General features: G+C 62.6%; 195 protein-coding genes and 3 tRNA genes (1 of these 198 running past the window's edge). 80 read left to right on the top strand and 118 right to left on the bottom strand.

Going from position 1 to position 228,644, the window contains the following annotated elements:
• Positions 1–11, bottom strand: partial view of a hypothetical protein gene (locus Q4S41_RS07630; RefSeq protein WP_305030510.1) — the 5' portion only. Its footprint begins 268 nt before the window's first position; only the first 11 of its 279 coding nucleotides appear in the window; its start codon is at positions 9–11; its stop codon lies off the left edge, out of view.
• Between the two features lie 30 nt (positions 12–41).
• Positions 42–515, bottom strand: coding sequence for a hypothetical protein (locus Q4S41_RS07625; RefSeq protein WP_305030509.1), 474 nt, complete (start codon positions 513–515; stop codon positions 42–44).
• 129 nt (positions 516–644) lie between these two features.
• Between Q4S41_RS07625 and Q4S41_RS07620 the strand changes: the two genes are divergently transcribed.
• Positions 645–920 (top strand): GNAT family N-acetyltransferase, encoded by a 276-nt coding sequence (locus Q4S41_RS07620; RefSeq protein ID WP_305030508.1) that lies wholly within the window; start codon positions 645–647, stop codon positions 918–920.
• 140 nt (positions 921–1,060) lie between these two features.
• Here the strand turns inward: Q4S41_RS07620 and Q4S41_RS07615 are convergent, their stop codons facing one another.
• The gene (locus tag Q4S41_RS07615; protein WP_305030507.1) at positions 1,061–3,397 is read right to left on the bottom strand and encodes an endonuclease; all 2,337 of its coding nucleotides are present in this window, start codon (positions 3,395–3,397) and stop codon (positions 1,061–1,063) included.
• Between the two features lie 207 nt (positions 3,398–3,604).
• Between Q4S41_RS07615 and Q4S41_RS07610 the strand changes: the two genes are divergently transcribed.
• The 3 genes from Q4S41_RS07610 to Q4S41_RS07600 all read left to right on the top strand — a co-directional run bounded on the left by Q4S41_RS07610 (position 3,605) and on the right by Q4S41_RS07600 (position 5,127).
• Complete coding sequence (locus Q4S41_RS07610) at positions 3,605–3,910, top strand: rhodanese-like domain-containing protein (RefSeq protein WP_305030506.1); 306 nt, start codon at positions 3,605–3,607, stop codon at positions 3,908–3,910.
• A 102-nt stretch (positions 3,911–4,012) separates the two neighbouring features.
• Positions 4,013–4,528 carry a hypothetical protein gene (locus tag Q4S41_RS07605; protein WP_305030505.1) on the top strand — a complete coding sequence of 172 codons (516 nt, stop codon included), beginning with the start codon at positions 4,013–4,015 and terminating at the stop codon, positions 4,526–4,528.
• Between the two features lie 95 nt (positions 4,529–4,623).
• Complete coding sequence (locus Q4S41_RS07600; RefSeq protein ID WP_305030504.1) at positions 4,624–5,127, top strand: hypothetical protein; 504 nt, start codon at positions 4,624–4,626, stop codon at positions 5,125–5,127.
• Between the two features lie 32 nt (positions 5,128–5,159).
• On the opposite strand, the gene Q4S41_RS07595 is transcribed toward Q4S41_RS07600, so the two are convergent.
• From Q4S41_RS07595 to Q4S41_RS07545, 11 genes are all read right to left on the bottom strand, one after another.
• Positions 5,160–6,056 (bottom strand): alpha/beta hydrolase, encoded by an 897-nt coding sequence (locus Q4S41_RS07595; RefSeq protein ID WP_305030503.1) that lies wholly within the window; start codon positions 6,054–6,056, stop codon positions 5,160–5,162.
• A 30-nt stretch (positions 6,057–6,086) separates the two neighbouring features.
• Complete coding sequence (locus Q4S41_RS07590; RefSeq protein WP_305030502.1) at positions 6,087–8,033, bottom strand: RecQ family ATP-dependent DNA helicase; 1,947 nt, start codon at positions 8,031–8,033, stop codon at positions 6,087–6,089.
• A gap of 61 nt (positions 8,034–8,094) precedes the next feature.
• Complete coding sequence (locus Q4S41_RS07585; protein WP_305030501.1) at positions 8,095–9,462, bottom strand: outer membrane beta-barrel protein; 1,368 nt, start codon at positions 9,460–9,462, stop codon at positions 8,095–8,097.
• A gap of 255 nt (positions 9,463–9,717) precedes the next feature.
• Positions 9,718–10,515, bottom strand: a complete 798-nt coding sequence (locus Q4S41_RS07580; RefSeq protein ID WP_305030500.1) for a PA2169 family four-helix-bundle protein — start codon at positions 10,513–10,515, stop codon at positions 9,718–9,720.
• A gap of 287 nt (positions 10,516–10,802) precedes the next feature.
• Complete coding sequence (locus tag Q4S41_RS07575) at positions 10,803–12,236, bottom strand: efflux transporter outer membrane subunit (RefSeq protein WP_305030499.1); 1,434 nt, start codon at positions 12,234–12,236, stop codon at positions 10,803–10,805.
• 191 nt (positions 12,237–12,427) lie between these two features.
• Entirely contained in the window at positions 12,428–15,598 is a 3,171-nt protein-coding gene (locus tag Q4S41_RS07570; RefSeq protein ID WP_305030498.1) for an efflux RND transporter permease subunit, read from the bottom strand.
• 159 nt (positions 15,599–15,757) lie between these two features.
• Complete coding sequence (locus tag Q4S41_RS07565; RefSeq protein ID WP_305030497.1) at positions 15,758–16,957, bottom strand: efflux RND transporter periplasmic adaptor subunit; 1,200 nt, start codon at positions 16,955–16,957, stop codon at positions 15,758–15,760.
• A complete protein-coding gene (locus tag Q4S41_RS07560) occupies positions 16,954–17,238 on the bottom strand; it encodes a hypothetical protein (protein WP_305030496.1) in 285 nt (94 codons plus the stop codon). The genes Q4S41_RS07565 and Q4S41_RS07560 overlap by 4 nt, the downstream gene beginning before the upstream one ends.
• A gap of 293 nt (positions 17,239–17,531) precedes the next feature.
• The gene (locus Q4S41_RS07555; RefSeq protein ID WP_305030495.1) at positions 17,532–18,908 is read right to left on the bottom strand and encodes a sensor histidine kinase; all 1,377 of its coding nucleotides are present in this window, start codon (positions 18,906–18,908) and stop codon (positions 17,532–17,534) included.
• Positions 18,909–18,920: 12 nt separating this feature from the next.
• A complete protein-coding gene (locus Q4S41_RS07550; RefSeq protein ID WP_305030494.1) occupies positions 18,921–19,595 on the bottom strand; it encodes a response regulator transcription factor in 675 nt (224 codons plus the stop codon).
• A gap of 121 nt (positions 19,596–19,716) precedes the next feature.
• Positions 19,717–20,508 (bottom strand): hypothetical protein, encoded by a 792-nt coding sequence (locus tag Q4S41_RS07545; protein WP_369811272.1) that lies wholly within the window; start codon positions 20,506–20,508, stop codon positions 19,717–19,719.
• A 653-nt stretch (positions 20,509–21,161) separates the two neighbouring features.
• Between Q4S41_RS07545 and Q4S41_RS07540 the strand changes: the two genes are divergently transcribed.
• Complete coding sequence (locus Q4S41_RS07540) at positions 21,162–22,067, top strand: COG4315 family predicted lipoprotein (protein WP_305030492.1); 906 nt, start codon at positions 21,162–21,164, stop codon at positions 22,065–22,067.
• Between the two features lie 95 nt (positions 22,068–22,162).
• Here Q4S41_RS07540 and Q4S41_RS07535 read toward each other — a convergent pair whose 3' ends face one another.
• Positions 22,163–22,822, bottom strand: a complete 660-nt coding sequence (locus Q4S41_RS07535; RefSeq protein ID WP_190923742.1) for an ABC transporter ATP-binding protein — start codon at positions 22,820–22,822, stop codon at positions 22,163–22,165.
• Positions 22,823–22,957: 135 nt separating this feature from the next.
• Here Q4S41_RS07535 and Q4S41_RS07530 point away from each other — a divergent pair, with 135 nt between their 5' ends.
• Both Q4S41_RS07530 and sucC read left to right on the top strand, forming a co-directional pair.
• Complete coding sequence (locus Q4S41_RS07530) at positions 22,958–24,118, top strand: glycoside hydrolase family 113 (protein WP_305030491.1); 1,161 nt, start codon at positions 22,958–22,960, stop codon at positions 24,116–24,118.
• A gap of 161 nt (positions 24,119–24,279) precedes the next feature.
• Entirely contained in the window at positions 24,280–25,476 is a 1,197-nt protein-coding gene (gene sucC / locus Q4S41_RS07525) for an ADP-forming succinate--CoA ligase subunit beta (protein ID WP_305030490.1), read from the top strand.
• 88 nt (positions 25,477–25,564) lie between these two features.
• On the opposite strand, the gene Q4S41_RS07520 is transcribed toward sucC, so the two are convergent.
• Positions 25,565–26,035 carry an organic hydroperoxide resistance protein gene (locus tag Q4S41_RS07520; protein WP_305030489.1) on the bottom strand — a complete coding sequence of 157 codons (471 nt, stop codon included), beginning with the start codon at positions 26,033–26,035 and terminating at the stop codon, positions 25,565–25,567.
• Between the two features lie 165 nt (positions 26,036–26,200).
• Between Q4S41_RS07520 and Q4S41_RS07515 the strand changes: the two genes are divergently transcribed.
• Positions 26,201–26,272, top strand: a tRNA-Arg gene (locus Q4S41_RS07515).
• A gap of 397 nt (positions 26,273–26,669) precedes the next feature.
• Complete coding sequence (locus tag Q4S41_RS07510; RefSeq protein WP_305030827.1) at positions 26,670–27,182, top strand: fasciclin domain-containing protein; 513 nt, start codon at positions 26,670–26,672, stop codon at positions 27,180–27,182.
• Between the two features lie 177 nt (positions 27,183–27,359).
• Here Q4S41_RS07510 and Q4S41_RS07505 read toward each other — a convergent pair whose 3' ends face one another.
• From Q4S41_RS07505 to Q4S41_RS07485, 5 genes are all read right to left on the bottom strand, one after another.
• Complete coding sequence (locus Q4S41_RS07505) at positions 27,360–29,303, bottom strand: T9SS type A sorting domain-containing protein (RefSeq protein WP_305030488.1); 1,944 nt, start codon at positions 29,301–29,303, stop codon at positions 27,360–27,362.
• Between the two features lie 63 nt (positions 29,304–29,366).
• Complete coding sequence (locus Q4S41_RS07500) at positions 29,367–30,128, bottom strand: PASTA domain-containing protein (protein WP_305030487.1); 762 nt, start codon at positions 30,126–30,128, stop codon at positions 29,367–29,369.
• A 151-nt stretch (positions 30,129–30,279) separates the two neighbouring features.
• Positions 30,280–32,979 carry a D-alanine--D-alanine ligase family protein gene (locus Q4S41_RS07495; protein WP_305030486.1) on the bottom strand — a complete coding sequence of 900 codons (2,700 nt, stop codon included), beginning with the start codon at positions 32,977–32,979 and terminating at the stop codon, positions 30,280–30,282.
• A gap of 80 nt (positions 32,980–33,059) precedes the next feature.
• Entirely contained in the window at positions 33,060–33,764 is a 705-nt protein-coding gene (locus tag Q4S41_RS07490; RefSeq protein ID WP_305030485.1) for a copper homeostasis protein CutC, read from the bottom strand.
• A gap of 129 nt (positions 33,765–33,893) precedes the next feature.
• Complete coding sequence (locus Q4S41_RS07485; RefSeq protein WP_305030484.1) at positions 33,894–34,910, bottom strand: N(4)-(beta-N-acetylglucosaminyl)-L-asparaginase; 1,017 nt, start codon at positions 34,908–34,910, stop codon at positions 33,894–33,896.
• A gap of 215 nt (positions 34,911–35,125) precedes the next feature.
• Between Q4S41_RS07485 and Q4S41_RS07480 the strand changes: the two genes are divergently transcribed.
• Together Q4S41_RS07480 and Q4S41_RS07475 are read left to right on the top strand one after the other, a co-directional pair.
• The gene (locus Q4S41_RS07480) at positions 35,126–35,980 is read left to right on the top strand and encodes an N-acetylglucosamine kinase (RefSeq protein WP_305030483.1); all 855 of its coding nucleotides are present in this window, start codon (positions 35,126–35,128) and stop codon (positions 35,978–35,980) included.
• A 97-nt stretch (positions 35,981–36,077) separates the two neighbouring features.
• A complete protein-coding gene (locus Q4S41_RS07475; RefSeq protein WP_305030482.1) occupies positions 36,078–37,268 on the top strand; it encodes a phosphoglycerate kinase in 1,191 nt (396 codons plus the stop codon).
• Positions 37,269–37,358: 90 nt separating this feature from the next.
• On the opposite strand, the gene Q4S41_RS07470 is transcribed toward Q4S41_RS07475, so the two are convergent.
• Positions 37,359–37,862, bottom strand: coding sequence for a hypothetical protein (locus tag Q4S41_RS07470; RefSeq protein ID WP_305030481.1), 504 nt, complete (start codon positions 37,860–37,862; stop codon positions 37,359–37,361).
• A 339-nt stretch (positions 37,863–38,201) separates the two neighbouring features.
• Between Q4S41_RS07470 and Q4S41_RS24555 the strand changes: the two genes are divergently transcribed.
• The 6 genes from Q4S41_RS24555 (at position 38,202) to Q4S41_RS07440 (ending at position 46,973) form a co-directional block, all read left to right on the top strand.
• Positions 38,202–38,705 carry a phage tail protein gene (locus Q4S41_RS24555; protein ID WP_369811261.1) on the top strand — a complete coding sequence of 168 codons (504 nt, stop codon included), beginning with the start codon at positions 38,202–38,204 and terminating at the stop codon, positions 38,703–38,705.
• A gap of 75 nt (positions 38,706–38,780) precedes the next feature.
• Entirely contained in the window at positions 38,781–39,329 is a 549-nt protein-coding gene (locus tag Q4S41_RS07460) for a phage tail protein (protein ID WP_305030480.1), read from the top strand.
• Between the two features lie 35 nt (positions 39,330–39,364).
• Positions 39,365–39,919 carry a phage tail protein gene (locus Q4S41_RS07455; protein ID WP_305030479.1) on the top strand — a complete coding sequence of 185 codons (555 nt, stop codon included), beginning with the start codon at positions 39,365–39,367 and terminating at the stop codon, positions 39,917–39,919.
• Positions 39,920–39,967: 48 nt separating this feature from the next.
• Positions 39,968–40,498 (top strand): phage tail protein, encoded by a 531-nt coding sequence (locus Q4S41_RS07450; RefSeq protein ID WP_305030478.1) that lies wholly within the window; start codon positions 39,968–39,970, stop codon positions 40,496–40,498.
• A 75-nt stretch (positions 40,499–40,573) separates the two neighbouring features.
• A complete protein-coding gene (locus tag Q4S41_RS07445; protein ID WP_305030477.1) occupies positions 40,574–41,524 on the top strand; it encodes a methionyl-tRNA formyltransferase in 951 nt (316 codons plus the stop codon).
• 160 nt (positions 41,525–41,684) lie between these two features.
• Positions 41,685–46,973, top strand: coding sequence for an Ig-like domain-containing protein (locus tag Q4S41_RS07440; protein WP_305030476.1), 5,289 nt, complete (start codon positions 41,685–41,687; stop codon positions 46,971–46,973).
• Positions 46,974–47,145: 172 nt separating this feature from the next.
• Here the strand turns inward: Q4S41_RS07440 and Q4S41_RS07435 are convergent, their stop codons facing one another.
• The 4 genes from Q4S41_RS07435 to Q4S41_RS07420 all read right to left on the bottom strand — a co-directional run bounded on the left by Q4S41_RS07435 (position 47,146) and on the right by Q4S41_RS07420 (position 49,961).
• Positions 47,146–47,496: a hypothetical protein gene (locus tag Q4S41_RS07435; protein WP_305030475.1), complete on the bottom strand. Its 351-nt coding sequence runs from the start codon at positions 47,494–47,496 to the stop codon at positions 47,146–47,148.
• Between the two features lie 83 nt (positions 47,497–47,579).
• On the bottom strand, positions 47,580–48,587 hold the full coding sequence (locus Q4S41_RS07430; RefSeq protein WP_305030474.1) for a hypothetical protein: 1,008 nt from the start codon (positions 48,585–48,587) through the stop codon (positions 47,580–47,582).
• A 9-nt stretch (positions 48,588–48,596) separates the two neighbouring features.
• Positions 48,597–49,439: an MbnP family protein gene (locus Q4S41_RS07425; protein ID WP_305030473.1), complete on the bottom strand. Its 843-nt coding sequence runs from the start codon at positions 49,437–49,439 to the stop codon at positions 48,597–48,599.
• A 144-nt stretch (positions 49,440–49,583) separates the two neighbouring features.
• On the bottom strand, positions 49,584–49,961 hold the full coding sequence (locus Q4S41_RS07420) for a hypothetical protein (protein ID WP_305030472.1): 378 nt from the start codon (positions 49,959–49,961) through the stop codon (positions 49,584–49,586).
• Between the two features lie 239 nt (positions 49,962–50,200).
• Here Q4S41_RS07420 and Q4S41_RS07415 point away from each other — a divergent pair, with 239 nt between their 5' ends.
• Positions 50,201–54,880 carry a M4 family metallopeptidase gene (locus tag Q4S41_RS07415; protein ID WP_305030471.1) on the top strand — a complete coding sequence of 1,560 codons (4,680 nt, stop codon included), beginning with the start codon at positions 50,201–50,203 and terminating at the stop codon, positions 54,878–54,880.
• A 193-nt stretch (positions 54,881–55,073) separates the two neighbouring features.
• On the opposite strand, the gene Q4S41_RS07410 is transcribed toward Q4S41_RS07415, so the two are convergent.
• The 3 genes from Q4S41_RS07410 to Q4S41_RS07400 all read right to left on the bottom strand — a co-directional run bounded on the left by Q4S41_RS07410 (position 55,074) and on the right by Q4S41_RS07400 (position 57,815).
• Entirely contained in the window at positions 55,074–55,712 is a 639-nt protein-coding gene (locus Q4S41_RS07410; RefSeq protein WP_305030470.1) for a hypothetical protein, read from the bottom strand.
• Positions 55,713–55,915: 203 nt separating this feature from the next.
• Positions 55,916–57,193: a site-2 protease family protein gene (locus Q4S41_RS07405; protein WP_305030469.1), complete on the bottom strand. Its 1,278-nt coding sequence runs from the start codon at positions 57,191–57,193 to the stop codon at positions 55,916–55,918.
• Positions 57,156–57,815: an HAD family hydrolase gene (locus Q4S41_RS07400; protein WP_305030468.1), complete on the bottom strand. Its 660-nt coding sequence runs from the start codon at positions 57,813–57,815 to the stop codon at positions 57,156–57,158. The genes Q4S41_RS07405 and Q4S41_RS07400 overlap by 38 nt, the downstream gene beginning before the upstream one ends.
• A gap of 100 nt (positions 57,816–57,915) precedes the next feature.
• On the opposite strand from Q4S41_RS07400, the gene Q4S41_RS07395 reads away from it, so the two are divergent.
• Positions 57,916–57,989, top strand: a tRNA-Ile gene (locus Q4S41_RS07395).
• A gap of 100 nt (positions 57,990–58,089) precedes the next feature.
• Here Q4S41_RS07395 and Q4S41_RS07390 read toward each other — a convergent pair.
• From Q4S41_RS07390 to Q4S41_RS07275, 24 genes are all read right to left on the bottom strand, one after another.
• A complete protein-coding gene (locus tag Q4S41_RS07390) occupies positions 58,090–58,641 on the bottom strand; it encodes a TIGR02594 family protein (RefSeq protein ID WP_305030467.1) in 552 nt (183 codons plus the stop codon).
• 155 nt (positions 58,642–58,796) lie between these two features.
• Positions 58,797–59,207 carry a hypothetical protein gene (locus Q4S41_RS07385; RefSeq protein WP_305030466.1) on the bottom strand — a complete coding sequence of 137 codons (411 nt, stop codon included), beginning with the start codon at positions 59,205–59,207 and terminating at the stop codon, positions 58,797–58,799.
• A 13-nt stretch (positions 59,208–59,220) separates the two neighbouring features.
• On the bottom strand, positions 59,221–59,514 hold the full coding sequence (locus Q4S41_RS07380; RefSeq protein ID WP_305030465.1) for a hypothetical protein: 294 nt from the start codon (positions 59,512–59,514) through the stop codon (positions 59,221–59,223).
• A 158-nt stretch (positions 59,515–59,672) separates the two neighbouring features.
• Positions 59,673–60,164: a hypothetical protein gene (locus tag Q4S41_RS07375; RefSeq protein ID WP_305030464.1), complete on the bottom strand. Its 492-nt coding sequence runs from the start codon at positions 60,162–60,164 to the stop codon at positions 59,673–59,675.
• A gap of 4 nt (positions 60,165–60,168) precedes the next feature.
• Positions 60,169–62,334 carry a hypothetical protein gene (locus tag Q4S41_RS07370; protein WP_305030463.1) on the bottom strand — a complete coding sequence of 722 codons (2,166 nt, stop codon included), beginning with the start codon at positions 62,332–62,334 and terminating at the stop codon, positions 60,169–60,171.
• Between the two features lie 70 nt (positions 62,335–62,404).
• A complete protein-coding gene (locus tag Q4S41_RS07365) occupies positions 62,405–65,554 on the bottom strand; it encodes a hypothetical protein (RefSeq protein ID WP_305030462.1) in 3,150 nt (1,049 codons plus the stop codon).
• A 100-nt stretch (positions 65,555–65,654) separates the two neighbouring features.
• Positions 65,655–68,471: a tape measure protein gene (locus tag Q4S41_RS07360; RefSeq protein ID WP_305030461.1), complete on the bottom strand. Its 2,817-nt coding sequence runs from the start codon at positions 68,469–68,471 to the stop codon at positions 65,655–65,657.
• Positions 68,472–68,486: 15 nt separating this feature from the next.
• Positions 68,487–68,783 (bottom strand): phage tail assembly chaperone, encoded by a 297-nt coding sequence (locus tag Q4S41_RS07355; RefSeq protein ID WP_305030460.1) that lies wholly within the window; start codon positions 68,781–68,783, stop codon positions 68,487–68,489.
• A 41-nt stretch (positions 68,784–68,824) separates the two neighbouring features.
• Positions 68,825–69,208: a hypothetical protein gene (locus tag Q4S41_RS07350; RefSeq protein WP_305030459.1), complete on the bottom strand. Its 384-nt coding sequence runs from the start codon at positions 69,206–69,208 to the stop codon at positions 68,825–68,827.
• A 96-nt stretch (positions 69,209–69,304) separates the two neighbouring features.
• Positions 69,305–69,790: a hypothetical protein gene (locus tag Q4S41_RS07345; RefSeq protein ID WP_305030458.1), complete on the bottom strand. Its 486-nt coding sequence runs from the start codon at positions 69,788–69,790 to the stop codon at positions 69,305–69,307.
• A gap of 30 nt (positions 69,791–69,820) precedes the next feature.
• Entirely contained in the window at positions 69,821–70,222 is a 402-nt protein-coding gene (gp17, locus tag Q4S41_RS07340) for a tail completion protein gp17 (protein ID WP_305030457.1), read from the bottom strand.
• 3 nt (positions 70,223–70,225) lie between these two features.
• Positions 70,226–70,474, bottom strand: coding sequence for a hypothetical protein (locus Q4S41_RS07335; protein ID WP_305030456.1), 249 nt, complete (start codon positions 70,472–70,474; stop codon positions 70,226–70,228).
• Complete coding sequence (locus tag Q4S41_RS07330) at positions 70,471–70,962, bottom strand: HK97-gp10 family putative phage morphogenesis protein (protein WP_305030455.1); 492 nt, start codon at positions 70,960–70,962, stop codon at positions 70,471–70,473. Before Q4S41_RS07330 ends, Q4S41_RS07335 begins: the two co-directional genes overlap by 4 nt.
• Positions 70,955–71,284 (bottom strand): phage head closure protein, encoded by a 330-nt coding sequence (locus Q4S41_RS07325; RefSeq protein WP_305030454.1) that lies wholly within the window; start codon positions 71,282–71,284, stop codon positions 70,955–70,957. The genes Q4S41_RS07330 and Q4S41_RS07325 overlap by 8 nt, the downstream gene beginning before the upstream one ends.
• Positions 71,281–71,604 (bottom strand): head-tail connector protein, encoded by a 324-nt coding sequence (locus Q4S41_RS07320; protein ID WP_305030453.1) that lies wholly within the window; start codon positions 71,602–71,604, stop codon positions 71,281–71,283. Before Q4S41_RS07320 ends, Q4S41_RS07325 begins: the two co-directional genes overlap by 4 nt.
• A gap of 15 nt (positions 71,605–71,619) precedes the next feature.
• Positions 71,620–71,847: a hypothetical protein gene (locus Q4S41_RS07315; protein WP_305030452.1), complete on the bottom strand. Its 228-nt coding sequence runs from the start codon at positions 71,845–71,847 to the stop codon at positions 71,620–71,622.
• Between the two features lie 93 nt (positions 71,848–71,940).
• Positions 71,941–73,242, bottom strand: a complete 1,302-nt coding sequence (locus Q4S41_RS07310) for a phage major capsid protein (protein WP_305030451.1) — start codon at positions 73,240–73,242, stop codon at positions 71,941–71,943.
• Positions 73,243–73,278: 36 nt separating this feature from the next.
• Positions 73,279–73,926, bottom strand: coding sequence for an HK97 family phage prohead protease (locus tag Q4S41_RS07305; RefSeq protein ID WP_305030450.1), 648 nt, complete (start codon positions 73,924–73,926; stop codon positions 73,279–73,281).
• Positions 73,923–75,281 (bottom strand): phage portal protein, encoded by a 1,359-nt coding sequence (locus Q4S41_RS07300; RefSeq protein WP_305030449.1) that lies wholly within the window; start codon positions 75,279–75,281, stop codon positions 73,923–73,925. Before Q4S41_RS07300 ends, Q4S41_RS07305 begins: the two co-directional genes overlap by 4 nt.
• Before the next feature lie 78 nt (positions 75,282–75,359).
• Complete coding sequence (locus tag Q4S41_RS07295; protein ID WP_305030448.1) at positions 75,360–77,243, bottom strand: terminase large subunit; 1,884 nt, start codon at positions 77,241–77,243, stop codon at positions 75,360–75,362.
• Positions 77,240–77,611 (bottom strand): hypothetical protein, encoded by a 372-nt coding sequence (locus Q4S41_RS07290; protein WP_305030447.1) that lies wholly within the window; start codon positions 77,609–77,611, stop codon positions 77,240–77,242. Before Q4S41_RS07290 ends, Q4S41_RS07295 begins: the two co-directional genes overlap by 4 nt.
• Positions 77,608–78,084, bottom strand: coding sequence for a phage terminase small subunit P27 family (locus Q4S41_RS07285; protein ID WP_305030446.1), 477 nt, complete (start codon positions 78,082–78,084; stop codon positions 77,608–77,610). The genes Q4S41_RS07290 and Q4S41_RS07285 overlap by 4 nt, the downstream gene beginning before the upstream one ends.
• 154 nt (positions 78,085–78,238) lie before the next feature.
• Entirely contained in the window at positions 78,239–78,574 is a 336-nt protein-coding gene (locus Q4S41_RS07280; RefSeq protein WP_305030445.1) for an HNH endonuclease, read from the bottom strand.
• Entirely contained in the window at positions 78,555–79,010 is a 456-nt protein-coding gene (locus Q4S41_RS07275) for a hypothetical protein (RefSeq protein WP_305030444.1), read from the bottom strand. The genes Q4S41_RS07280 and Q4S41_RS07275 overlap by 20 nt, the downstream gene beginning before the upstream one ends.
• A 45-nt stretch (positions 79,011–79,055) precedes the next feature.
• Between Q4S41_RS07275 and Q4S41_RS07270 the strand changes: the two genes are divergently transcribed.
• The gene (locus Q4S41_RS07270) at positions 79,056–79,382 is read left to right on the top strand and encodes a hypothetical protein (RefSeq protein ID WP_305030443.1); all 327 of its coding nucleotides are present in this window, start codon (positions 79,056–79,058) and stop codon (positions 79,380–79,382) included.
• On the opposite strand, the gene Q4S41_RS07265 is transcribed toward Q4S41_RS07270, so the two are convergent.
• The 10 genes from Q4S41_RS07265 to Q4S41_RS07220 are packed head-to-tail and all read right to left on the bottom strand — an operon-like array spanning position 79,363 to position 85,483.
• Complete coding sequence (locus Q4S41_RS07265; RefSeq protein WP_305030442.1) at positions 79,363–79,659, bottom strand: hypothetical protein; 297 nt, start codon at positions 79,657–79,659, stop codon at positions 79,363–79,365. The two genes, Q4S41_RS07270 and Q4S41_RS07265, sit on opposite strands and share 20 nt — an antisense overlap.
• Positions 79,660–79,663: 4 nt before the next feature.
• A complete protein-coding gene (locus Q4S41_RS07260; protein ID WP_305030440.1) occupies positions 79,664–80,338 on the bottom strand; it encodes a hypothetical protein in 675 nt (224 codons plus the stop codon).
• A 34-nt stretch (positions 80,339–80,372) separates the two neighbouring features.
• Entirely contained in the window at positions 80,373–80,921 is a 549-nt protein-coding gene (locus tag Q4S41_RS07255) for a hypothetical protein (protein WP_305030438.1), read from the bottom strand.
• Positions 80,922–80,929: 8 nt separating this feature from the next.
• Positions 80,930–82,126: a hypothetical protein gene (locus Q4S41_RS07250; RefSeq protein WP_305030437.1), complete on the bottom strand. Its 1,197-nt coding sequence runs from the start codon at positions 82,124–82,126 to the stop codon at positions 80,930–80,932.
• Positions 82,123–82,494, bottom strand: coding sequence for a hypothetical protein (locus Q4S41_RS07245; protein ID WP_305030436.1), 372 nt, complete (start codon positions 82,492–82,494; stop codon positions 82,123–82,125). The genes Q4S41_RS07250 and Q4S41_RS07245 overlap by 4 nt, the downstream gene beginning before the upstream one ends.
• 9 nt (positions 82,495–82,503) lie before the next feature.
• The gene (locus Q4S41_RS07240; RefSeq protein WP_305030435.1) at positions 82,504–83,328 is read right to left on the bottom strand and encodes a hypothetical protein; all 825 of its coding nucleotides are present in this window, start codon (positions 83,326–83,328) and stop codon (positions 82,504–82,506) included.
• A gap of 20 nt (positions 83,329–83,348) precedes the next feature.
• A complete protein-coding gene (locus Q4S41_RS07235) occupies positions 83,349–84,368 on the bottom strand; it encodes a hypothetical protein (RefSeq protein WP_305030434.1) in 1,020 nt (339 codons plus the stop codon).
• A gap of 30 nt (positions 84,369–84,398) precedes the next feature.
• Positions 84,399–84,737, bottom strand: a complete 339-nt coding sequence (locus Q4S41_RS07230; protein ID WP_305030433.1) for a hypothetical protein — start codon at positions 84,735–84,737, stop codon at positions 84,399–84,401.
• A 4-nt stretch (positions 84,738–84,741) separates the two neighbouring features.
• Positions 84,742–85,170 carry a hypothetical protein gene (locus tag Q4S41_RS07225; RefSeq protein ID WP_305030432.1) on the bottom strand — a complete coding sequence of 143 codons (429 nt, stop codon included), beginning with the start codon at positions 85,168–85,170 and terminating at the stop codon, positions 84,742–84,744.
• Positions 85,171–85,219: 49 nt separating this feature from the next.
• Positions 85,220–85,483 carry a hypothetical protein gene (locus tag Q4S41_RS07220; RefSeq protein ID WP_305030431.1) on the bottom strand — a complete coding sequence of 88 codons (264 nt, stop codon included), beginning with the start codon at positions 85,481–85,483 and terminating at the stop codon, positions 85,220–85,222.
• 96 nt (positions 85,484–85,579) lie between these two features.
• Here Q4S41_RS07220 and Q4S41_RS07215 point away from each other — a divergent pair, with 96 nt between their 5' ends.
• A complete protein-coding gene (locus Q4S41_RS07215; protein ID WP_305030430.1) occupies positions 85,580–86,077 on the top strand; it encodes a hypothetical protein in 498 nt (165 codons plus the stop codon).
• A 9-nt stretch (positions 86,078–86,086) separates the two neighbouring features.
• Here the strand turns inward: Q4S41_RS07215 and Q4S41_RS07210 are convergent, their stop codons facing one another.
• From Q4S41_RS07210 to Q4S41_RS07190, 5 genes are all read right to left on the bottom strand, one after another.
• Complete coding sequence (locus Q4S41_RS07210) at positions 86,087–86,719, bottom strand: hypothetical protein (protein ID WP_305030429.1); 633 nt, start codon at positions 86,717–86,719, stop codon at positions 86,087–86,089.
• Positions 86,712–87,329 carry a hypothetical protein gene (locus tag Q4S41_RS07205; RefSeq protein WP_305030428.1) on the bottom strand — a complete coding sequence of 206 codons (618 nt, stop codon included), beginning with the start codon at positions 87,327–87,329 and terminating at the stop codon, positions 86,712–86,714. The genes Q4S41_RS07210 and Q4S41_RS07205 overlap by 8 nt, the downstream gene beginning before the upstream one ends.
• Positions 87,330–87,331: 2 nt before the next feature.
• A complete protein-coding gene (locus Q4S41_RS07200) occupies positions 87,332–89,443 on the bottom strand; it encodes a sensor histidine kinase (protein ID WP_305030427.1) in 2,112 nt (703 codons plus the stop codon).
• 52 nt (positions 89,444–89,495) lie between these two features.
• Entirely contained in the window at positions 89,496–90,572 is a 1,077-nt protein-coding gene (locus tag Q4S41_RS07195; RefSeq protein ID WP_305030426.1) for a DNA cytosine methyltransferase, read from the bottom strand.
• Between the two features lie 101 nt (positions 90,573–90,673).
• Positions 90,674–90,988, bottom strand: a complete 315-nt coding sequence (locus tag Q4S41_RS07190; RefSeq protein ID WP_305030425.1) for a hypothetical protein — start codon at positions 90,986–90,988, stop codon at positions 90,674–90,676.
• A 60-nt stretch (positions 90,989–91,048) separates the two neighbouring features.
• Here Q4S41_RS07190 and Q4S41_RS07185 point away from each other — a divergent pair, with 60 nt between their 5' ends.
• The 10 genes from Q4S41_RS07185 (at position 91,049) to Q4S41_RS07140 (ending at position 99,239) form a co-directional block, all read left to right on the top strand.
• The gene (locus tag Q4S41_RS07185) at positions 91,049–91,336 is read left to right on the top strand and encodes a hypothetical protein (RefSeq protein WP_305030424.1); all 288 of its coding nucleotides are present in this window, start codon (positions 91,049–91,051) and stop codon (positions 91,334–91,336) included.
• A 95-nt stretch (positions 91,337–91,431) separates the two neighbouring features.
• Positions 91,432–91,725, top strand: a complete 294-nt coding sequence (locus Q4S41_RS07180; RefSeq protein ID WP_305030423.1) for a hypothetical protein — start codon at positions 91,432–91,434, stop codon at positions 91,723–91,725.
• A 16-nt stretch (positions 91,726–91,741) separates the two neighbouring features.
• Positions 91,742–92,014, top strand: coding sequence for a hypothetical protein (locus tag Q4S41_RS07175; protein WP_305030422.1), 273 nt, complete (start codon positions 91,742–91,744; stop codon positions 92,012–92,014).
• A 53-nt stretch (positions 92,015–92,067) separates the two neighbouring features.
• Positions 92,068–92,451 carry a hypothetical protein gene (locus Q4S41_RS07170; RefSeq protein ID WP_305030419.1) on the top strand — a complete coding sequence of 128 codons (384 nt, stop codon included), beginning with the start codon at positions 92,068–92,070 and terminating at the stop codon, positions 92,449–92,451.
• Positions 92,452–92,606: 155 nt separating this feature from the next.
• Positions 92,607–93,092, top strand: a complete 486-nt coding sequence (locus Q4S41_RS07165) for a hypothetical protein (protein WP_305030418.1) — start codon at positions 92,607–92,609, stop codon at positions 93,090–93,092.
• 362 nt (positions 93,093–93,454) lie between these two features.
• On the top strand, positions 93,455–95,344 hold the full coding sequence (locus Q4S41_RS07160; protein WP_305030417.1) for a hypothetical protein: 1,890 nt from the start codon (positions 93,455–93,457) through the stop codon (positions 95,342–95,344).
• Positions 95,345–95,680: 336 nt separating this feature from the next.
• Entirely contained in the window at positions 95,681–97,012 is a 1,332-nt protein-coding gene (locus Q4S41_RS07155) for a hypothetical protein (protein ID WP_305030416.1), read from the top strand.
• A 547-nt stretch (positions 97,013–97,559) separates the two neighbouring features.
• The gene (locus Q4S41_RS07150) at positions 97,560–98,000 is read left to right on the top strand and encodes a hypothetical protein (protein WP_305030415.1); all 441 of its coding nucleotides are present in this window, start codon (positions 97,560–97,562) and stop codon (positions 97,998–98,000) included.
• Between the two features lie 288 nt (positions 98,001–98,288).
• Positions 98,289–98,612: a hypothetical protein gene (locus Q4S41_RS07145; protein WP_305030414.1), complete on the top strand. Its 324-nt coding sequence runs from the start codon at positions 98,289–98,291 to the stop codon at positions 98,610–98,612.
• 216 nt (positions 98,613–98,828) lie between these two features.
• Positions 98,829–99,239, top strand: coding sequence for a hypothetical protein (locus Q4S41_RS07140; protein ID WP_305030413.1), 411 nt, complete (start codon positions 98,829–98,831; stop codon positions 99,237–99,239).
• Between the two features lie 37 nt (positions 99,240–99,276).
• On the opposite strand, the gene Q4S41_RS07135 is transcribed toward Q4S41_RS07140, so the two are convergent.
• Positions 99,277–99,414 (bottom strand): hypothetical protein, encoded by a 138-nt coding sequence (locus Q4S41_RS07135; protein WP_305030412.1) that lies wholly within the window; start codon positions 99,412–99,414, stop codon positions 99,277–99,279.
• 304 nt (positions 99,415–99,718) lie between these two features.
• Here Q4S41_RS07135 and Q4S41_RS07130 point away from each other — a divergent pair, with 304 nt between their 5' ends.
• Positions 99,719–100,294, top strand: coding sequence for a dihydrofolate reductase family protein (locus Q4S41_RS07130; protein ID WP_305030411.1), 576 nt, complete (start codon positions 99,719–99,721; stop codon positions 100,292–100,294).
• Positions 100,295–100,401: 107 nt separating this feature from the next.
• Here the strand turns inward: Q4S41_RS07130 and Q4S41_RS07125 are convergent, their stop codons facing one another.
• A complete protein-coding gene (locus tag Q4S41_RS07125; RefSeq protein WP_305030410.1) occupies positions 100,402–100,812 on the bottom strand; it encodes an STAS/SEC14 domain-containing protein in 411 nt (136 codons plus the stop codon).
• Positions 100,813–100,830: 18 nt separating this feature from the next.
• Positions 100,831–101,229: a hypothetical protein gene (locus Q4S41_RS07120; protein WP_305030409.1), complete on the bottom strand. Its 399-nt coding sequence runs from the start codon at positions 101,227–101,229 to the stop codon at positions 100,831–100,833.
• 212 nt (positions 101,230–101,441) lie between these two features.
• On the opposite strand from Q4S41_RS07120, the gene Q4S41_RS07115 reads away from it, so the two are divergent.
• Positions 101,442–102,884, top strand: coding sequence for a pectate lyase family protein (locus tag Q4S41_RS07115; RefSeq protein WP_305030408.1), 1,443 nt, complete (start codon positions 101,442–101,444; stop codon positions 102,882–102,884).
• An 8-nt stretch (positions 102,885–102,892) separates the two neighbouring features.
• Here the strand turns inward: Q4S41_RS07115 and Q4S41_RS07110 are convergent, their stop codons facing one another.
• The 4 genes from Q4S41_RS07110 to Q4S41_RS07095 all read right to left on the bottom strand — a co-directional run bounded on the left by Q4S41_RS07110 (position 102,893) and on the right by Q4S41_RS07095 (position 106,706).
• Positions 102,893–103,546, bottom strand: a complete 654-nt coding sequence (locus tag Q4S41_RS07110; RefSeq protein ID WP_305030407.1) for a hypothetical protein — start codon at positions 103,544–103,546, stop codon at positions 102,893–102,895.
• Positions 103,547–103,683: 137 nt separating this feature from the next.
• The gene (locus Q4S41_RS07105; RefSeq protein WP_305030406.1) at positions 103,684–103,950 is read right to left on the bottom strand and encodes a hypothetical protein; all 267 of its coding nucleotides are present in this window, start codon (positions 103,948–103,950) and stop codon (positions 103,684–103,686) included.
• A 66-nt stretch (positions 103,951–104,016) separates the two neighbouring features.
• Entirely contained in the window at positions 104,017–105,609 is a 1,593-nt protein-coding gene (locus tag Q4S41_RS07100) for a hypothetical protein (protein WP_305030405.1), read from the bottom strand.
• A 53-nt stretch (positions 105,610–105,662) separates the two neighbouring features.
• Positions 105,663–106,706: an LLM class flavin-dependent oxidoreductase gene (locus Q4S41_RS07095; protein ID WP_305030404.1), complete on the bottom strand. Its 1,044-nt coding sequence runs from the start codon at positions 106,704–106,706 to the stop codon at positions 105,663–105,665.
• Positions 106,707–107,000: 294 nt separating this feature from the next.
• Here Q4S41_RS07095 and Q4S41_RS07090 point away from each other — a divergent pair, with 294 nt between their 5' ends.
• Positions 107,001–107,936, top strand: coding sequence for a T9SS type A sorting domain-containing protein (locus Q4S41_RS07090; protein ID WP_305030403.1), 936 nt, complete (start codon positions 107,001–107,003; stop codon positions 107,934–107,936).
• Positions 107,937–108,084: 148 nt separating this feature from the next.
• On the opposite strand, the gene Q4S41_RS07085 is transcribed toward Q4S41_RS07090, so the two are convergent.
• Entirely contained in the window at positions 108,085–108,351 is a 267-nt protein-coding gene (locus tag Q4S41_RS07085; RefSeq protein ID WP_305010230.1) for a hypothetical protein, read from the bottom strand.
• Between the two features lie 150 nt (positions 108,352–108,501).
• Here Q4S41_RS07085 and Q4S41_RS07080 point away from each other — a divergent pair, with 150 nt between their 5' ends.
• The 6 genes from Q4S41_RS07080 (at position 108,502) to Q4S41_RS07055 (ending at position 113,911) form a co-directional block, all read left to right on the top strand.
• A complete protein-coding gene (locus Q4S41_RS07080) occupies positions 108,502–108,762 on the top strand; it encodes a hypothetical protein (RefSeq protein WP_305030402.1) in 261 nt (86 codons plus the stop codon).
• A gap of 104 nt (positions 108,763–108,866) precedes the next feature.
• Complete coding sequence (locus Q4S41_RS07075; protein ID WP_305030401.1) at positions 108,867–109,070, top strand: hypothetical protein; 204 nt, start codon at positions 108,867–108,869, stop codon at positions 109,068–109,070.
• A 50-nt stretch (positions 109,071–109,120) separates the two neighbouring features.
• On the top strand, positions 109,121–109,540 hold the full coding sequence (locus Q4S41_RS07070) for a hypothetical protein (RefSeq protein WP_305030400.1): 420 nt from the start codon (positions 109,121–109,123) through the stop codon (positions 109,538–109,540).
• Positions 109,541–109,678: 138 nt separating this feature from the next.
• Positions 109,679–111,151, top strand: coding sequence for a GDSL-type esterase/lipase family protein (locus Q4S41_RS07065; RefSeq protein WP_305030399.1), 1,473 nt, complete (start codon positions 109,679–109,681; stop codon positions 111,149–111,151).
• Between the two features lie 41 nt (positions 111,152–111,192).
• Positions 111,193–112,449 carry a GDSL-type esterase/lipase family protein gene (locus Q4S41_RS07060; protein ID WP_305030398.1) on the top strand — a complete coding sequence of 419 codons (1,257 nt, stop codon included), beginning with the start codon at positions 111,193–111,195 and terminating at the stop codon, positions 112,447–112,449.
• Positions 112,421–113,911, top strand: a complete 1,491-nt coding sequence (locus Q4S41_RS07055; protein ID WP_305030397.1) for an MBOAT family O-acyltransferase — start codon at positions 112,421–112,423, stop codon at positions 113,909–113,911. Before Q4S41_RS07060 ends, Q4S41_RS07055 begins: the two co-directional genes overlap by 29 nt.
• Positions 113,912–113,946: 35 nt before the next feature.
• Here Q4S41_RS07055 and Q4S41_RS07050 read toward each other — a convergent pair whose 3' ends face one another.
• From Q4S41_RS07050 to Q4S41_RS07010, 9 genes are all read right to left on the bottom strand, one after another.
• Positions 113,947–114,279: a DMT family transporter gene (locus tag Q4S41_RS07050; protein WP_369811259.1), complete on the bottom strand. Its 333-nt coding sequence runs from the start codon at positions 114,277–114,279 to the stop codon at positions 113,947–113,949.
• Positions 114,280–114,320: 41 nt separating this feature from the next.
• A complete protein-coding gene (locus tag Q4S41_RS07045) occupies positions 114,321–115,310 on the bottom strand; it encodes a sterol desaturase family protein (protein WP_305030395.1) in 990 nt (329 codons plus the stop codon).
• 175 nt (positions 115,311–115,485) lie between these two features.
• Positions 115,486–116,376, bottom strand: coding sequence for an N-acetylneuraminate synthase family protein (locus tag Q4S41_RS07040; protein WP_305030394.1), 891 nt, complete (start codon positions 116,374–116,376; stop codon positions 115,486–115,488).
• A gap of 101 nt (positions 116,377–116,477) precedes the next feature.
• On the bottom strand, positions 116,478–117,284 hold the full coding sequence (locus Q4S41_RS07035; RefSeq protein ID WP_305030393.1) for an SDR family oxidoreductase: 807 nt from the start codon (positions 117,282–117,284) through the stop codon (positions 116,478–116,480).
• Between the two features lie 158 nt (positions 117,285–117,442).
• Positions 117,443–118,777, bottom strand: a complete 1,335-nt coding sequence (locus Q4S41_RS07030; protein ID WP_305030392.1) for an aminotransferase class III-fold pyridoxal phosphate-dependent enzyme — start codon at positions 118,775–118,777, stop codon at positions 117,443–117,445.
• Between the two features lie 128 nt (positions 118,778–118,905).
• Positions 118,906–119,859 carry a transketolase family protein gene (locus Q4S41_RS07025; protein ID WP_305030391.1) on the bottom strand — a complete coding sequence of 318 codons (954 nt, stop codon included), beginning with the start codon at positions 119,857–119,859 and terminating at the stop codon, positions 118,906–118,908.
• Positions 119,860–119,928: 69 nt separating this feature from the next.
• Positions 119,929–120,786, bottom strand: coding sequence for a transketolase (locus tag Q4S41_RS07020; protein ID WP_305030390.1), 858 nt, complete (start codon positions 120,784–120,786; stop codon positions 119,929–119,931).
• Positions 120,787–120,875: 89 nt separating this feature from the next.
• On the bottom strand, positions 120,876–121,682 hold the full coding sequence (locus Q4S41_RS07015) for a glycosyltransferase family protein (RefSeq protein WP_305030389.1): 807 nt from the start codon (positions 121,680–121,682) through the stop codon (positions 120,876–120,878).
• 114 nt (positions 121,683–121,796) lie between these two features.
• Complete coding sequence (locus Q4S41_RS07010) at positions 121,797–122,873, bottom strand: hypothetical protein (protein WP_305030388.1); 1,077 nt, start codon at positions 122,871–122,873, stop codon at positions 121,797–121,799.
• Between the two features lie 441 nt (positions 122,874–123,314).
• On the opposite strand from Q4S41_RS07010, the gene Q4S41_RS07005 reads away from it, so the two are divergent.
• Positions 123,315–123,740 carry a hypothetical protein gene (locus Q4S41_RS07005; RefSeq protein WP_305030387.1) on the top strand — a complete coding sequence of 142 codons (426 nt, stop codon included), beginning with the start codon at positions 123,315–123,317 and terminating at the stop codon, positions 123,738–123,740.
• 31 nt (positions 123,741–123,771) lie between these two features.
• Positions 123,772–124,413 carry a sce7726 family protein gene (locus Q4S41_RS07000; RefSeq protein ID WP_305030386.1) on the top strand — a complete coding sequence of 214 codons (642 nt, stop codon included), beginning with the start codon at positions 123,772–123,774 and terminating at the stop codon, positions 124,411–124,413.
• A gap of 55 nt (positions 124,414–124,468) precedes the next feature.
• Here the strand turns inward: Q4S41_RS07000 and Q4S41_RS06995 are convergent.
• A tRNA-Asp gene (locus Q4S41_RS06995) sits at positions 124,469–124,544 on the bottom strand.
• A 506-nt stretch (positions 124,545–125,050) separates the two neighbouring features.
• On the opposite strand from Q4S41_RS06995, the gene dinB reads away from it, so the two are divergent.
• Both dinB and Q4S41_RS06985 read left to right on the top strand, forming a co-directional pair.
• On the top strand, positions 125,051–126,130 hold the full coding sequence (gene dinB / locus Q4S41_RS06990; protein ID WP_305030385.1) for a DNA polymerase IV: 1,080 nt from the start codon (positions 125,051–125,053) through the stop codon (positions 126,128–126,130).
• Positions 126,131–126,405: 275 nt separating this feature from the next.
• Complete coding sequence (locus Q4S41_RS06985) at positions 126,406–128,541, top strand: carboxy terminal-processing peptidase (RefSeq protein ID WP_305030384.1); 2,136 nt, start codon at positions 126,406–126,408, stop codon at positions 128,539–128,541.
• Between the two features lie 93 nt (positions 128,542–128,634).
• Here Q4S41_RS06985 and Q4S41_RS06980 read toward each other — a convergent pair whose 3' ends face one another.
• Positions 128,635–129,417 (bottom strand): hypothetical protein, encoded by a 783-nt coding sequence (locus tag Q4S41_RS06980; RefSeq protein ID WP_305030383.1) that lies wholly within the window; start codon positions 129,415–129,417, stop codon positions 128,635–128,637.
• An 89-nt stretch (positions 129,418–129,506) separates the two neighbouring features.
• Between Q4S41_RS06980 and Q4S41_RS06975 the strand changes: the two genes are divergently transcribed.
• A complete protein-coding gene (locus tag Q4S41_RS06975; RefSeq protein ID WP_305030382.1) occupies positions 129,507–130,160 on the top strand; it encodes an HAD family hydrolase in 654 nt (217 codons plus the stop codon).
• Between the two features lie 146 nt (positions 130,161–130,306).
• Here Q4S41_RS06975 and Q4S41_RS06970 read toward each other — a convergent pair whose 3' ends face one another.
• From Q4S41_RS06970 to Q4S41_RS06950, 5 genes are all read right to left on the bottom strand, one after another.
• Complete coding sequence (locus Q4S41_RS06970) at positions 130,307–130,591, bottom strand: hypothetical protein (RefSeq protein WP_305030381.1); 285 nt, start codon at positions 130,589–130,591, stop codon at positions 130,307–130,309.
• Positions 130,592–130,662: 71 nt separating this feature from the next.
• On the bottom strand, positions 130,663–132,597 hold the full coding sequence (locus Q4S41_RS06965; RefSeq protein WP_305030380.1) for a CocE/NonD family hydrolase: 1,935 nt from the start codon (positions 132,595–132,597) through the stop codon (positions 130,663–130,665).
• 153 nt (positions 132,598–132,750) lie between these two features.
• Positions 132,751–136,053, bottom strand: a complete 3,303-nt coding sequence (locus Q4S41_RS06960) for an AsmA-like C-terminal region-containing protein (protein WP_305030379.1) — start codon at positions 136,051–136,053, stop codon at positions 132,751–132,753.
• A 117-nt stretch (positions 136,054–136,170) separates the two neighbouring features.
• The gene (locus Q4S41_RS06955; protein WP_305030378.1) at positions 136,171–136,869 is read right to left on the bottom strand and encodes a hypothetical protein; all 699 of its coding nucleotides are present in this window, start codon (positions 136,867–136,869) and stop codon (positions 136,171–136,173) included.
• Between the two features lie 367 nt (positions 136,870–137,236).
• Entirely contained in the window at positions 137,237–138,691 is a 1,455-nt protein-coding gene (locus Q4S41_RS06950) for an ATP-binding protein (RefSeq protein WP_305030377.1), read from the bottom strand.
• A 320-nt stretch (positions 138,692–139,011) separates the two neighbouring features.
• Here Q4S41_RS06950 and Q4S41_RS06945 point away from each other — a divergent pair, with 320 nt between their 5' ends.
• A complete protein-coding gene (locus Q4S41_RS06945; protein ID WP_305030376.1) occupies positions 139,012–142,554 on the top strand; it encodes a PAS domain S-box protein in 3,543 nt (1,180 codons plus the stop codon).
• Positions 142,555–142,674: 120 nt separating this feature from the next.
• Here Q4S41_RS06945 and Q4S41_RS06940 read toward each other — a convergent pair whose 3' ends face one another.
• Positions 142,675–144,036: a sigma-54-dependent transcriptional regulator gene (locus Q4S41_RS06940; RefSeq protein WP_305030375.1), complete on the bottom strand. Its 1,362-nt coding sequence runs from the start codon at positions 144,034–144,036 to the stop codon at positions 142,675–142,677.
• Positions 144,037–144,084: 48 nt separating this feature from the next.
• Between Q4S41_RS06940 and Q4S41_RS06935 the strand changes: the two genes are divergently transcribed.
• Both Q4S41_RS06935 and Q4S41_RS06930 read left to right on the top strand, forming a co-directional pair.
• Complete coding sequence (locus tag Q4S41_RS06935; protein ID WP_305030374.1) at positions 144,085–145,191, top strand: AAA family ATPase; 1,107 nt, start codon at positions 144,085–144,087, stop codon at positions 145,189–145,191.
• A complete protein-coding gene (locus Q4S41_RS06930; protein WP_305030373.1) occupies positions 145,151–145,753 on the top strand; it encodes a hypothetical protein in 603 nt (200 codons plus the stop codon). Before Q4S41_RS06935 ends, Q4S41_RS06930 begins: the two co-directional genes overlap by 41 nt.
• Here Q4S41_RS06930 and Q4S41_RS06925 read toward each other — a convergent pair.
• A complete protein-coding gene (locus Q4S41_RS06925; protein WP_305030371.1) occupies positions 145,750–146,580 on the bottom strand; it encodes an ATP-binding cassette domain-containing protein in 831 nt (276 codons plus the stop codon). The genes Q4S41_RS06930 and Q4S41_RS06925 overlap by 4 nt on opposite strands.
• A gap of 87 nt (positions 146,581–146,667) precedes the next feature.
• Positions 146,668–146,967, bottom strand: a complete 300-nt coding sequence (locus Q4S41_RS06920) for a hypothetical protein (RefSeq protein WP_305030833.1) — start codon at positions 146,965–146,967, stop codon at positions 146,668–146,670.
• Here Q4S41_RS06920 and Q4S41_RS06915 point away from each other — a divergent pair.
• On the top strand, positions 146,947–147,276 hold the full coding sequence (locus Q4S41_RS06915) for an REP-associated tyrosine transposase (protein WP_305030826.1): 330 nt from the start codon (positions 146,947–146,949) through the stop codon (positions 147,274–147,276). The genes Q4S41_RS06920 and Q4S41_RS06915 overlap by 21 nt on opposite strands.
• 63 nt (positions 147,277–147,339) lie before the next feature.
• Here the strand turns inward: Q4S41_RS06915 and Q4S41_RS06910 are convergent, their stop codons facing one another.
• From Q4S41_RS06910 to Q4S41_RS06890, 5 genes are all read right to left on the bottom strand, one after another.
• Positions 147,340–148,122, bottom strand: a complete 783-nt coding sequence (locus Q4S41_RS06910; protein ID WP_305030370.1) for an ABC transporter permease — start codon at positions 148,120–148,122, stop codon at positions 147,340–147,342.
• Positions 148,123–148,276: 154 nt separating this feature from the next.
• Positions 148,277–150,055: an OmpA family protein gene (locus Q4S41_RS06905; RefSeq protein WP_305030369.1), complete on the bottom strand. Its 1,779-nt coding sequence runs from the start codon at positions 150,053–150,055 to the stop codon at positions 148,277–148,279.
• Positions 150,056–150,326: 271 nt separating this feature from the next.
• A complete protein-coding gene (locus tag Q4S41_RS06900; protein ID WP_305030368.1) occupies positions 150,327–151,322 on the bottom strand; it encodes a hypothetical protein in 996 nt (331 codons plus the stop codon).
• Positions 151,323–151,326: 4 nt separating this feature from the next.
• Positions 151,327–152,028, bottom strand: a complete 702-nt coding sequence (locus tag Q4S41_RS06895) for a hypothetical protein (RefSeq protein WP_305030367.1) — start codon at positions 152,026–152,028, stop codon at positions 151,327–151,329.
• 230 nt (positions 152,029–152,258) lie between these two features.
• Positions 152,259–153,437, bottom strand: coding sequence for a LacI family DNA-binding transcriptional regulator (locus tag Q4S41_RS06890; protein ID WP_305030366.1), 1,179 nt, complete (start codon positions 153,435–153,437; stop codon positions 152,259–152,261).
• A gap of 325 nt (positions 153,438–153,762) precedes the next feature.
• On the opposite strand from Q4S41_RS06890, the gene uxuA reads away from it, so the two are divergent.
• From uxuA to Q4S41_RS06820, 14 genes are all read left to right on the top strand, one after another.
• Entirely contained in the window at positions 153,763–155,007 is a 1,245-nt protein-coding gene (gene uxuA / locus Q4S41_RS06885) for a mannonate dehydratase (protein ID WP_305030365.1), read from the top strand.
• Between the two features lie 24 nt (positions 155,008–155,031).
• Entirely contained in the window at positions 155,032–157,149 is a 2,118-nt protein-coding gene (locus tag Q4S41_RS06880; RefSeq protein ID WP_305030364.1) for an alpha-glucuronidase family glycosyl hydrolase, read from the top strand.
• 28 nt (positions 157,150–157,177) lie between these two features.
• Positions 157,178–158,008 carry an SDR family NAD(P)-dependent oxidoreductase gene (locus Q4S41_RS06875; RefSeq protein ID WP_305030363.1) on the top strand — a complete coding sequence of 277 codons (831 nt, stop codon included), beginning with the start codon at positions 157,178–157,180 and terminating at the stop codon, positions 158,006–158,008.
• A gap of 165 nt (positions 158,009–158,173) precedes the next feature.
• Positions 158,174–161,320 carry a SusC/RagA family TonB-linked outer membrane protein gene (locus Q4S41_RS06870; RefSeq protein ID WP_305030362.1) on the top strand — a complete coding sequence of 1,049 codons (3,147 nt, stop codon included), beginning with the start codon at positions 158,174–158,176 and terminating at the stop codon, positions 161,318–161,320.
• A 138-nt stretch (positions 161,321–161,458) separates the two neighbouring features.
• Positions 161,459–163,228, top strand: a complete 1,770-nt coding sequence (locus Q4S41_RS06865) for a RagB/SusD family nutrient uptake outer membrane protein (protein ID WP_305030361.1) — start codon at positions 161,459–161,461, stop codon at positions 163,226–163,228.
• 179 nt (positions 163,229–163,407) lie between these two features.
• A complete protein-coding gene (locus tag Q4S41_RS06860; protein ID WP_305030360.1) occupies positions 163,408–165,033 on the top strand; it encodes a GH35 family beta-galactosidase in 1,626 nt (541 codons plus the stop codon).
• Between the two features lie 15 nt (positions 165,034–165,048).
• The gene (locus tag Q4S41_RS06855; protein ID WP_305030359.1) at positions 165,049–167,055 is read left to right on the top strand and encodes a sialate O-acetylesterase; all 2,007 of its coding nucleotides are present in this window, start codon (positions 165,049–165,051) and stop codon (positions 167,053–167,055) included.
• A gap of 23 nt (positions 167,056–167,078) precedes the next feature.
• The gene (locus tag Q4S41_RS06850; protein ID WP_305030358.1) at positions 167,079–169,295 is read left to right on the top strand and encodes a glycoside hydrolase family 3 C-terminal domain-containing protein; all 2,217 of its coding nucleotides are present in this window, start codon (positions 167,079–167,081) and stop codon (positions 169,293–169,295) included.
• A 12-nt stretch (positions 169,296–169,307) separates the two neighbouring features.
• Positions 169,308–170,816, top strand: a complete 1,509-nt coding sequence (locus tag Q4S41_RS06845) for a xylulokinase (protein WP_305030357.1) — start codon at positions 169,308–169,310, stop codon at positions 170,814–170,816.
• Positions 170,809–172,140: a xylose isomerase gene (xylA, locus tag Q4S41_RS06840; RefSeq protein ID WP_305030356.1), complete on the top strand. Its 1,332-nt coding sequence runs from the start codon at positions 170,809–170,811 to the stop codon at positions 172,138–172,140. Before Q4S41_RS06845 ends, xylA begins: the two co-directional genes overlap by 8 nt.
• A gap of 457 nt (positions 172,141–172,597) precedes the next feature.
• Positions 172,598–173,674 (top strand): endo-1,4-beta-xylanase, encoded by a 1,077-nt coding sequence (locus tag Q4S41_RS06835; protein WP_369811256.1) that lies wholly within the window; start codon positions 172,598–172,600, stop codon positions 173,672–173,674.
• A 114-nt stretch (positions 173,675–173,788) separates the two neighbouring features.
• On the top strand, positions 173,789–176,401 hold the full coding sequence (locus Q4S41_RS06830; protein WP_305030355.1) for a glycosyl hydrolase 115 family protein: 2,613 nt from the start codon (positions 173,789–173,791) through the stop codon (positions 176,399–176,401).
• Between the two features lie 73 nt (positions 176,402–176,474).
• Positions 176,475–178,970: a zinc-dependent metalloprotease gene (locus Q4S41_RS06825; RefSeq protein WP_305030354.1), complete on the top strand. Its 2,496-nt coding sequence runs from the start codon at positions 176,475–176,477 to the stop codon at positions 178,968–178,970.
• A gap of 28 nt (positions 178,971–178,998) precedes the next feature.
• Positions 178,999–180,558, top strand: coding sequence for a GH39 family glycosyl hydrolase (locus tag Q4S41_RS06820; protein ID WP_305030353.1), 1,560 nt, complete (start codon positions 178,999–179,001; stop codon positions 180,556–180,558).
• 18 nt (positions 180,559–180,576) lie between these two features.
• On the opposite strand, the gene pulA is transcribed toward Q4S41_RS06820, so the two are convergent.
• Complete coding sequence (gene pulA / locus Q4S41_RS06815) at positions 180,577–182,577, bottom strand: type I pullulanase (protein ID WP_305030352.1); 2,001 nt, start codon at positions 182,575–182,577, stop codon at positions 180,577–180,579.
• A gap of 301 nt (positions 182,578–182,878) precedes the next feature.
• Here pulA and Q4S41_RS06810 point away from each other — a divergent pair, with 301 nt between their 5' ends.
• From Q4S41_RS06810 to Q4S41_RS06790, 5 genes are all read left to right on the top strand, one after another.
• Complete coding sequence (locus Q4S41_RS06810; RefSeq protein ID WP_305030351.1) at positions 182,879–184,000, top strand: sensor histidine kinase; 1,122 nt, start codon at positions 182,879–182,881, stop codon at positions 183,998–184,000.
• Between the two features lie 123 nt (positions 184,001–184,123).
• Entirely contained in the window at positions 184,124–184,876 is a 753-nt protein-coding gene (locus Q4S41_RS06805; protein ID WP_305010282.1) for a LytR/AlgR family response regulator transcription factor, read from the top strand.
• A 233-nt stretch (positions 184,877–185,109) separates the two neighbouring features.
• Complete coding sequence (locus Q4S41_RS06800; RefSeq protein ID WP_305030350.1) at positions 185,110–186,396, top strand: glycosyltransferase family 4 protein; 1,287 nt, start codon at positions 185,110–185,112, stop codon at positions 186,394–186,396.
• Positions 186,397–187,663: 1,267 nt separating this feature from the next.
• Positions 187,664–192,430: a choice-of-anchor D domain-containing protein gene (locus Q4S41_RS06795; protein ID WP_305030349.1), complete on the top strand. Its 4,767-nt coding sequence runs from the start codon at positions 187,664–187,666 to the stop codon at positions 192,428–192,430.
• A gap of 223 nt (positions 192,431–192,653) precedes the next feature.
• Positions 192,654–194,249: a hypothetical protein gene (locus Q4S41_RS06790; protein ID WP_305030348.1), complete on the top strand. Its 1,596-nt coding sequence runs from the start codon at positions 192,654–192,656 to the stop codon at positions 194,247–194,249.
• A gap of 70 nt (positions 194,250–194,319) precedes the next feature.
• Here Q4S41_RS06790 and Q4S41_RS06785 read toward each other — a convergent pair whose 3' ends face one another.
• From Q4S41_RS06785 to Q4S41_RS06770, 4 genes are all read right to left on the bottom strand, one after another.
• Positions 194,320–194,646, bottom strand: a complete 327-nt coding sequence (locus Q4S41_RS06785; RefSeq protein WP_305030347.1) for a HesB/IscA family protein — start codon at positions 194,644–194,646, stop codon at positions 194,320–194,322.
• Positions 194,647–194,769: 123 nt separating this feature from the next.
• A complete protein-coding gene (locus Q4S41_RS06780; RefSeq protein WP_305030346.1) occupies positions 194,770–195,162 on the bottom strand; it encodes a hypothetical protein in 393 nt (130 codons plus the stop codon).
• A 136-nt stretch (positions 195,163–195,298) separates the two neighbouring features.
• The gene (iscU, locus tag Q4S41_RS06775; protein WP_190923982.1) at positions 195,299–195,709 is read right to left on the bottom strand and encodes a Fe-S cluster assembly scaffold IscU; all 411 of its coding nucleotides are present in this window, start codon (positions 195,707–195,709) and stop codon (positions 195,299–195,301) included.
• Between the two features lie 107 nt (positions 195,710–195,816).
• Positions 195,817–197,031: an IscS subfamily cysteine desulfurase gene (locus Q4S41_RS06770; protein ID WP_305030345.1), complete on the bottom strand. Its 1,215-nt coding sequence runs from the start codon at positions 197,029–197,031 to the stop codon at positions 195,817–195,819.
• 211 nt (positions 197,032–197,242) lie between these two features.
• Here Q4S41_RS06770 and mce point away from each other — a divergent pair, with 211 nt between their 5' ends.
• The 3 genes from mce (at position 197,243) to Q4S41_RS06755 (ending at position 199,860) form a co-directional block, all read left to right on the top strand.
• Positions 197,243–197,647 carry a methylmalonyl-CoA epimerase gene (gene mce, locus Q4S41_RS06765; RefSeq protein ID WP_305030344.1) on the top strand — a complete coding sequence of 135 codons (405 nt, stop codon included), beginning with the start codon at positions 197,243–197,245 and terminating at the stop codon, positions 197,645–197,647.
• A gap of 98 nt (positions 197,648–197,745) precedes the next feature.
• Complete coding sequence (locus Q4S41_RS06760) at positions 197,746–198,318, top strand: L-threonylcarbamoyladenylate synthase (RefSeq protein WP_305030343.1); 573 nt, start codon at positions 197,746–197,748, stop codon at positions 198,316–198,318.
• 102 nt (positions 198,319–198,420) lie between these two features.
• Complete coding sequence (locus tag Q4S41_RS06755; protein WP_305030342.1) at positions 198,421–199,860, top strand: CCA tRNA nucleotidyltransferase; 1,440 nt, start codon at positions 198,421–198,423, stop codon at positions 199,858–199,860.
• 87 nt (positions 199,861–199,947) lie between these two features.
• Here Q4S41_RS06755 and Q4S41_RS06750 read toward each other — a convergent pair whose 3' ends face one another.
• Both Q4S41_RS06750 and Q4S41_RS06745 read right to left on the bottom strand, forming a co-directional pair.
• A complete protein-coding gene (locus tag Q4S41_RS06750) occupies positions 199,948–202,593 on the bottom strand; it encodes a PspC domain-containing protein (protein WP_305030341.1) in 2,646 nt (881 codons plus the stop codon).
• Positions 202,594–202,654: 61 nt separating this feature from the next.
• Positions 202,655–203,002 carry a PadR family transcriptional regulator gene (locus Q4S41_RS06745; protein ID WP_305030340.1) on the bottom strand — a complete coding sequence of 116 codons (348 nt, stop codon included), beginning with the start codon at positions 203,000–203,002 and terminating at the stop codon, positions 202,655–202,657.
• Positions 203,003–203,376: 374 nt separating this feature from the next.
• Between Q4S41_RS06745 and Q4S41_RS06740 the strand changes: the two genes are divergently transcribed.
• A complete protein-coding gene (locus Q4S41_RS06740) occupies positions 203,377–204,507 on the top strand; it encodes a putative type IX sorting system protein PorV2 (RefSeq protein WP_305030339.1) in 1,131 nt (376 codons plus the stop codon).
• Positions 204,508–204,581: 74 nt separating this feature from the next.
• Complete coding sequence (gene porU2, locus Q4S41_RS06735) at positions 204,582–209,804, top strand: putative type IX secretion system sortase PorU2 (RefSeq protein ID WP_305030338.1); 5,223 nt, start codon at positions 204,582–204,584, stop codon at positions 209,802–209,804.
• A gap of 73 nt (positions 209,805–209,877) precedes the next feature.
• Here the strand turns inward: porU2 and Q4S41_RS06730 are convergent, their stop codons facing one another.
• The 3 genes from Q4S41_RS06730 to Q4S41_RS06720 all read right to left on the bottom strand — a co-directional run bounded on the left by Q4S41_RS06730 (position 209,878) and on the right by Q4S41_RS06720 (position 212,769).
• Entirely contained in the window at positions 209,878–210,366 is a 489-nt protein-coding gene (locus Q4S41_RS06730) for a dihydrofolate reductase (protein WP_305030337.1), read from the bottom strand.
• Between the two features lie 98 nt (positions 210,367–210,464).
• Positions 210,465–211,400 (bottom strand): methionyl-tRNA formyltransferase, encoded by a 936-nt coding sequence (gene fmt / locus Q4S41_RS06725; protein WP_305030336.1) that lies wholly within the window; start codon positions 211,398–211,400, stop codon positions 210,465–210,467.
• 148 nt (positions 211,401–211,548) lie between these two features.
• Positions 211,549–212,769, bottom strand: a complete 1,221-nt coding sequence (locus Q4S41_RS06720; RefSeq protein ID WP_305030335.1) for an exo-beta-N-acetylmuramidase NamZ family protein — start codon at positions 212,767–212,769, stop codon at positions 211,549–211,551.
• Positions 212,770–212,879: 110 nt separating this feature from the next.
• Here Q4S41_RS06720 and Q4S41_RS06715 point away from each other — a divergent pair, with 110 nt between their 5' ends.
• Complete coding sequence (locus Q4S41_RS06715) at positions 212,880–214,103, top strand: ABC transporter permease (RefSeq protein WP_305030334.1); 1,224 nt, start codon at positions 212,880–212,882, stop codon at positions 214,101–214,103.
• 69 nt (positions 214,104–214,172) lie between these two features.
• Here the strand turns inward: Q4S41_RS06715 and Q4S41_RS06710 are convergent, their stop codons facing one another.
• A complete protein-coding gene (locus tag Q4S41_RS06710; protein ID WP_305030333.1) occupies positions 214,173–214,859 on the bottom strand; it encodes a peptidoglycan DD-metalloendopeptidase family protein in 687 nt (228 codons plus the stop codon).
• A gap of 185 nt (positions 214,860–215,044) precedes the next feature.
• Here Q4S41_RS06710 and Q4S41_RS06705 point away from each other — a divergent pair, with 185 nt between their 5' ends.
• Entirely contained in the window at positions 215,045–216,145 is a 1,101-nt protein-coding gene (locus Q4S41_RS06705) for a ferredoxin--NADP reductase (RefSeq protein WP_305030332.1), read from the top strand.
• A 165-nt stretch (positions 216,146–216,310) separates the two neighbouring features.
• Positions 216,311–218,050, top strand: coding sequence for a M3 family oligoendopeptidase (locus tag Q4S41_RS06700; RefSeq protein ID WP_305030331.1), 1,740 nt, complete (start codon positions 216,311–216,313; stop codon positions 218,048–218,050).
• 71 nt (positions 218,051–218,121) lie between these two features.
• On the opposite strand, the gene Q4S41_RS06695 is transcribed toward Q4S41_RS06700, so the two are convergent.
• From Q4S41_RS06695 to Q4S41_RS06685, 3 genes are all read right to left on the bottom strand, one after another.
• A complete protein-coding gene (locus Q4S41_RS06695) occupies positions 218,122–218,292 on the bottom strand; it encodes a hypothetical protein (RefSeq protein WP_305030330.1) in 171 nt (56 codons plus the stop codon).
• 92 nt (positions 218,293–218,384) lie between these two features.
• Complete coding sequence (locus Q4S41_RS06690; protein WP_305030329.1) at positions 218,385–219,005, bottom strand: hypothetical protein; 621 nt, start codon at positions 219,003–219,005, stop codon at positions 218,385–218,387.
• A 142-nt stretch (positions 219,006–219,147) separates the two neighbouring features.
• On the bottom strand, positions 219,148–219,759 hold the full coding sequence (locus Q4S41_RS06685) for a TetR/AcrR family transcriptional regulator (RefSeq protein WP_305030328.1): 612 nt from the start codon (positions 219,757–219,759) through the stop codon (positions 219,148–219,150).
• Positions 219,760–219,951: 192 nt separating this feature from the next.
• Here Q4S41_RS06685 and Q4S41_RS06680 point away from each other — a divergent pair, with 192 nt between their 5' ends.
• From Q4S41_RS06680 to Q4S41_RS06665, 4 genes are all read left to right on the top strand, one after another.
• A complete protein-coding gene (locus Q4S41_RS06680) occupies positions 219,952–221,082 on the top strand; it encodes a T9SS type A sorting domain-containing protein (RefSeq protein ID WP_305030327.1) in 1,131 nt (376 codons plus the stop codon).
• 161 nt (positions 221,083–221,243) lie between these two features.
• The gene (gene thiL, locus Q4S41_RS06675; protein ID WP_305030326.1) at positions 221,244–222,275 is read left to right on the top strand and encodes a thiamine-phosphate kinase; all 1,032 of its coding nucleotides are present in this window, start codon (positions 221,244–221,246) and stop codon (positions 222,273–222,275) included.
• Between the two features lie 142 nt (positions 222,276–222,417).
• Entirely contained in the window at positions 222,418–222,924 is a 507-nt protein-coding gene (locus Q4S41_RS06670) for a hypothetical protein (protein ID WP_305030325.1), read from the top strand.
• A gap of 112 nt (positions 222,925–223,036) precedes the next feature.
• Positions 223,037–223,492 carry a YybH family protein gene (locus Q4S41_RS06665; protein ID WP_305010309.1) on the top strand — a complete coding sequence of 152 codons (456 nt, stop codon included), beginning with the start codon at positions 223,037–223,039 and terminating at the stop codon, positions 223,490–223,492.
• Positions 223,493–223,653: 161 nt separating this feature from the next.
• Here the strand turns inward: Q4S41_RS06665 and Q4S41_RS06660 are convergent, their stop codons facing one another.
• From Q4S41_RS06660 to Q4S41_RS06645, 4 genes are all read right to left on the bottom strand, one after another.
• Positions 223,654–224,028: a hypothetical protein gene (locus tag Q4S41_RS06660; RefSeq protein WP_305010311.1), complete on the bottom strand. Its 375-nt coding sequence runs from the start codon at positions 224,026–224,028 to the stop codon at positions 223,654–223,656.
• A gap of 12 nt (positions 224,029–224,040) precedes the next feature.
• Positions 224,041–224,427: a hypothetical protein gene (locus Q4S41_RS06655; RefSeq protein WP_305030324.1), complete on the bottom strand. Its 387-nt coding sequence runs from the start codon at positions 224,425–224,427 to the stop codon at positions 224,041–224,043.
• Between the two features lie 13 nt (positions 224,428–224,440).
• Positions 224,441–225,853 carry a 23S rRNA (uracil(1939)-C(5))-methyltransferase RlmD gene (gene rlmD / locus Q4S41_RS06650; protein WP_305030323.1) on the bottom strand — a complete coding sequence of 471 codons (1,413 nt, stop codon included), beginning with the start codon at positions 225,851–225,853 and terminating at the stop codon, positions 224,441–224,443.
• 239 nt (positions 225,854–226,092) lie between these two features.
• Positions 226,093–228,644 (bottom strand): T9SS type B sorting domain-containing protein (locus Q4S41_RS06645; RefSeq protein WP_305030322.1); only part of this gene is annotated, 2,552 nt, incomplete at its 5' end.

Raw genomic sequence — 228,644 nt, 5'->3', positions numbered from 1 at the left:
TCGGGCGACATGGGGTGATTTACTAAAGTGAAAGCCAGGACCTACTCGTCGTCGTTGGCCGGGTACTTGGCGTCGGCGGGCTCTTCGCGGGTGTTGTGGGTGCCGCCGCCGGCGTAGCGCGGGTCATCGATGGCCCAGGCCTTGCGCTGAATGTCATCTTCCTCGCCCTGGGTGGCCCGCACGAGGTCGGGGGCTTGGTTCTGCTCCACGTGGCCGGGCTGGTCTTCGGGGCGAGTGGGCGCATTTTCAGCGTCCTTCTCCCGGTCGCGGAACTCGCTGAACTCGTCAGGGTTGTCGTTGGCGCCGCTGCGGCCGGGGGCCGTGGTGTTGGCGGGAGCATCGTATGTAGCGGCCATGGGCCCGGAGGCAGGCACACCGCCAAACTCGCCGTAGTTGGGGCTGGCCGCGTTCACGGCCGGGTCGTTCGGGTTGGGGCGGGCGGCGGCGGCGCGGTCCTGCTGGTCTTCGGGGCGAAAGTCGTTTTCCGGCGGCAGGGGAGGGTTTTGCGTATCCATGGGAAAGAAGAAGGGTAAGAATAAAACCAAACGGGCCGGGCCCGTCTTTCCCTGCTGTACGCAAACCAGCCGCTGCCGTTCACTTTCCGGCCCAAGGGCCGCTATTTCCACCCCTCACCCGCTGCTTACATGGCCATTACGCACCACGCCGCCGACCAGGAATTCACCACCACCCGCGACGGCTTCACCGCCGAGCTCGCCTACGCCCGCCCCGAAGACGGCGTCATCGACTTCACCCACACCTTCGTCGACGAAGGCCTGCGCGGCCAGGGCGTGGCCGAAGAGCTGGCCCGCGCCGGCCTGGATTTCGCCCGCCAGGAACACCTGAAAGTAAAAACCACCTGCAAGTTCATGGCCGGCTTCGTGAAGCGCCACCACGCCGATTACGCCGATATTCTGGCATAAAGCCCGCCATAAACCGTCCGGTAGGCACTCAGCGAAGCCGCGGTCTGCCCGGAATACATTCTGGGCTTCCTGGCTGAGCGCAAGCACAAAAAAAGCCCCTGACCGGAAGGTCAGGGGCTTTTTACATACATGAGGAGGCCTTAGCGCACCACCACGCGGCCGGTGTAGGTCACCGTTTCGCAGAGCACGCGCACGACGTAGACGCCGGCGGTCAGGCCGCGCAGGTCCAGCGGCACTTCGCTGGCCGCGCCAAGCTGGGCCGTGCGCCAGCGCACGGAACGGCCCATCACGTCAAGCACTTCGATGGAGGCCGGGTGGGCCGATGACTGACCCAGCAAGCGCACCGTCGCGGTTTCGGAAGCGGGGTTGGGGTACACTTCGAGGCCGTAGCGCACCACCGAAGCGGCGCGGCTGGCCGTAGGAATGAAGCAGGCGGTGCTGGCGTAGGAGCCCACACCGGCGTAGTTGTCGACGCCGCCGGCGCTCCAGGTGGCGCTGCCGTTGGGGCCGTTCCAGCGGCCGCCCTGGCTGACGGTGGGCTGACGCACGAGGGTGTTGTTCAGGGTCGAGCCGTTGGGCACGGTCCACTCGGTGGGGCGCTGGCCGATGACGCCGATGACGTCTAGGGTGTCGGTGCCGTCGAACAAGGCAATGGCGTCGTCGCCGTTGAAGAAGGCCACGCCGCTTTGCAGGTCGGTTTGGGCGGCCACGCCGGCATCGGTCACGCCGGTATTGGCAATCACGTACACGTCGCCGGGGGCGATGGTACCGGTCAGGGCCTGGGTGGTGGTGGGGGTGGTGGCGCCGTTGGCGTAGAGCACCACGCTTTTGCCGGCCAGCGACATGGGGCTCAGCGTGGGGTTATAAATCTCCAGCACCTTGGTGTTGCCCACGTTCGACTCCACGTACTGCGAGAAGTAGGGCTTGGTGCAGGGCGCGCCGGCCGGGGCCGCGTCGTCGTTGAGAATGGTGAGCGTGTGCGTGCTGGGCTGGCCCACAATGATGGTGGCATTGGAGGGCGTGCCCAGGCGCAGGCGCACGGTTTCGTTGGGCTCGTAGGTGGCGTCGCCGTTCACGGTCACCGTAATGGTTTGGGTGAGGGCCGTGGCGCTGAACGTGAGGCTGGTGGTATTAAGGGTGTAGTCCGACGGCGAGGTGGCGGTGCTGTTGGCCGCGTCCACGCTCACCGGCACGGTGAAGGTGCCCGTGGGCAGTGTGCCGCTGGCCGTCACGGTGGCGGTGTAGGTGCTGGTACCGGCGTTGCCTTCGGTAATGCTGCCCGTGGCCGCCGCAAAGCTGATGGTGGGCGCGGGGCCGTCGTCGTTGGTGATGGTGAGCGTGTGGGTGCCGGGCGAGCCCACGCTGTTGCCGGTGCTGGGGTTGGTGAGGGTGAGCACCACGGTTTCGTCGGCCTCGGGCTGGGTGTCGCCGGTCACGGTCAGGGTCACCGTTTGGGAGGTGCTGCCGGCCGGGAAGGTCACGGTAGCGGGCGAAGTGAAAGCGAAGTCGGTGCCGTTGGTGGCGGTCGAGTTGGTAGCGTCCAGGTTCACCTGCACGGTGGTGGCCGCGGTGGCGGCGGGCGCCAGGTTCAGGGTGAAGGTGTAGGTGCTGGTGCCGGCGTTGCCTTCGGCGATGGTGCCGGCGGCCGTGGCGAAGCTGAACACCGGGCCGGGCGGCGTCAGGCCCCAGGCGGTGGCCACGGTTTCGGGGTGCTCGATGTAGGGGTTGTAGTTGCCCTGGCTGATGGCCACGCGGCGGTTGCGCTCAATCTCGTGGGCGTCGACCGGGTCGGCCAGGTGCCAGGCGTAGAGGGTGTTAATGTCGGCTATCGAGCTGATGCTGTTGTGGCCGGTCGCAATCAGGTCGGGCTGATTGGCGTGCATCGTGTAGAAATAGAACACGGAGCGGGCCACGTTGCCCTTGTGGTCTTCGCGGGGCTCAAACTGGGTGTTGGTGTCCTCGCTCCACTCGGCCAGGTTGGCGGTCGGAATGGTGTTCTGGCTCACCAGCAGGCGCATCCAGGTCTGGGTGGTGGCGTCGGGGATTTCGGCGTAGGGGTCCGAGCCGCGCAGGTTGTTCCAGGTGTCGTAGGTGGGGTAGAGGTGGTGCATGTCGGAGCGCATGCGCACCGTCTGGTTGAACCATGACTGCGGTACGGTGTGCTCGCAGTTGATGCGGCTCACCACGGTGGTGCTGGTATTGGTGGTGCTGTAGGGCACGGTTTCCTGGTAGCCCGAGTACACGCAAGTCACCAGATTGTTGTAGTTGTCGGCGTAGTTATACATTTTGCCGCGGGCCGTGGCGTAGCTCAGCTCCACGCGCTTGCCGTCGTACCAGTTGGTGCGGTACCAGTCGCGCAGGGCCACGCCGCTCAGGTTGGTGGGCGCGGCCGGGGGCATGGCCGGCGCCGTTTGGGCCTGCAGCGCGGCCGGAACCAGCCCGAGCACCAGCAGGCACGAAGTGAAAAGGTGTTTCATGGGAAAAGGGGACTTGGGGTCTTAGAAACTTGGGAACTTGGGTGGGAATGAGAAACGGGGGTGAGAATGAGAATAAGAAACAGGGCATCAAAGGTAACCATTCGGCTGCATGCCCGCGGCGGTGTGCCCGTTACGAAATCAAGAAACGTTCGGCTTACTTTCGCCCCATCAAGTCCCCAAGCCCCAAGACCCCAAGTCTCCAAACCCATGGCCGACATCACCCCCACCGAACTCCGCCAGCGCCAGCAAGCTGGCGAAAACCTCACCATCATCGACGTGCGCGAGCCCTGGGAGCACGACGAAGCCCGCATGGACGGCACCCAGAACATCCCCCTCGGCACCCTGCCCGACAAGCTCGACGACCTCGACGAGTGGAAAAACCAGGAAATTATCGTGCACTGCAAAAGCGGCGCCCGCTCGGGCCAGGCCAAAGCTTTCCTCACCCAGCAGGGCTTCACCAACGTGCGCAACCTGCTCGGCGGCTACCAGGCCTACGCGGCGGAGGGCAAGTAAGCCGGGCCTCCAAGAGAAAAGCCGGTCATGCCTTGAGTATTCGGGATATGACCGGCTTTTTCGGGTGAAAGCGCCGTTTGCGAGAACACTAAAGCGCCGATTATGCTTGCCAAACGATTCTTTCTAGTCGCGCTTTCCGTTGGCGTCGTCAGTTGTAGCCACGCACCACCCGTGGAGCAACCGAAGCCGGCGCTGGCCAACACCATCTGGGCGCCGCGCACCATTGCGTGGGTGCGCCCCTTTCCCCACGATGCGGAATTGAAGGGAATCCAGTATGCCGACTTTCCCTTGCTCTGCTTTCGGAGCCACGGTAATTTTCTGCGGGTTTCCTCGTATCACTCGCGCGGCGAAAACGATACAATTATTGTCGCCACCGAACCAAGCGTTCGGGTCGATTCCGGTCGCTACTACGTCGGGCCAAGCCGAGTGGTAGTCATCTCGAAAACGGTGTACCGCACCTTTAAACTCATGCCTGCGGATAATATGAGCAGAGTGCGTACGGATACCATTTCTTGGAGCGGGCGGCGCTTGGTATATGAGGGCGTGGAGTACTGTCCGTACACCAAGCTTTCGGGGCGAAGCATGGACTCGTTTTGGGCACTCACGCGCTCGAAGTAAGTCGTTGCTTTTAGCCAGTCAATCCGTTGGCTCAAATGGCTCAAACGCGCGCTCGGCGCGTTCAGCCAAAATCCTAACGCTCCGACCTACTCCTCATGGCCACTACTCGTTGGGCAAAGTTTGCCAAGGCTTTGGTTCTGCTCCTGCCCGTGGTGCTGGTTCTGCCGCTTTACTTCCTTGTCAAGGGAAGGACGGCCGAAGAAAAACCTTCCTTTTATCAGGAACCCATGAAGGAATCGGACGTGTGGCGGCTGCCCCTCGTCGAGCCCCACGAACTCATCACCGCGTATTGCTGCGAGGGCTGGAATTTCCAGCCGGCCGGATTCCCAGACCCTTTCACGGCCGATTCCGTGAACTACGTGAAGGGCTACATCCTCTTCTTTGGCTACCCCGGCACCTACGGGTTCCTCGACACGCGGCAGCAGCGGGTGGTGCGGCTGGGCATGCGCCAGGACTTTGCCGATTCTCTCGCGGCCAGGGCCCTGCCGGCGCGGCTCTATAAAACCGAAACCGTTTACCGCAACTGGGTCCGGACCGGACAGCTGCCCTGGGCTGCCGAAATACTGGCTACCCAAGAGGCAGAGCAAGGCAGCCAGTAAGCGCGCAGCTTTCCCGGCGCAGAAAGTCCAAATCAAGGTCCCAGCAGAAACTCCAGTGCCAGCGGCACGCGCTTTTTCCAAGCGGCCTCGTTGTGCGCCGCGCCGGGGAAGCTGCGCGTGCGCCAGTGCGCGGCGTTGTAGTGGTGGGCGCGCAGCACGCTGTCGATGCGTGCCTGGTGCGGGGCATACCAGGCATCGAGCGTGGCCGAGCCGTGGTCGAAATAGAGCCGGGGCTGGTGGCGGCGCGGCAGTTTCTGGCCCAAATACTGCACCATGGCCGTGGTGAAAGCCGGCGTGTTTTCCTGCAGGCTCAGCGGCCAGTGCGTGGAGAAGCAGGCCGCGCCGCCGAATACTTTCGGGTATTCCAGGGCGGCGTACAGCGAAATCAACCCGCCCATGCTGGAGCCGGCCACGAAGGTGTCGGCGCGCTTGGGCGAGGTCTGGAAATGCTGGTCCACGTAGGGCTTCAGCTCCTGCACCAGGAATTTCAGATACTCATCAGACAGGGGCCGGATGGGCTGGGCCTGTTCCAACCGGGCACGCGTGGCCGGCGGCAGCGCCGCATACGGCCCGGCCGGGGTGTACTCCGGAAAGCGCCGCGCCGTGTTCCAGATGCCCACCACGATGCACGGCCGCAGCTTGGGGCCCAGCGCGGCCACCGTGCTATCCACCTCCCAGGCCACGCCGCCGTAAGCATTCTTGGGGTCGAACAGGTTCTGGCCGTCCTGCATGTACACCACGGCGTAGCGCGTGCCCGGCTGCGGGTAGCCCGCCGGCAGCCACACGTCCACGTGGCGGGCTTGCACGAATTGGGAAGGGAAATCGGCCAGGTGCTCGATGCGGCCGGGGGTGGCGGGGGCCGGGCTGTCGTCGGCTCGCAACAAGCCCAGCGCGAGGGGCAGCGCGGCCAGCCATTGAATGAAAGCCATCAGAATTGCCGGAGTGGTGGGCCGGCAAATTTAGCCGTTTCCCGTGGGCACCACCAGCCGCCCATCGGCCGCATACGCCAGCTCGCCGCGGTCCACCATTTCGCGCACCGCCGCCGTAACGGCTGCCGCGTCCTTGGGAGCAAATGCGGCCAGCAGCTCGCGCGGCGCCAGCGGCCCCTGCCGCAGGTGCGCCAGCACGGGCTCGCGCAGCGAAGGCACCGGCGCGGTTTGGGCAGCTTTTTTCTCGGCCAGGCAGATGTCGCAAATTTTGCAGCGGTCCGGGTCGGCCTCATCGAAATACGTGAGCAGCAGCACTTGGCGGCAGCGCGTGCCGCTCAGGTACTGGGCCACGGCGTGGGTTTTGGCGCGGGCCAGGTCGCGGGCGGCCGTCATCTTCACCTGGTCGAGGGGCAGCTTGGGGGCGTCGAAGCGCGGCGTGGTGAACATGGCCTGCGGCGACTCCTGCTTGGGCTGGTAGTGCAGAATGCCGGCCGTGTGGAGGTAACGCAGCTGCTGGCGCACCTCCACCACGCTGCGGCGCAGGTGGGTGGCCAGCGCATTCTCCGAAATGGTCTGGAAATCGGCAAACAGCTCGCCGCCGTGCAGCCGCAACAGGGCTTTAATGAGCTGGTCGTGCTGGGCGTTGGCCACCTGGAAGGCGTACAAATCCTGGTGGCTGAGGATGAGGTGCACCCGCGCCGGCTGGTTCACGGCCTCGTTCAGTTGCACGAAGCCTTCGCGCTGCAGAATTTTGAGCGAGTTGTGCGCGTCCACGGCCTTGATGCGGTAGGTTTCGGCAAACTGCTGCATGTCAAACTCAAACGCCGCCAGCTCGCCGCCGCCCACCGCCGTGCGCGAGTAGTTGGCCAATGCCTGATACACACGCTTCACCGTGTCGAGGGGCGGAAACGACTGGTTAGTGCGGCGGCGCAGCTCGTCGGCATCATTCGGCCCGGCCAGCAGCACGGCGAAGGCAAACAGGTTGTCGCGCCCGGCGCGGCCAGCTTCTTGGTAGTAAGCTTCCAGGGTGTCGGGGGCGTCGAGGTGCACCACGAGGCGCACGTCGGGCTTGTCGATGCCCATGCCGAAGGCGTTGGTGGCCACGATGAGGCGAATCTTGTCCTGAATCCAGTCCTGCTGCACCTTGGTGCGCTTCTCAGAAGGCAAACCCGCGTGATAGGCCGCCGCCGGAAACCGGTGCTGCTGCAAGAAAGCGGCCGTGTCCTCCGTTTGGCGGCGGGTGCGGGCGTACACAATGCCGGTTTTGCCCGGCCCCACGCCGCGCACCACCTCCAGCAGGCGGCGCAGCTTGTCCTCCGTCTGCAGCACCGAATACGAGAGCTTGGGCCGGGCAAAGCTCTGCCGAAACACCCCTGCGCCCGCCCGAAACTTCAGCTTCTCCACAATATCGGCCTGCACCTGGGCCGTGGCCGTGGCCGTGAGGGCGATGACCGGTACCTCCGGCGGCAGTAGCTCGCGCAGCTCGGCAATGCGCAGGTAGGGCGGCCGGAAATCGTAGCCCCATTGCGAGAGGCAGTGTGCCTCGTCCACGGCCAGCAGGCCCACGTGCATCTTCGCTACCCGCACCCGAAACAGCTCCGTCAGCAACCGTTCAGGCGACACGTACAGGAACTTCACGTGGCGGCCATACACACAATTGTCCAGCGCGTGGTCGATTTCCTGGTGGCTCATGCCCGCGTAAATGGCCTCGGCTTTGAGCCCGCGCTTGCGCAGGTTGTCCACCTGGTCTTTCATCAGGGCAATGAGCGGCGACACCACGATGCAGATGCCCGGCCGGGCCAGCGCCGGCACCTGGAAGCAAATGCTTTTGCCGCCGCCGGTGGGCAGCAGGGCCAGCGTGTCGTGGCCATTCAGGACTGAATTGATGATGTCCTCCTGTCCCGGCCGGAAGGCCGCGTGCCCCCAATGCTCACGCAGCAGGGTCAGCGGCGATATTTCGGGAGGGGCAGCGGGCATGAGGGCGAAGATACAGCCTGCCTGAAATGAACGAACACCGCCCGGTGCTCCGGCCCGGCCCTCACGGCAGGCGGCTCAGGGCATAGCGCACGCCCACAGTAGCGGTGGTGCCCCACATGCGGCTCGCAAACAGGCCCGGGGCCGGCTCCAGTGAACGGGTGAACAGGACGTCGGCCGTGGCCGCCCACCGCGGGTTCCAGGCGTAGTGCCCGCCCGCGCCCACCGTGGGCAACAGGTTGGTGGCCGCGCGGGATTCTTCCGTCGCCAGTTCGGGGTACACCGTTCCGGTGGCATCGGTGGTGGTGGTGCTGCGCGCAAACGACGACCATACAGCTGTGCCGCCGGCCAGCAACTCCACTTGCCAGGGCTGCGCGGGGTTGGGCAGCAGGGCGTAGCGCGCCAGCACGGGCAGGGCCAGGGTGCGCAGTTGGGTGTCGCGCTGGTCGAAAGCAGTGCTCCGCTGGCCCGAAGGAAACGTTCGGCTGTATCCGTAGGTGCTTTGGCTCCGGTCCTGGCCGTAGGCCACGCTGGCTTGCAGCGCCCACCGCGAATTCAGCTGCACACCCACGCTGGGCACGGGCGACAGCACGCGCCGCGCCGACTCGTCGCGCTGCAACTGGTAGCGTCCCAGGCCCGCGCCCAGCCCTGCAAACCAACGGGCGCCCACCGGCGCTCCTGCCGGGGCCGCCAGTAGTGGCAAGGCGCTGCCCGCCGGGCCGAAGCGGTAGCGCACACCCAGCAGCACGGTGCCGGTGAGGCGCTGTTCTACCGGCGGCACCGGGGAAAAAAATGGGTAATAAGCGAAGGGGGTGGTGCTTTCCGACAAGGGCTTGCGCGGCGTCAGCGATAAGTGAGCCAGCCCGTCCAGTGTCAGCTCTAAGTGCCGGCCCAAGGCGCGGTGTAGTCCCAGTCCGGCCGATAGGTTGGCGCCGGTGCGCGTTTCGGTGTAATCGTACTGATTGAGGAATGTGCCCGCCGCGGTGGCAACCCATACTTCCTGCATGGCGTGCCGCTGGGTAAGCAACCACGTGCCGCCGGCCAGGGCATCAACATGCCAACCCGTGGCAGGGTTGGGGTTTAGGCCGTAGCGCAGCAGCACCGGTACAGTATAGGCACGTCGGCGCTCGAAGTTCGTTACTATTGAATTAAACCTCGGGCTGCCCGGAATATAGCCCACCGTCTCCGTTTTTTGGTAAAACACCAGGCCCGTTTGCACCGCCAGCCGGGGCGTCAGATACCGCCCCACAGTTGCCGTCAGGCCATACCGCTCAAACTGGGTCTGGTACGCTGGCTCTTGGTAGGTGCCCCAGGCGCCGCCCAAGCCCACAAACCAGCGCGGTACCGGAGCTGAGCTGGTTTCTTGGGCGTGCCCCGCAATCGGGCGGGCCAGCGCGAGCAGGCCGCCCCACAAAATGGTTCTCGTGTTCATGGAAAGAAAAAGACGATAGTGTTATTTCATAGCTGAGGCGACCAGAACATGGGTAAGGTAATAAATATTGTGTTTTAATGACAACTGCTTTTAAGTAAACAAAAAGCCTCCGCATTCAAATGGTGCCGGGCTGCTTTTGAATATCCGTTGAAGCAACCGCTCAAGGCCTGCCCCTACGGGCACTAACAGAACGAGCGGACCCAGGGGCCCGCTCGCATGAGTGAAAAGTGAAAGAAGCGGTAAGCCGCTTCGGTACTAATACTGCGCTTGCAGCTGCTGCAGCCGCCGGTGCGTCTGCTGCGATGCCTCGTACTGGCGCTCTATCTCCCGGCGCAGGGTGCCCGTCACGGTCCGGTCGCGCAAGGCAGCCTCGTAGGCGGCCAGGGCCCATTCTTCGCCGAAGACATTGGAGGCGAGCACGGCGGTTTCACTGTAGCCCGTCACGGCCGCTTTGGCTTCCATCCAGCCGCGGTAGAGCTTGCCTTTGAGGGTAGTGCCGGTTTCGGGTTCGCTCTGCTGCACGCGCAGGTAGCCGTTGAGACGGATGGCAAACTGCTTGCTCTGGCCCGCCAGGTCCTCGTAGTAGTTGCGCAGGTCGGCGTCCTGGCTTTCGTGGGCGGCGCGCCGGTACCCCTGCACCCGGTCGTTGACGAACAGCAACAGCTCGTGCAGGGTCCCCACCGGATTAGCAGCCCGTTGCTGCCGGGCCGCTTTGCCGGGCCGCACCAGGAGCCAGCCAGCACCGGCCAGTAGGGCCCCGCCAATTACTTTTTGGGTGGTTGTGAGCTGGCGCCAGCCGTTGCCGGCCTGGCTGGCCAGGCGCTTGAGAGGCGCGGGTACTTCTTTCAACGAATCAGGCAAGCTGACGCCTTGCGCCCATCCTTTGGCCTGGGTCAACAGAGCGGCCGGACCCGTGGGAGTGGCGGCCGATTCGGCGCCGCCGGCACCGCTGGCAGCATCTTGGGTAGATTGGGCCTGCTCGTCGCCGGCATGGGCGAGGGCAGAGGCGGCAGCGGAATCGTTGCTGATGCGGGGGCTGTTGGGGTGGCTCATAATTAAATTAAGGGAAAGGTGCGCGTTGAAAGCCCGGCCAATGCAGCCCAGCCGGTTACTCTTTCGGGTAAGCCAATCGGAAGGTTGCGAAAAAAAGCAAACGGTAGAGGTTAGTCCGTGCTGACAAAGTCTTGAAAACAAGCTGTATTTCATTCATTGCGCCACCTACAGCCAGGTGCGAAGTAACTTGAGCACGCAGGCCATAAACCGGAAAGCCCGACACCTCACGGCGCCGGGCTTGGCTGTCAACTCGGCGGCAGCTCAAGATTCTACAGTTGCTGCTTGCACTACTGCCAGCCGCCCCCCAAGGCCCGGTACAGGCTCACGCTTTGCAGCAGCTGCCGCTGGCGCGACTCGGCCAGACTCAGCTCGGCCTCCAGCACGCTGCGCTGGGCGGTAATCACTTCGAGGTAAGTGGCATAGCCGGCCACGAAGAGCTTGTTGGAAGTCGTCACGGCCTTGGTGAGCAGCGCTACTTCCTGCTGGCGGGCGGCCGAGGCGGCGCGGTAGTTTTCCAGCCCCTGCAGTCCGTTCACCACCTCCCGGAAGCCGGTTTGCAGGCTCTGCTGGTAGCGGTAGTAGGCCTCGTAGCTACCGGCCGTGGCCAGGCGGAAATCGGCCCGGAACTGGGCGCGGTTGAGCAGCGGGCCGGTGAGGCCGGCCAGCGCCCCGTAGGCCAGCGAGGTGGGGTCGAACAGCGTGCCGGTGCGGTAGGAGTTGAAGCCCACGTAGGGCGTGAGGGTGAGCGCGGGCAGGAAGGCGGCGCGGGCGGCGGCCACGTCGGCGCGGGTGGCCTGCAGCTCCAACTCGGCCTGGCGCACATCAGGCCGGCGTAGCAGGGCGGAGGCAGGCACCCCGGCGCTCAGGCGCTCGGGCAGCACCTGGCCGGGCAGCGGCCGGCCCCGGGTGATGGGCTGCTGGTAGCGTCCCAGCAGCTGGTTGAGGCTGGTTTCGGCTTCGGTCACGCGCTGGCGGGCTTCGTGGGCGAGGCTTTCGGTGCGGGCTACCTGGGCGGCAAATTGCTGCACGGCCAGCTCAGTGGCGCGCCCAGCCTGCTTCTGAATGCGCATCAGCTTCAGGGCCTCGCGTTGCAGGCTGATGTTGCGGTCAAGCACGGCCAGCTGGTTGTCGGCGGTCAGCAGCTCGTAGTAGAGGCGGGCCACCTCGGCCACCACGTTGGTGGTCACCAAGTGGCGGCCCTGCTCCGAGGCCAGCACGCGCAGGTAAGCGGCCTGGCGGCGCTGCTTCAGCTTACCCCAGATGTCAACCTCCCAGGAGCTGCGCAGGCCCACGAAAAAATCTGGCGTCAGCGGGCCCGGGATGCGCTGCTGCCCGTCGATGTTGGGCGAGAGGTTGGTGTCGAAATTACCCACGCCGTTCAAGGTGTAGCGCCCGTACCGGTCGGCGCCGGCCGAGGCGGCAGCGGCCACGGTGGGCAATAGCGCGCCGCGCCGGGCTAGGTAATTGGCGCGGGCCGTTTCCACGCGCTGCAAGGCCACCTGCAAGTCCAGATTCTGGCGCAGGGCGGTGTCGATGAGGGCCGTGAGGGCGGGGTCCTGGAAGAACTGCCGCCAGGGCTGGCGACCGGCGCTGGTGGTGTCGGCCGTGGGCTGGGTGAAGGCGGCGGGCACGGCCGGCGCGCCGGTGGGGGCGTCGGGGGCGGCCACGCGGCAGCCGGCGGCGAGGAGCAGGACGGAGAGAAGGGCAGGGAGTAGGCGCATATTATTCGTTCTGTCGTGTCGCCTCACCCCCTAGCCACCTCTCCCGCGGAGAGGGGGAGCCACGGCGGCGCGGGGTGTAGCGCGGACTTTCAGTCCGCGAGTGGGTGATATTGGTCAATTCGCGGACTGAAAGTCCGCGCTGCAAATCGTCAGGCTCCCCTCTCCGCGGGAGAGGGGCCGGGGGGGAGGCATTAATGCGCCACCAACTCTCGCACTTCCTCCGCCGGCTCGTTCTCTTTCAGATTCTTCACCTTTTCAAACGAGGCAAACAGCACGTACAGCCCGGGAATGAGCACCATGCCGAACAGCGTGCCGATGAGCATGCCGCCGGCCGCGGCCGTGCCGATGGAGCGGTTGCCCAGGGCGCCGGCGCCGCTGGCCACCACCAGCGGAATCAGGCCGGCGATGAAGGCGAAGGAAGTCATCAGGATGGGGCGCAGGCGCGAACCGGCGCCTTCCACGGCGGCCGCCAGCACGCTGGCCCCGGCCCGGCGCCGCTGCTCGGCAAACTCGATGATGAGGATGGCGTTCTTGCCCAGCAAACCCACCAGCATCACCAGCGCCACCTGGGCGTAGATGTTGTTTTCGAGGCCCAGCAGCTTGAGGCTGAGGAAGGCGCCGAAGATGCCGGTGGGCAGGCTCAGCAGCACGGGCAGCGGCAGCAGAAGGCTTTCGTACTGCGCGGCCAGTAGCAGATACACGAAAATGAGCACCACGCCGAACACGTACAGGGCCTGGTCGCCGCTCAGGATTTGCTCGCGCGTCATGCCGCTCCACTCGTAGGCGTAGCCGCGCGGCAGCTCCTTGGCGGCCACCTTTTCGATGGCCGTGATGGCGTCGCCCGACGAGAAGCCGGGGGCCGAGTCGCCGTTGAGCATGGCCGAGGTGTACATGTTGTAGCGCGTGAGCTGGTCGGGGCCGAACACGCGCTCCAGCTTGATGAAGGTGGAGAAGGGCACCATCTCGCCCCGGTTGTTTTTCACGTGCAGGGCCAGCAGGTCGTCGGGGCGGCTGCGGTACTCGGGGCCGGCCTGCACCATCACCTTATACATCTGCCCGAAGCGGATGAAGTTGGAGGCGTAGTAGCTGCCCATCAGCGTTTGCAGCGTGCTCATGGCCGCGTCCACGGTCACGCCTTTTTTGGCGGCCATGTCCTGGTCGACGTGAATGAGGTACTGCGGGAAGTTGGGGTCAAAGCTGGTGAAGGCCCCGCCGATGGCCGGGTCCTGGCGCAATGCCGTGAGAAAAGTCTGCGACACGGCCGCCGTTTTCTGCAGGTCGCCCGTACCCGATTTATCCAGCAGCCGCAGCTCAAAGCCGCTGCTGTTGCCGAAGCCCGGCACCGTGGGCGGCGGCAGAAACTGAATGTCGGCGTCGGCAATGTTCTTGGTTTTCTCCTCCAATTCAGCAATGAATTGCGCCACCGACTGCTCACGCTGGTCCCAGGCCTTCAGGTTAATCATGCCCATGCCGTAGCTGGAGCCCGCCACCTCGTTCACCAGACTGTAGCCGGCCAAAGTCGAAACCGACTCCACCGGCCCCAGGCGGCTAGCAATGCGCTGCACCTCGTCCAGCACGGCCTCGGTGCGCTCCACGGTGGCGCCGGCGGGCGTGGTCACGTTCACGTACACCATGCCCTGGTCTTCGGTCGGGATAAAGCCCGACGGCAAAATCTTGTTCACGCCCCAGGTCGCCGCGCAGAAGCCCGCCAGCACCAGCAGCGTCACCAGGCGCCGCCCGGCCACGGCCCGCAGCAGGCCCTGGTAGCGCCCCGCCAGCGCATCGTACCGCTTATTGAAGCCGGCAAAAAAGCGGCCCATCAACCCTTTGGGCTGCTCACCCTCCGCCAGCGGCGTGTGCTTGAGCATCAGCGCGCACAGGGCCGGCGTCAGGGTCACGGCGTTGATGCCCGAAATCACAATGGCAATGGCCAGCGTGAGCGAAAACTGCCGGTAGAACACGCCCACCGGCCCGTCCATAAAGGAAACCGGGATGAACACGGCCGACATCACCAGCGTGATGGCAATGAGCGAGGAGCTGATTTCGCCCATGGCCTCGAAGGTGGCGGCGCGAGCCGGCAGGTGCTTTTCCTGCATCTTGGCGTGCACGGCTTCCACCACCACAATGGCGTTATCGACCACAATACCAATGGCCAGCACCAGCGCAAACAGCGTGAGCAGGTTAATCGAAAAGCCCAGCATCTGCATGAAGGCCAGCGTGCCCACCAGCGCCACCGGCACCGCCAGCGCCGGAATCAGCGTCGAGCGCCAGTCCTGCAAAAACAGGTACACAATCACGAACACCAGCAAAAACGCCTCCACCAGCGTCCGCAGCACCTCGTGAATGGAGGCGTCGAGGAAGCGCGACACGTCGTAGGCGATGCTGTATTTCATGCCGGGCGGGAAAGAGGTTTCCTGCAGTTCGGCCATGCGCTTTTTCACGTTGGCAATCACGTCCGAGGCGTTGGAGCCGGGCCGCTGCTTGAGCATGATGGCCGCCGAGGGCCGGCCGTCGGTTTTGGAGGCCATGCTGTAGGTGAGCGAGCCAAATTCCACGTCGGCCACCTCACGCAGGCGCAGCACCGAGCCGTCGGCATTGGCCCGCACCACGATGTTGCGGTATTCCTCGGGCTCGAAAAACTTGCCTGTGTAGCGCAGCACGTACTGCATGGCCTGCGCCTTGTCGGCCCCCGAGCTTTCGCCCGATTTGCCCGGCGCCGCCTCCACGTTCTGCGCCCGAATGGCCGCCACCACCTCGTCGGTGCCCACGTCGTAGGCCGCCATGCGGTCGGGCTTCAGCCACACCCGCATCGAGTACTCGCGCGAGCCCATGATTTCGGCAAAGCCCACGCCGTCAATGCGCTTGAGCTCCTGCAACACGTTGATGTCGGCGAAATTGTAGATGAACTTCTCGCCCACCGCCTTGTCGTCGCTCGTCACGTTGAGGTAGAGCAGCATGGAGTTTACCTCCTTTTCCGTGGTCACGCCGGCCTTGATGACTTCCTCCGGCAGCTCGTCCAGAATGGTCGTCACCCGGTTTTGCACGCCCACGGCGGCCAGGTCCGGGTCGGTGCCCACCTTGAAAAACACGGTGATGAGCGTCACGCCGTTGTTGGAGCTCACCGAGTTCATGTAGGTCATGCCCGGCACGCCGTTGATGGCGCGCTCCAGCGGCGTGGCCACGGCCTTGGCGCACACCTCGGCATTGGCGCCGGTGTACTTGGCCGTCACCGTCACCGAAGGCGGCACGATGTCCGGAAACTGCGTGATGGGCAGCGTGAACAGCGCCAGCGCCCCCAGCAGCACCAGAAACACCGAAATAACCAGCGAGAGTATCGGCCGGCGGATGAAGATATTGAACATAGGCAGTAGCGCAGACTTTTAGTCCGCGGCTGAATGGTTAGTGTAGCGCGGACTTTTAGTCCGCGTCCCCGCAATGCTTGGGGGTAGTATCAGTGCGAATTCGCTGTTTGATTCTGCCGCCAGACTCGCTCGCGGACTAAAAGTCCGCGCTACGACGCCCTACCGCGCCGCCAGCAGCGAGTCCAGCGTCACCGGGCGGGGGCTGATGCGCTGCCCGTCCTTCAGGCTGGCCGCGCCTTCGTACACCACCCGCTCGCCAGCTTTCAAACCTTCCTTCACCACGTAGAAATCGCCGGTGCGGGCCTGGGGCTGGACGTTGCGCATGTGCACCACGCCCTGCCCGTCCACCACGTACACGTAGTTTTTGTCCTGAATCTCGAACACCGACTTCTGTGGCAGCAGCAGTGCCGCCGGCAGCGTCGTAGTCAGTCGCACCCGGCCCGATGCGCCGTGCTTGAGCATCCGCTGCGGGTTGGCAAACCGCGCCCGGAAGGCCAGCGAGCCCGTGTTGGGGTTGAATTCGCTCTCGGTGGTTTCAATGCGGCCGGCCAGCGGGTAGGCCGAGCCATCGGCCAGCGTGAGGCGCACCGAATCGGAGTGGCGGTCGGGGTGGCGCTCCCTGGCCTTCACGTACTGCAGGTATTCGCCCTCGCCCACGTTGAAATAGGCGTACACCTCGTGCAAATCCGACACGGTAGTGAGGAGCGTGCCTTCCTCCACCACGCTGCCGCGCTTGAGCGGAATCCGGTCGATGATGCCGTCGAACGGCGCCCGCACCAGCGTGTAGCCCAGGCTGAGGCGGGCGGCGGCCTCGCCGGCCCGGGCCTCGGCCACGCGGGCTTCGGCGTCCTTCACTTTGCTAGTCGTCAGGGCCAGTTCGGTTTTGGCGATGATGTTTTCCTGCACCAGCAGGCGCACCCGCTCGCGTTCCAACCGCGCGGCGCTGGCCTGGGCCTGGGCGCCGGCCAGCGCCGCCTGGGCCTGGCTCAGCCGGTTCTGGTGGGCGCTGGCGTTGAGGCGGAACAGGGGCTGGCCCTTCTTCACGGGCCGACCCTCATCCACAAAAATCTCCTCCAAAAAGCCCGCCACCTGGGCCCGCACTTCCACGTTGCGCACGGCCTGCACATCGGCCACGTAGTCCTGGAACAGCTCCTGCTCGGTGGTTTTGAGGGCCACCACGGGCAGTACATCCGGCGCGGCGGTCTTCTCCTGGCTCTTGCCATCGGCCTCGCCCGAGCAGGCGCCCAGGCCGGCCGCCAGCACCACGGCCAGCGCGCCGCTCCAGATGCCATGGTAGCGCAAAATGACTGATTTTCGGGGTTTCAGGAACAAGGGCGGTTTCAAAAAAGATAGGCTCATTGGGCGGAAGAAAAGTCGGGTTGGTGGTCGGCCAGCGCGGCGCTGGCGGTGTGGGTGCGCAGGCTGTCCTGCCGCAACTGGTGTTGCTGGCACTGGGCCAACAGGCGCTGGGTGAGGTGCAGGTCGGCGGTGGTGGCGGCTAGGGCGTCATCGTCGTCGGGCCAGGGCTCGGGCCGGGCCGTCAGCAGCACCCCGTTCAACCCCAGCGACAGCACCAAAGCCCCGCCGAGTAGCAGGGCCAGCAGGTTGGTCGGCTGAGGTTTGAACGGAGTCGTCGGCATAGGCGAAGCCCTTGGTGGATGTGTCACAAAGGACCCGCCGCGACATTAGAACGAGATGAGAACGGTATTAGAAAACATGAAAACGGCCCTGCCGGTAGGGCAGGGCCGTTTTTAACGACTTCAACGATTGCGCCTCACCCCCCGGCCCCCTCTCCCAAAGGAGAGGGGGCGCCACGGCAGCATAGGTGACTTATGGGGTTTGCGAGCTGCTCTACTAAAAGAATATCGTCAGGCTCCCCCTCTCCTTTGGGAGAGGGGGCGGGGGGGGAGGCGCCCGCCAGAACGACGAAACACTATGCCGCCGGCAGCCACACCGTAGCCGTGGTGCCCTGCCCGGGCACCGAGGTGATTTCCAGCCGGCCGCCGTGGCGCTGCACCACGCGCTGCGTCAGGGGCAGGCCCAGGCCGTAGCCGGGGCGGCCCAGGGCGCCTGAGGCGCGGTACAGGGGCTCGTATATCTGGCGCAACTCGTCGGGCGAGAGGCCGGGGCCGGCGTCGCGCACGCGCACGCGCAGGGTAGTGGCATCGGCGTAGGCCAGCTCGGTGCGCACCGGGCCGCCGGAGTACTTGCCGGCGTTATCGAGCAGGTTGAGCAGGGCCGTCACCAGCAGTTCCGCGTTGCCGGGCACCATAAAAGGGTCGGCGTCGGTTTCGGTCGGAAACTCGCCGAAGCTGAGGCGCCACTCGCGGCCGGGGTACTTGGCGCGGGCAAACTGCAGGGCCTGGTTCAGGCACTCATCGAGCCGCACCGGGGCGAAGGCCGGCAGAGCGCCGTCGGCCTTGGCCAGGTTCAGCAGGCCGTTGGTGAGGGCACTCAGGTGTCGGGCCGCGTCGAGGCTCTGGGCCAGGCTTTGGCGGGCGTCGGGCAGGGTGGCGTCGTAGGCCAGGGCCGTTTCGAGGGTGCCGGTGAGGGTAGTGAGCGGTGTGCGCAGCTCGTGCGAGGCATGGGCCAAAAAGCTTTTCTGGCCTTCAAAGGCCTGCTCCAGTCCCGCCAGCATGCCGTTGAAGGCGTGGGCCAGCTGGGCTAGCTCGTCGCGCCCGTTGCCTTCCGAAAGGCGCCGGCCCAGGTTAGTAGCCGAAATACGGCCCGCCTGCCGCGTGATGCGTGCCACCGGCCGCAGGGCCGCGCCGGCAAAAAACCAGCCCGCCAAGATGGTGAGCACCAGTGCCCCCACGTTGCCCAGCACCAGCAGCAGCCCCAACTGCCGCAACTGCGCCCAGCCCACCCGGTCTTCGGCCGATACAAAAATGCGGTAGGGGGCGGCCTCGGGTTCCAGCAAAAACACCAGCCCAATAGTTTCGCGGTGCCCCACAGCCGGATACGTCACCGTTTTGCCCGGCCGCAGCCCCGCCAGCCGCGCCCGGTTCACGGCTTGGTCGATGTTGTCGGCGCTGCTGTAGCGCAGCGAGTTGTCGGGCCCGTAAATACTGACTTCCTCGGCGGGCAAGGTCAGCAAATCGCCGCGCCGCAGGCTGCCCAGAATGCCGGTTTCGAGCTTGTGGGTGCGCACCAGCAGGCGCCCCGCCAGCAGGGCGCTGTTGGTGAGGCGGTGCTCGAAGCGCTGCGCGCGCATGCTGGCGTTGAAATAAAAGATGAACGCCGAAAAGCTGACCTGGATGCCCAGCACCAGCAGCGTAAAGCGCAGCATCAGCTTGTTCCGAATCAGCATAGGCCCAGCAGGTTATTGCTCGCGCATCACGTAGCCCATGCCCACCACCGTGTGGATGAGCTTGGGCGTAAAGTCGCGGTCAATCTTCTTGCGCAAATAGCTCACGTACACGTCAATGACGTTGGTCGTGGTGTCAAAATCCAGCTCCCACACCCGCTCGGCAATATCCACCCGCGACACAATGCGCCCCTGGTTTAGCAGCAAATGCTCCAGTAGCGAATACTCGCGAGTGGTCAGGTCGATGCGCTGGCCCGCGCGGGTCACAATCTTGGATTCCAGGTTCAGCTCCAGGTCGGCCATGCGCAGTACCTGCGCTGCACCTGTTTCGGAGTAGCGCTTGGTGAGGGCCCGGGCCCGCAGCAGCAGTTCGCGGAAGGCAAAAGGCTTGACGAGGTAGTCGTCGGCCCCGGCCTCAAAGCCCGCTTCCTTATCAGTTAGGCTGTCTAAGGCCGTGAGCATCAACACCGGCACCCGGTGCTGGCCGGCCCGAATGCGGCGGCACAGCTCCACGCCATTCAGGTAGGGCAGGTTCACATCCAGAATAACAAGGTCGTAGGGCTGCTGCTGATAGAGCGACCACCCCGTGCGCCCGTCGTAGGCCACGGCCAATTCGTAGCCCTCGTGCTCGAAGCCCTTTTTGACAAAAGAAGCCAGTTGGGGTTCGTCTTCAACCAGCAAAACTTTCATAGCAGCAGCGTATCAGAGAGGCCCAAAAGTACACACCGGCGCGGGGCGGCCGGGCGTCGGAACCTCACAAAAAAAGCCCGGCACCTTGCGGCACCGGGCTGGTAGAGATAGAGGGTGATAATTAAGCGGCTGCTTTCTCCCCGTTCTCGCGGTCGTCGATGGCTTTGCGCAGCTTGGCAATGGCCTGCACGGCGCGCTCCTCGTCGAGGCGGTTGATATTGAGCAGCATCTTGGTCTTCTCCGGACGGGTGATGACCGGGTGGTTGAGCAAGCGAATGATTTCCTCTTTCTGCGCGGCCGTGGCGTACTGCACCGGGGCGGCAGCAGCCTCAGCGGCCGGAGCCGCGGGCTCGGCGGGCACTACCTGCATGGCGGGCACGGCCTGGGCTACGGCAACGGCCGGAGCGGGCGCGGCAGCGGCCATCGTGTTGGTGTTGTAGTCCATTTCCTCGGCGGGCGTGGGCTCGTAGCCAGCGGCGCGGATAATCCAGGCCAGGCAGTTGCGGTAGGCCTTGCCGATGGCGCGGGTCTGGGCCATGCTCATGATGGCAAATTCCTGGTAGAATTTCTTACCGCTCTCCTTGTTCGAGCACACGGCAAAGCCGGCGCCCACCGTGGTGCCGTGGCGCAAGTCAAACAGCGTCACCTTGGCCTGGTACTTCATTTCCTCGGGCGAGCTCACGTTGATGACGTGCTCCACGATGGGCACGATGCCCAGGCGCGAGCCGGCGTACTGCCAGCCCTCCACGTTCACGAACTCCTTGCCCTGCACGTTGGTGGTGAGCTTATTGTCCTTGATGAACTTAGCGAGGTCCTTCGCCAAATCCAGCGTTTCATCGGAGCGGCTGATATCGTAGCTCTCGACTTTGACTTTTTTGGTAATGTCCTTGGTGGTTTTGGTGGCCTCGTTCATGGCGGTGGTTTGTTTTAATGTGTCCAACTGATGTTCGTGTTTATAACCCAAAGTTAGAAAGAAACGTGCCAAAAAAGCCAAAAATATTGGTAAATTTTATTGCTGTAAATCAAGTGTTTATCTGCAATAAGGAAATTTATTTGGGCTAATCATTTTGGGAAAGCGTCGTTTGGGAGTGAAACACCATCAGCTTTACTAAGATTCCGGCGCATTCCTTCATTTAAAGGCTGAGGGCATAGCCACTGGATTTATCATGGCTTAAGGAGCGGGATGAAGCAGGATGGGGAGCAGACGCGCGTTGCAGAAAGGTGCCAGCACCCCCACCGGCCAATTATTCTGCCCGGCCAGCCAACCCTTTTTCGCTTCCTTCCGAGTAGCAGGTAAAGCCCTCGACCCCGCGCGACTGCACTCACCCAGCTCCGCGCAATGGGGCGCCGGCTGGCCCGTGAACGGGCGGCTGGAAGCCGGCGCCGGCTTCCGCTGCCCGCTCACCTGTCAGTCGGCCAGTTGTAACACGTTCCAATCTGGCCCAGCGCTTTGCCCGGCCTCCACCTCCCGGCCCCTTCCAGGCCGGGGCCGGGACTGGCTATGCCCAGAAAAACGGTTTAACCAGCCTCGAAAATCATCTTTCATTCTCTTAACCAATTACTTTCATGGCACAGTCGGTAAACAATTTTCTAACGCGGTTCTGGTCCATCGGGCTGGGCCTTGTGCTGGCAGCGGCCCTCAGTGCAGGCGTGGCCGGCTGCAAAAAAGACTCCACGCCCGAAGTCGACCCGGACGCCGTGGCCAACGTGAAACTGGCCACCTCGGCCACCCTCGGCACCTACATGACCGATGCCAGTGGCAACACGCTCTACATCTTCGCCCGCGACGTGGACGGCACCAACAGCTGCACCAGCGCCACCTGCATGCCGCTGTGGCCGGTGTACTACGAGGCCAATATCAAGGTGCCCAAAGCGCTGAATGCAGCCGACTTCGCCACCAAAACCACCACCGACGGCCGCCAGCAAACCACTTACAAAGGCTGGCCGCTCTACTACTACGCCCCGGCCACGGCCGGCGTGTACACCCGCGAGGCGCCCGGCGCCACCGGCGGCAACGGCATCGGCGGCATCTGGCACGTGCTCAACCCCGACTACGGCGTGGTGCTGGCCAGCAAAACGGTGGTCGACAAAACCGCCGGTACTTCGTCCACCAAAACCTTCCTGACCGACATCAACGGGCGCACGCTTTATTACTTTGCCAAAGACAATACCAGCCCCAGCACCCAGCCCACCAACTGCACCAGCGGCTGCGCCGCCATCTGGCCGGCGCTGTATATGAGTGCGCCCGCGGCTCCGTCTTCGCTGTTGGCCAGCAACTTTGGCACCATCAGCCGCGACCCTAGCCCCACCGGCGGGGCCTACGGCACCACCACCAGCACGCGCAACCAGCTCACCTACAAGGGCCACCCGCTCTATTACTACGCTGGCGACGCCGCCACCCGGGGCAAAGTAGAAGGCCACAACCTGAACGATTCCGGCGACTTCTGGTTCGTGGCCGACCCGGCGCGGTAGGGGAGAGGGATAAAAGAGCAAAAAGGAACGTCATGCTGAGCGCAGTCAAAGCATGACGTTCCTTTTTCGCTTTATTGGTTCCTCCAACCGGAGCCCTAACCGCCTTCCAGAATGTGGCCGTCGCGCATCACAATCTTGCGGTCGGCCATGTCGGCCAACTGCTCGTTGTGCGTCACGATGACGAAGGTCTGGCCCAGCTCTTTGCGCAGCAGGAAGAAAATCTGGTGCAGCTCCTGGGCGTTTTTGGTGTCGAGGTTGCCGCTGGGCTCGTCGGCGAAGATGATTTCGGGCGAATTGATAAGGGCGCGGGCTACGGACACGCGCTGCTGCTCGCCGCCGCTCATTTCGCTGGGCTTGTGCTCGGCGCGGCCTTCGAGGTTGAGCATGCCGAGCAGCTCACGGGCCCGCACGCGCACTTCTTTTTCGGAGCGGCCGGCCAGGTAGGCGGGCAGGCACACGTTTTCGAGGGCCGTGAACTCGGGCAGCAGGTTGTGAAACTGGAAAATGAAGCCGATGTGCCGGTTGCGAAACCGGGCCAAGTCGTTGCGTCCCAAGGAGCTAACCGACTCGCCATCGAACAGCACCTCGCCCGAATCGGGGTTGTCGAGGGTACCCAGAATGTGCAGCAGCGTGCTCTTGCCCGCGCCCGAGGAGCCCACGATGCTGACGATTTCCGACTTCTCAATCGTTAAATCGATGCCCTTGAGGACGTTCAGAGCGTTGTAGCTCTTGTGAATGTTGATAGCTTGCAGCAACGGAGCCGGCGATAGACGTGAACGGAATGCGGTAGTGACAAAGCTACGCACAATCCGGCCGCAGCTAAGCCGGCCCTTATACGATGCCGGGCGTTCGGCGTCGTTATTCGCGGCCCGATGTCAGAAATTTCGCTCATGATGCCTGGTTTTTTTTCGGTGCGCCGCGGTTGGGTGCTTGCGGGTGTGGGGCTGGTGCTGGCGCTGCTGGGCTGGGGGGCAAGTAGCTTTTTGCCGCAGCATAACCGGGCAGCAAATGTGCTCTCAGACCCATCAGAAGCTGCTTTGGCGCAGTCGCTCATCGCGCCATCCCTGGCCGGCCCGTTCGACAGCACCCGGCTGCGGGGCATGAGCTGGGTGGGCGGCGACTCCGTGACCGAGGCTGAACTGGAGCCCCTGCTGCGCGACCACATCACCTGGATTGCCCAGATGCCCTTCGGCTGGCAGGCAGGCGCCACCGAGCCGGGCATTCGCACCAACACGGCCCGGCCCGTGGGGCGCCGCGGCCTGTGGGGCGAAAGCGACGCCGGCCTCGTCTACACGGCGCAGTTGGCCCGGCGGTACGGCATCCGCACGCTGCTCAAGCCGCACTTGTGGGTGCGGGGCCGCGCCGCCTGGCCCGGCGACATCAAAATGACCAGCAAGGCCGATTGGGATGCGTGGTTTGCCAATTATTCGGCCTTCATCCTGCATTATGCCGCGCTGGCCGAAAGCGCGCATTTCGACGGCCTTTGCATTGGCACCGAACTGCTACACGCCACCGAGCCGGCCCATGAAAAGGCCTGGCGCGGGCTGATAAAGCAGATTCGAAAGGTGTACCACGGCCCGCTCACTTACGCCGCCAACTGGGCCGTGGAGTACCAGCAAATCCGCTTCTGGGACGCGCTGGACTACGTGGGCATTCAGGCCTACTTCCCGATTAGCACGGCTGCCAGCCCACCGCTCGATACGCTGCTACGCGGCTGGCAGCCCCACCTGCGCGCCCTGGCCGCCTGGCAGAAAAAAATCAAAAAGCCCATCGTTTTCACCGAAGTGGGCTACAAAACCACGCCCGATGCCGCCGCCCGCCCCTGGGAATGGCCCGAGCGCCTGGCCACCGCCACGCCCGACGAAGCCACCCAGGCCCGCTGCTACGAGGCGCTGTTCCGGGCCACCTGGGGCCAGCCGTGGCTGAAAGGGATGTTTATCTGGAAATGGTACCCCGGGCTGGCGGCCGACGGCCCGGCCCGCCGCCACGCCGATTTCACTCCTCAGCACAAGCCCGCCGAAACCGTGCTGGCGCGCTGGTACGGGCAGTAGCGCGGACTTTTAGTCCGCGAGTAAGCAGCTCGGGCGCGGACTAAAAGTCCGCGCTACGTCGCACGTCCGCTAATTAATTGGCGCAATGATGGCCCGGGCGCCGTACTTTCGCGTCTGCAACCGCAGGGCTGCAAGGCACAACCCACCCCTTTACCGTTTTTATGAACATTCACGAATACCAGGGTAAGGAAATCCTGAAAAAATACGGCGTCCGCGTGCAAGAAGGCATCACCGCCGACACTCCCGAAGAGGCCGTAGCCGCCGCCGAGAAGCTGACCGCCGACACCGGCACCAGCTGGTACGTCATCAAGGCGCAAATCCACGCCGGGGGCCGCGGCAAAGGGGGCGGGGTGAAGCTCGCCAAAAACCTGGAGCAGGTGAAAGAAATTGCCGGCAACATCCTCGGCATGCAGCTCGTGACCAAGCAGACCGGCGCCGAAGGCCGCAAAGTGCACAAAATTCTGGTGGCCCAGGACGTGTATTACCCCGGTCCGTCCGAGACCAAAGAATATTACATGAGCGTGCTGCTGGACCGCACCAGCGGCAAGAACGTCATCATCTACACCACCGAGGGCGGCATGGACATCGAAGAGGTGGCCGAGTCGCACCCCGACAAAATCCTGAAAGAACTCGTAGACCCCGCCGTGGGCCTGCAGGGCTTCCAGGCCCGCAAAATTGCCTTCAACCTGGGCCTCGAAGGCGAAGCCCAGAAGGAAATGGTGAAGTTCGTGACGGCCCTTTATAAGGCTTACGACGAAACCGATTCCAGCATGTTCGAAATCAACCCGGTGCTGAAAACGTCGGACAACAAAATCCTGGCCGTTGACGCCAAGGTGACGCTGGACGAAAACGCCCTGTACCGCCACAAGGATTTCGTGGCCCTGCGCGACTTCAACGAGGAAGACCCCCTGGAAGTGGAAGCCAGCCAGAACAACCTAAACTACGTGAAGCTCGACGGCAACGTGGGCTGCATGGTGAACGGCGCCGGCCTGGCCATGGCCACCATGGACATCATCAAGCTGAGCGGCGGCGAGCCCGCCAACTTCCTCGACGTAGGGGGTGGAGCCAACGCCCAGACGGTGGAAGCCGGCTTCCGCATCATCCTGAAGGACCCGAACGTGAAAGCCATCCTGATTAACATCTTCGGTGGCATCGTGCGCTGCGACCGGGTGGCCAACGGCGTGGTGGAAGCCTACAAAGCCATCGGCGACATCCGCGTGCCCATCATCGTGCGTCTGCAAGGCACCAACGCCGAGGAAGGTGCCCGCATCATCGACGAAAGTGGCCTGAAAGTGTCGTCGGCCGTGCTGCTGAAAGACGCCGCCGCCCGCGTAAAAGAAGTGCTGGCAACTGCTTAGCAGTTAAATTAAGAATTAGCAATTAAGAATTAAAAATGGCCGCACGGAGCGTATCCGGCGGCCATTTTTAATTCTTAATTGCTAATTCTTAATTCTTCTCAGCCACGCCGGCATTTTCTTCGGCTTGCACCGGAATGGCTTCGCCTTTCACTTTCAGCTCTACTTCCATGTTGCCGCGGGTGCCCACGGAATAGGGGCAGATTTTGTGGGCCTGGCGCACCATGTCAATGGTTTTGGCTTGGTCGAAGGCTTTGAGGTCCACGTCGAGCACGGCGCTGAGGCCGTAGCCTTCGCCTTCCTGGAAGAGCGTGACCGAGCACTGCACGGTGGTGTTGGGGTCGAGTTTGTCGCCGGCGCGCTGGGCGATGACGAGCAGGGCCTGCTGGAAGCACGAAGCATAGCCGGCGGCAAACAGCTCTTCGGGGTTGGTGGCGTTTTTCTTGCCGCCCAGGCCCTCGGGCACGGACATGTCGAGGTCGATGATGCCGGTGGCGGAACGGACGTGGCCGCTGCGGCCACCTACGGCCGAAGCGTCGGCCGTATACAGATTCTTTTTCATTTGGGAGATGGAAGGTGAAAGAATGGTGATGCGTGATACGCTTAGGCTTAACTGTATTTCCACGCCTCAGGTTATGGCGGAGCTAAGCGGCGGGGCCAAGGATTTTGCCTGCAAATTTGGTTGCCTTCGCTTTTGCGGCTACTTTTGCAGTCCTATCCAGGACCTGGTCATGTCGTACAACGGATAGTATGAGAGTTTCCGAAGCTCTTGATTTAGGTTCGATTCCTAACATGACCACATAAAAAGCCCCGTTTCCAAATTGGAGACGGGGCTTTTTGCTTTTAAGCGGGCGTTGGAAGGCATAATTTTCAGAGGTGGCCCGCGGAAAGGGAAAAGAACCTAATGTTTCTATTCATTCGTATGGATAGGTATTGCCCATCTCTCACCCTCATTCCCACACCTTATGAACACGAAACCACTCTTCGCCGCCGCTGCCCTGCTGGCAGCCCTAGCCACCCCGGCTTATGCCCAGGATGACATGAAGACCAAGTCGGACGCCGACAAGACCAAAACCAAGGCCGACGGCATGACTACCAAAACCAAGATGGCCGACGATGGCAAAATGAAGGTGAAAGGCAAGTCGGACGCCGGCGACAAGATGAAGGCTAAGACCATGCCCCGCAAGGGCGAAGCCATGAGCACCTCCACCACCACAACCACGAACAGCATGAGCACCACCACGGGCGGCGTGATGGTAGGCGGTGCCATGATGACGCCCGACAAGGACATCGTGGACAATGCCGTGGGCAGCGCCGACCACACCACCCTGGTAGCCGCCGTGAAAGCCGCCGGCTTGGTTGAAACGCTGAAAAGCACCGGCCCCTTCACCGTATTTGCGCCCACCAACGCGGCCTTCGATAAGCTGCCCGCCGGCACCGTGAACTCGCTGCTGACGCCGGAAATGAAGCCCAAACTCACCTCCATTCTCACCTACCACGTGGTGCCCGGCCGCTATACTGCCGGCAACCTCACCCCCGGCCAGACGCTTACCACTGTGGAAGGCGAAACCCTGACGGTAATGAAAAACGGCAACGGTGTAATGATTAAAGACGCCAAAGGCGGCATGGCCCGCGTCACCATCCCCGATGTCATTTCGAGCAACGGCGTCACGCACGTCATTGACACGGTGCTGATGCCGACCAAGTAAGCCATCCTGAACGTCATGCTGAGCGCAGTCGAAGCATTTCTAAAGCGCAACTAATCCAATCGGAACAACGAAGCGGTAGAGATGCTTCAACTGCGCTCGGCATGAAGGTCTGGAGCGCATTAAAAAGGCCCGCCAGATAGTTCTGGCGGGCCTTTTTATTCTGTTGATTTCCCAATCCTATTCCAGCATCAGCCGGCGGCCTACGGTGCGGCCATCGGCCAGCGTGAGGCGGACGGTGTAGACGCCCGGCGGCAGCGTGGGCAGCGGCAGCGTGGCCTGGCCGGCCTGCGCGGCAGGCTGCTCCCACACGGTGCGGCCCAGGGCATCGAGCAAGGTGGCGCGGGCGAAAGCGGGGCCCTCTACGCGCACGGTGCCGTGGGTGGGGTTGGGGTAGAGGCTGTAGGCGGCGGCTTCGCGGGCCGAGGCGGTGGCCGTGGTCACGTTATTGGTCATCACTGGGCGCATCATTAGGGCGCCGCGCGGGCCCACAAAGCGAATAGAATCCCAGACGCCCACGTAGCTGCGGTTCCAGAGGTAGCCGGGCGGGAAGTAGTTATTTAAGTCTTTGCCGTAGCTCAGGAACCGGCCCGTGGAAGGCTGCGAAAAGCCCACGTAGAAAACGCCCGACACAGGGACCGGCTGGTCGAAGGTGATTTCGTAGTAGGGCAGGCCACCCGGCAGCGGGCCGGTGCCGGGCAGGCTGGCCGTTTTGGTGGCAACGGGCGTCGCGCCGGGATGGCCCGAGTCGTCGCTCCACACGCTGATGGTGACGGGGCGCACGTTGACATCGGCTGGGGTATAGACCGGGTAGAGGCGCAGGCCGCCCACGTGGTCGGGCTGGTTCAGGTTGATGCGGTAAGCCAGGACCTCCGCCTGGCCGGTGGACCGGGCAATTATCTGCGTGTACGCTTCCGCCGTGCCGTCGTCGTAGGCGAAGTAGTTATTCAGCTCCACATCGCGCGAAATGGTGTCATTGGGCACGGCCCGCGGCATTTCCAGGCCGTTGGTATTGATAACTAAATTGTAGCGCAGGCGTTTGGCCGTGGCCGTGGTGGGCACCGCCACCGTGGCCGCCGACCCGACTTGCGGCGAATTGCGCACGTTGGGGTTGATGAGGCGCGAGGCTTGCAGCCAGGTGCCCAGCGGGGTGTTGGTGGTCAGGTTGCGCACGGTGCCGGTCACGTCGATGGGGCGGGGCAGGGGCGGGGTGGGCAGCTCGAGGTTGGTCAGGTTTACGCCCAGATTCGTGCTCAACTCGCTGGTGGGCGCGGCATTGAACTGCCACACCGGCATGGCCGTGTAGCGCCGCAAGGGGCTGCGCAACCCGCCCGATGGGCTGCTGCCCACCAGGCCGGCGCCGGTGGCCACGTCCACAAACGTGGTATCGGCCAGGCCGCGGCTGCGGCCGCGGTCCAGCAGCACATAGTCTACGCCCCAGTTGTCGAGGTTGTCGGAGGTGTTGCCGCTGGCCACCAGCATAAACTGGAAATCGCCGTGCAGGTACTGGGCCTGGTTGAGGTCGATGACCTGCTGGCGGAAGCCGGTGCGCGCCCGCTGGCTGTTGTAGAACCAGGCCCGCACCCAGGTATTGGCGCTGGTTTTCAGGTACAGCTCCAGCTTCACCGTGCTGGTAGTGGAGTTGAGGTTGGGCGTGCCAATGATGCTGCCGGCCTGCCAGGCAAAGCTCAGGTACACCTGGTCGGCGGGGGTGAGGCCGCTCAGGTCGATGGGCTGCGATTTCAGCGAATCGATGGGGCCGTAGGCCACGCCGGTGCCGCTGCTGTAGCTCTGGCCGTTAGCCTTGATGCCGTCCAGGGTAGCCGCGCCGCGGGTGAGGGGCGCCAGGGCTAGGCGGTTGCTTACGAAGGCGCCGCCCGTGGGCGCCCACCGCCGCACGTCGGGCGCGCCTTCGAGCGGCGTGGTGAAATCATCGAAAAAAGGCAATGACAACGCCGTGGTGCGCTGCTGCGCCGCCCGGTCGATTTTCAGGCTGTAAGCTGCCCGGCTGGGGTCGCTGGGGAGCGGGCCGGAGGGCAGCATGACCTGGGCCCGGGCGGCGCCGGTGGCCAGGAGCAGCGCCGGGAGTAGAAGACGGCAATACGTGCGGAATCGTGTCATCATGCGGTGGAGAGGAAAGTTGAAGGCCCAACGCCCGAGCGCCTGGAAAAAGTGCGTGACGAACAACTATTTCGCCACCCAGATATCGACCAGCTGGCCGGTGCGGATGGTGGCATCGGGGCCGGCCACGGGGCGCTGGCGCACCACCGTGCCGGCCGTCTGGCCTTCTTCGGCGGGCTGCTCAAACACTTCGCCTTTTTGCAGGCCCTGGCCGGAGAGCAACAGCAGCGCTTCGTCCTGGGGCATGTTGATGAGGTTGGGCACGGCAAACGTCTGGTTGCCCTGGCCGTCGCCCACTACTAAGTCCACGGTTGCGCCCTTGGTGATGGGCGCGCCCGCGGCGATTTCCTTGCCGTTCACCAGCTGCTTCAGCACCTGCCCGGTGGCCAAGTCGGGCACTAGTTGAATCTGGCCCACCACGAGGTCGTAGCTTTTCAGGATGAGGGTAGCCGCTTTGGAGGAGTTGCCGATTAGCTTGGGCATCTTGATGACGGGCGGGTTTTTCATGCTCACCTGCACGTAGATTTTGCGGCCTTCCTTCACCTTTTCGCCCGGCGCGGGGTCCTGCACCAGCACGGTGAAGGGCCGCACGCTGGGGTTGTAGCTGGAGTCGTCGACGAAGTAGGCCAGGTTGCGCTCGTCGAGGTAGTTTTCCAGGTCGGCCACGTTCATGCCCGTCACCTTGGGTACGGTGATAGTTTCGCCGTGGTGCGTGCTCATGGGCAGGTACACGTAGAAAAAGCCCAGCACCAGCAAGATGCCCACAATGGCAATGAGCACCAAGTGCTTCACGACATCGAGCGGGGAATCAGAAGAGAAAAACGACATGCGGTAACGAATATGCTATTGATTTTAACCCAAAGAACGTCATGCAGAGCGTAGCACAGCAGCTCGTCGGCCACAACTAACCCAACCGAATGAATTACTGTGGCCAGCGAGATGCTTCGCTACGCTCTGCATGACGTTCAATGACGACGTTCTAGTTGGCCGCTGCAGCCTTGGCGGTGCGTGCCTTGCCGAACTCCAGAATCCGGTCGATAAACTCGTAGGGCGTGTAGCCGGCCAGCGCCGTCTGGTGGAAGATGCAGGTAGCCGGCGTCATGCCCGGCAGCGAATTTACCTCGATGATAAGCACCTCCACTTCGCCCTCCTGCCGCACCCGCACGAAAGCATCGATGCGCGCATAGCCCTGAATATCGAGCACTTCGGCCACGCGGCGCAGCACGGCCTTCACCTCGTTGGAGATGCGCTGGCGCTCGGCGGGGTCCACGTCGTAGCGGGCGGGGGTGATGTTCTGGCCTTCGCCGGCCAGGAACTTCTCTTCCAGGCTCAGCACCTCGCCGGTGGCCAGGGCCTCGCTGGCTTCAAACACCTCGATGTCGAGCAGGCCGTCCTCGTCGTAAGACGTGAGCAGGCCGCCGGTCACTTCCAGGAAGTGGGCGGCGCCGTCGCGGCTGATGAGGGTTTCGACCAGGAAAGCATCCTTGCGCGGGAATTCTTCCTTGAAACCCAGGTGCAGCACCTCGGCCGGGCCGGGCATGAGGTCTTCTTCGGTGCGGAAAATGAGCTGGCTGAAGGCTTCCAACTCCGCGCGGTTCTTGATTTTCTTCACCGCCGAGGAGCAGCCGTCGTCGGCGGGCTTGGCGATGAAGGGGTAAGGGAACTGCGTTTCGAGGCTGCGGTAGAAGCTTTCGGCGTCGGCCTGCCATTCCAGCTTGTTGGCCATACGGTGCTCGGCCACCAGCAGGCCGGCTTCGCGCAGGCGCTTGTTGGTTTCGAACTTGTTGATGGTGACGCTGCTGCTGGCCACGCCCGAGCCGTTGTAGGGCAGGTTGAAGCGTTCCAGTTCCTGCTGCAAGGCGCCGTCCTCGCCGGGCCGGCCGTGCAGGGCAATGAAAACCTCATCAGCCAGCTGGGCCAGCTCCTCAAACGAGATGCGGCGCGGCTGGGCCAGCGCCTGCCCCGCGTAGGTGCTGGTGATGGTGCTGGCCTCGCGCCGGATGCGCTCCAGAATGGGGTGCGGCGCCTCGCCGGCCTCGGCGTGCTCAATCTTCTCGCGGATGTCGTCGGCGTTGTCCTTCAGCATCACGTTCACGGGCAGCACGTAAAGTTTGTGCTCGGCGCTGGAACCCGTGAGGAACACCGGCACCGGCGCATACTTGGCCGAGGAGCTGAGCTTTTCGTAAATGTTGCGCCCGCTTTCCACCGAAATGTGCCGCTCCGACGAGTAGCCACCCATTATCACAGCCACGCGGATGCGCTCAGTGGCCTCGTGCTGGCGGCCGGCCACGGCGGTGTCGAGCTGATTGAGCAGCTGCGCCAGCTTCACGGGGCGCAGGCCGGCGCGGCGCCGCGCCGCCAGCGAGGTGCGAATCAAATAGGTGAGAAACTGCGACGGGTTCAGGCCGATTTCGGCGGCTTGGTGGAAGAAGAACGAGGCCGGCAGCATGCCCGACGTGGTGTTCGGGTCATTCAAAAACAGCCGGCCATCGTGCCCCACGAAGCCATCCAAACGCGCATACACCTGGAAGCCGAAGGTGCGGAACATCTCCTCGCAGGCCTCCCGGATTTCCTGGATTTTCTCCTCGGGTAAGTCGATGGGCGTGATTTTGCGGGCTAGCCCGGGCAGGTACTTCGAGCGGTAGTCGAACATCTCCTCGCCTTTCACAATCTCGGTGGGAGGCAAAGCCAGCGGCAGGCCGTTGGGGTCTTCAACAACGATGCAGCTGAACTCGCGGCCGGCTACGAAGCTCTCCACCAGCACCTGGGTTTCGCCGTCGATGTTGGTCAGGCGCACTTCCTCGGCGGTTTCCAGCGCTTCGGTCAGCGCGAAAAGCAGGGATTCGGGATGATAGATGGGCGCGATTTCGTCATTCATGACAACCGGCAGGCCAATGCCTTCGCGGATATCCGTCAGGTGCTGCACCCAGGCAATGCGGTCCTGCTCGCCGAGGCGCTGCCAGTCGGCGCGGGTCACGGTTTTGCGGAACAGGCTTTTGTCGATGGCGGCCTCAAACTTGGCCAAGTCGTCGGTTTTCAAAATGCTCACGCCAATGCTGCTGCCCTGGCGCGGGGCCTTCAGCACCAGCGGCAGGCCCAGTTCGCGCACCAGGTAGGCGAGGGTGGCGGCGTGGTCCGTCGTGTCCCATTCCTCGGCCTTGATGACGCGGAAATCGGGCGTGGGCCGGCCTAAGGCGTGCAGCAGGTTTTTCTGCGCGATTTTATCGATGCCAAACGCCGACGGCAGAATGCCCGAGCCGGAGTACGGAATGCCCAGCCACTCCAGCAGGCCCTGAATGGCGCCGTCCTCGCCGCCCGGCCCGTGCAGGGCCAGAAAGGCAAAATCCATCAGCAGAGGCAGTTCCTGGGCTTTCACCTCGCGGCCCACCTTGGCAATGGCCTCAAACCGCTCGTCGTGGCTGAGCTCGCCCAGGCTTTCGATATACACCTGCAAATGGTGCAGCGACGGCGGCTGCGAGCTCACCGGCGGGTAGAAATCCCGAATGGTGCCTTTATAGATGAACTGCCAGTCGAGCAGAATGAACTGCCCCAGGCTGTCCACGAAGATGGGCACGGGCTGAAACAGCGCCTTGTCCAGGTTATCAAAGACGGTGCGGCCGCCCGCGAACGAAATTTCCCGCTCACGCGAAGTGCCTCCGAAAAAAATGCCGATTTTCATAAGTGTCGCAAAGGTAAGAACCCGTAGCGCGGACTTTCAGTCCGCGAGCGAACAACCGATTCGCGGACTAAAAGTCCGCGCTACAGCAGGCCCGCCAGCTCGGCCACCAAAGCGGCATCGGTTTCAAAACGTTCCGTCTGAAACAGGCCGTCGGCTGGGTTGGCCGGCCACCGGCGCTTGGCGCTGGTATGGAACTCCCGCGCGCCCGTCTGCCGGGCCAGCTCCCGGATATTGACCGCCGAAACGCCCGCGCCCGGCATAATGCTAATGCGCCCGGCCGCCTGGGCCACGAGTGCCGCCAGCTGCACCTGGCCCGCCGCGGCGGTGGCCTGCCCGCCCGAAGTGAGTACGCGCTGGCAGCCCAGCGCCACCACGTCTTCCAGCGCTTGGTCCTGGTCGGGGCAGGAATCGAAAGCGCGGTGGAAGGTGACTTGCATCGGCCCTGCCCGCTCAATAAGCGCCCGGCAGACGTTCATATCCACGCGTCCGGCCGCATTGAGCGCGCCCAGCACGACGCCCGCCGCGCCCAGCTGGCGGCACACCTCAATATCGGCCCGCATGATGGCCAGCTCATCGGCCGAGTACACAAAGCCGCCAGTCCGGGGCCGAATCAGCACAAATACCGGGATGCTGAGCTGCGCCAGCGTTTCCCGAATCAAGCCGTAGGAGGGCGTGATGCCGCCCTGTTCCAGGTTCTGGCACAGCTCGATGCGGTGCGCGCCGCCCGCCTGCGCCGCCAGGGCCGAGGGGAGGGAAGCGGCGCAGATTTCGAGGGTGAGGGGCATTGAACTCATTATATAGCTGTCATCCTGAGCGCAGCGAAGGACCTTATTACGCTTGGACCGTCCGAATTACTGCAAACTGTTCAGGCATGATAAGGTCCTTCGCTGCGCTCAGGATGACAGGCGATTGGTTTACTTCAGCAGAAACTCGCTGTCGCGCAGCACCGGCGTGTCGGTGGTGCTCACGGTGAAGTTGAAGCCCTTTTGCAGGGCATAAGCCCCGGTCTGGCCGGTTTTGCTGATGGCGATGAAAGCCACCTGAATGTCTTTTGCTTTCGCGCCTTTGATGGCCGCAATGCGCTCAATGGCCTCCTTGCAGGCCTGCTGAGGCGTGCGGCCCTGGCGCATCAGCTCCACCACGGTGTGGGCGCCGGCAATGCGCACCACGTCTTCGCCCTGGCCGGTGGCGGCGGCGGCGCCCACCGCCGGGTCCACAAACAGGCCGGAGCCGATGAGGGGCGAGTCGCCCACCCGGCCGCGCATCTTGAAGGCCATGCCGCTGGTGGTGCAGCTGCCGCTGAGGCGCCCTTGCGCATCAAGGGCCAGCATGGCAATGGTGTCGTGGTTTTGGGGGCCGCCCACGGGGCCGGTGGGGTGGCTTTTCGAGTTTTCGATGTTGACGACGGGCTGATACTTGCTGGTTTTCAGCCACTCGGTATATGCCTTTTTCGCGTCGGCGCTCAGCTGCTGGGGCTCCAGTGGGAAGCCCTGGGCCAGGGCAAACTGCTGGGCGCCTTCGCCCACCAGTAGCACGTGCGGGGTGCGCTCCATCACGCGCCGGGCCACGCTGATGGGGTGCTTGATGCGCTCCAGGCCGGCCACGCCGCCGCAGTTGAATTTTTCGTCCATGATGCAGGCGTCGAGCGTCACAATGCCGTCGCGGTCGGGGTTACCGCCCAGGCCCACGCAGCAGCCCTGTTCCGACTCGGTCACCATCACGCCGGCCTCCACGGCATCGAGGGCGTAGCCGCCGGGGCCGATGACTTTCCAGGCGCCCTTGTTGGCGTTCACGCCCGCATCCCAGGTGGAAATAACGACGGGCTTGCCGGCCACCGGAGCGGCGGGCAGCGCCACGGCCGCCAGGGGCGAAGCGGCCAGGCCAGCTAGGCCAGCGGCGGATGATTGCAGGAATTTGCGGCGGGAGGGCATGGGAAGGAGGGGGTGTTGGTGTATCGGACCGTCATGCAGAGCGGAGCGAAGCATCTCGCGGGCTGCCACTAATTAAGGCCGTTACAAAGATTGAATTGCTGCCACAAGCGCGATGCTTCGCTCCGCTCTGCATGACGGTCTGAATAATTTACCGGACAAAAGCTAAGTGGCGAAATATACGGCCGGCTGCCAACTCCCGCGTACTTTCGCGGCCTATGATACTCATTGCCGACGGTGGCTCGACCACCTGTAGCTGGGCGCTGCTGGCCGGTGGCCCCCCCCAATATTTCAATACGGAGGGCTACAATCCCTATTTCTGGGACACGCCGGCCATTGCCGCGTCGCTGGCGCACCAGGTGCCGGTCGATGTGCGCCAAGCGCCCATCCGTGCCATTCATTACTACGGCTCGGGCGTGCTCTCGCCGGCCAAGGCCGAGGTGATAGCCGGGGCCCTGCGGCAGGTATGGCCTCAGGCCGGGGAGGTGTTTGTGGCCGAAGACTTGCTGGCGGCGGCCCGCGCCCTGCTGGGGCGGGAGGCAGGTTTTGCCGCCATTCTGGGCACGGGCACCAATTCGTGTTTGTATGACGGCCAGCGCATCACGCAGGTCATTGAGTCGCTGGGGTATTCGCTGGGTGATGAGGGCTCGGGCACGTCCATTGGCCGGCAGGTGCTGCGCGACTACCTGCGCGGCCGGATGCCCACGGCACTGGCCGCGAAATTGAAAGCCGAATACCGGCTGGGCGAGTTGAGCGAGGTGCTCGACCGCCTCTACAACCAGCCGCTGCCCAACCGCTTCCTCGCCGGTTTTGCCCGGTTTGCGGGCGCGCACGCCCACGAGCCCTACTGCCAGGAGGTGGTCACCCGCGCCTTCGAAGGCCTTTTTGAGCAAATTGTCACGCATTACCCCGATTATCGACGCCATGCCTTCAACTGCGTGGGCTCGGTGGGCTACTACTTCCGCGACGCACTGGCGGCGGTGGCGCAGCGCCACGGCATGGCCGTGGGCCAGATGCTGCGTGAGCCGATTGAAGCGCTGGTGCGCTACCACGAAGTAGCCGCCCGGCCGTAGAAACGCAAAACAGGGCGCCTTTGCAACGCGGCAACGCGGAAATCCCCACTTTTGCATCCCTGACCAATCACTCTCACACTCCGTTTCACTTTCTCTTATGAACACCCTCGATTCCTATAATTTCGCCGGCAAGCACGCCGTGATGCGCGTCGATTTCAACGTGCCGCTCGACAAGGACCTGCACATTACCGACGACACACGCATCCGCATGGCCACGCGCTCGGTGATGAAAATCCTGAACGACGGCGGCTCGGTGGTGCTGCTCTCGCACCTGGGCCGGCCCAAGGGCGGCTACGAGAAGAAGTTTTCGCTCGAAAGCCTGGTGGCGCGCCTCACAGAAGAGTACGGCCGCGAGGTGCAGTTCGGCGGCGACGTGCTGGGGGAGGAGGCCGCGCAAAAAGCGGCGGCCCTGCAGCCCGGCCAGGTGTTGCTGCTCGACAACGTGCGCTTTTACAAGGAAGAAGAAGCTGGCGACGCCGGCTTCGCCGCCAAGCTGGCCAAGCTGGGCAATGTGTACGTGAACGACGCCTTCGGCACGGCGCACCGTGCCCACGCCTCTACGGCCGTGATGGCCAACTCGTTTGCACCCCAGGACCGGGTGGGCGGCTACCTGCTGCAGTCCGAAATCGACAACGCCAAAAAGGTGCTGGAAGAGGCCGAACGGCCCTTCACCGCCATCATGGGCGGCGCCAAAATTTCCGACAAGATTCTCATCATCGAAAAGCTGCTCGATAAGGTCGACAACCTGCTCATTGGCGGCGGCATGGCCTATACTTTCGCGGTGGCCGAGGGCGGCAAAGTGGGTAGCTCCCTGCTCGAAGCCGACAAAGTAGACCTGGCCCGCGAACTCATCCAAAAAGCCAAGGCCAAGGGCGTAAATCTGCTGCTGCCCACCGACTCGCTCATCGCCAACAAGTTCGCCAACGACGCCGAAACCAAGGAGGCGCCCAACCACGACATTCCCAACGGCTGGATGGGCCTCGACCTCGGCCCCGAAAGCCGCAAAGCCTTCGCCGACGTCATTCGCACCAGCAAAACCATTCTCTGGAACGGCCCGATGGGGGTGTTCGAAATGCCCAACTTCGCCAAGGGCACCGAAGACGTGGCCCGCGCCATTGCCAAGGCCACGGCCGCCGGCGCCTACTCGCTCATCGGCGGCGGCGACTCGGCCGCGGCCGTGCAGCAGCTCGGTTTTGGCGAGCAGGTGAGCTACATCTCGACCGGCGGCGGCGCGCTCCTGGAGTACATGGAGGGCAAGGAATTGCCCGGCGTGATGGCACTGGGCTAGTTTTCGCACCAGCAAGAACGAACCAAGGCCCCGGCTGCTCGCGCAGCCGGGGCCTTGGCATTATGTATAAATATAAATAAAACCCAGCCCTTACTCCCGCAGCCAGCGCGTCAGCTTCGGGAAGCCGTCGGCGGTGGCGAGGCCCATCCAGACGAGCAGAGGCAGGCCGACGTAGGCGCCGCGCTGGTAATTGCCGAGCAACCAGTCGCTTTGCCCTTTGTAGCCGTGCGGATGAAATACAACCTCGGCGGGCAGGCCCAGCGCCTGGCAGGCGGCGTACGACCACAGCATGGCGGCCAGCTCTTCGCCTTCTTTTTCGGGGCTGTTTTCGGTGATGTTGCCGTGCAGCAGTGGCCGCTCGGCGGCGGCGGTCACGGCCAGGTGCCCGGCTTCGTGCAGCACGTCGCCGGGATAGAGCAGGCGCGCCGGGTCGATAAGCAACTGCCCGCGGTCGATGAGCAGTCCCGGCAGAAAGGTGTCGTCGGCAAGGGGCGTTTCCCGCGTTTCAATCCCGATTTCGCTGAGGAAACGGCGAAGTACGGGCAGCAGTGAGTCGTTGGAAGGTGGCGGAGACAGAGTACTAGTAGCGTCCATTGCATGGCAGGAGCGGTGGCTGATGTGCTGCAAGCTGCATCACCGTCTGCCCCGCAAGCTACGGCCAGGGGCACTAATTCCGGCCGGTGCCACCTGCGCCGTGCGCCACGGCCGGGCCCACGGAAGGCGGGGGTAAGCCGTGCGCTGTGGCAGGGGCCAGCGCGGGCCTGATTTTTTAGACGGGTTTACGTTTCTGATTGGCCGTTTGGAATGACCGGTGGAGCAATGGTTAATCGCATCTTCATAACGCTAAACGGCATATTTATTACCGGAATAGCAAGCCAATAAAATTGTGCTTTATTTTCACCGAAAATTTCATTTGACCATGGGTTTCAGGCTATGAAGCAAACTACTACACAAGACACCACGTTCGCTGAACAGGCACCAGTCCAGCCGCAGCTGGCGTCGCGCCGGCGCTGGCTGAGGGGCCTGGGCGCCCTGCTGGGCGCGGGCGTGCTGGCCGCCCCCACGGCGGTGCTGGCCAGCCCCGGCGCTCCGGCCGGCGAAACGCTTTCGGCCTCGGCGCTCGCGGGCGGCGACGAGTACATTGGCATGGTGAAGCTGCTGGCGGGCCCGGACCTGCCCACCGGCTGGGCGCTGTGCGACGGCCGCCTGCTGCCCGCGGCCCAACACCCGGCGCTGTTTGCGCTGCTGAAAGACACCTATGGCGGCGACGGCCGCCACACGTTTGCCCTGCCCAACCTGAGCGGACCCCTGGCCGGCGACAGCGGCGCGGCGGCTCTGCTGTGCGCCATCAAGGTGGCCAACGGCCCGGCCACCACCACGGCCCTGGCCGAGCTGCAGCTGGAACACCAGCGCCGCACGCGCCCCCGGGTGGCCTAACGGGGCACATCAAGCGCCGGGGCCTTTCGTCAAGGCCCGCCGGCCCACTTTCCTTTCATCTTTTCCTTTATTCGTATGGACCCCTTTCTAGGAGAAATTCGCATCATGCCGTACGGCGGCGGCTACCTGCCGCGCGGCTGGGCGCGCTGCGACGGCAGCCTGCTGCCCATCAACCAGAATACAGCTTTGTTTTCGCTGCTGGGCACTTTTTACGGCGGCAATGGCCAGACCACCTTCGCCTTGCCCGACCTGCGCGGCCGGGCCGCGGTGGGCATGGGCCAGGGGCCGGGCCTGAGTTCTTACCAGATAGGCGACCGGGTGGGCACCGAATCCCAATCCCTGCTGCAAACCGAGCTGCCGGCGCACACGCACTCGCTCGGGACGGTGGCCTTGCCCGTGAGCAGCGCCAACGCCTCGGTGGCTTCGCCGGCGGGCGCCGTCTTTGCCAAAGAGCCCGACAGCAACGCCTTCGGCTCGGGCACCGCCAACGGCACCATGGCGGCGGGGGTGCTCAACGGCACCACGAACTCGGTCGGCGGCGCACAGACCCACGAAAACCGGATGCCCTTCCTGGTGCTCGACTACTTCATTGCCACGGCAGGTGTTTTTCCCGCCCGGCAGTAGGCTGTTAATCGTTTCTAGTATTTTAACCTTGCTATATGTCAACTCCTTACATAGGCGAAATTCGCGCGGTTGGGTTCAATTTTACTCCTCAGTACTGGGCCCCTTGCAACGGGCAGCTGCTGTCCATCAATAACTACCAAGCCCTGTTTTCCCTGCTGGGCACCACCTACGGCGGCGACGGCCAGACCACTTTCGGCCTGCCCAACCTGAACAGCCGGGTGGCGGTGGGGTCCGAAGGCGGGGCTGCCGGACCCGGCCTTTCGCCCTACCCGCTGGGGGCGACGGGGGGCGCCGAAAACGTGACGCTAAACACGACGCAGATACCCCCGCACGCGCACACCTTCACGGGTGCGCTGGTGGGCAGCACCGCCGGCCCGCTGAGCGACGACCCCGCCGGCCGCCGGCCAGGCGTCCCGACCGGGAGCAAGGCGTACGCCGGCGCGGCACAAAGCGGCCAAACCCTGAACACCGCCGGGGTAACAGGCTCGGCCACGGCGGCCGGCAGCAGCCAGCCGCACTCCAACATCCAGCCCGTGCAGGCGCTCAATTTCATCATCTGCACCAGCGGGCTGTTTCCGCCGAGGCAGTAGCGGCCGCGGCGCCGGTTTTTTCACTACTTCACTTTCATTGAGCTTGTCATGGACGAACCCTACCTCGGCGAAATACACCTGATTGCCTCCAACTACGCGCCATCTGGCTATGCCTTCTGCAACGGCCAGCTGCTGTCCATCGCCCAAAACTCGGCTTTATTTTCGCTGCTGGGCACCCAGTTCGGGGGCGACGGCCAGACCACCTTCGCCCTGCCCGACCTGCGCGGCCGCATTCCGGTGGGCCCCGGCGCCTCGCCGGGCGGCAGTTTCTACACCACGGGCCAGCAGGGAGGCAGCGAAGGCGTGGTCCTGAGCCTGCAACAGATGCCTGCCCACACGCACCCGGTGTCGGGCACGCTGCAAACTTCCAACACGCCCGAAGCCGACGACCCCGCCAACAACCTGCCCGCCGACGGAGGGCGGGCCCAGTACAGCAGCGGGGCCGCCGACGCGCCCATGACCGGCATTTCCGGCAACACCGGCGTCGCCGGCGGCGCGGCGGCGCACGAAAACCGCCAGCCCTACGTGGCACTCAACTATGTCATCGCGCTGACGGGCTATTACCCCACGCGCCAATAGCACCTGCCCCCTGGCCGGGCTGCGGCCGTCGCGGCCGGCTTGTTTCATTTGGTATTTCCGTTGTCTTCGTTGCCCATGCGCGTTTCCGTCATCATTAGCAGCCGGCTGGGCTGGCCCCTGCTACAAGATTTGCTTGGCCAGGACGTGGTGGCCGGCGTGGCCGTGCCCGCCACGGGCAACGAAGAAAGCGGGCAAGTGGCCGGGCTGCTGGCCCAGGCCGGACTAATCCCGCTGCAGCTGACGCGCGCGGGCCTGGCCGATGCGCTGACGGACTGGATAGCGGCCACGCAGCCCACGGCGGTGCTGGTGCTCACGTTTCCGTGGCGCATTCCGGCCCGGGTGCTGGGGCTGCCGCCGCAGGGCTTCATCAACTTTCACTTCGCCGCCCTGCCCGGCTACCGGGGCCCCGAGCCCACCTTCTGGCAGCTGCGCAACGGCGAGCCGGCCGGCGCCGTGACGGCCCACCGCATGGCCGAGGGCTTCGACACCGGCCCGGTGCTGGTGGCCACGCCCGTGCCCATTGCGCCGCACGACACCTTCGGGCTGCACCGCGGCCAACTGGCGCTGGCGGCCGTGGGCACGGGCCGGCAGCTGCTGGCCGGGCTGCGCGACGAAGTGCCGCTGCCCGACCAACCCCAGGACGAGGCCGCGGCCCGCTACTGGCCCCGCCCCGGCCTGGCCGATGTAGCGCTCGACTGGCACGAGCCCGCCGAAGCCCTGGCCCGCCTGGTGCGAGCCGTTAACCCCTGGAACCGGGGCGCCCTGACGCTGCTGCGCGGCCAGCCGCTGCGGGTGCTGGGCCTCACCGCCCGGCCCGAAACCGTGGCGGCCCCGCCCGGTACCATCGTGCTGGCGGCCCCCGGGCAGGCCCTGCTGGTGGCCTGCGGCGGGGGCGAGGTGGCCCAGTTGGACATGGTGGCGCTCGACGAGGGCTACTTCACCGGCGGGCAGCTGGCCGGCCTGGGCCTGCAGGTGGGGGAGGTGCTGGCACCGCTGAGCGGGGCAGAGCGCGCGGCCCCGGTTTGAGCCGCCTGGGCGGCCCGTAGCCCGGCCTTTCGCTCTTGTTCTTCTGCCTGCTGCCGCCATGTTTAGCCGGGCCAGCGCCTGGTTTTACACCCTCCGACAGCCTGTTGATTTCCGCCGCGCAAGCGGACTCTCTGCATGTTTTCCCTTCCTCTCTTTTTTTATGAAAAATAACTTTTACCGACTTCTGCTGCTCCTGCCGCTGCTGACGGCTTGGGGGGCCCGGGCGCAGGCGCCCGTTTGGCAAAACGCTTATGGCGTGCCGGGCTCGGTGGTGTTGGGTACGGCTACCAACTCGACGGGTGACATTTTCGTCACCGGGTCCTTCAATGGCGCGGTTAATTTTGGCGGCACCACGCTCACCAGCCTTGGCGACGAGGACATGTTCCTGGCCAAGTGGAACGGCATCAGCAACAGCTGGGCCTGGGCGGTGCGCGGCGGCGGCTTCCTGCCGGACCAGGGCAACGCCATTGCGGTGAACGGCGCCAACGTGTACGTGACCGGCTGGTACACTTCCGGCGCCAACGCCCGCTTCGGCAGTTTGAGCACGACGTTCTCCGGGGCGGGCGGGCAAGACGTGTTTGTGGCCAAATTCGTGGATGGCGGCACCAGCGTGACCACCGGCAGCGTGGTGAGCGCCGGCGGCGCCAGCGGCGACCAGGGCCGGGCCATTGCCGTGAATGGCAGCACGGTTTACGTGACGGGCTACGTCAACGGCACTGCCACTTTTGGCAGCACGGCGCTCACGCCCGTGTATGGCTTGCAGGACCTGTTCGTGGCCAAGTACACCGATTCGGGCACGGCGCTGGTTTACGGCAGCGCCGTGCGCAGCGGCGGCGCCGACATCGACCGGGGCAACGCCATTGCGGTGAACGGCGCCAACGTGTACGTGGCGGGGGAATTCCGTAGCCTCACGGCCGTGTTTGGCTCGACCACGCTCACCAACACGAACACCGACGCGGCTAACCTGAGCTATGATGCCTTTCTGGCTAAATTTACTGATTCGGGCACGCTTGCGCAGGCCACGGCTGTGAAGGCCGGCGGCAACGCTGCCAGCGGCAGCACGCCGAATGAATACGGCAACGGCATTGCCGTGAACGGCACGACGCTTTACGCCACGGGTACTTTCAACTCCACTTCGGTCAGCTTTGGCAACGGCGTCACGCTGACGAATACGGACAACACCGGCGCCAACAGCGACATGTACCTGGCCAAGTACACCGATTCGGGGACGCTGACGGCCAACGCAGCCACGAAGAGCACCAACAGCGGCTCCGATTCCGGCGAGGCCGTGGCCGTGAGCGGCAGCACGGTGTACGTGAGCGGCAATTTTGGCGGTTCGGTGACCTACGGCCCCTCGGCGCTGACCTCGCTCGGCGGCCAGGACGCTTTCGTGGCCCGGTTCAGCGAAGCGTCCAACGTCTTTACCGTGAACGGGGCCGTGGCCGGCGGGAGCACCCTCGACGACAACGCCGGCAGCCTGGCCATCAGCGGCACGCAGGCCGTTGTGGCCGGCTACCTCAACCCCACGCAGGCCGCCACCTTCGGCGCGTCGAGCATTGCGGCCGGTAACGGGGGCTTCCTGGCCCGGGTGGGTACGGCCTCGACCACGGTGGTTTCCATTGTGCCGGCCGGCGCCAGCCCGACGAATGCCGCCAGCGTGACGTTTACCGTGGCGTTTGCGTCCAGCGTGACGGGGATTTCCGTGGGTAATTTCACCACTTCGAACGGCGGCGGCGTCACGGGCAGCAGCGTGAGCAGCGTGAGCGGCTCGGGCACTACCTACACCGTGACGGTGAACACGGGCAGCGGCAGCGGCACCCTCGGGCTGACGCTGGCCAACGATACCGGCCTCACCCCCAGCGTATCCAACGAACCCTTCACCGGCACGCCGCTTTACACCATTGATAAGGTGGCCCCGACGGTGACCATCAGCAGCACGGCCAGCAACCCGACCAGCACGTCGCCCATTCCGTTCACCATCACCTTCTCGGAAAGCGTAACCGGCTTCGTGGCCGGCGATGTGACGGTGAGCAACGGCACCATTACCGGTGGCCTTGTCAACGGCAGCGGCAGCACCTACACCTTCAGCGTAACCCCTTCGGGCAACGGCCTGGTGACGGTGAATGTGGCGGCCAATGTGGCCCAGGATGCTGCCGGCAACGGCAATACCACCGCTACTCAATACAGCCTCACTTACCAGCAGCCGGCTTCGGCCACGGCGCAGAACGTGACGGTGAACCTGGCCGCCAACGGCACGGCCACGCTCAATGCTACCAGCGTGAACAACGGCAGCACCGGTTCGGGCACGCTCACCTACACCATTCAGAAAATTGTGTTTGGCAGGGCCAGTGAAAACAGCACCCTGACGCTGAACACGCCCAACGGCGCCAACTTCAACGCCATCCGCTTCGCCAGCTACGGCACGCCCGTCGACAACGGCAACGGCAATTACGGCCTGGGTTCCTGCAACGCGGCCAACAGCGTGGCCACGGCCACGAATTCCTACGTGGGCCGCAGCACCGGCAGCATGGACGCCAACAACGCGGCCACGGCCAACAACAACCCCACGCTCGGCGACCCCTGCTCGGGCACGCCCAAGTTTCTGGCGGTGCAGGTCGGCTACTCGGCCGATGCCGCCAGCCTGAGCTACGACTGCACCGAGGCCAACAAAACCCAGTACGTGCTACTGACCGTGACCGACGCCAACGGCAGCACCAGCACGTCGGTGGCCCGCGTGACGGTGAACCCGCCGCCCACGGCCACGCTCACCGCTCTGAACCCGACTTCGGCCACCCCCGGCAGCCCGGTGACGGCCACAGGTACTAACCTGAGCGGCGCCACGGGCCTGACGGTGGGCGGCGCCGCGGCCACCATTAGCAACCTCACGGCCACGGGCTTCACCTTCGTGGTGCCCGCCGGCGCCGCGTCGGGCAATGTGGTGCTGACCCTGCCTTGCAGCCAGACCCTGACGGCACCTTTCACCGTGCAGACGGCCGCACCGGTAGTGACCGTGCCGGCTACCGGCGACTATGTGAACACGGCTACTCCGGCTTTCTCGGGCACGGCCCCGGCCGGCAGCACCGTGACGGTGTACGTGGACGCCACGCCCATCGGCACAACCACGGCCCCGGGCGGGAACTGGAGCCTGACCCAGCCCACCGCCCTGGCCCAGGGGTCGCACACGGTGCGTGCCACAGCTCAGCTCAGCGGCCAGGCCGTGAGCGGCAATTCGAATACCAACAACTTTATCGTCGACTCGGTACGGCCCACGGTGGCCATCAGCTCGACGGCTGGGACTTCGGGCAGTAACACAAGCACCTCGCCGATTCCCTTCACGGTGACCTTCTCGGAAAACGTGACGGGCTTCGTGGCCGGCGACGTGACGGTGAGCAACGGCACCATTACCGGTGGCATTGTCAACGGCAGCGGCAGCACCTATACCTTCACCGTGACGCCAGCCGGCAACGGCGCTGTGACGGTGGACGTGCCCGCCAACGTGGCCCAGGACCTGGCCCTCAACTTTAATACCGCCGCGCCGCAGTTCACCCTCACATATACTGCCCCGGTGACGGCTGTGACCTGGAACGGAACCATCAGCACCGACTGGTACACGGCCGGCAACTGGACGCCTAACGTGGTGCCCACGGCCAGCCTCGACGCCACCGTGCCCGGCAGCGCGCCGAACCAGCCTTTCATTGGCGCTGGCACGGCCTTCGCCCTCAACCTGGCCCTGAACTCGGGCGCCACGCTCACGCAAACCGGCGGCACGCTGACCATCAACGCCAACCTGACCAACAACGGCACCTTCCGGCCCTCGGGTGGCACGGTGGTGCTGGGCACCATCTTCCAAAGCAATGGCCCCAACCTGCTGGGCAGCAGTGCTGTCCGCTTCTGGGACCTGACCGTGAACAGCAACGGCGTGCTGCTGAGCACCTCGGCCGGGGCCTCGGTGCAGCACCTGCTGACCCTGAACGGCGCGTTGGTGACGCAGGCCAACACGTTCACGCTGGAAAGCAATGCCACGAGCACGGCGCTGGTGGTGAACAACAGCGGCGGTTTCGTCTTCGGCACGGCCACGGTGCAGCGCTACATCGACCCCAGCCTGAACGCGGGCCCGGGCTACCGCCACTACAGCTCGCCGGTGGTGAGCACCACGGTGGCCGACCTAGCCACCAGCACCTTCGCCCCGGTGGTGAACCCGGCCTACAACGCGGTGGGCAACACGGTGACGCCCTTCCCCACGGTGTATGGCTACGACGAAGGCCGGGTGAACGCCACCAACGCCACCACCCAGAGCTTCGACCAGGGCTTCTTCTCGCCCGGCGCGCTCAGCGACCAGCTGACCGTGGGCCGGGGCTACACGGTGAATATCGACGCGGCCAGCAAGGTCGACCTGGTGGGCGCGCTCAACAACGGCACCGTGGGCGTGGGTGCCCTCTCGCGCGGCACCGGGGCCAACTCCGGCTGGCACCTATTGGGCAACCCGTACCCGGCTCCGCTCGACTGGAGCGTGGCCCGCAACAGCCTGCCCGCCGGTGTGATTGACGCCGTGTACGTGTTCAAGTCCAGCAGCCAGTACGCCGGCACCTACCAGTTCTACCAGAACGGCTTCGGCACGCTGCCGAACGGCCTGATTGGCTCGATGCAGGGCTTCTTCGTGCGGGTGAGCCAGAACGTGCCCGCGTTCAGCTTCCTCAACACCTGGCGCTCGACGACCTACCAGAACCCGACCTTCAACCGCACCACCACGGATACGCGGCCGAGTGTGCAACTGGAGCTGATGAGCGCCCAGGGCGCTCGCGATGCTGCTTTCGTATACTTCGAGCAAGGCGCCACCTCCGGCCTCGACGACCACTACGACGCGGCCAAGCTGCTCAACACCACCGGCCTGAACCTGGCCTCGGTGGCCGCGGGCCACAACCTGGCCGTGAACGGCCTGCCCCCGATGGGCAGCACGTCCCTCACGGTGCCGTTGTCCATCGGCCTGCCCACCACGGGCACCTACACGCTGCACGCGGCGCAGCTGCTCAACTTCGCGGCCGGTGCTCAGCCTTTCCTGCGCGACCTGCAGCTCAATACCCTCACCGACCTGAGCCTGCATCCGGACTATGCCTTCACCATGAACGCGGCCAATACCACGCCGCGCTTCGAGCTGGTGTTTGGGCCGGCGCAGGTGCTGGGCACGGCTTCGGCCGCGCTGGCGGCGCAGGTAGCCGTGTTCCCCAACCCGGCCTCCAAGGCCGTGTTTGTGGAGCTGCCGGCGGCGCTGGGCCGCAAGGTGGTGACCGCCGCGCTGCTTGATGCCGTGGGCCGCGTGGTGGTGCAGCGCGTGCTGCCCGCCGGCCTGGCCACGCACACGCTGCCGCTCACCGGCCTGGCCACGGGCGTGTATTCGCTGCGCCTGCAAACCGAAGCCGGTATAGTGGTGAAGAAGCTGGTGGTGGAATAAGCCACCAAGTGCTCCATTCTAAAAAAGGCCCCGGCTCTGCAGTCGGGGCCTTTTTTCGGGGCGGCGTGCAACCGGCGGGGGAGGGGGCGGTACTCTCGCCAAGCGCCGGTCTTATGCACAAGAAGCCCCGACCGTTTACACGGCCGGGGCTTCTTGCTGGTATCAATTTCGGTTACTTCGCTTCCTTCTCCAGCAGCTGCAGCAGTTCATCGGCGGCCTTCTCAATGTCGTGGTAGCCTTGCTGGGCGGCGCGCTCCTTGGCGGCAATCAGGCCGTCGCGGTGCACGGTTTTGAAGTCGCCGTAGGGGAATTTGTAGCGGCCTTTGGTGTCTTCGCCTTTGCTTTTGTCGAGGCCGAGGTGCCAGTTGGCATACTCTTCCATTTCGTGCTTTTTGAGGAAACTGTTTTCCTCGCTGGTATCGGGGTTGTGCTGGCCCCAGTGGCCCTGGTCGTTCTGGAGTTTGCCGTCCTGAATAAGGCGCCGGGCGTAGGCCACGGCCTGCGGATTGAGGGAAATGCTCATCGCTGAAAACCGGAAAGAAAGGTGAATGGATGGCCTTTCCTACGCGCCCCAATGGGCCGGGTTCCCAGTGTTCAGCTTGCGGTTTAGCTTTTGCCGTGGAGCAGGTATTTGGTTTGCTTGAAGCTGTAGCCCACGGCCAGCACCAGGCGCCCGGCACTGACGGGGTGGTCGGTGTCGGCGTTGTACACGGGCAGCTGGAAGCTGGTGTTCAAGGACAGGTTTTTGTAGTACACGCCCAGGCCGGGGCCCAGCAGGGCGTTGTTCATGGCGTGCTCGCCGGTGAGGCGGCCGTCGAGCATTTCGCCCTGGGTCTTCTCATAAAAAAACTCGGCCGAGGGGTACACCTGCCAGTTTTCGCCCAGCGGCAGGCGGTAAAACAGGCTGGCAAACGTGGCCGTGCTCGGCGCCAGGCTGTTCAGAAACCGGTTTTCCGTAGAGCGGCGGTAGCTGCTGTTCACGCTCAGCCCGAAGCTGCGGTAGCTGCCGATGTAGTTGGCGTAAATAAACCCGTCCGTGGTGCCGGTGCCTACCTGGTTGAGCAGCGGGTAGCGGTGGCCCTGGGCATTCTGGCGGGTGAACTCGCCGGTGGGCAGCTTCAGGCCGCCGCCCACGATGAGGCGGCTCTGCACCCCGGCCGTTTCGATGGCCCGGATGAGGTGGTAGCCGGCAAACACTGTCACGTCGCCCACGCCCGAGGAGTTGAGCTGCCGGCCGTTTATCTGCGAGGTATTCATCACATACGGCACAAAGGCGTTCAGTTCGACGCGCTGCGAGAGAAAGTATTTGCCGCGTAGCTCGATGACGCGAAAGGCCTCAAAATCGGTCGGGTCGCCAGCGTGGCTGTGCTCGTAGCCGTTGTCGCCGTTCAGGGGCGAGGGAAAAAACGGGCGCGCGCCCGCCGGAAAAAACTGCGGCGACTGCCCGTAAGCCTGGTAGCCGTTGAAAATCCGGTAGCGGTGCATCAAACTCAGGCTGCTCTGGTTGTCGTAGGGCGTGATGCCCATGAAACAGCCGCAGATGTCGCAGGCCCGGCCCGGGCCGGGCGCCAGCCACAAGCCGGCGCCCAGCAAAAACAGGCAAAGGAATTTCATGCCCCGGGCCTAGTTGGCGTGGATGTGCCCCACCGAGAACATGCCCGCCACGATGTTGTCGGCCAGCTTGGAGGCGGCGGTCATGGGCGTCGTAGGGCTCATGGTGGCGCTTAGGCTCGAAAATTTCACGGGGTTCATGAACGGCGGATTGGCTACCCCCGCCGGGTTGGGGCCGTCGAACAGCTTCGCGATGTTGACCAGCATGTGCACCTCGGGCTGATGGTCGGCCCGGATGAGCAGGTTGGTGCCCGAAGGGAAGGGTACCGTCACGGTGCGAATGGTGTTGGTGGTGGAGTGCTGGTAGCCCGCCACGTGAAAAACCAGGCCGCCCGTGGTGGCCGGGGCCGTGTGCTGGGCCTGCGGCGAATAGCCTTCGAGCTTGAAGTTGATGAATTCGCCCGAGCCGCCGTTCATGGGCCAGAACATGCCCTTGCTGGAATTGAGCACGCCCGTGCCGAAGTTGCCGGCCTTGGTGCGGGCGCTGTCCACGCCCACGATGAAGCTCACGCTGCTGTAGTCGCCCTCGGGCGCGCCGGTCATGGTCAGGTCCTGGGTGGTAGCGTCGGCCTGGTCCACCAGGAAGTAGCTGTCGGGCACGGCATAGCTGCTGCCGTCGGCCTTGTTCAGCTTCACGTTCGAGATGTAATACTTGAGGGTGCTCACGGTGAAGTCGTCGCCGTTGGCATTCTTGTAAGGGGTGGCGTTGAGCACCAGCGACGTGAACACGGGCGTACCGGCAGCGTTGTTGACCATCGCGCCGTTATCCATGTGCAGGGTAAATTCGGTTTGGGGCGTCGCCACGTTGTCTTTGGAGCAGCCGGCGAGGCTAAAAGCGGCCAAAGCAGTGGCCAAGGGGAATAAAAGAGGGGATTTCATAAAGAAAAAAGCAAATACCAACACTGATTGAATCAGCGGCACGCAGCCGCCAGCCGGCGCCCCGTTGGGGCGCCCGCAAAACCCGGCCGGCGGCATCAGCCGCGGGTTCTGGGCAACCAATCAGGCCAGTAGGAGCGGGGGGCGAAACACGCCCGGGCCGGATACGGCGGCGTAGTGCGCCGCCGCCGGCAGGGTGTAGCGCCGGGCCGGCTGACGCCAGCGCACCGGTGGGTGCAGGGCAAACGAGGCCGTGGGCAGCACCTCAAATTTCACCTTCAGCGTACCGGCCGGGGCCTTTTTCTCGGCCCCGTCGGCTTTGCGCAGCTGCTTGGCCAGGTGACACTTGCCGTTGCAGTGCAGCTGCGGGCGAGCCTTGTTCACGCAGTACAGCTCGGTGATGCGCGCTTTGTTCAACTGGTAATCCACGACCAGCAGCTCCTGCCCCAGTGTTTGGAGCAGCATGAGCGCCACGAGGAAAAAAGCCAGCAAACGAGCCATCGGGAAGGTGACGGCGCCCAGGCCGACGCGCCAAAGATAAGCAGCGCGAAGCCGCCGGGTGGTGATAATTTGATTAGGCAGGCCCCAGGGATACGGTCCCGCGCCAGCCGCTGCCAGCCTCAAAAAGCGTGCTAAATACAAAGTTGGGTAACAGCTATTTCTCTACAAGCAAAGTGCAGGTCAAATAGGTGCCCATTTCACTGTATCTTTCGGAGGGAATATTCTTTACTCATTACTTTATGACCAAACCCCTACGCACCGGGTGGCTGGTGGCGTTGCCCCTGTTGGTGGCCGCCACCGCCGCCGCTCAAACCCTGCCCGCCGACGGCACCCCGCAGCTGCGGGCTTTGTCGGACAAATCGGCGGCGGCCCTGCGCCAGCTGCCCACCGACAGCCGCCTGCTGCTCCGCCAGGAGCTGGGCCTGCGCCCCGCTGACGACCTGCGCCCGCTGCGCGTGGAAACCGACGAGTTGGGCCAGCGCCACGAGCGGTTTCAGCAATACTTTAACGGGGTGAAGGTGGAGCACGGCCAGTACACCGTGCACCGCACGGCGGGCGTGCTCAGCGGCGAGTTTAAGCCCGTGCCGGCCAACCTCAGCACCAAGCCGGGCCTGAGCGCCGCCGCCGCCCTGCAGCGCGGCCTGGCCGCCGTGGGCGCCCGCCGCTATATGTGGGACGATGCCGCCGCCGAAGCCGGCCTTCAGCGCGAAACCGGCAACCCCGCCGCCACCTACCGCCCCACAGGCGAGCTGGTGGTGGTGGAAGACTACCGCGTGGCCGCCGCCGCCCAGCGCCCGCTGGTGCTGGCCTGGAAGTTTAATATCTACGCGCAGCAGCCCGAAAGCCGCGCCTGGGTGTACGTGGATGCCCATACCGGTTCCGTGGTGCTGCAGGACGACATCATCAAGCACGCCAAGGGGCTGGCGCCGGCCGGTGCCGCCGCCGCCCACGCCGCGCCGGCTGCCCGGCCCGCCGGCGCCCGCGGGGCCAAGAGCGCGGCCACGGGCACGTTTGCCACGCGCTACCTGGGTTCGCGGCAGGTGGCTACCGATTTGTTTGGCAGTAGCTACCGCCTGCGCGACTACACCCGCGCCGCCGGCATCGAAACCTATAACCTGCGCAACGGCACGAACCTGGCCGCCGGCACCGACTTCACCGACCTCGACAACAACTGGACAGCGGCCGAATTCAACAACGCGGCCAAGGACAACGCGGCCCTCGATGCCCATTTCGGCTCGACGCAGGTGTACGACTACTGGATGACCGTGCACGGCCGCAATTCCTGGGACAACGCGGGCGGCAAGCTGATTAACTACGTGCACTACTCCACCAACTACGACAACGCCAACTGGAACGGCTCGGCCATGCGCTACGGCGACGGCGCCACGGCCTTCACCCCGCTGACGGCGCTGGACGTGTGCGCCCACGAAACCGGCCACGGCGTGTGCCAAGCCACGGCCGGCCTGGTGTATTTGAACGAGTCGGGGGCGCTGAACGAAGGGTTTTCCGACATTTGGGGTGCTTCGGTTGAATACAATGTTGACCCCACCAAGCAGACCTGGATTGTGGGCGAGGACATCTGCCGCACCGCCGCTGGCCTGCGCTCGATGAGCAACCCGCTGAGCACGGCCGTGCTCACGCCCTGCCCGGCCAACTACAAAGGCCAACTCTGGAATTTCGGCACCAGCGACAACGGTGGCGTGCACACCAACTCGGGCGTGCTCAACCACTGGTACTACATCCTGACCGTGGGCAAAACCGGCGTGAACGAGCAGCAGCAGGCCTACAACGTGACGGGCATCGGCATCACCAAAGCCGCCCGCATTGCCTACCGCGCCGAGCGCCTCTACCTCACGCCGAACTCCGACTACCGCTCGGCCCGCACGTTCACCATTCAGGCCGCCACGGATTTGTACGGGGCCGGCTCGGCCGAAGTGCAGGCCGTGACCGACGCCTGGTTTGCCGTGGGGCTGGGCACCAGCAGCACGGCCCCGGCCGGCACGCAGGCCCAGTGCCCCACCGACGACGCGGCCGTGCTCACGGCCACGGCTTCGGCCAGCAGCGTGTGCGCCGGTACCAACGTCCGGCTCACGGCCACGGCCACTTACCCCAACACCCGCCGCCTGCGCAACCTGGCCGTGGTGCCCGTGCCCGATGGCAGCACCGCTTACACGTCCATCATCGCCTACAGCACCGTGGTTTCGAACGGCACCACCTACCAGCACGGCCTCGAAAACATTTACCGCAGCTACAGCGACCTGAAAGGCGTGCGCGTACGGCTCAACCACGCCCAGCCCAGCCAGGTGGCCCTGCGCCTGGCCGTGCGCACCAGCACCGGCACCACCACCTACGTAAACCTGGCCTCGGCCTTGCCTACGGCGCCAGCCGGGGCCGCACCCGTGGCCCTCGACCTCACGTTCTCGGACGCGGCCACCGCGGCCCTGCCCGCTACCGTGAGCGGCACCACCCTCACGGGTACTTACACGCCCACCGTGGCCTTTTCCAGCCTGTTGCCATCGGGTACCCTCACTACTATTAATGTGGAAGTGATGGACAATCAGGTGGGCAGCGCTGGCACCGTGGAGCTGGTGGAGCTGCTGTTTAACCGCCTGAGCACCGACGTGCCGGCCGTGCGCTGGACCGGTCCGGGCCTGGACGTGACGGGCCTGACGGCTACCGCCACCCCCGCCGCCCCGGCCGGTGGCGGCTCGGCCACCTACCGCTACACCGTGCTGGCCGCCGACCCCTACTACGGCTGCACCAGCGTGCAGTCGCTGAACGTGACCGTGAGCCAGCCGGTGCTGGCCGCCGCCGCCACCCAGGCCGACCTGTGCGCCGCCCGGGGCCAGGCCTTCGGGGCTGTGGGCCTGCGCGTGACGGCCGACGACAGCGTGGCCGGCCAGCTCTATACCTGGACCGGCCCCGCGGGCTACAGCGCCCTGGGCAAGCGCGTGAGTGCCACCCCGTCCACCGCCGGCCGCCAGCGCTACACCGTGGCCACGGCCACGCCCGGCTCGAACTGCGCCACCCAACAAACCGTGTCGGTCATTGCCCGGCGCCAAACTGTTGCCGCGCCCGCGGGCATCGATTCCGTTGCCTGTGCCGGCGGCACCACGCGCCTGCGCAGCCGTTTGTTCGAGAACCAGTTGGGCGGCCCGTACCGATTCACTGGGAGCGTGCAGATTCCGGATAACAACCCCACCGGGGTGCGCATCCCGCTGGCAGTAGCCGGTTCGGCCGAAAGCTTTTTTGACCTGCGCGGCATCAGCGTGAGCATCACCCACACCTACACCGGCGACCTGACCTTGTACGTGGAAGCGCCCGACGGCACCCGCGTGCTGCTGAGCAACATGCGCGGTGGGGCGGGCCAGAACTACCAGAACACGCTGTTCATCGACTCGGTGGGCGCCCGCAGCCTGGGCGCCGGCACCGCCCCCTTCACCGGCACCTGGCAGGCCGACGAGCCCACGGGCTTCGCCAAGCTGCGCAACGCGCCGCAGGCCGGCACCTGGAATTTGTTTGTAGTTGATGGCGGGCCCGCTGACGTGGGCCCGGTTACGGCCTGGGGCCTCGTCACGCGCGACAACAACGTGACCTGGGCCGGGCCGAACGGCATCACCGCCACCGGCTCCAATGTGCTGGCCGCCGTGCCCGCCACCGCCGGCCGCTACCGCTACATCGGCACCACCACGGCCGGCGGCTGCACCTTCCGCGACACCGTGAACGTGCGCGTGGCCCCCGGCCCGCAGTGGCAGCGCCGCCAGAATACCGACCTGGCCCTGGCCGCCAACTGGACCTGCCTGCCCACGCCCACCACCGACGCCGAAGTGCGCGGCGCCACCGGCGCCCAGCCCGTGCTCAGCACGGGCCTCGTGCAGGTGCGCAACCTTACGCTGCGGGCTGGCACCGCCCTGGCCCTCAACGGCGGCACACTGGAAGTGTACGGCACCCTGACCCTGGAAACCGGCGCCACCATTGCCGGCACCGATGGCACGCTCAGCCTGCGCGGCGCCACTGTCACGTTGGCCGCGCCCAGCACCGCCTCCCTCAATGTGCCGCGCCTGCTGGTGAACCTGCCTGCCGCCACCGACACCGCCCGCCTGGCCCAGCGCCTGACCGTGGGCACGGCCCTCACCATGCAACGCGGCGTACTCAAAACTCAGGCCGCCGATGTAACCCTGAGCCAGGGCGCCACCATCACCGAAACGGCCGATGCCTATGTATCGGGCCGGGTGCTGGCCGTGGGCCAACTGAGTACGGGTGGCAGCGAAACCTTCGGCGGTCTGGGCCTCAGTTTGAGCCAAGCCACCGGAACGGCCCCGCTCAACCTGACCCGCGTGACGGACCAGGCCATTGGCCGGGCACCGGCCCGCACCAGCATTCGCCGCTACTACACGCTGGGCTACGTCACGCAAGCGGCAGTGAATGCTACCGTGCGCCTGGGCTACCGCGATGCCGAGCTGAATGGTTTGAACGAGGCCGACCTGCAGCCCTTCCTATCGAACTCGCTGACTATTCCGGCCGTAGGCCCCTGGGTGCCCGTGGCCCGCACCACCCAAAGCACCACGCTGAACTACGTGGAAGCCTCGTCGCCCATTGCCGGCACTTGGACGCTGAGCACGCCCACCGCCATGCTGCCCACCCGCAACGCGGCGGCCGGCTTCGCGGTGCAAGCCCAGCCGGTGCCTTTCGGCGAAGCAGGCTTCTCGCTGGCCCTGCAAGTCACGCGGGCACCGCGTGCCGCTTCGGTGGCTATCTACGACCTCACCGGGCGCCTGCTGGTGCAGCGCCCGCTGGCGGTAGCTTCCGGCCTCAGCGCCGTGGCCCTGCCCGAAGCCGGCCGCCTGGCCGCCGGCGTGTACGTGGTGCGCGTCGTACTCGATAACGATATCCAGACCCTGCGCGTGACGCGAGAATAAGCTGTCATTGCGAGCGCAGCGCGGCAATCTGTTCTCCGCGACAATTCTTCCAATGCAAAAAGCCCCGGCACTGCACAGTGTCGGGGCTTTTTGCTAACTGATTTATTGGTGTTTATCAACTCGTCATGCTTCGCTGCGCTCTGCATGACGTTCAGGGCGTTCAAGGCATAACTGAGTTCCTGACCTTCTTCTTCTAATTCAAATACGGCGCTTCTAAGTCCTGGCCCATGCCTTTGAGGGGGGCGGTGCTGCGGCGGCCGGTGAGGCGCGTGCTTAGGGCCTGGGCCTCGCGGGCGCTGAGCACGTCGAGCTCATGCAGCCAGGCCACGCGGCGCAGTTGCGGCTCGATGAAGCCCAGGGGGTTGACCTGGCCGTATTCGGTGCGCAGGTAAACCTTGGTGCGGCGCTCCAACTCGGCCACCAGGGCCCGGAACTGTTTGCGCTGCCACGGCCGGCCGGCCAGCGTGACGACCAGATGCGCGGTTTGCAGCCGGAAGGTGCTCCACTGCTGCTCAAAACGCAGCCAGCTGGCCAGCGTATTCAGGCCCAGAATGCCCCACCACAAATACAGCGACAAGCTGGCCTGGCCCGTGGCCAACCACTCGTGCCACGGCTGGTAACCCAGAAACGCCAGCAACAAGCCCGTGAGCAGCAGTTGGTTCACGGGAATGTGCCGGTGCTCGCTGGCCTTCACCGGCAGAATTTCTTCGTAAGGAACTTCGGTTTCGAGGGTGGCAACGCCTTGCGGGTTGCGCTTGCAAACGTAGAGGCTTTCGGCGCGCAACGCAATGTGGGTGTTGCCCTGGAAAAGCTGCTTTTGGTTAAAAATCATGTAAATGCGCCGACAGATGTGGGCTAAAAATCAAACGGAAAATACCTGGTTTGTTAAAGGGTATGCCCCCAGCACGTCATGTCGAGCGCAGCCGAGACATCTCGCGTGCAGCAAGTAATTGGTTTTCCGCGGCGAGATGTTTCGGCTGCGCTCGACATGACGTGCTGGGGGCGCTTACATGCCTCGCTATTTCTTCACCGCGGCTACTTAAACGGGCTGGGCGTGAAGCAAAGCACAAAAATAGCCACCATCACCCAGCCCAGCACCTGCCGGCCGGCGCTCAGGGGGCGCTCGTCGGGCGCGGGCGGGTGCGCCACGCCGGTGAAGCGCCCCAGCAGCAGCCCGAATACCAGCCAGCCGGGGTTGCCCACCGCACCCGGCACGGCCGTGGCCACCGCCAGCTGCGCGGCCCAGATGCCCGCCGCCAGCAGCAGCCCCAGCCGGGGCGTGGGTAACACTCGCCAGAAGATGAGCGCCAGATAAGCCGCGTACACCGGCCCGCCGTAGAGCCAGGTCTGCCAGTCGTCGTGCAGCGTGAAAAGGCCCAGCCCGGCATAAAAAATGAAGCTGGTGAACAGCACCACGGCCAGCTTGTCGAAAATGCGGCGGCCCAGCAGGCCGTAGAGGATGTGCCCGCCGTCGAGCTGGCCCATGGGCAGCAGGTTGAGCGCCGTAAAGAACAGGCTCAGCGAGCCCGCCAGCAGCACCGGGTAGTGCAACAGCTCGTTGGGGTGGGGCAGCCGGGCGGGGTCAGCAAAAGCGGTTTCCAGCCACTGGTAAAGCAGCGGCTTGGCAATGGTGAGGGCCTGCGCGCCGGGCGGGTACACGTGCTGCGCATAGTTGGCCCCAAACCGGGCGTACTCGGGGTGAATCTGATAGAGGTAAGCCAGCGGCGGCAGGTGGGTGAAGCCGTAAATGAGCAGCGGCACCGCCACCAGAAACCCCGCCAGCGGCCCCGCAAGCCCAATATCGAAGAACTCGCGCCGCGAAAATATCCGTTCCCGAAGCCGAATCACGGCCCCGAACGTGCCCAGCCCCATCGGAAACGGAATGTAATAAGGCAGCGAGGCCCGCACCCGGTTGGCCCGCGCCGTGAAGTAATGCCCGAACTCGTGCACCGTGAGCACGCCCAAAAACGGCAGCGCGAACCACAGCCCGCGCACCCACTCTCCCGGCTGCGGAGCGGCCGGAAATATCCAGAAACCCAGCGGCAGCAGCCCCACATCGCCGCGCGTGAGCTGAACGCCCGCCAGCGTGGTGCTGAGCAGCGTAATCAAAAACAGCCCGATGTGCAGCGCCGCCGTGCGCCCCGGCGAGGGCGCCGGCCGCTCAAACCGCCGGAACAGCTGGCGCGCGGCCCGCAGCCGGGTCTGGGGTTCGGGGACATCGGGCGGGCTGGCGGGGGGCGCCGCCGCATCGGCGGGCCAGCCGGCCAGGTCGGATTCAGGAACGGGCGGGGGCGTATTCTCGGGGAAAGGCACGGAGGGCTTCGGGCAGGGCGGAAACGAGGGTGAGGGGCGGGGCCAGGTGCAGCACGCGCAGCCCCAGCCGCCGGGCCGTGGCCACGTGCTGCGGGCTGTCCTCGATGAACAACACGTCTTCGGCCCGCCAGTTCATTTCGCGCAGTGCGTGGCGGAATATTTCCTCGCCCGGCTTGCGCAGGCCTACTTCCTGGGAGTAGAACACGCGGTCGAGCACGTCGGCAATGCCGTTTTTGAAGCCGTACTTGGCGGCCAGCCGCTGGTTGATTTCGGCAATGTGCAGGGTGTTGGTGTTCGAGAGCAGCGCCGTTTGGTGGCCCTGGGCGCGCAGCTCGCCAATGAGGGCGAGGCGCTCGGCGGGCACATCGAGCAGCATGGCGTGCCAAGCGGCATCCAGTTCGGCGTCGGTGGCGTCGAGGTCGTAGGCGGCGCGCAGGCCGGCCCGAAACTCGGCAGCAGAAAGGTGGCCGGTTTCAAACCGGTCGAACAGCTCGGCCTGCTGGGCCTGCGAGAAGGCAATGGTGCTGCCGGCCTGGCTCAGGCGGCGCATGGCCGCCGGGGTGGCGTCGTAATCGATGTCGATGATGACGCCGCCAAAATCGAATAACAGGTGGGGGAGCATGGGCAAGCTTTGGTTTTCCAGCCGCGAAGGTCGTACTTTTGCTCCGTTGGAGGGCCGGCAACGGCACGGGTTGAGGTGAAAGATGACTGCCTCCAGCATCGGGCCTATAGCTCAATCGGTTAGAGCAACTGACTCATAATCAGTAGGTCACTGGTTCGATTCCAGTTGGGCCCACGAAAAACCCTCTTTGCGCACTGCAGAGAGGGTTTTTTATTTAATGCACCCATTTAAACACCCATTTGACTAAAATAAATGTTCAAATTAGTAGCTGCAGCTAGTATTCCTTTAGTTTAGCAGCCACACCGGCTACAACCAGTCCAGGGAAGCGTTTGCCAATATTTGTCGGCTGGGCCACCTTCCAGGCGCAGCGGCGCACGTGGGTAATACGCGCTTTGAGGAACGGAGCAATGCACACGCAGTCGCCTTGGTTGCCGCCCAGACCATAATAATTGTGGTCGTCTTCCCCCGCGTACATCGTCACGTGGTTGCCGCCCGGGCGCTCCATCACCAGGATGTCGCCGAGAGCGGCATCTTCCAGCGCCACCGGCGTGCCGAACGTGGCCCAACTCTTGGCCGCCAGCGGGTCGCGCGGCGGCACAAAGCCGGCGGTGAGCACCCAGCTGGTCATGGCCAGCGCGCACCAGGGCGTGGCGTCACTTTTATAATAAGAGCCGGCGTGGGCCTGAAAGGCCATTTCCAGAATGCGCGGCGAGTTGGCGGCGCCGGGCAGTTCGCGCAGGCCGTGGTCGGCCAGGGCGGCGAGCAGAATTTTCGGGCCGGGCTCGTGGGCCAGGTTGGCAAAGGCCAAAGGCAGAGGTTGGTACATGGGATTGCAGAGAAAAAGGGAGTTGGCGGTATTTTAGGAGGGCTCCGGCTCGAAGTGGGGGTGGTACACGGCGTCGTGCAGGCGGTCAAGCAGGGCGCGCTGCTGCTCGGGCGTAAGCAGCAGGAAGGCGGCGTAGAGTTCGGCGGGCGTCATCGCTAGTCCGTTTTTGAAGGGGTGGAAAAGTTGGCATCGCCGGCCACGTCGACGCTGGCTTTTTTCGCATGTATTTGCGGGGCGGGGTCGGCTGGCCGCCGCGCGAAGCGGGAGCCGAGCACCTTCACCGTGCCGTAGAGCAGCAGCAACTCGGTGATGGCGTTGAGCTTGACGGCCTCGTCGACGGTGAGGCGGCCGGCGGCCAGCATGCACATGATGAAAGCCGACCACACGGCGGCCAGCATCAGGCGGATGCTGAGCACGCCCTCGCTTTCGAAGGTGGTCAGGAAGCGCTTGGGCGTGAGCTCGCCTTTGAGCCAAAGCCAGGTGAGCCCGCCGATGCTAATCCAGAGCAGGACGCGCACCACGTCGACGGCGGCCGTGGGCGAGAGGTAAGCGGAAAAGTTTGTCATGCGGAGTACAGAATTAGATGGCGCCTTTGGGGTTGGTGGCCTGCACCACGGCGATGCGCTTGTCGATGGCGTGGTGGGCTTCGCGCAGGGTGCGGTTTTCCGACTTCACCTCGCCCACTTCCGTGCGCAGGTAGTCCACCAGCAGCTTGTAGCCCTGCATGTCGGCCTTGATTTCGGCCGTGGCCTCGCAGTTGGCGTCCAGCTTCTTATCCATTTGGCCGATGCTGCGATTCAGCAGCCCGCCGATGATGGCCATGACGACGGTAAACACAAGGCCAATGAGGCAACAGAGCAAGGGCAAGGGCATGAGCGAGGCCGCCGGGCGGCAATTGGGATAGAAGGTAGATGCGGGCCCAGGGGGCCGGTGTTAAAGGTTTTGAGGCCACCACTGAAAGGCGGCCACGATGGCGGCGGCTATGAGCAGCAGCACGGCCGCGCGCAGATAGGTGGCGAAGGTGTTCGGCATCAGGCAGCAGGCTCCTCGTCACGGCCGAAGCGATACCAGGGCGGGCCATCGGCGGCGTCCATCGCCGCCTCCAGCTGGGCCACCTGCGTTTCGCTGGGCAGCGCGTGCATCTGCTGGCCAAAGGCGTTGCCGCGCTCGGCCAGCGGGCGCGGGTCGTTGGCCAGCAGGTCAGCCCACTCCTGGTCGCTTTCGCGCTTGCGGGTGTAGACAATCTCCTGGGTCCGGACGTCGATGATTTCCGAATTGAGGGCCTTGTAGGTGGCTTTGTAGTTGGCCACCACGGCGCCGGCATCGGCGCCAGCCGTGCCGTCCGCGTTGGTGAAAAAGTGCAGCACCCACACCTCCACAAAGACTTCCACGTTGCCGGTGAGCGGGTCCTGCACCGGGTAGTGCGTCAGGTAACGCTGCACGCGCTGAAAGACGAGCGGGCCCAGGTGCAGCGGGCGGATGGCGCGGTCGATGAAGGACGGGGCGGAAAGGACGAGCGGCATAGCGTTACCAGGTTAAGACTTCGTTGAGGGAAAAGCGGGGGCGCAGCGCGTCGTAGTTCTGCACCTCGATGGCGGCGTCCGTGTATGTTCGGATGTTCACGTAGTCGCCCGCATCCAGGGCCAGCGGGTTGCTGGCCATGCTCAGCGAGGAGTAGAACAGGCCCGCGCCGTCCGCCCCGACCAGGCAGGGCGTGTTCACCGAGCGCGTGCTGCCGTAGTCGCCGTTGACGGAGGCAATGGCCTGGATGGGCCGGAACTGGCTGCTGCCGATGCAATAAGCCGTGAGCGCCGGCTCGTAGAGGCCCTTGCGCAAGGCCCGAATGGCCAGGCCCGCCGCGAACAGCATCTCGTCCGGGGCGTTGCCGCTGACCTTCTGCGTGAAGTTGAGGGTGGTAATTTGCTGTCCCCCCAGCGCCTGGTTGCCGTTGGGGAAGCCCACGGTGAGCACCAGCGGGATGGAACGGCCGCCCAGCTTTCGCCAGCTCGTGCCGTTGCTCCACAGCAGGGCCACCTCCCGCGACCACATGCGCCGGGCGGGTTCGCCGTCGATGTCGGCGGCCTGCAGTTCCCACATGCCGCTGGCCGAGTTGCCAACCTGAATGCTGATGAGCTTGCCGGCCACGTCGGCCGCCGCCGGCAGCGCCACCGTCCACAGCGACTGGCCGGTCCCGGTGAACACGTGGTGCTTGCCCATGTCAGCCACGCTCAGCACGGTGTTGGTGGCGTGCGCCACGAAGTTCACGTAGTCGATGGCGCCGCTGCTGCCGGTGCTCGTGGCGCTGATGACGTTCTGCGGGCTGATGTTGATGCCCGCGCCAGCGGTGTAGGTGCTGCCGGCGCCGGGCGTGGGCGTGAGGGTGCTGGCGCGCATAACAATGGTATGGCCGCCGGCCTGCTGCTTCAACACAAACCACTCGCCGGGCTGAAACGTCACGCTGGGGTTGCCGTCGATGGTCGCGCCCGGTGCCGCAGTCAGCTTCGCCGTCTGCTGGCCGATGACGCGGTACAGGTCCACCTTGCCGTAGCTGCTCGGGTCCGTGGCCGGATTGTCGAGTTGCACGTTGGTTCCGTTCAGCGCATAGGACTTGCCCCCGTTCAGCCCGGGGGACAGTGTGCCCCCGGCCGCAACTTCTACCTGGTAGTTGGGCGTGTAGGCCGTGGCGGCCTTCGTGGCCAGAATGGTCGTCGCGTAGGCTTGCGTCAGGTAGCCATCCGAATTGAAGCCCAAGCGTGTGTAGGCCACGGGAATCTTACCCAGCACCTCGTTGATGGCCGCCACCAGATTACCCTTGGTTGAGGTGAGCAGGCTGCCCAACGTGCCAATCCAGCCGCGCGTCTGCGTGCTTTCGGTTTGCAGGTCGGCGTGCTCATTCTGCAGGTCCGTTACTTCCTGCTCCACAAACACCAAATCGGCTTCGGCAGCGTCCAGCCGCGTATCCAGCCCGGCGATGAGCCCGCGCACGGCGGTGTCGTCGTAGGTTGCCGCAGCGGGCGGAATGGCCGTGTAGCTGCTGGGCGCCCAATACGTCGCGTCCCCGCCTTCCACCGGCGCGGCCGGCACCGGGCCACCCGGGGCGCGGCGCGTGAAGTACTGCTCCTCCAGCGGGGAGCCCACGTAGTAGCTCGTGTGCTTCCCTTCGGGCCAGTTGTAGCCGGCGGGGACGGCGTTGTAAGGGATGAAGTCGCGGGCGTCTTCGGCCTTGATGAAGCGGGCCGGCAGCAGCACCGTCGTATCAAAGCGGCCGTCGCGGCAGATGTGGTAGGCCGGATTGGGGCCACCGTCGAACTCGGCAACGAGCAGCTGCTTGCGAATCTCGGGAGAAGTGGGGGTTTCGCGGTAGAACTCCACGATAACCGTGGTGAACATGCAACACTTGTCGAAGGCCAGTTCCTCGAACACGTCCCCGCCGCCCGGCCCGGCTTCGGCGCGCGTCATGTGGGTGACTTCTTTCCAGAGGTCGGGGCGCTGGTTGGGGCCGACCGAGCGGCCCGACACGACGCCGTTGAGCCAGGTCGTGAGCTGGTCGCCGCGCAGGCGCAGGTTGGTGTAGGTGCTGCCCGTGCCCGGCACCTCGACTTCGAAGTAGGCATTGGCCAGCGCCGCCAGCGGGGCCTGCACGGAATCCAGGGAGTTGATGCGGTAACCGGTGACGGCGCTGGTGCTGCTCATGCCCCGAAGTTCCGGCCCGGGGTTACGGTTTTGGCCCTAGCGGCGGGGGGAAACGGGAGAGGCTGCGCGCCTACTTGTGCGCCACGCGCACGCCGTGGTGGGTGGCCCGCACCCGGGGCCGGCCCTGCCCGGCCACCACGGGCAGGCCCACCGGGAAGGTCACCCCGTCGAGCAGCCGCACCCCGTCGGGCAGGCCGGCCAGCGGGTCGAGGCTGCTGCGGACGGTGCCCACCCCGTTTTCCACCAGCGACACGTCGGCGCGCGCGGCTTTCAGGTCCCAGGCCCAGGCGCCGACCACGAAGCGGCGGGCGTCCAAGTCGTAGGGCGCGTCCACGGCGTCGAGCATGCGCGGCGGCCCGGTGCGGCGGTGGCGCACCGGGCCGGTGAGCAGGCGCGAGGGCGCGGCCCGCAACGCCAGCACGTCCAGCGCCGTGGCCTCCAGCAGCGGCGCCGGGGCCAGGTCGGTGCGGCGCGCCCACACGGTCGTCAGGGCCCCGCCCACCACGCTGGTGGCCCGCCGGAAGGCAAAGGCGTTGGCCTCGAACAGCCCCGCCTTCAGCGGCACGTCGGCGTGAAACACACTCAGCGCCTCGCTGGGCCGCACCGTGCCCCGGCCGGAATCGGCCCGGAAGGTATCCTTGCCGTCCCAGGTCGCGCCCTGCGGCTGTAGCACCAGGGCCACCTGCTTGATGAGCAGTTGTGTGCCCGCCGGGGCCGAGGACGTCCACGGGTAGAGGCGCAGGCGCACGACGCGCGCGCCGGCCGGCAGCGGCGGCAACGCGACGGTGACGGTCGTATCGCCGGCGCCGGCACTCGTGGGCAGCGAAAAAACGGCGCCCAGCGGCACGAGCGGCGGCTGGCCGTCGACCATCACGTCCGCTTTGAGATACGCTTCCCGGTTACCCACCGGTGGCTGCGGGGGCGCCACGCCGCTGGCCGGGGTCGGGTACACGAAACGGCCCACCACCTTTAATTGCCAAGGCGCATTTTCCGGTTCGGGCCGGTTGGGCAGTTGCCCGCTTTGCAGGTAGCGGGCGTCTGCCGTGCCGGTGCTCCGGGGCCACAACGTGCCGAGGTCGGTGTTTTTCTCGCCGGCCCGCACCAATTCCAGCGGGAAGCCCGGCGCGGCGGAGTTGTCGCTCCAGCCCGCCGTGGGCAGCAGCGCGTCCAGGCTTTCGTTCCAGGCCGCGTCGCTGCCGAAGGCGTCGCCGGCCGGCAGCGCGTTGGCGGCGTAGCCCGTATCGGTTTTCACCGTGAGCGACTTCCAGCCGGCGCGGATGCTCAACTGCTGGCCACCGCCCATCCACTCCCAGCCGTGGCCGGCCTGCGCCAGCTGGGTGGGCGGCACGATGAGCCCGGCCGGGCCGGCCAGCGCGGGCGTGCCGGTGGGGGTGCCCGCGGCCCGGTAGGTACGGGCGTGGGTGAGCAGGCCGGCCGTTTCCGACACCGAGCGGATTTCCCAGCGCCCGGACCGCTGCACCAGCGTGCCGCCGAGCAGCTGCGCGCAGGCGTCCACGACCTGGCGCATGTCCAGCGGCGCGCCTTTGTCGTCCTGGTAGCCGGCGCGCTCGGTCAGCACGGCCCGCTCGGGGGCCACGAGGCTGCCGATTTCGGCCGGCCGCCGGTTGGTGGCGATGCACACGGGCAGGGCCACGTCGCAGCGGCTCAGGCAGTGCAGCAGGGTGTCGAGCACGGGCCAGCGCCCGGTGAGCACCTGGCCCACGTGGCCGGTGAACCCGGTTTGCTTGAGCGCCGCCAGTCCATCGGTGGCCGTCAGGCTGACCGGCACCTTGCCGCCCAGCAGCGGGGCCGTGTAAATGTCGGGCGTCACGTAGCCGCGAAACTCCAGCGCGCCGGCCCGCACCACGTCCACCCGAAAGTCGCGGTCGGCGCCGAGCTGCAGGGCCTCGAGCTGGTGCAGCTCGGCGCGCAGCTGCAGCACGCAGGAGGTACCCACCACGGCCGGCAAATCGCCCTGCCCGCCGAGGCCGGTGTTGAGCCCGTCCGTTTTGAGCACCACCGGCGCCCGGCCCTGGCCCAGCAGGGGCTCCACGTCGCCGGCGTAGGCAATTTGGCTGATGCTCACCGACCAGGGCGTGCCGTCCACGTCGTCGGTCACCAGCTCGAAGCGCTTGCCGTAGCGCACCCGCAGCGAAAACGGGACCGATAGGGTGCGGCCCACGGCGTCGGTGACCACCACCTCGTAGGTGTCAGCGCTCAGGTTGTCGAAGCTGCCCGATGCCTGCGCCGGCCCGATGGTGGTGCCGGTGCCGTCGCCCAGCTGAAAGGTAAGCGGGTAGTCGGTGGCATTGACCTCCAATAGCACCCCGCCGGGCTCGTTCACGGTATCAGGGTGAAATAAAATAAGATTGTGCAACTCCAGCAGGCCGGGCCGGCGGGTGTCGGTTTCGGTAAAGCGCACCCCGCCCTGGCCGTCGGCGTACACGGCCCGCCAGGTGTAGCCGTCGGCCAGCAGGTAGCCGTCGACGACGGTGCCGTCCGGCGTGGGGGTGTCGTAGTCGGGGTCGTTGGGGTCGCCGTAGGGGCCGGGAATGCTGCTGTTTTCGACCGCCTTGGTGCGCGGGTTCCAGAACACGCGGTACAGGCCGTTGGCGTACGAATAGGTCACGCGCAGGTCCGGGCCGTAGGGCATGCCGTTGGCGTTGCCTTCGAACACGTCGAAGAGGCCCGTGCGCGTGCAGCCGGCCGCGTCGATGACGGTCAGTTGGTAACGCCCGCCGCTCAGGCCGGTAAACGCCACGGGAAACAGCGCGCTGGGCGAAGTGCCCGTGGCGAGGACGGCCGCGTCGTTCTGCCGGCGCAGGGTCAGCGCGTAGGGCGGAAAGCCTTGGCGGCAGACGACCGTGATGTTGGCATCGTTGGCGCCGGCGTAACTCGTGCCGGCGGGGTTCGGGGTAATGTCGGGCGCATCGAGCGTGCACACGCCGCCCCCGCCGGGGCCTGCTGTCACGCCCTCGTCCTGGGTGTAGATTTCCCCGTTGCCGGCGTAGCGCACCACCCGGGCCACGCCGGGCCGCACGGCGTAGCGGGCCAGCTCGGTATCAAGCGCCACCTCGCTGGGGTCATCGACCGCGCTGGTTTCCTGGTCACGGTAAACCGTGCGTTTCACGTCATCCCAAAACTCATTCAAGGCCACGTAGGGCGCGGCGGGCGAAGTCGGAGTGGGCGTGAGGGTGCGCCGGAAAAGGATGTTTGCCATACCGTGAAGGTCCGAACGGGCCGGGGGCAGGCTTCGGATACAGCGGGTAGGAAGCGGGAGAATCAAAGCCGCCAGGGAGTCAAGCCCCCGCCGTAAGACCCTAATCTGTCAATACATTGCGATAGGCACCCATTCGGCCCACAGCTACCAAATCCTCCCCGCGCAATTTGAATTCAGCAATCACCTTCACAGTCTGCTGGGCGGGCGTGGCTTGGCCATAGTTCGAACCACTACCACCGCCATAGTTGCCACCACCGGTAACATTCGACAGGCTGCCGCTCGCGCTGCTGGCAATGCTTTTGGCCACCCCCGCTAGGGCCACGAGGCCCAGGCCCGCCGCAATGGCCAGCGGCCCGCCCTGTGGCCCCGTGAAAAGAGTGTCCAGCGCAAGTTTGCCAACGCCGATGGTAATCAGCTGCTTGCCAAATTCGCCCATAAAGGAGCCGAGCGAGCCCAGTACGCCGGCAAATAGCTGCGTCATGGCGTCGCCCGCCGCTGCCGTCCCGGTAATGATGCTGCCGAAGGCGTCCCCGAACTGGCCGGCAAAATCAGCCAGGAGCGGGCCAATGCTGGCACCGAGCGACGTTATCAGGCCTTCCATCTGGGTGTTGAAAGTCGTCTGCCGCAGCAGGGCATTCTGCTGGGCTTCGCTCAACACCTTCAGCGGCTCCGTGATGGGCGTGACGTCCAACGGCGCCAGGCGCGTGGGCCGCTCGTACGGATTGCGCCCGCCCGCCTTGTCCAGTTGCGAGGTGTCGCTAAATGGGTCGGCCAGCTCCAGCTGCGGGGCATCGCGCCGCAGGTCGGCATTTTTGTAGAACTTCTGTATGAGCGTGGCGTTGTCGCCCAGCGTCTGCTTCAGCCGGAGTGCTTCAGCCACCAGTTCCTTGAACTTGGCGCTGGCCGGTGACACACCTGCAAGAACCAAGGATTTGAGCCCTGCCTCGATGATTTTCAGGCGCTCTCCGAGGGCATCATAATTCGACCCCAACGCGGCCGAAAGCTCAGCATTTCCCCGCAACTCGGCCGCCAGCTTGGCCAGCGCGTCCTGCGCTTTTTTCGAGCCAATACCTAACTCATTGAGCCGCTTAATCTGCGCCTCCAGGCTGGCAATTAGTCGGTTGCTGGCCGCAATCTCGTCCTCGGTGGTGAGGTTGGGCTTGGCTTCCTTGGCGGCCTTGAGCTTCTCTTCCAATTCCGCCAACAACCCCACCTGCTGCCCCAGGGCGCCGGCTAGGCTGCCGACCGAATCACCAAACACGGCGCCCGCCACCGAAGCGTCCTCGTAGGCCCCGCCGAGCCCGTTGACGGCGGCGCGCAAATCGGCTACACGCTTTTTCTGCTCTTCCAGCGCCGTGGTGGTTTCGCCTACTTGGGTACGGAATTCCAGCAAAAACTTCGTGCCCAGGTCGTCCACGTTCACCCCGTTGAAGGTGCCCTTGCTCGTCACCTCGTCGCGTTTCTTGGCCACGCGGTCGTACTCGGCCTGCAACTCCCGCAGCTTGTCCAGCTGCGCCGGCAGGCTTTTGAGGGCAATGGTGCGGTCCAGTTCCTGGTTCTGGGCAATGAAGGCCCGGGCCTTGCCGGTCGAGAGCTCGATGGCCTTGCCGTAACTATCGAAGCCTTTGCCCGCATCCGGCAGCACGGACGTAACCTGCTCAATGATGCCCTTGAGCTCGTCCTGCTCCGCCGCCGAGAGCTCCGCTTTGCTTTTCAGCTCGTCGTAGCGGTCCAGCAACGGGTTCAGGTCGGTGGCCAGCTTTTGGGTGGCGGCCGACTGCTCCACGAAGGACTGGTAGGCCCGCTCGTTGGCGGTGCTGGCCGCGTACACCACGGCCGTCAGCGTGGCCAGCACGGCGATAACGGCCCCGGTGGGCGTGAGCAGCGCGGCAAAGCCGGTGCCCACCGACGCCAGCCCGCTTTTCAGCAGGGCAAAGCCGGCAATGACGGCCGGCGCCGCGGCGCCCAGCGTGCCCAGCGCCACGAACACCGGCCCCGCCGCGGCGGCGACGCCCGCCAGGGCCACGATGAGCCGCTGCGCGCCGGGCGAGAGGTTGGCAAAGGAATCCCCGATGCGGGTCACGTAGTCGCTCACGCCGGCCAGCACGGCCGGCAGGTTCAGCGCCTTGCTGATGCCGTCGCCGATTTTGGCCAGCGTGAGGGTGGCCGTGTCGCCGAAGTTCTCCAGGCCGTTTTTCAGCGAGCCCGCCACCTGGGGCAGCTTGCCCAGCTCGTCGGTGAGCACCCGAATAAAATCCGTGCTGCTCTGGCCCTGCTTTTTCAGGCTGGCCGAGATGGTTTCCGAATCCACCGTGCCGTAGAGCTTCTGCAGCGCGCCCGACACGGCCGGGGCCGCCTCGATGATGGGGCGCAGGTCCTGCGCCAATACCTTGCCCTTGGCCGAGAGCTGGGCCAGCTGCACGGTCACGCCGGCCAGCTCGCTTTTGCCGCCGCCCGTCAGGGCGATGGCGTTGGCGAAGGCCTTGAGGCTTTTGCCCGACTGCTCGGCCGAAATGCTCACCGCGCGCAGGCGCACGTCGCCCTGCACGGCCTGCTCGAAGCCCAGGCCCGGCTGCCGGGCCAGCACCTCCAACTCCTTCATCCGCTCGCGCGTGAGCTGCGCGGCCTGCGCCAGCGCGCCCAGCCCCGTGGTGCCCTCCCGGGCCAGGTCCTGGGTGTTGATGGCGTTGAGGGCGTTGCGCAGGCCCTCGATTTTCCCCGACGCCAGCACGGCGCCCGTGCCCAGAGCCAGCAGCGGGGCCGTGACGTAGGTCGTCAGGTTCTTGCCGATGTCCTTCAGGCCCTCGCTGAACTTGACCAGCCCGCTGAGCTCGCGGCGGGCCTCGGCCATCTTGGCTTTGAACTCGCTGAGTTCGGCGCCCAGCACCACGGAAACGGAAGCTAAAATCGAGGACATGGGCAGGGAGGGGGCTTACAGCCAGTCGGGGTCTAGGGCGGCCACGCGGGCCAGTTCGGTGTCGATTTCTTCGGCGGTGATGACCAGCAGCGGCGGGTCGCCGGGCAGGTAGAGCACGTCCTCGGGCGTTTGCACCGGGTCGTCGGGCCCGCGGTGGACGTTGAGCAGCACCGTGCCCAGCCAGCGCGTGTGCCGCCAGCGCCGGATTTCGCGCCGGTGGAAGCCGTCGGCCCGCAGGCGGTACTCCCGCCAGGTCAGGGCCCAGAAGACTTTCGGCTTCAGGCCCAGGTCGCCGATGCCGAAGGCCTCCACGTCGTCCCAGGTGTCGGGCGGCGCGGGTAGCGTGTCGGACGTTAGGCGGCTTTGGTCGACGTCAAAGCCGCCACAAGAGGGGACGCCTGGATGCTGGCCATCAGCACTGAGAACAGTTCCGTTTGCTCGGCCGTGGGCAGCTCGTCGAGCGCCGTGAGCGCGTCAAAGTCGGCGGGCAGCTCGCCGGCCGGCACGCACAGCGTCACGCCCAGCGTGGCCATGTCGAGCAAGGCCGTGAGCGGGGCCTTTTGCAGGGTGTCCAGCACGTCGGCCGGGCCGGTGCCGCCCTGCCGGTCGGTCAGGGCCTTGAGGAATTTGAGGCCGAAGCGAATCAGGCGCGGCTGGCCGGCGATGGTGAGCAGCACTTCGCCGCGGCTGGCGTCGGCCGTGAGGGCGGGGGCAATGGGGGTTGTTGCAGACTTCATATTGCAGAAAAAAGAAATGGGAGAAGGAAAACCGCGCCCCACAGAGGCCGCCGGCAGGGCCAGCGGCTTCTGTGGGAAGTTGCAGCAGATTAAAAATTAGGGGGCCAGCGTCTTGGTCATCGGACCGGTGCCCTGCAGGCTCACGGCGTAGGTGGCCGCGCCCTTGAGCTGGGCTTTCAGGTCGCTCTTGGTGATGAAAAACAACGCCTGGTAGCGGGCGGTACCGGTGCCTTGGCCTAGGTCGAAGCGCAGCTTCAGCTTGCGGCCGGCCAGGTGCCAGTCGATGAAGTTCTCCGTGCTCACCCCGTCGGTGGCGTCGGTCTGGGCGGCGGGTACCCCGCCGTTGCCGGCCGGCGCGTCGGTGAGCTGGCGCACGGTCAGGTTGCCCGAGGCGTCGATGCTGATTTGGCCGGGCTCGAACTCCTTGAAGTCGGTGGAATCCGAGCAGGTCACCTCGTCCGACTCGGTGGTGATGCTCAGGCCGAGGTCGCCGATGCAGCCCACGCGCACGAACGTGTTGGAGCCCTCGGCTTTTTCGACCATCATGGCCACGTTGCGGCCTTTGATATTTGATTTTGCCATTGTGTTTGCAGAAAAAAGGTGAGAGAAAGATTAGTCGGGCGCCAGTTCGACCCGGTAGTCCTGGGAGCGGAAAAAGCAGAGCGCACCGGCGGTCTTGGGGTGGTCGAATTCGTTGGCCAGCTCCAGGGCGGCGCCGGCGGTTTCGTAGCGATGGAGCTGCCGGCGCAGGGCATTGGCCAGCGTGCAGATTTCGGCGTAGGTATCGGCGAACATCGAGACCTGCACCCGGACCACGTCGTCGAGCTCGCACAAGGCCGAGCCGTCGGGCACGCGGCTGATGAGCTGGTACACCAGGTAGGGCCGGGGCGTCTCCTCGGGGGCCTGAACGGGGTAAATCTTGACTTCCGGCTGGCCGTCGCGCACGTGCTGAAGCAGGCCCCCGACGCTGGGAGCCTGGCTGAGGCGGGCGAAAATGAGCTGGCCGGGTTCCATGGTTTAGGTAGTGCGCACGGCGCGATAAGTGGCGTAGTTAAGTGCCGCCTGCATGTCTTCCCCACGGCACACGATGTTAGCCGTCACCACCTCCGATTTTTTGTTCAATTCATCGAGCGCAGCAATGGCCTGTGACGTGTCGGCCTTGACCTCTACCAGTAATTCTGTCGTGCGGCGGGTCTTCTGCGCACGGCCACGGCCAAGTAGGTAGGCCGCCGTCACGGAGAAACCGAGGATAAGAAAGTTTTTCATTTGTGCACTGATTTAAAGCCGCTTTCGATGATTTCGCGGCATTGGTCCTTGATTGAGTCCACCATGCCGGTGCCGGTCGCGTCGAACGCCGGCCGCATGAAGGGCTGGGCGGCGCTGCCCGGGTGCTGCACCTGGTGGGCCGCGCCGCCCGCCCAGTGCAGCAGCCCCGCGGCGGCTTTGGCTTTGATGAGGTGGGGCGCAGTGCCGTACTCCAGCAAGTGGGCGTGGTAGCCCTTGTAGCCGTTGCCCCGGCGCGGGCCGATGGTGATGCTGCCGGCCTTGCGGTTGGCGACGATGCCGATGCTCTTGGTGGTTTCACCCGTCACGTCGGCGTTGCTGCTGAGCCGCTTGGCTTCGCGCACCATGGGGCCCGCGGCCTTGCGTAGCATCTTGTCCAGCACCTGCGCGCCGAACTTGTCGTCGAAGCCGGCCAGTACCTGGTCGAGCCCCTCAATGCCCTTGATTTTGACACCTGATGAATTAGCCACGGCGCTGGGTGGTGAGGGTGAGGCCTTGCCGCCGGCCGATTTCGGTGACGGCGGTAATCAGGTGAAGGGTACCTTCGAAGTCGATTTGCCAGGTGGGCCGCACGTCGGCCCGGTAGCGCAGCACGAACTGTACCGGCTGCACGGCGGTCTGCTGGGCCGCCTGTACCAGCTCCTGGCCAGCGGTGGGGTAGATGACCTGCGCGAACTCGGTGCCCTGGTCGGCGTAGGTGGGCGCGCCCACGGGCTGCCCGAAGGCATCCTGAGCGGCCGGGGCCGGGGCCTGCAGCTGGATTTGGCGGTCGCGCTTGCCGATGTTGCTCATAGCGAGGGCACCCGAATTAAGTCCATGAGGAAATCCAGCGTTTTGGGCACCTCCACCGACACGGCGCGCACGTCGGTGATGACGGGCTGGCGCGTGTCGTAGAGGTGGGCCACCATCAGCAGCAGCCACTGGCCGGCAATGGCCAGCTCGCCGGCCGTCAGCGCTTCATCGCCGGTGGCGTCGAAGCTCCGCTTGCTCAGCTTTTCAAAAACAGCCCCTGCCACCACGAGGTACGATTGCAGCAACGCATCCTCGGCCGTATCCCGGTCAGGAATGCGGCACTGGGCTTTGGCGTCGGCGAGGGTGATGGGCAGGGGCATGTTTGGGAGCAGTGATTAGCGGGTTTCGTCGGTGGGCGCCTCGGCCGTTTCGGCCTCGTCGTAGCGGGCAAAGCCGCCTTTGACGAGCACATCGGCGTGCACGTCCGAGAGTTCTGCTTTGTCGCCGGCATTGTAGGCGTACGCCGGGTGCGAGCGCAGGATGGCAACTTTGCGAATGCCGACGGCGGCAATGGCGGCCTGTTCGGCGGCTTTCTTGGCGGCTTTTTCTTCAGCGGTGGGCATGGGTGATGACGATAAAGTGAAACAATTGGCACCCAAAAGGCCCCGACCGCTCCACAGGCAGCCGGGGCTTTTGGGGCCCGGGGGTAAACCGGATTACGCCGTCAGGGCGTCTTTCATGGCCGCGAACGACTCGGCGCGGCGCACCATGTCGTCGAAGAACGTCCACGCGTTGATGCGAATCAGGCCCTCCTTGTCGCCGGCGTAGGGGTTCACCAGGAACTCCATGCCGCCCCACTGGCCTTGCACCAGGTCGCGGAAGTTGCCGAAGATGACGGCCGAGCACAGGCCGTTGGCCGTGCCTTTGTTGAGCGTGCCGGGGACCTGCGTGCTTACGCCGGTGCGGTAACCGTTGAGGGTGTTGTCGCCTTCCCAAATCGGCTGGGCGATGGTGTTGCCCATCTTGGCCGTCTGCTTCAAGATGCCGCGCACCTTCACGTTGGTCAGGTAGCCCAGATTGCCCATGTCGGCGTTGAGGGCCGACACGGCCGTTTCCAGGTCCACGATGTTCTTCCACGTCGGAGCGGCACCGTTGGCGCCGCCTACCACCGAGCCAATGCCGGCCGTGTTCAGGATTTTGAGGATGCCCGACTGGTCCATGGCCTGCGCCAGCTGGAACGCCAGGTCGTCCTGCAGCATCGCGTCCACCGAGGCCGACGTTTGCAGCAGCAGCTGGCGGCTCACGGTGGTGAACACCGGCAGCCGGCGCGGGGCCATGCTCACCGAGCTCACCGTGGGGCTCGACTCGTTGGCCGTGGCGTTTTCGCTCTTCTCGGCCGCGTTGTCGTTGGCGTTGAACTTGGGGAAGGTCAGGTTGCCCACCAGCCCGTCGAGCTGCGTGGTGCCCATGCCGGCCAGCACCAGCTTGGCGCGCAGGCGCTCGATGAAGCCGCCCACGTTGGTCTGAATGGCCTGCCCGCCCAGGTCGCCGGGGGTGGTGGTCTGGCCGGTGGCGCTCATGCTGCGCTGCTGGAGGCTGCTTTGCAGCACCATCTGCGGAATGGCCAGGTTGCCGCCGCCCTGCGCCCCGGCCTCGCGCAGCTGGCGCTGGGCCTCCTGGTGCATTTCGGCCTCCAAGCCGTCGAGGGGGCGGTTGTTGGCCAGCGCGTTCAGGGCGCGGGTCAGCGAGTAGCCGCTGAAATCGCGGTGTTCGCGTTCCGACGGACCGCCGGCAACGGGCGCACCCAGGCCAGCGGTGATGGCGCGCTGCTCTTCGATGGCTTTGGCGCGAACGATTTGCTCATCCAGCGCCCGGATTTCGGCCGTGGTGTTGTCGAAGGTCGTGGCCTCCGCGTCGCTCAGGTCGCGCTGCTCGGTGTCGGCGGCCGTGAGCAAAGCCTGATTGGCTTTGAGCTTGGCGGCGCGCTCTTCCATCAATTGCTTGAGGGTCTTTTTCATATAGACTGATTTGCAGAAAAAAGGTGAGGTGAAGATTTAAAGCGGGGCGGTTTCGAGTAGGGCCAGCTGGCGGCGGCGCTGGGCCAGGCTGGGCCCGGCCGGCGGGGGCGTGGCCCGCTCGGCCCGCAGGCTGTCGAGGCTGCGCTTGGCGGCCGTGCTGGTGGCGTAGGCCGGCACGGTGACGGGGCACACGTCCGAGACGCGGCTGATTTTGGTGACCGTGCGCACGTAGATGCTGGTCGTGTCGGTTTCCTCCTTGTCCCAGCTGTCGCCGCTGGGGGCCACGCGGAAGGCAAACGAGGAGCCCACCACGTCGCCGCGCAGGATTTTGGCCATCACGCGCTGGTGGTCGGGGTCGGTGGGGTCGTAGGCAATGCGGTAGCTCAGGCCGCCGTCTTTGTCGCGGGTCAGGGTGAGCGTGCCGGCCGTGGTGCGGCCCAGTACCATGCTGCGGTCGTGGTTGAACAGGCCCACCACGTCGCTCAAATCGGCGTTGTCGAGGGCCTTGGGGTCGATTATCTCCACAAAACCGCCCAGGTTGTGGCTGCGCGAGTTGCACACGATGGCCTTGCCGACGAAGGCCACCGGCGTTTGGGCTTCGCCCTCGGCCCGGTATTCGACGTGAATGCCGGCTTTTTCGCCTTTCAAAAAGCGCTTTTCAATGGTTTTAGCGGGCTTTTTCATGCGGTTGAAGGGTCTTTTTCGGTAGATTTTGGCGTTTTCGGGGCTTTGGCGGCGGGCTTGAGCAGCACCTCCTTGATGAGACTGGTAGGCACCATGTTCAGCGGCACGAACCGCTCATCGCCGCCTTCCACATGGTCGCGGTCCTCCATGTCGGCAATGTCGTTGGCGCTCATCAGGCCCACGCCCCACAGGGTTTTGTAGAAGGTGGCGCGGCTGGCGAAATCGCCGCGCAGCAAGCCGTCGAGGTCGAAGTGGATGCGGTAGGCGCGCTTCTGGTCGTCGCGCAGCAGCTTGCGGCGGCATTCCTGCTCAATGCGCCGCAGCCAGGGCCCCAGGCAGTCGGTCACGAACTCCAGGCCCTGGTGCTCAATGTTGTTGTTGGTGCTGCGCTCCAGCATGCCAATCTTATGCTGCGGCACGCGGAAGGCCCGGGCGATTTCCTCGGCTTGAATCTTCCGGGTTTCGATGAACTGGGCGTCGGCCGGGGGCATGCCAATGCGCTTGTATTGCAGGCCGTACTCCAGAATCAGCGGTTTGTGAGAGTTGCTGAGCCCGGAATACCGGTCGGCAAACTGCGCCCGCAGCCGCTCCAGCACCGAGGTGCCGCTGGGGCCGGGCTTGTCGTCAATCTTGTTGGCCGATTCCAGCACGCCGTCAATGTGGGTGCCGTTCTCGTAGAAATTGACGCCGTAGCGTTGGGCCGACAGGCCCAGGGCGAAGTTTTCGCGCATCACGCTCAGCACCGAGCGGCCGGTCACGCCGTTGAAGCCCAGGCCGGCTAGGTGCAGGATTTCTGAAGCGGGGCGCGGGGCCTTCTCGCCGGCCACCCAGTACCAGAGCTCGCCCCCGTACTCGTACACGCTCACGTTGCGCGGGTGCACCCAGTGCAGGCCCACGGCTTCGTACAAGTTGTTGCGCTCAATGATGGCGTAGGCATTGCCCCACAGGCAGCAGGTGGCCACCATCAGCTCCCAGAAATTGAACGCCGACTGGCGCGGGTTGGGCTCCAGCGTCAGCACCAGGTAGGCCGGGTGTTCGGTGGCCAGCCGGTTTTTACCGTGGGTGCTTTTGTCGAGCACCAGTAGCGGCAGCTGGGCCACCGACTCGGCTATCACGCGCACGCAGCCCCAGACGGCCGAAAGCGTCACGGCCGTGTGCTCGTTCACGGCCACCGCGCCGCTGGTGCCGGGCGCGGCGAAGGTGCCGCCGCCGCTGGCCAGGAAATCCGCAAAGGCCGGGTCGGCTTCGCCCTGCCCGCCAGCGCCCACGAAGGTGCCCACGCCGCCAACGTTGTTGGGGTCGCCGGTCACGGGGGCCGGTTTGGATTTGCGGTTGAGGAAGTCGAAAAGGCCCACGGGCGTCGGATTAGCTCTTCAAAGCTCCGACGCGGGGGTAGCGATATTGACAGGAGGGCGGGGGGAAACGGGAGAAGCCTACAGCTCAATAATGCCGCGGCCCTCCCGGATGTACTCGTCTTCGCGGTCATCGCTCAGGTAGCCGCCCAAGGCCTCCACCAGCGCCACCATGCCGTCGACCTTTTCTTTCGACTTGCCTTTGTTGATTTTGATGTTGTCGGCCGGGTCGCGCTGAATCTCCACGTTGCCGCACATCCACGCCAGCACGGGGTTGCCGTAGTGGTGCACCTTGCCCTCCAGCGCCAGCTTTTCCAGCTCTTTGGTGGGCGCATTCATCGACACGAACCCCTGGCCAAACGGCTGCATGGGCACGCCCTCGTCCGTGAGGTCAATCACCAGCTGGGAGGCGTTGAAGCGGTCGTAGTCTATCATCTGCACCTGGTAGGTTTCGCAGAGTTCCTGCACCTGGCGCTTGATGTAGTTGTAATCCGTCACGTTGCCGGGCGTGGCGATGATGTAGCCCTCGTCCACCCATTGCCGGTAGGGGATGCTGTCTTTTTCGGTCCGGATATCCACCGTATCGGCCGGCACCCAAAACCAGCACCGCACGTCGAACGCGCCGTCATCGGTGGGAAAAATGAACACCAGGGCCGTGATGTCGCGCACGCTGGCCAGGTCGAGTCCGCCCCAGCACTGGCGGCCGGCCAGCTCGGCCACCGGCGTGCCCTCGTTGCCCAGTGCCCACACTTCGGACGGAATCCAGGTCACGGCGCTGTCGGTCCAGATGTTGAGGTGCTTGGTTTTGAAGTTCACCTGCTGCGAGGGCAGGCGCACGGCGGCCAGGTGCTGCTCGCGCAGGTAGTCGAGCTGCAGCGAAACGCCCAAATTGGGGTTGGCTTTCTGCCAGGTGCTCTCGTCGTTCCAGTCGTCCTCCTCGTCGAGGCTGAAGATGAGGGCGAAATACGAGTCGTCCGTGTGCTGGCCTTCGAGCAGGTTGGCGCAGGCCTTGCGCAGCTGGGCGCAGGGCCCGAGCCGGTTGAAGCCGGCCGTGGTGATGATGGAGAGCAGCGGCTGGGCCCGGGCGCCGGTGGCCGACTTGAGCACCGAGTAGAGCCCGTCGTCGGGGTGGGCGTGATACTCGTCAATGTAGATGCAATGCGGGTTGAGACCGTCCTCGGTTTTGGAGTCCGACGACATCGGTTTCATCGTCGAGAGGGTGGAGGGCACCAGAATGGCGTTGCGCTGCACCTTCACCTTCTTGAGCAGCGAGGTGGACTTGCTGGCCATGTTCTGGGCGTCGCCAAACACGATGCGGGCCTGCTCCTTTTTGGTGGCCGCCGTGTAGATTTCAGCGCCGGCCTCGCCGTCGAGCACCAGCATTTCGAGGCACACGCCCGAGCCCACGGTGCTTTTGCCGTTTTTGCGGGCCACTTCGAGGTAGGATTCGCGGAAGCGGCGGGTGCCGTCGGCCCGTTTCCAGCCGAAAATGCTGGCAATGAAGAATTGCTGCCAGGGCTCCAGCGTCATCGGCTGGCCGGCCCACTTGCCTTTGTTGTGGGTGAGCAGCAAAAAGAACTTCACGGCCACCGTGGCCCGCTTCTCGTCGAACCACAGCCCGCGCTCCGGGCCGTGCTGCAGGTCGCGCAGGTGGCGCTCACAGGCCAGGCGGGTGTACTTGCTCACGCGCATCGGTAGCTCGCGCAACTGGGCGCGGAAGGCCTCGGCCTTGCGGCCCAGGGCCGCAATTTCCCGGCTCCGGTCGGAAGCTTTCACCTCTTCCCGCAGTTCCGCAAATGCTTTGCCGGGCTGGCTCAGGGTCGGCCGCTCAAATTCCAACTGTTCTTTTTCCAGGTTGGCGATGCGCCGCAGAATCGGGCGCAGCTTTTCCTGCACGGCGGCTTCGATGCCGCCGTAGTGCGCGGCGTCGGTGGCGTATTGGTGCCAAGGGGCAAGGGTGCTCATTTAGTAAATCCGAGGTAGTGGGTGAGGGTGCCGCCGCTGAGCTCTTCGTAGTCGTCGTAGTTCACAATGCCGAGCACCGGGCAGTAGATGTCGCCGGTGTCGTACACCACCCAGTGCCCCATTTTCTGAAAGGGATAGGTGAGCTTGAGCAGGCACAGATTTGGTAATTGTTCCTGCTTTTTGAACTTCAGCAGCCGCTTGTTGGGCTTGTAGTGGTAGTATTTCAGCGCCCACCGGACATTTTTGGGGTTGGTGGCCCAGTCGTGGCAGAAGGTGTTGAGGCAGGATTTGAGCGGAACGCCCACTATCATGGCCACGCAGCACTGGCCGCACACGGTCGAGCCTTCGGGTTGGAGAATCAGCTTCATTTCGCTTCGTCGAATAGGGCCGACAATGGGTCTTTTTCCTCCTTGTCACCGAGTGCCGACACCTTGGAGCGGCTGGCCGGCGTCAGGCCGAACTCCACGAGCATGCGGCTGGCCCGGCGCCAGAGGTCGGCTTCCATGGCCACCTCGGGCCGGGCGCGGAACACCTTGCCGCCGTCGCTGAGCAATTCGTACACGCGGCCTTTTTTGGCAATAGTGACCCGGACGCTCACCCACTGCGCCAGCACGTCACAGAGCAGCGTCATGGCGGCGGTGTCGCCGTAGCTCACCAGGTTCATTTGAAGCAGAATTCCGCCGATTTCATCCCAGTATTCCTTGGCTGTAGCGCTCAGCCATTCAGGCGGTTGGCCCAACGCCACGGCGGGCACGGGTTCGAGCGGATTGGTGCGGCTGGGCTGCAGTGTACCGGCTAATTTTTTGAGGTGGGTCGGCTTACGAGGGCGTCCGGCTGGCATGGGATATTTGGAATTGAATTATGCACGCGCGTCTGTTTGAGGCTGGGCTACGGTTATTTAGCGAGGGGTCGGAAGGATTTTGACCCCCTACCCCCTAAAGGCCATTTCCAGCCTCTGGGGGCGCTTTTTGCGATATGATGTGCCCTGATTGCGTTTAAACGGTGTTTTTGCGCCTCACATGGCCTTCCTTGGCACTCTTGCGGGCATGGCACGGGGTACACAGGCTCTGCAGGTTGGTGGCGTCGAAGAAGTCCGAGCCGTCGCGGTAGGGCCTGATGTGGTCGGCCACCACGGCTGGCGTCACGCGCTTCTTCTGTGCACAGGCCCGGCAGCACGGCTCCTTGCGCAACTGGGCCAGGCGCAGGGCGCGCCACCGAGGCGAGTCGTATAGGGGCGTACGCTCGGCGTGCCGCTGGTAGGGCTTGCGCGCGGTGGGCTGGGCCTTGGGTATCCACGGGCGCGCCGGTGACTTACTGGGCAAGGTGGGCATAGAAGGGGGCAGCCAGGGCGTTGGCGGGCAGTAGCGGGTAGTAATCCGGATGGGCGGGCTCCCCCGGCAGCAGGTAAAGGGTGAGCGGTTCGGTCACCAGGCCCGGCGGGAGCTTGATGCCCTCGGCCCGGACGCGGGTGTTGTCGTACCACACCACGCGGCGGGTAGCGCACTTGCGCAGGTCCAGGTGCCAGAACAGGCTGTTCCACACCGGGGGAATGAGGTCGATGGGCTGGCCGTGGCGCAGGCTGATGGCTTGGCGCAGGCTGGCGTGGAGGTGGAGCATGCCCTTGGGTTTGATGCTCAGCGTGGGCATGGGCGGCGGGGGCGGGATGTGGTGGTCGGGGTTGTAGACCGGCAGGTCCCGCGGGGCCGGTTGCTGGAGTGAGGGGGAAGAAAGGCTGGGCGCAGAAGCGAGGCGGTTGGGCAGGGCCATGGGTAGGAGTCGGGCAAGTGGTGGGCCGGCGCTACATTCGCCGGCATGAAAAAGCTATTCTTCTTGGGAGCGTGCCTGGTGGCACTGAGTGGGAGTCCGGTGATGGCGCAGGCGGCGGAGCCGGATATTGTCGTGGTGCGGGTGTATGACAACGGCGGCAACGTGGAGGCCTCGATTAGTCGGGCCAATGGCAAAAGCGAAATGGTCAAGTTCAACGGCGGGCTGAGCGATAAGGGCATTACCGATTCCGGGCAAGGCTATCAGAAGCTGATTGCCCGGCTCTATCAAGAAGGGTATCGCTTGAGAAGCACGTTCAGCACAGGGCAGGCAGCTTTTACCACGCTCGTGTTTGTCAAGGGGGAGCAGCCGTAACGATGCCGAGGGCCTCGTCGATGGTGTGCACGACGTGGTAGCTAGAGCCGCGCCACTGCGCTTTGAATTGCGCTTCACCCGCGGTGAGCTGGCGCTTGCTTGGCGGCTGGCTGGGGTCTTTTACCTCCATGAGGAAGGTGCGGCCGCGGTAGCCCACCAGTAGGTCGAAGCAGTTCTTGAGCTGGTGCAGGTGTAGCACCGAGGCGCCGATGCCGCGCAGGGCGGCCACGATGGCCGGCTGGTTGGCGTCTACTCGGGAGGCGGTGCGGATGGGCATTGGATTAGTCCTCCCACGGCATTTTGCGTTTTAGCGGCCCCAGCAAGGCGGCGATTTCTTCCAGCGGGCCGCGGTCAATCACCAGCTGCTCCACGCGGGCCATGTCGTCGGCGTAGGTGAGGACGAAGGCCGTGGAACCGATGGCTTCGAGCGCGGCCGAAATGCCGGCCTCGGCGATGTCGGTGGAGGAGTAGCGGGCCGAATCCGTACCGGGCACGCCTTCTTTGAGCACGGTCAGCTCCCCACCGAAGAACTGCAGGAAGCCCTCGGCGTGAACCTGGTCCCGTAGGGGCATTTCCTCGATGTAGGCCAGCACCGAGTCGCTCAACCGGTGCGGGCGCACGCTGCTTTCGCCGCTGAGGTGGTAGGCCATCTCGGCGTAGGCGTCGTAAGGCACCTCCACCTCGTTTTCGTTCTCGTCTTCCTGCCAGGGCTCGTAGTCGTCGGGCGTGGTGCCGGCCAGGCCGTGGGCGCAGGCGGTGGCCAGACCGCGCAGGTTGTAGAGGTGGTCCTTGAGTTCTTCCAGCAAGATGGTCATGTGGCCAATCTGGAACTGGTAGGTGCTTTGCTGCTCGGGGGTGAGCTCGCCGCGCTCCTGGTAGAGAATGGTGCGCAGGTAGGCGTAGCGGCAGAGGCTGATGTGGTCGTTGATGTCTTGGAGTCCGGGAATCTTGGCCATGGTGGGGGAGGTGGTGAGGGTTGTTGAAATGAGGTCAGGCCACTTGGCCGTAGGGGTTGATGGCGGGTTTGGGTGTCGGGGCGCCGTGGGGCATCCAGCCGCGGCCCGTAAGCACGCCGGGGCTGCGGGCTTCAATCTGAACGGTGAGAAGTTGGGTCAGCTCGCGGGCGTCCTTCTCGGTTTGCCAGCGCAGGTACTTGCTCAGCAAGGCCGTGCGCTCCGTTACCGACGTGAGCGGGTGCGTGGCCAGGGCCAGCAACTCGGCGGCTCGGGCCTCGGTAATCCAGTGGGCGTCTTGCGGCGTGGCGCCGGTGGCCGCCCATTCGTTGAGGCCCTTTTGCAAATGCGTGAGCAGGTCCTCGTCGTCGCCCACCGATTCGCAGTACACCAGATTGATGGCGCCGCCCGTGGGCTGGGCCGTCCAAACCTTCACGGCGCGGCGGAAGTAGGCGCCACCAACGTTCTTGGCATCGGCGGGTAAGTCTGCCACGACGAAGTGCGCAGAGCAGTAGAGGTCGGGGTGATAGCCGCGGGCCATGTCGTTGGCAGCTTGGGCGAGTTCAAGGGTAAGGCCGTGGTGCATATTGTCGGTTAAGAGTTAAGAGTGATGACGCGGCCTTTGCCGGTAAAATCTTCGCCGAGGGGCAGCTGGGTGCCGTTGCGCCACGTGGGGGCAGGGGCCGGCGCGCCCGTGGCTTCTGGTTCGACGAGGTGGCGTTGGGCCGGGCGGTCCTCCTCAAAAGCGCCACCCCACACCTCGTAGGCCAGCGGGTCGTTGAAGGGCGTCCAGCCGTTGAAGTAGTAGCGGTTGGTCTGCCAGTCGAAGGTGACCAGCACGGCGGGCATGGACTCGCCGGGCGCAATGGTGCCCACCGAGCCGGGGTGGCCGACGAGCTTGTGGCTTTTGACCTTGTGCCAGTAGAGCTCCACCGACGTGTCGCCCTCGACGTGCTTGTGGGGGCGGTGGACGGCACCAATCACCAGGGCCATGTTCTCCCACGTCTGGCCGCCGCTGATGGCGGCCCCGTCCGGAACCGCCCGGGCGTTGCCGTAGGCCATGCCTTCGAGGCGCTTGGGGTGGGCGGTGATGACCAGGTGCTGGCGGGTGTCGGCCGCCCAGCCGGTGCACATGTCCAGCACGCCGATGAGGTAGGCCTCGATGCCGCCCATGCCCACCTGGGCCGAGTGGTCGGCCTTGTTCCACGGGTCGAACATGGAATGGTCGACCCCGAAGTGGGCAATGGCCGCTTCGAAGTAGGCCAGGATGTGGCCGGGCGTTTTGCCCATGCCCCGCGGCGGGCTCACCACCACAAAGTGCTCGCGGATGAAGTCCTTGGCCAGGGCGTAGTCGCGCAGCGAGAGCTTGCGCTTCCAGTCGCGGTCGGGGTTGCGGCCGGTCAGCGAGTGAATCAACCCGTCGTAGATGTCCTGGGGCCGGCCGTTCTCGGGCGAGTAGATGGCCGTTTTCTTGCCGGCGAACACGGCCCGGTAGAGTAGCAGCTGGTAGTAGAGCTCGGTTTTGCCGTGGCCGGGCCAGCCGGTGATGACGTTGGTGTAGCCCGGCATCCACGTGAAATGCTTGTCGATGAAGGGCACGTGGGTGGTCTGGCCCTTCTCGCGGCCGTTGGTGTACTCGTGCTGCATAGAGGCCCACATGGCGTCCGTGACGGGAAACAGGGCGTCGAGCGGGTTGTCGATGTGGGGCAGCCGGCCGGGGGTGCCGGTGGCCTTCGTGGTCGGGTCGGCCGGCGGCCGGGTGCTGCGGGGAAATTTCTGGGCCGGGCTCATGTCAGGTGGTCGGGGGTGCCCAGGTGGTGGGAGGTGACGGTGGCCGCCAGCATGCGCTGGGCCAGGGGTAGGGCGGCACGGGCCTGCAGGCGGGGGCTATCGAGCAGGGCGCGGCAGCGCAGGATGAGCGGGTGGGTGGGCGACGGGAAGTCCAGCGCGGCCACCATGCGGTAGGTCAGGGCTTTCCAGTCGGGCTCGGCGGCCCGAACGGTTTCGGCGGCTTCCACCTCCTCCACGTAGTCGGCCACGGCATCGACGAGCACGGCGCAGCGGTCGGCGTGCCGGTTCGGGGCCGGGGTGCGGGCCACGTAGGCCGCAATGGGCTCCACGGCGGCGAGCAGGGCATCGGTGGTGGTGGGCGTGGGCATGGGATGGAATCAGGCGGCCAGGGCTTCCTGGCGTTGTTGGCGTTGGGCAATGCGCTGCTGCATGGCCGATTGTTGGCGGGCGGTGTTGGCGGCGACGGCCTCGGGGTCGAGGACGGGAGCCGGCACCGGTTGGGGAGCGGGGCGCGGCGCGGCCGGTTGGGCCGGCTGGCGGCGCTTGCACCAATCCCGGGCCGTGAGGTAGGCCGAGGTGTACTTTTTGGCCAGGCCGGCGTGGTTTTGCATGGCCAGCGCCACTTCCCGGGCCAGCGGCTCGCCGAAGTCGGCCACCAGGTTCGCCCACTGGTTGGGACCGAAAGGCGTTTTCAGGCGCTGGACTTCCGGGGCGTTGGCGTCGAGCCAGGCTTGCCAGTCGGGAAGCGAAACCGAAGCAGAAACTTCCTCACTCGCTTCGACGGCGGGAGCCGGCGGAGGTGTTTTACTTTTCCTTTTAGTTTGTTCCTTATAAGGGGTGCCGGTTCTACTGCCGGTATGGGTGCCGTTTATACTGCCGCTTTTACTGCCGTTTATACTTACCTGAGGTAAGGGTATTTCGGCATCAGGGTCAAGAAACCTGTACACCGTGGGGCTGCGCTTGTGGCCTGACGTGAACTCCAATAAGCCTGCCTGCTTGAGTCGGTTGCGTGCCGTAATCAGCGATTTCTCCGAAATGCCGAGGGTCGCACAGAGAAGCGGGTTTGGGTATTGGAACTCGGTAGGCCAGTTCCGGTCGTTGCACAGGCCCACCAGCTCGTAGAATAGGTCGGCCTCGATGGACGAGAACGAGCTGGTGGGGCGCAGCTTGCGGAAGTGGTTGGCGAGGGTGTAGCCGTTCATGGCAAAGAGAAGCGGCGGTGCTAGGCCGCGAGGGCGCTGAGCCCAGCGGAAGGGGCGAAGGACAAGGCCTGGGCCGACGTGGGCGGCACCTGCACGGCGCGGGCCGCATCCCGGGCGGCGCGGATGGCCGTGGCGGCAGCCTGGCCGGCGGCGCGGCTCTCTTGCACCCGCGCTTCGGCCCGGTGTAGGTCGGTGATACTTTGCAGCTGGTCGAGCAGCAAAGCCGCGTCTTCCACCTTGAGGTATTCGGTGAGGGTGACCGGTTGGCCCAGCCAGTTGGTGCTGCGCCAGCCGAGGGCCACCACCGAGCCCGCCCGGCGCTTTTTGGCCTGACTGGGCATGAGCCGGGGAAGGGTGTTGAGCACGCAGTTGAAATCGTCGTGCTGCTGGTAGGTCAGCACGGCCCGCAGCTCGGGCAGCGGAAAGCCGCCCAGCACCTGGGCCGTGAATTCGGCGCCCAGGTCCTGCCAGATGGCTTGCTCTTCCCGCAGCCAGCGCGTTTGCTCGGGCGAGTAGCCGGTGGCCGCGTCGCCGAGCGTGGCCAGGGCCGGGGCCGGCAGCGATACGTAGTGCGTGAAGCGCCAGAGCTTAAAGTTGGGGTCGTTGAAGTCCATGTGCACTGTCTGGGTGCCGTCTTCGCGCAGGAAGTAGGCCCGCTTCGAATCGGTGCAGTCCACGTCGGCGCTCAGCTCCAGGTGGGCGTAGCCCTGCTTGAGGCGGCGGGCCTGGGCACGCTCGTTGCTGGTGGGCATGAGCCCGGCGAAACGGCCGAAGGCGCATTCGGTGTGCTCCTGCTTGAAGCAAAGCCCATCGGCGGGGTGGAAGCGCTGGAACCAGTACACGCCCTCGGTCAGATCTTCGGGGCAGAAAACCCGCTTAGCGGCCACTTGGGTGCCGGCGGGGAAGTGGCGGCTCATCGGCACGTAGGCCGACAGAGTGAGCACCTCGGTGCTGATGAAGCCAGTCGGGTGCTGCATGGCCGGGTCGGTGCGCAGCCAGGGCAGGTAGGGCTCGGGGGCGAAATCGGTCAAGGGATTCATGGCGTGGAAAAATGAGCGTGGGAAAATGAATTAGGCGGCCTGCTTCGTCTTGCGGCCCTCGAAGTCGCGCACGGCTTCTTCGGTCACGAGCCACTTGGTGCCCACCTGCCGGCCGGCCAGCCCGCCGCGCTTGGGGTCGAGGCGCAGGTACTCGTAGCAGGTGGTGGCCGAGAAGCCTAGCCGCATGGTGAGGCGGTCGTCGTAGCCCCGGCCGGGGGTGGGCTTGGTGCCCATGTGGTAGTTGCGGTTTTCCAGGGCCTCGCCCGCCAGGCGCGCGGCCAGTTCGCGGGCGGCCGTGTTGAGCAGCTCCATCTCCCGCGGGTGCGAGAGCTGCAGCTGGATGATGCCGTTGACGAGTTCGACTTGCATGGCCCTAGGCGGCTTTGCGCATGGGCGTGTCCATGCCGCGGTAGTCGTACATGGGAATCACCACGGCTTCCACCACCCGCTCCAGGCGCAGGGCCTCGGCGTGGTCGGTGACGTCAATCTCGGTGAAGAACAGCGGGCGGATGCCCCCGAACCAGACCTCGCGCTGCAGCGCCGTGCGGAAGCGGCTAGCCTGCCGCCCGGCAAACGTGGTGCCCCGGCCCGGCACGTAGGCCCGCACGCAGTAGGGCGTGCCGTCCACTTCCTCGTCGATGCAGTAGCCGAGCACCGGCAGCACCGTGCCCGTGGGAAAGTCGAGCACCGGGGCCGTGAGGTGTAGCAGGTCGTTCTCGGTGAAGCCCGCCGCCACCGGGAGGCTGGGCTTCTTCTGGCCGGGGGAGGCCAGCATAGGGATAAGGGAGGGTTTGGATTTCATGGTTGGTGTGTGAAAGAGGTGTGAAGGGTTGACTTGGTGTTGGTGGAGGCTAAGCCGCTTGGACGTGGGAGACTTCCGGCTCGGCGGGCACCTGGGCGGCTTTCCAGGCGGCCAGGCCGGCGGGGTCGGTTTCCTCGGCCAGGGCCAGCACGGCGGGCCAGAAGCCGGAATTGGTGTTTTCCAGGTTGACCACCTGGCTCATGTTGGAGAGGTTGCCGCTGCCCGTGCGCTTGCAGAGCAGGGGCAGAAAGCCTTTGGGCATCAACTCCCGCATCGTGGGCGGGCGTTTGGCCGGGGTGGGGTTCTGTTTCATTTGTGTACCTTGCTTGTGTTAGTGTTTGTGTTACAAATGTATTCAACTTATTCTGATATAGTCAAGAAAAAGTTGACTTAACATCAATAAAATCTGATGCGAAAAGGTGAACAACCTGTTGCTGAACGGATTAAATTTCTGCTTGAGACACGTGCTCAAGGCAACAAATCCGAGTTAGGACGCGCTGCTGGCATATCCGGCCAAGCCGTGGCGGACCTTATAGGGGGTAAAAAAGGGGGGCCTAGCTTTCCTGTGCTTCAGAAAATGTTGAGGTCGTACCCGGACATAAATGCAGAATGGTTGCTTTTCGGTGAGGGCGAAATGCAGAAATCAGCGGAAGCACCAAAAAAAATGTCCTTACATTCAAACCCAACAACAGGCACAGAGACACGCTCTACGCCTGTTGCTGAGGGAAATGACACAGCGCCCCAATTTTATAGCGTCCGTGCTGCCGCTAACTATAAGAGTGATAGACTCGGCCTAGAGCCACGCCCGAACCGTAAGATGCAGTTCATGGCAAGAGAAGAGCATGACGGTCAAGAGATTTTAAGATGGGTATCTCTTGAGGAAATAGTTGAAATTATAAGTATATGAGCTTCTTTGCTAGTCAAGAATGTCAGCAAGCCTTAAATCCTTGTTACCAAAGAATCTTAGAGCGTCTCTATTATTCATAAGTGCCTGACCTGCCATTAGATTTCGTGTATATATGGCCGATATATATTCATTGTATTTTTTAATCATATAATCAAATGCTTCTTGGACTGTATCCCCAATGAGTAGGCGTTTGAAACCGTGGTTCGCGCACTCTAAAAAGAGTGACTCGAATGGCCGCACAATCTCCGCGTTTTTGATATACCCCCAGAACACATGGCAGCCGGCATCAATTAGCCCGGGTCCCAAATTTATGCCCGTTTTACAAGAGAAGGTGTAGAAAATAGATTTGCAAAAATGGCCTACTCCTGCGTCTAAATCAACAAAAATATCGGCACCTTGAACTCCAAGACAATTTTCATTGCCATGCGCATAAGCAATGAATATGTAGTTTTTGTCTTGGACTAAAGAAATTGCCTTTATTATATTTTCTTGTGTTAAACCATCGGTCCGTATTATATTGTATGTGTATGTTTGGCTGTGTGCATCGCTTTGTAATTCAAAACTGATGTCAGCAGCACACATTTGGAAATAGGAGCCTAAATCAGCATCCTGTTCGTCTACGGCTATTATTATATTAACCATTGATATTTTCAATATTGCGCATTACTAAATCTACTGTCAACATTAGGAACCTTCTCTCAAATTCCTTCCCTTTTTCTGTTTGTAATCTTATCTCTTGAAGAATATTTTCAAGAGAAATTGTCTCACCATTAGCAGTAGTGATATAAGGCTGTTCCCTAGTTTCCGGTGGATGGCTTTCAATCCAACTTTCAATGGCCGCATCTACGCGAGCAGATAGAGAATCAGCAGCGCGCTTAACGGTATCTACGACTTCACTCGCTGGCGTGCCTTTTTTGTGAAAGGCGAAAGCTTGCTCATTAATAAAATCAGTCAAGTCTTGGCCCTGACTAGAAGGGTCTGTTGCACTGAAAATAACGAATGGCAGAATATGAGATTTTTTACGAATCGTTTCAAATATTTGATGCCCAGCGTGTTTGTTAGAAAAAAACTCCAGGTCTAGAACTACTACCATTCTTTTTTTTCCTAGATTTTCTAATACGTATTCTATCCCTTCCCCAGGCGTTTTGCGCAGCATCACACTCTCAAAAAACATTCTGAGTCTTATTATTAACGGAGCTGTTGCTTCCATTAAATCATCGATTACTACTACTTCAATGGGCGACTTAGGCATAATTATTTATTAAATGGAAAAGTTATTTTGAATGTAGCCCCCTGTGGGTGAAATTCTGGTTTAACAACATTGATTGTTCCCTTAAGAGATTCTACACGAGTCTTGGCAACAAACAAACCAATACCAGCTCCGCCCTGCTCAGCGCTGGTTGTATAGTAAACATTAAAAATGCGTTCGTAATCATCCACATCTATTCCTTTTCCATTGTCAGAAAAAAGAATGTTTACGCCTTGGTCATCAATAGAACCAGAGCACTTAATTATTTTTTCGCCTTTTATTTCATTAAGGGCCTTGATAGAGTTAGTGATTAAATTTTCGAAAATGTCAATTATGACTCTCTCATTTGTATTTATAATCACTGACTTGTTAATTTCTACTATGGTCCTAATGTCTTTTTGTGCTAAAATATCTTTATAGTTTCTGAATAGCAAACCTTCAATAGTATCCTTGATGTCTATAGCGACCTTGTCAGTATCTGCAAGAGCATAGCTCAACATGTACTCAATTGCCCTATCGAGGGTCATCATTTCATCATAGATGTTTTTAGAGTAAGTGGCAAAAATGTCGTTGTATTCCTCGTTGGGAAAGAAGTCCTTGAAAAATTCAGCTAGGTGCAATACTCTTGCCAGAGACGTCCTTACAACGTGAGCAATCTGAGCTGCGTATTCCTGCAAGGACATTAGGCTCATGAAGATGTTCTCTTGGCGAACCTTTTCCTTCTCAAGACGCTCGTAAGCCTTTATTCCTTTAGCGAAGTCCACCCGTACACGCTTTGCCACTTGAAGCAAGGGGTTCAACTGCTGCGTAAGCTGAGGCGTCTCTCTAATTGTCTGCTGAACGACCTGCGTAAAAGCATCCAACTCCACCCTTGCACTCTGCAAACCAGTGGTGGTTATTTGTTTTGAGGCTTCGCGCTGGTACTTTAATAGCTTCTCTAACTCTACTACTTGGTCAATAATGAACTGTTTTAATGCCCTGTACTCCTCGTTTTCGACAAAATCTTGACGATTCGTTGCATCAATTATCTCCGGGTTTTGAGCTTTCGTGATAGCTACATAACCAATTAAATCTCTTGAGCCTACTCTATCAAAGAAAGCGTTATGCTTTCTTTTGTCAATGCCTATAACATCACGTTTTTTATCGTCTTGGCTTTCAAACTCTGCAAATGGCGTAGTGATTAAATTGTCGCGATAAATCTTGATTCCGTCAGGTGGAGACGAAGTTAGATTCTTGTAAGTCCGTTTAGCCTCAGTGTCGAGATAATATAGAGCCATTTCAACCGGGCCCATCTTTTTTATTGGCACCGAAGAAACAACAAGGTTTTCTCCGTTAAATTTTATTACTTCTTGTGTTCTGTTTTCTAAATTATATTTAAGGGAAAAATTTATAGATGATTCAGAAATCCCTTTATTCTTTACTTCCTCATATTTTTTATATTCCTCAAACTCCTTTGCTCGTATATTTATAGTGAAATCCTCTTTTTTCTCCGTTAGGGGAGATATAAGCTTAGATAGTTCTTTGTAGACGCGTGAAATATCATTGCCAGTCCATGTTTCGCGCAAGCCGCTTATTACGAGGGTTGTATATTGAGAATCGTTGTTTTTGACCTCGTGCCAGTAGCGGTTATCAATCTCTGTGAAATATTTCTTTTTGGGTTTTATAGCCGCTTTCTCTGCCTTTTTTCTTAATGTAGGAAGGGTAGCCTCTTGGCTAAAAAGATTGTATTGCGCAGATAACTCCTCGTAAGTATCCCAGATTATTTCTACGTTTATCTGTGTCGGCTGTGAAGCCTTTTTAGATTGTAGTAATAACTTGCTCCCAAGTTTTTCAACGGCAAATCGGCCAACGCCCTTCTCGCCCACCATTCTGCGAAAGAAGGGTGAGCCGGATGATGTACGCTCTCGCTTGCTGTTTGTGCCTACAACCATCCATTTATCGCGAACGTCCTCGAAAGTCATTCCTTGGCCGTTGTCAGATATTATTATTTGGCCCGTCCCAACGCCGTGGCTTACGTCAATAAAATCGATGTCCACTTTGGTGGCATTAGCATCATAGCAATTTTTTACTAGTTCAAATATTGCTGTTACACGGTCAGTTATTAATTCTCTTCCCAATAACCGAAATGTATTAACGTCGAATCTCCACCTTAAACTTTGCTTCGCCATTTTATTTGGATGCAGATATAAGTTGGGAGAAAATCTCTTTTGCTAGCAGGGGCGGTACCGCATTTCCTATTTGCTGCTGTATTGATACCAGATTTCCTTCGAAGACATAGCTGTCAGGAAAGCTTTGCAGACGCGCTGCTTCACGTACAGATAAACCTCTGTCTTGCTCTGGGTGTATAAGCATATTTTTTCTATAGTTGGAAATGATTACCGATGGCTCATCAAGGTTTAACCGACGGTAGATGCTCCCATGACAATTGTCCAAGTTGGCGTAGTTGTCAAGCATGTGATTCGGAATAGACCGCCAGTTTCCTCCTTGAGGTATATGAGCATATCTCTCTACAACGTAATCCCTGTTTCGAGATACTAGATTTTGTGTTGATTCCTTTGTTGCACCGCGCATGAGTTTTGCATATTGGCTTTGCGGCTTGCTTATATATGGTAATGCAGAGTCTTGCTGACCATTTATAAGCTTCGGCAGGTCATGAAAGGCGTCTTTTACAGTGATTTCAGTGCTGGTTTCTTTAGGAAATTCAAATTTTATTCCATCTCTATTACCCACCATAAAAAATCTTTTCCGGCGCTGTGGGACTCCAAAGGAGGATGCACAAAGGACTTTATGACTAGTAGTATATTTAAGGCCCTTAAAGGTTAGTTCTAATGACTTCAGAGTCTTTCCCTTATTAAAGGACTGAAAGCCCTCTACATTTTCAAAGACGAACCATTGAGGCTGTAGCTCATCCACAAATCTGATAAATTCTCTGAAAAGGTTATTATTGTCATTACCTATATCTCTAGTTTTTGTATTGGATTTAGAAAACCCTTGGCATGGTGGTCCACCAAAGACTACGAATGGAGGCGTAGTGATATACTTTTTTGGATTGATATTGCTTATATCATCCTGTATTACAAGTGTATTCGGATGGTTTTTTTTGAATGTATTAGCGGAGTGTTTATCAAACTCAACCGCTAAGTCGATAGAAACCCCTGCTGCCATGGCACCACAGCTCATGCCTCCGGCTCCAGAAAATATATCAATTCCTGAATATTTAAAAAGTCCTTTCTGTTCTACCTGCATCTTTGAAAAATAATGCTGCCACGTCTTGTGGTTCAAGCAAAGCGTATGACATCATGCAAAGTAACGCCGGTGATGATGATGGTGCACAGTGTCGAGATATTTTATGTAAGCCGTATGACTAAAATGTTTCCTCGCAGCACCTCATCTTCATTCTCGTTCCCCCATTCTGTTTTTGTAACTGCTTTTAATAGAGGGATAACGGCAGCATTTACATCTCCTTCACAGTCAAAGATGGAGTAAGCCACATAGCCAGGCCCACTGGCCAGTACGTCCAATAGGCTTACATGGCAGCCCAGCGCATCGGCTACCGCCTGCGTCACCTGGGCACGGCCCGAAGCATCGGGGAGGGCGAATTGCTCGGCTGGGATGGGTTGCGGTGGCTGGCCGGGTCGGTACAGGTTGGCGATTGTAGTCAAGTGCATTCGGATTAATGGTTTTCTGCCTAATTTAACAGGCCTAACCTTTAGTAAACCCAAATGTACCCCTCAGATAAAATTAAGAAGTCGCTTGAAGCCTTGCAGAACGAAAGACAGCACGCTATAGTGAATGGAGGAAATCCAACTTTGGCACCGTTGAGATATCCAACTGAGGGGCAATATTTTGATTCGTACCTATTAAGTAGGCTGCTTGATTTGGAGGAAGGCCTAAAGAAGGCACAGGAGACGATTGGGCAACTGCAGGAGCAAGTAGAGCAGTTGCAAAATCCACCCCAACACCCAGGGCATGAGGCTGGTGGGCCAGTGAAAAAGTTTGAAGAGTTCTAAGCGGCGAATAACCCTTGCGTCTCTCTGTGGTATTGAGAAGAAGCCCCGCCCTCACCCAGCGGGGCTTTTTCATGCCCGCTCCCTACCTTGCCCCCATGAAACACCTGCTACTCCAGGTGGCCTTCCTCGCGCTCTCCATTACTGCCCAGGCCCAGACCACCCACCCCCGTACCACTCACAAAACCGTCACCCACCACGCGGCGGCCAAAGTCAAGGTCAAGACCAAAACAGCCGCTGGCCCGAAGGTGTACTACTGCGCCAGCGGCAACACGGTCAAGTACCACGCCTCGCCCGGCTGCCGCGGCCTGGCCCGGTGCAATGCGGCCGTGGTGCCCATCTCGCTGGCCTTGGCCCAGCAGCGGATGGACCCGTGCAAGTGGTGCTATTAGCCTACCTTGCCCAGTGATGACCATCGAGAACTTCAACCACCTTTCCGACGAGGTGCAGCTAGCCTACGTCTACAACCAAGGCACCTACATTGCCCGGCGCTGGGACGACGTGCACCAAGCGGTGATGCTCTACCAAGTGCCCGCCGGTTTCTTTGTCGAGGTGAACTACGACGTGGACAAGAACGAAGTGGAGTTTTGCTTTGCCTTCGAAGCAGGAGGGGAGGACAACCGCCTGCCGGACTACGCCATGTTCGTGAAGCTGCCGGACTGGGTGCCGGACGCGGAGTAGCGGGCTCAACACACGAAATCCCACCCCTAGCCGTTGCGCTGCTTTCTCCTCCTATGGTCGGCTCCTCCTTCATCTACACCGTCTGCGGCAAGCGTCGTACTTTACTGAATACTGCTCAAATCGCGTCAGTTCATGTCAATGATGTTGACGTGGATTCCGAACCGGCTAGGCGGCGGTATGAAGAGTATGACCCGTTAGAAGGGAAAATTTATCTGCTCACCATCGTCATGGCCAACGGTTTGTACAGCGAATACCTGTACGCCACAGCTGAAGACCGTGACAAGATGTACGACGGGATTTTAGCCGCCTTAGCACCGGCCGCGACCATCATCGATACATCGCCCGACGTGCCGCGTAAGCCGGAGGGGCCTAAGACAGTCTACAACGGCTACACTGCCGCAGAAATAGAGCACGCAATGTCTGTAGTTCGTGACTAGCACTCAATACCCCGCTGCCAAGCCACCCCGCACGCCACGAGCGAAGAAAGGGGAGAAGTAATGCTCAAAAAGGCCCCAGCACCACTGGGGCCTTTCCTTTTCCTACCTTTCACACGAAACGACCACAGCGGCCGTTGTGCTGCTTTCCTCTCCTTATGCTTGGTTCCTCCTTCTTCTATACGCGCCGTAACGAGCGCCTCCAATTGCTCAACATGGCCGAGGTGGTAGCCATCTACACCGAGAACATCGACCGCACCACTCGAGAAGGGCAGCTTCGCTACGAGGATTACGACCCCGCGGTGACGGTGCTTTACACCATCCAGCTGTTGCTGACCAGCCGGCGGGAAATGGAGTACGTATTCGCTGGCTATGCCGAGCGAGACAGCGTATTCGAGGAAATGCAGAAGGCCGTTTCTCCTGGTGTGACGCTCAACATCGTTGAACCATTGATAAAGCGTATCACGCAGCCAGCGTGGCCAGATTATGACCGCGATAGTTATTCAAAGGCAGAGGTAGACCGAGCCATGAAAATGGCATTGGCGCAAATAAGGTATGACCGGGAGCAAGCCAAAAAAGCCGCCTCTACTCCACCAGCGCCGCCTGCACCTGAACCGGCAGCACAAGTAATCCCCCAGGTCTAGCCACCCCGCAAGCCCCAAGTAAAGAAAGGGGAGTAAAGGAGTGTACTTTACAAAATGCTTGGCGCACAACTCCCTCGGCGCCCGCTTTCCCTTTGCAATTTTATGGAAATACTCTCAAACGCAAAATAATGAATGTCTTTATTTGGTATTAATTCAGTGGAATGGTGTACCTGCATTGGCTGGCCGCTGCGAATAATTCTGTGCTATTCCTGCTTTGCTACTATTTTAAAGAGATAAATCCTAGTCGCAATAAGCCCAGTTTTTTCCTTGTAATGAGAAACGATAAGAAGGTGATTTGGTAATCCTTTTACCCTTTCAACCACTTAATCATGAGAACTAGTACACTTCGCGAAGCCTTTTATATGGCTCCGCTCCATTTCCTGTTGCTCTTTGTCTTAGGCACACTGCAACCAGACCGAGCCGTTGGGCAAGCTATTAATCCGTGTAATCTTATTCCCAATCCTTCTTTTGAGCAGCAAAATCAAAATGGGGGAGCACTGTCCGGATTCCCAGATAATGTGCGCTCTACTTTTTCCGCTCACGACGAAGTTGCCGGGTGGTCATTCAGTGGTGATGGCAATGGCATTACCAACGGAAAGCCAACCTATTTCGCAACCAACGCGCCTAGCGGCCTAACCAATCCCAATTCTAACAGTGCTCTCATCACAACAACAAATCCATACCAATACCTTGGCCCGGGGTTTCCTCCATTGAATAATAATTCGGCCTTGAACAACGGTGCAATTAGTATCATTACTGCCTCAAATGGCAGTTCACCGAGCGGGAGTGGTTATACTTTTGACCTTATCTCACCGACTGCGCCACTGATGTTAACCAGGGGGGAGTACTACGCAAGTTTTCAAGCTTATCACGTACCGGCTGGCATTGCGACACGCCTAGGCATGTGCCTGTCCACTGCTACTGGGGGGCTACGTAATTTTTCTAACTCTCCAGGCACTACTATGCAGAGTCTTGGCGTGTTACCTAATTCCAGTTGGACGAAAGTGAATGGAAAAATTACTATACCAACGCCCTCATCACCCGCATTGCCTGATTCCCCACAGCCATGGTATGTGACTATTGGTAATTTTGACCTTTCCACTTCTTCAGTTGGTAGAGCCCGTTATCACATCGACGAAGTAGAACTGTATAAAATTCCCACAGCTGGAAACTCTTCGTCTGTATCATGCTCAGAACTAGTAACCCTAGGGGAGGGGTGCCCTGTTCCGGGAGCTAAATACGCTTGGTCTGCCCCCGGCATGCCCTTAACAGTTAGTTACACATCTTTTCAATTAGATGTTCGTCCTAAGAAAACGACCACTTACACGTTAACTGTATCACTGCCTGATGGAAGCACATCTACATCAACCGTCACGGTCACGGTAAGCGGTGCATGCCCAAAGATTATTGGCCCTGATGTCATCTGCCCTAGCTTTAGCAATACGTACACGGCCGACCCATCACAAACCGTGGTTTGGACGACATCACCAACTGGCTACTTTACCGTGCAGAATTGGACTGGTCCGACATTTACGACCAGTGCGGCCTCGGCAACACCTGGGCAAGGGTACATCACGGCTACATTTATAAATCTGCCCACCCAGCCGACAGTCACCAAGTTAGTTACCACACTAGGTACGGGCTCAATTGACACAGACCTTGATTTAAATGGGGCACAAAAGCTCTGCCCCGGTAATACGGTGCGCATCAACGTAATCGGCCAGAATCTATTTCCGCCCTACTATTGGACAGTCACCAACTATTTTAATGGCAACCCAAAGACCCCGTTATCATTCACGACGCAAGTCCCTTATGTAGACGCCGGTGTGGGACTTGATGAAGTTGACTATACAGTGACTACAATTGACTGCCCAACCGGGCAATTCCTGCCAGAGGCGCCCCGTACTCTCATTCCCTGGACGAACCCTGATGGCAGCACTTACTGTGACCCTTACTCACCTTACCGGACAGCCTTTAACCCAACGATTGGAGTTGCAGACAACTACCTTGAAGTGCGCAATACCTTGACCAAATCGGCCTTACCACCCAACTCGAAACAGGTGGTGAAAACTACCGCGCCGGAGGAAATGGAAGCAAGCCTTTTTGATAATCACGGCAACAATGTTGGGTCCGCTAAAGCATTCAGTGGAACATTGCGTATTATGACCTCCAACTTACCTGATGGGCTTTACCATGTGGTGATGCACAACGGCGGTCAAGTAGTCAAGCGTAGCGTGTTGTTGCAGCGATAATACAAATAGTTACAACAAAAAGCTCCAGCCCCAAAGCTGGGGCTTTTATTTTTATAGACAGTGGTAACTCAATTAATGCCAGAACTTTAACATATAATTAGTTAAAGTCTTCATTTACCCGTTACTGTAGCTTTAAGAGCAGGTAATTGCCGGGCTGTGCCCCGTCGATGGTGGGGCTGATGGGATTGCTCAACGTCAGATGCTCGGGCAGGGGTGTTGCGGCTGGGATAAGGGTTGGCTCCTCCGAGCAGCTGACCAGCAAGCCATGACACCTGTCGACCTTGCATTATCGAAAGGTTCGAACACCCTCACCGCGCCATTCCTATCTTCGCTGGCATGAAGCTCACCTACCGCCAGGTCCTGTCCCGCCCCGATGCCGACGGCCGCTGCCGCGTGGTGCTTGACGTAGCCTGGGACGGCCAGCGGGCCAAGCTGGCCACCGGCGTGAGTTGCTTGCCGGCCCACTTCAGCCCCGAGGCCCGGCTGGTGGTCATGCGCAAGGACCCCGACGCCACGCGCCTCAACAACGAACTGGCCAAAGTGGAAACCGCCGTCAACACGGTCTTCACGCTGGCCTCGGCCGAGAGCCGGCCCGTGACCGAAACGGAACTCGTGGCCGCCGCCCGCGTGGCCCTCGGCAAGAAGCCCGCCGGCAAGCGCGCCGCGGCCGAGGCGCCCACGGCCACCACACCCCGCGACTTTTACGCGCTGTGGCAGGCCGAAAACCCCGGCCAGACCTACAACAGCGCCCGCCGCTACAAGCAAGTGGTGGGCCACCTCGAAGCCTACCACCCGGCCTGGCCGGTGCTGGCCCTCACCCGCAAGGACTTGCTCGACTACCTGGCCTACCTGGCCGCGTTGGGCCTGGTCGACAGCACCGTGAGCAAGCACATCAAATTCCTGCGCGAGTGCTTCCGGCTGGGCGGCAAGGTGTTGCCCGCTTGGCTGAAAATCAAAACCCGCTACGGGCGGGCCCCCGCCCTGCAGCAGGCCGAGCTGCGCGCGCTCATGGCCCTGGAATTGACCGATGACGAGTTGCGCGAGGAAGCGGCCCTGTTCACGTTCCAAACGCTGCTCCTGCTGCGCGACTCCGACCTGCGGGCCCTGCGCCCCCACCACGTCGCCCCCGTCGATTTGCCGGGCTATCCGGCCACGCCGGTGCTCACGTTTCACCAGGCCAAAACCGGTGACGAGGTGCGCGTGCCGCTCCCGCCCGCCGCGGCCGCCATCTGGCACGGGTGGGCGGGGCGCCCGCCCGTGCCCAGCCAGCAGGAGCGGAACCGCCGCATGAAGCAGCTGGCCCGCGTGGCCCAGCTCACCCGGTCCTTCGTGCGGGTGCAGTACGTGCGTGGCGAGGCCACCGAAGAGGTGCTGCCTCTCCATAAAGTCATTACTACCCACACGGCCCGCCACACCGGCGCCGACCTGGTCATGCTCGGGTCGGGCGGGGATTCCAACCTGAAGGAGAAGGCGCTGGGCCACGCCGGTGTTTATGGACACGATGCCCTCGAACGCTACGGCCCGGCGCTGCTCAAGGCCTGGGAGAGGGTGCTGGGTGCAGTGGGTGCAACGGAAAAAAATGCACCCACTTTGGCCGGTATCGTACACCAGGACGTGCCAAGCCAAGGCGGGGGCGGGGTATTGATTCGGCGGGTCTCTTACCGCTGAACCGTATGAGCTATCAAAAGGCTGACACCAGTTGGGCCCACGAAAACCCTCCCTGCGCATTGCGGGGAGGGATTTTGTTTTTGGGCAACAAAAAATACAACGCAATGACGAGCTTTAATGGTTGAGATGGCGCTGGAGGCTATTGGGAGACGTTGCAAGGCAATATTTCTTAACACGGAAAAGCCCCGACCAATCGGCCGGGGCTTTTTGATGGCTCTGGTATTTTTTCAGCCTGGCCAGCCGCCGGCCTGCCCGTCGCGCCGCAGCGGTTTGATGCCCAGGGCCGGCTGGTGCGGACGTGCCCGACCGGCGCCACGGTGTTCGAAACCGCCGGCCTCTGCCTGCTGCAAACCGGCGCCGCCGCCCAGCGGTAGCATCACGTGGCGGCGGCTTTGCAGTGGGGCGCACCCGGGGCCGTTGGCAGAGGAGGAGGAGGAACGAGCTACGCCGCCCACCCCAAGGCAGTCCGCAAGCCCTGCACGGGCCGGAATGGGGGAAGAAGTGCCGCTTCATGGGCGCTTCAGGGGCCCTGGTGTACCTTTTGCCCATGCAACCCACTCCCTCATTCCCGCTGCCGTTTGCGGGCCTACCGGTTTACTTTCAGAATGCCGCCGGCCGCCTCCTCGAACATCCCGCCGGCTACATCGTCTTCCAGTACCACCCCGGCAAGCGGGCCCTGCCTGATTTTCAGGCCCTGCTCACCCACACCAGCCAGTTGCTGCGCCGCAACCGCTGGCACCGCGTCCTGGCCGACCAGCACCGCATGGTTCCCTTCACCGAAGAGGAAACCGCCTGGGTTACGACCTTCTGGCTCGACCCGGCCAACCAGCCGGCCGGGGGCCTGCACGCCGCCGTGGTGCTGGCCGATGACGTCTTCGCCCGCTTGGCCACCAACATGATGCGCGAGACGCTGCAGTCGGCGGCCCTGACTTACCGCCTTTTCAAGGACGAAACAACGGCTGCCGCCTGGCTGATGCAGCTACGGTAGCAAGCTCCCCCAAATCCCAGCTACCCGCCCGCCCCGAACGAAAAACGAAGAACAACAGGAGAGCCGCCCTGCCCCACCCGGCGGGGCTTTTCCTTTTCCCTGGCACCCGAAGCAGCCGGGTGGCCTTGGTGCTGCTCGGCCCTGTCGTGCCGGCACGCAGGCAGTTGCCAGGCCGTGCAAAAAGGAAGCATTAAACCCTGGGCAAAACGTGGGCTCCAACCAATCGAAATGGCCTCGCAAATGAAGCCTTAGTTTTTAATTCATTCTTTTTATCCGCCCTGATTTTTTATGAACACTCGCCTGTTTTCCGTCGCTGTTGCCCTGCTCGCAACCACCCACCTGACCGTTTCCCACGCCCAGACCCGCACCCCCGGCGTGAATGCCCGCCAAGCCCGGCAGGAAGCCCGCATCAACCGTGGGGTCGCCACGGGCCAGCTCAACGCCCGCGAAACCGCCCGGTTGCAGGGCCGCGAGGCCAATTTGCAGGCCGAGAAGCGGGCCGTGAAAGCCGATGGGGTGGTGACCCCACAGGAGCGCCACCAGCTGCGCCGCACCGAGAACCGCGACAGCCGCGCTATTCACCGGCAGAAGCACGACGGCCAGGTGCGCTAACCGGCCGCGCGAAACAACTGCTCCCCAAAAAGCCCTGCCCACCCCGCGGGGCTTTTTGCTGCCTTGTTTCGCACGAAACACCTTACCCCTGCTTGCTCACCGCCATTGCGGACGTACTCAACTACCCCACCCGGCGGGGCGAGGCGCTGGGGCAGCTCATGGATTCGAAACGTCCAGCACGAGCGCTACCTTCGGGTTCCCTTTTCCGCGTCCCGTATGACCGCCCCCGAGTCCGCCTTCGAATTACTTGTCGCCACGTTTGAGGCCGCCGCCGCCGAGGACACCCGCTTGCGCGAGCTGCACCCGCCCGAACCCGGCTACCAACCCGAAGACGGGTACATCACCCCGAACTCCGTGGCGGCCTTCAAAGACCAATTAGCCGCCTACGAACCCCAGCGGCAGGCAAAAGCCCAGGCCGAACAAGCCCTGCACGCCGCCAAGGCCGCACTGGATGCCTGGTTTCCGGCCCCGGTGGCCGCGGCGCTGGCCGAGGGGGTGGCGGTGGTGGCCCCGGCGGCGGAAGGCACGATTGCGCTGGTCAGGCACAACGACGCCTACCTCATCGAGCGGGCCGCCACCCGGGAAGAAGCCCTCAATAAGATTGAGCGTTTTCTCAACCAGTTTTAATTAAGCCTTAATTAAGCGGCAACCCCACCCCGCGGGGCTACACGCCCAGCAGGTGGTGCTCCCACAGGGCCCACACCAGCCCGGCCGCGGCGGCCCCGCCCATGAGGATATAAACCACCCGCGCCTGGCGCGTGCGGAAGGAGTCGAGGTGCGTGCGGAGGGTGCTGAATTTCATGACACGGGCAGCTAAGGGAGGGTTGTACTCCCGTCCGTTGGCAAGGTTGCCGGAGGTGGGTTATCAAATAGTTAAGACGGGCACGGGCCGGCACGAACGCGGGGCTGTTTGCTACCCCAGGCCACTCTGCAAGGACCGCACGAAGAAGGGGGCGGAACAGCCAACAAATACCCGCGCATCTTCGCCGGGCGGCATACCACCCGCAAATGGACGCATACGGCCCATTCATTTGCCGCGATTGGCCCTGCTCCCAATGCTTCCGGTGGCAGACCTTTGCGCCACCCCTCCCTAACCGGCACCCCACATGCGAACGATTCGAATCATGGCCCACGTCTCCCTCGACGGCGTCATCCAGCACGACAACAGCGACGGCTTCGCGCACGGCGACTGGACGGCTCCCTACCGTTCGCCGGCCGGGCTGGCGGCCGTGCTGGAAGCGCAGGGCAGCGCCTTTGATTTGCTGCTGGGCCGCCGCACCTACGACCTCTGGGCCCAGTACTGGCCGCAGGCCGGGGACAGCCCGATGGCCCGCCAACTGAACGCGGCCACGAAGTACGTGGCCACCCACCGGCCGCAGGGCCTCGCCTGGGGCCCGTCCGCAGACCTGGGGCCGGACGTGCTGGCGAGTATCCGCGCGCTCAAGGCCACCGAGGGCCCAGACCTGCTCGTCTGGGGCAGTTCCACGCTGACGTCCGCGCTGCTGGCCCAGGGCCTGGCCGACGAGGTGGTGCTGCTGGTCTACCCGGTCTTGCTGGGCCGGGGCAAACGCTTTTTCTCAGACAGCGCCGCCCCGTGCGCACTGGCCCTCGTTCGCTCCCAGGCCCTGCCCACGAGCGTGCTCGTCAATACCTTTCAGTACGTGGGGGCGCTGCAGTCCTGAATTCCCGCGGAGTGTAGGCCTTTCCGGGTTATCAGTGAAGAAAAAAGCCCACGAAAAAGCCCCGGCCAATTGGTCGGGGCGTCGTTAATACGGCCGGCCGGCAAGAACTACGCCCGCTGCTGGCAGCGGCGCAGCCACTGCTCGGCTTCTTCCGTGGTGCTGAACACGTCGGCATCGAAGGCCTTGAGCTGCGCGTAGAAGTTGGCGGCCGAGCCGTCGGCCAGGGTTTCGGGCGTCGAAATCAGGGCGAAGTACTTCAGGCCGGCGGCGGCGGCGTTGGGCGCCCATACGTTGATGACCCAGTCCATGGAGTGGTCCCAGGGCCCGCGCACGGCGCGCGTGTCGTTGAGCACGCAGGCAAAGCCCGACTTGGCCAGGGCGGCTGTGTAGGCGCGGGCCCCTTCCTGGATGCTGTCGGCCGTGAGGTAGCCCTGCCAGTTGACGGCAATCCATTGGTTGCCGGCGTCAGTGTCGACGGTCAGGTAGGTGCGGCCCAACGAGGTTTTGAGTTCTTGCATAGCGGTGAAGGTACGGGCTTATTCTGCGCCGCCGGCCCAGGCCCGGGCCAGTTCCAGGTCGGTGAAGCGGCGGATTTCGAAGTCGACCACGGACTGTACCCGTTGGTACATGCCGTCGATGGTGCGGCGGTTGAGCGCATCCTGCGATTCGAGCAGGGCGAAGCGGCGCACACCCAGCCCGCCCAAGGCCAGCAGCACCTCCTCGAAGCACCACTGCAGGTCGCGCGGGTGTACGGCCCCGAGCAGCCGGTCGTCGGCAATCCAACCCGTGACGTGGTGCTGGCGGGCCAGTTCCACGGCTTTCCGAACGCCTGCGCGAAACTCCGCCCCGGTGGCAAAGCCCAGCCAGTGGGTTTCCAGGCTGGGGGAGGGGCCCGGGTGGAGGTACAGGTTCAGGTACGGAAACGCGTGGGTCATAGGAGGGGGACCCAGTGTAGCCAGGAACACCCCCTACGGCGATGAAGCCGGGGAGTTGTGGGAGCCCGGGAGCCCTGCCCCCGGAAGTAGTTAGCTACCGGCAGAAAAGGGCTAACATGCTACAGATTACCGACGGGCTTCCCGAGGAACTTGCCGGTGCATTGGGGGAGGTGGGTGCCACTGCCAACCTGCCCTCTGCTTTGTTTTGTTGTATGTCTCGTTCCCGACTTCGTGCGCTCATTCTGCCCCTCGGCCTGCTGCTGGGCTTGGTGGCTAATCAACCAGTTCAGGCGCAGCTGGTTGCCTTTCCCGGGGCCGAGGGCTTTGGCCGCCTGGCCACCGGCGGCCGGGGTGGCCAGGTGGTCGAAGTAACGACTCTTGCCGATGCCGGACCGGGCAGTTTGCGCGATGCGTTTACCCAATACCCCGGCCAGCCCATCACCATTGTGTTTCGGGTGGGTGGACTCATTGAGTTGCAGTCGGCCCTCAAGCCCAGCCGCTCCAACGTCACCATTGCCGGCCAGACGGCCCCCGGCGCCGGCATCTGCCTGAAGAACTACTCCCTCAAGCTGCACGGCACCAACCTGATTGTGCGCTACCTGCGCTCCCGGCCCGGCAATACGTCGGGGGCCAACACCTCGGGCGTGTACGGCCTCAACATGGAAAACTGCCGCAACTTCATCGTGGACCATTGCTCATTCAGCTGGTCTATTGAGGAAACGGCGACCTTTTACGACAACCGGAACTCCACCGTGCAGTGGTGCCTGGTCAGCGAAAGCCTCAACTCGTCCTTCAACGGCAAGGGCGACCACGGCTACGCCGGCGTGTGGGGCGGGCAGTACGCCACCTACCATCACAACCTGATTGCCCACCACCACAGCCGCGCCATCCGCTTCAACGGTGCGCGCGCCCACGACACCACGGCGGTGGTGGACTACCGCAACAACGTGATTTACAACTGGGGCGACATGTACGCCGCCTACGGCAACGAGGTGGTCATCCCCGGCGGCCGGGGCCAGCTGAACCTGGTCAACAATTACTACAAAGGCGGGCCGGCCACCCCGGCCACGCGGGCGGCCATCATCTTCGACATCACCCAGGCCTACGACGCCACGCAGCCCGAGCGGCCCGTGGCCACGGTGTATGCGGCGGGCAACTACGACGCGGGCTACCCGGCGGTGACGGCCGACAACTGGCGCGGCATTCGCCTGCACTACTACCCGGCCACGGCCGCCAACACTGCCCGTTTCAGGCAAGCGGCCGAAACGCCTCAACTCGCCCCCGTCACCACCCAGCCGGCGGAGGTGGCCTACCGGGCGGTGCTGGCCGGGGCGGGGGCCACGGTGCCCCTGCGCGACGCCCTCGATGCCCGCGTGGTGCGTGAAACACTTACCGGCACGGCCAGCGGCAGCAGCCCCGGCGGCAGCGCCACCTACGGCCTGCACCAAGGCATCATCGACTCGCAGGCCGACGTGGGCGGCTGGCCCGCCTACCCCTCCGGCCCCGCGCCCGCCGACAGCGACCACGACGGCCTGCCCGACAGTTGGGAAACCGCGCACCACCTGAACCCGCACGACGAAACCGACCGCAACGGCATCGGGGCCAGCGGCTACACCCATCTGGAGGACTACCTCAATAGCCTGGTAAAATCGTAGGCACCCGTTTACAACGACGTGCCGCGGTAGGCTTTGATGGTGAAAACGGGCGAGCGATGCGCCTGCACTATCTCCTGCAAAAGCGCTGGCTGGGTGCTCAGGAAGTCCACGTTCAAATGGCTGGATATCTTGATGATAAAGGGTAGGTGGCTGTGCGATACATCAATATCGCTGTAAAAGGACCCTTCCCTTTTAAATACGCCAGTGGGATAGGAAAGAAGTTCCCGGACAAAAGTGAACACCGCCTGCTTTTTCAACAGCAAAGCCCCTCTAAATTCATTGGCCACCTGGTGCTGGGCAAACAGGGTGCGTAGCGCGGACAAGGTTTTCTGCGTATTCGGCCACCACGCCTCGTCGTACTTATCGTGCGTGATTACCCAGTCCGACCCGTCGTCGAAGGCTGAAACCACCTGGCTGAACAACGTCTCGTAGTGGGCGATGAACTTGGTCAACCCGAAGTCTATCCCCCGGCTGATGGCGTGCGCTTCGCTGGCTAATTGAAAAGAAACACCATACCAAGGCGTCTGAGAACCGGCGTCGCCGATTAGAAAGCGTTGGTAATGCTTGCGGTTGTAGGGAAACAGCGCCTGGGTGGCCGGCTTGAAGCCGACGCTGGCGCGGGTTCTTTTCGCCCAGCGCAGGGGCTTTCTTGTAGCAGTCATGTCGCTTGTTCGGTCTGCGTGAAAAAGGCTTCGATTCCCCGCTTCGGGTACGTTTAGGAGCGGCTGTGCAAAGTGCAACCGCCCTCCGCCCGCCTTAATACTGTTCGGACGATACGAGGCGGGCGGGCTGAACCGCATCAGGTGGTAATGCTCAGCAAGTGGCTGCGGTTCTGAAGCGACCCCTCCGCAGCGGCGTCGGACTGCACGTGCACGTAGTACTCCACCGCCGTGCCGGGAGCCAGCACGTCCTCGTCGAGGAAGGGGCAGCGGGCGTTGACGGCCACCCGGTGCCAGGGGCCGGCAGCCCCGCCCACGCGCCGGAAAATGTGGGCACGCTCGCCCGGATGGGCTGAAAAAGTTAACCGACGACCGGTGGGCGCGAGCACGAGTTCGGGAACAGGCATGCCTTACATACGAACAAAAGGGACCCGTGGGAGCAAAGGATGCTTGGGCACTTGAAGACCAATTAATTAAGGCAGCGTGGCGATTAGCTTGCCCAAGCTTTGGCTGGCTTCCGGACCATACCCGTACGACGCCAGCGTGCCGTGCACCGCCATGCACGCCAACAGCTCTTGCATAAGCGGCGACTCCTGCCCGGTTTTTTTGTTCGACCGGATGAGCGGGGCCCAGTGTGTGCTTCGCGGTTCCGTTTGCAAGCTGCGCTCAATCATGGCCGCCACGGCCTTCAGGAGCTGCTGGTGATGGGCCAGCAGGTGCTGCAGCATCAAGGCCAGGCTCTTGGGGTCTTCGGGGGCGGCAGAGCTTGGGGCTGACCGCCGGCCGACGGCCTCGCACAGTCGCAGGGCCGTGCGCACTTGCCGGAGCACGCGCCAGACGGCGGTCCAGAGGTGGTTGGTGATGGTGCTCTGCTCAAACAGCGGCGCCAGTTGCGCCACGTGCTGCCGGACGGCGAAGGCCGCCGAGCCCGCGTAGTTGGCAAATTGCCACACGGTCTGGTGGTCCAACGCGCCGTCGGGCGAGAGCGAGCGCCAGCTATAGGCGTTTTCCCTTGCTTCCACCCGCGAAAACCAGGATTCGGTGAGCGGGGGAGCCACGCGTTCCAAAAGCAGCTGCAGCCCGATTTGGGTGAGCTGCGCAAAGGTCAGAGAAGCCACGGTCTGGCCCTGCGCGTCAGCCTGCTGCGCCAGTGCATCCAGGCCGTCCAGGATGCCGGCCAGGGTAAATTCGTAGAGCGCGGACGCATCGTCGCGGGGCAACTGGGCCAGGGCCGCGCGCAGCAGCCGGAAAACGGGCAGCTCCGTGTACGGTTGGCCGGGCGTTTCGGCGCGCGCGTAGACCCCCGCCAGGAGCCCGAGCAACTGGGCCAGCGGCGCGGGCTGGCGGGCCAGCTGCGCAAGGCGCTTTTCGCGCCGCCGGTGCGCCCCGGAGAGCGAAGCCAGAACGCCGCCCCACGCCGGTTCCCGCAGGTCGCCGCGCGCCATGGCCCCCAGGAGCTGGGCCATTTCGTTGGCCGGGTCGCAGGCGGCCACGTGCAGGAGCCAGGGCGTCAGGTTCAACCCCGCCACAAAAAACGTCACGGCGACCATCACCAGCTGCCAATCGGCGGGCCGCGCGGCGGGAACTGCGGGCGCCCCGAACACCAGACGGGCCGGGCCCGGGCCGGCTTGCAGGGAGCTGCCGTAGGCCTGCAACACCGCCCCGAGGTCCAGCAGGGGCGGGCGGGGTTCGGGCACGAGCGGCAACGGCCCGGGCAGGAGCTGCGCCAGCACGCCCCGCACGAAGCCCAGGTGCCGGGGCTCAAGCGCGTGGTATGCTCGGCGGGCGTACCCACCCAGAATGGCCCGCAACGGCTCGCCGACAAACTCCGCAAATTGGGCGGCGGCGGTTTCCGGCGTGAACCCATTCAGCTCCACATGCTCGGGGTCGCTCAAAACCCATTGGCCCGTGCGGTAATTGAAGGACATATCGGCCGAAAAGCCGGGCAGCAGGCGGACGCCTATCTCATTGAACACCGCCACCGCGTCGCCAAGCAAGTAGAGCGCATCCAGGTGCAGGGCAACGTTGAGTTCGCCCAAGGGCGCGGGAGCGGTGGCTGGGGTCATGCCCGCGAAGATAACCAGGCGGCGGTCAGGCTGGTAGGGCCCACCGTCAACAATCAGGAAAGCACCGGCTCGGTACTGCTGGGCCGCGGGATGCGCCGCAGCACATCGGCCAGCACCCGGTAGGAATGCACCCGGGCCTCGTGCGCGAAAACGTTGGTCACGGCCATGATTTCGTTGACTTGCGTTTGCTCAATAAACCGCTGCAAGCCTTTCTGCAGCGTGGCCGGCCCGCCAATAAACGAGTAGGCCAGCATTTGCTCGACGGCGTATTGCTGGGCCGGTTCCCAGAACGGGGCCATCGACTCGACGGGGGGCGGGAGCTGGGCGGGCTTGCCCTTGATGACGCCCAGCATGAATTGCTTGAGGGACGTGGCCAGCCACTGCGCTTCCGCGTCGGTATCGGCGGCCACCACGTTCACGCAGGCCATTACGTAGGGCGCGGCCAGCGCCGCCGAGGGGCGGAAATTCTGGCGGTAGATGTCGAGCGCGGCGAAGAGCTGCGCCGGGGCAAAGTGACTGGCGAAGGCGTAGGGCAGGCCCAAAGCAGCGGCCAGGTAGGCGCTGTCAGTGCTGGAGCCCAGCACCCAAATCGGAATATCGAGCCCTTCGCCGGGAATGGCGCGCACGTTACTGGTGCTGTTATCGGCAGAAAAATAGGTTTGCAGCTGCTGAATGTCGCGCGGGAAATCCTGCACGGTCCCGAAGCGGCCGCCCCGGATGGCCTGGGCCGTCACCTGGTCGGAGCCGGGCGCACGGCCCAGTCCCAGGTCGATGCGGCCGGGGTAGAGCGTGGCCAGCGTGCCCAGTTGCTCGGCTACCACCAGCGGGGCGTGGTTAGGCAGCATGATGCCACCCGAACCCACGCGCAGCGTGGTGGTGCCCCCGGCGATGTAGCCAATGAGCACCACCGGGGCCGAGCTGGCCACGCTGGCCATGTTGTGGTGTTCCGAGAGCCAGAAGCGGGTGTAGCCCAGCTGCTCAGCCTGTTGGGCCAGGTCCAGGCTGTGGCGAAAGGTATCGGCGGGCGTGGTGCCGGCGGCAATGGGCGCCAGGTCCAGCACGGAAAAAGCGACGGAATCAGAGGAGCTTAACGGCATAACAAAAGAGCGAAAACCGGGCAAGTTGGGATAATTGATTAGCGACACGCAGAATGAATCGACGAGGTATTAACAGGCATTGCCTCCGACTGTTCCGGTGTGGGGCGTGGCCCAAGGCCAGCTCGGCGCAGGTGAGGGCGCAACAGGAGGCCTTGCCGGCGCCCCCCGGTCGTGGATGATGCGGCAGCCCAGCGCGGTGGTCGCCCCAGTTTTTGCTACATGCGCAGACGCTAGGCAACCCCAGACGTCCCTCAGGCATCTGGTTGTTAATCCATCACTTATCCATACTTCCAAATGAAAGCACTTTTCCGCTTTGCCCTTGCGGCCGCATTGCCTTTTGCGCTGGCGCCGGCCCGGGCCCAGACCATCGCCAACCTCGATTTTGAAACCTGGAGCAACCGCACCACCGCCGTGGCGGCCGGCGTGGAGGCCCCGGCCAACTGGCAAACCTTCGACGATGTGCTCAGCGCCGTGGTGGGGGTTGCGCTGCCCGTCAGCTCCAGTACCGTCACCAAAAGCACCGACGCGCACGGCGGCAGCTACGCCGCCCGGCTCGAAACCAAAACCTTCGCGCTGCTGGGGGCCACGGTTCCGGGCGCGATGGCGCTGGGCAGCCGCTACATCGATTTCGGCAGCCTCTACAGCGGGGTGCCCTACACCAGCCGGCCCACCCAGATGCAGTTCTACTACAAGCTGACCGGGCCCGGCGCCGCCACCGACCGGCCCGGCGTATCGGTTTCGCTCACCCGTACCACGGGCGGGGTATCGACCGACATTGTCCTGGCCTTCCTGCCATTAGCCCCGGCGGCCACCTACACCCTGGCCACCGTGCCCCTGACCTACCTGTCGGCCGCCACCCCCGACTCCGTGCACATCGAGTTCTATTCCGCCGGGGGGCAGAACCCCCTGCCGGGCACCGTGCTGCTCGTCGACGACGTGGCCTTTGCCACGCCCACCGCCACCCGGGCCGGCTTGCCGGAAGCGCCCGTGAGCGTGGCCCCCAACCCCAGCGCTGACGGGCGGTTCGTGCTCAATAGCTCCGAACCCGCCCTGTTGGCCGCGCCCTTCACCGTGACCGACATGACCGGCCGCGTGGTGCTGCAAGTCCCCGCGGGCAGCCCGGCTACGTCCCGCGCCCTCGACCTGGGCTCCCAGGCGGCGGGCCTTTACACATTGCAGCTGCAAACAGAAAGGGGCGTGGTGGTACGCAAGCTGCTGGTGGTGCACTAACGCGCGGCTGCCAAAACAAAAGCCCCGCCTGGCCGGCGGGGCTTTTTTTATGCGTAATGCTGTGTCCTTCAAATGTTTGCAGTCGCCAAACAAAAAAGCCCCAGCTGCTGGACGCAACTGGGGCTTTTGCCAAAAAGAAACCGGCGGGCTAATTCAGCCACACGCGCTCAATGATTTCGAAGCGGTGCGGGGCAAAGGCGTTGAAGTAAGGGGCTTCGCCCTGGAAACCGAGCACGTGCACCAGGTCCGAGCCTTCGGCCTTGCCTTCCGTCACGCGCACGGCATATACCTGACCCTCTGTGGGCCAGTCGCCTACGTGCTTGGCGGGGCGGTTGCCGTCGTCGACGCACACGGCATAATCAATGAAAGGCGCCGTGGTGGTGGCTTCGGCGAGGGTGTGATTCGTGACTTCCATGGTATCAAAAATAGCGAATTGCCTCCTTATACACGGCCGTCGCCGTCCTGGTTCCGGCCGTGGCCCGGCCTGGCACCAAGGCAGGCGGGCCGTTGCGATGAGTATCTGCGCCTCTTTCTATCTTTGGCCGTACTTCACCATTTGCTGCACATGGCCTTAAACTTTGATGAATTCCAAAAAGTCGTAGAAACGGCGCAACAAGCTGACGCGGTTAAAGCCGATTTGAAACGCGCCCTGCGCAAGGTCACCACCACGTTGGGGGCCCTGCAAGCCGCTCTGGGAGAAATGGAAGCCGCGCTGGCCGACGACTACGTATCGACGCCCCGCACGCGCAAGCCCCGCACCCCCCGGCCGGAAACCGAGGGCGCCGCGCCCGCCAAAAAGCCTGGCCGGCCCAAGAAAAACGCGTAACGCCGCGGCCTTCCGCACCACGTCCAAAGGGCGCTTACCCACCGGTAAGCGCCCTTTTTCAATGGGTACCACGGCCATCGCGCCCGGCCGCTTAATTTTGCGGCATGGAATTTCAGAAAAAGAAATATGTGTTTCGGGGCATGGACGGCTTTGCCGGCTTCCGCAACGGGCAGGAGTATGAGCTGGAGATACGCGCCACCGAAGCCACCGACGAGCAACCCAGTGAAATCGTGATTATTAACCCCGTTTCGCGCCTGCATACTTACTGCAGCAAGCAAGAATTCAACCTGCGCTGGGAGCGGCGCTAGGCTTGTTCGAAGCTGTTTTGCCGCCGCCTCGGGCTACCTTTGCCTCCGCTATGGCCCTTGGTACACCTCGCGTACACTTTCAGAATGCCGCCGGGCAGGTCCTCGAACAGCCGGCGGGTAGTTACGTCATCATTCGCTACACCCCCGGCCCGCGCCAGTTTGCCGACCTGCAAACGCTGCTCGGGTACGCCAAGCAGCTGCTGGCCCTCCGTCAGTGGCACAAAGTAGTGGCCGACCACCGGCGTATGACGCCATTTACGCCCCCGGAATCGAGCTGGGTGACCGACTGCTGGCTGAGCATGCCCAGCACCCGGATGCAGGATTTTTACGGCGCCGTGCTGCTGCCCGCCGAAGTGCTGGCCCGCATCCCCGCCGACGAAATGGCCAACGAGGCCACGGCCAACGCCCTGACCTACCGCCGGTTTGCCGACGAGCCCGAAGCCGCCGCCTGGCTAAGCCAATTGGCCTAGCGTACCATCGGTGCCACTTCGCCACGCGCCGGCTGGTTGCGGCGGCGTTGCGGGTATAACTCAAACGTTATCCAGGTCGAAGCCCAGACAATCGGTTGGCGGCCGGCGCCTTAAGTTTGCAGGCCCTGGCACTATTGTATGAATTCTTTGCGCTCGCAGAACCCGTTTTTGCTGGTTTTGCTTACGGTGGGCTTTCTGGGCCTGCTTTCGTTGTTGAAACCGGGCCTTGAAGTGAGCGGCGTGAAGCTGCGCCCGGTGCGGCTGCTAGCCGACGTGTGGCGGCCCACTCCCGGCGCCGTGGCCGCGCTGGCGCCCCCGCCGCCCAATGGCCCGGCCGTCCCAGCCGCCCCCGGCACCGGCCCACGCGCCACCCCGGATACCGTTGCGGCACCCACGGCGGCGCCCGCCGCGCCCCAACCGCCGGCCCTAGCCAACCTGCCGGGCCTCGACCGCTTCGTGGCCGCCCTGCGCCAAACCAAAGCCACGGGCAGCAAAACCCGCATTGCCTACTTCGGCGATTCGATGATTGAGGGCGACCTGCTCACCGGCGACCTTCGCAACCTGCTCCAAACCCAGTTTGGGGGCACTGGCGTAGGGTTTGTGCCCATCAACTCAGTGTCGGCCGACTTTCGCGAAACCATCCACCAGACCTTTTCGCCCGATTGGTATGAGCTGAATATGGTGTCGGACCAGCGGCCGGGCACGGCGCCGCTGGGCATTGCGGGGCAGGTGTTTCTGCCCCGCGTCATCTCGAATTACGACAGCACGCACATTGTGTCCGATACCAGCTGGGTTGATTTTCGGGCGGGGCAACGCTTCGCGCCGCTGCGGCGCTTCGCCCAGGCCCGACTGTTTTACGGGCCCGGCGGCGCGCGCGACCAGGTGCTGGCCACCACCGACGGACGCCTCGTGTCCCACGCCCTCCCGGGCACGGCCGCGCTCAACGAATTGGTGCTCAAGCCCGGCGTGCCGGCCCGGCGGCTGCGGTTGGCCTTCGCCACCCACGGCCCGCGCCCGGTGTACGGCGTCAGCTTCGAAGGCGCGCAGGGCGTGACGCTGGACAACTTTTCCTTTCGCGGCAACGGCGGCATGTCGCTCAATCGCATTCCGTTCGAGCAACTGGCCGCTTTCGGTAAAATGCTTGATTATCAACTTGTCATTCTGCACTACGGCGTGAACGTGGCCCAAACCGGCCTCACCGACTACCGCTTCTACGAGCAAGCCATGACCCGGGTGGTCGACCGCATGCAGCGGGCTTTTCCGCACGCCAGCATCCTCATCGTGGGCATGAGCGACAAAAGCGCGCGCGTCGACGGCGAATTTGTGACCGACCCCACCGTGCCGCTGCTGCTGGCGGCGCAGCAGCGCCTGGCACGCCGCACCCACGTGGCGTTCTGGAACCTGTTTGCGGCCATGGGCGGCCAGAATTCCATGACGAACTGGGTGGAACAGGCCCCGCCGCTGGCCCGCAACGACTACACCCACATCAACTCCTTGGGTGGGCAGCGCATGGCCCGCCTGCTCTACACCTACCTGATGGGCGAGTACGCCCGCCCCAGTCCGACCCCAACCGCGCGGCCCGACAGTACCGCCCGTGCCCAGGCCCGCTAGTGTGGTTAATGTTGATAGATATTTGATTTACAGAAGTTAATTTGAAGTATTGCCTTCACCTGTTCGTGGTTTGGCTGCTGCTGGGAAGCGGCCGGCCGGTGTGCGCGCAGGCGCTGGGGCGGCTCGACAGCCTGCGGGCGGCCTATCCGTTTCTGCGCACATCGGCCAATCACATCGAGAATGCTCAGCGCGGCTTGCAGCACTTCTACCGGCGGCTGGCCCAACTGCCGGTGTATCCCAACGAGCTGCCGGGCGAGCGGGTGAGCGTGGTGCACATCGGCGACTCGCACCTGCAGGCCGACGAGTTTTCGGGACGGGTGCGGCGCGAGTTGCAGCGCACCTACGGCAACGCGGGGCGCGGCCTAGCGTTCCCCTTTGGCGTGGCGAAGACGGGTGGCTCGGCCACGTTTCGCACCGCGCCGACGGCCGGGCGCTGGCGCGCCCGCCGCGTGCTGGCCGCGCCCGATAGCACGCTGCCCATCGGCCTGAGCGGCATCAGCCTGGCCACGACCGACACGGGCGCGGCTTTCACGCTGCGTATCCCTGCCCGGCGCTGGCCCGACTACCGTTTCAGCCGGCTCACGCTGCTACGTGCGCCCGGCGCTACGGCCCTCGATTGGCAGGTGCACGACGCTCGGGGCCGCCTGCTGGCCACTGTGCCGGGCGCCGGACCGGGCCTGTCATCGGCGGTGGTTTTCGATTCGCTGCGCGATTTTGTGGAGCTGCGCACCGTGCGCCGTAGCTCCCGCCAAATCAGTGCGCGGCTCTACGGCCTCCTGCTCGATAACGGCCGGGCCGGGCTGGTGTACCACGCCATTGGCGTAAACGGAGCGGCCGTGCGCCACTACAACCGCGCCCCGCAGTTTTTCGCGCAGCTGCCCCTGCTCCAGCCCGATTTGCTTATCGTATCTCTCGGCACCAACGATGCGTACGATGCTGGATTCGACCCTCAGCGCTTCGCCCAGCAGCTCGATACGCTGGTGAGCCGCCTGCGCCGCGGCAGCCCCCAGGCCGATGTGCTGCTTACGGCCCCAGCCGATTCCTACCGCGCCCGCCGCCACCGCAACCCCGATTTGGCGCGCCTGCGCACGGTGCTACAGGCCTACTGCACTGCCCACGACTTGGCTTACTGGGATTTTGCCGTCGTGCAAGGCGGCTACGGCTCCATGCGCGCCTGGCAGACGCACGGGCTGGCCCAGCCCGACCTCGTTCATTTCACCACCAAAGGCTACGAACTGCAGGGCCTTTTGCTTTACCTCGCGCTTCAGGATGGATTTTCGCTACCTCCGCCCCGATAATATCGACCTCGACCGGCTGCTCGACCAGTTCCGGTATCACCCCAAAAGCCCGCTGATATTCAACACGGGCTTCTTTCTGCTGCTGTTTCTGGCGTTTCTGGCCGGCTACCAATTGCTGCGCAACCGGCACCGGGCGCGGCTGCTCTACGTCACGGCCTTTTCGCTGTTTTTCTACTACAAGTCGAGCGGGCTCTACTTCCTACTGCTCGTGTTTTCGACGATAGTAGAATACAACTTCGCCCGCTGGATTGCCGATTCCGACAGTCCCGGCCGGCGCAAATTGCTGCTCACGCTCAGCTTGTTGGTGAACCTGGGCATGCTGTTCTACTTCAAGTACACCAATTTTTTCCTGAGCGGCTACCAAGCCCTCACCGGGCAGCCGGTGCCGGTGCTGCACGTGCTGCTGCCGGTGGGCATCTCGTTCTACACCTTCCAGACGCTGAGCTACACCATCGACGTGTACCGCGGGCAAATCAAGGCCCTGCGCAACATCTGGGACTTCGCGTTTTTCGTCACGTTTTTCCCGCAGCTGGTGGCCGGGCCCATTGTGCGGGCGTCGGATTTCATTCCGCAAATCGCCAAGCCGCCATTCATCTCGCGCGAAGACATGGGCCGGGCCGTGCTGCTCATCGCGGCGGGCCTGTTCAAGAAAGCCGTCATTTCCGACTACATCAGCCTGAACTACGTGGAGCGCATTTTCGGCAACCCCACGTTGTTCAGTGGAATCGAAAACCTGCTAGGCGTGTACGGCTATGCGCTGCAGATTTACTGCGACTTTTCGGGCTATTCCGACATTGCCATCGGCATTGCGCTGCTGCTGGGCTACCGGCTGCCGCCCAACTTCCTCTCGCCCTACCAAAGCACGAGCATCACCGAGTTCTGGCGGCGCTGGCACATTTCGCTCTCGTCGTGGCTGCGCGACTACCTCTACATCCCGCTAGGCGGCAACCGCAAAGGCGTGGTCCGGCAATACATCAACCTGTTTCTGACCATGCTGCTCGGTGGCCTCTGGCACGGCGCTTCGCTCACGTTTGTGGCCTGGGGCGCGCTACACGGTGCCGCACTAGCGGTCGATAAGCTATTCCAAAAGGTAGTTCGGCCGGGCAATGGCTGGCTCATCAAGCTGCTGGGCTGGTTCATTACCTTCCATTTTGTGTGCTTCTGCTGGATATTTTTCCGGGCCGGCACCTTCGAAGTGGCCCTGCAAGTCATCCACCAAATCACGCACAGCCTGCGGCCCGATTTGCTGGGGCAGGTGCTGGCCGCCTTCCGGCCTGTATTTGCGCTGGTGGCGCTGGGCTACCTGCTGCATTTCATCCCCGACGGCCTCACCCTACGGCTCGAAACGGCCCTGGCCCGCCGCTCGGTGGTGGAGCAGGCGGTGCTGCTCACCCTCGTCATCTGGCTGGTGATTCAGGTGAAATCAGCCGAAATTCAGCCCTTTATCTACTTCCAGTTTTAATGCCAGAACGCCGGTTCCGGCCTGTGGCAACCGCTTTATTCTACCCGGCGCAAGCCCAGTACGCCAATGATAATCAGGCTGGTGAAGAACACACTCTGCCACGAAAAGGGCTGCTTCAGGTAAAGCGCATCGACCAGCTTGATGCCCACCACGGCCAGCGCCATCCAGGCCGAGTAGGCGGTGGCGGTGGGAATATCGCGCATGGCCAGCGACAGAAAATATACGTTGGCCAGCCCGAAACCCACGTAGGCCAGCAGCGGCAGCACCGGCAGCAGCAGCCCCGGCTGCCCCAGGCTGTGCACCCAGGCTATTTCCTTGATGCGCTGCATGCTCAGCGCTTTGAGGCTATACGTCCAGCAAACCTCCATGAAAGAGGCTAAAAACAGGGAAAACCAGGGATTGAGCAAGGTTAGCGGGAAAGAGCGGCGGAAGGGGAGGAAGCGGTTTCGGCAACTGGGGTGGCGCCAAAATTACCGCCCGGCCGTTGCGCCGGGATGGTTTCGGTGTAGGGCTCGGGCACGGGCCAGCCGTGCAGCGGCTTCAGGGCCGGCACACGGTCGGTGAGCTTGGTGAGCAGGCGCCCGCGGATGCCGTGGTAGGCGCGGAACAGCCGGGAGCGTTTGGCCAGCTCCGCCTCATCGAAGCGGGCCACGGAAAAGACGTGCTGGCTGAAATAATCCTTCGGGAAGGCGTAGGGAAGGCCCCATTTCAGGGGCTTGTGGTCGGGGCGGTAGGCGGTGCCGAAAATCCAGTCCCAGAAGGCAAATTTGGTGGAGAAATTGGCGTAGAACACTTCCTCGTGGTCGGCGTGGTGCCAGAGATGCATCTCGGGACCGTTGATGAAGTATTGCAGGCGACCCGAGCGCACGTCGATGTTGCAGTGAATCCAAATGCCCCACACGGCGTCGATGCAGGCCTTGATGGGCACCACCATGGGGTCGGCCCCAAGCAGGATAATGGGCGCAAACTCAATGGTTTGGTTGATGATGATTTCGAGTGCGTGCGAGCGGGAGCCCGCCAGCCAGTCCACCTGCTTGCCCGAATGGTGCGCCTCGTGGGTGCGCCAGAACAGCGGGCTACTGTGCTGAAACCGGTGAAACCAGTAGATGTAAAAGTCGTGCGTCACCACGAAAAACAGCACCTGCACCCAAATCGGCCAGCCCGTCACAAAATGCAGCTTCGAGAACCCAAAGTGCTGGTCGAGCGGCTGAATGATGTAGTCGAAAATGATGATTTTCAGCGCGTAGCTCTGCACGAAGGTATAGAGCACCAAATCAGTCCAGAAGCCCTCGCGGAAAAATGGCAGGCCCTTGCGGTATGGAATAATGCGCTCCAGCGTAATCACGATGGCCACCCAAATCAGCAGTATGGCCGTGGTGATGAATTCGACTTTGGGCATGGTGTGGGGGCAGATGTTGAGATTAAAAGCACGTCATGCAGAGCGCAGCGAAGCATCTTTACCGCGCAACGCAATCCAATCGAAAGGATTAATGACTGCGGTAAAGAGGCTTCGCTGCGCTCTGCATGACGTCCTTTATTCGTTCAGGTATTCCTTTCGGTTCAACCCAAACACCCTACTTCTGGTTCGGCGTCAGCTCGCGGCGCAGGCGGGCGCGGGGCTCCAACTCGGAGTCGTATACGCGCTTCACGCCATCGCCGAGGCCTTCTTCCACGTCGCGGATGTCGCGCACGAGCTTGGCCATGCCGCCGGGCTCCACCGAAGCAGCGTGGTCGGAACCCCACATGGCGCGGTCCAGCGTGAAGTGGCGCTCCACGAAGGAGGCGCCCAACGTCACGGCCGCTACCGTGGTAGCCAAGCCGGTTTCGTGGCCCGAGTAGCCGATGGGCGTGCCGGGGAACATGCCTTGCAGCACGGGCACCATACGTAGGTTCAGCTCGGCCGGCGGGCAGGGGTAAGAGGAGGTGGAGTGCGCAATCATGAGCTTATCCAGACCCACCCATTTCACGGCCTGGTTGATTTCATCCAAGGTGCTCATGCCGGTGCTCAGCATCAGCGGGCGGCCGGTGGCGCGCACGCGGTCGAGCAGGGGCTTGTCGGTGAGGGAGGCCGAGGCCATTTTGTACATCACCGGCGCGAATTGCTCCATAAAATCCACCGATGGCTCGTCCCAGCACGAGGCAAACCAGTCGATGCCCAGAGCACGGCAGTAGTCGTCGATGGCCGTGTATTCGGCCTGGCCGAACTCGGTTTTGCGCTTGTAGTCGATGTAGCTCATGCGGCCCCAGGGGGTGTCGCGCTGCTTTTCCCACTGGTCTTTGGGCACGCACAGCTCGGGCGTGCGCTTCTGGAACTTCACGGCGTCGCAGCCGGCCTTGGCGGCTTCGGAAATGAGCTGCTTGGCCAGGTCGAGCGAGCCGTTGTGGTTGATGCCGATTTCGGCAATGATGTAGGCCGGGTGGCCCGCGCCAATGAATCGGTTTTTACGGATTTCAACAGCTTGCATAAGATGTTTGGTTTTAGTTGTTAGTTGCTCGTTGTCAGTTGTTAGGTTGTTGAGTTGAACGTCTGAGACTAACAACTGACAACAAGCAACTGACAACTAAATCAGATTGCCGTCCAGCCGCCGTCCACCACCAGGTTGGCCCCGGTCATGTAGGCCGACGCATCCGATGCCAGAAAAACTACGGCCCCCTGATAATCGGTAGGCGTAGCCATGCGGCCCAGCGGCGTTTTGGCGCTGTATTGCTTGATGAAAAATTCGTCTTGGCTGTTTTCGACGCCGCCGGGCGAGAGCGTATTCACCCGCACGCCGGCCGCGCCCCAGTAGGCTGCCAGATAGCGGGTGAAATTCACCACCGCGCCCTTGGTCATGGGGTAGGAGGGTGATTTGTAGAAGGTTTGCTCGCCGGCCTCGTTGCGGTAAATGCTTTGGTCAGGGCCCACGATGCCGTAGGTGCTGGCCACGTTGATGATGCTGCCGTGGCCCTGTTGCGCCATAGGCGTGCCGAACACCTGCGCCGCCAGGAAAACACCCGTCACGTTCACCTCCAGCACTTTTTGGAAAGTGGCCAGCGGAAAATTCTCGAATTTGCTCAAATCGGCTGCCAGCGCCGGGTTCTCGAACATGTCGTTAATGGCGGCATTGTTCACCAGCACATCGATGTGGCCGAATTGTGCCAGAATCTGGTCGCGCGCGGCGCCCAACGACTCGGGATTGGTAACATCAACGGCTAGCGGCAGGTGCGGGCCGCCCGGCAGCCCGGCCGCTGTAGCTGCGCACGCGTCCGCGTTGATGTCGGCCACAATCACGTTGGCGCCGGCATTGGCCAGGGCTTCGCAGTGCTTGCGACCAATAAGGCCGCAGGCGCCCGTGACGATGGCCGTTTTGTTGGTAAGGTCGAAGAGATTCAAGAAGTAGTTGGGTGGATTTTGCTAGAAATATGACCGTCATGCAGAGCGCAGCATCTCGCGTGCCGCACTAATCAATGATGTTGCAACGATTGAGCTACTACCACACGCGAGATGCTTCGCTGCGCTCTGCATGACGGTCGTGTATCGTGGACTTCCGGTCACTTCGCCTTCACCGGCGCAGCGTTGGTCACTTTGCGAAACACCGCTTCTACCGGCTCACCCAGGAGGCGGGCGGCCACGTCGCCGGCTTCGATGGCTTCCTTCAGCAGCAGCAGCACCTCACGGTAGGCGGCCAGGGTGTGGGCCACGTCGGCGTCGGTGTGCGAGAAGCACATGTTGTGGAAACCGCCCCACATGATGCCGCGCTTAAACAGCTCCTGCTGCATAAACGCCTTTATTTCCATGCCGTTGCCGGCCGAGGTGTCAAAGGTGACGATAGTACGGCAGTCGTAGCCGTAGCACTTGGTGTACTGGCTCAGGCCCAGCTCGGCGGCAATTTCGTTGTAGCCGTCCTTGAGTTTTTTGCCCTGCTCGGCTAGGCGGGCGGGCACGTTCTTCTCGCGCATCTCGGTGATGGTGGCCACGGCGGCAGCTAGGCTCAGCGCCTCGCCCCCGAAGGTGGTGAAGAAGAACACATCCTGCTCAAACAGCTGCATCACATCGCGCCGGCCGGTAAGCAGAGCGATGGGCATGCCGTTGGCAAAGGCCTTGGAATACACCGCCAAATCGGGCGTGATGCCGAAATATTCCTGAGCCCCGCCCACGGCCACGCGGAAACCCGTCCACATCTCGTCGAAGATGAGCAGCGTGCCGTTTTCCTTGCACAGGCGGGCCACTTCGTGCAGGAAGTTGTCCTTGGGCGCGTCGAAGATGAACGGCTCCAGAATCACGCAGGCTACGTCATCATCGAGCAGCGCTTTCAGCGAGTCGATGTTATTATACTCAAACGCGGCCACCAGGTCCTTACTTTCCTGCGGGATGCCCTTGTCGCGGCTGGTGGTGCCAATGTACCAGTCGTGCCAGCCGTGGTAGCCGCAGCATAGCACCTTATTGCGCCCCGTGAAGGCCCGCGACACGCGCACGGCCGCCGAGCACACGTCCGCGCCGGTTTTGCTGATGCGGATGCTTTCGGCGTTCGGTATAATCTCGTGAATCAGCTCCGACAGCTCTACCTCCAGCTCGTGCATCATCGAGAAGGTGATGCCGTCTTCGAGCTGGGCACGAATGGCATCGTCAACTTTTGGATAAGCGTAGCCCAAGGAAATGGGACCGATACCCATTTGGAAATCAATGTACTCGTTGCCGTCCACGTCCCAGATGTGGGAGCCCTTGGCGCGCTTCACATACTTCGGGCTCACACCTTTGGTATACTGGCCGGGGCCTTTGGCGAGCGTCTGCGTTACGGGCGTCATGATGCGCTGGGCGCGGGCGTACAGCTCGTCCGACTTAGTGATGTCGGGGTAATTTTCGTTGAAAGAAACGGTGTTGGGCATGGGGTTGAGGTGGTTTCGTTGACGGTAGAGACGCAATATTTTGCGTCTCGTCGTTGTTGATGTTGCTTAAATATGAGGAGGCGGTGCAGTTCCGGTCGTTCAACGACGAGACGCAAAATGTTGCGTCTCTACTCCGCAAACTCGTTTTCGAGCACGGCCGGGCCTTCGGCAATGGCCGCGCCCGACTCGCCCAGATACTCCGTAATACGGCGAGCAATGTGGTGGCCGGTGAAGCCTTCGTACTCCAGCACGGCGCTCAGGCGGCCGGGGCGATACCACCGCTCCTCTAGCGCCAGCGGCAACACGCGGGCCGTGAGCTGGTTGCGCAGAAGCACTTCAGCCAGAATTGAGTAAAGGCCGCCGGTGACGAAATGGTCTTCTACCGTCACAATGAGGGAGCCGCGGCGCACCACCTCCAGCAGCGCGGCTTCATCAATTGGCTTGAGGCTGCGCAGGTTGATGAGGCCCACCGACTTGCCCTGGGCCTGCAACAACTCGCGCGCCACCAGCGTCTGCTCGAACAGCATGCCGTAGGTGAGGATGGTGATGTCGGTGCCCTCGGCCACGATTTCGGCCTTGCCTATCTCGAATAGGGCGTGCTCATACGTGGCCGGCCGGGTGTTGACGCGCACGTAGGCGGGCTGAGGCGAGGCCCAGATGGCCGGTAGCATGGCCAGCATATCCTGCTCATCGGCAGGCGCGAAAACCGTCATGCCGGGGATGCCGCGCATGAGGCTCACGTCTTCGATGGCTTGGTGCGTCGGCCCATTGCCATCTGACAGGAAACCGGGCACGAAGCCGCTCAGCTTCACCGGCAACTGGCCGATGCCCACGTCGGTGCGGATAAATTCAAAAGCCCGCAGCGTAAGAAATGTGGCCAATGCATGCAGAATGGGCACCCGGCCGCGCAGGGCCAAGCCGGCCGCCGCGCCAATCAGTGTTTGCTCCGTGATGCCGGTATCGATGAAGCGCGGGCCGAGCACGGCGGGCAGGTTGCGGATGAGGGCGCGGTTTTCGGCCGTCATCACCACGATGCGCTCATCGGCGAGGGCCGTTTGTTTGATTAGTTCTTCGTAGGTCATGGGATGTAGCGCGGACTTTTAGTCCGCGAATGAATCGGTTACCCGCGGACTACAAAGTCCGCGCTACTATTAACGTACCGTCAGCGTTTCGCTCGTGAGCGTGGTGGCCTCCTGGCTGTGCAGTTCGCGCAGCAATTCCTGTACCTCATCGGCCGAGAAGTTGCAGAACCAGCGGTCGGCGCGGGCTTCGATGCTAGGCAAGCCGCGGCCGCGCACCGTGTCGCAGATGATGACCGAGGGCTTGGTGTCGGAGAAGGGGAGGGCCGAGAAAGCGTCTTCCAACTGCGCGAAATCGTGGCCGTCAATCCGGCGCACCTCGCAGCCAAAAGCCTCAAACTTGGGCGCCATGGGCTCCAGCGGAATCAGGTCTTCGGTGGCCACGTTGGCCTGGAAGTGGTTGCGGTCGACCACCAGCGTCAGGTTGTTGATTTTGTGGGCACTGGCCACCAGCAGGCTTTCCCACACCGTGCCCTCGTTCAGCTCGCCGTCGCCGGTGATGACGATGACCTTGTTGTCCTGTCCGCGCATTTTGCAGTCCATGGCCACGCCCAGGGCCACGCTGGGCAGGTGCCCCAGCGAGCCCGAATGGAACTCCACGCCCGGCACGTTCCGGTTGGGGTGCCAGTAGATGTGGTCGTCGGTGCTCAGGTGCTGGTCGAGGCGCGCTTTGTCCATAAAGCCGAGTTCCACGAAGGTGCCGTAGAGGGCGGGCACGTCGTGGCCCTTGCTCAGGAACAGGTAGTCGCGGTTGGGGTCCTGCAGGTTGTCAGGGCGCACGTTCAGGCAGTCGGCGTAGAGGTACACCAGCAGGTCGGCGCAGCTCAGCGAGGCGCCGGTGAAGCAGCCGCCGTCGGTGCTCAGGCGCACGATGTGCTCGCGCACGCGCAGGGCCAGCTGCTGTAGTTTCTGTTGTTGCTCAGGAAGCATGGGTTATTAGTTGTCAGTTGTTCGTTGTCAGTTGTTAGTCAGCAATTGTTCGTTTCCAGCCCTAACAACTGACAACGAACAACTGACAACTAAAGCATCTTGGTTTGCGACGAATCTACGGTTGTCAATTCATCGAGGTGGTTGCGGTACCAGTTCACGCCCGCCAGGTGGGCATTGAGCCCGGCAATATCGGGGCGCTTCTCCAGCAGGTTCAGGATGTCATCGAGGCCAAAAGCGGGGTTTTGGTCATAAAGCGCCTCGTAAACCGCGCTGATGAAGGCGTAATCCTCCGGGTAATCAATCGTCCAGCGGTGGCTCATCGAGTAGTCCTTCCCAGCGTCCCAGGTCACGTTGCCAATCTGAAACCGGTCGGGGTTTTCCCAGAAAAAAGGTGTGGTGTGCTCGCGCTCCAGCGGCCGTTTGGCCTCGCGCCAGGCGGCTTCCAGCGCCACAAAAGGCATCACTTCCACGTCGTTGCCGTCGGGGAAAGTAGCAGGGTGCAGGTTGCTCACGAAGTCGTAGCGCTCCGCAAAGTCGAGGTAAAACCGCACCACCTCGTCGATAACGGCCGGGTCGATGAGCGGGCAGTCCGACGGGATTTTCAGCACCACATCGGCGCCGTAGTGGCGGGCGGCCTGGTAGTGGCGGTCAAGCAAATCCAGGGCATCGCCCCGGAAGCATTCGATGCCGTGGGCGGCGCAGAGGCCGGCAATGGTGTCATCGGCGGCCTCGGAGGTGGTGGCCACCACCACGGTGCCGGCCAGCCGGGCGCGCTGCACCCGCTCCACCATGCGCACCAGCAGCGGCTGGCCCGCCAGCGGCAGCAGCACCTTGCCGGGCAGGCGCGAGGAGCCCATGCGGGCCTGCACAACGGTCAGAGTCTTGGGAACGACCATATTTTTCGCGTAGCAATATCCGGTAGTCGATGAACGGTCCGGAATACTCTTAAATATTAAGAAAATACCTGAAAATAAGCCGTATCTCCTTTATAGCGAACCATAAAAAAAGGGTTAATGCACCGCCATCGACCCGCCCGCGGCTTCGGTTTGGGCAAAATCTTCGGGCTGGGACTGCCGCAAAAACGCCGGCCCGTTGCCCGCAAAATGCGCGTAGCCGCGGCAAATGGCCGCAATGCGCCGCGCCGAGGTGCCGCCGTTCTGCCAGGGCAGCTTGCGCCGCAGGTCATCTACGTCGAAATAGGAGTGCACCGGTTTGCCCAGCGCCAGGCCCACATACACCACCGTCGAGTACTGGGTTATCAGTTCCACGCAGTTGGCAATCATGTGGTCCGTGTTGCCTTCGGTGAAGATGAGGGTACCGGGCGGGGCGTACTCCTTTATTTCGTCCACGGCTCGCGGCAGTTCTTCGTTGGGGTGCAGCTTGAAGGCCAGCGGGCGTCCATTGGCAATGCGGGCGCACTCCCGGATGAACTTGGGCCGGTTTTCGGGCGTGAAGGTTTCGCGCAGGTCGGAAGTGGCCACCAGCACGTAGTCGCGGTGCGGGAAGTCGTTGTGCCGCACCTGCTCGATGTTATCGAAGTTCGGAATGCCCGTCACGATGAGCTTGTCGGCATCCACACCCACGCGCTCGAAGTGCTTTTGGTAGCCCTCCGAGGCCACGCAGTAGATGTCGCAGCAGTTGTTCATGCCGTTCAGGGCCGTGCCGATGGCCAGGATGGGGTAGCGCGTGAGGCGTTTCACCAGCCGGGCCCACACGTTGAGCGGGTCGGTCATGCCCTCCTGCACAAACACGGTTTTGGTGCGGCGCAGCAGCGGCCAGGGCACCACCACATCGGAGCAGCACACGATGAGGTCGTAGGTATTGTTGAAAACCCGGGCCTCGAAATCGTTTTTCAGCTGGTGCTCGGCCAAGTACTTGTCGGCTATCTGCTTGATTTTGCCGGTGACGATAGTCTTGTCGAGCCCGCCCGTCCAGAGCAGGAATTTGTAGAAGGGCCGCTGCCAGCCGTCGTAATAGAGCTGGCTGAAGTAAGGCTCGAATTCGTCTTCCAGCAGCTGCGCAATCTGGTGCATCTGCGTGGTTTGGTTGGGCGAACCGATAAGAAACAGAACCTTTTTACGGGACATGCAGGGAAAAGAGGAACAGCCAAACGTTGAAATCAGCGCCGGATACGGCCAACAACCGCAGTGAAAGGCGACAAGTTTTCGCCGCTCCACCTGCCGAAAGCCGTCCACCAGGGTTGGGGGCAAGGTACAGTACAACCGGCGAAATAACGCCCCGGCCATAACCCCCACGCCTCCGCCAGATGAAGGTATTGCGAAGCCTGCCCGCCGGGCTTGGGCCGGACTATCGGCCTGAAAAATTGTTGTTTTTGTTAATCAACGGCCGGGCCCAACTTCAAAATAGGGGCGCAAAAAGTGGATTTACTTACGTAAAAATTAAAACCAAAATCCGTATAAAACAACCTCTCAGCATCGGCTGGGCTACTTACATTTGCCGGTAGTTGAGTTGAAGCTCATGATTTACCGCGCCGCGCCGCTGCGTTCTTCATCCTTATTCCCGCCGTTATGCTACTCAGTTCGCTACCCGATACCGACGGCAGCCGTTGCACCCTCACGTACGACCACGAAGGCTGGCTGCGCGCCACCTGGCGCGGCTTCGTCGATATGAGCGAGGCCCTGCGCGGGGCCGACAACTACCTGAATAAGCTGAAGGAACTGCGCTGCCCCTACCTGCTCAACGACAACGTGGCGCTGCAAGGCCCCTGGTTCGACTCCATCGAGTGGCTCGAGCGCATCTGGGTGCCGCAGGCCGTGGGGATGGGGCTGCGCTACGTGGCCCACGTGGTGCAGGCCGATTCGTTGTCGGACACCATCACCACGCACTTCAACGGCCCGCAGGTGGGCGGGCTCGAACTCCAGATTTTCCAGCGGGTGGCCGACGCCGAAGCCTGGCTGCGGCACTGCCAGCTGGTGGCGGCCGGCGTGGAATAACGCCGCCGCCGGCGCTAAATTTGGCGTTGCGATGAACGACCCGGAAATCCGCGCCCTGCTCTACCCGCTGCTCACGGGCGGCGTGCACATCAACGAGCTGCCCACCGGCACCACGCGCGCCGACGTGGTGCACATCACCGAGCACTTCATGCACGGCTACGAGGTGAAAGGCGACGGCGACACCCTCCAGCGCGTGGCCAACCAATTGCGCTGCTACGGCGAGGTCTACGATTTCGTCACCTTCGTCGTCACCGAAAAGCACCTGCCCAAGCTGTTGCCGCTGCTGCCTGAGTGGGTGGGCATCCAGGTGGCTTCGGCCGAGGGCCTGCGGCTGCACCGCGCCGCCTGCTACAACGCCACGGTGGCCCTGGCGCCGCTTGCTAAGCTGATTTTGCTGGAAGAAGTGAAGCAGTTTCTGCTGGCCCGGGGCCTGGCCGGGGCCAGCACGCTGCGCAGCCGCGAAATCGGCCAATTCCTGCGCACCACCAGCACGGTGCCGCTCTCGGCGCTGGCCCGGTACGTGCGCGAACGCCTCATGGCCCGGCTGCCCGAGCGCCTGCTCCTGCGCGCCGAGCGCAAGGCCGAGCGCGAGCGCCTGCCCCCGCGCCGCAAGCCCAAACCCAAGGCCAAACGGAAGAAACCCGCTGGCCGCAAAAAGCCGCTGGCCGCTTAGCACCCAAGCCCTAAAAACGCAAAAAGCCCCGGCGCGAATGCGACCGGGGCTCATGCTGTAGAGAGAGGACTCGAACCTCTAATTGTACTAGCGAGATAGGCTAGCGCGTCTGCCAGTTCCGCCACCCCACAGTGTTTGTAATGCAAATTTACGTTTAGAATGCCTTGACAAACAAATTGTTACTAATATTTATTTTTTTCAAAAATTGCAATACCAACAAAAAGCGGGACTAAACCGATAGGTTTTCAAAATGGCTGAAGTCGCCTGATTCGTTGAAATCGCAGATTCCACCCGCTGCCTTCGCCGATATTTCTTAGCAGAAAGAAAAAGCAAAATTAAGGGTTTTAAAATTGACTCGCAAAAGTGTTATTACGGAATAGGACTAAAATTTCTCAAAAAAAACATGGGTATTAGCCTGAAAGCTGTGGCGGCTTCCCGGCATTTCTAGAAAAAGCACTGGAGCAACCGCGTTGTTCATGGTGCGCAGTACGCCTTTCGGGCAGAGGAAATATGGCAGTTTGGAGCTGCTGACTGCCGGGCAAATGGCGAACCTTTGGCAAAAATGGGAAATCAATTGCGGTTGCTAATCAGATTGGCCAGACAGGTATCTTTGCCTGACTAAAAAAGCTAGTAAGGCATGAGTTCCGCCACTCCCCGAAAAATCATCCATCTGGACATGGATGCCTTTTTCGCTTCCGTTGAGCAGCGCGACAATCCCGAGCTGCGTGGGCTGCCCGTAGCGGTGGGCGGCGCCCGCGAGCGGGGCGTAGTGGCGGCGGCCAGCTACGAAGCGCGGGAGTTTGGGGTGCGCTCGGCCATGCCGTCGGTCACGGCGCTGCGCAAGTGCCCGGAGCTGGTGTTCGTGCCGCCGCGCTTTGCGGTGTATAAGGAGGTGTCGCGCCAGATTCGGGCCATTTTTGCGGAGTACACGCCGCTCATCGAGCCGGTGTCGCTCGACGAGGCCTACCTCGACGTGACGCACAACCTCAAGCAACTGGAATCGGCCACCCAGATTGCGCGGGAAATCCGGGCCAAAATCCTGGCCGAAACCCAGCTCACGGCCTCGGCGGGCATTTCGTACAATAAGTTTCTGGCCAAGCTGGCGTCGGACTACCGCAAGCCCAACGGGCAGTTTGTGGTGCGGCCCGAGCAGGGGCTGGCGTTTGTGGAAGGGCTGGCGGTGGGGCAGTTTCACGGCATTGGGCCGGTGACGGCGGCGCGGCTCAACCAGCTGGGCATCTTCAGCGGAGCCGATTTGCGGGCGCAGCCGGTGGAATTTTTGCAGCATCATTTTGGCAAGGCCGGGCGCTACTACCACGCCATTGCCCGGGCCGAAGACCACCGGCCCGTGGAGGCCGACCGCCTGCGCAAGTCGGTGGGCTCGGAAACCACGTTTGCGCAGGATTTGAGCGCTTTCACCGACCTGCTCGACGGGTTGCGGCCGTCCATTGAGGAAGTGTGGGAGTATTGCCAGCGCTCCGGCATTCTGGGCCGCACGGTGACGGTGAAAGTAAAATTTGCTGATTTTCAGCAAATCACGCGCAGCCGCAGCAGCGTGGGACCCATTCCGAGCCAGGTGGTGCTGGAACGCATTTGCCGGGAGCTGGTGGAGGGGTTGTTCCCATTGCCCAAGGGCGTGCGGCTGCTGGGCGTCACGCTCTCGAATCTGAACACGGGGCAGCCCGCGGCGGGCCGGCAGTTGACGCTGAGTTTTTGAAAATAGGGAAGAAAGGTTGCGCTCTGCATGACGTGCTTTTTGTTTAACATCGTTACAACTTCCACCCCAAAAACTGACCTAAAACCGCTGAAAAATTGTAGTAGAGAATATAGCCAGCCTTTGAAACGGCGGGGGCGCTACTTTCCGCAACCCAACCCATTACCTTGCCGACTTTAACCAGAATTTCTGGCAAGATTCTGGCCAACCTTCTTCGGCCGGGGCGGTATAAAACCAAGCCCAGGCAACCATCCCTGACTTCTAATCATCTTCTCCGCATGAATTTTTCCCGCTTAAAACTAGGGGTGACTTCCGCCTCCGTGCTGGCCTTGCTGGGGCTGGCGTCGTTTTCCGTGTACCAGGGCACCCCTCCGCGCGACCAGGTGGTGTTGGGCGTGATGCTGCAGGGCCTCTCGCAGCTGCACTACCAGCCCGAAAAGCTGGACGACCAGTTCTCGCAGCGTGTGTACGACCTGTACCTCAAGCGCATCGACGTGAACAAGCAGCTGCTGCTGGCGCCCGAAGTGGCCGCCCTGCAGCAGTACCAAACCAAGATTGACGACCAGCTGCGCGGCGGCACCCACGAGTTTCTGGACGTGACGAGCCAGCTGCTCGACAAGCGCACGCTCGAAATCCAGGCCCTGTACCGCCAGATTCTGGCCCAGCCCTTCGACTTTTCGGTGCAGGAAAGCTGGGAAACTGACCCCACTAAGGCCACTTACGCCGCCACGCCCGCCGAGCAGCGCGAGCAGTGGCGCAAGATGCTGAAGTACCAGACGCTGGCCCGGATGTCGGAAATGATGGACGACGAGGCCAAGAAGAAGGATAAATCACTGGCGGCTAACAAGGTAACGGCCTCGGCCGCTACCACTTCCGACCCGGTGCGCACGCCGGCCCAGTTGGAGGCCGAGGCCCGCAAGCGCGTGCTGAAGTACTACGACGATGTATTTGCCGACCGCCTGCAACTCGACGCCAACGACCGGCTGGCCGACTTCGCCAACGCCATTGCCAACAGCTACGACCCGCACACCGACTATTTCGCGCCCATTGTGCGGGAGAATTTCGACATTGAAATGTCGGGCCGGCTGGAGGGCACGGGCGCGCTGCTGCAGGAAGACGAAGGCCACCTCAAAGTGGCCGACATCGTGGCCGGTTCGGCTTCGGCCCGGCAGGGCGACCTGAAAGTGGGCGACATCATTCTGCGCGTGGCCCAGGGCGCCGGCGAACCGGTGAGCGTGGAAGGCATGCGCTTCGACAAAGCGGTGAAGCTCATCCGCGGGCCCAAGGGCACGGAGGTGCGCCTGACCGTGCGCAAGCCCGACGGCGCCACCGTGGTGATTCCCATCATCCGCGACATCGTGGTGAAGGAGGAAACCTACGCCCAGTCGGCCATCATCAAGCAGAACGGCAAGAATTACGGCTACATTCACCTGCCCAGCTTCTATGCCGATTTCAGCGGCAAAGGCGGCCGCAACAGCGCTTCCGATGTGAAGGCCGAACTGGCCAAGCTGAGCAAGGAAAACGTGGCCGGGGTGGTGCTCGACCTGCGCTACAACGGCGGCGGCTCGCTGCGGGACGCCGTGGACATGAGCGGCCTGTTTGTGCCCAGCGGCCCCATGGTGCAAGTGAAAACCAACCGCGGCAAGCCCGAGGCCGTGGCCGATACCGACCCGCAGGTGCAGTACGCCGGCCCGCTGGTGGTGCTGGTGAATAAGTACAGCGCCTCGGCCTCGGAGATTCTGGCCGCCGCCATGCAGGACTACCGCCGGGCCGTCATCATGGGCAACACCACGTATGGCAAGGGCACGGTGCAGCAGATTATCGACCTGGACAACGCTGTGTCGCCGGAAGTGGCGGCCCTCAAGCCGCTGGGCTCGGTGAAGCTTACCATCCAGAAATTTTACCGCGTGAACGGGGGCTCGACGCAGTTTAAAGGCGTGGTGCCCGACATCACCCTGCCCGACGTGCTGACGTCGTACGCCAAGGGCGAGCAACAGTCGGACTACCCGCTGCAGTGGGACGAGATTGCGCCCGCCGCCTACCAGCCCGTGAACTCGGTGCCGGCCCTGGATAAGCTGCGCGCCGCCAGCGCGGCCCGCGTGGCCAGCAGCGCGGGCTTCCGCCTCATCACCGACGCCGCCAAGCGCGCCACCGAGCAGCGCAAGCAAACCAACCTCTCGCTGAACCTGGCCGCTTACCGCGCCCAGCAGCAACAGGCACGCGACATCAACAAACTCAACACCACGGCCCAGAACGCCATCACGGCCCTCGACGTGGCCCTGCCGATGGGCGATGCCGCCGTGGCCAAAACCGATTCGGCGGTGGCCAAGCGCACCACCCGTTTCCTCAAGCCCCTGCGCAAAGACGCCGCCCTGGCCGAAGCCGTGGCCGTGATTGGCGACGAACTGAAGTAGCGCTAACTGATTGCAAAGACTGAAAACGCCCCCGTTGCTTTCGAGCAGCGGGGGCGTTTTTGGGCGAGGCTGGAATTGCGCGCTTATGCGCGCTTAAAAGTAGGCGTTAGTGAAAGCGCCGCTGATGATTTTACTGGCGCCTGTGGTGGGAGAGGTAGCTGTGAAGCTGTACGTGCCAGAAACCGAGCGCGGGAATGGTGCTATATTTTCCACTGCGGTGATGATGAGCGTACCTCCCAATGGAACGGTAGGCGGATTAAGGCGGGAATCATACACTCCTGACTTATTTTCCGTAAAAACAGCATAGGTCTGCGTTGCATTCAAAGAATAAGTGCCCACGGTTACTGCGTAAGGCATAACCATATAAAGGCAATAAGCAGCAGCGGCTTGTTTATCACTCAACATAATAGCGAAGCAGGATGGCCGCAAAGGATTTAGGCCGTCGAAGGCAATAGACAAGTCGATAAATCCAAGCGGTAGTTGTGCGCCATTGGAGACGAGGGTGGCCGTGGAACGTGCGGCGGTGAGCGGTGGAACTACCGTGGTTTTCCCGGCGACTACGGTTACCGTTTGCTGACGGGGCGGAATGTAGTTGGTGTTTTTGATATAAAATAACTCGTACGTGCCGGTCGGCAACGCATCGAAATAGTAAGCGCCCGTCTGGCCATCCACCGCTGCCGTGGAGATGGTTTGATGGGTAATGTTATCGGTCAACGTAACGCCGCGCACGGCATCCGCCGGCTGAACCAGCCCGGTGATGGCGGGACCGGCCACGACGGGCGTGGGAAGCGGAGCCGGGGCATCCTCCGATTTTTTGGAGCAGGAGCTGCCCACCAGCACAGCACTTAGAGCAATCAGATACAGCTTGTTAGTCATGGCGCAGATTGGTTTAAAAGAATTTATACCCAATATGCACAAAACCGCGGGCAATTTTGCAAGCCTTTTCACCCAACGCCTCAGCAAGCATGAAAGCCTTTATTTTCGATATGAATGGGACCATGATTCACGACATGGACTACCACACCCGCGCCTGGCGCCACCTGTTCAACCACGACCTAGGCGGCAGCTTCACCCACGAGGAAGTGAAGCCCCAGATGTACGGCAAAAACCAGGAAGTGCTGGTGCGCATGTTCGGGCCCGACCGGTTTACCCGTGAAGAAATGGACCGGCTTTCGCTGGAAAAGGAGCGGCGCTACCAGCAGGAATACCTGCCGAGCCTGGCGCTGCTGCCGGGCCTGCCCGCGTTTCTGGAAGCAGCCCACCAAGCCGGCATTCCCATGGCCATCGGCTCAGCGGCCATTCCGTTCAACATCGATTTCGTGCTCGACAACCTCCACATTCGGCACTATTTCAGCGCCATCGTGAGTGCCGACGACGTGGTGCTGAGCAAGCCCCACCCCGAAACCTTCCTCAAAGCCGCCGCTCAGCTCGGCGTGGCGCCCGCCGACTGCCTCGTGTTCGAGGACGTGCCCAAGGGCGCCGAAGCGGCCCTGAATGCGGGCATGAAAGCCGTGGTGCTCACCACCACGCACGAGGTGGCCGAGTTTGCCGCCCTGCCCAATGTGCTACATTTCGCGCCGGATTTTACGGATGCGTTTGTGCGCGGGCTGGTGGAGTAGGAGGGGCGATGGAACAATAAAACAAGCACGGTCATGCTGAGCGCAGCCGAAGCATCTCTATCGCGCAACTAATCAAGTTTAGTGTGGGGCGGTAGAGATGCTTCGGCTGCGCTCAGCATGACCGTGCTTTTCGGAGTTTGCGAAGCTTACATCTTCGACTTCGACTTGCCTTTGGCGGCGCGCTTGGCGTCGCGGTGGGCTTTTTTCTCCGCATCGGAGCGGGTACGGACGGGCGTGCCGGTGCCGGGTGATAACACGTCGCGGTTGTTGGCGATGTTGGAGCCGTCCATGGCCGTGCCCACGCGGCGCTGGTTGTTGGACGGGGCCGTGGGATTGGTGTTGTTGTCGGCCGGGGCGTTGCTGGCGGGCGTGGTTTGGGCGAAGGCGGCGGTGCTCAGGCTCAGCGCGAGCATCAGGGGAAGGAATTTCATAACCGAAGGGAAAGGGGGATGGGTAATGCCTCTCCTACGTGCTACCGTTGCGCTGGGGTTGCCCGGCGATATTACGGCAGCACCGACACCTGCACCGCCGAAGGGTGCGCCGCGTCGTGGTAAAGACGGATGGTGGCCTTCTGAAAGTCCTTGGCCTCGGCCTGCGCGATGGGCACGAATGTCTGCGGGTTGCGGTCGACGAGCGGGAACCAGGTGCTTTGCACCTGCACCATGAGGCGGTGGCCTTTCTGGAAGGTGTGCAGCACGTCGGGCAGCTCGTATTTCACCTCGGCGGGCTGGTTGGGCTTGAAGGCTTCGGGCTTGGAAAAGCTGTTGCGGAAGCGGCCGCGCATTACCTCGGCGCGCACGAGGCGCTGGGTGCCGTCGGGCAGCTCGTCGATGACTTTCACGATGAAGTCGGCGTCGGTGCCGGAGGTGCTCACCCACAAGTCGGCGTTGATGGGGCCGGCTACGGTGAGGTCGTTGGGCAGCGTTTCGGTGCGGAAGCTGAGCACATCAGGCCGCTTGGCGGCGAAGCGCTGGTCCTCAATCATGTACTCGTTGTTGCGCCCGCCACGCACGCCGTCGGTGTAGGGCACGGGGTTGGCCGGGTCGCTAAGGTATTGGCTTGGGGGAACTAGTTTATTGACTGTCGGCAACCGGGTGATGTGCGGATTATTTGAATCCCTGAGGGCCTTGGATACTTTGGTTTCAACTGCTGGTCCGACAACAGCCAAGTGGCCGTTTTCCTGAATAAGTAAGGTGCGAGTTTCTGAAGGAGCCGGAGGCCAGGCCGGGTACATTTTCCACTCGTTCGTGCCGGTGTTGAACACCGTGGCTTCGGCTGGGTTGAAGCTGCCTTTGTCCTTAAGGTAGAAGTTGAAAAACGGGGTTTCTAGTGTCTGGCGGAAGGTTTCGGCGGTGTTGCTCCCGAAGCTGAGGGAACCGAACTTGCTCCAGTCGGGGCGGGCCCAGGCGCCGTGGGTCCAGGGGCCCATCACGAGGCGGTTGGTGGCGCCGGGGTTCTGCTTTTCGATGGCCTTATAGGTATTTAGGGCGCCAAAAAGGTCTTCGGCATCGAACCAGCCGCCGACTACCAGCACGGCCGGCTTCACGCCGGTTAGCGCGGGCCGAATGTTGCGCGCCTGCCAGTAGGCATCGTAGGTTTCGTGCTCTTGGTACTCGTTCCAGATGCGGGCGCGGTTGTTGAAATACTTTGGCCCGTTGGCGTTTTTGATAGGGCCTAGCTCCAGGAAAAACTTGTAAGAGTCCGTGGGTTCAAACTTGAAAAGAGGTTGGTATTCGGCCACTGGCTTGGGGCGCGGCACGTCGAAATAGTTGGTAAACTCAAAGTTGTCTAGCAGAAAAAACGCGCCCTTGTGCCGTGCGTCATCGCCGATGAACTCATCCGTCACCGGGGCCTGGGGCGACACCGCTTTTAGGGCCGGGTGGGCGTTGGGCAGCGCCGCCGAGGCATAGAAACCGGGGTAGCTGATGCCCACCATGCCCACGCGGCCGTTATTGCCAGCCACGTTTTTCAGCAGCCACTCAATAGTGTCGTAGGTATCGGAGCTTTCGCTGATAGCCGACTTAAAAACCGCTTGCTTGTCGGGATAAGTGGTTCCCGCCGGCGTCATTTCCTCAAATTTGCCCTCGCTCATGTAGCGCCCCCGCACGTCCTGATACACAAAAATGTACTTCTCCTGCGACAGCTCCCGGCTCGGCCCCGGCCCGCGCAGGCGGTACTTCTGCTCCCCATACGGCCCGGCCGAGTAGGGTGTGCGCGTCATTAAAAACGGGTAAGGCGTGGCTGCCGAGGCATCTTTGGGCACGTAGATGGTTGTGTAGAGCTTCGTCCCGTCGCGCATGGGTATCTGGCGGTCGAGCTTGGTGTAGTTCTGCCGGACGAAGGTGGAGTCCTGAACGCGGGTTTGGGCACGGGCGGCCGGCGCTGAGGCTGCGCAGATGACGAGTAGGAAGGCGGGGGCGAAGTAGGAGCGGAGCATAGTGGAGAAGTAATAACGCCCTAAAGAACGTCATGCTGAGCGCAGCCGAAGCATCTCTGCCGCGCTACTAATCAGATTTAGTGTTGCGGTAGAGATGCTTCGGCTGCGCTCAGCATGACGGCCTATTCGCTGACGTTTACTTTACCTTATTACTCACCGCAGCAGCCGCACGGTCGTATCGAGGCGCTGGGTGATGAGGTAGTCGCGGTATTGCTGGCGGAGGCGGGCCATGGCTTCGCGCTGCTCATCGCGCTGGAAAAGGCGGACTTTATACTTCTCCTTCGGGGCGGTGCGGCGCAGGTTGACGTAGGTGAGCTTGCCGTTGTCGGATTGGCTCACGGGCTCGCCGTTCTGGATGCGCTCGATGCGCTTGTCGTTGTTGCCAAACAGGGCCTGGAGGGGCTTGAGGCCGATAAAGAGGTTGGTGGCGCCGTCCAGGCCGTAGTGCCCGCTGATTTCGAGGTTGCTCAGGTTGCTGTCGAGGCGCAGGCCGGGAATGATGAGCTGGCCCTGGGTGAACAGAAATTCGCCGGCCACGGGTGCGAAGTAGAGGTGGCTGGTACGCTCGGCCTTCATAAATTTCAGGGCCTCCATCAGCACCTCCACGTTTATCAGTTCCAGGTTGCGGAAATCGACTTTCAGGAAACCATCGGTTTTCGCGAAGTCGGGCAAAAACTTTTTGCCCAGGTCGGTGCGGATGTCGGCCACGCCGCGCAGGCTGCCCCGGATGTTTTCGCCGCTCAGCACGTTCAGGCCCATGCCGGTGGCCCCGGCAAACAGGGCCGGCAACTCCACGTCCTGCAGGCGCATCTGGAGCTGGGTGGGGTGATGGGCGCGGTTGGCCGAGCTGCGCATGTAGCCGCTCAGCTGAATATGCCCTTGGAGCACATCCACCGAGCAATTATCCAGCTTGGCCTCGCCCTCGAGCAGGTGCGACACTAGCCGGAACTTGCTGCCCTGCAGCGGCCCGTAGTGTACCTCATCGGCCTCCACGCGCAGCACCGCGCTCAGCACACCATTCGAAAGCAGGGAGTGGTTGCCGGGGGTGTTCATGCGCTGGGAGCGGCGGGTGGCCTTGCGCTCGATGCGGGCCAGGCTGCGGGCCGTGGGCACGGTGTCGGTCGGCGTGGTGAGGCTGGAAATGAGCCCCAGCAGGCGCGTCACGTCCAGCGTGGCGTAGCGCAGGGTCATGTCGGCGTCGGCCGCCACGAGGTGAAAATCCTCTACCTCGGCCGTGGCCTGGGCCTCGCCGTAGCCGCCCTCGGGGGTACGGAATCGCAGGTAGGGCAGGCGCAGTAGCGAGCCGGTTTTTATGAGCTGCAGGCTCACGTGGCGCATGCTTTCGTCTTCGGGCAGCTGGGCGTGGTCGATGTCGAGGGTGAGGCGGCCGTTGGCGGCCAGCAGCAGGTCGCGCAGGGCCGGGGAGGCGGGGGAGGCGGGGCGGTCCCTGCGTTTGGCCGGGCGGGCGACGTTGGGCGCGGGTCGGGCGAAGCGCGCCGCAAACTGTCGGTAGTTGAGGTTGGCGAAGTGCACGCTCAGGTCGTAGGCCACGGGGGCCACGCGGTTGTCAGGGTCGGTGGGCCAGTGCACGTTGCCGCGCACGTCGCCGCCCCACACGCGGCCGGCCAGGTTCAGGAGCTGTACCTGCTGGCCGTCGTGGCGCACGCTCACGGCCAGGTCGTTGAGGGTGTCGGTGGCCAGCAGCAGGCGCTGGCATTGCAGGTCGACGTTCAGCCGCAGGCCGGCCGGAATCAGCTCGCTGCCCAACGTGGCGGCCAGCTGGGCGCGGTCGCGGGCGTTGCGGGCGCGTTTGGGCAGGCTGGTGGGGGCAAAGCCCGGCCCGGCGTTGCGGGGCAATGGGCGCAGCAGCGTGCGTAAGCTGGCCACCCGCAGCTCATCCACCTGAAACCGGCCACTGATGCTGGCCGTGGCGTGTTGCCCGGTCAGGTAATCGAGCAGATGAACCGTGGTGGCCGAAGCCTTGAAACGCATGCCATTTAGCACGCCCGAGGCGTTGGAAAGCTGCCACAGCGAGTCCTGCAGGCCCACTTTCACATCGAGGGCCGAGAGGTCGGCGCCGCGCAGGGGCAGCAGGAAGCTGGCTTGGTGCAGGTTCACGGTGCCGTGCAGCGAGATGTTCTTGCGGGGCCCCAGGTCGGGCCGGTTGGCAGGAGGCGGCAGCAGGCCCCGCATCCGCACGTCGAGGTCGGCCACGCCGGCGCGGGCCTGCCAGCGGCCCGGCGATACAATGGCCGCCAGTTCCGGCAGTTCGGTGCGCCCGCGGACGCGCCCGTTCACAAAAGGCCGCTTGAAGTCGCGCAGCGTGAGGGCCGCATCGAGCCGGCCCGCGGCCGAGTAGATGCGGCAGCGCTTGAGGGTGAGGATGGTAGAGCGGATATTGTGCCGCGGGCCGTTGTCGTAGGTGCCGGCCAGGTCCCAGCGGGTAATGTGGCGGCCCTGGCCCGGCCACTTCAGGCTAGCGGCCCGTAGGTTGAAGGTGAGCACGTTGTGCGGCGTCACCTTGGGCCCGCTGATGCCCGTGATGCTGTAGTGAATATGGGCCTTACTCGGGCTGGTGGCGCCGGCCAGGTAGGGCTCCAGGCGCGGGGGCAAGGCGGCGTGCAGCACGTCGGGCAGCGGCTGGTTGCCCACAAAGCGCAGGTTCATCAGCGTGCCGGCAGGCTGGTCGGGGTCCACGGTGTTGGTGCCGCTCACCCGGATGGTGTCGCCGTTGAGGGTGGCGCGGGTGCGGTAAAGCAGTCCCTGGCGGTTCTTGAACGTGTATTTGTAGTGCACCCAGGCCTGCACCGGCTCGCGTTCAAACAAGGTGCCGGCGCGGGTGCGCAGGTAGCTCAGCTGCCCGTCGAGGGTGCCGGCCACGTGCATCACGCCCCCTTTCAGCCGCACAGATAATCGGGCCACATCGGCGCGGGCTCCGAAGGCCGTGCGCAGGTAGCCATTCTGGGAGCTGAACTGGAAGTTGGTCACCAGCAGCTCGTCCAGCGTGAGGTTGATGCCGGGGGCCTTGCCCGTGCCGCGCTTGCGCTTGCCTCGCAGCCCCCAGGAGTGGCCCAGCGAGTCAACCCGCTCCCGGAAATCCACGTCGGTTACGGCCAAGCGCTTCACCAGCACCCGGCCGCGCAGCAGCGGCAGCAGCTCCAGGCGCAGGTCGGCGCGGGCAATGCGCAGCACCGGCATCCGGCGGCGGAACGACGTGTCGGTGAGGCCGATGTGCTGCAGCGAGGCCGTGAGGTGCGGGAAATCACGCCAGGGCGAGAACTCCACCGTGAAGGGCTCCAGCACCAGTTCCGAATCGTGGGTGAGGGCCTGCCGCACCTTTTGGGCCACCACGCGGCGGCCGTACTCGCTGCCCACCAACCACACCACGCCCATGCCTCCCAACACCACCAGCAGAAACACTGCCGCTAGTACGCGCCGGAAGGAGGGTGATTTCATAGGAGCCGTCGTTGCGGGTCGGGCGGCGGCTACGCACCGCGCACATTGAAGCCAAAGTAGCCCAAATACGGGAAATAAGCCGCTAAGTATGCCAGCTGCCGGCCCGGCCGGCCGATATTATGCTTCTTCGGCCGCCACTGCGTCGGCGTGGGTGGTGGCGGTGTATTCGTCGGCGTACTTAAAATCTTCCAGCCAGTTGGCCGAGCCCACTACGTCGAACACCACCGAATTGTCCGTTTTTTCGGTTTCTTTCAACTGCCAGAGAATGGATTTGGCTTCCCCGAATTCCGTACCCGCCAGCTGGGTGCTGAACAGGCGGTTCAGCAAGGCGTTGGCAGGCAGGCCCTGGGCCAGCAGGCGCAGCAGGGGCGCAGCCGGCTCCGTGGCAAATACGGCCAGTCCGGCCGGGTTTTCGGCCGTACATTTCACCTGGAACTCCACCGCTTTGGTGGCCGGGAAGGTGCCGTTGAAGGCGTCGTGCAGGAGCTGCGTGCCCTGGTAGAATCCTTTGTGCAGGGGCATTTCGGGGTTTTCTTCCCACAGCTTTTCGGTCAGCATCTGGTGCGAGAGGTTTTCCACCTGCCCGCTGGTCAGCTGCTCGGGGAAGAGGTAGCCCAGCACGACTTCGGCCGCCTCGCGCGGCTCTAGGTCGGTGAAGGACATGAGGCACATTTCCTTCAGCTCGGCCTCGCTCACGGCGTCGGCGCCTTCGAAATTCATCTTTTGCAGCAGCGCTCGGTAGTCGGCGTTCTGCCAGGAATTGGGGAGTTCGGTCAGCGTGGAAAAGATGAGGCGCTCAACGGTGAAATTTGACATGAAAATGGCTGGCTAGGAAATGGTAAAGGCCGGCCTGACGGCCCGCTACGGTCGGGTTTACGGGCGCGCCGGGCAAACAACCGGATTCCAGGCAGGGGCGGGGCCCGCCCGCACCCGAACATTGAACAGAATCATGGAGACGTGGCAGGCGGCCGGGCAAGAGCGAACCAATTTCCTATATCATTCAAGGGAAGCCCCAGCATCAAAACCCATTAGGTTTCAACCTGCAAAACGCCTAGCTTTCGGCTCTTGATTACCACGGCTTACAAGCCGGCCGCCGCGCACCGTTCGCGACATCGAAAGCGAGTCATTAAACCAGAACGTTTTTGTGCCTGTCTATTAACTCTTGGACTTTTTTTGTGCGTATTTAAGCCACTACGGGGAGTGTGAAAAAGAAGCGGCTGCCTCTTTCTGGCTGGCTCTCAACCCATAGCGTGCCGCCCTGCGCCGCGATGAATTCCCGGGATATACTCAGTCCTAAACCGGAGCTGTTGCCCTTGGCCGTGCGGCCCGGCACCCCGGCAAAGCGCTGGAAGATGCGCTTGTGGTACTCGGCCGGAATGCCGGGGCCGCAGTCTTCCACGCTCACGCGCACCATTTCGCCCCAGGGCAGCACGCGCACCACCAGCGGGGCCGCCGTGGGCGAGTACCGGATGGCGTTGGACAACAGGTTGATGAGCACCCACGTGGTTTTTTCCACGTCGCCCTGCACCTCGGGCAGTCCCTCGGGCACCTGAATATCGAGCTGCAGCTGCTTGTCGGCCAACTGCGGGTGTACCGTCTGGGTGGCGTAGCCGATGACCTCGGCGAGCTTCATTTTTTGCACGTCGAGCTTAATGCCGGCGCCCGCGTCGAGGCGCGCCACGTCGATGAGCTGGCCCACCATGTTGAGCAGGCGCTGGGTTTCCTCGCCGATGCCAGCGGCCAGCTTCTGGCGCTGGGCGGCGTCGGTGCGGTCGTTCTGGAGCAGCATCAGGCTGAGCTTGATGCTGGCCAGCGGCGTTTTCAGCTCGTGCGAAATGGTGGCCAGAAAACTGGATTTCACTTCGTCCAGCTTCTTAAAATCCGACACGTTGCGCAGGCAGAAGATGTGGCCGCCGGGCACCGTTTTGCCGGCTTCGCCGGTGCCCATTTCGATGGGGCTGATGCTGAGCTGGTAGTGCGGTGCGTCGCCCTTGTGCGGGAAGGTGAACACGGGGTCGGGCACGTCGTCGCCGGCCAGGTTGTGGGCGGCCAGCGGGGCCAGCAGCTCGCGCAGCGGCTCGTTGATAGCGGCCACGGCGGCGGCAGGTTTGCCTTCCAGCTCGGCCTGGCGCAGGCCCAGCAGGTCGCAGGCCACGGGATTAGCCAGGATGATGGTCTGGTGCTCATCGAGCAGCAGCAGGCCTTCGTCCAGGCTTCTGACCAGGCTGTCCATGCGGTTGCGCTCGGTGAAGAGCTCGGCCAGGGTGGCGCGGCGGTCGGTCTGGGCCTGGCTCAGCACGCGGTTCACGGCGGTGGCCACGGAGCCCACCTCGTCGCGCCGGCCCACGCCCACGCGGGTGGCAGGGCCGGGGCCGGCCACCTTTTCCACGTCGACGGTGAGGCGGCGCAGCGGGCGTACCACGATGCGCGGCAGCCGCACCATCATCAGCACACCCACCGCCGTGCCCGCCACCAGAAACAGCAGCACCGTGGAGCGGGCCACGTTAAAATCGTGCTGTTCGATGCCGTGGGCACCGTTTTCGAGGTAGTTGATGGTGAAAAAGGCATAGCCGCCCAGCCCCAGCAGCAGCAAAAGCAGCAGAAAAACGCTGAGGCGGATTTTAAGTTTGAGGGACATGGCAGGAGATGGCCGGCGGCCGGGATGGCCGCCGGGGCTAAAAAGTCGAGAACCGCCCAATCAGCAGGCCGCCGGGGCGGGGCGCCAAAGCTAGGGCAAGGGATGAATCGTCGCAGAGCGGCCTTAATTACCGCCGCCCTTTATTTCGGGTAGGACTATAATGCGAAAAGTATTAACTATATTGATTGCAAGTGTGTTATTGTGAAAGCGTGCGTAAAATAGCCTGAACTTCGGGACTCTAAATGATGCTTACTTCTTTGCGGTGACCAGTTGCTTCGGCGTCAATTGCTCCGCTTTCTGCAACCCCAAGCCCCTTGGCCATGTCCTCTGCCGCTTTTCGCCCTGATGCCGACTGGGCCGCGCAACTCAGCGCCGAGCGGGCCCGCTGCCAGCAAGCCGAAGCGGCCCTGGCCGCCGCCGAGGCCCGCATTGCTGCCCTTGAGCGGGAGCGCACCACCATTGTTGGCCAGGCGCAGCGCCAGCAAACGCAGCTCACCGCCCTCGTGCAAAACCTGCGGGTGGGGCTGGTGCTGGTGGATGAGCAGGGCCGGATTCAGTTTGTCAACCAGTACTTCTGGGAGTTGTTTGGGCTGCCGCCCGTGGCCGGCCCCGACCAGGGCGGCCCGCCCGTGCCCTACTCGGCCGTATACATCGACAATGCTTTTCGCGAGCCGACCGCGTTTCGCAACCGGGCGCAAGCCCTGAACGCGGCCGGCCAAACCGTGCTGCACGAAGAATTCGCCCTCGCCGATGGGCGGGTTGTAGAGCTCGACTACCTGGTGCTGGACAAGGCCCGGGCGGGCCGCCTGATTTGCTACCGCGACGTGACCGAGCGCCACCACCGCGAAGCCGAGCTGCGCACGCTCTCCTTCATTCCCGAACAGAACCCCAACGCCATTCTGCGGCTCATGGCCACCGGCGAAGTGGTGTATGCCAACCCGGCCGCCGCCGCGCTGCTGCAGGCCTTGGCCCACAACGCCGACGGCCTGCAGCAGCGGCTGGTGGCCCTGGTGCAAGCCGCCCTGCGCCCCGGCCACGGCCAGCAGGAGCTGGCCGTGGCCGGGGCGCACTACCTGTTCACGGCCGTGGCCGTGCCCGGCGAGCCTTACGCCACGCTTTACCTCACCGAAATTACGGAGCGGTTCCGGGCCGAACAGCTGCTGGCCAACCAGCGCGCGTTCTACGAAAGCATTCTGGAGCAGGTGCCCAGCACCGTCGCCGTATTCGATGCCGAGCACCGCTACCTCTACCTCAACCAGCTGGTGGAGCCCGACCCCGACGTGCGGGCCTGGATGCTGGGCAAAACCAATACCGAAGCGGGCACGCGCCGGCAGCGCCCCGCGGCCATGATTCAGCAGCGCGCCGCCTACTTTGCCGCCGCCCTGCGGGAGCAGCGCGAGGTGGAATGGGAAGAAATTCATGTGCGGGAAGGGGCGCCCCGCAGCTACTTGCTCCGCTTCCGGCCCGTGGTGTCGGCCGATGGCCGCACGCTGATTATCTGCTCCGGCATCGACATCACCGAGCGAAAGCAGGGCGAGGAAAAGATGGTGGCGCAGCAGGAGTTTTACGAGTCCGTGCTCAACCTGCTGCCCGTCGATATTGCCGTTTTTGATGCGGAGCACCGGTTTTTGTTCGTGAATCCGTCGTCGATATCCGACCCCGCGGTGCGCAGGCAAGTCATCGGCATGACCAACGAAGAATACTTCGCGTTTCGCAACCGGCAGCAGCCGCCCGGCATGGCCGAGCAGCGGGAGCAGTACTTCGACCTGGCCGTGCGCACCCGCACCGACGTGACGTGGGAGGAAATGCGCATCGATAAAAAGAAGCGCCCACAGCTCATTATGCGGCACCTGCGGCCCGTGTTCGACGCCGACGGCACGCTGCGCCTGGTGGTGGGGTCGGGCATCGACATCACGGCCCGCTACACCGCCGAAAAGCTTCAGCACGAGGTGCAGCAGATGCTGCAGGTGCAGCAGGACTTCGTGCGCCAGATTCTGGACGCCCTGCCCAACGTGCTCTACATTGTGGCCCCCAACGGCGCGGTTTCGTTTTCCAACCCGGCCTACGAAACCATGATTGCGCACGGCCGCCACTGGCAGGAGGTGGGCGCGCCGCCGGCCGTGCGCGAGGAGATGCGGCAGATGCAGGCCCTCAACCAGCTGGTGCGCGCCAGCCAGCTGCCCCAGGTGCGGGAAATGCCCTATACCCTGGACTCCGGCGAAACCCTGTATTTCCATGTGCACAAGCGCCCCATGCTGCGCCCCGATGGCCAGATTGACATCCTGACCATCAGCACCGACGTGACGGCCGTGAAGCAGGCCCGCTCGGCCCTGGAGCGCCGCGAAAAGCAGTACCATGACCTGGTGTACTACTCCCAGGCCCTGATTTGCACCCACGATTTGGCCGGTACCATTCTCTCGGTGAACCCCGCCATTGAGCGCCTCATGGGCTTGCCCGCGGCGCAGCTGGTGGGCCTGGCGCTGCACCAGGCCCTGCCCCCCGAACACCACGCCGCCCTGCAGGCCTACCTCAGCGGCGACCAGCTGGCCCAGCCCCGCGTGGTGCAGGTGCTGGCCGGCGGGGGCGAGCGGCGCTACCTGCAATGCTACACCTATCAGGTGCGTGAGCCGGGCCTCGCGCCCTACGTGGTGGCCTCGGGCTACGACGTGACGCAGGGCATTATGGCCCAAAAAGCCCTGCAACTGGCCAAGCGCGAAGCCGAAGAAAACGCCCAGGCCAAAGAAGCCTTCCTGGCCCGCATGAGCCACGAAATCCGCACGCCCCTGAACGGGGTGCTGGGCATGGCCGCCCTGCTTCAGAAAACGCCCCTCGATGCCGCCCAGCGCGAATACCTGGGCACCATGCAGCACGCCGGCCGCCACCTGCTGGCCCTGCTCAACGACGTGCTCGACATGGCCAAAATCACCAACCAGCACCTCGAGCTCAACCACGCGCCCTTCGACGTGGCCATGGCCCTGCAGGGCGCCGGCCAAACCGTGGCCGCGCTGGCCGCCAAAAAAGGCCTGCTGCTGGAAGTGGAGCCCCTGCGCCCGGGCCTGCCCCGCGTGGTGGGCGACGCCTACCGCCTCCACCAGGTGCTGCTCAACCTGCTCTCGAACGCCATCAAGTTCACGGAGGAAGGGCGCGTGCGGCTGGGGGCCACTGTGCTGGCCGAAACCCCCGCGGCCCTTACCCTGGATTTTCGGGTGGAGGACACGGGCATTGGCATTTCGACCAACGAGCAGGCCCATATCTTCGACGCCTTCTCCCAGGCCAACGCCGAAACCAGCCAGCTCTACGGCGGCACGGGGCTGGGCCTGACAATCAGCCAGCAGCTGGTGGAGCAAATGGGCGGCACCCTGCGCCTGCGCAGCCAGTCGGGGCAGGGCACGGCGTTCTCCTTTCAGCTGGTGCTGCCCCGGGCCGCCGAGGCCCCGGCGCCGGCGCCGGCCGCTGCCGCGCCCGCCGAAGCGCCCGCCGAACGCCTGCGCGGCCTGCAAGTGCTGCTGGCCGAAGACAACCTGGTGAACCAGCGCATTGCCGTGGCCGTGCTCGAATTCTGGGGCGTGCAGGTGACGGCCGTGAGCAACGGCCGCGATGCCCTGGCCCAGATGCTGCGGCAGCAGTTCGATGTGGTGTTGCTCGACATCCGCATGCCGGGCCTGAACGGGGTGCAGGTCACCGAAGCCATTCGCCGCCACCCCGACGCGGCCCGCGCCCAGGTGCCCATCGTGGCCCTCACCGCCAACGCCTTCGAGGCCGACCGCGCCGCCTACCTGGCCGCCGGCATGAACGCCTGCCTCACCAAGCCCTACGAGGAAGACGCCCTCTGCCAGCTGCTGCTGGACTTGACCGCTAAATAGGCAGCCCGTCATGCTGAGCGCAGTCGAAGCATCTCTACCGCGCAAGTAATTTTATCGATTGAATTGCTACTGCGGTAGAGATGCTTCGGCTGCGCTCAGCATGACGGGCTCTTAGCGTCTCTATCCCAGCCCGTACTCTTCCAGCTTGCGGTATAGCGTGGTCAATCCAATACCCAGCCGCTTCGCAACATCCGGCTTGTTGCCTTCCAATTCCCCCATCAATTTCCCGATGTGCCGGGCTTCCAGCGCCCGCAGGCTTTCGTCGGCCGCATCGGCGCCGGGCTTGGCGGGTCGGCCCAGGGCATGGAATTCATCGGGTAGATAATCGGCCGACAGCAACTCCCCATTCGGAGCCAGGATGGCGGCCCGTTCCAACACGTTTTTCAGCTCGCGCACATTGCCGGGCCAGGGGTAGCGCTGCAGCATGGCCAGGGCTTCCTCAGAGAGGCCGGGGAGGCGCTTGCTGAGGCGAGCGGCGAAGTGCTGGAGGAAATAGTTGGCCAGCGGCGGCACGTCGGTGGGCCGGTCTTTGAGCGAGGGAACGAGGATGGTGAAGACCGAGAGGCGGTAGTATAAATCGGGGCGGAAGCGGCCTTCGGCGGCTTCCTGCTTGAGGTTGCGGTTGGTGGCGGCCACCAGGCGGATGTTGACCTTGGTGGGCTTGGTGTCGCCGAGCTTGGTGAAGCTCTGGCTTTCGAGCACCCGCAGGAACTTGGCCTGCACGTTGAGCTCCAGCTCGCCGATTTCGTCCAGAAACAGGGTGCCGCCGTTGGCTTCTTCCAGCAGGCCCTTCTTGTCGGTCAGCGCGCCGGTGAAGGCCCCTTTCTTGTAGCCAAACAGCTCGGATTCGAGCAAATCTTTGGGGAAGGCGCTGCAATTGACGGCCACGAAGGCCTTGCCCTGCCGCCCGCTGGCCTGGTGAATGGCCTGGGCAAACAGCTCCTTGCCGCTGCCGGTGGGGCCTTCGAGCAGCACGGTGCTGTCGGTGGGCGCTACCTGGCGGGCCAGCTGCTGCACGCGCCGCAGCTCTACGGAGTCGCCAATCATGGACTCGAAGCGGTACTGCTGGCCCACGCGGCGCTCCAGCTCCGTGACGCGCTGGCGGAGGCGGGCTTTTTCGGCGGCGCGGTCGACGACGACCACCAGCTGCTGCTCAAAATCGCCCTTGGTGAGGTAGTCGAATGCGCCGAGCTTCATGGCCTTCACGCCGTCGGGGATGGTGCCGAAGGCGGTGAGCAGCACCACTTCGGCATCGGGGGCGGCGGCTTTGAAGCGGGGCAGCAGGTCGACGCCGTTGGCATCGGGCAGCTTCACGTCGGAGAGCACGAGCAGGATGTCGGCGGCGTGTTGCTGGAGCAGCTCTAGGCCGCGGCGGGCGTCGGGGGCTTGCAGCACGGTGTAGCCTTCCAGCTCCAGCACCTGGGCCAGCAGCTGGCGCAAGCGCGCTTCGTCGTCGATGATGAGCAGGGTACCGGTGGGCATTATGTGGGAGGGTTGGCCGAATGGGGCCGCAATTACGTAGTTTTGGCTATGCTAAAGCGCCTCCATCTTAAAAATTTCACCGTTTTCGCCGATGCCGACTTCGAGTTTGTGCAAGGGCTGAACGTGTTGGTTGGTACCAATGGTACGGGCAAAAGCCATGTATTAAAATTGGGTTACGTAATTGAGTCAGCCAGATACGATATTTATAAACAATTTGGGAGTGAGAAACTAGCCGATGCAATGACTAATCAGATTGCATGGGTATCTACTTTATTCAAGGCATTACCAGAAGTTTTTTTGTCATCTCAACTCGCGCCACTCATTAGGTGGAATGTACAAGAACGTGCGCAAGTGACTGCTGATTTTTGGAGCAAAAGCTCAGAACAATTATCGTTTAATTTAACTCCGGCTTCTTTACAGACTGACCAAAACAAAAGTAGCATAGGTCTTGAAGCTGTATCAGCTACGGAAGCCGCTTTCAAACCTGTTTATATTCCTGCTAAGGAAATCCTTACTTTAAACTGGATGTCACCAGCATCTGAGCAAGTTGTAATTCCTGTAGAAAGAAATTATTTGGACTTACTGGCCCAACTTCGTTTGCTAGCGTTGCGCAAAACAGAAGTGCCCGATGCTATTCAGTCTTTGACCGATATTATAGGCGGAGAAATAAAAGAAGAGGAGGGTAGGTATTATTTGGCTGATATGTCTGGCCGACAAACGGCAATAAGTATGGTCGCTGAAGGCCTACGTAAGTTTGGTACATTACAAAAACTTCTTTCAAATGGTAGCCTTACCAAACAAACGACGCTTTTTTGGGACGAACCAGAGGCTAATTTGAATCCTGCGCTGCTACGAAAACTCGCTGCTATCCTAGCCGCATTAGCCCGCCAAGGCTTCCAAATCATCTTGGCCACCCACAGCATGAGTTTGCTGAAAGAATTTCATATTCTTTCACGTCAAAAAACGGATAAGCCATTACCGATTCGCTATTTCGGTTTGAATGCAGAAGATGGTCAGCCTACTACGGTAGTTGCTAGAGATGATTTCAAGTTTTTGCCAGACGTTGTGGCTCTTGAAGCAGAATTAGAGCAAGCTGATGATTTAGAAGAAATTTTTGCCCGCGAAGACCGTCAGTTCCATGCCGATAGTAACTGAGCGAAAACTGGAACTGGAGTTCCCTTCTGATTGGGAAGTTATTCAGTACGACCGACAAGGAAATTCTAAAACGGGCGAGCCAGCAAGTTTCTACCGGCGCATCATTGAGCGAGGCGGCGTACAGCAGGTTCGCGGCATGGACATCGTGTGTCGATTACCTGACGTTCCGGCGAAGCTGCAGTTTATCGAGGTTAAAGACGACAGGAAACGGACGATTGGGACGGGTGACCGTCACGCTGAATTATTCATTTCGGTGTTGCAAAAAACGGTGGGCACACTTGCCGGGCTTGTGCTTGCTGAGCGCCTTGGTGAAGCATCATTGCTGCCACAGGCTTGCTTAAGCAAGAGCCCACCCATTGAAGTCGTGTTGTTTTTAGTGGAGCCTGCCCCCTTACCAGTTGCTACCACTGAAAACGGCTTGTCCCGACTGGTGAAGAAAGAACGAGTAGCGGCACTTGACCAGCGTTTGACTGCCAAACTGGATGAATGGGGAATCCTGTTTGCGCTCTATAATCTGTCGAACCGACCACCTCGTAATTGGCAGGTGCGCGACCTCGTCTAACTCCCCCGAATCTCATTCTTGATGTGCTCGACGAACTGGGCGAATTCGGGTTCGGCTTCGACGTTTTCGTGCCAGGCGAGGCCCATTTCGGCCAGGTTGTATTGGTGCTGGGGGCTGATGGTGGCGCCCGGCACGAGGGCCCCGGCCGCGTCGTGCTCGTAGCCGAGCAGCCAGAGGCGGTCGGCCAGGGCGGTGGTGGTCACGATGTCGTGCGAGACGATGATGACAGTGTTCAACTCGTCCATGGTGGTGACTTCGACGATGATACGCTTCACTTCGTCAATCATGGCCACGTCGAGGCCGGAGAAGGGCTCATCGAGCAGGATGAGGTGGTCGGAGCAGAGCAGCTGCTGGGCGATGGCCGCCCGCTGGCGCTGCCCGCCCGAGAGCAGGGCCGGGTACTTGCGCCGGTGCGGGGCCAAGCCGAAGCGTTCGAGGTAGGCATCGACGTGCTGGCGGGCATCGGCGGGGGCGTGCTTGCGCTGGGCGGCCACCAGCAGGTTGTCGTGCAGGGTGCGGTGGTCGAAGAGGGGGTAGCGCTGCTGCACGAAGCCCACCATGCCGGGCGTGACGGGCTGTTGGGCGAGGCCCACTTCCACGGTGCCAGTGTCGGGCGCGATGAGCCCCGCCATGATGCGGCACAGCACCGACTTGCCGATGCCCGAGCGGCCGTAGAAGCCTACAACCTGGCCCTGCTGCATGTTGGGGCGGGTCACGTCGAGTACCTGGGCGTTGATGTCGCGCAGGATGGGTTCGCCCTGGAAGGCGATGGAGACGTTGTTGAGCGTCAGGATAGGGTCTTTATAGGCGTAGGTGTGGGCGGTCATGGAATGTAGCGCGGACTTTGTAGTCCGCGAGTTGGCGGGATGAAGAGATTTTGAACGGCTTTTGGGGTCGCGGACTAAAAGTCCGCGCTACATTGCGGCTGTGTCCGCCTGGTTTATTATGAGCGTAACCTGCCGCATCGGCTGCTGCCGGGCGAGCTCATTTTCATCACGTTCCGGCTGGCGGGCAGCTTGCCACAGGAGGTGTTGGGGCGGCTGCAGGCAGAAGCCCAATTGCTGCAGGAAAGCTGCGGTCCAGACCCCGCCGCGCAGTATGCCGAGCGGAAGAAATACTTTGGTCGTTTCGATGATTTGCTGGCGGGCAGCACCCACGGTCCCACCTGGCTGCGGCAGCCTGAAATTGCGGCTGTGGTAGCGCAGGCACTGCATTACCCGGCTGGGAAAAGCTACAGCCTACGGTGTTATTGCATCATGCCCAACCACGTTCACCTCGTGGTAGAATTGCCAGAGGGAGCACCGTCGCTGGCGAAAACATTACAGTTGCTCAAAGGCTATTCCAGCCGGCTGGCGAACCAGTTGTTGGGGCGGAGCGGGAGCTTCTGGCAGGCCGAGAGCTACGACCATGTGGTGCGAGTGGGAGAACTGGAACGGATTATTCACTACGTGCTGGAGAATCCAGTAAAGGCTGGTTTGGTGGATGATTGGGAAAAGTGGCCATACAGTTATCTGGCGCAGTAGCGCGGACTTTTAGTCCGCGAGTCAACCACTAATAAGCCCAGTACCAGTATTTCGACTCACGGACTAAAAGTCCGCGCTACTGCCCAGCGCCGAGTAAGGGAAAAACACCCGCCGCAACAGCACAAACACGTAGTCCTGCGCCGCCCCCGTCGCCAGAATCACCAGTTGAATAGCCAGCACCCCATCCAAATGCAGGTAGCGGTTCTGCTTATAGAGCAGCAGACCGATGCCGCCTTCGGACTGGTAGAGCGTTTCGACCAGCGTAATCATGGTCCAGATGATGGCGAAGTTCTGGCGCACCACTTCGAGCATCTCATCGAGCTTGCCCAGCACCACCACTTCGTAGAAGCTGCGCCACTCGCTCATGCCCAGGGTGCGGGCGTGGTCCATTTCCTCCTGCGTGGTGGTCAGAATCACGCTCGTCATGCCCGTCACGAGGTACACGGTGGCGCCAAAAACCAAAACCGAAAGCTTCACCTGGTGGCCCGAGCTCAGCATCAGGGCCATGAAGAAGGTCAGGCCGGTCAGGGTGAGGTAGCGCATCTTGGAGGCCGCGTAGGCGATGGGCCGGAAGAAGGGCAGCGCCGTGAGGTACGATATGAGCAATGCCAGCACCGTGGCAATGCCCAGGGCACTCAGCGCCGTGGTCATGCTGGCCCACAGCTCCTGGATGAGGCCCTGGGTGCTGATGAGGTCGCCGAGCGAACGCACGACTTCGCCCAGGCTGGGGAAAAGCTGCATGGGATAAAACAGCCACAGCAGTAGCAGCAGAGCTACTTGCGCCACCACCATGGAGGTGAACACAAGGCGGCGCGGCTGGGCGTTGGGGGCGAAAAGGGATTTCATGGCAGAGAGTTGAAAAAGCAGAACGTCATGCTGAGCTTGTCGAAGCATCTCTACCGCTTCGTTGCAGCGGCATTGATTACTTCTGCGGTAGAGATGCTTCGACTCCGCTGCGCTGCGCTCAGCATGACGTTCTTTTTCGTTTCGCGCAAACGGGTTAATTACCCAGCACCACTTCTACGCGGCGGTTTTTGGCTTTGCCTTCGGGCGTGGCGTTGCTGGCGACTGGCTCGGTGGCGCCGTGGGCGTATACCTGCACGCGGCCGTCGGGGAAGGCGCTGTGGCTCTTAGCTTCGAGCCAGTGCTGCACGGCCATGGCTCGGTCTTCGCTCAGCTGCTGGTTTCTGCTGGGGTCGCCGGTGTTGTCGGTGTGGCCGTGCACGGCCACTTTCAGGCGGCCGGCCACCACGAGGTCGTTGAAGAGCTGGTCGAGGTCGCGCTCGGCGGCGGGGGTGAAGCTGCTCTGGCCGCTGTTAAACTCGATGTTCCAGGCGCGCTTGCTCACGTTTTGGCGGATTTCGTCGCCGGCGGCAAACTGCTGGGTTTCGGCCGGGGCTACGGCTTTGCCTTTGTATTGCTGCTGAAGCTGCTGAAGGGGCTTCAGGTCCAGTATTTCGTTCAGTGGCACGTAGGTCGGCAACTCCTTAGGGTAAAGCTTGCTCTGCACGTCGCCGAAGGTTTTATATACGGCGGCGTAGATGTTGGTGCCGCCTTCGTCGAGGCCGAAAAGGCTTAGGTTGTCGCTGAAATTGAAGGCTTTGCTGCCGCCCAGCTCCACTACGTCGCCGTTGCGGTCGGCCTCGCTCACGCCTTTGTAGTACTTCAGCCAGTAGGCGCCGGGCTTGTCCTGGTCGCCGTACACGGTGGCCGAAATGTCGGCGGCGCGGGTCAGGGCTTCGGGGTGCGATTTCACCTGGTCGCCGGCCACGGCGAAGGCCGTCATCAGGCCCAGTACCTCTTTCGGGTGGGCGTCGTACCAGCGCTTGGTGGTTACCATGATGTTGGGCATCTGGTTCGAGTATTCTTTGGTGCTCACGATGTTGACGAGGCCGCCGCGCTGCTTGGCGATGTTCACGTCGCCGGGCGTCCAGGTGGCCACGGCATCAGCCACCACGTCTACTTTTACGCCAGTGTTCTTGCCGTTTACCACTTTGGTGCGGGCTTCGGGCTTGCCGAGGATGTACTTTTCAGCGGCCACCAGAAAGTCACTGGCAGCCATGAAGTTCACAGCTTCGGGGTCGTAGGTCGTTTCGTCGGGGTTCACTTTCAGGCCGTTGTCGGCGCACCATTTCAGGGCGATGTTCTGGTCGCCGTCGCGCAGGTAGCAGGCAATGGTTTTGCCCAAGGCGGTTTTGGGGTTGTCGAGCCACTCTTTCGGGCCCATCAGCTTGTCTTCGCCGAAGGATTTACCTACCGAATAGGGGATGATTTGGAGCTGCGTGCCGGCCTTTTTCAGCTCCGTCTGCACGGCCGAGAAGCCGGGCAGGCCGTCGCCCATGATGCTCACAATCAGGCCCGGCGTTTCGGGCTTGCTTTGCAGGTCGAGGGCGTTTTTTACCAGGTCGGCCTGCATCTTGCTCACGTCGTCCTGGCGCACAATCTGCATGTCGAGGCCGTTGGCGGTAACCGCCGAGCCCATCGTGGAACGGGGGCCGCCGTTGGCCAGCATGCCGGCCATCTGGCTGTTCCAGGCCATCACTTCCCACACCACGGGTGTGCCTTTGTCGGCGGGCGCGGTGCCAGGCAACGGGGCCAGCGGCACCACAACGGTGGCCCGGTTGCCGCCGGTGGCCGTGGGCAGCTCAATCGAGTTGAGCATCACCGACTGCGTATCGGCCTTCTTGAAAAGCGTATTACTGGCAATCAGCTTGTTGATGCCAAAGTAGAGCAGGCCCACGAGGATGAGGCCAATTAAAACTTTACCGCGTGTTGTCATTTTCGTAAAGGCAAAAGAAGGGTGGGGCGCCCGGTTTGGGTGCTTATATTTTGAAGTCTTGAAAGGGGTTAGTTAGCGGCTGACCAAGTGGTTTAAGCAGCTTATCCGGCTGTCATGCTGAGCTAAGCGCAGCGTAGTCGAAGCATCTCTACTGCTTCGTTGAACTGGTTGGATTACTGCTGCGGTAGAGATGCTTCGGCTTCGCTCAGCATGACGTTCACTCACAGCGGATTCCCCCAGCAGGCCCACCAGGCCGCAGGCCAGCAAAAAGCTAATCAAGCAGGCTAGAATAGGCATCATCGGAGGCTTTTTTGGTGGCGGAAAAAGATTGTTGGGCTTGCGGTTTCTCGTTGAGCACGGCGTTGAAATCGCCGTTCTGGTACTTGCTGAGCAGAGCCTGGCCTTTCTCGCTCATCACGCCGTTCTGGATGTCCATCTCCTTGACGAACTCCTGGGAGTAGCGCATGGCCTGCTTGATTTGGCCCAGTTGCTGGGCCATGTCCTGGGCCACGCGGTCGGTGGCCAAGTCGAAGAAGTACTTCTTGTCCGGGTCGCCGCGCAAAATGTTCATCGCCGCGCGCATGCCCGAGCTGGTGCGCTTGACCAGCTCGTACTCGTCCTTGAGCAGGTTGACCTTGAACTTGCTGCCGTCAATCTGGCGCAGGGCGGCCTTGAGAATTTGGCGCATCACCACCGAGACGTTGGCCGTGGTGGTGGCCATGGGCTGCAGGCGCTTGTTGTAGTCCTCCAACTGGGCGGCCCGGCTGGCGTAGCTCTCGGCCATGTCCTTTTCGTTCTGGCGGGCGGCCGAGCTGGCCAGGGCCAAGTACTCCTTCATCTGGGCGGTGTTGGCGACCAGCTTGCGCTTCACCAGCTCGTGCGCGCCCTCGATGTTGGTCACTTCGGCGTCCATCTTGCGGGCTTCCTGCTCGGTGTTCTTGATGTAGTCCTGCATGATGCCGATGGGGTCGGTGTTCACGAAAACCCCCGCCATCGTGCGCAGAATGCGCTGCCCGGCGTACCACAGGCCGGCGTGAATGCGCTTGTTGGTGGCCAGCAGAAACAGCACGAACAGCGTCCCCAGGCCAATGCCCAGCTTCACGGTGTCGAACACCATGTCGACCAGGAAGGGCAGAATCACGCCCCAGTAGTACACGGCCGCGCCGGCCAGGCCCAGGAGCACCACGCGCCCGGCCATTTTCTCCGGCTTCTGCCACTTGGGCAGGCCGGTGTCGTTGTCAGAAGTAGTTGTGAGCAGCGTGTTCATGGCGTTAGGCGTTTGAAGAAGGGATGGAAGTGGAAGCGTTGAGGAAGTTTTGGGCGGCCTGGCGGTGGGCCTGTAGGTCGGCTGCGGCGGCGGCATTGGCCAGTTCGTAGGAGGCTAGGGCGGCTTGGGTTTTCTGCTTTTCGGCCTGCGCCTGCTGCTGCATTTCGCGCAACTGCTGGCTTTTTTGGGCCAATTGCTCAGTGAGGGCCGCTACCTCGGTTTGCAGCTGGGTTTCGCGTTGCTTTAGCAGCGCCAGCGGACCGGGGACAGCCTTCGCGTCAGGATTTTCGCCCATTTTTTCGCGGTGGCGCTGCAACACCCGGGCGCGGTCCTCGGCCAGCCTGGTGGCCAGCTGCTCAGCCGAGGCCAGCAGCGCCGCCTGGTTCGTGCCGGTGAGGGCCGCAAAAGCGTTGAAGGCCGTCTGGTAGAGCAGCGGGCCGGTGAGGCCACTGCCGGCCATGCTGTTCACCATCTTGGTGTAGGTGCCAAAGTCCTTGCCGTCGCCCGCCAGCAGGCCGGCGATGTGGTCGAGGTGGCGCTGCTCGGCCTGGGCCACGAGCGGAGCCGAGGCGGCTGGCTGCGGCGCGGCATCGGCACCGGGTTGCACCGGGAGCGGCCGGGGCGCAGGGGCGGCGGCTGGCGCTGTTGCCTCTTCTTCAACGAAGAAGCCTTTGGCAGCTTTGGTAAGGTTATCGAGAATGGCCATGGCGGCGTGCGTTTGGTGACTTGCACCTTATGCCAATACCAATGCCGGGCTGGTAATAATTCTGTGAAAAATAATATTATGTCTGATTAACAGTGTTTTAAATAAAAATCCCCGCCTAGAGCATGGCTCAGCGGGGACAAATTTTTTCAAAATGGAAAGGCCGATTTTTCAAATCAGCAAGGGAAAGCGGTAGCCCTCGGCTAATAAGACAAAGTCTTGCTATAACGACCTTATATACTCAGCCGGAACAAATCGCCCTCGCCCTTGAGCGACGACTGGCGGATAATCAAATCACCCGAAATCACAAAAGTGCGGGGCTGGAAATTCTCCTTCTGCTGCACTTGCTCCAGAAACAGGCGGGCCGCCTGCTGGCCGATGCGGTAGGGGTGAAGGTCGACGGTGGTGAGGCCGGGCTCAATCATGGCGGCCATGAATTCGTCGCCGTAGCCCACCACGGCCATGTCGCGCGGCACGCGCAGGCCGCGTTTTTTCAGGGCCACCAGCAGGTCGAAAGCATTGGTGTAATTGATGGCGAAAATGGCGTCGGGCGGCTCGGGCAGGGCCAGCCAGGCGTCGAGAGTGGCTTCGGCTTCTTCGGTGCGGAATTCAATGTGCACCTCGTATTCCGGGCGCAGGGGCAGGCCGTAGCGCTTGAGGGCGTGCTGGTAGCCGGCCAGCCGGTTGCGGCTGATGAGCAGCGACTCGGGTCCGGCCAGGATGGCAATGCGCCGGGCGCCCTGCTGAATGAGGTGCTCGGTCACGTTGAAAGCGCCGTTCCAGTCGTCGAGAATGACCTTGGCGCTGTCCACTTCGTTGCTCACGCGGTCAAAATGCACCACCGGAATGCCCCGGCAGGCGGCGGGCTTCACGTGGTCGAAATTCTCGGTTTCGCGCGAGTGACAGATGAGCAGGCCATCGACCTGGCTGGCCACCAGCGCCTGCACGTTGCTCACCTCCGTGCGGTACGATTCCTTTGATTGACAAATCATTACCCGGTAGCCAGCCTCCGTGGCCACCGCCTGAATGCCGCTCACGGCCGTGGCAAAAAATGGCCGTTCCAGGTCCGGAATCAGCACGCCCAGGGTGTGCGTTTCGCGGCTCTTGAGGCTCTGGGCCAGGAGGTTGGGCTGGTAGTCGAGCTGACGGGCGGCTTCCAGAATGGCCTGCCGGGTGACGGGGCTGATATCGGTATGCCCGTTTAGCGCCCGTGACACCGTGGACGAGGCCACGCCCACGGCCTTGGCCACGTCGCCGATAGTGGTTTGGGTGCGGCGGCGATCCGGCACCGGGCCCTTTTTTTCCTCGGTGAAATGATAGTCGCACGTCTTGCAGAGGTAGCGCTGCCGGCCCCGCACAAACCCCGCCTTCAACACCGAATCAGAGAGTTTGCACTTCACGCAGGTTATCATGGCAAATTGGATTTAGTGTAGAATTAGGCCCGGTATACGGGCTTCGGGTCATCACAGTGTGAGTACTCACTCAAATATAACCCGGAAAAAAAAATTTCAACCAGGGAAATGCAAACTTATCTATCGGTATCGTTTCCGGAAACGATGCCGATAGTTTTGGTTCGAAAACATTGAAATTGGGCGTGTTTTGCCAGAATCAATTCGGTGAATTGTGTTCTACATTCGATGGTAAGTCGACCAAACGACCTATCGGCCGCTTTTACGGTGTTTCTCCTGATAGAATCGTCTGGATATAACACAAATTGTATTTTACCTGTCATTCGGCATGCTGCACACCATGCGCTGGTTCGGGCCTCACGACCCGGTTTCGCTTTTCGACCTCCGGCAGGCCGGCTGCACGGGCGTGGTCACGGCGCTGCACCAGCTGCCGGTGGGCGCGGTGTGGCCCGTGAGCGAGATTCAGGCCCGCCAGCAGCTCATTGAAGCCAACAATGGCACGCATTCCCCGCTGCATTGGGCCGTGGTGGAAAGCCTCCCGGTGCACGAGGACATTAAAAAAGGTCGCCCCTCGCGCGAGCTTTATATAGCGAACTACAAAGCCTCGCTGCGTAACCTGGCGGCCTGCGGCATCCGCACGGTATGTTACAACTTCATGCCGGTGCTGGACTGGTCGCGCACCAACCTGAGCTACGAAATGCCAGACGGCTCGCGCGCCCTACGCTTCGTGTGGCAGGATTTCGCCGTGTTTGACCTCTTCATTCTGCAGCGTCCCGGCGCGGCGGCGGCCTACGAGGCATCGGTGGCGGAAGCCGCCCGGCAGCAGTTCGCGGCCATGAGCGCCGAGGAAATAGCCGGCCTCACCAACACCGTGCTGCTGGGCCTGCCCGGCTCGGAAGAAGCATTCGAACTGACCAATTTCCAGGATTTACTCAACGAATACGCCAGCATCGACGCGGCCGCGCTGAGCGAAAACCTGCACTATTTCATTCGGGAAGTGGCGCCGGTGGCGCAGGAGCTGGGCATCGGCCTGTGCATCCACCCCGACGACCCGCCGTATCCGCTGCTGGGCCTGCCCCGGGTGGTGAGCACTGCCGATGACCTCGCGCAACTGTTCGCGGCCTGTGACGTGCCGGCCAACGGCCTCACGTTCTGCACGGGCTCGTTGGGTGTGCGGGCCGATAACAACCTGCCGGCCATTGCCCGGCGCTTTGCCAACCGCATTCATTTCATCCACCTGCGGGCCACCAAGCGCGAGGAAAACCCGCGCAACTTCCACGAAGCCGACCACCTGACCGGCGATGTGGACATGTACGCCGTGGTGCGCGAGCTGGTGCTGGAAGAGCAGCGACGAGCCGCCAGTGGCGAGGGCAACTGCGCCATCCCGATGCGCCCCGACCACGGACACCAGATGCTCGACGACCTCAAAAAGAAGACTTACCCCGGCTACTCCGCCATCGGCCGCCTGCGCGGGCTGGCCGAGTTGCGCGGCCTGGAACACGGCATCCGGCGCGGCCTGGCCTATGAAGCGCCGTCCAACGAGCGCCACGCCAAAGCACAGCAACTCGCCTAATTATCTCCTTCTCAAATCCCACCCATGTTGCTCCGGTCACTTTTGTTACTGCTGATTCTCGTTGCCGTCGCGCCGCGCTGCGTGGCCGACGACGGCTATCGGCTGTGGCTGAAATACGACCTGGTGGCCGATGCCGGGCAGCGGGCGCAGTACCGGTCCGCGGCGCAGTTCATTGCCCGCAATGGCTCCGATGCGGTGCTGAAAACGGCGGCGACTGAGCTGCAGCGCGGCTTGCAGGGCCTGCTGGGCCAGCCGGTGCCGCTGATGGCCAAACCCGAGAGCACCAAACGCGGCATTGTGCTTTCAATTGACCCATCTGCAAACGTTTCCGGTAGCTCGGCCAACCGGGAAGGTTTCCGCATTGCCAGTCAGGGCCGCAATATTCTGGTGACGGGCAGGAGCGGCGCGGGCGTGCTCTACGGCGTGTTTGCCCTGCTACGGCAGCTGCAAACCGGGCAGGTCATTTCGGGCCTGAACGTGAGCAGCAGCCCGCGCATTCAGTACCGGATGCTGAATCATTGGGACAACCCCAATGGCACCGTGGAGCGCGGCTACGCGGGCAGCAGCATCTGGAAATGGAACGAACTGCCCCAGCGCCTCGACCCGCGCTACACCGACTATGCCCGCGCCAATGCCTCCATCGGCATCAACGGCGTGGCCATTAACAACGTGAATGCCAGTGCGCGCTACCTCACGCCGGAGTATCTGGAAAAAGTGAAAGCGCTGGCGGGCGTGCTGCGGCCCTACGGCATCAGGGTGTATCTGTCGGTGTTTTGGGCCGCGCCGAAGGTGATTGGAGGGCTGACAACGGCCGACCCGCTCGATGCGCAGGTGAAGCAATGGTGGGCCGCCAAGGCCGATGAGATTTATAGTCAGATTCCTGATTTCGGCGGCTTTCTGGTGAAGGCCAACTCCGAAGGCGAGCCCGGCCCCCAGGACTATGGCCGCAGCCACGCCGAGGGCGCCAACATGCTGGCCACGGCCCTGGGCGCGCACGACGGTATCGTGATGTGGCGCGCCTTTGTGTACAAGGCCGGCAGCTCCGACCGGTTCAAGCAGGCCTACGAAGAGTTTAAGCCCCTCGATGGGCAGTTTTCGCCCAAGGTGCTGGTGCAGGTGAAGAACGGGCCGATTGATTTTCAGGCCCGCGAGCCCTTCCACCCGCTGTTCGGGGCCATGCCCAAAACGCCGCTGGTGCTGGAGGTGCAGATTACCCAGGAGTACCTGGGCATGGCCACGCACCTGGTGTACCTGGCGCCGCTGTTCAAGGAGTGCCTCAATGCCGACACCCAGACCAAAGGCCCTGGCTCGACGGTGGCGAAAGTGGTGGACGGCAGCCTCGACCAGCATCGCATCAGCGGCATCGCGGGCGTGGCCAACATCGGCACTGACCGCAACTGGACCGGCCACCCCATGGGCCAGGCCAACTGGTATGCCTTTGGCCGTCTGGCCTGGGACTACACGCTGACATCCAAAGTCATTGCCACCGAGTGGACCAAGATGACGCTGACCCGCGAGCCCCAGTCCGTGGCCACCATCGTGGACGTGATGGAGAAGTCGCGCGACATTTACGTGCGCTACACCACGCCGCTGGGCCTGCATCACATCATGGGCCAGAACATTCACTACGGCCCCGAGCCCTGGCTGGCCCAGGCCGGCCGGCCCGACTGGACGGCCGTGTACTACCACAAGGCCGACTCCGCCGGCCTGGGCTTCAACCGCACCGCCACGGGCTCCAACGCGCTGGCTTTGTATTCGCCGGGCGTGCAGCAGGCGTGGGGCAATGCCAAAACCTGCCCGCTCAACTACCTGCTCTGGTTCCACCACGTGGGCTGGCAGCAGCCGCTGCCCACCGGCCGCACCCTCTGGAACGAGCTGGCGACGCGCTACTACACCGGCGCCGACTCCGTGACGTGGATGCAGCAGCGCTGGGCCAGCGTGCGGCCGGCCGTGGATGCGGCCCTGTTTGCCGATGTGACGGCCCGGCTGGCCATTCAGCGGCGCGAAGCCCTGTGGTGGCGCGATGCCTGCGTGCTCTACTTCCAGACTTATTCCAAACAGCCGATTCCGGCACCTTTTGCGCCTCCTGCGCGCACTTTAGCCGAAGTCAAAACGCTGGTTGACCTCTACCAGCTCAAGTAAAATTCAGCGCTGAAAAACTGACATTGACATGAAAAATTTATCCTCCTCCAACGGCCACAAGGGCCACACCGAAGCTGTCGTCACGCAGGCCCAGCAGCGGCACGCCGATGTTTTTTCGCTTGATGGCAAGCTGGCGCTGATAACCGGCGGGGGCACGGGCATCGGGCTGGCCATTGCGCGCTGCATGGCTGAGGCCGGGGCCACGGTGGTCATCACGGGGCGGCGCGAGGCGGTGCTGCGCGAGGCGGCCGAGTCCATCGGCGAGGCGGTGCAGTACGTGGTGAACGACGTGACCGACTTGTGCGCCATCGACGCCATGGTGGCCGAAGTGGAAGCCACTCACGGCCCGCTCGATATTCTGGTGAACAACGCCGGCATCAACCTCAAAAAGCCCGCCCTGGAAGTGACGGACGAGGATTTTAACCGCATTCTGCACACCAACCTGCACTCGGTTTTTGCCCTCACCCGCGCCTGCGCCAGCCGCATGGTGGCCCGCGGCAAGGGCTGCATCCTGATGATTTCGTCGATGGCCGCCTACTACGGCATCGACCGCGTGGTGGCCTACGCGGCCTCCAAATCGGCGGTGGAGGGCATGGTGAAGGTGCTGGCCTCGGAGTTTTCGGGCCACGGCGTGCGGGTGAATGCCATTGCGCCGGGCTTCATCGAAACGGCCATGAGCCGCACCGCCATGAACTCCGACCCCGACCGCCGCGACCGGGCCATGCGCCGCACGCCCATGGGCAAGTTTGGCCAGCCCGAAGACATCGGCAACGCGGCCGTTTTCCTGGCTTCCGATGCGGCCCGCTACATCACCGGCGCCTCGCTGCCCGTGGACGGCGGCAACTCCATCGGCTTCTGATTCTAGTTGTCAGTTGCTTGTTGTCAGTTGTTAGATATGTGGTAATCAGTTTCTTAAAATCAAGAATACCGGAAAATCATTGGCGCTGACACGCAATAAGTAGCAACTGACAACTGACAACGAACAACTACTAATAACCCACCACACAAAAACCCACTCATCATCATGCGAGCACCTTTATCTGTCATTGCGCCTCGGCCGTTGCGGCCCTGGGCGCCAACCCTGGGGGCAGTTTTGCTTCTGGGCAGTCTGCTGCCGTCGGCGGCCTGGGCGCAGGCCGGGCGCACGGTGTCGGGCACCATCACGTCGGACACCGGCGAGGGCTTGCCGGGCGTAACGGTTATCGTGAAAGGCACCACCATTGGGGCCACCACCAACGCCTCGGGCGAGTACTCGCTGACCGTGCCGGAGGGCAGCAGCACGCTGGTTATCAGCTCGATTGGTTATGAGAAGAAAGAGGTGGCCATTGGCGCCTCGGGCAGTGTGAATGCCCGCCTGACCACCGAGGCCCAGGCCCTGAACGAGGTGCAGGTGGTGGGCTACGGCACGCAGAAGAAAAGTCAGGTGACGGGCGCCATCTCGTCGGTGGATGAGCAGGCGCTGCGCGACGTGCCGGTGGCCAACGTGGGCCAGGCCCTGCAGGGCCGCGCGGCGGGCATCACCATTTCGAGCAACGGCACCTCGCCGGGCCAGGCGCCCACCATCCGCATCCGGGGCAACCGCTCGCTTTCGGGCTCGAACGACCCGCTGCTGGTGGTGGACGGCGTGCCCTACGACGGCAGCCTCAACGACCTCAACCCCGACGACCTGACGTCGGTGGAAGTGCTCAAGGATGCGTCCTCGACGGCCATTTACGGGGCCCGCGGCGCCAACGGCGTTATCCTCATCACCACCCGCCGGGGCAAGGCCGGCGCTGCCCGCGCCACCTACAGCGGCTACTACGGCATGAAGCAGGCCTACGGCAAGTTCGACATTCAGAACGGCCAGCAGTACTATAACTACAAGCTCGAAGCCTACCGGGCGGCCTCGGCCACCGGCACTTACGACCCCAACTCGGCCACGTTCCTGACCACCGACGAGCGGGCCAACTACGCCGCCGGCAACACCACCGACTACCAGAGCCTGTTGCTGCAGAAGGGCCACATCCAGAACCACTCGCTGGGCGTGAGCGGCGGCACCGACCAGACGCAGTACTCGGCCTCGCTGGGCTACTACGACGAAACGGGCATTGTGCCGGTGCAGCGCTTCGAGCGCTACTCGGTGCGCGGCACGCTCGACCAGAAAATCGGCGGCCGGGTGAAAGTGGGGGTGAATAGCTTGAACACCTTCACCGACGAGAAAGACCCGAACGTGAACGTGCTCAACCAGATTATCACCACCAGCCCCCTGGCTTCGGCCTACGGGCCCGATGGCCAGCTGGTGCTTTACCCCAACGGCGACAACGCCGGCTCGAACCCGCTGACGCTGTACGTGAAAGACGCCCACCTGGACCGCCGCCGCCGCTTGCGCAGCTTCAACAGCCTCTACGGGCAGGTGAACATCCTGAAAGGGCTGGACTACCGCCTCAACGTAGGCCTCGACGGCCGCACCCAGGCCGACGACAGCTTCTACGGCTCCATCACCCCGCAGCAGGGCGGCGGCGTGAACTCGGCCGCCAGCGGCTCGTCGATTGCCTACAACCTGTTGGCTGAGAATATTCTGACGTATAACCGCACCATCGCCGAGAAGCACGATTTGAACGTGACGGCCCTCTACAGCCGGCAGACCTTCCACAACGATGGTTTCAGCGGCGCGGTGCAAAACACGCTGGCCAACTACCAGCTCAACACCAACCTGGGCGCCGGCACGCCCACCGGCGTCAACAACACGAACCGGCAGCCCATCGACTGGGCGCTGGAGTCGTACATGGCCCGCATCAACTACTCGTTTGATAACCGCTACTCGCTCACGCTCACCACGCGCATCGACGGCTCGTCGCGCCTGGCGCCGGGCAATAAGTACAAGCAGTTTCCCTCGGCCGCCGTGGCCTGGAACATTGCCAACGAGAACTTCCTCAAAGGCCAGCCCTGGCTGAGCGTGCTGAAGCTGCGGGCCAGCCTGGGCCGCGTGGGCAGCACCGCCATCAACCCCTACCAGACCCAGGGCCTGCTGCTCACCGGCATCGGCCAGGGCGCCTACAACTACGGCAGCACGGGCGCCGTGGGCGTGGTGCCGGGCAACATCCCGAACCCCAACCTGGGCTGGGAATACACCACCACCGCCAACGCGGGCCTGGACTTTGGCTTCTTCGACAACCGCCTGACCGGCAGCGTGGAAGTGTACCAGCAGCGCACCAGCGACCTGCTGCTGCCCGACGCCCTGCCCACGGCCAGCGGCTACGGCTCCTTTGTGCGCAACGCGGGCCAGACCCAGAACCGCGGCGTTGAGATTTCGCTCACCACGGCCAACGTGCGCTCGGCCAACCCCGGCGGCTTCGAGTGGAGCACCGACTGGAACTTCACCGTGAACCGCGAGCGGGTGCTCGACCTGAACCTGTACAACGCCGACGGCACCGTGCGCGACGACATTGGCAACCAGCGCTTCATTGGCCAGCCGCTGTACGTGATTTACGACTACCGCAAGCTGGGCATCTGGCAGACTTCGGAGGCCGACCTGGCCCGCAAGTACGGCTCGAAGCCCGGCCAGATTCACGTGGAAGACGTGAACAACGACGGCAAGATTGACGCCAACGACCGGGTGGTGGTGGGCTCGCGCCAGCCCAAGTTCGAGGCCGGCCTCACCAACCGCTTCCGCTTCAAGGGCTTCGACATGGCCATTGTGGCCCTGACCCGCGTGGGCGCTACCGTGGTCGACCCGTACTCCTTCGGCCCCAGCTACTACGCCACCAACACCGGCCGCCGCAACCAGCTGAACTTCGACTACTGGACGCCCACCAACCCCACCAACGAGTACCCGCAGCCCGACCAGAGCACCCGCCCCAACGAGTGGCCCACCTACGGCTCGACGCTGGGCTACCACAGCGGCACCTTCATCAAGGTGCGCAGCATCGACCTGGGCTACACCATTCCGGCGGCCTGGGCCAAGTCGGCCTTCATGAGCTCGGCCCGCATCTACGTGCAGGTGCAGAACCCCTACATCTGGGCGGCCGACAAGTACTTCCAGCGCAACAAGGCCATCGACCCCGATGCCCTGTCGTACTCGTCGCGCTTCGACACCACCAACGGCACGGCCGCGGCCAACATCGGCTTCCAGGGCGGCAGCAACTACCCCGTCACGCGCTCCTTCATCGTGGGCGTCAACCTGGGCTTTTAAGGTAGTTGTCAGTTGTTGGTTGTCGGTTGTTAGTCAGTTTCTTGACTTCGACAGATAACCAAAACAAACAACTGACAACGAACAACTGACAACCAATTCCCACCCCTTCAACTTTCCAGCGCCCCGCGCTCTTTTGATATGAAAAAAATAGTAATAGCTACGCTGAGCACGGCCGTGCTGCTGTCGGCCACGAGCTGCAACAAAGACTTCCTGGACGAAACCCCACAGTCGGTGCTCACGCCGGCTTTCCTGCAAACGCCGCAGGGCGTGGAGGCCGGCGTGACCGGCGTGTATTCGGGCCTGCGCCAGATTTACGGCAACGACTCGGGCACCTTCACCACCGAGGCCGGCACCGACCTGTGGACGACCGGTATCTCGGCCAGCAGTGGCCTGAGCGACTACGACAACACGGCCCTGACGCCCATCAACGACGGGTCGCACTCCTTCATCTGGACCGTGTGTTACCAGCAGATTAACAACGCCAACGGTGTGCTGAAGTACGGCCCGGCCGCCACGGGCATGGCCCCGGCCCGCCTCACGCAGCTGCTGGCCGAAGCCAAGCTGCTGCGGGCCCAGTATTACTTCGTGCTGGTGCAGGACTTCGGCGATGTGCCCCTCATGCTCAACTTCGTGGATTCGCCCACCAAGGACATCGTGCGGGCACCCATGGCCGACATTTACACCCAGATTATCAAGGACCTGAATGAGTCACTAGCGACTATTGCCGATAAGCCGGCACAGCCCGGCCGCGTGACGCGCGCTACGGCCTTGCACCTGCTCTCGAAAGTGTACCTGACCCGCGCCACGGCCATCCCGGCGGGCGCCACCGCCGACTACACCCTGGCCGCGCAGTTCGCCAAGGAGCTCATCGACAACCAGACCCGCTACGGCCTGGCCCTGGAAACCGACCCGGCTAAAATCTTCGAAGAAGGCAACGAGAACGGCAAGGAAGTCATCATGAACGCGCAGTTCAGCGGCGACGCCACCTTCAACCGCATCGACGGCTTCACCTTCGGCGGTGAGAACGTGCTGGGCTTCCAGTACCGCAGCCGCTACGACAAGCTGCCCAACATGGCCCGCGACGTGAACAACGGCCGGCCCTTCGCCCGCCACGTGCCCACGTACTTCCTCGAAAATGCTTATATTCTGAACGATGCCAGCGGCAACCCGCTGGAATCGGGCGCCAGCCTGCGCACCACCGACACCCGCTACAACAAGTGGTTCACGACGGTGTACCGCGTGAACTCGCCCGGCGCCAACGCCGGCCGCACCACGGCCGTCAACGGCGACACCGCTGCCTGGTACCCCGGCCGCCAGCTCTCGGCCGGCCGCCTGGCCCAGATTGCCGCCCGCCCGGGCGGGTCGTACGTGGTGATTCAGCCCAACCAGTACACCACGGAGTACTTCCCCACGATGAACAAGTTCGACTCGCGGGCCCGCACCTCGGTGAACGGTTTCTCGACCCGTCCCAACATCGTGTACCGCCTGGCCGAAACCTATCTGGTGGCCGCCGAGGCCTACTTCTACCTGGGCAACGTGAACCAGGCCCGCGACTACATCAACGTGGTGCGCCGCCGGGCCGCCGCCACGGGCCGCACCACCCAGATGGAAATCACCAGCGCCCAGGTCAACCTCAACTTCATTCTGGACGAGCGCGCCCGCGAGCTGTGCGGCGAGTTTACCCGCTGGTACGACCTGAAGCGCACCAACCAGCTGCTGGTGCGCGTGCGCAACACGGCCTACTCGCCCGCGCTGGTGACCCGCGCATCCGGCACCGGCTTCACGTCGGGCGGCAACTACGGGTCGAATGCCGCGACCAATATCCGCGACTACCACGTGCTGCGGCCCATTCCGCAGACGGAGATTGACCGCACCAGCGGCAAAATCACCCAAAACCCGGGGTACTAATTGTCAGCGGTCAATTAGCGAATAGAAGAACGTCATGCTGAGCGTAGCCGAAGCATCTCGCGTGTGGTAGTAACTCAATCGTGAAAACGATTCTGGAGAGTAGTGGCAAGCCAAATGCTTCGACTACGCTCAGCCTGACGTTCTTAATTTATTTCCGAATACTCCTCACTGTCATTTCTTTGCAACCCAAACTTTTCCTGCTTTTTCTGCTGTTGGCACTGGCCTTTGGGGCCCGGGCGCAGCCCGTGGATGGCAGCCTGCCGCGGCTGGTGAAAACCGGCCCGAGCACCCAATTATTGGTCGACGGAAAGCCTTACTTCGTACTGGGCGGCGAGCTGGGTAATTCCGCTGCCTCCAGCACGGCGTACATGCAGCCCGTGTGGCCGAAACTCAAGGCGCTGCACCTGAACACGGTGATTGCGCCGGTGTATTGGGAGCTGCTGGAGCCGCAGGAAGGCAAGTTTGATTTTACGTTAGTGGATGACCTGCTGCGCGACGCCCGCCGGCACCAGCTAAAACTGGTGCTGCTCTGGTTCGGCAGCTGGAAAAACAGCATGTCGTGCTACGCCCCGGCCTGGGTGAAAACCGACCTCAAGCGCTTCCCCCGCGTGGAAGACGACAAGGGCGTGCCGCAGGAAATCATGACGCCCTTCGAGCCCCGCAACCTGGAGGCCGATAAAAAAGCCTTCGTGCAGCTTCTGCAGCACCTGCGGGCCGCCGATGGGCAGCAGCACACCGTCATCACGGTGCAGGTCGAGAATGAAATCGGCATGCTGCCCACCGCCCGCAGCTACGACGCCCGCGCCAACGCAGCCTTCAAACAGCCCGTGCCGGCCCCGCTGCTCACATACTTGCAGCGCGAAAAGAAGAACCTGAAGCCCGAGTTTGCGGCCATCTGGCAGCGCCAGGGCGCCAAAACCAAGGGCACCTGGGAGGAAATTTTCGGCAAAGGCCTGGCCACCGACGAGATTTTTATGGCCTGGCACTTTGCCGCCTACACCAACGCCATCGCCGCCGCCGGCAAAGCCGCCTACCCGCTGCCCATGTACGTCAACGCCGCCCTCAACCGGCCGGGCTGGCTGCCGGGCCGCTACCCCAGCGCCGGGCCGCTGCCGCACGTCATGGACGTGTGGCTGGCCGCGTCGCCGGCCATCGACATCCTGGCGCCCGACTTCTACAACCCGGACTTTAAGCACTGGTGCGACCTCTACACCCGCGGCGGCAACCCCTTGTTTATCCCCGAAATCCGTTTTGAGGACGGCGTGGCGGCCAAGGCGTTTTACGCCTTCGGGCACTACAACTGCCTGTCCTTTTCGCCCTTCGCCATCGAGGGCAGCGACACGCTGAAGGGCGCGCCCATCGGCAAAGCCTACGAGCTGCTGCAGCAAATGAGCCCGCTGCTGGGCCGGTACCAGCCGAAAGGCCAGGTGCAGGGTTTCCTGCTGCAGAAGGACTCGGCGGCCAGCGTCTTCACCCTGGGCGACTACCGCTTCACGGCCCGGCACGAGTACACGCTGGGCTGGTCATTGGGCGCGAAAAAACCCGATTGGACGCCCGGGGGCGGCTTGGTGGTGGCCGTGGCGTCCGACGAGTTCTACGTAGTGGGCACCGGCCTCGTCCTCACCGCCGAGCCCACGGCCGCGGGCAAGCGCGCCGGCTACCTGAGCGTGGACGAAGGCATTTTTGAAGGCGGAAAGTGGGTGCCCGGCCGCCGCCTGAACGGCGACCAGGACCACCAGGGCCGCCACGTGCGCGTGCCTGGCGACGAGTACAGCATCCAGCACGTCAAACTTTACACTTATTAACCTGACCGCTGCCGCATGACCCGCTTCCTCTCCCTTGTTGCGCCCTGCCCGGGCCGTCGGCTGGCCAGCCTTGGCGGCTTGCTGGTGGGCTGCAGCTTGTTGGCGCCGGCCGAAGCCGCTGCCCAGGTGCGCCTGCCGCGCCTGGTGAGCGACGGCATGGTGCTGCAGCGCGACGCCGACGTGCGCGTGTGGGGCTGGGCCCGGCCGGGCGAGGCCGTAGCGGTGAGCTTCTTGGGCAAAACCTACCGCGCCACCACCGGCCCCGACGGCCAGTGGCGTGTGCAGTTGCCGCATTTGAAACTAGGCGGGCCGTTTGAGATGAGCATCAAAGCCAGCAACCAGCTCACAGTGAAGGACATTCTGGTGGGCGACGTGTGGCTGTGCTCGGGCCAGTCGAACATGGAAACGCCCATGAGCCGCCTGCGCGACAAATACCCCGACGTCATCGCTCAGGCCGCCAACCCGCACATCCGGCAGTACGAAGTGCCCATGAGCTACGCCTTCACTACCCCCAAAGCCGACCTGACCGGCGGCAAGTGGATAGCTGCCGACCCGCAAACCGTGCTGAAATTCTCGGGCGTGGCCTACTTCTTCGCGAAGGAAATCAATGCCAAATACCAGGTGCCGGTGGGCATCATCAAGGACGCCGTGGGCGGCTCGCCGGCCGAGGCCTGGCTGAGCACCGACGCGCTGAAGCAGTTTCCGAAATACGAGCAGCAGGCGGCGCCCTACCGCGACAGCGCCGCCGTGGCCGGCATCAAGCAGAAGGAGCAGGCCGCCATCGGCAATTGGTATCGCCAGCTGCACCAGGCCGACCAGGGCGAGGCCTCGGGCCAGACGCCTTGGTACGCGCCCACCTACGCCGCCACCGGCTGGAAAACCATGTCGGTACCCGGTTACTGGGCCGATGGGGAGCTGGGCCCGGTGAACGGCGTGGTGTGGTTTCGCAAGGAAGTAGAAGTGCCGGCCGGCATGACGGGCAAGCCCGCCCGCCTGGAACTGGGCACGCTGGTCGATGCCGACTCAACCTACATCAATGGCCGTTTGGTGGGCACTACGGGTTACCAGTACCCGCCCCGCAAGTACGACTTCGGGCCCGATGTGCTGAAGCCGGGCCGGAACGTCATTACGGTGCGCCTCATCAGCAACGGCGGGCGCGGCGGCTTCACGAAGGACAAAAAATACGAACTCACCGCCGGCGGCCAGACGCTGGACCTGCGCGGGCCCTGGCAGTACCAGTTGGGCGCCACCCTGCCCCCCACGCCGGGCAGCACCACGTTTCAGTACCAGCCCGGCGGCTTGTTTAATGGCATGATTGCGCCGGTGCTGCCTTACGCCATTAAGGGCGTGCTGTGGTACCAGGGCGAGAGCAACGCCGGCCGGACGGGCGACTATCAGGCGCTGTTTAATGGTATGATACTCGACTGGCGCCAGCAGTTCAAGCAGCCCAACCTGCCATTCCTCTACGCCCAGCTGCCCAACTTCATGGCCGTACGCAAGGAGCCCGCGGAAAGCGGCTGGGCCGAGGTGCGTGACGTGCAGCGGCGCGGGCTGGCCCTGCCGCACACCGGCATGGCCGTGCTGATAGACGCCGGCGAGTGGAACGACATTCACCCGCTCGACAAGCAAACGCCCGGCCACCGCCTGGCCCTGGCCGCCCAAAAAGTGGCCTACGGCGACAGCAAGGTGGTCTCGTCTGGCCCGCTCTACCAGGCCATGCAAGTGGCCGGCAACAAAGTGACGCTGAGCTTCAGCAGCATCGGCGGAGGCTTAGTGGCAAAGGGTGGGGGCGAGTTGAAGGGCTTTGCCATCGCCGGGCCGGACAAGAAATTCGTGTGGGCCCAGGCCCGGATTGAAGGCACCAAAGTGGTGGTGTGGAATGACCAGGTGGCCCGCCCCGCCGTGGTGCGCTACGCCTGGGCCGACAACCCCGAAGGCGCGAATCTCTATAACAGGGAAGGATTGCCGGCTTCCCCTTTTACAACGGAGCCGGCGCTGTCGCAGGTTACCGGTCGCCTCTAGAGCTACAATTCAGCCCGCTTATTATGAATTTTTTAGCTGCTCCATTTCGCAATAAAAGCTTGCTGAGTGCTGGCCTTCTGCTTGGGTTGCAGGTAGCGGCTCATGCGCAAACGGCAACTCCTACGGCTCTGTTCCTCGACCCCACAAAACCCCTCAACGCCCGCGTCAACGACCTCATTTCGAAGCTGACCATCGAGGAAAAGGCTGACCAGATGATGTACAACAGCAAAGCCATTGAGCGGTTGAACATCCCCGCCTACAACTGGTGGAACGAGGCCCTGCACGGCGTGGGCCGCGCCGGGGCGGCCACGGTATTCCCGCAGGCCATCGGGCTGGGCGCCACGTTCGACGACGACCTGGCCCGGCGCGTGGCCACCGCCATTTCCGACGAAGCTCGCGCCTCCTTCAACGTGACCGTGGCCAAGGGCTACCGCATGCAGTACAGCGGCCTCACGTTCTGGACGCCCAACATCAACATCTTCCGCGACCCGCGCTGGGGCCGGGGCCAGGAAACCTACGGCGAAGACCCAACCCTGACCGGCCGCATGGGCGTGGCCTTCGTGCAAGGCCTGCAGGGCGATGACCCCCGTCACCTCAAAACCGCCGCCTGCGCCAAGCACTACGCCGTGCACAGCGGTCCCGAGCGCCTGCGCCACGAATTCAACGCCGAGCCCACGCCCCAGGACTTGTGGGAAACCTACCTGCCGGCGTTTCATCAGCTGGTGAATGCCAGGGTGGAGGCCGTGATGTGCGCCTACAACCGCACCAGCGGCGAGCCCTGCTGCGGCAATCAGTACCTGCTACAAGATGTGCTGCGCAAGCAATGGGCCTTCCGGGGCCACGTGGTGAGCGACTGCTGGGCGCTGGTCGATTTCTACCAGGGCCACAAGGTGGTGAAAACACCCGCCGAAGCCGCCGCTCTGGCCCTGGAGCGCGGCGTAAACCTGAACTGCGGCAGCGTGTATCCCTCTTTGCCCGAAGCCGTGAAGCTGGGCCTCACTACCGAGGCCAAGATGGACAGCTCGCTGGCCATTCTGCTGCGCACCAAGTTCAAACTGGGCCTGCTCGACCCCCAGGGCAGCAGCCCCTACGACAAGCTCGGGCCCGAAGTCATCAACAGCGCCGCGCACCGCGCCCTGGCCCGGGAGGCGGCCCAGAAGTCCATTGTACTGCTGAAAAATAACGGCGTGCTACCCCTGCGCAACAACCTGCCGAAGTACTTTGTGTGCGGCCCCAACGCCACCAATCTCGACGCCCTGCTGGGCAACTACTACGGCGTGAACCCGGAAATGAAAACTTTCCTCGAAGGCATTGTGGGCGGCGTGCAGCCCGGCAGCCAGGTGCAGTACCGCCAGGGCGCCCTGCTGGACCGGCCCAACGCCAACGGCATCGACTGGGTGAGCAGCAGCTCGCGCGCGTCCGACGCCACGTTTGTGGTGCTGGGCATCACCGGGCTACTGGAAGGGGAGGAGGGCGAATCCATTGCCTCGCCCACCTTCGGCGACCGGCTCGACTACAACCTGCCCAAAAACCAGATTGACTTCCTAAAAAAGCTGCGCGAAAAAAACGACAAGCCCATTGTGGCCATCATCACCGGCGGCTCGCCCATGAACCTGGCCGAGGTGCACGAGCTCTGCGACGCCGTGGTGCTGGCCTGGTACCCCGGCGAAGAAGGCGGCAACGCCGTGGCCGACGTGGTGTTTGGCAAAGTCTCGCCCTCCGGCAAGCTGCCCATCACCTTCCCCAAATCATTGGACCAACTGCCGGCCTATGAGGACTACCACATGGCCGGCCGCACCTACCGCTACATGAGCGCCGAGCCCATGTACCCCTTCGGCTACGGCCTGAGCTACGCCAAATTCACCTATTCCAACCTGAAATTGGCCACCAGCAAAGTGGCCAAAAACAAGCCGGTCAACGTAACCGCTACCGTCACCAACACCGGAAAAGTGGAGGGCGAAGAAGTGGTGCAGCTCTACGTGACGCATGCCCCGGCCAAGGGCGCCCAAACGCCACTGTATGCACTAAAAGGCTTCCAGCGCGTGAAATTGGCCCCCGGTGCCAGCACCACCGTTAATTTCACGCTCACGCCGGAACAGCTGGCGCTGGTGAATGCCCAGGGACAGTCGGTGGCGGCGGCCGGGCCCGTCACGGTGTGGGTGAGTGGCGCGCTGCCCGGCGCCCGCAGCGTGGCCCTGGGCGCCAGCCCGGCGGCTAAAGCCGTGCTTACGGTCAAGTAAACTTCTTTATTTATGAAATACCTCCTTGGCTACGACATCGGTAGCTCTTCGATAAAAGCCTCCCTGTTGGATATCAATACCGGCCGGTGCGTGGCCGCTGCCACGTCTCCCAAAAAGGAGATGGAAATCACCGTGGCCCAACCCAACTGGGCCGAACAGCGCCCCGAGCGTTGGTGGCAGGAGTGTGTGAATGCCACCGCCGAGCTGAAAGCCGAATACGGCTTCGATACCTCGCTGGTGGCCGGCATCGGCATCACCTACCAGATGCACGGGCTGGTGCTGATTGACAAGGCTGGCAAGGTGCTGCGCCCGGCTATCATCTGGTGCGACAGCCGGGCTGTGGAGTATGGCAATCAGGCTTTTGCGGAACTGGGTGAAGAATATTGCCTGGAAAATTTCCTGAACTCGCCGGGGAATTTCACGGCTTCCAAGCTGAAGTGGGTGCGCGAGAATGAGCCCGAGATTTATGCGCAGATTCACAAGATTCAGCTGCCCGGCGACTACATCGCCTTCAAGCTGAGCGGCCAGCTGCAAACCACCGTTTCCGGCTTGTCGGAGGGCGTATTCTGGAATTTCAAGCGCCAGGCCATTGCCCAGGAACTGCTGGACTACTACGGCATCAGCGCCGATTTGCTGCCCGAGGTGGTGGACACTTTCTCGGTGCAGGGCCACCTGAGCGCTGAGGCGGCGGCGGAGCTGGGCCTCACGGCCGGCACGCCCATCAGCTACCGGGCTGGCGACCAGCCCAACAACGCCTTCTCCCTCAACGTGCTGCACCCGGGCGAGGTGGCGGCCACGGGCGGCACCAGCGGCGTGGTGTATGGCATCAACGAAACCAACACGCCCGACCCTCGCTCGCGGGTGAACTCCTTCGTGCACGTGAACAGCACGCCCGCCCGGCCCCGCAACGGCGTGCTGATGTGTCTCAACGGCACCGGCATCTTGAACAGCTGGCTGCGCAAAATCGTGGGTGAGCTGCCCTACGACCAGATGAACCGGCTGGCCGCCCAGGCGCCGGTAGGAGCGGAGGGCCTGGTGTTTCTGCCCTTTGGCAACGGCGTGGAGCGCATCCTCGAAAACCGCCCGGCCGACGCCGAATTGCGCGGCCTCAACTTCAACATTCACCACCAAAGCCACGTGCTGCGCGCCGCCCAGGAGGGCATTGTGTTTGCCCTGAACTACGGCATGGACATCATGCGGGCCAGCGGCGTGCAGGTGCGCCAGGTGCGGGCCGGCAACGCCAACATGTTCCTGAGCCCCGTGTTCCGCGAGGCTTTCGTGAACAGCGGCAACGTGGAACTGGAGCTCTACAACACCGACGCGGCCCAGGGCGCGGCGCGCGGCGCGGGCATCGGCGCCGGTGTGTACGCCAGCCCGGCCGAAGCCTTTGGTGGCCTCGAACGCATGCTCACCGTGGAGCCGACGGACGCACTCCGCGAACAATATCAGGCGGCATACAGCCGCTGGCAAGACGCATTATCCCCGATTATCCCCCAACCAATTTCCCTAGCTCATGTCTAGCAACACCCTTTCTAAAACCGAATTCTTCACGGGCATCGCGCCCATTCGTTTCGAAGGCCGCGAGTCGGATAACCCGCTTTCCTTTAAATGGTACGACGAAAACCGCGTGGTGGCCGGCAAGACCATGAAGGAGCATTTGCGCTTCGCCGTGTCGTACTGGCACACCTTCACCGGCACCGGCGGCGACCCATTCGGCCCCGGCACCAAGCAGTTTGCCTGGGATTCGCACCACGAAATCGTGGGCCGCGCCAAGGACAAGGCCGATGCCGCGTTTGAGTTCTTCACCAAGCTCGGCACGCCCTACTACTGCTTCCATGACATTGATTTGGTGGACGAAGGCGCGTCGCTGGCCGAGTACGAGCGCAACCTCGCCACCGTCGTCGACTACGTGAAGCAGCACCAGCAGGAAACCGGCGTGAAGCTGCTCTGGGGCACGGCCAACGTGTTTTCGAACCCGCGCTACATGAACGGCGCCAGCACCAACCCCGACTTTCAGGTGGTGGCCCACGCCGCCACGCAGGTGAAAAATGCCATCGACGCGACCATTGCGCTCGGCGGTGAGAACTATGTGTTCTGGGGCGGTCGCGAGGGCTACATGACCCTGCTGAACACCGACATGAAGCGCGAGCAGGCCCACATGGCCCGCTTCCTGACCATGGCCCGCGACTACGCCCGCCAGCAGGGCTTCACCGGCAAGTTCTTCATCGAGCCCAAGCCCGCCGAGCCCACCAAGCACCAGTACGACTTCGACGCGGCCACCGTCATCGGCTTCCTCAAGGAGCACGGCCTGGAAAACGACTTCATGCTGAACCTGGAGGTGAACCACGCCACCCTGGCCGGCCACACCTTCCAGCACGAGCTGCAGGTGGCGGCCGACGCCAACATGCTGGGCAGCATGGACGCCAACCGCGGCGACTACCAGAACGGCTGGGACACCGACCAGTTCCCCAACAACCTCAACGAGCTGACCGAGAGCATGCTCATCATCCTGGAGCACGGCGGCTTCAAGCACGGCGGCATCAACTTCGACGCCAAAACCCGTCGCAACTCCACGGATTTGGAAGACATTTTCATCGCCCACATCGCGGGCATGGACACCTTCGCCCGCTCCCTCGTCATCGCCAACGACATTCTGGAGAAGTCGCCCTACCGCAAGTTCCGCACGGAGCGCTACGCCTCCTTCGATTCGGGCGAAGGCAAAGCCTTTGCCGCCGGCCAGCTCACGCTGGAAGACCTGCGCACCATTGCCCACAAATCGGGCGAGCCCACGCCGCGCAGCGGCAAGCAGGAGTGGCTGGAAAGCATTATCAACCAGTACATCTAATTCACTGTAAATGAGAGAACGTCATGCTGAGCGCAGCCGAAGCATCTCTACTGCTTCGTTGCAATGACATTAATTACTCGCACGGTAGAGATGCTTCGGCTGCGCTCAGTAGGACGTTCTTTTTACTTGGTTAACTTAAAAAACGGAACCGGCTGGCCGCTAAATGGTGGGAACAGTGAGGCGGCTGGCCGGGGAAGTTTTTGATTTTTGAAGGCGGTGGAAACGGCTGCTTGCTGCAACAGGCGGCCGTTTTACAGAGGCGCTTCGGCAGGACTTTCGGCTCGTTGGTGAGCCGGCCGGAAGTAGTTGGCCGGGACCAGTGGGTCCGGCGGCCGGAGCGCCTCTCCACCTGCTTGCCGGTACTTTGTCCAAATTAGTAATTAACTGATGATGAGATTGTCAGATGCTTCCCGAGTGGGAGGCCAATGGCTACCGCCTTGCCCAACCATTTTGAACCATGAAACATAAGCTTCTGCTGATGCCCTTGTTGCTGGGCGGCCTGGCCCTGGCCGCTAGCCAGCGCCCGCCGGCCGAAAAGGGCCTCAAAGACTATTATAAGGCGTATTTTCCCGTAGGGGTGGCCGTGTCGCCGCAGGGCTTGAAAGGGGCCGAGGGCGAGCTGATTAAGCAGCAGTTTAACAGCATCACGCCGGAGAATGCCATGAAGATGGGCCCCATTCATCCGGAGGAAAACCGTTACAATTGGAAGGATGCCGACGAAATCGTGCAGTTTGCGCAGGACAACCACCTGCGCGTGCGGGGCCACAACCTGCTCTGGCACGAGCAAACGCCCAAGTGGCTGTTTAAAAACGCCGATGGCAGCACCGTGAGCAAGCAAGTGCTGCTCCAGCGGCTGCACGACCACATTGAGACGGTGGTGAAGCGCTACAAGGGCAAAATCTACGCCTGGGACGTGGTGAACGAAGCCATTTCCGACAACCCGAAGGAGTTTTTGCGCGATTCAGAGTGGTATAAAATCTGCGGTGAGGACTTCATTGCCAAAGCCTTCGAATACGCCCACGCGGCCGACCCCAAGGCCGTGCTGTTCTACAACGACTACAACACCGAGCGGCCCGAAAAACGCGACCGGATAATCAAGCTGCTGAAAAAACTGAAAGACGCCAAGGTGCCCATCGACGCCGTAGGGCTGCAGGGCCATTGGTCGCTGCAGGAACCCACCGAGCCGGAACTGCGCGCCGCGCTGGACCAGTACAAGGCGCTGGGTTTGAAAATCCAGATTACTGAACTCGACGTGTCGATTTACCCTTGGGAGAAGGAGCGCCGCGCCCGCCGCCCCGACGAATCGGACGCCTACACGCCAGAGTTGGAGCAAAAGCAGGCCGCTCAGTACAAGATGTTTTTCAAGGTGTTTCGCGACTACAAGAACGTGCTGACCGGCGTTACCTTCTGGAACATTTCCGACAAATACACTTGGCTGGACACCTACCCCGTGGCCGGCCGCAAAAACTACCCGCTTCTCTTCGACCAGAACCAGAAGCCGAAAAAAGCTTTCTACGAGGTGGTGAAGTTTTAATTGGTTGCGCTGGAACGATGTAGGGACGCGACACTTCGCGTTTCCTTGTTGAACGAACCATTTGTTGAAAGCCCTGACGCCGAGACGCGAAGTGTCGCGTCTCTACATCCAGCCATGAAAACAACGAAATTGGTGCTTTGCTTGCTTCTGTTGCTCAGCGGCTCCGTAACCCAGGCCCAAATCAGGGCCGCCACCAAAACCGCTGACGATTTTACCCTTGCTGCCAACGGCAAAACCGCGCCCATCTTCGCCAGCACCGCCGACTGGCCGGGCGTGCTGCGGGCCGCCAAAGACCTGCAGGCCGACGTGCAGCGCGTGACCAAAAAGGTGCCCGGCTTCAGCACCAGTGCCCCAGTGGGCGCTGAAGTCGTGCTCATTGGCACGCTGGGTAAAAGCCCGCTGATTGATGGTTTGGTGAAGGCCGGCAAGCTAAACGTGGCCGGTGTGACGGGTCGGTGGGAAACCTTTCTGCGGCAGGTGGTGGAGCGGCCGCTGCCCGGCGTGGCACGGGCCCTGGTCATTGCCGGCAGCGACAAGCGCGGTACGATTTATGGCATTTATGACCTCTCACAGCAGATTGGGGTGTCGCCCTGGTACTGGTGGGCCGACGTGCCGGTGAAGCCGCAGACGACGCTGCTGATTCCGGCCGCGCGGCACACGCTGGGCGAGCCGGCCGTGAAGTACCGCGGCATCTTTATCAACGACGAGGCGCCGGCGCTGAGCGGGTGGAGCAAGGAGAAGTTTGGGGGCGTCAACTCGAAGATGTACAGCCACCTATTTGAGTTGATTCTGCGACTCAAGGGCAACTATTTGTGGCCGGCCATGTGGGGCAACATGTTCAACGTGGACGACCCGCTCAGCCCTGAGTTGGCCGATGAGTACGGCATTGTGATGGGCACCTCCCACCACGAGCCGCTGACCCGCGCCCACGAGGAATGGAAGGCGTTCGGCCACGGCACGCCCTGGAACTACCAAACCAACGATAGCACGTTGCGGCGCTTCTGGCGCGGCGGCATGCGGCGCATGGGCACCCGCGAAAACATCGTGACCGTGGGCATGCGTGGCGACGGCGACGAGCCCATGAGCCGCGCAAGCAACACCGCGCTGCTCGAGCGCATCGTGGCCGACCAGCGCCAAATCATTGCCGAAGAAACCCACAAGCCCGCCGACCAGACTCCCCAGATGTGGGCCCTCTATAAGGAGGTGCAGGAGTACTATGACAAGGGGATGCGTGTGCCCGACGACATCACCCTGCTGCTCTGCGACGACAACTGGGGCAATATCCGTAAGCTGCCCAAGTTGGGCGACAAGCCGCGCCGGGGCGGCTACGGCATCTACTACCACTTCGACTACGTGGGCGGGCCGCGCAACTACAAGTGGCTGAACACGAACCCGCTGCCGCGCATCTGGGAGCAAATGCACCTGGCGCACGCCTACGGCGCTAACCAAATCTGGATTGTGAACGTGGGCGACCTCAAGCCCATGGAATTGCCCATCAGCTTCTTTCTCGACTACGCCTGGAAGCCCGACGCTATTCCGGCCACCGGCGTGGCCGCCTACACCCGGCGCTGGGCCGCGCAGCAATTCGGCCCCGCGCACGCTGCCGACATTGCCGATATCCTGGCCAAATATGCCAAGTACAACGCCCGCCGCAAGCCCGAGCTGCTGAGCCCCGAAACCTACAGCCTGCCCACCGGTGAGTGGGCCCGCGTGGTGGCCGACTACAACCAGCTGCTGACCCGCGCCGAGGCCATCAACCAGCAGCTGCCGGCCGCCAGCCGCGACGCCTACTACGAGCTGGTGCTGCACCCCGTGCAGGCCTGCGCCAACCTCAACGAGCTGTATTATACTGTGGCGCAAAACCGTGAGGCCGCGAAAAACAGCCAAGCCAATACCAACGCCCTGGCTGAAAAAGCCCGGGCGTTGTATGCGAAAGACGCCGAAATTACGCAACGCTACCACGCCTTGGCCGGGGGCAAGTGGAACCACCTGATGGACCAGACCCACATCGGCTACACCTACTGGCAGCAGCCCGAGGCCAATAAAATGCCCGAGGTGCAAACCCTTTCTGCTGCGGCACCGTCGGGGGCATCTCCGGTAGCCTCGGCATTCCCGGTGGCGGAAGTGACGGCGAAGCCAGCCGGCCCGGCGGGCACCGGCTTTTTGGAAAGCAATGGTTACGTGAGCATCGAAGCTGAGCATTTCACCAAAGCCGTGAATGCGGGCGGCATCACCTGGCAGGGGCTGCCCGATTTGGGCCGCACGCTAGGCGCCGTCACTACGTTTCCGGTCACGGCCGCGGCACAGGCTACGCCCGGCGGCGCATCGCCGCACCTGGAGTACCGCGTGACCCTGACGCAGCCCGGCCCGGTGACGGTGCGCGCCTACCTGGCGCCCACGCTCGATTTTACCAACTCCACTGGCCTGCGCTACGCGGTTTCCTTCGACGACGAAGCGCCGCAAATCATCAACCTGCACACCGGCCTGAAACCCGATAATGGCAACCGGCCGTGGGAGCAGGCCGTGGCCGACAACATCATTATCAAAGCCTCGCAGCACACCGTGGCGGCTGGCCCGCACGTGCTCAAGTTCTGGCGCGTCGATGCCGGCGTAGTGCTTGAAAAGCTGGTTGTGCACCGCGGCGAGTTGCCCGCCAGCTACCTTGGCCCGCCCGAAAGCGCCGCGCCGGCTGCTGCAGCGGGCAAGGGCAGCTTAGGTAGTCGCTAATGGCCGCTGGAGTATGCTTTTATCAGGGAAAACCATGTAACCTTGTGGAATTCATAGATTGACCCTGGGAAACATGAAAACTTGTACGCTTCTGTTGGCCGGCTTGCTGGCCGTTCCTTCTGTTGGTTTTAGCCAGGCACCACGGCCAACGGCTAATGCCGCGCCGGCGTCTTCGCTGGCGGCAGCAACCAAAGGCCTGCAGAAGTTCGACGGCTATTTCCCGTTTTACTACGACGCGAAAACGGGTAAAATCCTGCTGGAGGTTGGCCGGCTGAACGAGGAGTTCTTGTACTTCAGCTCGCTGGCTAGTGGCGTGGGCAACGGCATCGAGCGGGGCCAGAGCAGTTCGGCCATCGCCAAGTTTGTGCGGGTGGGCGGCAAGGTGATGCTGCTGGAGCCGAACTACGACTACCGCGCCACCAGCGGCAATGCCGATGAGCAGCGGGCCGTCGACAACGCCTTTGCCAAGTCGGTGATTTGGGGTTTCGTGCCGGTGGCCAGCGAGGGTTCTACCGTACTCATTGACCTGACGCCTTTTCTGGTGCGCGACAGCCAGCACACGGCCGAACGGCTGGGCAGCGGCGGGTTTTCGGGGCCGGGCGCGAGTTTACTGGGGCCCGGCGCGGGCGCCCGGCCGGCGGCGAGCTACCGACTTGACGAGTCGCGCTCGGCCGTGTACCTGGAAAACACCCGCAACTTCCCCAAGAACTCGGAGTTCGAGGCCATGATAACCTTCACCGGCGGGGGAGAAGTGGGTTCGGGCCTCTCGCCCGACCCGAATGCGGTGACCCTGCAGATGCACCAGGCCTTCATCGAACTGCCCGACAATAAGTTCCGGCCCCGCAAATTCGACCCGCGCTCGGGCTTTTTCAGTTTCAGCTACCTCGATTTTTCGGCGCCCATGAGCCAGCCGCTCGAACAGCGGTTCACCGAGCGCCACCGGCTCGAAAAGAAAGACCCCTCGGCGGCCGTGAGCGAGGCCGTGCAGCCCATCGTCTACTACATCGACCGCGGCGCCCCGGCCACCATCAAAAAAGCCCTGATGGAAGGCGGAGCGTGGTGGAACCAGGCTTTTGAGGCGGCCGGCTACCGTAACGCTTTTCAGGTGAAGGAGTTGCCGGAAGGGGCCGACCCGATGGATATTCGCTACAACGTGGTGAACTGGATAAACCGCTCGGGCTCGCCGCGGGCCTTTTCCTACGGTATGTCTTACACCGACCCGCGCACCGGTGAGATTATTAAAGGCGTGGTGAGCCTGGGGGCCGACCGGCACCGGCAGGACTACCTCATTGCCGAGGGCCTGCTGCAGCCCTACGAGGACGGCAAACCCGTTTCGGACCAGATGGAGCAGTTGGCGCTGGCCCGCATCCGGCAGTTGTCGGCCCACGAAATCGGCCACACGCTGGGCTTGTTCCACAATTTCACGGCCAGCACCAAGGAGCGGGCTTCGGTGATGGACTACCCGTTTCCGCGCTTCAACCTGCTGCCCGACGGTCGCATTGATGTGGCCGAGGCCTACGCCACCGGCATTGGCGCTTGGGACAAGCGCGCCATCATGTGGGGCTACGCCGACTTTCCGAAGGGCACCAACGAAAACGCCGCGCTCGACAACATCATGAAGGAAACCCTGGCGCAGGGCTTCCGCTTCATCCCCGACATCGGCGGCTACGCCCACCCCGACGCCAACCAGTGGGACGACGGCACCGACCCCGTGGCCCAGCTCACTAAGCTGATGACCGTGCGCCGGCGCGTACTCGACGGCTTTTCGGAAAAAGCCATTCGGACCGATGCGCCGATGGCTACGCTGGAAGAAGTGCTGGTGCCCATCTACCTGCTGCACCGCTACCAGGTGGAGGCCGTGGCCAAATCCATCGGCGGTCAATACTTCACCCACGCCGTGAAAAACGACGGCCAAGCGCCCACCCAGATGGTGCCCCCGGCCGTGCAGCAGCAGGCCCTGAAGGCGCTGCTGGCCACCATTGCGCCCGCCGCGCTGCAACTGCCCGAGGCGCTGATTGCTAAGATTCCGCCCCGGCCCGTGGGCTACCCGGGCTCCGTCGAGCTTTTCACCGGGTACACCGGCCCCACCTTCGACCCGCTGGCGGCGGCTGAAGCCGCGGCCGGCCCCACCATTGCCTCTATCCTGAACGCCGAGCGAGCCGCCCGCCTGCTCGAATACCAGGCCCGCGACAGCAAACAGCCCGGTTTCGCCGCGGTGGCCGACCAACTGCTGGCCCACACCTGGCGCGCTCGCCCCGACACCGGCTACCCCGCCGCCCTGCAAACCGTGGTAAACAACCTCACCCTCAAATACCTGCTGCAGCTGGCCGCCGACACCCGCGCCGCCGCCAGTGTGCGCGGCCAGGCCCTGCTGCAGGTCGAAGGTTTGCAAAAGTGGATGCAAGGCGAAGTGAAACGCGCCCAACCCGCGCAAAAAGCCAACCTGCTGTTCGGCCTCGCCGAAATCAACCGCTTCCAGGCCGACCCCGGCAAGTTCACGCCTCCACCGGCGGCGGTGATGCCGCCCGGCGCGCCCATCGGCATGCCGGGAATGGATTTTGTGGACTGACCAGCCGGCCTGGGCTTTATCCCGCTACATGAGAAAAATTGCGCTGCTGCTTCTGCTTGTTCACCTGACGGCCCACGGCCAAAGCCTGCCACCGGCTGGCGGCCGCGCCATCAATCTCGATGCCCGGCAGGTGAAGGGGCCGCTGAACAAGGCTTTCAACCTGTGCGTGGGCGCGGGCCGGGCCAACGAAGGCCTGCGCGCCGACTGGCAGCAGCAGCTGACGCTGGCGCGGCGCGAATGCGGCTTCCGCTACCTGCGCTTCCACGGCCTGCTGCACGACGACATGGGCGTGTACACCGAAGACGCGAAGGGCAACGCGCGCTACAACTGGCAGTACATCGACAAGCTCTACGACTTCCTGCTCAGCATCCACGTGAAGCCGTTTGTGGAGCTGTCGTTTATGCCCACGGCCCTGCGCAGCGACGATAAAACTGTGTTTTGGTGGAAGGCGAACGTGTCGCCGCCAAAATCTTACGAGAAATGGGAAGCGCTGATTACCGCCCTGACGCGGCATTTGGAGGCGCGCTATGGGCGCCGGGAGGTCGAAACCTGGTATTTCGAGGTGTGGAACGAGCCGAATTACCCGGCTTTTTTTTCGGGCACGCAGGCCGACTATTTCAAGCTGTATGCCGCCACGGCGCGGGCGGTGAAAAGTGTGTCGGCCAGCTACCGGGTGGGCGGGCCGGCCTCGTCGGGCACCGGCTGGATTGATGAAACGCTGGCCTACTGTGCTCAGAACAAGGTGCCGCTCGATTTCATCAGCACGCACGACTACGGCGTGACGGGCGGCGGGCTCGACGAGTTCGGCCGGAACATGCAGCACCTCGGCGACCCCAACGGCATTGCCCGCAACACAGCAGCCGTGCGCGCCAAAATCAGCGCCTCGGCCTTCCCCAAAGTGGAGCTGCACATGACAGAATGGAGCACGTCGTATTCGCCCCACGACCCCGTGCACGATTCCTTCGAAAGCGCCGCCTACATCCTCAACACCCTCAAACAAACGGAATCGGTGGCCACTTCGATGTCGTACTGGACGTTTTCGGATATTTTCGAAGAGGCTGGGCCGCCCGCTACGCCCTTCCACGGCGGCTTCGGGCTGCTGAATTTGCAGGGCATTCGCAAGCCGGCGTTTTTCGCCTACAAGTACTTGCAGCAGCTTGGCCCGCAGGAGCTGCAGAACGCCGACGCCGCTTCGTGGGCCACAACGGATGCCGCCGGCAACGTGCAGGTGCTGCTCTGGAATTTTACGCGGCCCCGGCAGAGCACACAGGACAATCAGGTCTACTTTGTGCAGGAGCACCCGGCCGCGGCCGCGTCGGCCGTCACGCTGGCCCTGCGCAACCTGCCAGCCGGCCGCTACGCCCCCAAAACCTACCGCGTGGGCTACCGCCACAACGACGCGTATTCGGCCTACCTGCAGCTGGGCCGGCCGGCTGAGCTCACGCCCCAGCAGGTTGCCAGCCTGCAGGCCCTGACCCGCGACGCGCCCGAAACCGGCCCCCCGCTGAAAACCAGCGCCCAGGGCCTACGACTGACTATCAAGCTCAACGAAAACGACGTGGTGCTCGTGAAACTGAAGCGGCTGTAGCTGCTTCTGGAGCTGTGTTTATTCGATGCGCACGAGGATGAGCGCCGAGCTGCCGGGCACCTGCACGCCGCTCATCACCTCCAGCACGTCGAGGCCATCTTGGTTGATTTGGTCGCCCCGCAGCACTACTTTGTAGGTGCCGCGGGGCAGGGCCACGCTGTCGGCCGAGGTGTTGCCGTTGAAAATCACCACGATGTTTTGCCAGGCGTCGCCACCGGCGCTGTTTTTCAGCTGGTAGGCAATAATGCCCTGATGAGTATTGGGCAGGAAATCAAGGTGCTGCTGCACCAATTCGGCGGTGGACAAGCGAAAGGCCGGGTGGTCCCGACGCAGGCCAATAAGCTTGCGGTAGAACTCGTACACCGGCCGGTATTTCGCTTTGCGGGCCCAGTCGAGCTGGTTCACGCTGTCAGGCAGGTTGTAGGAGTTATGGGAGCGGCCTTTGGTGCGCAGAAATTCATCACCGACGGGCAAAAACGGAATGCCCTGCGAGGTGAACACAATGGTGTTGCTGAGCACATCCATCTTCAGCCGCTGGGCTTCTGAAGCGCCGGGGTTCGACACGGCCAGCTTGTCCCAGAGCACCATATCGTCGTGGCAGGCCACGTAGTTGATGGCCTGGGCGGGCGAGCTGGCCCACGGGGTTTGCGAGTAGTTGACCTTCTTGTAATCGAGCTGCGGGTGCTGGATGGCGCCCACAATGCCAAATTTCACGCTTTCCTCCAGGCCCGGCTGGCCGCTGGCAAAGCCGGGCTCGGTTTGGCGGGCGTAGTGGCCCTTCACGCCGTCGCGCAGCTCGTCGCCGAAGGCCGCAATGCGGTCGAGCCTGGGCATATTCGCCTTCACGGCGCGTTGGGCTTCGGGCAGGGGCGAGGGGCCAGCGGTCCAGCCCTCGCCGTACAGGAGGATGCTGTGGTCCTGCTGGTCGAGGGCTACGCGCACGGCGCGCATGGTTTCAATATCGAGCACACCCATGAGGTCGAAGCGGAAGCCGTCGGCGTGGTATTCGCGGGCCCAGTAGGCCACCGATTCTACGATGAGCTTGCGCACCATGGGCCGCTCCGAGGCCACTTCGTTGCCGCAGGCGGTGGCGTTGCTCAGGGTGCCGTCGGGGTTGTGGCGGTAGTAGTAGCCGGGCACCAGCTGCTCAAAATTACTGCGGGCGGCGTCGGCGGTGTGGTTGTATACCACGTCGAGCACCACGCGCAGGCCCTGGCCGTGCAGGTTTTCCACCAGTTGCTTAAACTCGCTGATGCGGGCGGTCGGGTCGGCGGCGTTGGTCGAGTACGAGCCTTCGGGCACGGAATAGTTGAGCGGGTCGTAGCCCCAGTTGTAACGGTTGGCGCGGGCGGGCGCAGCCTCATCGATGCTGGCGAAGTCGTTGGTGGGCAGCAGGTGCACGTGGGTGAGGCCCAATTCCACGAGGTGCTCCAGGCCGGTGGTCACCCCTTCGGGGCCGCGCGTGCCCAGCTGGGCCACGCCCAGGTACTTGCCCTTGCGCTTGATGCCCGACTGCGGGTGCATGCTCAGGTCGCGCACGTGCACTTCGCCGATGACGGCATCGGTGGTTTGCTTGAGGGCCGGGCGCAGGTCGTCGGGCCAGCCGGGCGGGCTCACGGCGCTGGGGTTGAGCACGGCCCCGCGCCGGCCATTAATGCCCACGGCATGCGCATACGGGTCGGCCACTTCGGCCATTTTCGCCCCCGCAATGGTGGCCTGCACGGTGTAGAAGCCGGCGGTGCCGGCGGGCAGGGCGTAGGTCCAGGTGCCGTCCTGGGCTTTGGCCATGGCGTAGGTGGCGGTGGGCTGGCCGCCGGTGCCGGCCGCGTAAAGGCGCAGGTGCAGGGCCTCGGCGGTGGGCGCCCACACGCGCAGGGTGGCCTGGGGGCCGCGCCAGGTCAGGCCCAGGTCGGGGCCGCGGTAGATGGGGTAGCTGTCGAAATCGGGCCGGGGCGGGGCTGCGGGGGCCGGGTGGTGGGTGGTAGAAAGCAGCACTAGTAGCAGAAAAGAGCGAATCATGGGCGCAAAGTTCGGCGGTTCGGCTCAATGAGAAAGGCGCGAAGCGCTTGTCATCCTTAGCGCAGCGAAGGACCTTATCACATTTGCGCTTTATTAATGCTATTACCCATCGTGCTGGGGTGATGAGGGCCTTCGCTGCACTCAGGATGACAGACGTTTCGTTCTCGTCCCGCTCCATGCCGCCCGCCCGCTTCCCGGCCGATGAAACGCCCCCCGCCGTCGATACAATTCTGGTTACGGTCGGTTTGGCCGGGTTTTGGGAATTGGGGCTGGTATGTTTGTTAGGCTTTCTCCTTTGTTTATGGCCGTTCTCACCCCCCGGCGCTACCTCACCCCGCTCATTCACGTGCTGGTGTGGGGCTTGTTCGGACTCACGTTTCTGTTGTTTCAGCCGCTCACGGGCCGGCTCACCATGCCGCCGCAGTTCTGGCTGAAGCAGGGGCTGATGTTCGGCGTGTGGGTGGCCACGTTCTATTTCACGGGCAAGGTGCTGGTGCCGCGCCTGCTGTTTCCGGGCCGCACGGGCTGGTTCATTCTGGCGCTGTTCGGCACTACGGTGGCCATTCTGGGCTTTAGCAAAGTGCTGGAGTCGGCCCTGAACCTGCCCGAGCTCATGGACAAGGCCTTTCGGGCGGCGGCCGGGCGGCCCCGCCTGGGCCGCAACGGCCCGCACATCGACACCATGGGCCTGCTCACCACCATGTTTGTGCTGGGTATCAGCACCTGCATCACGGTGGTGCAGAAGTGGCAGAAGGATGCCCAGCTGCGCCAGACGCTGGAGCAGCAGCGCGTCAGTTCTGAACTGTCGATGCTCAAGGCCCAGATTAACCCGCACTTCTTCTTCAACACCCTCAACAACATCTACGCCCTCACGCTGCTCGACGGCGAACAGGCGCGCACGGCCATTCACCGCCTCTCGCGCATGATGCGCTACGTGCTCTATGACACGGCCGGTGGCATGACGCTGCTCAGCCAGGAAATCGCCTTCGTGCAGGACTACATCACCCTTATGCAGCTGCGGCTCGACGACCGGGTGACGGTGACCTTCGAGCGGCCCGAACCCGTGCACGACGTGCCCGTGGCGCCCATGCTGCTGCTGCCCTTCCTCGAAAATGCCTTCAAGCACGGCGTGGCGGCCACCGAGGCCAGCCGCATTTACGTGGCCATCCGCCAGCCCCGCGCCGATTTGGTGGAGCTGGAAGTGCGCAACAGCCGCCTCTCGCTGCCCTCCACCGACCTGGCCGGCTCCAACGGCATCGGCCTGGCCAACACCCGCCGCCGCCTCGATTTGCTCTACCCCGGCCGCTTCCATCTGGTGGTGGATGACCATACCCCGGCCAACGAGTTTGTGGTTTACCTCACGTTGCAGGTAGGGCAGGAGGCCAGCGTGGGTTTGGCGCAGCCGGCTTTGCAGTATTCCTAACAAGTCTGTCATCCTGAGCAGAGCGAAGGACCTTATTACCGATGAACAGCTTGCAATAATTACTTGCTCTAACCTTATAAGGTCCTTCGCTCTGCTCAGGATGACAGAAAACGCCATTTCCCTATGAGTACGCCCGCCCTGCCGCCCCTCCGCACCATTGCCGTCGACGACGAGCCCCTGGCCCTGGGCCTGGTGGTTTCCTTCATTCAAAAAACGCCGTTTCTGGAGCTGGTGGGCAAGTTTGGCAGCGCCGTGGAGGCCCTCAAGTACCTGCACGAGCACCCCGGCGCCGTCGATTTGGCCTTCCTGGATATTCAGATGCAGGAACTCAACGGCCTGGAGCTGGCCCGCGTGCTGGGGCCCACCGGCCCGCGCGTCATCTTCACCACCGCCTTCAGCCAGTACGCGCTGGAAGGCTACCGCGTCGATGCCCTCGACTACCTCGTCAAGCCCTTCAACTACGAAGAATTCCTGCGCGCCGCCGGCAAGGCCCGCGCCTACGCCGAGCTAACCTCGCAGCACGCCACGGCCCCCGCCGCCACCGGCCCTGAGGAGGACGAGTACCTGTTTCTAAAGGCCGAATACCAACTGGTGCGCGTCGCCCTGAGCGACATTCTCTACGTGGAAGGTCTGAAGGACTACGTGAAAGTGCACCTCAAAAGCACGCCTCGCGCCCTTCTCAGCCTCATGAGCCTCAAGGCGATGGAGGAAAAGCTACCCACCCGGCGCTTCATGCGCATCCACCGCTCGTTCATCGTGGCGCTCGACAAGATTGAGGCCGTGCGCCGCCTCACCGTCCAGATTGGGGCCATCACCATCCCCGTCGGCGACCAGTACAAAGACACCTTCCTGCAGTTCCTCAGCCGCTGGACGTGAGAGGCGTCGGATTTCGTCTGTCATCCTGAGCGCAGCGAAGGACCTTGTTACGTTCGCATTGATTGATTGATTGATTGATTGATTGATTGATTGATTGATTGCAAAGCGTTCTGTCGGAATAAGGTCCTTCGCTGCGCTCAGGATGACAGATGAAATCCGACGCTCCCACTAACTCCTCGCCCTACCCGCTTTCTACCGCCGCGCTGCCTTCACACTCTCCGTCTTTCTGAGCCATGAAACCTTACTACACCAACGGGGATTTTATTCCCGAACGGGACCCCTATGCCCCGGAAATTCAGCCCCAACTGGCCGTGCTTTGCCTCTCGGGCAGCCTGGGAGGGCTGGAGCTGAACAGCCTGAAATTTGCCGGCTGGATGCAGGAGCGCGGCTGGCGCGTCACCTTCTTCGCGCCGCCGGCCACGCCGCTCGCTGCCTGGGCCGAGGAGTGGTTTGTGCCCCTCGAAACCCTGGCCGTGCGCCGCGGCCCGGCCATGCCACTAGCCGCCTGGGAGCTCAAGCAGCAGCTCGAACGCCTGCAGGTAGACGTGCTGGTGGTGACGCAAAACAAGGACCTGGCCCTGGCCACGCTAGTTAAAACTTTGATGGGTGGGCATTTGCGCATCATCTATCAGCAGCACATGCAGCTGGGGCGGCCCAAGCGCAGCCTGGTGCACACGCTGCGCTTCCGGCTCGTCGATGCCTGGCTGACGCCGCTGCCGGGGCTGGCCCGCGAGGTGGCCCGCCACACGCATTTCGACACCGCTCAGCTGCACACCGTGCCGCTGGGCCTGCCCCTGGAGCAGTTTGCGCCGCTCACCCGCACGCGCGCCGAGGCCCGGCAGGAACTGGGCCTGCCGCTGGAAGGCCCTTTGCTGGGCATCCTGGGCCGGTTTGACGCGGGCAAAGGGCAGGATTTCGTCATTCAGGCCCTGCACCACCTGCGCCAGCAGCTCGGCCACGACGCCAGCCTGGTCATCATGGGCGAGCCGACCCGCAACGAGGGCGACGAGTACCTGCGCCAGTTGCAAGCCCTGGTGAAACAGCTCGGCCTGGAGCAGCGAGTGCATTTCCGGGGCTTCCGGGCCAACCCGGCCGTGTTCTACCAGGCCATCGACGTGTTTGTGCTGGCCTCCGAAAACGAAACCTACGGCATGGTGACCCTGGAGGCCATGGCCGCCGGTGTGCCCGTAGTGGCCGCTGCCACCGGCGGCACCGTGGAGTTGGTGCAGCACGGCCACACCGGCCTGCTCTATCTGCACCGCGACGTGGCCGCCTGCGCCCGCTCCGTGCGCCGCACCCTCCTCGACCCCGCCGCCACCCGCCTGCGCGTGGAGCGCGCCCAGCTGGAGCGCTGGTGCTACTCCCACCACCGCCAGTGCGCCCTCACCGAAGACGTGATTCAGGCCCTGTGCGCCGCACCGGCTGCCGAGACCCCCAGCCGGCGCGCGCGGCGGGCGCTGGCCATCAACGCCGTGTTTGCCGCCGGGGTGGCACCCTGGTTGGGCAAAGTGGAATTCTGAGGCTTTATTGATGTAGTTAGGCCGTTGGGCGATACTACGGCTGGGGTTTGAGCTGTAGCGGTAGCTTTGGGAACTGTTCGGGAGCCGGCGCGGTAATACTTGAGCTAATAGGGGTTGCCGCGGCCCCGAGTACGATTTTAAGACCTGCCATTCTTACCCGGAAGAGCATTCTGGCCGTGGCCACCCACCCAGCAGTTTGCTGCTGCTGGCAGCAGCGCCCAGAACCAGCCACCGGTACCGAATGGCAGGCACCATGTGCCCCGAAGGCCCGCTTGCGTAGCAAGCGGGCCTTCGCTATTTCCAGCATTTTTTGGCCACCCACCAGCCCCGGCTGGCTGGTGCCTCGCCGGCCAGCAAACGCAACGTGCCGAATAAGTAAGCCCGACCATTGATTATTCGGTTCAATGAAGCGGCTGCTGAGACGCAGGCTCTTTTAGGCGCCAAAAATTAAACTGGATTATGCCCTTATGAAATTCCGCTCACGGGTTACGGGCACGTTGTTGGGTTGCACTACCGCCGATGATAACGGTTTCGTAATCCCTGATATGAGGTAAGTGCTATACGGTTGGGCTAACTTTACTGACCGTGCGCCCATCAAAAGGTGATTTTTTAACCCCTTTAACACCCGTTACTTATGCACCCACCTCGTACTCTTTTTACCTCTATGGTCAGCCGCGGCGTGGCGCTGCTGATGCTCATGTTACCGCTGGCAGGGTGGGGGCAGACGACAATTTTTAATGTTTACCCTACTTCAAGTGCGTATACAGTTCTCCCGTCAAATTGGGTCGGTAACAATGCTGTTACTGCAAATGCTATAGAGCGCTCTACTTATTTTCTTGTAGAAGCTGGTACAACTTCGGATGCTATCACCACAGATTCCTACGACTTAAGTGGGTATTCAACGGCGACTTTTTCCGTTGATGTCGCCACCTTCAACAGCGGCAGCAACCCCGCCAAAGTTGAGATTTCATATAACGGTGGCTCAAGCTACACCCAAGTAACCACAACATTAGCACCAACTGATAATTCGACTTACCCAACCTCAAGTATTGCACTCACGGGTACACTCACCAATAACGTAAAAATTCGCATTAGCAATAATGCCACAAGCGGTGCAGGGGTAAGATTAAAAAATCTGAAGCTAATTGCCACGGCTCCCTCAGCCACCATCAACGCCACCGGCATTGCGCCGGCAACTGTGTGCGCTGGCGGTACCACGACCGTTAGCTTTTCGTACACCGGGAGCCCGAGTTCTATTACAGGTCTGTTGTCTAACGCATCGGGCAGCTTCGGTAGCGGTACCACGGCTCTGAGCGGCACGGCCAACATCAGCGGCGGCACCGGCACCTTTGTGGCTACCATTCCGTCCTCGGTGGCCGGTGGCAGTGCCTACAAGATTCGCGTAAACGCCACCGGGGTAACTGGCACGGGCGACCAGTCCGTGACGGTCAACAACGTAGCCGTGGCCCCTGTTGCTGACCAAAATATCGTAGCGAACGTCAACGGTAACCAACTTACAGCTACGGAAACCCCTGCCGCCAATGCGACCAGCCGCGAATGGTTCTACGGCACCACGTCGGGCAGCTACCCCACCGCGACCGGCATCACGACCAGCACCTTTACGCCCAATTTCGCCACCGCTGGTACTTATTATGTGGTGGTGAAAACCACTTTCGCCACCTGCGGCCCGGTTACGAGCAACCAGGTACGAATTAACGTCACGGCACCTACGCCCATTATCACTCTCTCGTCCAACACGGCGCTTGGCTTCACGGCCTTTACCGGCACCCCTTCGGCCAGCCAGAGCTACACCGTAACCGGCAGCAACCTCACCACCGATATCAACATCGTTTCGCCTACGGGCTACGAACTGGCGCTGGAAGCTACCCCCGGCACGCCCGGCACCTTTGCCGCATACCCCACCGGCACGCCGCTGGTGCTCACCCAAAGCGGCGGCTCGGTGTCGGCAGTCGTCTACGTGCGCCTGGCCGGCACTACTTCCGGGTCCTTCGGCACCAGCGGCTCACCTTCCAACATTGCGCACACCAGCACGGGCGCTAGCTTGGTCAACAAACCGGTTTACGGCACCGTCACCAACCCCAGCATCACGGGCGTTGTGCTCACGCCCGCAGCCGTGTGCACCACTTCGGGCGCGGGTAGCACCTCGGTGGCCTTCACCGGCAACGGCACGCCGGGCACCTACACGGTGCAGCTGTCGGATGCCAGTGGCAGCTTCGCTACCCCATTGGCCACGGCCACCGGCACGGCTTCGCCCATTTTGCTGGCGGTGCCGCAGGGCACGGCTAGCGGCACCGGCTACCGGGTGCAGGTGGTCAACGGCGCGGTATCGTCGGCTCTGGCCAGCCTGCAAGTGGTGAATGCGCCCACGGTGAGCATTTCGCCCAATACCACCCAATCCCTCGTGACCGGCGTCAACGGCAACCCGCTCTCGGCCACCGAAACCCCCGCCGCCGCGTCGCGGGTGTGGCAGGTGGGGAGCAGCGCCACCGGTGCTTTCACCAACATCAGCCCGGCTCAGACCGGCACTACGTACACGCCCAACTTCGCCACCGCCGGCACCTACTTCGTGCGCGTAGTCAGCACCTTCGCAGCCTGCAGCGACGTAGCCAGCGCGCCCGTGCAAATTGACGTTGCCAATCCGGCGCCCACGCTCACCGCCCTTTCGACTTCTTCGGGCACCACGGGCACCACCGTTTCCATCGTCCTCACGGGCACGGGTTTCACCACGGCCTCGGTGGTTAATTTCAACAATACCACCGTCACGCCTACGTTCACAAGCGCCACCTCGCTCACGGTGAGCTTCACGCTGCCCGCCACGGCCGGCAATTACCCCATCACCGTCAGCAACCCCACACCGGGCGGCGGCACCTCGGGCACGCAGACTTTCACGGTGACCACCGGGCCGTTGCTGACGTACAAAACAATAGCGCTTTCAGGCAGTACGTTCATGCTGCCCGTCGCCACGGTCGTCACCAACCTCTCGGCTACTTCCATAAGCCGCAGCAGCGACCTCAACCAAGTATCTACCAACGGAGCCTATGCGTCGAGTGGCTTTCCTTCATCAACTACCGTCGCAGATGCCACCAAAGGATATCTTACGTTCAGCTATACCGTCGCTGGTGGTTATACAGCTACCATTTCCAACATTGCGTTACGAGTGTACCGCACTTCCAGCGGACCGCAAACCATTGAACTGCGCGCCAGTACAGACGGCACCAATTTCAGCAACCCATTAATCTTGGGTACCCAGACGCTGCCAAGCGCGGTCAACACCGGCTATAGCTTTAGCCCTCCGGCCACCAGCATCCTGCAAGCCAGCTCAGGTACCGTGTATTTCCGCCTTTACGGCTATAATGGCAGCACAGGTAACTTCCGTTTGGAAGACTCGAACAGCACCACGCCTGCGGTCATTGTGAATGGCACGATAGACCCCATTACCACCCCCGAGATAAACGTGGTGCAGGGCCTGCCCGCTACCGACGTGCTCAATAATGGCAGCTACACGTATTCCGACACTCGTGTCGGAAATAATACCTCAACGCAGTTTAGCATCCAGAACCAAGGGGCGGCCACCCTTGTGCTCAGTAGTGGAAGCCCGGTGGTAAACATCAGCGGCAACACCGCTGATTTTAGCCTGACTCAGCCCACGGCCACCACGGTAGCCGCTAACAGCAGCCTGCCCTTCACCATCACGTTTGCGCCGACTTCGACCGGCACAAAAACCGCCACCATCTCCATTGCCAGCAACGACTCCGACGAAAATCCCTACACCTTCACGGTGACGGGCACGGGCGTCACGGCGCCGTTGCTCACGTCCTTCTCGCCCGTTACCGGCCCGGTAGGCACGGCCGTTACCCTCACGGGCACCGACTTCACGGCCACCTCCGCGGTTTCGTTCAACGGCACGGCGGCCACGGCCGTCACGTTCAACTCGACCACCAGCCTCACGGCCACGGTGCCCACCGGCGCCACCACGGGGCCCCTCACGGTGACCACCGCCTACGGCAGCAGCACCAGCACCGCCAGCTTCACCGTGACGGCGACGCCCACGGCGGGCCAGCTTTTGTTGGAAGACAACTTCGCCTACGCGGCCGGGCAAAGCCTGACCAACCACGGCTGGATAGGTTTCAGCACCACCACCAGTACGCCGCCCGCCACCGTTGCCGACAATCTGACCATGGCCCAGTACCCGCGCGGCTTTGACCAGAGCGAGCCGGCTACGTTTGCCGGGTCTTCCACGGCTCGCCTCAGCAACGTCAACAACCAGGACGTCAGCCGCACGTTCGGAGCGACGAGCAGTTCCACGCTCTATGCGGCGGCTGTCATCAACGTAACGGCTACGGCATCCGGCGGCGACTACTTTCTGGCTTTTGCCGATGCCGCTAATGCTGTCCCCCGGGGGCGCATATTTATCGCGCGCACCGGTACCGCTGCTGCGGGTACTTTCCAGTTTGGGGTAGGAAATGGCTCTACCGGCAATTACACCACGGGCACGCCCTACAACAGCAATACTCCCTACCTGGTGGTATTGAAGTACACCGTCAACAGCAACAATACCCAGACCGCCAGCCTGTTTGTGTACAATGCCGCGGCCGACCTCAACGAGCCCGCCCAACCCCTTATCTCGTCCAGTGGCCCGCTCAGTTCGGGGCTGGGGGCACTTGCCAACATCATTCTGCGTCAGGCCGATAACGGCCTCGGCGTGGACGGCGTGCGCGTGGCTACCAACTGGGGCACGGTCATTGGCCGCCCCGTGTATGTGGATGAGACCACCACGCTTCAGCCCGGCAGCTACTACAGCGTTGCCGTGAACGGGAACACCAGCCTCACCACCACCGGCCCAGCCAGCGTTGAAGGGCCTGTAAGCCTGAACGGTGGCAAAATCAATACCGACGCCACCAATCTGCTGTCGCTTACGGCTACTGCTTCCATTACCGGCGGCAGCACCACTAGCTTCGTAAACGGCCCGCTGGCGCGCGCCACGGCCGCTGGGGCTCGCACCACGGTGTTCCCCATTGGCAGCGGCACGCTCTACCGTCCGCTCACGCTCACGGCCACCGCGCAAACCGGAACCGCCACCTACACCGCTTTCCAGACTGAGAACAACACCAGCCGCACCCTCGCCACGGGCGGTTCACTGCCTAACCTCACCCGTGTTTCGACCAAGCGCTTCTACACGGTGAATACCTCCAATACATCATCGGGCTTTACCGGCAACATCACCCTGACGTTCGGCCCCGACGACTACATCAACAACCCCAGCAACACTTCGCTGGTCATTGCCAAGCGCGACGGAGGTACCAGCGGCGGCTGGCTTAACATTGGCCGGGCCACTACCAACGCCAGTACCGGTCCCGACAACGGCGCAGGCGGCGCAGCTTCTGCAGGCACCCTTACTTCGGACAACTTCAGCGGCTTCTCCGACTTTACTTTCGGTGCCACCGATGACATCTCCAACGTCAACGTCCTTCAGGCCGTGAACCCCCTGCCCGTGCAGCTGAGCAGCTTCGGCGCCCAGCGCCAGGCCGACAAGGCCGTGGCCGTGAAGTGGAGCACCGCCACCGAAAAGAACGCCGACCGGTTTGAGGTGCAGCGCAGCCTCAACGCCCACGACTTCGTGACCGTGGCCACCGCCAAGGCCCAGGGCACCAGCAGCAAAGCCGCCGCCTACGCGGTGCTCGACCAGACGGCCCCCGCCGCCACGCTCTACTACCGCCTGCGCCAGGTGGACGGCGACGGCACGGTGGCCTTCTCGCCGGTCGTGACCGTTGCCGGCACCGGCGAAACGGCCAAGGTGCTGCTCTACCCCAACCCGACCCGCAGCAGCCTGAGCTTCATCGCCGCGGCGCCCACGCCCTACCGCGTGCTCAACCAGCTGGGCCAGGCCCTGCTTGCGGGCACCACCGAGGCCGGCACGGCCAAAGTGAATGTTGAAACGCTGCCCGCGGGCTTGTATTTCATCGAACTCCAGACGCCCGCTGGCCGGAGCGTGCAGAAGTTCGAGAAAGAATAGCCAGCCGCCTCGCCACTCTAACAAAAGGCTCCCTGCATTTCGCAGGGAGCCTTTTTTATGGAATCGCAGGGGCGGCCGGGCAGGGGCTGGGCCCGCGCTGGACCAACCGCAACTATTCTTCCCCGGAGGCCGGTATTTGGGGTTGGCTCGCCGTGCCCGTCCCTACCTTTGAGCAAATTGCCCCGGCTGAATTTCAATTTTCCAATGCGCACGCACTTCCTCAATGACCCCCAGTAGTTGGCTGCCCGAACGCTCGTTCACCCTCCCGTCCATTGTGAACTACTGCCTGCTGGCGATGCTGGTGCTGGTACTGGGCACCCGGCTGTCCTTTCTCGGTGCCGGCGCCCTGACCTTTCCCGATGAGTACCGCTACTACGAGTCGATAAAAGCGATAGAATGCCACGGCAGCCTGACCAATTTCAGCGCCAGCATTTCGCAGGTGCAGGGCCGCCCCGGCGATGCCTTTTGGCGGCTGGTGCCCGCCGGCATGCAGGTGCTGCTGGCCAAAGCCACCGGCCTCGACCCGCACGAGCCCGCCTCCCTGCTCATTCCGGTCGGCTTCAATTACCTCATTCTGCTGGGTTCCCTGCTGCTGTTCTACCGCATTGCGCTGCTGCTCCTGCGCCACCCCACGGCCGCCCTGCTCAGCACCGTGGTCTACGCCTGCCTGGTGAACACCAACATCTACCTGCGTCACGTGCTGCCCTACGATGCGGCCCTGTTCACCTTCCTGGCCAATATCTACTGGGTGTTACGCCTGAAGCAGCGGCCCGAGCGGCGCACCAATCGCACGTTTTTTCTCGTTGGGGCCCTCGCCGGATTCACGTTCGCCATCTACCCCGGCTACAACCCGGCCGTGGTGGTCATGGGCCTGTTGCTGCTGGAGAAGCGGGCGTTGCTGGCGCTCGACTGGAAGCAGCTGTTCCGCACCGGCGCGCTCTACAGTGCCGGCGTCGCCGCCGTGTTTGGGTTTTTCCAGCTGCTGTCGGTGATTGGGGACAAATCCTACCTCGACGACTGCCTCCTCTTGTCGCGCTCCATCACCCAGGGCGATTTCGAGGAAGGCTTCATTTTTCTCTTCAAGTACCTGTTCACCGCCGAGCAAACCCTCGGCTACCTGCTCACCGGCCTCGGCATTGTAGCCCTGCCGGTAGCGCTCTACCGGCTCCTGAGAGGCCGCCTCAACGCCGCTCGGCTCACCGCGCTGCTCAGCGATAACCTGCTGCTCATCACTATGGTGCTGGCATTCCTGCACTACGCCGTCATGGTGTACTACCAGGAGCGGATGGTGTTCTACGGCCGCATCCTGCACCTCTACCTGCCCTTCTTCGTGCTGCTGATTTTCAAGGTGCTGTATCCCGCTGCCACCCGCAAAAGCTGGCAGTTTGTGCCGGTAGTCCTGGTGGCGGCCGTGGCGGCGTATTCCTTCGCCGTTTTCACCCTGCAGTATCACCGCATTGTCTATCCGCTCACGTTTTTGAACCAGCACGCGCACGACTACCCCACGGCTAAGGTGACCATGAAAGAGCAAACCGCCACCGCCAACACCGGCGACTATTACCGCGTGCTCGATGGCCTGATGGCTCAGCCCGGTGGTGCCGGCCAGCCCCAGGTGATGCTCGTGAACATGGGTTTTCTCTACCCCATCCGCGACGAGGGCTGGTGCAACGAAGTCAAAATACCGCCTGCTTACAAGCTAATATCTACTGGTCCGCACTTCATCACCCTGCCCGCCTACTACTTTGAGGGCTGGCGCATCACCGAGCGCGACATCATCACCCGATGCCAGTACCAAGTCCAGGTGTACGAAGCGCGCTAACCTGAAAAAGCCCCCGTGCGAACTTGCACGGGGGCTTTTTCTATATTCACTAGGCTGAAATAAAGCAGGCTTACACCGAGAAGCTCTCGCCGCAGCCGCACTCGCGCGATGCGTTGGGGTTGTTGAACTGGAAGCCCTTGCCGTTGAGGCCGTCGGAGAAATCCAGCTCAGTGCCGGCCAGGTAGAGGAAGCTTTTCATATCCACCACCACGCGCACGCCCTTGTCCTCAAATTCCTGGTCCATCGGCCGCACCTCGTTGTCGAAATCCAGCTTGTAACTCAGGCCCGAGCAGCCTCCGCCGGCCACCGAGGCGCGCAGGCGGTAGGTGTCATCCAGGTGAGCGTCGCTCATCAGGCGCGAAACTTTTTCTTTGGCTTTATCAGAAACGGTAATCATGGCAGTAGGAGCGGGGCCGTTCAGGCTTAGAAGCAAGCTGAATGGACTCGCAATTTAGACACATTATAAACAAGGTGGCGAATTTCTTTGTTCGCTCGCCCGCTAAATATTTCATTCCGGCCCTCACGAGCTCGGATTCAGCACCAAGCTAAACACAGTAATGGTGTTCAGGTCGCGGCCGAAATAGAGCTTGTCCAACGCCTCATATACGTTGTGCGCCCGGAAGTAGGAGGTGTGCAATTCCCGGTCGTTGCGGGCACTCCACTGCACCGTGTAGGAGCTTTCCATGTCCCGGAACCGCTTCACATAAGCCAGCATCTTTTCCAGGCAATCCACTTGGTCGCGCCCGGTTTCGTAGCGGAACAGGAAGCTTTGCTGGTGGCGCGGGTTCACCGTTATCAAATCCAGCCGCGTCTGGCCTTCCAGCTCCCGAAACTCAAACTGCAGCTGCGCGGGCTCCAAACCCAGGTACTGCCGAATTTCGCGCTCCAGCCGGGCAATGTCAAATTCGTCCATTGTCAAATAATGGGTAGTAAAAGCGCAAAAAAAAACGTCATCCTGAGCGCAGCGAAGGACCTTATCACGAATGCACGATTTTCGCGCTAATGTGATAAGGTCCTTCGCTACGCTCAGGATGACGAATTCTGCCTGATTAGTGGTGCGACAGCTCCAGCGCGGGCAGACCGTTTTTCACGCGGTAATCCGAGATGGCCGACTTGATGGCATCTTCGGCCAGCACCGAGCAGTGGATTTTCACGGGCGGCAGGGCCAGTTCCTCCACAATCTCCATGTTGTCGATGGCCAAAGCCTCGTCCACGGTTTTGCCTTTCAGCCACTCCGTTGCGAGCGACGATGAGGCGATGGCCGAGCCGCAGCCGAACGTCTTGAACTTGGCGTCGGTGATGGTGTTGGTGGCTTCGTCCACCTCGATTTGCAGGCGCATCACGTCGCCGCACTCGGGGGCGCCCACGAGGCCGGTGCCTACGTTCTTTTTGCTTTTGTCCAGCGTGCCCACGTTGCGGGGGTTGCTGTAATGGTCGATTACCTTATCGGAGTAAGCCATGGCTTTTTTGTTATTAGTTGTTAGTTGTTAGTTGTCGGTTGTCAGTTTTAAACGTGTTTACCATTAGCAAGCTAACAACAAACAACTGCCAACTGACGACTAAAAAATTAATGTTCCGCCCACTCGATTTTGCTCAAGTCGACGCCTTCTTTGAACATCTCCCACAGGGGCGACATTTCGCGGAGCTTGGTCACGGCCTCTTTTACGTGGTTGATGGCATAGTCGATTTGCTCGTCGGTAGTGAAGCGGCTCAGGCCGAAGCGCAGGCTGCTGTGGGCCAGGTCGTCGCTCAGGCCCAGGGCCTTGAGCACGTAGCTGGGCTCCAGCGAAGCCGAAGTACAAGCCGAGCCCGACGATACGGCCAGGTCCTTCACACCCATCATCAGGCCTTCGCCTTCTACATATTTGAAGCTGATATTGGTGACGTGCGGCAGGCGGTGCTCCACCGAGCCATTGATGTAGCTTTCTTCCAGCGTGGTGAGCTCCTTTTCGAGGCGGTCGCGCATGGCGCTCAGGCGGGCGGTGTCGGCCGCCATTTCCAGGCGGGCCAGCTCGCAAGCCTTGCCCAGGCCCACGATGCCGGGCACGTTGAGGGTGCCGGAGCGCATGCCGCGCTCGTGGCCGCCGCCGTCCATCTGGGCGGTCACTTTCACCCGAGGGTTCTTGCGACGCACGTAGAGGGCGCCCACGCCTTTCGGGCCGTACATTTTGTGGGCCGTGAAGGCCATGATGTCGATGCCATCGGCAATGACGTCGACCGGGATTTTACCCACGGCCTGGGTGCCGTCCGTCATGAACAGAGCGCCGTGGGCGTGGGCAATTTTGGCGATTTCGCGGATGGGCTGGATGGTGCCCGTCTCGTTGTTGCCGTACATGATAGTCACCAGAATGGTCTGGGGCGTCATGGCGGCTTCGAGGTCGGCGAGGCTGATGAGGCCTTTTTCATCGACGGGCAGGTAGGTTACCTTGCCGCCGAGCTTCTCGATGTGCTTGCAGGTATCGAGCACGGCTTTGTGCTCGGTGGTGGCAGTGATGACGTGGTTGCCTTTCTGGCTGTACATCTCGAACACACCCTTGATGCCCAGGTTGTCCGACTCGGTAGCGCCCGAGGTGAAGATGATTTCCTTGGGGTCGCAGTTGATGAGCTTGGCGATTTGCTCGCGGGCGTAGTCCACGCCTTCCTCAGCGGCCCAGCCGAAGGGGTGGTTGCGGGAAGCCGCGTTGCCGAACACGTCGGTCAGGTAGGGCATCATGGCCTCCAGCACGCGCGGGTCGAGCGGCGTGGTGGCGTTGTTATCGAGGTAAATGGGGAGCTTAAGCATTGCGCGCAGCAGTAGTGACAAGTGGGAAACCAGCAAGGAGCCGATACCTGCCTAGAACATGGTTCGGGGCCAATCAGTTTTCTTTGGTCCCACAAAAGTAGATACAATCTAAATAAGGAAATGCGCCGACTTTCGGCGCCGGGCCAAAATGCTCGGCGAAAACCGGCATTTTCTACCTCAGCGGCGCCCAGCCCGCTCTTTTCAATTCGCCATGTTTACCAATCTTGAACACCTCGGCCTGGCCGTGCACGACCTCGAAGCCGCCACGGCGCTCTACACCACGCTGCTCGGCGCGGCCCCTTACAAGAAGGAGCACGTGGCCAGCGAGGCCGTCGATACCGTTTTCTTCCAGGTCGGCGGGTCGAAAATTGAGTTGCTGGCCGGTACTTCGCCCGATAGCGCCATCACGAAATTCCTGAGCAAGAAGCCCGAAGGCATTCACCACGTAGCTTTTGAGGTCGATGATATTCGGGCTGAGATGGCGCGGCTGAAAGGGGAGGGCTTCGTGCTGCTGAATGAAGAACCCAAGCGCGGGGCCGACAACAAGCTGGTGTGCTTTGTGCATCCGAAAAGCGCGGCCGGCGTACTGGTGGAATTGTGCCAGACCGTTAAGTAGCGCGAGGTAGCGCGGACTTTTAGTCCGCGACGGAATTGCTTGCTGAAACATCTAACCTATAATGTCTTAACTCGCGTACTAAGAGTCCGCGCTACGCCATGAACCGTTTCCAACAAGAAGTAGATGCCGCTGTCGATGCCCTCTTGCTCCAGCAAGTCATTCTCTACCCCACCGATACGGTGTGGGGCGTGGGCTGCGATGCCGAAGCGCCGCCGGCCGTGCAGCAGCTCTATAAACTGAAGGGCCGCGAGGCCGGCAAGCCCAGTATCGTACTGGTAGCCGATTTGGCCATGCTCAAGCGCTACGCCGCCGAAGTACCGGCCGAGCTAGAAACCCTCTTGGCCTCCGACACGCGTCCGACCACCTACATCCTGCCCGCCAGCAAGGCCGTGGCACCAGAACTGGTGGCCCCTGACGGCACCGTGGGCCTGCGCGTGGTGAAGGATGAGTTTTGCCACAAAGTGGTGCGGCGGCTGGGCCACGGTCTGGTTTCAACGTCGGCCAATAAAGCCGGGGAGCCCACGCCGGCCGTGTATTCGGAAGTGGATGCGGCCATCGTGCGCGGAGCCGACCACGTGGTGAACTGGCGGCAGGATGACGATACCCGCACTGCGCCCTCGCGGGTGGTGCGGCTGGCCGAAGGCGGGAAGCTGGAAGTGGTGCGGGAGTAGGGGCGGGGCCTGCCCCCGCCCGAATCGTTGAAAAACGTTTTGGAACGATGTTCTACGACGGGCGGGGGCAGGCCCCGCCCCTACATTTTTACCTTTGCGCCCATGAACACGCCAAAACTGCCCGAACTGCCCATTTTTCGCACCATCGCCGAAGCGGCGGCTGAACTGAAACAGCCGGCCTACGTCATCGGCGGCTACGTGCGCGATTTGGCGCTGGGGCGCGAGAGCAAGGACATTGACGTGGTGACCGTAGGCGATGGCATTGCGCTGGCCCAAGCCGTGGGTGCCAAGCTGAAAGGCCGCGGGCGGGTGCAGGTGTTCAAGAACTTCGGCACGGCCATGCTACCTACTAAGGAAGCCGGCGATATTGAGTTTGTGGGCGCCCGCAAAGAGAGCTACCGCGCCGAAAGCCGCAAACCCGAGGTGCAGGCCGGCACGCTGGAAGAGGATTTGGCTCGCCGCGACTTCACTATCAACGCCCTAGGCCTGAGCCTAAACCCGGAAAATTTTGGGGAGCTGGTGGACCGCTACGAGGGCATGAAGGACCTGGCCAGCAAAACCATCCGTACGCCGTTGGGGCCGGACGTGACATTTTCTGACGACCCGCTGCGGATGATGCGCGCTGTGCGCTTTGCCTCGCAGCTCAACTTTGATATTGAGCCCGATACGTTCGACGCCATTATCCGGAATAAGGACCGGATAAAGATTGTGTCGCAGGAGCGGATTACCGTCGAGCTGAATAAGATAATCGAGTCGCCCACGCCGAGCTACGGGTTCAAGCTGCTATTCCAGACAGGGCTCTTGCAGCTCATCTTCCCGAAGATGGCGCTGCTGCACGGCGTGGAGAAAGTGGGCAACCACGCCCACAAGGACAATTTTTACCACACGCTGCAAGTCCTGGACAACGTGGCCAACGCCGGCGGCGACCTGTGGCTGCGCTGGGCCGCCGTGCTGCACGACATCGCCAAACCCGCCACCAAGCGCTACTTCCCCAACGTGGGCTGGACTTTCCACGGCCACGAGGACAAGGGCGCGCGCTGGGTGCCCGGCATCTTCACCGACCTGAAACTGCCGCTGGGCGAGGAGATGCGCATGGTGCAGAAGCTGGTGCGGCTGCACCTGCGCCCCATTGCGCTGGTGAAGGAAACGGTGACGGACTCGGCCGTGCGCCGCCTACTGTTCGAAGCCGGCGAGGATATTGACCGGCTCATGCTGCTGTGCCGGGCTGACATCACGAGCAAAGACCACACCCGCAAGGAGCGGTATTTGCGCAACTTCGCGGAGGTGGAAGAGAAGTTGAAAGAGGTGGAAGAAAAGGACCACCTGCGCAGCTTCCGCCCGGTCATCACCGGCGAAATCATCATGGAAACCTTCGGGCTGAAGCCTTCGCGCCAAGTGGGCGAGCTGAAAGAAGCCGTGATGGAAGCCATTCTCGATGGCATTATCACCAACGAAATGGAGCCAGCCATGGCCTTCCTGTTGCAGCAGGGGGCGGCCAAAGGGCTGGCTCCGGAAGGAGGCGTCGTTCACTCACCAAACTAAGCCTGGCTTCTTGGTTTCGGGGGGATAGATGCGGTTTACGGGAATGGGGTTGCCTGCGATTAATTTCTTAACCTAGAAAATTTTGGCTTAAAGGCGTTTGATGCTCGAAGCGCCCACCGATTCCAGCTTCACGATTTTCGGCTTGCCGCTGTACGTGATTTTGCTGGCGCCGATGGCGTTGCCTTTCAGCGATTCGCTCACGTTGACGCGGGCTTTGCAGGCGGCGGCCAGGTCGAGGTCGGCGTTGCGGGCCTGCAGGTTGGCGGCGGCCAGCTCGCAGGCCATGGCGGCGTCCAGCTTCAGCTCGTCGGCGCGGCCCGTGGCGGTGGTGCGGCAGGCGCCGGCCTGGCCAATCTTGAGCGTGCCGTAATCGCCGTTCAGGTTCAGCGAAGTGGCCCCGGCCTGCGACACGTCCAGTCGCTCCTGGCGCTCGAAGCCGCCGAGGTCGGCCGCGATGCCACCGGCCAGCTCCAGGTGGTCCACGGCGGGCATCTCGATGCGGATGAGGGCTTTGCGCTCGTTGCGGTTCCAGTTGCGGTCGAGGAAAGAGCCGCTGTTGCGGGGCTTGATTTGCAACTCGTCGCCGTCGCGTTCCACGCGCAGGTCGTTGAGCACGTCCTTGTCGCCGCCGGCTTCGATTTTGAAGGCGTCGCCGCGCCGAATCACCACCCGGTAGCCGCCCACGGCGCTCACCCGGGTAAAGCCGGTTTCCTCGAACGAGCGGCGGTCGGGGCCGTAGCTGTTCATGTCGGTGCTGAAGGCCGAGGCCCCGCGGCTGCTGTCGTCGCTCTCGTCGCTGCTGTCGCCCTCGTCGTTGTTGTCGCTGTCGATGTTGATGTTCACGTCGGAATCGTCGTCGTTGTCTTCGTCGCGGCCCAGCTGCTCGTCGGTGCAGCCAATGCATTCCAGCTTGTTGCCGCGCAGGCGGTAGCGGTGGGTTTCGGGGTCTTCGGGGCGCCGGTTGCCCACGAAGTCGTCTTCATCGAGGATGTCGTGCGCAAAGCTGTGGCTCAGGCGGAAGGTGCGGTCACGGGGCAGGCGGATGGTGAGGCTCAGCTCCTGCTTGCGGAAAGCTGAGTTGGGCAGGAAGGAGAAATGGTCGTCGAACACCAGCGAAGAATCGCCGCTGGGCCGAACCGTGTAGTCGATGGTGGTGAGGGCCGTGCGGCGGGCTTCGGCTTCGTTCACGCCTTTGGCGCGCAGGGTGCGCAGCACTTCCACTACTTTGCCGCTATCGGCGGCGGCGATGTTCACGTCCACGTGCTGGTCCCAGTCGCGGTCCACGTGGCGCGCGTCGAGCATAACCACCGGGGTGGTCAGCTTGGAGAATTGTTCCAACTGCTCCACTTCGGCTTCGTACTGAAAATTGCGGTTTTGCCGCACCCCGGCCACCGTCACGCCCACTATGCTCAGCAACCAGAGCCCGAGCAGCGACAAACCCACGGTGCGCGTCATCAGGGAGCGGCGGAAGAGCAGGTTCAGGCCGCCCAGCAGCAGGGCCAGCGCCGGAATACCCATAGCCAGGAAGCCGGCCAGCAAACCCCAGGCCGGCACGCCATGCAGCAGCACGTGGGTGAAAATCATGTTTTCAGCATTGGGAAACAGGCCAATGCTCGCGCCTAGGAAAATGGCCAGCGCCAGTAGCATGCCAAACCCGCTGATGGTGAGCAGGATGCCTGCTACCACTCGAATGGCCGAGCCCACGAAATCGACGGCCGGGCGCAGGCCCCGGGCCGCGTCTTCCACAAACGCACCCACGGGGCGATTGGTGGTCACGGGACCGTCGGCGAAAGCGTTGTTGCGGGCGCTGCTGTCGAAGCTTTCCAGCGTGATGGCATCGCCGCGCATACGCAGCTTGTCCGAGACCGTTTTGGCCTCGGGCAATACTATCCAGAGAATGATGTAGAGCAGGAAGGTGAAGCCCCCGGCAAACAGGCCGGCCAGCATAAGCACGCGCACCAGCGTCACATCGATGTTGAAGTAGGCGGCCAGGCCGGCCGCCACGCCGGCTACTTTGCCGGTGCCGGTGTCGCGAAACAAGCGGCGGCCGGCCAGCGGGCCCGAGTTCAGCAGCGCCTCGGGGTGGGCAGGGGCGTCGTAGCGCTTGGGCAGCAAAATCCAGAGGATGATGTAGCCCAGCACCACCCAGCCGCCGAAATCGACCCGCAAGTTGTGGCGCATCCAGATGTTGCTGGCTGGCAAAAAGATGGTGCCAAACACGAAGGCCAGGCGAATCCAGAGCGGGTTCACGGCGAAATACTGGGCAATACCAGCGGCCACGCCCGCAATCTTGCGGTTGGCCATGTCGCGGTACAGGCGCTTGGGCTCGCCGGTATCGGCGGTGCCCGTGCCGGGGGCCACGGGGGGCACGGTGGCACTAGCAGCGCGGCCAAACCCGGCCGAGGCATTGGCGCTGGTGGCCGCACCGGCCGTGTAAGCCGACCCAACTTCCTCGTCGTCTTCGTCGGCGTCGGGGGCGAAGTCGCTCACGCGGCCCATCTTGGCCGTCATGGCGTTTACATCGTCCAGGCTGATGACCTGCTGCATGGGCGAGAGGCGGGCCGCAAACAGCTCGGCAATGCGGCCCTCAATGTCGGCCACAATGTCCTCGTGGCCGCGGTAGTTGGCAAAGTGGGCTTTCACCTCGGCCAGGTAGCGGCTAAGGACGTCGAAACCGTCTTCCTCGATGTGGAAGATGATGCCTTGCAGGTTGATACTGATGTTCTTTTTCATCTGAAAGAAGGCCGAACGGGCCAATTGAATGCTGGTGAGTGAAGCAGAAAAAGAGGCAGGATTAACGAATGTCGCCGGGGGGCCGGCTGTGGCGGATGATGCCCACCGAGGTGGCCATTTCCTCCCAGGTATCGCGCAATTCCTCCAAGAATTTCCGGCCCTCGTCGGTGAGGGTGTAGTACTTGCGGGGCGGGCCGCTGGTGCTTTCCTTCCAGACATAGTCGAGCAGGGCAGCATTCTTGAGGCGGGTCAGCAGCGGGTAGAGCGTGCCCTCCACCACTATCATGCGGGCCGAAGTCAGCTCCTCCAGCATGTCGGAGGCGTAGGCTTCGCCGCGGGCGATGATTTCCAGGATGCAGAACTCAAGGATTCCCTTGCGCATCTGAACCTGGGTGTTCTCGAGTTTCATGGGCGGTGTGAATTACTAGTGGGTGAGAAACAGTACAAATGTATAGTAGGTACTTTGTAACGCAAGGTACTGGATGAATAATTCTCGTGAAGCATAAATAATATTCTGTTAATAGCTGATTATCAGCCTAAAAATTTTCAATAATTTTTCAGGATTCCCGGTTTACCGAAGAACGGAGAGGCCAAATCACCAGTCCGGACCCGGCAAGCTGAGCCGTGTCAGCCGCCCGCGCGGTGCCAACCCAGAGCGCCTGCCGAGTCGTAGGTTGCTGAGGCCGGCGAGAATGCATTATTGGCCCGAAATTCGCGGGCCAGACGCACTAACTTGGAGTAACTTGCGTTGCGACGGCGCGAAACTTTCCCTTTCCCTCTTTTATGTCCCAACTTTCCTCTGCCGCCCGCGGGCTGCTGGTCGTCGGTGCTACGGTTGCGCTCGCGCTGCCCGCGGCCGCGCAAACCAAAACGCCCAAATACAGCAACGAATTTCTCAACCTCGGCGTGGGGGCCCGCGCCCTGGGCATGGGCAAGGTGCAGGTGAGCCTGGCTACCGATGCCACCGCCGGCTACTGGAACCCCGCCGGCCTGGCCAACCAAACCCGCAAATACGACGGCGTGCTGATGCACTCCGAGCTGTTTTCGGGCGTGGTGAAAAACGACTACGCCGCCTTCTCCACGCCGCTCGACAGCAAAAGCGCCATCGGCGTGAGCGTGATGCGCCTGGGCGTCGACAACATTGCCGACACCCGCGCCCTGCTCGATGAGTACGGCGGCGTGCACTACGACAAAATCACCTACTTCTCGGTGGCCGATTACGCGCTGCTGCTGTCGTACGCCCGCAAAATTGAGAAAGTGGAGGGCTTGAGCGTGGGCGCCAATGCCAAAATCATTTACCGCAACATCGGCAGCTTTGCCCACGGCTACGGCTTTGGCATCGACGCGGGCCTGCAGTACAACCACAAAGGCTGGAACCTGGGTTTGATGGCGCGCGACATCACCACCACGTTCACGCAGTGGACCATCAACGCCGACGAGTACCAGAAAGGCATCAACAACACCGCCGCCAACGGCGTGGACGCCATCCCGACCAACAGCGCCGAAATCACCCTGCCGCGCTTCGTATTGGGTGTGGGGCGCCGCGTGGAGCTGCCCAAGCAGTTCTCGGCCCTGCTGGCCGCCGACTTTGAGGCCACTACCGACGGCCAGCGCAACACCCTGGTGTCGAGCAAAGCCGTGAGCGTAGACCCGCGCGTGGGCCTGGAGCTGGGCTACAAAAACCTGGTGTTTCTGCGCGGCGGCGTGGGCAACTACCAGAAAATCCAGAGCTTCACCAAAAACGCTAACGGCGACTACGACAGCAGCTGGAAAGGCCAATACAGCCTCGGGGCCGGCGTGGCCATCAGCGGCCTGCGGGTCGATTTGGCTCTCTCGCGCCTGGCCGTCGAGAAGCTGGGCAACACCTCGCAAACCAACTCGCTGATTGTGTCGCTGGGCTACAGCTTTAAATAAATCATTCGGCGGCTACCGGCGCATCAAATCTGCGTACGGGAAGTAAATTCGTTCTCTACCATTTAGTTATTGTTATGCTTAAAAACTACTTGCAGTCGTTGCAGCGGTTGGCTTTGGGGCTTATGGTCCTGTTTCTGGGACTGAGTGTGGCCCCGGCGCGGGCGCAGTCGGGCCCGGTGGGCAACGAATGGATTGTGGCCGGCCAGACCTATTACAAGATAAGAATTGTCAAGGACGGCCTCTACAAGCTCGATTATCAGTACCTGACGCAGGCCGGTATTTCGGGCGTGGCCCCCAGCCAGCTGCAAATCTGGCGGCGTGGCCACGAGATTGCCACCTACGTAGGCGGTAATCAGAACACGCTGGACGCCACGTCGTTTGTGGAGTTCTACGCCCTGCACAACGACGGCCGTCTCGACGCGGAGCTCTACAAGAATCCGGTTGACCAGCCTCACCCTTATTACAGCTTTTATACCGACACGGCCAGCTACTTCATTACCTGGCGGGCCGGCACCACGGCCCGGCACATGGCCCAGCCCACCGCGGCCGGCGGCGCGGTGCACTCGAACCGCGTGCACAACCAGCTGAACCTAAGGACGTATTATTTCATTGAAACGCCGCCGGTACTGCGTAACTATTTGCCTTGGCTGGAATCGGGCGAGGGTTTCTTCGGCGGCGGCACCTCGGATGAGCGAACCGATTCGCTGGTGCAGGCGGTGGCCACTACCGGCCTCAACCCAACGGTGGAAATTGGCCTGTTCGCGCCCGATACCGGGGTTCACGCGGCCGAAATCAGGGTCAAATCGGCGGCGGGCACCTACCGTACGCTGGGGGTGATGCGGTGGACGGGCCGCGGCCGCTACCGCCAAACTTTCCCCTTATTGCGCACCGACGTTTTCAACAATGGCCTTACGGTGGCGCACCGGCTGGACGCCTCGGCCGTAGCCGGCGACAACTATTACATGTGCTACGCGCGCTACACAGTGCCGCAGGCCAACCGATGGTTTCGCAACCGCCACAGCGTTTTGTTCCAAAACGACTCGACGCTGGCGGGCCCGGCTACCTACGAATTTGAAACGGATTCCATACCGGCCACAGCGGTGGGCTTCGATGTGCAGGACCTCTACAACGTGCAGCGCGTGCTGAGCACCACTGCCGGCACGCGGCGCCGCTTCGTGTTTCCCAATGCCAACGCCAGCACCACCCACCGGCTGCTGCTGGCTGAAGAAAGCGCGGCGGCCCGGCCGCCGCTGCCGGCGCGCCGGGTCAATTTCCGCACCATCGACCCCGCCCAGCCCAATTTCATCATCATCACGCATCCCCAGCTGATGAAGCCGGCGGCGGGCACGCAGAACGCCGCCCTGGCCTACGCCTCGTACCGCGCCAACCCCGGCACGGCCGGCGTAGCGCGCTACGACACGCTCATGGTGACGGCCCACCAGCTCTACGACCAGTTCACGTACGGCGACCGGTCGTGGCTGGCCATGCGCCACTTCGCGCGCTGGATTGCCGCTGCCAACACGGCGGGCCGGCCCCGCTATTTGCTGCTGCTGGGCAAAGGCCTGCAGCCATCGGCCGGCGGGCGGGCTTATATCTCCGGCACGGCCAGCCTGCCCAGGGCGCTGGGCGAACAGGGGTTGGATTTGGTGCCGACTTCTTCCCGGTCGGTGTCGGATAACATGCTGACAGCCGATTATGCCAACAACAACTTCACGGCCCAGCTCAGCACGGGCCGCCTCACGGTGACTACCCCGGCCCAGGTGATGATATACCTGAACAAGCTGCGGGAATACGACCTGGCGGGCGACCAGCCCTGGCGCAAAAACGTGCTGCACCTGGGCGGCGGAACGAACCCGGGTGAGTTTACGCTCTTCCGCTCGTACCTCGACAAGTACAAGCAGCACGTCGAGCGGCCTTTGTTTGGCGGGAAAGTGGTGGCAACCATCGAGCGGACCATTGTGAACCCGACGGGCAATTCGGTGCTGGTGCCGGCCGACATTTCGTCCTATCTCACCACTGGTTTGGGCCTGATTAGCTACTTCGGGCACGGTTCGCCGACGGCTTTCAGCCTGGATTTTGGCACCCCTGATTCGAACCCGAACTACAACAACCCCGGCAAATACCCGGTGATAATGATTGATGGCTGTGCCTCTGCCAGCCTGTTTTACGACAACAGCCCTACCTATTTCGAAAGCTGGCTTTTCTCAGCTAATAAGGGCGCCATTGGGTGCCTGGGCTCATCCGGTGAATCATACGACGCCTACCTCGATGTCGCCAAAGACCAACTCACCCAATTGCTTTTCAACGATCCCAACTGGTACGGCAAGTCGATTCCGACGGTGTATAACGAAACCGTGCGGCGCCTGCAGAGCAACGGCGGCTTGTTCAACCCCAACGACCTCATCTCGGTGGAACAAATGCTGAGCACCATGTGGCTCGGCGACCCGGCCGTGGCGCTGTATGCGCCGCCGCTGCCGGATTTGCAGGTGAGCAATTCCACGCTGTCTATTCGGCCGGTGGCCCCAGCCACGACGGTCACGGCGTCGTCAACCAGCTTCTCCCTGATGATTGGCGTGAGCAACCCCCTGAAAGTCACTACCGATAAGGTCCAAATTCGCGTGACTCGCATTGTGAACGGCACTACCATTAGCACCGACACGCTGTCCTTTCCGCAGGGCCCACAGGGCAGCGCCACCTACGATTTCCGACTGGTTAATCGGCCGGGAGTCAATGTGTTCGGGGTGAATACCTTCCGGGTAGAAATCGACTATGCTAATCGGGTAGTCGAGGCCAACGAAAACAACAACACGGCTCAAATTGACTACACCTTCCTGCGCGGCGGCCTTACCCCGCTCAACCCGGTGGAGTTTGCCATTGTGGGCAACAACCGGCCCCGCCTGGTAGCCCAGACCAACGACCCGCTGGGCGCATCGCGCGGCTACGAGTTCGAGGCCGATACCAGTGCTTCCTTCAACAGTGGCGCGGCCATCAAGCAAGTATCGGGCGTTGTCACGGCCACGCTCACGCCGAGCTGGCGGCCCACGTTGCCCTCGGTGGCCGGGCGCGACAGCGTGGTGTGGTACTGGCGCGTGCGCTTCCAGACCCCGGCCGGCGACGAAGACGCCAACTGGGTGGTCAGTTCGTTCCGCATCATTCAGGGCCGCACGGCGGGCGGATGGTCGCAGAGCCACTACGCCCAGTTCCGGCGCGACCAGCGCCAGAGCGTGGAAGTAGCGCCCTCGGGCCGCTGGGATTTCAGCACTGTTAATAATCCCTTGGTGCTGAGCACCCGCGGCGGCGGCTTGGCACCCGGGGCAGTGCCCACGTTTGCCACGGCTTCGGGGGTTACGGCCTCGGGCCTGGGCATCTTCACCGACCCGCTCAACCCGCCTTACGCATCCAACTGCGCCATCAGCACCGCCAACCTGCTGATTGCCGTGTACGACCAGCGCACGTTCCGCCCCATTGCCGGGCTGCCGGCGCCGGCCACTTGTGGCCAGGGAGCGCAGGTGTTCTACAATTTTGCCACGCCGGCGAATGCCGCCGACACCACCAATACTGTGAACAACAGCGCTGCCCGCCAAGCTCAGCTAGCCAACTTCCTGGCGGCTGTGCCCGATGGGGCTTACGTGGCCGTGGTGAGCATGAACCGCCTGCGGTGGCCGAGCCTCGCAACGGTGCGCACGGCCTTCAGCACCTTGCTGGGCTCGCAACTGGTAAACCAGTTGCAGAACGGCGACCCGTTTGCCCTGCTGGCCCAGAAGCGGGCCAGTGGTGGCCGCCTCATCCGCGAAACGGGGCCGAGCACGGCAGCCGGTGCCGCGCCCCGCTACAGCCAGACCATCAGCTTGGTTGATACAGTACGCACCCCCTCGTCGAGCGGCACCATCACGTCGGTACGCATCGGCCCCGCCCGCAGCTGGGAAAACCTCTACCACTGGGTGCAGCGCGGTCCCAACGCCACCAACAGCTACACAATCAAGCTGATTGGCATCGATTCGCTCAACCGCAGCACCGTGCTGGTGAGCAATGTGCCCGCTGGCTCGCCAAGTCGCGGCGGCTACTCGCTGAGCCGGTATTCGGCGGCCCAATACCCGTACATGCAGCTCGAAATGACGATGCAGGACACGCTGAACCGCGTTGCCCCGCAGCTCAAAGAGTGGTTCATTACCTATCAGGGCGTGCCCGAAGGCGTGGTGCGCCGCGACCTGGCTACTCCCAGCACCATCTACAGCCCGGCCAGCCTCACGGCCCAAGCCAACGGCGGCGAATTGAAGTTTCCGGTGGTGTTTGAAAACGTCAGCCCGTTTGATTTCAACACGCCACTACGCGCCAAAGTAGAGGTAAGCAACACCGGCAACGGCACCACCTTTCCTCCCGTGTACGTGACAGCGCCGCGCCAACTCAAGGGCGACTCGACCATCACCATCCCGGTGAATTTCCCGATGATAGGCCGGTTTGGTACCTTCACGGCCAAGGTGACGGTGAATCCTACGCCGCGCCCCCAGCCGGAGGTAAACCTGTTTAACAACGAGCTCAACCTATCGGCTTTTTCGGTGGTTGACAACAACGTGCCGCCCACGCTGGACGTGGCCATCGACGGCCGCCACATCCTTAACGGTGAGTTGGTATCGTCGCGCCCGGTCATTCACATTCAGCTGAATGACGAGGACAAACTGCGGCACATCACCGACCGGTCGGTGTTCACGGTGTCGCTCCTGAGCCCCGGTCAGGTGGGCCTGCCCACGCAGGTCAACCTGAACGCCAGCAATGTGGATTTCAGCGTGGATGCCACCAACGGCAGCGTGGCCAAGCTCACCTTCGAGCCCGGCAAAGCCGCACCGCTGGCCGATGGCGTGTACACACTGCACGTGCAGGGCCGCGACCCCAGCAACGCTGCCGCCGGCTCGCAGGATTTCCAGGTGAAGTTTGAGGTGGTGAATGCCTCGCAGATTTCCAACGTGTACCCGTACCCCAACCCGGTGGTGGGCAAGGCCCGCTTCGTGTTCACGCTCACCGGCGACCAACTGCCCACCAACATGAAAATCCAGATTATGAGCCTCACCGGGCGCGTGGTGCGCGAGATTTTCATGAGCGAGCTGGGCCCGCTGCACATCGGCAACAACATCTCGGAATACGCTTGGGACGGCACCGACACCTACGGCGACCGCCTCGCCAACGGCACCTACCTCTACCGCGTGGCCCTCGACGACCCCAACGGCCAGTTCAGCCACCGCACCACGGCCGGCGATAAAGCCTTCAAAAACGACTGGGGCAAGCTGGTGCTAATGCGCTAGTGACCAGACCGTGTTCAACAAAAAAGGCAGCTTCAACCGGGGCTGCCTTTTTTTATTGAACACAGTTTTGGGTTTAACGCCGCCGGAGCGTCACAAAGCTGAAGGCGTAGGCATGTTGCTCGTCGGCCTCGTGACGTTCGCGGGTTTCCTCGCGCCATTCGGTGGGGGAGAGGGCGGGAAAGAAGGCGTCGCCCTCAAAGGCGTGGTGCACCTCAGTGAGGTAGATGACGTCGGCGGCGGGCAGGGCTTCTTTATAGATTTCGCCCCCGCCGATGACGCAAATTTCCTCATCCAACGCTCGGGCCCGGTCCAAGGCGGCCAGCACAGAGGCCGCTGTTTCGCAGCCGGGCGCGGCCCAGCCGGCCTGGCGCGTTACCACGATGTTGGGCCGCTTGGGCAGGGCCTTGCCGAGACTGTCGAAGGTGCGGCGCCCCATCACCACGGGGTGCCCCACGGTGAGGCGCTTGAAATGCTGCAAGTCGGCGGGCAGGCGGCCCCAGGGCAGCTCGCCCTTTGCGCCAATCACGCCGTTTTCGGCCACGGCAACGACAAATGAAACCATCGGTATATGTTTGGAATGTAGATGAATAACCAAAAGAACATCATACTGAGCGCAGCCGAAGCATGACGTTCATTGTGAATTATGAGCTATGAGCAATACTAAGCCGGCAGCTTGAAGCCGCGCAGCAGCTCGGCCACGGACATCCGCTTTTTGCCTTCCAGCTGCACATCCAACAGGTCGAGCCAAGCATCGGCGGCGGCCACGCGCAGGTAGTGGCGGCCATCGGAGGCCCAGGTGCCGGGCGCGGTGAGCGGCTGCCCAGCCGCATCAGCGGTGAGGGCTTGGGCGCGGAAAATCTTCAGCAGCCGGCTATCGGGCAGGGCGGCGAAGGCCGTGGGAATGGGCGAGAGGCCGCGCACCCAGTTCACCAGCTCGGCGGCCGGGCGGGCGAAATCGAGCCGGCCGGTTTCCTTCTGGAGCTTGGGGGCGGGGCGCAGGTCGGCGCGCTGCTCCTGCGGGGTGCTGGGCGCGGTGCCGGCCGCAATGGCTTCCACCGAGCGCCGGGCCAGGGCGGCGCCCACGGTTTTGAGCTTGTCGTAGAGGCTGCCGAAATCGTCGTCGGGCGCGATGGATACCCGCTCCTGCATAATCAGGTCGCCGGTGTCGATTTCGTGGCGCAGGAAGAAGGACGTCACACCCGTTTCTTGGTCGCCGTGCATCAGGGCCCAGTTGATGGGCGCCGCGCCGCGGTACTGCGGCAGCAGCGATGCGTGGATGTTGATGGAGCCCAGCCGTGGCATGTTCCACACCGCCTCTGGCAGCATCCGGAAAGCCACCACCACCTGCAAATCGGCCGCGTAGCTTTTCAGCTCGGCCTGAAATTCCGGCGATTTCAGATTGGTGGGCTGGAGCACGGGCAGGCCGTGGGCTTCCGCCGCCACCTTCACGGCCGAAGCCTGGAGCTGGCGCCCGCGCCCCGCGGGCCGGTCGGGCGCCGTGACGACGGCCACCACCCGGCCGCCGGGCCAGGCCAGGAGGCTTTCGAGGGTGGGCACGGCAAAATCGGGCGTGCCCATGAAAATGAGGTTCATCATTATTGAGGGTAAGTCACATGTTTTTCAAGAACGTCATGCTGAGCGCAGCCGAAGCATCTCTACCGCGAGAGTAATCATTTATTGCTGCGGTAGAGATGCTTCGGCTGCGCTCAGCATGACCGCCCTATCTTATTCGTTAGTACACAAACTACCGCTCCGGGTACAGCAGGTATTTCTTCCGCAGTGCCTTGAACTTCGTCAGCCCCGGCTGCCAGGAGGCCCGGATTTCGGCCTCCGACTTGCCGGCGATAATCTGCTCGCGCAAGGCTGTGGTGCCGGAAAGCTCCTCGAAATACTTCCCGAAGAAATGCATCTTGTCGGTGCTCTGCTGGTAGAAATCAAGCAGGTATTTCAGCACCAGGCCACTGCCTTCGCGGGTGGGGGCGCCGGCCAGGTTCAGCCCGTAGCAAAGCTGGCCTTTCAGGGGCGGGGTGGGCGAGCCCGCGTTGGGCGTGGGCGTGAACGAATACGGCCGCGTGGACGGCTGCGATGGGCTGCCAATCACCTCAAACGGTGTGGCGGTGCCGCGGCCCACGCTCACGTTGGTGCCTTCAAAGAGGCAGATGCTGGGGTAGAGGGCCACGGCGTGGTCGGTGGGCAGGTTGGGGGAGGGGCGCACGGGCAGGTGGTAGGCCGTGGCGTGGGTGTAACCCGCGGCCACGGGCACCACCGTGAGCTGGCAGCGCCGGCCGCCGGCCAGCCATTTTTCGCCGTTTATCATCTGGGCCAGCTCGCCTACGGTGAGGCCGTGGGCAATGGGCAGCGGGTCGAGGCCGACGAAGGATTTGTGCGCGGGGTCCAGCATGGGGCCGTCCACGAGGTCGCCGTTGGGGTTGGGCCGGTCGAGCACGATGACGGGTTTTTTGAGCTCGGCGGCGGCCTCCATCACGTAGTGCAGCGTGCTGATGAAAGTATAGAACCGCGCGCCCACGTCCTGAATATCAAACACCAGCACGTCGACATCGGCCAGCATTTCCGGGGTGGGCTTCTTGGTTTTGCCGTACACGGAACGCACCGGAGCGCCGCTGCGGGCATCGCGCCCGTCCTTGATGGTGGCGCCGTCGGCCTCCTCGCCCCGGAAGCCGTGCTCGGGCGCGAAAATGGCCGTGATGTTCACGCCCCGCGCCTTGAGCGTATCCACGAGATAGGAGGTGCCCACGCGCGACGTCTGGTTGACGACCAGGCCGACGCGCTTGTTTTTGAGTTGCGGCAAATACTTTTCCAGCTGTTCGGCCCCGACCATGACGCCTGGCTTAGCAGGCGCGGGCGGCTGCGGGGCCGCCGAGGTGCCCTTTGAATGTGGCGTGGTAGCGCAGGCCGGCAAGGCCAGCAGCAACGACAGAACAACTTTTGCGGGAATGCCAACCATAAAAAGGCGGAAAAAGGACGGAAAAAAAGAAGCGTGAAACCGACTACTTTCGTAATGCGAAGCGGAAGCGTGGCCGGTACCCGTTCAAAACGTAGCTTTACGGTCAAATAATGAATGTCGCCCGCTACATTTCGCACAAGATTGACGGGGGAGCCGATTCCGGCTCCTTCACCTCGTCGGTCACAAAAATAGCCATCATCAGCATTGCCATGGGTTTGGCGGTGATGGTGGTGTCGTTTGCCATCCTGCAAGGATTTCGCAACGAGATTCAAAACAAGATTTTCTCGTTCGGGGCGCACCTACAGATTTCGCGCTACGACACCAACAACTCGCTGGAAGTGGCGCCCATTTCGGGCCCCCGGCTGGTGCAGGACCTGCATCAGTTCCCGGAAGTAAAATCGACGCAGCCCTACGCCGTGAAAACGGCCATTATCAAAACCAAAGACGAGGTGCTGGGCGTGGTGCTGAAAGGCATTGCCGAAACCGACGGCCCCTCGCCCATGCGCCAGAACCTGGTGGCCGGCAAGTTTATCGGTTTTCCCGATACCACGGCGGGCGAAGACGTGCTGCTCTCGCGCAAAGTGGCCGACAAGCTGCGCCTCTCCGTGGGCGACAAAGCCCTGTTTTACTTTATCCAAAACCCGCCCCGCATCCGGCAGTTCCGCGTCAGCGGCATCTACTCCACGGGCCTCGACGAGTTCGATGAGGTGTACGTGATGGGCGATATCCGCCAGATTCGGGAGCTGAACTCGCCGGCCTGGCCCGACTCGCTGGTGGGCGGCATGGAGGTGGTGCTCAAGAACTTCAACACCCTGGACCACACGGCCGATAAGTTTTACGAACGCCTGCCCTACGACCTCAAAATCGACAAAATCACGGACCAGTACGCCCAGCTTTTCGACTGGCTGCAGCTGCTGAACCGCAACGTCATCATCTTCCTGCTGCTCATCATTTTCGTGGCAACCTTTAATATGGTGGCCACGATTTTCATCATGATACTGGAGCGCACCAACATGATTGGCATCCTCAAAGCGCTGGGGGCCACGGACAACCAGATTCGGCGGATGTTTTTCTTCCGCGGGCTGTCGCTTACGGTGCGCGGCATGCTCATCGGCAATGCCATTGCCGTGGGCTTTTGCGCCATCCAGTACTACTTCCACGTCATCCCGCTCGACCCCGAGAACTACTACATGGACCGCGTCCCGATTTCCTGGGACCCGACCATGCTGATTATTCTCAACGTGGCCACTTTCGTCGCCTCGTTGCTCGCCGTGCTCATCCCAACGTATTTGATTTCGCGGATTAAGCCGGTGGTAGCCATCAAGTTCGATTAGGGCTTCATTGAGTTAGAAAGGCCGTCCTGCTGAGCGCTGCCGAAGCAGGACGGCCTTTACATCTTGACGCTAGATATACCGGCTTTGCAACACCAGGTTCGGGTCGGGGCACAGGGCGGCCCACTTTTCCCGCTCACTGGGCCGGGCCACGCCGGGGAAGTCGCCCACGCGGCCCTGCATATCGGCCATGAGCTGAAAGTGCAGGTGCGGCGGCCAGTCGCCGTTTTCGGGAAAGGGGCCGACGGTGGCGAAAGCTTCGCCTTTCTCCAGCGGCTGGCCCACGCGTAATGCCCGCCATTCGGTGCGGCTGAGGTGGCCGTAGAGGCTGTAGAAAACAGTGCCTTCCAGGTTGTGCTGCAGGATGACGGTAGGGCCGTAGTCGCCGAAATTGTCGTTGTCGGCCAGGCTGTGCACGGTGGCGGGCAGCGGTGCCAGCACCGGCGTACCGGCCGGCAGCCACACATCCACGCCCAGGTGCAGGGAGCGGGGCTCCTCGGCGACGCCGGGGCCGAAATGCGGACTGCGGCGGTAGATGACGCGGTTTTCGAGGTAGCCACCGATGCCGATGCTGGCGTTTTGGTGGGCCAGCTCGGCGCTCACCAGCTGCTCGAAGGCAGCGGTGTCGCGCAGGTCGGCGGTGGCCAGGCGCGGGTTGTTGGCCGAGAAATCGAGCCGGGCCACGTTGGGGCCGTTGAGGTCGACGGGCAGCACGGGGCCGAACGCGGATTGGTAGCGCTGGAGCAGGGAGACGAGCAAGAGAAAAGCGTGAAGAGTGGGTGAAGGGGCTGCAGAGGCGGCAAGTTACCTTTGCGGCGCAAGTTGCTTGGGATGTGGTCCTGGGCGACGGGTTTTTTCGTACCCCGCGCGCAACGGCCGCCGTAAACAAACCCGCATTTGGTTGCTTGTTTCAGTGGCTCCTTTATTTCTCAGTTGTTCCCAGAATGTACCAAACACTCATCGTAGTTGCCCTCACCCAAGAGACTTCCGATTCCGTCACCATTCACCTGGAACGGCCCGACCGCCAGCCCATTGCCAGCCGCCCCGGCCAGTTCCTGACCCTGATTCTGCCCTGCGGCCCCGGCGGCAAAAAAGAGCGCCGCGCCTACTCGCTCAGCAGCACCCCGCAGGAAGCCCCGCGCCTGTCTGTGACGGTGAAGCGTGTGCCGGGCGGCTTGGTGAGCAACTACCTGCTCGATACCGTGCGCGTTGGCCAGCAAATGGAGGTGATGGAGCCGCTCGGCAATTTCACGCTCAGCCCCAGCCCCAAGGCGGCGCGGTCGTTGGTGCTCATCGGGGCTGGCTCGGGCATCACGCCACTTATGTCGATGCTGAAAGCAGTGGTGCAGGCCGAGCCCCAGAGCTACGTGCTGCTGATTTATGGCAACCGCAACGAGGAATCCGTTATCTTCCAAAAGCAGCTGGCCGAGCTCGAGGCCCGCTCCAACGGCCACCTGCAGGTGGAGCACGTGTACAGCCAGCCCCTGCAGCCCGGCGGCCCGCACCGCCACACCGGCCGCCTGAACCGGACCATGCTGCTGCGCATTCTGGAGCAGCGCCACCAGTTCCCGGCCGAGCAGGCCGAGTATTTCCTTTGCGGCCCCGAGGGCCTGATGACCGAAGCCCAGGCTGCCCTGGCACTGCTGAACGTGCCCGAGGCCCGCGTGCGCCGCGAAAGCTTCGTGGCCACGGCCGACAACGCCGAACTGATGGCCGCCCAGCCCAGCGGCCACGGCGACGTATCGACCAACCCCGCCGACAACACCAAAACCACCCGCCGCGTCACGCTGCAATACGAAGGCAGTGAGTACGTTATCGAGGTGCCGGCCGGCCAAACCATCCTCGACACGGCGCTCGACCAGGAAATTGACCTGCCGTATTCGTGCCAGGCCGGCGTGTGCACGGCCTGCCGCGGCAAGTGCCTCAGCGGCAAGGTGCATCTGGATGAGCGCGAAGGCCTCTCCGATTCTGAGCTGAAGCAGGGCTACATCCTGACCTGCGTGGGCCACCCGATGACGGATGACGTGGTAATTGAGATTGGCTAGAATGCCGTAAGGGCCAACACGTCGGCTGCACACGCTGTCGAGGTTGAGTAGCTGGCCCATCAAGACTTAAGAAAAACTTTCGTCCGGGCCGGAGTTTGTCCCGTAAATCGTAGGTTGCGAGCCCGCGCCAATTGATACGACTCGTTCTACTAAAAAATATTCCCGATGCTACTTGCTGAACCCACCGCCGAGTCGGCCACCGATACCAGCCGGCCCCCGCGGCACTATTTGCCCGAAGATTTTTTGGTGACCGATTGGGCGGCCATTGAACCGTTTTTCCAGGAACTGCAGGACCGGCCGGTGCACACCGCCGCCGAACTGGAGCGCTGGCTCCTCGACCGTTCCGAACTCGAATCTGTGCTCAGCGAAGACCTCGCCTGGCGCTACATCCGCATGACCTGCGACACCCAGGACCCCGCCCGGGCCGAGGCGTTTCAGTATTTCGTGAACGAAGTGGAGCCGCTGGTGGCGCCCTACGACCACGCCCTCAACGAAAAAATGCTGGCTTCGGAGCACCTGGCCGGCCTCGATGAGCGGCGCTACGGCGTGTTTCTGCGCTCGGTGCGCCGGGCTTCGGAGATTTACCGGCCCGAAAACATTCCGCTGAAAACCGACATCAGCACCAAGCAGCAGCAGTACGCGGCTACCGTGGGCGCCATGAACGTGACCCTCGACGGACAGGAACTCACTCTGCCCCAGGCCGCTGACCGCCTCAAAAACCCCGACCGCACCGTGCGCGAAACGGCTTGGCGCGCCATTCAGGCCCGCCGCCTGCAGGACGCTCAGCCGCTCGACGCCCTGTTTACCGAGCTTATCGGCTTGCGCAACCAGGTGGCGCTGAACGCGGGCTTTGCCAACTTCCGCGACTACATGTTTGCCGCGCTGGGCCGCTTCGACTACACGCCGCAGGACTGCTTCAATTTCCACGCCGCCATCCGTGAAACGGTGGTGCCGCTGATTGATGGCTTCGACCTGGAGCGCCGCCAGGACCTGAACCTGCCCGCCCTGCGCCCCTGGGACCTCGATGTGGACCCCAGCGGCCAGCCGCCGATGCGCCCCTTCGGCACCGGCGAGGAACTGCTGGAAAAAACCATCACCGTCTTCCAGAACCTCGATTCTTACCTAGGCGACTGCCTGCGCACCATGCGCCAGATGGGCCACCTCGACCTTGAAAGTCGCAAGGGCAAAGCCCCCGGCGGCTACAACTACCCGCTGGACGAGACCGGCGTGCCCTTCATCTTCATGAACGCCACCAGCAGCCTGCGCGACGTGGTGACCATGCTGCACGAGGGCGGCCACGCCGTGCACAGTTTCCTCACGCGCGGCCTGCCGCTGGGCGCCGACAAGCACCCGCCGTCCGAAGTAGCCGAACTGGCCTCGATGAGCATGGAGCTGATGAGCATGGACCAGTGGCACGTCTTCTTCCCCGACGCCGACGACCTGCGCCGCGCCAAGAAAACCCACCTCGAAAGCGTGCTCGAAACATTTCCCTGGGTGGCCACCATCGACAAGTTTCAGCACTGGGTGTACGAACACCCCACCCACACCGAGGCCGAGCGCCACGCCCGCTGGGTGCAGGTTTTCGACGAGTTTAACCAGCGCACCGTGGACTGGACGGGCCTCGAAACCTTCAAGCCCTACCTCTGGCAGAAGCAACTGCACCTCTACGAAGTGCCCTTCTATTATATAGAGTATGCCATGGCCCAGCTCGGCGCCATTGCCGTATGGCGCAACTTCCGACTGAACCCGGCCGAGGGCCTGGCCGCCTACAAGCGGGCCCTGGCGTTGGGCTACACCGCGCCCATTGGCCAGATTTACGCCGCCGCCGGCATTCGTTTTGACTTCAGCACCGAGTACCTACGCACCCTTGCCGATTTCGTGCGCGAAGAGATGGAGGCGCTGTAACGTTCCGAAGGGCACAAAAAAGGCGGCCGGCAACTATGCCGGCCGCCTTTTTTGTGCGGATTCTACTCAGCTTACGACGCGCCGCCGGGCTTGGTGGTCGACGTCGTGGTGGTGTTTTTGTCGCAGTCTTTTTTGTTCTTCGGGCGCGGGTCGCAGTCTTTGCGGCCGCAGGAGGCGAGGGCAAGGCCGGTGAGCAACAAAGCCGGCAGCAGGCGCCGGCCGAGCGTAGAGGTGAAATGCATGGCGAAAACGTGAGGTGGTGAATGGTAAGTGGCTGAAATATACGCAATAGTTGCGTGTTTCGGTCACTCGCCAACCAACAATTCAGGCCGGGCTACTGCGCGCCAATCGTGAAAAAGGGCAGGGGTTTGAGCGTGGCGTACTTGCCACCCAGCGACTGCAGCTCCGCCTGGTGCAGCTTGAGGTAGTCGTTGTACTGGTGCACGGCGTTATCGTACTGCACCCGGAAAGCCACTACGCCCGCGTCGAGCTGCTGAATGCCTTCCACGAAGTTGCGGGCGTTTTCGGTGGGCGCCTGGCCGTTGGGGGCCGCCACGGGGTACACGGCTTGCAGCAGCGAGTCCTGGGCGCTGTCGTACTGGTCAATCAGGTCGGAGCTGGCCATCGTCTGCTGGGTGTAGCGGCGGGTTTTGAGGCGGGTGTTGGCACGGTCGAGGGCCTGGAGCTGGGCGGCGTTGATGCCGGGCTGGGTTTTCAGTTCGCGCAGCAGCAGGCGCGTCACGCCAATCTTCTGGTCGTCGCTCTCGGTCATGTTGCGCCATTTCACATCCACCGAATCCTGGAGAATATCGAACTGGGCCTTCACCGCGGCGGCCGAGGCGGGGTTGAGCGACGCGCTTTTGGCGCCGTCGCGCTTGCAGGACGCGGCGCAGGCAGCGAGCAGCAGCAGGGCTACCGCGAGGGTTTTGACGGGCGAAATAAGAATTTTGGCCATGAATAATGAGGGAGGTGGGGCGAAGCGCGGAAACGAACAAAACTACGTGGTGGGCGCTGGCTAGCTCTCAGAAAAAGCTGGGTGCACAACGAATTGCCTTCAACAGCAAGTTCCACCGGCTATTGTGAGGGAGCGGGCGCCGCTACGCCACCCCACGGTTGCCACCCGTCACCGATACCAGGCCACTGAGCAGCTGCTCGGCCAGGCGGTGGGCGATGTCGTCGGGGCTGAGCTTGCCCTCGGGCCGGTACCAGCTGGGCAGCCAGTTGAGGCTGGCCAGCAGGGTGAGGGCGGCAAAGGCCGGGTCGGGCGTGTGCAGCTCGCCGGCGGCCACGCCCCGCGCAATCAGCTCCCGAAAGGCCCCTTCGTACCGGTCGCGCAGGGCCAGAAATTCGCTGCGGGCCGGCTCGCTCAGGTGCCGCCACTCGTGCAAAAAAACCGCCGAGGCCGCGCTGTCGTCCGTCAGCACCCGCACGTGGGCCACAATGGCCTGGCGCAGCTGCGCGGCCACGGGCGCCGCTTCCTGCGTAGCCGCCGCAAAGCCGGCGAAGAAGCTGTCGGCCAGGGCAAAGCACACGCGATGCAAAATTTCTTCCTTCGATTTGATGTGCGAATACAGGCTGCCGGCCTCCAGCCCCAGCGCCGTGGCCAGCTCGCGCATGCTGGTGGCGGCAAAGCCCTGGGCCCGGAACAAGGCCGTGGCGGTGCGGTCAATCTGGGCTTTACGGGGGCGGAGGGGAGCGGTGGCTGACATAGGCGGAAGGGTAAAGATAGGCCGGCTAACACCTGTTAGCAACCGATGGGCGCAAGGAACTTGCCAACCAGGCCGCCCGGCCCGAAAAGGCCGAAAATTAAGAGGAGGTTAAATCCGGTGAACTTCATCAACTATCCTGTTGCCAGGCCGTATCTTTGCTGTTGCACTGTCCTTTTTAACCCACTTTTGATTATGAACAAGCAATACTTACTGTTGTCGGCGGCCTTGCTGTTGTCGGGAGCGGCCCACGCCCAGGGCACCGAGCTTTTTTTCTCTGAGTACGACGAAGGTGCTCACCAGTCGGGTGTTAACTACGGCGGTGCCACCAATTCAACGGGCAGCGAGCGGGCCCTTGAGATTTACAACCCCACCACCAGCACCGTCAACCTGAACCCCTACTCGGTGCGCCGCTACTCCAACGGCAGCGCCACCCCCACCGAGGAAGAGCGCCTGTTCCGCAGCGACGCCAACCAGGTGAGCACCGGTCCCAACACCATGGTGCCCCGCAGCACGTTTGTGCTGGCCAGCGGCGAAGCCAGCCTGCCCATCATCCGCACCCGGGCCAACCAGTTCAGCGTGGGCCACGCGCCCACCACCGGCCCCACCGTCATCACCGGCGGCGGCACGGTCTATTTCAACGGCGACGACGCCATGGCGCTGGTGCGCTACCCCAGCGGCACGGCCGGCACGGGCCCGGGCGTTATCATCGACATCATCGGCGTGATTGGCTACCAGCCGGGCCCCAGCAGCTCGGGCGGCACGGGCAACTGGAGCGGCTTTAACCCGGTCGACGACGACAACTCGACGACGCCCCCCACCCACGTGTACGTGCTGTCGGCCAACCAGTCGCTGGTGCGTCGCCCCAATGTGAGCGCCGGGGTGCGCAACAACCCTGCCCAGGCTTCCTACAACATCGCCACTGAGTGGATGATGTACTCCACGGCCTTCAACGGCGCGGGTGGCACCTCCAACCCCGGCGGCCAGCTCTACGACCAGCTCGGCCAGCACAACGATTACCCTTCAACCGGTCCGTTCGGTACCTACCAGACCACTATTTCGGGAACGTTGGAGAAATTCAATGCCAACATCAGCGTGTACCCCAACCCCGCCCACGGCACTGCCACGGTCGAGATTAAGGACGCCAAAGTGGGCAGCGTCATGGTGATGAACAACCTCGGCCAGCGCATCGGCGCCCAAGCCAAGGGGGCCGGCCAGGAGAAGCTGCAGCTCGACGTGTCGGCCCTGAAGCCCGGCCTGTACTTCGTGCAGATTTGGAGCGCCGACGGCCAGACCAAAATCTACAAAGAGCTGGTGGTGCAATAAGCAGCACGGCTTTGGACGAGAAAAGGAGGGAAGCAATTCCCTCCTTTTTTTATGGGCGTACTTTTGCGCCTTCGTTATCAGTGGCTCGGTTGTTCGTAGTTCTATGAACAATCCGGCGCGCTCCCGACAACTGACAACGAACAATTGACAACCAATATTTTATGTCTGACAAACTCACGCCCCTCAACGCCATTGGCGAATTTGCCCTGATTAACCGCTTGCAAGCGGGTCTGACGCTGCGCCAGCCCAGCTCCGTGCTGGGCATCGGCGACGACGCGGCCATCATCCGGCCTACAGCCGGTATGGAGCTGGTGATGACCACCGATTTGCTGGTCGAAGGCATTCATTTTGACCTCTCGTTCTGTCCCTTGCGGCACCTGGGCTACAAGGCCGTGGCCGTGAACGTATCGGACGTGGCAGCCATGAATGCCTTGCCCACGCAGCTGGTGGTGGCCCTTTCGGTGGGGCCGCGCTTCACGGTGGAAGCCGTGGAGGAGCTGTACGCCGGCATGCGCCTGGCCTGCGAGGCCTACAAGGTAGACCTGGTAGGCGGCGACACCACCGCCAGCCGCGGCGGCCTTACCCTGGCCATCACGGTGCTGGGCGAAGTGGCCGCCGGCCAGGCCGTGCGCCGCAGCGGCGGCAAACCCACCGATTTGCTGTGCGTGAGCGGCGACCTGGGCGGGGCTTTTCTGGGCCTGCAGGTGCTGGAACGCGAGAAGCAAGCCTTTCTGGCCGACCCCGACACCCAACCCGAGCTGGCCAACTATGAGTACGTGGTGCAGCGCCAGCTCCGGCCCGAGGCCCGGCTCGACATCGTGCACGAGCTGCGGGAACTGGGCGTGCATCCCACCAGCATGATTGATGTTTCCGACGGACTGGCCTCCGAAGTGCTGCACCTGTGCGCGGCCAGCGGCACGGGCGCGCGGGTGTTCAGCGAATTTCTGCCCCTGGCCAACCCCACGCTGGAGGCAGCCGCCGAGTTCAACCTCGACCCCATCACCTGCGCCCTCAACGGTGGCGAGGATTATGAATTGCTGTTCACGGTGCCCGTCACAGACCACGAGAAAATCAAAAACCACCCCGATATCACCATCCTCGGCCACCTCACCGGCAAAGAGGAAGGCGCCAATCTGATTACCAAAGCCGGCCAGCCCGTGCCCCTCAAAGCGCAGGGCTGGACGAGTTTTTAGGCGGTTTTCTATATAGGGTTCCAACCTTCGGGCAAGCCCGTCCGTTAGGGGACGCAGAATGGCCCGGGCCGGGAATGGCACGCTAATTGTCTTTCCTACCTTATTCGGGCGTATTTCTTTCCCCATTTTAGTCTTTAAAGCCATGAAAAAGCTTCCGTATTTCCTGACCCTGATTGTCCTTATTAGCACCATATTTGGTTCGGCTCCGGCCCGTGCGCAGTGGAGCCCGCAGGCCAAAGGCGCCGTGATTGGCGGCCTGGGCGGTGCCGCCGCCGGTGCCCTCATCAACAAGCGCAACCGGGCTGTGGGTGGTGTAGTAGGTGGCGTGGCCGGTGGTGCCATCGGCTACGGTGTAGGCAAGCACATCGACAACAAAAAGAAGCAGCGCGCCGCTGCCGCTGCCCAGCAGCGTGCCGTAGCGGCCCGCGAGGCTGAGTACCGTCGCGAGCTGGCCCTGGCCCGCAACCGCCAGACCACTGTCGTTACCAAAACCTCGGCCGTACCGGTGAACAGCCTCACGGCTTCGGCGGCCCCCATGCCGGGCGCCATGGCCCAGCCGGGCGTGTCGAACACTTACTTGGCCAACCCGCACTATGGCGATGCTTCGAAGCCGTATTCGACGGAAGAAGTTCGTCGGAAAAGCTGGTAAGCCCGAAATTGAGTTAACGACAAACCCCGGGCGCCTGCGCTTGGGGTTTGTTCCTTTTAGCCCGTGGGTGATGCTGCCCACCACATTTCTTTTCAACCAACACCCTGGATTTATGAAATCCCTCCTTTGCAGCTTGTTTGTGGCCGTCGCGCTAAGCTCCTGCTCAAAAGCCGGCGACGCCGTCAACGTTCAAACCCTCGACCAGGACTTTATCAGCGCCTGGAACAGCCGCGACTCCGGCAAAATCACCGGCATGATGGCCGACGACGTGGCCTTCGTGCAGGGCAACGCCCACTGGAAGGGCAAAGACGAAGTGAGCCAGAAGTGGGTGAGCGCCACGCTGCCCACCATCAGCAACCTCAAAACCAGCGTAAGCAGCAGCAACGTCGATGCCAATACGGCCTACGAAGCCGGCACCTTCTCAGTAGACGTGGCACCTGCCGCGCCCGGCGAGCCCGCTGGTTTTGGCGAAGGCAACTACATTTTCCTATGGAAAAAAGCTGCGGATAATACTTGGAAACTGAGCTACGCGCAGCTGGAGGATTTGCCGGTGCAGCGCCGGAATTAGGCGTTGCTGAAGTAGCGCCGTTAGGTGTGAAACCAAAAGAACGTCATGCTGAGCGCAGCCGAAGCATCTCTACCGCGAGAGTAATAATTACTTCTGCAGTAGAGATACTTCGGCTGTGCTCAGTATGACGTTCTTATTTGTTCGGCTTTTCCCTTTATGGGTTAATCCTCCGGGTAGGGCACGAAGACGAAATTCGTGAATTCCTCATCGAGCACGAAGAGGCAGCAGAATTCGTCGGCATCCTTGTAGGTGGCTTTGAAGGCTTCGATACCGCCTTCGTCGATGATGCCTTGCTGCACGAAGAGCTCGAGGTAGCTGGCGAAGACGTGCCACTCCAGGTTCAGCTCGTCGGCGTTGACGAGGAGGCCGCCGAGGGGCACTTCCTGCTTGGCAAAGACGAAAATAGGGTATTGGCTGAAGTCGCCCTTGCGAATCTGGGAAGAGGCTTCGGCAAGCGTGTCGCACACCTTCACGAAATCCTTGGTAATGGTGCCGAGGTATTTGCCGTTGAGTTCGGGGTCGTTGAAGTAGTCCATTTTTAATTCAAGCTATATTCTGCCCATTTCAGAGGCTATTTTCAAATAATCTTCTGATTCAACAAAAGCAATTCGACTATCAATTAATTCTCGCTCAATTGCCCTATGCTTGAATGGAATTTTGTCACTGAATTTAAATGATTTCAGCGCACTAAGAATTTTTCTTTCACCATTCGAGCGAATTGGTACCTCAGTATTATTCAAGAGAAAATTGCCTGGTATCCAAGCATCAGGATTGCTACGCTTTCCTAGCGATACGCTCTGGCAGAAAAGTATTTCGAAAGGCGTTTGATTTGAATCGGTGAGCCAAAGCATGACTGAGCCGCCATCCATAAATGCTACAGCATTATTTAAGGTAACGCCGCTTTCTAGGTCGATTCCTTTCAGTAAATCATCCATGCTGTAATTCCAATTACTTCAACTCCAGCGCCACCACATTCTCCACATGGTGGGTGTGCGGGAACATGTCCACCGGCTGCACGCGCGTCACCCGATACGCGGCGTCTAATAATTCTAGGTCGCGGGCCTGGGTGGCGGGGTTGCAGCTGATGTAGACGATGCGGGGGGCGCGCAGCTCCAGGAGGCGGGCCACCACGTCGGGGTGCATGCCGGCGCGGGGCGGGTCGGTGATGAGGACGTCGGGGCGGCCGTGGTGGGCGGTGAAGTCGGCCGTGAGGATGTCCTTCATGTCGCCGGCGTAGAACTCGGTGTTGGTGATGTTGTTGATTTCGGCGTTGACGTGAGCATCGGCCACGGCCTGCTCCACGTACTCGACGCCGATGACTTTGCGGGCCTGGTGGGCCACGAAGCTGGCGATGGTGCCGGCGCCGGTGTAGAGGTCGTACACGAGCTCATCGCCTTTGAGGTCGGCGAAGTCGCGGGCTACTTTGTAGAGCTGGTGGGCGCCTTCGGAGTTGGTTTGGTAGAAGGACTTGGGGCCGATGCGGAAGCGCAGGCCTTCCATCTCTTCCTCGATGTAGGGCTTGCCTTTGTAGGTGATGACGTCGAGGTCGTGGAAGGTTTCGTTGCCCTTGCTGTTGAGCACGTAGTTGAGGGAGGTGATGCCGGGGAACTTGGCGTAGAGGGCGTCGAGCAGGGGCTCGATGCTGTCGTGGGGGCGGTAGCACTGCAGAATCACCATGATTTCGCCGGTGCTCTGGGCGGTGCGGATGATGAGGTTGCGCAGGTTGCCGGTCTGGCGCACCATGTTGCCGAATTCGAGGCCGTGGGCGCGGCCGTAGTCGCGGATGAAGAGGCGGATTTCGTTGCTGGGCTCGGCCTGGAGGTGGCAGTGCTGCACGTCGATAATCTTATCGAAGCGGGCGGGGGTGTGAAAGCCCAGCACGTTGCGGTCGAAGGTCTGGGTGTCGTCGTTGATTTGCTCGGTGGTGAGCCAGCCGTTGTCCGAGAAGGTGTATTCGAGCTTGTTGCGGTAGTAGGTGCGCTGGGGCGAGGAGAGGATGAAGGGAATCTCGGGCAGGGCCACTTTGCCGATGCGGGTGAGCTGGTCGACCACCTGCTGCTGCTTGAAGTGCAGCTGGGTATCGTAGCCGATGTGCTGCCACTTGCAGCCGCCGCAGGTGCCGAAGTGCTGGCAAAAGGGCGTGACGCGCAGCTCGGAATACTGGTGAAACTTCACCGGCACGGCTTCCAGAAAGCTCTTCTTGGCTTTGGTGACGTGCAAATCCACGACATCGCCGGGGGCGACTTGCGATACGAAAATGACGAGGTTCTCGACGCGGACGAGGCATTTGCCTTCGGCGACCATGTCCTGAATGGTGACGTTGCGGAGTAACTCGGGGGCTATTTTTTTGGCTCGGCTCATAAGGGTGCAAAACTACTGTCCGAACCGCAGATTAAGCAGATTAAACGGATTTCGCAGATTCGGGTAAACGCTTTTCTGAGCTGTAATACTTATCTGGGCATAGAAACGCAGGTTTATGCTGCGGCCAGAGTGCGAAAGAACGTGCAACAAAAAAAGCCACCCGACAGGGTGGCTTTTTTATCGGCCTGATGTGGACCTGAATCTGCGTAATCCGTCAAATCCGTTAAAATCTGCGGTCCTTATTTCACCACCTCAAACCAGTTCTTGATGCTGGTGCCGTTGGGCAGTTTCAGCAGGTAGAAGTACTGGCCGGGGGCAATGCTTTCGTCGCCGCCCCAGTTGTTCTGGTAGTTGGTGGTTTTGTACACCTCGCGGCCCCAGCGGTTGAAGATGGTGAAGGTGTTGCCGGGATAGAGAGCGATGTTGTCAATCACCAGCACGTCGTTCAGGCCGTCGCGGTTGGGCGTGATGATGTTGTACACCTTCGTATCGTTGGCGAAATCGACCCCTGCTTCGTTCGAGTTCGAGAGGCGCTCCGTGGCGTCGGTGCTCACGGCCACCACCCGGAAGTTCTGCTTGAAGCCCACGCCCGAAGCCAGGTTGCTGCCGTCGGTGTTCGAGACGGTGGTGGTGAGGGTGCCGGCCGGTACGGTCTTCACCTGCACCGCCGTGCCAGCATCAACGCGGCGGTAGATGCGGTATTCCTTCACCGTGAAGCCTTGGTAGGCATTCCAGGTCAGCGACACGTTGCCTTGGTCGCGGCCACCGGTGCCGGGCTGCTGGGTAGCCACGAGGCGCACGGTTTGCACCACTGTGCTCGAAACGAGGTTGCCACAGCCGTTGGTCAGGTCGAGGCGGTACTCGTAGGAGTTGGCGCTGGCGTCCACATTGCTGTTGTCGGTGTAGGTGGTCGAGGTAACCGGCGTCTGGCCTACCGAAACGAAAGCCCCGCTGCCCGCCACGCGGCGCATGATTTGCACCTGGTTGGGAGTGTTGGTGCTGTTCGGCGCGTTCAGGGTCAGAACGATGCGGTTGTTGCTGGCAATGTCAACCGAACCCAGCGTGAGGGCCACGCCCGGGGCATCGAACAGGATGGTGCGGGTAGCGGCGGCGCTGGGGCACGAGGCCGGGCTGGCGCTCACTTCCTGGGCACTCACCGAGTAGGGGCCCGTGGCGTTGAAGCGCACCGTGATGGTGCTGGCCGTGAGCGGCGTCGAGGTGATGGTGCCGCCCACAATGGTCCACTGGTAGCTGGCGCCGGCGGTGGGGTTGGCAATGGCGTACTGCTGGGTCTGCGTCACGTTACACACAAAGCCCGAGCCCGAGATGGTGGGCGTGGCCGGCGTGGGGTTCACCGTGAAAGGCGTGGTGTATAGCGGGCCCGTGCAGCCGGCCGACGTCGTTTCCTGCACCGTGAGGGTGTAGGCGCCGGGGGCGGGCAGGGTGGCCAGCGTACGGCTGTTGCCGGTGCCAGTCAGCACAGTACCGCTCAGGCGGAAGGTGTAGGTCGAACCCGTGAAGCCGCCCGGCAGGGCGAACGTCACCGGGCCGCTGCCCTGGCACACCCGCGGTGGGGCGGTGATAGCCAGCGTAGTGAGGGGCGAGGGATTGATGAGCACGCGCAGCGTGTCCGACACCCCGCGGCAGATGCCGCCGGTCGGGTTGCTGGTTTCCGTCACCACAATCTTGCCGATGGTGGGCACGGTCACCGGCGCCCAGTTCACGCTCACCGTGTTCTGGAAGGTGCTCACCTGCGTACCGCCGATAATCAGCCACGAGTAGCTCGAACCGTTGGCGTAGGAGCCGCTGGTGTAGGTGTAGGGGCCATCGGCTTGACACACCGAGCGGGGCACTGGTGCCACGGCCACCACGTCGCCGGGGCCGGTGGGGCGCACCGTCTGCAAGCGCTGGTTGATGATGATGTTCAGCGTCGTCGTGTCGGAGGAGCAACCCTGGGCGTTCAGGCGGAACACCTTCAGGAAGGCTCCCGTTTGGGCCGTGCCCCAGTTCACCGTGATGGCGGGCGTGCCCTGGCCGGTGGCAATGGTGCCGCCGTTAATCAGCCAGGTATAAGCCGTGCCGGCCGGGGTGGGCACCGAGTAGGCAATACCCGTGACGGTGGGGCACACCGAAGCCGGCCCCACGATGGACTCCGGCGCCGGGCGCGGGTTGATGGTCACAACTACCGTGCTGGTGCTCACGCAGCCCTGGGCCGTGGTGGCCGTCAGGGTGTAGGTCTGGGTGAGGGGCGCGGTGCCGGTGTTCACGCCGGTGAGGACGGGCTGGGCGGCGGTGGCGCTGCTCAGGTTGGTGGCCGGACTCCAGCTATAGGTATAGCCGGGCAGGGCGGCCGTGCCGAGGGTCACGCGGCTGCGGTCGCACACGGCCACGGCCGGGCCGGCATTGGCGCCGGCGGCGGGGTTCACAGTGATGGTCACGGTGCCGGTGCTTACGCAGCCGTTGGCCGTGGTCGCCGTCAGGGTGTAAACCGTGACGATGGGCGCGGCGGTCGTGTTCGTCAGCGTGAAGGTGGGGTTGGCCACGGCGGCGCTGCTCAGGCCGGTAGCTGGGCTCCAGCTATAGGTGTAGCCGGTTACCGGAGCGGCACCCAGGGTGATGGTATTACCCGAGCAAACGGCCTGGTTGGCGCCGGGCACGGCCACAGCGGCGGGGTTGACGGTCACAGCCACGGTGCCGGTGCTTACGCAGCCGTTGGCCGTGGTGGCGGTCAGGGTGTAGGTGGTGACGATGGGCGCGCCGGTCAGGTTGGGCAACGTCACGGTGGGGTTGA

Source organism: Hymenobacter convexus (assembly GCF_030580955.1).
Classification (GTDB): Bacteria; Bacteroidota; Bacteroidia; order Cytophagales; family Hymenobacteraceae; genus Hymenobacter.
The sequence above is the reverse complement of the archived record's forward strand: the minus strand, read 5'-3'. Positions and strand labels throughout refer to the sequence as shown.

Excerpts from the sequence above, each read along its gene's own strand:
- Q4S41_RS07625 (WP_305030509.1), bottom strand. The coding sequence starts at position 515 with ATGGATACGCAAAACCCTCCCCTGCCGCCGGAAAACGACTTTCGCCCC.
- Q4S41_RS07620 (WP_305030508.1), top strand. The coding sequence starts at position 645 with ATGGCCATTACGCACCACGCCGCCGACCAGGAATTCACCACCACCCGC.
- Q4S41_RS07615 (WP_305030507.1), bottom strand. The coding sequence starts at position 3,397 with ATGAAACACCTTTTCACTTCGTGCCTGCTGGTGCTCGGGCTGGTTCCG.
- Q4S41_RS07610 (WP_305030506.1), top strand. The coding sequence starts at position 3,605 with ATGGCCGACATCACCCCCACCGAACTCCGCCAGCGCCAGCAAGCTGGC.
- Q4S41_RS07605 (WP_305030505.1), top strand. The coding sequence starts at position 4,013 with ATGCTTGCCAAACGATTCTTTCTAGTCGCGCTTTCCGTTGGCGTCGTC.
- Q4S41_RS07600 (WP_305030504.1), top strand. The coding sequence starts at position 4,624 with ATGGCCACTACTCGTTGGGCAAAGTTTGCCAAGGCTTTGGTTCTGCTC.
- Q4S41_RS07595 (WP_305030503.1), bottom strand. The coding sequence starts at position 6,056 with ATGGCTTTCATTCAATGGCTGGCCGCGCTGCCCCTCGCGCTGGGCTTG.
- Q4S41_RS07590 (WP_305030502.1), bottom strand. The coding sequence starts at position 8,033 with ATGCCCGCTGCCCCTCCCGAAATATCGCCGCTGACCCTGCTGCGTGAG.
- Q4S41_RS07585 (WP_305030501.1), bottom strand. The coding sequence starts at position 9,462 with ATGAACACGAGAACCATTTTGTGGGGCGGCCTGCTCGCGCTGGCCCGC.
- Q4S41_RS07580 (WP_305030500.1), bottom strand. The coding sequence starts at position 10,515 with ATGAGCCACCCCAACAGCCCCCGCATCAGCAACGATTCCGCTGCCGCC.
- Q4S41_RS07575 (WP_305030499.1), bottom strand. The coding sequence starts at position 12,236 with ATGCGCCTACTCCCTGCCCTTCTCTCCGTCCTGCTCCTCGCCGCCGGC.
- Q4S41_RS07570 (WP_305030498.1), bottom strand. The coding sequence starts at position 15,598 with ATGTTCAATATCTTCATCCGCCGGCCGATACTCTCGCTGGTTATTTCG.
- Q4S41_RS07565 (WP_305030497.1), bottom strand. The coding sequence starts at position 16,957 with ATGAGCCTATCTTTTTTGAAACCGCCCTTGTTCCTGAAACCCCGAAAA.
- Q4S41_RS07560 (WP_305030496.1), bottom strand. The coding sequence starts at position 17,238 with ATGCCGACGACTCCGTTCAAACCTCAGCCGACCAACCTGCTGGCCCTG.
- Q4S41_RS07555 (WP_305030495.1), bottom strand. The coding sequence starts at position 18,908 with ATGCTGATTCGGAACAAGCTGATGCTGCGCTTTACGCTGCTGGTGCTG.
- Q4S41_RS07550 (WP_305030494.1), bottom strand. The coding sequence starts at position 19,595 with ATGAAAGTTTTGCTGGTTGAAGACGAACCCCAACTGGCTTCTTTTGTC.
- Q4S41_RS07545 (WP_369811272.1), bottom strand. The coding sequence starts at position 20,508 with ATGAACGAGGCCACCAAAACCACCAAGGACATTACCAAAAAAGTCAAA.
- Q4S41_RS07540 (WP_305030492.1), top strand. The coding sequence starts at position 21,162 with ATGGCACAGTCGGTAAACAATTTTCTAACGCGGTTCTGGTCCATCGGG.
- Q4S41_RS07530 (WP_305030491.1), top strand. The coding sequence starts at position 22,958 with ATGATGCCTGGTTTTTTTTCGGTGCGCCGCGGTTGGGTGCTTGCGGGT.
- sucC (WP_305030490.1), top strand. The coding sequence starts at position 24,280 with ATGAACATTCACGAATACCAGGGTAAGGAAATCCTGAAAAAATACGGC.
- Q4S41_RS07520 (WP_305030489.1), bottom strand. The coding sequence starts at position 26,035 with ATGAAAAAGAATCTGTATACGGCCGACGCTTCGGCCGTAGGTGGCCGC.
- Q4S41_RS07510 (WP_305030827.1), top strand. The coding sequence starts at position 26,670 with ATGAGCACCTCCACCACCACAACCACGAACAGCATGAGCACCACCACG.
- Q4S41_RS07505 (WP_305030488.1), bottom strand. The coding sequence starts at position 29,303 with ATGATGACACGATTCCGCACGTATTGCCGTCTTCTACTCCCGGCGCTG.
- Q4S41_RS07500 (WP_305030487.1), bottom strand. The coding sequence starts at position 30,128 with ATGTCGTTTTTCTCTTCTGATTCCCCGCTCGATGTCGTGAAGCACTTG.
- Q4S41_RS07495 (WP_305030486.1), bottom strand. The coding sequence starts at position 32,979 with ATGAAAATCGGCATTTTTTTCGGAGGCACTTCGCGTGAGCGGGAAATT.
- Q4S41_RS07490 (WP_305030485.1), bottom strand. The coding sequence starts at position 33,764 with ATGCCCCTCACCCTCGAAATCTGCGCCGCTTCCCTCCCCTCGGCCCTG.
- Q4S41_RS07485 (WP_305030484.1), bottom strand. The coding sequence starts at position 34,910 with ATGCCCTCCCGCCGCAAATTCCTGCAATCATCCGCCGCTGGCCTAGCT.
- Q4S41_RS07480 (WP_305030483.1), top strand. The coding sequence starts at position 35,126 with ATGATACTCATTGCCGACGGTGGCTCGACCACCTGTAGCTGGGCGCTG.
- Q4S41_RS07475 (WP_305030482.1), top strand. The coding sequence starts at position 36,078 with ATGAACACCCTCGATTCCTATAATTTCGCCGGCAAGCACGCCGTGATG.
- Q4S41_RS07470 (WP_305030481.1), bottom strand. The coding sequence starts at position 37,862 with ATGGACGCTACTAGTACTCTGTCTCCGCCACCTTCCAACGACTCACTG.
- Q4S41_RS24555 (WP_369811261.1), top strand. The coding sequence starts at position 38,202 with ATGAAGCAAACTACTACACAAGACACCACGTTCGCTGAACAGGCACCA.
- Q4S41_RS07460 (WP_305030480.1), top strand. The coding sequence starts at position 38,781 with ATGGACCCCTTTCTAGGAGAAATTCGCATCATGCCGTACGGCGGCGGC.
- Q4S41_RS07455 (WP_305030479.1), top strand. The coding sequence starts at position 39,365 with ATGTCAACTCCTTACATAGGCGAAATTCGCGCGGTTGGGTTCAATTTT.
- Q4S41_RS07450 (WP_305030478.1), top strand. The coding sequence starts at position 39,968 with ATGGACGAACCCTACCTCGGCGAAATACACCTGATTGCCTCCAACTAC.
- Q4S41_RS07445 (WP_305030477.1), top strand. The coding sequence starts at position 40,574 with ATGCGCGTTTCCGTCATCATTAGCAGCCGGCTGGGCTGGCCCCTGCTA.
- Q4S41_RS07440 (WP_305030476.1), top strand. The coding sequence starts at position 41,685 with ATGAAAAATAACTTTTACCGACTTCTGCTGCTCCTGCCGCTGCTGACG.
- Q4S41_RS07435 (WP_305030475.1), bottom strand. The coding sequence starts at position 47,496 with ATGAGCATTTCCCTCAATCCGCAGGCCGTGGCCTACGCCCGGCGCCTT.
- Q4S41_RS07430 (WP_305030474.1), bottom strand. The coding sequence starts at position 48,587 with ATGAAATTCCTTTGCCTGTTTTTGCTGGGCGCCGGCTTGTGGCTGGCG.
- Q4S41_RS07420 (WP_305030472.1), bottom strand. The coding sequence starts at position 49,961 with ATGGCTCGTTTGCTGGCTTTTTTCCTCGTGGCGCTCATGCTGCTCCAA.
- Q4S41_RS07415 (WP_305030471.1), top strand. The coding sequence starts at position 50,201 with ATGACCAAACCCCTACGCACCGGGTGGCTGGTGGCGTTGCCCCTGTTG.
- Q4S41_RS07410 (WP_305030470.1), bottom strand. The coding sequence starts at position 55,712 with ATGATTTTTAACCAAAAGCAGCTTTTCCAGGGCAACACCCACATTGCG.
- Q4S41_RS07400 (WP_305030468.1), bottom strand. The coding sequence starts at position 57,815 with ATGCTCCCCCACCTGTTATTCGATTTTGGCGGCGTCATCATCGACATC.
- Q4S41_RS07390 (WP_305030467.1), bottom strand. The coding sequence starts at position 58,641 with ATGTACCAACCTCTGCCTTTGGCCTTTGCCAACCTGGCCCACGAGCCC.
- Q4S41_RS07385 (WP_305030466.1), bottom strand. The coding sequence starts at position 59,207 with ATGACAAACTTTTCCGCTTACCTCTCGCCCACGGCCGCCGTCGACGTG.
- Q4S41_RS07380 (WP_305030465.1), bottom strand. The coding sequence starts at position 59,514 with ATGCCCTTGCCCTTGCTCTGTTGCCTCATTGGCCTTGTGTTTACCGTC.
- Q4S41_RS07375 (WP_305030464.1), bottom strand. The coding sequence starts at position 60,164 with ATGCCGCTCGTCCTTTCCGCCCCGTCCTTCATCGACCGCGCCATCCGC.
- Q4S41_RS07370 (WP_305030463.1), bottom strand. The coding sequence starts at position 62,334 with ATGAGCAGCACCAGCGCCGTCACCGGTTACCGCATCAACTCCCTGGAT.
- Q4S41_RS07365 (WP_305030462.1), bottom strand. The coding sequence starts at position 65,554 with ATGGCAAACATCCTTTTCCGGCGCACCCTCACGCCCACTCCGACTTCG.
- Q4S41_RS07360 (WP_305030461.1), bottom strand. The coding sequence starts at position 68,471 with ATGTCCTCGATTTTAGCTTCCGTTTCCGTGGTGCTGGGCGCCGAACTC.
- Q4S41_RS07350 (WP_305030459.1), bottom strand. The coding sequence starts at position 69,208 with ATGAAGTCTGCAACAACCCCCATTGCCCCCGCCCTCACGGCCGACGCC.
- Q4S41_RS07345 (WP_305030458.1), bottom strand. The coding sequence starts at position 69,790 with ATGGCAAAATCAAATATCAAAGGCCGCAACGTGGCCATGATGGTCGAA.
- gp17 (WP_305030457.1), bottom strand. The coding sequence starts at position 70,222 with ATGGAACCCGGCCAGCTCATTTTCGCCCGCCTCAGCCAGGCTCCCAGC.
- Q4S41_RS07335 (WP_305030456.1), bottom strand. The coding sequence starts at position 70,474 with ATGAAAAACTTTCTTATCCTCGGTTTCTCCGTGACGGCGGCCTACCTA.
- Q4S41_RS07325 (WP_305030454.1), bottom strand. The coding sequence starts at position 71,284 with ATGAGCAACATCGGCAAGCGCGACCGCCAAATCCAGCTGCAGGCCCCG.
- Q4S41_RS07320 (WP_305030453.1), bottom strand. The coding sequence starts at position 71,604 with ATGCCCCTGCCCATCACCCTCGCCGACGCCAAAGCCCAGTGCCGCATT.
- Q4S41_RS07315 (WP_305030452.1), bottom strand. The coding sequence starts at position 71,847 with ATGCCCACCGCTGAAGAAAAAGCCGCCAAGAAAGCCGCCGAACAGGCC.
- Q4S41_RS07310 (WP_305030451.1), bottom strand. The coding sequence starts at position 73,242 with ATGAAAAAGACCCTCAAGCAATTGATGGAAGAGCGCGCCGCCAAGCTC.
- Q4S41_RS07305 (WP_305030450.1), bottom strand. The coding sequence starts at position 73,926 with ATGAAAAAGCCCGCTAAAACCATTGAAAAGCGCTTTTTGAAAGGCGAA.
- Q4S41_RS07295 (WP_305030448.1), bottom strand. The coding sequence starts at position 77,243 with ATGAGCACCCTTGCCCCTTGGCACCAATACGCCACCGACGCCGCGCAC.
- Q4S41_RS07290 (WP_305030447.1), bottom strand. The coding sequence starts at position 77,611 with ATGAAGCTGATTCTCCAACCCGAAGGCTCGACCGTGTGCGGCCAGTGC.
- Q4S41_RS07285 (WP_305030446.1), bottom strand. The coding sequence starts at position 78,084 with ATGCCAGCCGGACGCCCTCGTAAGCCGACCCACCTCAAAAAATTAGCC.
- Q4S41_RS07280 (WP_305030445.1), bottom strand. The coding sequence starts at position 78,574 with ATGCCCACCTTGCCCAGTAAGTCACCGGCGCGCCCGTGGATACCCAAG.
- Q4S41_RS07275 (WP_305030444.1), bottom strand. The coding sequence starts at position 79,010 with ATGGCCCTGCCCAACCGCCTCGCTTCTGCGCCCAGCCTTTCTTCCCCC.
- Q4S41_RS07270 (WP_305030443.1), top strand. The coding sequence starts at position 79,056 with ATGAAAAAGCTATTCTTCTTGGGAGCGTGCCTGGTGGCACTGAGTGGG.
- Q4S41_RS07265 (WP_305030442.1), bottom strand. The coding sequence starts at position 79,659 with ATGCCCATCCGCACCGCCTCCCGAGTAGACGCCAACCAGCCGGCCATC.
- Q4S41_RS07260 (WP_305030440.1), bottom strand. The coding sequence starts at position 80,338 with ATGGCCAAGATTCCCGGACTCCAAGACATCAACGACCACATCAGCCTC.
- Q4S41_RS07255 (WP_305030438.1), bottom strand. The coding sequence starts at position 80,921 with ATGCACCACGGCCTTACCCTTGAACTCGCCCAAGCTGCCAACGACATG.
- Q4S41_RS07250 (WP_305030437.1), bottom strand. The coding sequence starts at position 82,126 with ATGAGCCCGGCCCAGAAATTTCCCCGCAGCACCCGGCCGCCGGCCGAC.
- Q4S41_RS07245 (WP_305030436.1), bottom strand. The coding sequence starts at position 82,494 with ATGCCCACGCCCACCACCACCGATGCCCTGCTCGCCGCCGTGGAGCCC.
- Q4S41_RS07240 (WP_305030435.1), bottom strand. The coding sequence starts at position 83,328 with ATGAACGGCTACACCCTCGCCAACCACTTCCGCAAGCTGCGCCCCACC.
- Q4S41_RS07235 (WP_305030434.1), bottom strand. The coding sequence starts at position 84,368 with ATGAATCCCTTGACCGATTTCGCCCCCGAGCCCTACCTGCCCTGGCTG.
- Q4S41_RS07230 (WP_305030433.1), bottom strand. The coding sequence starts at position 84,737 with ATGCAAGTCGAACTCGTCAACGGCATCATCCAGCTGCAGCTCTCGCAC.
- Q4S41_RS07225 (WP_305030432.1), bottom strand. The coding sequence starts at position 85,170 with ATGAAATCCAAACCCTCCCTTATCCCTATGCTGGCCTCCCCCGGCCAG.
- Q4S41_RS07220 (WP_305030431.1), bottom strand. The coding sequence starts at position 85,483 with ATGAAACAGAACCCCACCCCGGCCAAACGCCCGCCCACGATGCGGGAG.
- Q4S41_RS07215 (WP_305030430.1), top strand. The coding sequence starts at position 85,580 with ATGCGAAAAGGTGAACAACCTGTTGCTGAACGGATTAAATTTCTGCTT.
- Q4S41_RS07210 (WP_305030429.1), bottom strand. The coding sequence starts at position 86,719 with ATGGTTAATATAATAATAGCCGTAGACGAACAGGATGCTGATTTAGGC.
- Q4S41_RS07205 (WP_305030428.1), bottom strand. The coding sequence starts at position 87,329 with ATGCCTAAGTCGCCCATTGAAGTAGTAGTAATCGATGATTTAATGGAA.
- Q4S41_RS07195 (WP_305030426.1), bottom strand. The coding sequence starts at position 90,572 with ATGCAGGTAGAACAGAAAGGACTTTTTAAATATTCAGGAATTGATATA.
- Q4S41_RS07185 (WP_305030424.1), top strand. The coding sequence starts at position 91,049 with ATGTACCCCTCAGATAAAATTAAGAAGTCGCTTGAAGCCTTGCAGAAC.
- Q4S41_RS07180 (WP_305030423.1), top strand. The coding sequence starts at position 91,432 with ATGAAACACCTGCTACTCCAGGTGGCCTTCCTCGCGCTCTCCATTACT.
- Q4S41_RS07175 (WP_305030422.1), top strand. The coding sequence starts at position 91,742 with ATGACCATCGAGAACTTCAACCACCTTTCCGACGAGGTGCAGCTAGCC.
- Q4S41_RS07170 (WP_305030419.1), top strand. The coding sequence starts at position 92,068 with ATGGTCGGCTCCTCCTTCATCTACACCGTCTGCGGCAAGCGTCGTACT.
- Q4S41_RS07165 (WP_305030418.1), top strand. The coding sequence starts at position 92,607 with ATGCTTGGTTCCTCCTTCTTCTATACGCGCCGTAACGAGCGCCTCCAA.
- Q4S41_RS07160 (WP_305030417.1), top strand. The coding sequence starts at position 93,455 with ATGGCTCCGCTCCATTTCCTGTTGCTCTTTGTCTTAGGCACACTGCAA.
- Q4S41_RS07155 (WP_305030416.1), top strand. The coding sequence starts at position 95,681 with ATGAAGCTCACCTACCGCCAGGTCCTGTCCCGCCCCGATGCCGACGGC.
- Q4S41_RS07150 (WP_305030415.1), top strand. The coding sequence starts at position 97,560 with ATGCAACCCACTCCCTCATTCCCGCTGCCGTTTGCGGGCCTACCGGTT.
- Q4S41_RS07145 (WP_305030414.1), top strand. The coding sequence starts at position 98,289 with ATGAACACTCGCCTGTTTTCCGTCGCTGTTGCCCTGCTCGCAACCACC.
- Q4S41_RS07140 (WP_305030413.1), top strand. The coding sequence starts at position 98,829 with ATGACCGCCCCCGAGTCCGCCTTCGAATTACTTGTCGCCACGTTTGAG.
- Q4S41_RS07135 (WP_305030412.1), bottom strand. The coding sequence starts at position 99,414 with ATGAAATTCAGCACCCTCCGCACGCACCTCGACTCCTTCCGCACGCGC.
- Q4S41_RS07130 (WP_305030411.1), top strand. The coding sequence starts at position 99,719 with ATGCGAACGATTCGAATCATGGCCCACGTCTCCCTCGACGGCGTCATC.
- Q4S41_RS07125 (WP_305030410.1), bottom strand. The coding sequence starts at position 100,812 with ATGCAAGAACTCAAAACCTCGTTGGGCCGCACCTACCTGACCGTCGAC.
- Q4S41_RS07120 (WP_305030409.1), bottom strand. The coding sequence starts at position 101,229 with ATGACCCACGCGTTTCCGTACCTGAACCTGTACCTCCACCCGGGCCCC.
- Q4S41_RS07115 (WP_305030408.1), top strand. The coding sequence starts at position 101,442 with ATGTCTCGTTCCCGACTTCGTGCGCTCATTCTGCCCCTCGGCCTGCTG.
- Q4S41_RS07110 (WP_305030407.1), bottom strand. The coding sequence starts at position 103,546 with ATGACTGCTACAAGAAAGCCCCTGCGCTGGGCGAAAAGAACCCGCGCC.
- Q4S41_RS07105 (WP_305030406.1), bottom strand. The coding sequence starts at position 103,950 with ATGCCTGTTCCCGAACTCGTGCTCGCGCCCACCGGTCGTCGGTTAACT.
- Q4S41_RS07100 (WP_305030405.1), bottom strand. The coding sequence starts at position 105,609 with ATGACCCCAGCCACCGCTCCCGCGCCCTTGGGCGAACTCAACGTTGCC.
- Q4S41_RS07095 (WP_305030404.1), bottom strand. The coding sequence starts at position 106,706 with ATGCCGTTAAGCTCCTCTGATTCCGTCGCTTTTTCCGTGCTGGACCTG.
- Q4S41_RS07090 (WP_305030403.1), top strand. The coding sequence starts at position 107,001 with ATGAAAGCACTTTTCCGCTTTGCCCTTGCGGCCGCATTGCCTTTTGCG.
- Q4S41_RS07085 (WP_305010230.1), bottom strand. The coding sequence starts at position 108,351 with ATGGAAGTCACGAATCACACCCTCGCCGAAGCCACCACCACGGCGCCT.
- Q4S41_RS07080 (WP_305030402.1), top strand. The coding sequence starts at position 108,502 with ATGGCCTTAAACTTTGATGAATTCCAAAAAGTCGTAGAAACGGCGCAA.
- Q4S41_RS07075 (WP_305030401.1), top strand. The coding sequence starts at position 108,867 with ATGGAATTTCAGAAAAAGAAATATGTGTTTCGGGGCATGGACGGCTTT.
- Q4S41_RS07070 (WP_305030400.1), top strand. The coding sequence starts at position 109,121 with ATGGCCCTTGGTACACCTCGCGTACACTTTCAGAATGCCGCCGGGCAG.
- Q4S41_RS07065 (WP_305030399.1), top strand. The coding sequence starts at position 109,679 with ATGAATTCTTTGCGCTCGCAGAACCCGTTTTTGCTGGTTTTGCTTACG.
- Q4S41_RS07055 (WP_305030397.1), top strand. The coding sequence starts at position 112,421 with ATGGATTTTCGCTACCTCCGCCCCGATAATATCGACCTCGACCGGCTG.
- Q4S41_RS07050 (WP_369811259.1), bottom strand. The coding sequence starts at position 114,279 with ATGGAGGTTTGCTGGACGTATAGCCTCAAAGCGCTGAGCATGCAGCGC.
- Q4S41_RS07045 (WP_305030395.1), bottom strand. The coding sequence starts at position 115,310 with ATGCCCAAAGTCGAATTCATCACCACGGCCATACTGCTGATTTGGGTG.
- Q4S41_RS07040 (WP_305030394.1), bottom strand. The coding sequence starts at position 116,376 with ATGCAAGCTGTTGAAATCCGTAAAAACCGATTCATTGGCGCGGGCCAC.
- Q4S41_RS07030 (WP_305030392.1), bottom strand. The coding sequence starts at position 118,777 with ATGCCCAACACCGTTTCTTTCAACGAAAATTACCCCGACATCACTAAG.
- Q4S41_RS07025 (WP_305030391.1), bottom strand. The coding sequence starts at position 119,859 with ATGACCTACGAAGAACTAATCAAACAAACGGCCCTCGCCGATGAGCGC.
- Q4S41_RS07020 (WP_305030390.1), bottom strand. The coding sequence starts at position 120,786 with ATGCTTCCTGAGCAACAACAGAAACTACAGCAGCTGGCCCTGCGCGTG.
- Q4S41_RS07015 (WP_305030389.1), bottom strand. The coding sequence starts at position 121,682 with ATGGTCGTTCCCAAGACTCTGACCGTTGTGCAGGCCCGCATGGGCTCC.
- Q4S41_RS07010 (WP_305030388.1), bottom strand. The coding sequence starts at position 122,873 with ATGTCCCGTAAAAAGGTTCTGTTTCTTATCGGTTCGCCCAACCAAACC.
- Q4S41_RS07005 (WP_305030387.1), top strand. The coding sequence starts at position 123,315 with ATGCTACTCAGTTCGCTACCCGATACCGACGGCAGCCGTTGCACCCTC.
- Q4S41_RS07000 (WP_305030386.1), top strand. The coding sequence starts at position 123,772 with ATGAACGACCCGGAAATCCGCGCCCTGCTCTACCCGCTGCTCACGGGC.
- dinB (WP_305030385.1), top strand. The coding sequence starts at position 125,051 with ATGAGTTCCGCCACTCCCCGAAAAATCATCCATCTGGACATGGATGCC.
- Q4S41_RS06985 (WP_305030384.1), top strand. The coding sequence starts at position 126,406 with ATGAATTTTTCCCGCTTAAAACTAGGGGTGACTTCCGCCTCCGTGCTG.
- Q4S41_RS06980 (WP_305030383.1), bottom strand. The coding sequence starts at position 129,417 with ATGACTAACAAGCTGTATCTGATTGCTCTAAGTGCTGTGCTGGTGGGC.
- Q4S41_RS06975 (WP_305030382.1), top strand. The coding sequence starts at position 129,507 with ATGAAAGCCTTTATTTTCGATATGAATGGGACCATGATTCACGACATG.
- Q4S41_RS06970 (WP_305030381.1), bottom strand. The coding sequence starts at position 130,591 with ATGAAATTCCTTCCCCTGATGCTCGCGCTGAGCCTGAGCACCGCCGCC.
- Q4S41_RS06965 (WP_305030380.1), bottom strand. The coding sequence starts at position 132,597 with ATGCTCCGCTCCTACTTCGCCCCCGCCTTCCTACTCGTCATCTGCGCA.
- Q4S41_RS06960 (WP_305030379.1), bottom strand. The coding sequence starts at position 136,053 with ATGAAATCACCCTCCTTCCGGCGCGTACTAGCGGCAGTGTTTCTGCTG.
- Q4S41_RS06955 (WP_305030378.1), bottom strand. The coding sequence starts at position 136,869 with ATGTCAAATTTCACCGTTGAGCGCCTCATCTTTTCCACGCTGACCGAA.
- Q4S41_RS06950 (WP_305030377.1), bottom strand. The coding sequence starts at position 138,691 with ATGTCCCTCAAACTTAAAATCCGCCTCAGCGTTTTTCTGCTGCTTTTG.
- Q4S41_RS06945 (WP_305030376.1), top strand. The coding sequence starts at position 139,012 with ATGTCCTCTGCCGCTTTTCGCCCTGATGCCGACTGGGCCGCGCAACTC.
- Q4S41_RS06940 (WP_305030375.1), bottom strand. The coding sequence starts at position 144,036 with ATGCCCACCGGTACCCTGCTCATCATCGACGACGAAGCGCGCTTGCGC.
- Q4S41_RS06935 (WP_305030374.1), top strand. The coding sequence starts at position 144,085 with ATGCTAAAGCGCCTCCATCTTAAAAATTTCACCGTTTTCGCCGATGCC.
- Q4S41_RS06925 (WP_305030371.1), bottom strand. The coding sequence starts at position 146,580 with ATGACCGCCCACACCTACGCCTATAAAGACCCTATCCTGACGCTCAAC.
- Q4S41_RS06920 (WP_305030833.1), bottom strand. The coding sequence starts at position 146,967 with ATGCAGTGCCTGCGCTACCACAGCCGCAATTTCAGGCTGCCGCAGCCA.
- Q4S41_RS06910 (WP_305030370.1), bottom strand. The coding sequence starts at position 148,122 with ATGAAATCCCTTTTCGCCCCCAACGCCCAGCCGCGCCGCCTTGTGTTC.
- Q4S41_RS06905 (WP_305030369.1), bottom strand. The coding sequence starts at position 150,055 with ATGACAACACGCGGTAAAGTTTTAATTGGCCTCATCCTCGTGGGCCTG.
- Q4S41_RS06900 (WP_305030368.1), bottom strand. The coding sequence starts at position 151,322 with ATGAACACGCTGCTCACAACTACTTCTGACAACGACACCGGCCTGCCC.
- Q4S41_RS06895 (WP_305030367.1), bottom strand. The coding sequence starts at position 152,028 with ATGGCCATTCTCGATAACCTTACCAAAGCTGCCAAAGGCTTCTTCGTT.
- Q4S41_RS06890 (WP_305030366.1), bottom strand. The coding sequence starts at position 153,437 with ATGATAACCTGCGTGAAGTGCAAACTCTCTGATTCGGTGTTGAAGGCG.
- uxuA (WP_305030365.1), top strand. The coding sequence starts at position 153,763 with ATGCTGCACACCATGCGCTGGTTCGGGCCTCACGACCCGGTTTCGCTT.
- Q4S41_RS06880 (WP_305030364.1), top strand. The coding sequence starts at position 155,032 with ATGTTGCTCCGGTCACTTTTGTTACTGCTGATTCTCGTTGCCGTCGCG.
- Q4S41_RS06875 (WP_305030363.1), top strand. The coding sequence starts at position 157,178 with ATGAAAAATTTATCCTCCTCCAACGGCCACAAGGGCCACACCGAAGCT.
- Q4S41_RS06870 (WP_305030362.1), top strand. The coding sequence starts at position 158,174 with ATGCGAGCACCTTTATCTGTCATTGCGCCTCGGCCGTTGCGGCCCTGG.
- Q4S41_RS06865 (WP_305030361.1), top strand. The coding sequence starts at position 161,459 with ATGAAAAAAATAGTAATAGCTACGCTGAGCACGGCCGTGCTGCTGTCG.
- Q4S41_RS06855 (WP_305030359.1), top strand. The coding sequence starts at position 165,049 with ATGACCCGCTTCCTCTCCCTTGTTGCGCCCTGCCCGGGCCGTCGGCTG.
- Q4S41_RS06850 (WP_305030358.1), top strand. The coding sequence starts at position 167,079 with ATGAATTTTTTAGCTGCTCCATTTCGCAATAAAAGCTTGCTGAGTGCT.
- Q4S41_RS06845 (WP_305030357.1), top strand. The coding sequence starts at position 169,308 with ATGAAATACCTCCTTGGCTACGACATCGGTAGCTCTTCGATAAAAGCC.
- xylA (WP_305030356.1), top strand. The coding sequence starts at position 170,809 with ATGTCTAGCAACACCCTTTCTAAAACCGAATTCTTCACGGGCATCGCG.
- Q4S41_RS06835 (WP_369811256.1), top strand. The coding sequence starts at position 172,598 with ATGAAACATAAGCTTCTGCTGATGCCCTTGTTGCTGGGCGGCCTGGCC.
- Q4S41_RS06830 (WP_305030355.1), top strand. The coding sequence starts at position 173,789 with ATGAAAACAACGAAATTGGTGCTTTGCTTGCTTCTGTTGCTCAGCGGC.
- Q4S41_RS06825 (WP_305030354.1), top strand. The coding sequence starts at position 176,475 with ATGAAAACTTGTACGCTTCTGTTGGCCGGCTTGCTGGCCGTTCCTTCT.
- Q4S41_RS06820 (WP_305030353.1), top strand. The coding sequence starts at position 178,999 with ATGAGAAAAATTGCGCTGCTGCTTCTGCTTGTTCACCTGACGGCCCAC.
- pulA (WP_305030352.1), bottom strand. The coding sequence starts at position 182,577 with ATGATTCGCTCTTTTCTGCTACTAGTGCTGCTTTCTACCACCCACCAC.
- Q4S41_RS06810 (WP_305030351.1), top strand. The coding sequence starts at position 182,879 with ATGGCCGTTCTCACCCCCCGGCGCTACCTCACCCCGCTCATTCACGTG.
- Q4S41_RS06805 (WP_305010282.1), top strand. The coding sequence starts at position 184,124 with ATGAGTACGCCCGCCCTGCCGCCCCTCCGCACCATTGCCGTCGACGAC.
- Q4S41_RS06800 (WP_305030350.1), top strand. The coding sequence starts at position 185,110 with ATGAAACCTTACTACACCAACGGGGATTTTATTCCCGAACGGGACCCC.
- Q4S41_RS06790 (WP_305030348.1), top strand. The coding sequence starts at position 192,654 with ATGACCCCCAGTAGTTGGCTGCCCGAACGCTCGTTCACCCTCCCGTCC.
- Q4S41_RS06785 (WP_305030347.1), bottom strand. The coding sequence starts at position 194,646 with ATGATTACCGTTTCTGATAAAGCCAAAGAAAAAGTTTCGCGCCTGATG.
- Q4S41_RS06780 (WP_305030346.1), bottom strand. The coding sequence starts at position 195,162 with ATGGACGAATTTGACATTGCCCGGCTGGAGCGCGAAATTCGGCAGTAC.
- iscU (WP_190923982.1), bottom strand. The coding sequence starts at position 195,709 with ATGGCTTACTCCGATAAGGTAATCGACCATTACAGCAACCCCCGCAAC.
- Q4S41_RS06770 (WP_305030345.1), bottom strand. The coding sequence starts at position 197,031 with ATGCTTAAGCTCCCCATTTACCTCGATAACAACGCCACCACGCCGCTC.
- mce (WP_305030344.1), top strand. The coding sequence starts at position 197,243 with ATGTTTACCAATCTTGAACACCTCGGCCTGGCCGTGCACGACCTCGAA.
- Q4S41_RS06760 (WP_305030343.1), top strand. The coding sequence starts at position 197,746 with ATGAACCGTTTCCAACAAGAAGTAGATGCCGCTGTCGATGCCCTCTTG.
- Q4S41_RS06755 (WP_305030342.1), top strand. The coding sequence starts at position 198,421 with ATGAACACGCCAAAACTGCCCGAACTGCCCATTTTTCGCACCATCGCC.
- Q4S41_RS06750 (WP_305030341.1), bottom strand. The coding sequence starts at position 202,593 with ATGAAAAAGAACATCAGTATCAACCTGCAAGGCATCATCTTCCACATC.
- Q4S41_RS06745 (WP_305030340.1), bottom strand. The coding sequence starts at position 203,002 with ATGAAACTCGAGAACACCCAGGTTCAGATGCGCAAGGGAATCCTTGAG.
- Q4S41_RS06740 (WP_305030339.1), top strand. The coding sequence starts at position 203,377 with ATGTCCCAACTTTCCTCTGCCGCCCGCGGGCTGCTGGTCGTCGGTGCT.
- porU2 (WP_305030338.1), top strand. The coding sequence starts at position 204,582 with ATGCTTAAAAACTACTTGCAGTCGTTGCAGCGGTTGGCTTTGGGGCTT.
- Q4S41_RS06730 (WP_305030337.1), bottom strand. The coding sequence starts at position 210,366 with ATGGTTTCATTTGTCGTTGCCGTGGCCGAAAACGGCGTGATTGGCGCA.
- fmt (WP_305030336.1), bottom strand. The coding sequence starts at position 211,400 with ATGATGAACCTCATTTTCATGGGCACGCCCGATTTTGCCGTGCCCACC.
- Q4S41_RS06720 (WP_305030335.1), bottom strand. The coding sequence starts at position 212,769 with ATGGTTGGCATTCCCGCAAAAGTTGTTCTGTCGTTGCTGCTGGCCTTG.
- Q4S41_RS06715 (WP_305030334.1), top strand. The coding sequence starts at position 212,880 with ATGAATGTCGCCCGCTACATTTCGCACAAGATTGACGGGGGAGCCGAT.
- Q4S41_RS06705 (WP_305030332.1), top strand. The coding sequence starts at position 215,045 with ATGTACCAAACACTCATCGTAGTTGCCCTCACCCAAGAGACTTCCGAT.
- Q4S41_RS06700 (WP_305030331.1), top strand. The coding sequence starts at position 216,311 with ATGCTACTTGCTGAACCCACCGCCGAGTCGGCCACCGATACCAGCCGG.
- Q4S41_RS06695 (WP_305030330.1), bottom strand. The coding sequence starts at position 218,292 with ATGCATTTCACCTCTACGCTCGGCCGGCGCCTGCTGCCGGCTTTGTTG.
- Q4S41_RS06690 (WP_305030329.1), bottom strand. The coding sequence starts at position 219,005 with ATGGCCAAAATTCTTATTTCGCCCGTCAAAACCCTCGCGGTAGCCCTG.
- Q4S41_RS06685 (WP_305030328.1), bottom strand. The coding sequence starts at position 219,759 with ATGTCAGCCACCGCTCCCCTCCGCCCCCGTAAAGCCCAGATTGACCGC.
- Q4S41_RS06680 (WP_305030327.1), top strand. The coding sequence starts at position 219,952 with ATGAACAAGCAATACTTACTGTTGTCGGCGGCCTTGCTGTTGTCGGGA.
- thiL (WP_305030326.1), top strand. The coding sequence starts at position 221,244 with ATGTCTGACAAACTCACGCCCCTCAACGCCATTGGCGAATTTGCCCTG.
- Q4S41_RS06670 (WP_305030325.1), top strand. The coding sequence starts at position 222,418 with ATGAAAAAGCTTCCGTATTTCCTGACCCTGATTGTCCTTATTAGCACC.
- Q4S41_RS06665 (WP_305010309.1), top strand. The coding sequence starts at position 223,037 with ATGAAATCCCTCCTTTGCAGCTTGTTTGTGGCCGTCGCGCTAAGCTCC.
- Q4S41_RS06660 (WP_305010311.1), bottom strand. The coding sequence starts at position 224,028 with ATGGACTACTTCAACGACCCCGAACTCAACGGCAAATACCTCGGCACC.
- Q4S41_RS06655 (WP_305030324.1), bottom strand. The coding sequence starts at position 224,427 with ATGGATGATTTACTGAAAGGAATCGACCTAGAAAGCGGCGTTACCTTA.
- rlmD (WP_305030323.1), bottom strand. The coding sequence starts at position 225,853 with ATGAGCCGAGCCAAAAAAATAGCCCCCGAGTTACTCCGCAACGTCACC.